The 230,686-nt window shown below is 62.2% G+C and carries 209 protein-coding genes, 1 tRNA gene and 8 pseudogenes (1 of these 218 cut by a window edge); 104 read left to right on the top strand and 114 right to left on the bottom strand.

What is annotated here, in order from left to right; genetic code table 11:
- The 21 genes from fliK to O7A70_RS00990 all read right to left on the bottom strand — a co-directional run.
- Positions 1-1,041, bottom strand: the 5' portion of a protein-coding gene (gene fliK, locus O7A70_RS01090; protein WP_337138672.1) for a flagellar hook-length control protein FliK. Its footprint begins 102 nt before the window's first position; the window shows 1,041 of its 1,143 coding nt (coding positions 1-1,041); it begins with the start codon at positions 1,039-1,041; its stop codon lies beyond the left edge, outside the window.
- A gap of 224 nt (positions 1,042-1,265) precedes the next feature.
- On the bottom strand, positions 1,266-2,636 hold the full coding sequence (locus O7A70_RS01085) for a chemotaxis protein MotC (protein ID WP_337138671.1): 1,371 nt from the start codon (positions 2,634-2,636) through the stop codon (positions 1,266-1,268).
- Complete coding sequence (locus O7A70_RS01080) at positions 2,633-4,009, bottom strand: MotB family protein (RefSeq protein WP_337138670.1); 1,377 nt, start codon at positions 4,007-4,009, stop codon at positions 2,633-2,635. Before O7A70_RS01080 ends, O7A70_RS01085 begins: the two co-directional genes overlap by 4 nt.
- Positions 4,006-4,623, bottom strand: a complete 618-nt coding sequence (locus O7A70_RS01075; protein WP_337138668.1) for a hypothetical protein — start codon at positions 4,621-4,623, stop codon at positions 4,006-4,008. Before O7A70_RS01075 ends, O7A70_RS01080 begins: the two co-directional genes overlap by 4 nt.
- 3 nt (positions 4,624-4,626) lie before the next feature.
- The gene (gene fliF, locus O7A70_RS01070) at positions 4,627-6,276 is read right to left on the bottom strand and encodes a flagellar basal-body MS-ring/collar protein FliF (RefSeq protein ID WP_337138666.1); all 1,650 of its coding nucleotides are present in this window, start codon (positions 6,274-6,276) and stop codon (positions 4,627-4,629) included.
- Positions 6,277-6,467: 191 nt separating this feature from the next.
- Positions 6,468-7,391 carry a flagellin N-terminal helical domain-containing protein gene (locus O7A70_RS01065; protein ID WP_337138664.1) on the bottom strand — a complete coding sequence of 308 codons (924 nt, stop codon included), beginning with the start codon at positions 7,389-7,391 and terminating at the stop codon, positions 6,468-6,470.
- 218 nt (positions 7,392-7,609) lie between these two features.
- Positions 7,610-8,536, bottom strand: a complete 927-nt coding sequence (locus O7A70_RS01060) for a flagellin N-terminal helical domain-containing protein (protein WP_337138662.1) — start codon at positions 8,534-8,536, stop codon at positions 7,610-7,612.
- A gap of 197 nt (positions 8,537-8,733) precedes the next feature.
- Entirely contained in the window at positions 8,734-9,465 is a 732-nt protein-coding gene (fliP, locus tag O7A70_RS01055) for a flagellar type III secretion system pore protein FliP (protein ID WP_027144757.1), read from the bottom strand.
- Positions 9,462-9,953 (bottom strand): flagellar basal body-associated FliL family protein, encoded by a 492-nt coding sequence (locus O7A70_RS01050; RefSeq protein WP_337138660.1) that lies wholly within the window; start codon positions 9,951-9,953, stop codon positions 9,462-9,464. Before O7A70_RS01050 ends, fliP begins: the two co-directional genes overlap by 4 nt.
- A gap of 35 nt (positions 9,954-9,988) precedes the next feature.
- Positions 9,989-10,693, bottom strand: coding sequence for a flagellar basal body L-ring protein FlgH (gene flgH / locus O7A70_RS01045; protein ID WP_337138658.1), 705 nt, complete (start codon positions 10,691-10,693; stop codon positions 9,989-9,991).
- Positions 10,690-11,271, bottom strand: a complete 582-nt coding sequence (locus tag O7A70_RS01040) for a MotE family protein (protein ID WP_337138656.1) — start codon at positions 11,269-11,271, stop codon at positions 10,690-10,692. Before O7A70_RS01040 ends, flgH begins: the two co-directional genes overlap by 4 nt.
- Before the next feature lie 3 nt (positions 11,272-11,274).
- Entirely contained in the window at positions 11,275-12,516 is a 1,242-nt protein-coding gene (locus tag O7A70_RS01035) for a flagellar basal body P-ring protein FlgI (protein ID WP_337138654.1), read from the bottom strand.
- Positions 12,513-13,049, bottom strand: a complete 537-nt coding sequence (gene flgA / locus O7A70_RS01030) for a flagellar basal body P-ring formation chaperone FlgA (RefSeq protein ID WP_337138652.1) — start codon at positions 13,047-13,049, stop codon at positions 12,513-12,515. The genes O7A70_RS01035 and flgA overlap by 4 nt, the downstream gene beginning before the upstream one ends.
- A 6-nt stretch (positions 13,050-13,055) precedes the next feature.
- A complete protein-coding gene (flgG, locus tag O7A70_RS01025; RefSeq protein ID WP_027144751.1) occupies positions 13,056-13,844 on the bottom strand; it encodes a flagellar basal-body rod protein FlgG in 789 nt (262 codons plus the stop codon).
- A gap of 10 nt (positions 13,845-13,854) precedes the next feature.
- Positions 13,855-14,178, bottom strand: coding sequence for a flagellar hook-basal body complex protein FliE (locus O7A70_RS01020; protein ID WP_337138650.1), 324 nt, complete (start codon positions 14,176-14,178; stop codon positions 13,855-13,857).
- Entirely contained in the window at positions 14,175-14,591 is a 417-nt protein-coding gene (gene flgC, locus O7A70_RS01015) for a flagellar basal body rod protein FlgC (protein WP_015315914.1), read from the bottom strand. The genes O7A70_RS01020 and flgC overlap by 4 nt, the downstream gene beginning before the upstream one ends.
- 2 nt (positions 14,592-14,593) lie before the next feature.
- A complete protein-coding gene (gene flgB, locus O7A70_RS01010; RefSeq protein ID WP_027144748.1) occupies positions 14,594-14,974 on the bottom strand; it encodes a flagellar basal body rod protein FlgB in 381 nt (126 codons plus the stop codon).
- A 162-nt stretch (positions 14,975-15,136) separates the two neighbouring features.
- Positions 15,137-15,970, bottom strand: coding sequence for a hypothetical protein (locus O7A70_RS01005; RefSeq protein WP_337138648.1), 834 nt, complete (start codon positions 15,968-15,970; stop codon positions 15,137-15,139).
- The gene (gene fliI / locus O7A70_RS01000) at positions 15,951-17,366 is read right to left on the bottom strand and encodes a flagellar protein export ATPase FliI (protein ID WP_337138646.1); all 1,416 of its coding nucleotides are present in this window, start codon (positions 17,364-17,366) and stop codon (positions 15,951-15,953) included. The genes O7A70_RS01005 and fliI overlap by 20 nt, the downstream gene beginning before the upstream one ends.
- 1 nt (position 17,367) lies before the next feature.
- Positions 17,368-18,093, bottom strand: coding sequence for a flagellar basal-body rod protein FlgF (gene flgF / locus O7A70_RS00995; RefSeq protein WP_027144745.1), 726 nt, complete (start codon positions 18,091-18,093; stop codon positions 17,368-17,370).
- Positions 18,094-18,095: 2 nt separating this feature from the next.
- On the bottom strand, positions 18,096-19,904 hold the full coding sequence (locus tag O7A70_RS00990) for a DUF1217 domain-containing protein (protein WP_337138644.1): 1,809 nt from the start codon (positions 19,902-19,904) through the stop codon (positions 18,096-18,098).
- Between the two features lie 157 nt (positions 19,905-20,061).
- On the opposite strand from O7A70_RS00990, the gene motA reads away from it, so the two are divergent.
- Genes motA through O7A70_RS00960 form a run of 6 tightly spaced genes read left to right on the top strand, consistent with a single transcriptional unit; the run spans position 20,062 to position 24,895 of the window.
- Positions 20,062-20,937 (top strand): flagellar motor stator protein MotA, encoded by an 876-nt coding sequence (gene motA, locus O7A70_RS00985; RefSeq protein ID WP_140504127.1) that lies wholly within the window; start codon positions 20,062-20,064, stop codon positions 20,935-20,937.
- Positions 20,938-20,969: 32 nt separating this feature from the next.
- On the top strand, positions 20,970-21,917 hold the full coding sequence (locus tag O7A70_RS00980; RefSeq protein WP_337138642.1) for a FliM/FliN family flagellar motor switch protein: 948 nt from the start codon (positions 20,970-20,972) through the stop codon (positions 21,915-21,917).
- Positions 21,918-21,934: 17 nt separating this feature from the next.
- The gene (gene fliN, locus O7A70_RS00975; RefSeq protein ID WP_027144741.1) at positions 21,935-22,321 is read left to right on the top strand and encodes a flagellar motor switch protein FliN; all 387 of its coding nucleotides are present in this window, start codon (positions 21,935-21,937) and stop codon (positions 22,319-22,321) included.
- A gap of 43 nt (positions 22,322-22,364) precedes the next feature.
- The gene (locus tag O7A70_RS00970) at positions 22,365-23,378 is read left to right on the top strand and encodes a flagellar motor switch protein FliG (RefSeq protein WP_140712698.1); all 1,014 of its coding nucleotides are present in this window, start codon (positions 22,365-22,367) and stop codon (positions 23,376-23,378) included.
- Between the two features lie 3 nt (positions 23,379-23,381).
- A complete protein-coding gene (gene flhB, locus O7A70_RS00965) occupies positions 23,382-24,464 on the top strand; it encodes a flagellar biosynthesis protein FlhB (protein ID WP_337138639.1) in 1,083 nt (360 codons plus the stop codon).
- Complete coding sequence (locus O7A70_RS00960; RefSeq protein ID WP_027144738.1) at positions 24,461-24,895, top strand: hypothetical protein; 435 nt, start codon at positions 24,461-24,463, stop codon at positions 24,893-24,895. The genes flhB and O7A70_RS00960 overlap by 4 nt, the downstream gene beginning before the upstream one ends.
- A gap of 24 nt (positions 24,896-24,919) precedes the next feature.
- Here O7A70_RS00960 and O7A70_RS00955 read toward each other — a convergent pair whose 3' ends face one another.
- Together O7A70_RS00955 and O7A70_RS00950 are read right to left on the bottom strand one after the other, a co-directional pair.
- Positions 24,920-25,690 carry a helix-turn-helix transcriptional regulator gene (locus O7A70_RS00955; protein ID WP_337138637.1) on the bottom strand — a complete coding sequence of 257 codons (771 nt, stop codon included), beginning with the start codon at positions 25,688-25,690 and terminating at the stop codon, positions 24,920-24,922.
- Positions 25,687-26,397, bottom strand: a complete 711-nt coding sequence (locus O7A70_RS00950; protein ID WP_027144736.1) for a helix-turn-helix transcriptional regulator — start codon at positions 26,395-26,397, stop codon at positions 25,687-25,689. Before O7A70_RS00950 ends, O7A70_RS00955 begins: the two co-directional genes overlap by 4 nt.
- 506 nt (positions 26,398-26,903) lie before the next feature.
- On the opposite strand from O7A70_RS00950, the gene O7A70_RS00945 reads away from it, so the two are divergent.
- Positions 26,904-28,097 carry a TMEM43 family protein gene (locus tag O7A70_RS00945; RefSeq protein ID WP_337138635.1) on the top strand — a complete coding sequence of 398 codons (1,194 nt, stop codon included), beginning with the start codon at positions 26,904-26,906 and terminating at the stop codon, positions 28,095-28,097.
- A 68-nt stretch (positions 28,098-28,165) separates the two neighbouring features.
- Here O7A70_RS00945 and O7A70_RS00940 read toward each other — a convergent pair whose 3' ends face one another.
- Positions 28,166-29,197 carry a histone deacetylase family protein gene (locus O7A70_RS00940; RefSeq protein WP_337138633.1) on the bottom strand — a complete coding sequence of 344 codons (1,032 nt, stop codon included), beginning with the start codon at positions 29,195-29,197 and terminating at the stop codon, positions 28,166-28,168.
- Positions 29,198-29,280: 83 nt separating this feature from the next.
- Positions 29,281-29,934, bottom strand: a complete 654-nt coding sequence (locus O7A70_RS00935; protein ID WP_027144733.1) for a TetR/AcrR family transcriptional regulator — start codon at positions 29,932-29,934, stop codon at positions 29,281-29,283.
- Between the two features lie 259 nt (positions 29,935-30,193).
- Here O7A70_RS00935 and O7A70_RS00930 point away from each other — a divergent pair, with 259 nt between their 5' ends.
- The 8 genes from O7A70_RS00930 to O7A70_RS00895 all read left to right on the top strand — a co-directional run bounded on the left by O7A70_RS00930 (position 30,194) and on the right by O7A70_RS00895 (position 40,805).
- Positions 30,194-31,876 carry an amidohydrolase gene (locus O7A70_RS00930; protein ID WP_337138631.1) on the top strand — a complete coding sequence of 561 codons (1,683 nt, stop codon included), beginning with the start codon at positions 30,194-30,196 and terminating at the stop codon, positions 31,874-31,876.
- 137 nt (positions 31,877-32,013) lie between these two features.
- On the top strand, positions 32,014-33,108 hold the full coding sequence (locus O7A70_RS00925; protein ID WP_337138629.1) for an ABC transporter ATP-binding protein: 1,095 nt from the start codon (positions 32,014-32,016) through the stop codon (positions 33,106-33,108).
- On the top strand, positions 33,108-34,028 hold the full coding sequence (locus tag O7A70_RS00920; protein ID WP_337138627.1) for an ABC transporter permease: 921 nt from the start codon (positions 33,108-33,110) through the stop codon (positions 34,026-34,028). The genes O7A70_RS00925 and O7A70_RS00920 overlap by 1 nt, the downstream gene beginning before the upstream one ends.
- The gene (locus O7A70_RS00915) at positions 34,021-34,821 is read left to right on the top strand and encodes an ABC transporter permease (protein WP_140745472.1); all 801 of its coding nucleotides are present in this window, start codon (positions 34,021-34,023) and stop codon (positions 34,819-34,821) included. The genes O7A70_RS00920 and O7A70_RS00915 overlap by 8 nt, the downstream gene beginning before the upstream one ends.
- Positions 34,822-34,844: 23 nt before the next feature.
- Positions 34,845-35,879, top strand: a complete 1,035-nt coding sequence (locus tag O7A70_RS00910) for an ABC transporter substrate-binding protein (RefSeq protein WP_337138623.1) — start codon at positions 34,845-34,847, stop codon at positions 35,877-35,879.
- Positions 35,880-35,943: 64 nt separating this feature from the next.
- Positions 35,944-37,140, top strand: coding sequence for a serine hydrolase domain-containing protein (locus tag O7A70_RS00905; RefSeq protein ID WP_337138621.1), 1,197 nt, complete (start codon positions 35,944-35,946; stop codon positions 37,138-37,140).
- Between the two features lie 32 nt (positions 37,141-37,172).
- Entirely contained in the window at positions 37,173-38,354 is a 1,182-nt protein-coding gene (locus tag O7A70_RS00900; RefSeq protein ID WP_337138619.1) for a serine hydrolase domain-containing protein, read from the top strand.
- Positions 38,355-38,480: 126 nt separating this feature from the next.
- Positions 38,481-40,805 carry a Tex family protein gene (locus O7A70_RS00895; protein ID WP_337138618.1) on the top strand — a complete coding sequence of 775 codons (2,325 nt, stop codon included), beginning with the start codon at positions 38,481-38,483 and terminating at the stop codon, positions 40,803-40,805.
- On the opposite strand, the gene O7A70_RS00890 is transcribed toward O7A70_RS00895, so the two are convergent.
- Complete coding sequence (locus tag O7A70_RS00890) at positions 40,806-41,717, bottom strand: LysR family transcriptional regulator (RefSeq protein ID WP_140504094.1); 912 nt, start codon at positions 41,715-41,717, stop codon at positions 40,806-40,808.
- Positions 41,718-41,816: 99 nt separating this feature from the next.
- On the opposite strand from O7A70_RS00890, the gene O7A70_RS00885 reads away from it, so the two are divergent.
- From O7A70_RS00885 to amaB, 9 genes are all read left to right on the top strand, one after another.
- The gene (locus tag O7A70_RS00885) at positions 41,817-43,013 is read left to right on the top strand and encodes an acyl-CoA dehydrogenase (RefSeq protein WP_337138616.1); all 1,197 of its coding nucleotides are present in this window, start codon (positions 41,817-41,819) and stop codon (positions 43,011-43,013) included.
- Between the two features lie 93 nt (positions 43,014-43,106).
- The gene (locus tag O7A70_RS00880) at positions 43,107-44,252 is read left to right on the top strand and encodes a hypothetical protein (RefSeq protein WP_337138615.1); all 1,146 of its coding nucleotides are present in this window, start codon (positions 43,107-43,109) and stop codon (positions 44,250-44,252) included.
- Between the two features lie 176 nt (positions 44,253-44,428).
- The gene (locus tag O7A70_RS00875; protein WP_337138614.1) at positions 44,429-47,788 is read left to right on the top strand and encodes a transglutaminase family protein; all 3,360 of its coding nucleotides are present in this window, start codon (positions 44,429-44,431) and stop codon (positions 47,786-47,788) included.
- Positions 47,789-47,794: 6 nt separating this feature from the next.
- Entirely contained in the window at positions 47,795-50,206 is a 2,412-nt protein-coding gene (locus O7A70_RS00870; RefSeq protein ID WP_337138612.1) for a circularly permuted type 2 ATP-grasp protein, read from the top strand.
- A gap of 12 nt (positions 50,207-50,218) precedes the next feature.
- Positions 50,219-51,103, top strand: a complete 885-nt coding sequence (locus O7A70_RS00865; RefSeq protein WP_337138611.1) for a transglutaminase family protein — start codon at positions 50,219-50,221, stop codon at positions 51,101-51,103.
- A gap of 147 nt (positions 51,104-51,250) precedes the next feature.
- Complete coding sequence (locus tag O7A70_RS00860) at positions 51,251-52,366, top strand: DNA topoisomerase IB (protein WP_337138610.1); 1,116 nt, start codon at positions 51,251-51,253, stop codon at positions 52,364-52,366.
- 85 nt (positions 52,367-52,451) lie between these two features.
- Entirely contained in the window at positions 52,452-52,826 is a 375-nt protein-coding gene (locus tag O7A70_RS00855; RefSeq protein ID WP_015315946.1) for a YciI family protein, read from the top strand.
- Positions 52,823-54,097: an RNA polymerase sigma factor gene (locus tag O7A70_RS00850; RefSeq protein ID WP_337138609.1), complete on the top strand. Its 1,275-nt coding sequence runs from the start codon at positions 52,823-52,825 to the stop codon at positions 54,095-54,097. Before O7A70_RS00855 ends, O7A70_RS00850 begins: the two co-directional genes overlap by 4 nt.
- 200 nt (positions 54,098-54,297) lie before the next feature.
- Positions 54,298-55,812, top strand: a complete 1,515-nt coding sequence (gene amaB / locus O7A70_RS00845; protein ID WP_337138607.1) for an L-piperidine-6-carboxylate dehydrogenase — start codon at positions 54,298-54,300, stop codon at positions 55,810-55,812.
- 263 nt (positions 55,813-56,075) lie between these two features.
- Here the strand turns inward: amaB and O7A70_RS00840 are convergent, their stop codons facing one another.
- From O7A70_RS00840 to O7A70_RS00790, 11 genes are all read right to left on the bottom strand, one after another.
- Positions 56,076-56,990, bottom strand: coding sequence for a hypothetical protein (locus O7A70_RS00840; RefSeq protein ID WP_337138605.1), 915 nt, complete (start codon positions 56,988-56,990; stop codon positions 56,076-56,078).
- A gap of 326 nt (positions 56,991-57,316) precedes the next feature.
- Positions 57,317-60,001: a nitrate reductase gene (locus tag O7A70_RS00835; protein ID WP_337138604.1), complete on the bottom strand. Its 2,685-nt coding sequence runs from the start codon at positions 59,999-60,001 to the stop codon at positions 57,317-57,319.
- 3 nt (positions 60,002-60,004) lie between these two features.
- Entirely contained in the window at positions 60,005-60,334 is a 330-nt protein-coding gene (gene nirD, locus O7A70_RS00830) for a nitrite reductase small subunit NirD (protein WP_337138603.1), read from the bottom strand.
- 211 nt (positions 60,335-60,545) lie between these two features.
- Complete coding sequence (gene nirB / locus O7A70_RS00825; protein WP_337138602.1) at positions 60,546-62,996, bottom strand: nitrite reductase large subunit NirB; 2,451 nt, start codon at positions 62,994-62,996, stop codon at positions 60,546-60,548.
- A 20-nt stretch (positions 62,997-63,016) separates the two neighbouring features.
- The gene (locus O7A70_RS00820; RefSeq protein ID WP_337138601.1) at positions 63,017-64,318 is read right to left on the bottom strand and encodes an MFS transporter; all 1,302 of its coding nucleotides are present in this window, start codon (positions 64,316-64,318) and stop codon (positions 63,017-63,019) included.
- 64 nt (positions 64,319-64,382) lie between these two features.
- On the bottom strand, positions 64,383-64,709 hold the full coding sequence (locus tag O7A70_RS00815) for a hypothetical protein (protein ID WP_337138599.1): 327 nt from the start codon (positions 64,707-64,709) through the stop codon (positions 64,383-64,385).
- 210 nt (positions 64,710-64,919) lie between these two features.
- Positions 64,920-66,146, bottom strand: coding sequence for a CmpA/NrtA family ABC transporter substrate-binding protein (locus tag O7A70_RS00810; protein ID WP_337138597.1), 1,227 nt, complete (start codon positions 66,144-66,146; stop codon positions 64,920-64,922).
- Positions 66,147-66,148: 2 nt separating this feature from the next.
- Positions 66,149-66,751: an ANTAR domain-containing response regulator gene (locus O7A70_RS00805; RefSeq protein WP_027144304.1), complete on the bottom strand. Its 603-nt coding sequence runs from the start codon at positions 66,749-66,751 to the stop codon at positions 66,149-66,151.
- A 129-nt stretch (positions 66,752-66,880) separates the two neighbouring features.
- Complete coding sequence (locus O7A70_RS00800; protein WP_337138595.1) at positions 66,881-67,201, bottom strand: hypothetical protein; 321 nt, start codon at positions 67,199-67,201, stop codon at positions 66,881-66,883.
- Positions 67,202-67,323: 122 nt separating this feature from the next.
- Positions 67,324-68,124 (bottom strand): endonuclease/exonuclease/phosphatase family protein, encoded by an 801-nt coding sequence (locus tag O7A70_RS00795; protein ID WP_140504068.1) that lies wholly within the window; start codon positions 68,122-68,124, stop codon positions 67,324-67,326.
- A gap of 143 nt (positions 68,125-68,267) precedes the next feature.
- The gene (locus tag O7A70_RS00790; protein WP_337138593.1) at positions 68,268-69,731 is read right to left on the bottom strand and encodes a phospholipase D-like domain-containing protein; all 1,464 of its coding nucleotides are present in this window, start codon (positions 69,729-69,731) and stop codon (positions 68,268-68,270) included.
- Between the two features lie 322 nt (positions 69,732-70,053).
- Between O7A70_RS00790 and O7A70_RS00785 the strand changes: the two genes are divergently transcribed.
- From O7A70_RS00785 to O7A70_RS00755, 7 genes and pseudogenes are all read left to right on the top strand, one after another.
- A complete protein-coding gene (locus tag O7A70_RS00785; RefSeq protein ID WP_337138591.1) occupies positions 70,054-70,242 on the top strand; it encodes a hypothetical protein in 189 nt (62 codons plus the stop codon).
- Between the two features lie 650 nt (positions 70,243-70,892).
- On the top strand, positions 70,893-71,312 hold the full coding sequence (locus O7A70_RS00780; RefSeq protein ID WP_337138589.1) for an AraC family transcriptional regulator: 420 nt from the start codon (positions 70,893-70,895) through the stop codon (positions 71,310-71,312).
- Positions 71,313-71,509: 197 nt separating this feature from the next.
- Complete coding sequence (locus tag O7A70_RS00775) at positions 71,510-75,700, top strand: YadA-like family protein (protein WP_337138587.1); 4,191 nt, start codon at positions 71,510-71,512, stop codon at positions 75,698-75,700.
- 91 nt (positions 75,701-75,791) lie between these two features.
- A complete protein-coding gene (locus O7A70_RS00770) occupies positions 75,792-76,340 on the top strand; it encodes an invasion associated locus B family protein (RefSeq protein WP_337138586.1) in 549 nt (182 codons plus the stop codon).
- A gap of 13 nt (positions 76,341-76,353) precedes the next feature.
- Positions 76,354-77,045: pseudogene (locus O7A70_RS00765) on the top strand (hypothetical protein).
- Between the two features lie 46 nt (positions 77,046-77,091).
- Positions 77,092-77,553, top strand: coding sequence for a DUF4189 domain-containing protein (locus O7A70_RS00760; protein ID WP_027144313.1), 462 nt, complete (start codon positions 77,092-77,094; stop codon positions 77,551-77,553).
- A gap of 66 nt (positions 77,554-77,619) precedes the next feature.
- Positions 77,620-78,168 (top strand): invasion associated locus B family protein, encoded by a 549-nt coding sequence (locus O7A70_RS00755; protein ID WP_337138585.1) that lies wholly within the window; start codon positions 77,620-77,622, stop codon positions 78,166-78,168.
- A 126-nt stretch (positions 78,169-78,294) separates the two neighbouring features.
- Here O7A70_RS00755 and O7A70_RS00750 read toward each other — a convergent pair whose 3' ends face one another.
- Together O7A70_RS00750 and O7A70_RS00745 are read right to left on the bottom strand one after the other, a co-directional pair.
- Positions 78,295-79,581, bottom strand: a complete 1,287-nt coding sequence (locus tag O7A70_RS00750) for a carbohydrate porin (RefSeq protein ID WP_337138583.1) — start codon at positions 79,579-79,581, stop codon at positions 78,295-78,297.
- Positions 79,582-79,625: 44 nt separating this feature from the next.
- Positions 79,626-81,395, bottom strand: coding sequence for an amidohydrolase (locus O7A70_RS00745; RefSeq protein ID WP_337138582.1), 1,770 nt, complete (start codon positions 81,393-81,395; stop codon positions 79,626-79,628).
- Positions 81,396-81,624: 229 nt separating this feature from the next.
- Here O7A70_RS00745 and O7A70_RS00740 point away from each other — a divergent pair, with 229 nt between their 5' ends.
- Both O7A70_RS00740 and O7A70_RS00735 read left to right on the top strand, forming a co-directional pair.
- Positions 81,625-83,670 carry an amidohydrolase gene (locus O7A70_RS00740; RefSeq protein ID WP_337138580.1) on the top strand — a complete coding sequence of 682 codons (2,046 nt, stop codon included), beginning with the start codon at positions 81,625-81,627 and terminating at the stop codon, positions 83,668-83,670.
- An 11-nt stretch (positions 83,671-83,681) separates the two neighbouring features.
- A complete protein-coding gene (locus O7A70_RS00735) occupies positions 83,682-84,080 on the top strand; it encodes a hypothetical protein (protein WP_337138578.1) in 399 nt (132 codons plus the stop codon).
- 112 nt (positions 84,081-84,192) lie between these two features.
- Here the strand turns inward: O7A70_RS00735 and O7A70_RS00730 are convergent, their stop codons facing one another.
- Positions 84,193-85,503, bottom strand: a complete 1,311-nt coding sequence (locus O7A70_RS00730) for an NRAMP family divalent metal transporter (protein WP_337138576.1) — start codon at positions 85,501-85,503, stop codon at positions 84,193-84,195.
- A gap of 282 nt (positions 85,504-85,785) precedes the next feature.
- Between O7A70_RS00730 and O7A70_RS00725 the strand changes: the two genes are divergently transcribed.
- The 4 genes from O7A70_RS00725 (at position 85,786) to O7A70_RS00710 (ending at position 89,058) form a co-directional block, all read left to right on the top strand.
- Complete coding sequence (locus O7A70_RS00725) at positions 85,786-86,088, top strand: hypothetical protein (protein WP_337138575.1); 303 nt, start codon at positions 85,786-85,788, stop codon at positions 86,086-86,088.
- 216 nt (positions 86,089-86,304) lie between these two features.
- Entirely contained in the window at positions 86,305-87,600 is a 1,296-nt protein-coding gene (locus O7A70_RS00720) for an Nramp family divalent metal transporter (protein WP_337138574.1), read from the top strand.
- A gap of 86 nt (positions 87,601-87,686) precedes the next feature.
- Positions 87,687-88,181, top strand: coding sequence for a hypothetical protein (locus tag O7A70_RS00715; protein ID WP_337138572.1), 495 nt, complete (start codon positions 87,687-87,689; stop codon positions 88,179-88,181).
- Between the two features lie 292 nt (positions 88,182-88,473).
- A complete protein-coding gene (locus O7A70_RS00710; protein ID WP_181165831.1) occupies positions 88,474-89,058 on the top strand; it encodes a sigma-70 family RNA polymerase sigma factor in 585 nt (194 codons plus the stop codon).
- Here O7A70_RS00710 and O7A70_RS00705 read toward each other — a convergent pair whose 3' ends face one another.
- The 11 genes and pseudogenes from O7A70_RS00705 to O7A70_RS00655 all read right to left on the bottom strand — a co-directional run bounded on the left by O7A70_RS00705 (position 89,059) and on the right by O7A70_RS00655 (position 98,076).
- Entirely contained in the window at positions 89,059-89,211 is a 153-nt protein-coding gene (locus O7A70_RS00705) for a hypothetical protein (RefSeq protein WP_337139037.1), read from the bottom strand.
- A 186-nt stretch (positions 89,212-89,397) separates the two neighbouring features.
- Positions 89,398-89,616 carry a hypothetical protein gene (locus O7A70_RS00700; protein WP_027144326.1) on the bottom strand — a complete coding sequence of 73 codons (219 nt, stop codon included), beginning with the start codon at positions 89,614-89,616 and terminating at the stop codon, positions 89,398-89,400.
- 222 nt (positions 89,617-89,838) lie between these two features.
- Positions 89,839-90,489, bottom strand: a pseudogene (locus tag O7A70_RS00695) (class I SAM-dependent methyltransferase); the annotation flags it as partial.
- A 127-nt stretch (positions 90,490-90,616) separates the two neighbouring features.
- A complete protein-coding gene (locus O7A70_RS00690; RefSeq protein WP_337138570.1) occupies positions 90,617-91,609 on the bottom strand; it encodes a GNAT family N-acetyltransferase in 993 nt (330 codons plus the stop codon).
- Entirely contained in the window at positions 91,606-92,670 is a 1,065-nt protein-coding gene (locus O7A70_RS00685) for a glycosyltransferase family 4 protein (protein WP_337138569.1), read from the bottom strand. The genes O7A70_RS00690 and O7A70_RS00685 overlap by 4 nt, the downstream gene beginning before the upstream one ends.
- Before the next feature lie 102 nt (positions 92,671-92,772).
- A complete protein-coding gene (locus tag O7A70_RS00680) occupies positions 92,773-93,705 on the bottom strand; it encodes a beta-xylosidase (protein ID WP_337138567.1) in 933 nt (310 codons plus the stop codon).
- Complete coding sequence (locus tag O7A70_RS00675; protein WP_337138565.1) at positions 93,698-94,459, bottom strand: TIGR04290 family methyltransferase; 762 nt, start codon at positions 94,457-94,459, stop codon at positions 93,698-93,700. The genes O7A70_RS00680 and O7A70_RS00675 overlap by 8 nt, the downstream gene beginning before the upstream one ends.
- Before the next feature lie 2 nt (positions 94,460-94,461).
- Entirely contained in the window at positions 94,462-95,265 is an 804-nt protein-coding gene (locus O7A70_RS00670; protein WP_337138563.1) for a sugar phosphate nucleotidyltransferase, read from the bottom strand.
- The gene (locus O7A70_RS00665) at positions 95,265-96,365 is read right to left on the bottom strand and encodes a CgeB family protein (protein ID WP_337129392.1); all 1,101 of its coding nucleotides are present in this window, start codon (positions 96,363-96,365) and stop codon (positions 95,265-95,267) included. The genes O7A70_RS00670 and O7A70_RS00665 overlap by 1 nt, the downstream gene beginning before the upstream one ends.
- A 14-nt stretch (positions 96,366-96,379) precedes the next feature.
- A complete protein-coding gene (locus O7A70_RS00660) occupies positions 96,380-96,976 on the bottom strand; it encodes a histidine phosphatase family protein (protein ID WP_337138562.1) in 597 nt (198 codons plus the stop codon).
- Entirely contained in the window at positions 96,973-98,076 is a 1,104-nt protein-coding gene (locus tag O7A70_RS00655; RefSeq protein WP_337105942.1) for an inositol-3-phosphate synthase, read from the bottom strand. The genes O7A70_RS00660 and O7A70_RS00655 overlap by 4 nt, the downstream gene beginning before the upstream one ends.
- 156 nt (positions 98,077-98,232) lie before the next feature.
- On the opposite strand from O7A70_RS00655, the gene O7A70_RS00650 reads away from it, so the two are divergent.
- The gene (locus tag O7A70_RS00650; protein ID WP_337138561.1) at positions 98,233-99,975 is read left to right on the top strand and encodes a hypothetical protein; all 1,743 of its coding nucleotides are present in this window, start codon (positions 98,233-98,235) and stop codon (positions 99,973-99,975) included.
- A 9-nt stretch (positions 99,976-99,984) separates the two neighbouring features.
- Here the strand turns inward: O7A70_RS00650 and O7A70_RS00645 are convergent, their stop codons facing one another.
- The 9 genes from O7A70_RS00645 to O7A70_RS00605 form a co-directional block, all read right to left on the bottom strand.
- Entirely contained in the window at positions 99,985-100,185 is a 201-nt protein-coding gene (locus O7A70_RS00645) for a hypothetical protein (protein ID WP_032935364.1), read from the bottom strand.
- Positions 100,186-100,265: 80 nt separating this feature from the next.
- On the bottom strand, positions 100,266-101,312 hold the full coding sequence (locus tag O7A70_RS00640; RefSeq protein WP_337138559.1) for a UDP-glucuronic acid decarboxylase family protein: 1,047 nt from the start codon (positions 101,310-101,312) through the stop codon (positions 100,266-100,268).
- A gap of 23 nt (positions 101,313-101,335) precedes the next feature.
- Entirely contained in the window at positions 101,336-102,439 is a 1,104-nt protein-coding gene (locus O7A70_RS00635; RefSeq protein WP_337138558.1) for a CgeB family protein, read from the bottom strand.
- A complete protein-coding gene (locus tag O7A70_RS00630; RefSeq protein ID WP_337138557.1) occupies positions 102,436-103,530 on the bottom strand; it encodes a CgeB family protein in 1,095 nt (364 codons plus the stop codon). The genes O7A70_RS00635 and O7A70_RS00630 overlap by 4 nt, the downstream gene beginning before the upstream one ends.
- Complete coding sequence (locus O7A70_RS00625) at positions 103,527-104,657, bottom strand: CgeB family protein (RefSeq protein WP_337138556.1); 1,131 nt, start codon at positions 104,655-104,657, stop codon at positions 103,527-103,529. Before O7A70_RS00625 ends, O7A70_RS00630 begins: the two co-directional genes overlap by 4 nt.
- 2 nt (positions 104,658-104,659) lie before the next feature.
- Positions 104,660-105,760, bottom strand: a complete 1,101-nt coding sequence (locus tag O7A70_RS00620) for a glycosyltransferase family 4 protein (protein WP_337138554.1) — start codon at positions 105,758-105,760, stop codon at positions 104,660-104,662.
- The gene (locus O7A70_RS00615) at positions 105,745-107,037 is read right to left on the bottom strand and encodes a TIGR04295 family B12-binding domain-containing radical SAM protein (RefSeq protein ID WP_337138552.1); all 1,293 of its coding nucleotides are present in this window, start codon (positions 107,035-107,037) and stop codon (positions 105,745-105,747) included. Before O7A70_RS00615 ends, O7A70_RS00620 begins: the two co-directional genes overlap by 16 nt.
- Positions 107,034-108,113 carry an NAD-dependent epimerase/dehydratase family protein gene (locus tag O7A70_RS00610; protein WP_337138550.1) on the bottom strand — a complete coding sequence of 360 codons (1,080 nt, stop codon included), beginning with the start codon at positions 108,111-108,113 and terminating at the stop codon, positions 107,034-107,036. The genes O7A70_RS00615 and O7A70_RS00610 overlap by 4 nt, the downstream gene beginning before the upstream one ends.
- Positions 108,110-109,216 carry an NAD-dependent epimerase/dehydratase family protein gene (locus tag O7A70_RS00605; RefSeq protein ID WP_337138549.1) on the bottom strand — a complete coding sequence of 369 codons (1,107 nt, stop codon included), beginning with the start codon at positions 109,214-109,216 and terminating at the stop codon, positions 108,110-108,112. The genes O7A70_RS00610 and O7A70_RS00605 overlap by 4 nt, the downstream gene beginning before the upstream one ends.
- Positions 109,217-109,429: 213 nt before the next feature.
- On the opposite strand from O7A70_RS00605, the gene O7A70_RS00600 reads away from it, so the two are divergent.
- Positions 109,430-109,702: a hypothetical protein gene (locus tag O7A70_RS00600; protein ID WP_027144343.1), complete on the top strand. Its 273-nt coding sequence runs from the start codon at positions 109,430-109,432 to the stop codon at positions 109,700-109,702.
- A gap of 201 nt (positions 109,703-109,903) precedes the next feature.
- On the opposite strand, the gene O7A70_RS00595 is transcribed toward O7A70_RS00600, so the two are convergent.
- Positions 109,904-110,623, bottom strand: coding sequence for a response regulator (locus O7A70_RS00595; RefSeq protein WP_337138547.1), 720 nt, complete (start codon positions 110,621-110,623; stop codon positions 109,904-109,906).
- A 180-nt stretch (positions 110,624-110,803) separates the two neighbouring features.
- On the opposite strand from O7A70_RS00595, the gene O7A70_RS00590 reads away from it, so the two are divergent.
- The 4 genes from O7A70_RS00590 to O7A70_RS00575 all read left to right on the top strand — a co-directional run bounded on the left by O7A70_RS00590 (position 110,804) and on the right by O7A70_RS00575 (position 115,229).
- Positions 110,804-113,944 (top strand): CheR family methyltransferase, encoded by a 3,141-nt coding sequence (locus O7A70_RS00590; protein ID WP_337138545.1) that lies wholly within the window; start codon positions 110,804-110,806, stop codon positions 113,942-113,944.
- Positions 113,941-114,318 (top strand): response regulator, encoded by a 378-nt coding sequence (locus O7A70_RS00585; protein ID WP_337138543.1) that lies wholly within the window; start codon positions 113,941-113,943, stop codon positions 114,316-114,318. Before O7A70_RS00590 ends, O7A70_RS00585 begins: the two co-directional genes overlap by 4 nt.
- A gap of 423 nt (positions 114,319-114,741) precedes the next feature.
- A complete protein-coding gene (locus O7A70_RS00580) occupies positions 114,742-115,008 on the top strand; it encodes a hypothetical protein (protein ID WP_337138542.1) in 267 nt (88 codons plus the stop codon).
- Positions 115,005-115,229: a hypothetical protein gene (locus O7A70_RS00575; protein ID WP_337138540.1), complete on the top strand. Its 225-nt coding sequence runs from the start codon at positions 115,005-115,007 to the stop codon at positions 115,227-115,229. Before O7A70_RS00580 ends, O7A70_RS00575 begins: the two co-directional genes overlap by 4 nt.
- Before the next feature lie 81 nt (positions 115,230-115,310).
- On the opposite strand, the gene O7A70_RS00570 is transcribed toward O7A70_RS00575, so the two are convergent.
- Positions 115,311-117,611: an FdhF/YdeP family oxidoreductase gene (locus O7A70_RS00570; protein ID WP_337138539.1), complete on the bottom strand. Its 2,301-nt coding sequence runs from the start codon at positions 117,609-117,611 to the stop codon at positions 115,311-115,313.
- A 199-nt stretch (positions 117,612-117,810) separates the two neighbouring features.
- On the opposite strand from O7A70_RS00570, the gene O7A70_RS00565 reads away from it, so the two are divergent.
- The 3 genes from O7A70_RS00565 to O7A70_RS00555 all read left to right on the top strand — a co-directional run bounded on the left by O7A70_RS00565 (position 117,811) and on the right by O7A70_RS00555 (position 119,047).
- A complete protein-coding gene (locus O7A70_RS00565) occupies positions 117,811-118,029 on the top strand; it encodes a hypothetical protein (protein WP_140810119.1) in 219 nt (72 codons plus the stop codon).
- 75 nt (positions 118,030-118,104) lie between these two features.
- Complete coding sequence (locus O7A70_RS00560) at positions 118,105-118,707, top strand: diguanylate cyclase (RefSeq protein WP_337138535.1); 603 nt, start codon at positions 118,105-118,107, stop codon at positions 118,705-118,707.
- Positions 118,708-118,819: 112 nt separating this feature from the next.
- Entirely contained in the window at positions 118,820-119,047 is a 228-nt protein-coding gene (locus tag O7A70_RS00555; RefSeq protein ID WP_337138533.1) for a hypothetical protein, read from the top strand.
- 257 nt (positions 119,048-119,304) lie between these two features.
- On the opposite strand, the gene O7A70_RS00550 is transcribed toward O7A70_RS00555, so the two are convergent.
- A complete protein-coding gene (locus tag O7A70_RS00550) occupies positions 119,305-119,760 on the bottom strand; it encodes a DUF982 domain-containing protein (protein WP_337138532.1) in 456 nt (151 codons plus the stop codon).
- A gap of 81 nt (positions 119,761-119,841) precedes the next feature.
- On the opposite strand from O7A70_RS00550, the gene O7A70_RS00545 reads away from it, so the two are divergent.
- Together O7A70_RS00545 and O7A70_RS00540 are read left to right on the top strand one after the other, a co-directional pair.
- A complete protein-coding gene (locus O7A70_RS00545) occupies positions 119,842-120,585 on the top strand; it encodes a DUF4142 domain-containing protein (protein WP_337138530.1) in 744 nt (247 codons plus the stop codon).
- A 21-nt stretch (positions 120,586-120,606) separates the two neighbouring features.
- Positions 120,607-121,209, top strand: a complete 603-nt coding sequence (locus O7A70_RS00540) for a general stress protein (protein ID WP_337138528.1) — start codon at positions 120,607-120,609, stop codon at positions 121,207-121,209.
- Between the two features lie 354 nt (positions 121,210-121,563).
- Here the strand turns inward: O7A70_RS00540 and O7A70_RS00535 are convergent, their stop codons facing one another.
- On the bottom strand, positions 121,564-122,457 hold the full coding sequence (locus O7A70_RS00535; RefSeq protein ID WP_337138527.1) for a LysR family transcriptional regulator: 894 nt from the start codon (positions 122,455-122,457) through the stop codon (positions 121,564-121,566).
- A 154-nt stretch (positions 122,458-122,611) separates the two neighbouring features.
- Between O7A70_RS00535 and O7A70_RS00530 the strand changes: the two genes are divergently transcribed.
- A complete protein-coding gene (locus O7A70_RS00530; protein ID WP_337138526.1) occupies positions 122,612-123,265 on the top strand; it encodes a hydrolase in 654 nt (217 codons plus the stop codon).
- 165 nt (positions 123,266-123,430) lie between these two features.
- On the opposite strand, the gene O7A70_RS00525 is transcribed toward O7A70_RS00530, so the two are convergent.
- Entirely contained in the window at positions 123,431-124,114 is a 684-nt protein-coding gene (locus tag O7A70_RS00525; RefSeq protein WP_337138525.1) for a GntR family transcriptional regulator, read from the bottom strand.
- A gap of 310 nt (positions 124,115-124,424) precedes the next feature.
- On the opposite strand from O7A70_RS00525, the gene O7A70_RS00520 reads away from it, so the two are divergent.
- Genes O7A70_RS00520 through atzF form a run of 8 tightly spaced genes read left to right on the top strand, consistent with a single transcriptional unit; the run spans position 124,425 to position 132,708 of the window.
- Positions 124,425-125,552: a BMP family ABC transporter substrate-binding protein gene (locus O7A70_RS00520; protein WP_337138524.1), complete on the top strand. Its 1,128-nt coding sequence runs from the start codon at positions 124,425-124,427 to the stop codon at positions 125,550-125,552.
- Between the two features lie 45 nt (positions 125,553-125,597).
- Positions 125,598-126,713 carry an ABC transporter permease gene (locus tag O7A70_RS00515; protein ID WP_337139019.1) on the top strand — a complete coding sequence of 372 codons (1,116 nt, stop codon included), beginning with the start codon at positions 125,598-125,600 and terminating at the stop codon, positions 126,711-126,713.
- Entirely contained in the window at positions 126,713-127,639 is a 927-nt protein-coding gene (locus O7A70_RS00510; RefSeq protein WP_337138523.1) for an ABC transporter permease, read from the top strand. Before O7A70_RS00515 ends, O7A70_RS00510 begins: the two co-directional genes overlap by 1 nt.
- Positions 127,640-127,653: 14 nt before the next feature.
- Positions 127,654-128,355, top strand: a complete 702-nt coding sequence (gene biuH, locus O7A70_RS00505) for a biuret amidohydrolase (RefSeq protein WP_337138522.1) — start codon at positions 127,654-127,656, stop codon at positions 128,353-128,355.
- 10 nt (positions 128,356-128,365) lie between these two features.
- On the top strand, positions 128,366-129,895 hold the full coding sequence (locus O7A70_RS00500; RefSeq protein ID WP_337138520.1) for an ABC transporter ATP-binding protein: 1,530 nt from the start codon (positions 128,366-128,368) through the stop codon (positions 129,893-129,895).
- Positions 129,895-130,563, top strand: a complete 669-nt coding sequence (locus O7A70_RS00495) for a cysteine hydrolase family protein (RefSeq protein WP_337138519.1) — start codon at positions 129,895-129,897, stop codon at positions 130,561-130,563. The genes O7A70_RS00500 and O7A70_RS00495 overlap by 1 nt, the downstream gene beginning before the upstream one ends.
- Positions 130,556-130,906, top strand: coding sequence for a cupin domain-containing protein (locus O7A70_RS00490; protein ID WP_337138517.1), 351 nt, complete (start codon positions 130,556-130,558; stop codon positions 130,904-130,906). The genes O7A70_RS00495 and O7A70_RS00490 overlap by 8 nt, the downstream gene beginning before the upstream one ends.
- Entirely contained in the window at positions 130,903-132,708 is a 1,806-nt protein-coding gene (gene atzF, locus O7A70_RS00485; RefSeq protein WP_337138515.1) for an allophanate hydrolase, read from the top strand. The genes O7A70_RS00490 and atzF overlap by 4 nt, the downstream gene beginning before the upstream one ends.
- Before the next feature lie 293 nt (positions 132,709-133,001).
- On the opposite strand, the gene O7A70_RS00480 is transcribed toward atzF, so the two are convergent.
- Positions 133,002-133,424, bottom strand: coding sequence for a CBS domain-containing protein (locus O7A70_RS00480; protein WP_337138513.1), 423 nt, complete (start codon positions 133,422-133,424; stop codon positions 133,002-133,004).
- 602 nt (positions 133,425-134,026) lie between these two features.
- Here O7A70_RS00480 and O7A70_RS00475 point away from each other — a divergent pair.
- Both O7A70_RS00475 and O7A70_RS00470 read left to right on the top strand, forming a co-directional pair.
- A pseudogene (locus tag O7A70_RS00475) lies at positions 134,027-134,131 on the top strand (DDE-type integrase/transposase/recombinase); the annotation flags it as partial.
- Between the two features lie 47 nt (positions 134,132-134,178).
- Positions 134,179-134,660 (top strand): annotated as a pseudogene (locus O7A70_RS00470) (DUF3363 domain-containing protein); the annotation flags it as partial.
- Between the two features lie 27 nt (positions 134,661-134,687).
- Here O7A70_RS00470 and O7A70_RS00465 read toward each other — a convergent pair.
- Positions 134,688-136,337 carry a winged helix-turn-helix domain-containing protein gene (locus O7A70_RS00465; RefSeq protein ID WP_337138511.1) on the bottom strand — a complete coding sequence of 550 codons (1,650 nt, stop codon included), beginning with the start codon at positions 136,335-136,337 and terminating at the stop codon, positions 134,688-134,690.
- A 287-nt stretch (positions 136,338-136,624) separates the two neighbouring features.
- On the opposite strand from O7A70_RS00465, the gene O7A70_RS00460 reads away from it, so the two are divergent.
- The 4 genes from O7A70_RS00460 to O7A70_RS00445 all read left to right on the top strand — a co-directional run bounded on the left by O7A70_RS00460 (position 136,625) and on the right by O7A70_RS00445 (position 143,127).
- Complete coding sequence (locus O7A70_RS00460; RefSeq protein WP_337138510.1) at positions 136,625-138,481, top strand: beta strand repeat-containing protein; 1,857 nt, start codon at positions 136,625-136,627, stop codon at positions 138,479-138,481.
- On the top strand, positions 138,478-141,363 hold the full coding sequence (locus O7A70_RS00455) for an autotransporter domain-containing protein (RefSeq protein WP_337138509.1): 2,886 nt from the start codon (positions 138,478-138,480) through the stop codon (positions 141,361-141,363). The genes O7A70_RS00460 and O7A70_RS00455 overlap by 4 nt, the downstream gene beginning before the upstream one ends.
- 147 nt (positions 141,364-141,510) lie before the next feature.
- The gene (locus O7A70_RS00450) at positions 141,511-142,299 is read left to right on the top strand and encodes a SapC family protein (protein ID WP_337138508.1); all 789 of its coding nucleotides are present in this window, start codon (positions 141,511-141,513) and stop codon (positions 142,297-142,299) included.
- Positions 142,300-142,512: 213 nt separating this feature from the next.
- Positions 142,513-143,127, top strand: coding sequence for an IS3 family transposase (locus O7A70_RS00445; protein WP_337139018.1), 615 nt, complete (start codon positions 142,513-142,515; stop codon positions 143,125-143,127).
- A 995-nt stretch (positions 143,128-144,122) separates the two neighbouring features.
- Here O7A70_RS00445 and O7A70_RS00440 read toward each other — a convergent pair.
- From O7A70_RS00440 to O7A70_RS00420, 5 genes are all read right to left on the bottom strand, one after another.
- Entirely contained in the window at positions 144,123-144,587 is a 465-nt protein-coding gene (locus O7A70_RS00440) for a hypothetical protein (RefSeq protein ID WP_337138507.1), read from the bottom strand.
- 172 nt (positions 144,588-144,759) lie between these two features.
- Positions 144,760-145,248 carry a hypothetical protein gene (locus O7A70_RS00435; protein WP_337138506.1) on the bottom strand — a complete coding sequence of 163 codons (489 nt, stop codon included), beginning with the start codon at positions 145,246-145,248 and terminating at the stop codon, positions 144,760-144,762.
- 63 nt (positions 145,249-145,311) lie between these two features.
- Complete coding sequence (locus O7A70_RS00430; protein ID WP_337138504.1) at positions 145,312-146,166, bottom strand: PRC-barrel domain-containing protein; 855 nt, start codon at positions 146,164-146,166, stop codon at positions 145,312-145,314.
- A gap of 589 nt (positions 146,167-146,755) precedes the next feature.
- Positions 146,756-148,504, bottom strand: a complete 1,749-nt coding sequence (locus O7A70_RS00425; RefSeq protein ID WP_337138503.1) for a PHP domain-containing protein — start codon at positions 148,502-148,504, stop codon at positions 146,756-146,758.
- Between the two features lie 37 nt (positions 148,505-148,541).
- Positions 148,542-148,886, bottom strand: coding sequence for an avidin/streptavidin family protein (locus O7A70_RS00420; protein ID WP_337138501.1), 345 nt, complete (start codon positions 148,884-148,886; stop codon positions 148,542-148,544).
- 98 nt (positions 148,887-148,984) lie between these two features.
- Here O7A70_RS00420 and O7A70_RS00415 point away from each other — a divergent pair, with 98 nt between their 5' ends.
- The 4 genes from O7A70_RS00415 to O7A70_RS00400 all read left to right on the top strand — a co-directional run bounded on the left by O7A70_RS00415 (position 148,985) and on the right by O7A70_RS00400 (position 151,274).
- Positions 148,985-149,125: a hypothetical protein gene (locus O7A70_RS00415; protein WP_337138500.1), complete on the top strand. Its 141-nt coding sequence runs from the start codon at positions 148,985-148,987 to the stop codon at positions 149,123-149,125.
- 231 nt (positions 149,126-149,356) lie between these two features.
- Positions 149,357-150,460 carry a flavodoxin family protein gene (locus O7A70_RS00410; RefSeq protein WP_337138498.1) on the top strand — a complete coding sequence of 368 codons (1,104 nt, stop codon included), beginning with the start codon at positions 149,357-149,359 and terminating at the stop codon, positions 150,458-150,460.
- A 219-nt stretch (positions 150,461-150,679) separates the two neighbouring features.
- Positions 150,680-151,105 (top strand): YhjD/YihY/BrkB family envelope integrity protein, encoded by a 426-nt coding sequence (locus O7A70_RS00405; protein ID WP_337138497.1) that lies wholly within the window; start codon positions 150,680-150,682, stop codon positions 151,103-151,105.
- Positions 151,038-151,274 carry a YhjD/YihY/BrkB family envelope integrity protein gene (locus tag O7A70_RS00400; protein ID WP_337138496.1) on the top strand — a complete coding sequence of 79 codons (237 nt, stop codon included), beginning with the start codon at positions 151,038-151,040 and terminating at the stop codon, positions 151,272-151,274. The genes O7A70_RS00405 and O7A70_RS00400 overlap by 68 nt, the downstream gene beginning before the upstream one ends.
- Before the next feature lie 108 nt (positions 151,275-151,382).
- On the opposite strand, the gene O7A70_RS00395 is transcribed toward O7A70_RS00400, so the two are convergent.
- Entirely contained in the window at positions 151,383-153,593 is a 2,211-nt protein-coding gene (locus O7A70_RS00395; RefSeq protein WP_337138494.1) for an amylo-alpha-1,6-glucosidase, read from the bottom strand.
- A 17-nt stretch (positions 153,594-153,610) separates the two neighbouring features.
- On the bottom strand, positions 153,611-154,690 hold the full coding sequence (locus tag O7A70_RS00390; protein ID WP_337138492.1) for a glycosyltransferase family 4 protein: 1,080 nt from the start codon (positions 154,688-154,690) through the stop codon (positions 153,611-153,613).
- Positions 154,691-155,018: 328 nt separating this feature from the next.
- On the opposite strand from O7A70_RS00390, the gene O7A70_RS00385 reads away from it, so the two are divergent.
- The gene (locus O7A70_RS00385) at positions 155,019-155,162 is read left to right on the top strand and encodes a hypothetical protein (RefSeq protein ID WP_337138491.1); all 144 of its coding nucleotides are present in this window, start codon (positions 155,019-155,021) and stop codon (positions 155,160-155,162) included.
- 1,073 nt (positions 155,163-156,235) lie between these two features.
- On the opposite strand, the gene O7A70_RS00380 is transcribed toward O7A70_RS00385, so the two are convergent.
- Positions 156,236-156,511, bottom strand: coding sequence for a DUF6894 family protein (locus O7A70_RS00380; protein ID WP_337138490.1), 276 nt, complete (start codon positions 156,509-156,511; stop codon positions 156,236-156,238).
- Between the two features lie 273 nt (positions 156,512-156,784).
- Here O7A70_RS00380 and O7A70_RS00375 point away from each other — a divergent pair, with 273 nt between their 5' ends.
- Positions 156,785-157,648, top strand: coding sequence for an ATP-dependent DNA ligase (locus O7A70_RS00375; protein ID WP_337138489.1), 864 nt, complete (start codon positions 156,785-156,787; stop codon positions 157,646-157,648).
- Between the two features lie 160 nt (positions 157,649-157,808).
- Here O7A70_RS00375 and O7A70_RS00370 read toward each other — a convergent pair whose 3' ends face one another.
- Positions 157,809-158,135 carry a hypothetical protein gene (locus O7A70_RS00370; protein ID WP_337138488.1) on the bottom strand — a complete coding sequence of 109 codons (327 nt, stop codon included), beginning with the start codon at positions 158,133-158,135 and terminating at the stop codon, positions 157,809-157,811.
- Positions 158,136-158,271: 136 nt separating this feature from the next.
- Between O7A70_RS00370 and O7A70_RS00365 the strand changes: the two genes are divergently transcribed.
- Complete coding sequence (locus tag O7A70_RS00365; protein ID WP_337138487.1) at positions 158,272-158,577, top strand: hypothetical protein; 306 nt, start codon at positions 158,272-158,274, stop codon at positions 158,575-158,577.
- A gap of 382 nt (positions 158,578-158,959) precedes the next feature.
- Here the strand turns inward: O7A70_RS00365 and O7A70_RS00360 are convergent, their stop codons facing one another.
- Positions 158,960-159,394: a hypothetical protein gene (locus O7A70_RS00360; RefSeq protein WP_337138485.1), complete on the bottom strand. Its 435-nt coding sequence runs from the start codon at positions 159,392-159,394 to the stop codon at positions 158,960-158,962.
- A 303-nt stretch (positions 159,395-159,697) separates the two neighbouring features.
- Complete coding sequence (locus tag O7A70_RS00355) at positions 159,698-160,276, bottom strand: DUF6101 family protein (protein ID WP_337138483.1); 579 nt, start codon at positions 160,274-160,276, stop codon at positions 159,698-159,700.
- Positions 160,277-161,153: 877 nt separating this feature from the next.
- Here O7A70_RS00355 and O7A70_RS00350 point away from each other — a divergent pair.
- Positions 161,154-161,327 (top strand): hypothetical protein, encoded by a 174-nt coding sequence (locus O7A70_RS00350; RefSeq protein WP_337138481.1) that lies wholly within the window; start codon positions 161,154-161,156, stop codon positions 161,325-161,327.
- A 2,187-nt stretch (positions 161,328-163,514) separates the two neighbouring features.
- Here the strand turns inward: O7A70_RS00350 and O7A70_RS00345 are convergent.
- Entirely contained in the window at positions 163,515-164,492 is a 978-nt protein-coding gene (locus O7A70_RS00345) for a hypothetical protein (protein ID WP_337138479.1), read from the bottom strand.
- Positions 164,493-166,638: 2,146 nt separating this feature from the next.
- The gene (locus tag O7A70_RS00340; protein ID WP_337138478.1) at positions 166,639-166,836 is read right to left on the bottom strand and encodes a hypothetical protein; all 198 of its coding nucleotides are present in this window, start codon (positions 166,834-166,836) and stop codon (positions 166,639-166,641) included.
- A 196-nt stretch (positions 166,837-167,032) separates the two neighbouring features.
- Between O7A70_RS00340 and gloA2 the strand changes: the two genes are divergently transcribed.
- Positions 167,033-167,416, top strand: a complete 384-nt coding sequence (gene gloA2 / locus O7A70_RS00335; protein ID WP_337138477.1) for an SMU1112c/YaeR family gloxylase I-like metalloprotein — start codon at positions 167,033-167,035, stop codon at positions 167,414-167,416.
- Between the two features lie 92 nt (positions 167,417-167,508).
- On the opposite strand, the gene O7A70_RS00330 is transcribed toward gloA2, so the two are convergent.
- Positions 167,509-168,183, bottom strand: a complete 675-nt coding sequence (locus O7A70_RS00330; RefSeq protein ID WP_337138475.1) for a protein-L-isoaspartate(D-aspartate) O-methyltransferase — start codon at positions 168,181-168,183, stop codon at positions 167,509-167,511.
- A 66-nt stretch (positions 168,184-168,249) separates the two neighbouring features.
- Between O7A70_RS00330 and O7A70_RS00325 the strand changes: the two are divergent.
- From O7A70_RS00325 to O7A70_RS00315, 3 genes and pseudogenes are all read left to right on the top strand, one after another.
- Positions 168,250-168,970, top strand: a pseudogene (locus tag O7A70_RS00325) (IS110 family transposase); the annotation flags it as partial.
- Positions 168,971-170,064: 1,094 nt separating this feature from the next.
- Positions 170,065-170,322 (top strand): hypothetical protein, encoded by a 258-nt coding sequence (locus O7A70_RS00320; RefSeq protein ID WP_337138473.1) that lies wholly within the window; start codon positions 170,065-170,067, stop codon positions 170,320-170,322.
- 17 nt (positions 170,323-170,339) lie between these two features.
- Entirely contained in the window at positions 170,340-171,188 is an 849-nt protein-coding gene (locus tag O7A70_RS00315) for a hypothetical protein (protein WP_337138471.1), read from the top strand.
- A 249-nt stretch (positions 171,189-171,437) separates the two neighbouring features.
- Here O7A70_RS00315 and O7A70_RS00310 read toward each other — a convergent pair whose 3' ends face one another.
- The gene (locus O7A70_RS00310) at positions 171,438-173,201 is read right to left on the bottom strand and encodes an adenylate/guanylate cyclase domain-containing protein (protein ID WP_337138469.1); all 1,764 of its coding nucleotides are present in this window, start codon (positions 173,199-173,201) and stop codon (positions 171,438-171,440) included.
- 82 nt (positions 173,202-173,283) lie between these two features.
- On the opposite strand from O7A70_RS00310, the pseudogene O7A70_RS00305 reads away from it, so the two are divergent.
- A pseudogene (locus tag O7A70_RS00305) lies at positions 173,284-173,756 on the top strand (IS30 family transposase); the annotation flags it as partial.
- Positions 173,757-174,477: 721 nt separating this feature from the next.
- On the opposite strand, the gene O7A70_RS00300 reads toward O7A70_RS00305, so the two are convergent.
- Entirely contained in the window at positions 174,478-174,780 is a 303-nt protein-coding gene (locus tag O7A70_RS00300) for a hypothetical protein (RefSeq protein ID WP_337138467.1), read from the bottom strand.
- 232 nt (positions 174,781-175,012) lie between these two features.
- Here O7A70_RS00300 and O7A70_RS00295 point away from each other — a divergent pair, with 232 nt between their 5' ends.
- The 8 genes from O7A70_RS00295 (at position 175,013) to O7A70_RS00260 (ending at position 184,350) form a co-directional block, all read left to right on the top strand.
- Entirely contained in the window at positions 175,013-176,155 is a 1,143-nt protein-coding gene (locus O7A70_RS00295; RefSeq protein ID WP_337138465.1) for a helix-turn-helix domain-containing protein, read from the top strand.
- A gap of 372 nt (positions 176,156-176,527) precedes the next feature.
- The gene (locus O7A70_RS00290; RefSeq protein WP_337139016.1) at positions 176,528-178,177 is read left to right on the top strand and encodes a putative bifunctional diguanylate cyclase/phosphodiesterase; all 1,650 of its coding nucleotides are present in this window, start codon (positions 176,528-176,530) and stop codon (positions 178,175-178,177) included.
- A gap of 152 nt (positions 178,178-178,329) precedes the next feature.
- Entirely contained in the window at positions 178,330-178,872 is a 543-nt protein-coding gene (locus O7A70_RS00285; protein ID WP_337139015.1) for a ubiquinone biosynthesis methyltransferase UbiE, read from the top strand.
- Complete coding sequence (locus tag O7A70_RS00280) at positions 178,869-180,047, top strand: methyltransferase domain-containing protein (protein ID WP_337138463.1); 1,179 nt, start codon at positions 178,869-178,871, stop codon at positions 180,045-180,047. The genes O7A70_RS00285 and O7A70_RS00280 overlap by 4 nt, the downstream gene beginning before the upstream one ends.
- Positions 180,044-182,410: a SpoIIE family protein phosphatase gene (locus O7A70_RS00275; RefSeq protein WP_337138461.1), complete on the top strand. Its 2,367-nt coding sequence runs from the start codon at positions 180,044-180,046 to the stop codon at positions 182,408-182,410. The genes O7A70_RS00280 and O7A70_RS00275 overlap by 4 nt, the downstream gene beginning before the upstream one ends.
- 1 nt (position 182,411) lies before the next feature.
- Positions 182,412-182,972 (top strand): slr1658 superfamily regulator, encoded by a 561-nt coding sequence (locus tag O7A70_RS00270; protein ID WP_337138459.1) that lies wholly within the window; start codon positions 182,412-182,414, stop codon positions 182,970-182,972.
- 18 nt (positions 182,973-182,990) lie between these two features.
- Positions 182,991-183,329, top strand: coding sequence for a slr1659 superfamily regulator (locus O7A70_RS00265; protein WP_337138458.1), 339 nt, complete (start codon positions 182,991-182,993; stop codon positions 183,327-183,329).
- A gap of 352 nt (positions 183,330-183,681) precedes the next feature.
- A complete protein-coding gene (locus tag O7A70_RS00260; RefSeq protein WP_337138457.1) occupies positions 183,682-184,350 on the top strand; it encodes an ATP-dependent DNA ligase in 669 nt (222 codons plus the stop codon).
- Between the two features lie 210 nt (positions 184,351-184,560).
- On the opposite strand, the gene O7A70_RS00255 is transcribed toward O7A70_RS00260, so the two are convergent.
- Positions 184,561-185,670, bottom strand: coding sequence for a TauD/TfdA family dioxygenase (locus tag O7A70_RS00255; protein ID WP_337138456.1), 1,110 nt, complete (start codon positions 185,668-185,670; stop codon positions 184,561-184,563).
- Between the two features lie 352 nt (positions 185,671-186,022).
- Here O7A70_RS00255 and O7A70_RS34155 point away from each other — a divergent pair, with 352 nt between their 5' ends.
- The 3 genes from O7A70_RS34155 (at position 186,023) to O7A70_RS00240 (ending at position 188,484) form a co-directional block, all read left to right on the top strand.
- Positions 186,023-186,187 carry a hypothetical protein gene (locus O7A70_RS34155; protein WP_442921145.1) on the top strand — a complete coding sequence of 55 codons (165 nt, stop codon included), beginning with the start codon at positions 186,023-186,025 and terminating at the stop codon, positions 186,185-186,187.
- 457 nt (positions 186,188-186,644) lie between these two features.
- Positions 186,645-187,874 carry a hypothetical protein gene (locus O7A70_RS00245; protein WP_337138455.1) on the top strand — a complete coding sequence of 410 codons (1,230 nt, stop codon included), beginning with the start codon at positions 186,645-186,647 and terminating at the stop codon, positions 187,872-187,874.
- Positions 187,861-188,484 (top strand): hypothetical protein, encoded by a 624-nt coding sequence (locus O7A70_RS00240; RefSeq protein ID WP_337138454.1) that lies wholly within the window; start codon positions 187,861-187,863, stop codon positions 188,482-188,484. The genes O7A70_RS00245 and O7A70_RS00240 overlap by 14 nt, the downstream gene beginning before the upstream one ends.
- Before the next feature lie 103 nt (positions 188,485-188,587).
- Here the strand turns inward: O7A70_RS00240 and O7A70_RS00235 are convergent.
- From O7A70_RS00235 to O7A70_RS00210, 6 genes and pseudogenes are all read right to left on the bottom strand, one after another.
- Positions 188,588-188,988: pseudogene (locus tag O7A70_RS00235) on the bottom strand (AraC family transcriptional regulator); the annotation flags it as partial.
- Positions 188,989-189,095: 107 nt separating this feature from the next.
- The gene (locus O7A70_RS00230; protein ID WP_337138453.1) at positions 189,096-189,545 is read right to left on the bottom strand and encodes a GtrA family protein; all 450 of its coding nucleotides are present in this window, start codon (positions 189,543-189,545) and stop codon (positions 189,096-189,098) included.
- Complete coding sequence (locus O7A70_RS00225; protein WP_337138452.1) at positions 189,523-190,263, bottom strand: class I SAM-dependent methyltransferase; 741 nt, start codon at positions 190,261-190,263, stop codon at positions 189,523-189,525. The genes O7A70_RS00230 and O7A70_RS00225 overlap by 23 nt, the downstream gene beginning before the upstream one ends.
- The gene (locus O7A70_RS00220) at positions 190,190-191,257 is read right to left on the bottom strand and encodes a glycosyltransferase family 2 protein (RefSeq protein WP_337139014.1); all 1,068 of its coding nucleotides are present in this window, start codon (positions 191,255-191,257) and stop codon (positions 190,190-190,192) included. Before O7A70_RS00220 ends, O7A70_RS00225 begins: the two co-directional genes overlap by 74 nt.
- Before the next feature lie 98 nt (positions 191,258-191,355).
- Positions 191,356-191,580 (bottom strand): hypothetical protein, encoded by a 225-nt coding sequence (locus O7A70_RS00215; RefSeq protein WP_337138451.1) that lies wholly within the window; start codon positions 191,578-191,580, stop codon positions 191,356-191,358.
- Positions 191,581-191,846: 266 nt separating this feature from the next.
- A complete protein-coding gene (locus tag O7A70_RS00210) occupies positions 191,847-193,241 on the bottom strand; it encodes a DUF6600 domain-containing protein (RefSeq protein ID WP_337138450.1) in 1,395 nt (464 codons plus the stop codon).
- Between the two features lie 635 nt (positions 193,242-193,876).
- Between O7A70_RS00210 and O7A70_RS00205 the strand changes: the two genes are divergently transcribed.
- Both O7A70_RS00205 and O7A70_RS00200 read left to right on the top strand, forming a co-directional pair.
- A complete protein-coding gene (locus tag O7A70_RS00205) occupies positions 193,877-195,016 on the top strand; it encodes a helix-turn-helix transcriptional regulator (protein WP_337138449.1) in 1,140 nt (379 codons plus the stop codon).
- A gap of 174 nt (positions 195,017-195,190) precedes the next feature.
- Positions 195,191-195,970: a DUF1194 domain-containing protein gene (locus tag O7A70_RS00200; RefSeq protein ID WP_337138448.1), complete on the top strand. Its 780-nt coding sequence runs from the start codon at positions 195,191-195,193 to the stop codon at positions 195,968-195,970.
- 87 nt (positions 195,971-196,057) lie between these two features.
- Here the strand turns inward: O7A70_RS00200 and O7A70_RS00195 are convergent, their stop codons facing one another.
- Positions 196,058-196,264: a hypothetical protein gene (locus O7A70_RS00195; RefSeq protein ID WP_337138447.1), complete on the bottom strand. Its 207-nt coding sequence runs from the start codon at positions 196,262-196,264 to the stop codon at positions 196,058-196,060.
- A gap of 237 nt (positions 196,265-196,501) precedes the next feature.
- On the bottom strand, positions 196,502-196,666 hold the full coding sequence (locus O7A70_RS00190; protein ID WP_337138446.1) for a hypothetical protein: 165 nt from the start codon (positions 196,664-196,666) through the stop codon (positions 196,502-196,504).
- A gap of 145 nt (positions 196,667-196,811) precedes the next feature.
- Here O7A70_RS00190 and O7A70_RS00185 point away from each other — a divergent pair, with 145 nt between their 5' ends.
- Positions 196,812-197,528, top strand: coding sequence for a hypothetical protein (locus O7A70_RS00185; RefSeq protein ID WP_337138445.1), 717 nt, complete (start codon positions 196,812-196,814; stop codon positions 197,526-197,528).
- Positions 197,529-198,000: 472 nt separating this feature from the next.
- Here O7A70_RS00185 and O7A70_RS00180 read toward each other — a convergent pair whose 3' ends face one another.
- Together O7A70_RS00180 and O7A70_RS00175 are read right to left on the bottom strand one after the other, a co-directional pair.
- Positions 198,001-198,252: a toxin-antitoxin system HicB family antitoxin gene (locus O7A70_RS00180; RefSeq protein WP_337138444.1), complete on the bottom strand. Its 252-nt coding sequence runs from the start codon at positions 198,250-198,252 to the stop codon at positions 198,001-198,003.
- Positions 198,249-198,677, bottom strand: coding sequence for a putative toxin-antitoxin system toxin component, PIN family (locus tag O7A70_RS00175; RefSeq protein WP_337138443.1), 429 nt, complete (start codon positions 198,675-198,677; stop codon positions 198,249-198,251). Before O7A70_RS00175 ends, O7A70_RS00180 begins: the two co-directional genes overlap by 4 nt.
- A gap of 192 nt (positions 198,678-198,869) precedes the next feature.
- Here O7A70_RS00175 and O7A70_RS00170 point away from each other — a divergent pair, with 192 nt between their 5' ends.
- A complete protein-coding gene (locus O7A70_RS00170) occupies positions 198,870-199,097 on the top strand; it encodes a hypothetical protein (protein WP_337138442.1) in 228 nt (75 codons plus the stop codon).
- Positions 199,098-199,121: 24 nt separating this feature from the next.
- The gene (locus O7A70_RS00165; RefSeq protein ID WP_337139013.1) at positions 199,122-200,747 is read left to right on the top strand and encodes a recombinase family protein; all 1,626 of its coding nucleotides are present in this window, start codon (positions 199,122-199,124) and stop codon (positions 200,745-200,747) included.
- Here O7A70_RS00165 and O7A70_RS00160 read toward each other — a convergent pair.
- Positions 200,704-200,780: transfer RNA gene (locus tag O7A70_RS00160), tRNA-Met, on the bottom strand. The genes O7A70_RS00165 and O7A70_RS00160 overlap by 44 nt on opposite strands.
- A gap of 239 nt (positions 200,781-201,019) precedes the next feature.
- On the opposite strand from O7A70_RS00160, the gene O7A70_RS00155 reads away from it, so the two are divergent.
- Positions 201,020-201,979, top strand: coding sequence for a Gfo/Idh/MocA family protein (locus O7A70_RS00155; RefSeq protein WP_337138441.1), 960 nt, complete (start codon positions 201,020-201,022; stop codon positions 201,977-201,979).
- A gap of 237 nt (positions 201,980-202,216) precedes the next feature.
- On the opposite strand, the gene mnmA is transcribed toward O7A70_RS00155, so the two are convergent.
- Complete coding sequence (gene mnmA, locus O7A70_RS00150) at positions 202,217-203,410, bottom strand: tRNA 2-thiouridine(34) synthase MnmA (RefSeq protein WP_337138440.1); 1,194 nt, start codon at positions 203,408-203,410, stop codon at positions 202,217-202,219.
- 287 nt (positions 203,411-203,697) lie between these two features.
- Here mnmA and sciP point away from each other — a divergent pair, with 287 nt between their 5' ends.
- Positions 203,698-203,973, top strand: coding sequence for a CtrA inhibitor SciP (gene sciP / locus O7A70_RS00145; protein WP_006203587.1), 276 nt, complete (start codon positions 203,698-203,700; stop codon positions 203,971-203,973).
- 62 nt (positions 203,974-204,035) lie between these two features.
- On the opposite strand, the gene O7A70_RS00140 is transcribed toward sciP, so the two are convergent.
- Positions 204,036-204,962: an NADP-dependent oxidoreductase gene (locus O7A70_RS00140; protein ID WP_337138439.1), complete on the bottom strand. Its 927-nt coding sequence runs from the start codon at positions 204,960-204,962 to the stop codon at positions 204,036-204,038.
- Positions 204,963-205,051: 89 nt separating this feature from the next.
- Between O7A70_RS00140 and O7A70_RS00135 the strand changes: the two genes are divergently transcribed.
- Positions 205,052-205,450: a winged helix-turn-helix transcriptional regulator gene (locus O7A70_RS00135; RefSeq protein WP_140770061.1), complete on the top strand. Its 399-nt coding sequence runs from the start codon at positions 205,052-205,054 to the stop codon at positions 205,448-205,450.
- A gap of 109 nt (positions 205,451-205,559) precedes the next feature.
- On the opposite strand, the gene O7A70_RS00130 is transcribed toward O7A70_RS00135, so the two are convergent.
- Positions 205,560-205,937 carry a flagellar export protein FliJ gene (locus tag O7A70_RS00130; protein WP_027146385.1) on the bottom strand — a complete coding sequence of 126 codons (378 nt, stop codon included), beginning with the start codon at positions 205,935-205,937 and terminating at the stop codon, positions 205,560-205,562.
- 451 nt (positions 205,938-206,388) lie between these two features.
- On the opposite strand from O7A70_RS00130, the gene ctrA reads away from it, so the two are divergent.
- Positions 206,389-207,084 carry a response regulator transcription factor CtrA gene (gene ctrA, locus O7A70_RS00125; RefSeq protein WP_006203583.1) on the top strand — a complete coding sequence of 232 codons (696 nt, stop codon included), beginning with the start codon at positions 206,389-206,391 and terminating at the stop codon, positions 207,082-207,084.
- A 159-nt stretch (positions 207,085-207,243) separates the two neighbouring features.
- On the opposite strand, the gene O7A70_RS00120 is transcribed toward ctrA, so the two are convergent.
- Positions 207,244-207,612, bottom strand: a complete 369-nt coding sequence (locus O7A70_RS00120; RefSeq protein ID WP_027146386.1) for a response regulator — start codon at positions 207,610-207,612, stop codon at positions 207,244-207,246.
- Between the two features lie 244 nt (positions 207,613-207,856).
- Positions 207,857-208,486: a histidine phosphotransferase ChpT gene (gene chpT / locus O7A70_RS00115; RefSeq protein WP_027146387.1), complete on the bottom strand. Its 630-nt coding sequence runs from the start codon at positions 208,484-208,486 to the stop codon at positions 207,857-207,859.
- A 385-nt stretch (positions 208,487-208,871) separates the two neighbouring features.
- On the opposite strand from chpT, the gene O7A70_RS00110 reads away from it, so the two are divergent.
- Together O7A70_RS00110 and O7A70_RS00105 are read left to right on the top strand one after the other, a co-directional pair.
- Positions 208,872-209,408 (top strand): DUF1134 domain-containing protein, encoded by a 537-nt coding sequence (locus O7A70_RS00110; protein ID WP_245262388.1) that lies wholly within the window; start codon positions 208,872-208,874, stop codon positions 209,406-209,408.
- Positions 209,409-209,562: 154 nt separating this feature from the next.
- A complete protein-coding gene (locus tag O7A70_RS00105) occupies positions 209,563-210,717 on the top strand; it encodes a hypothetical protein (protein WP_337138438.1) in 1,155 nt (384 codons plus the stop codon).
- Between the two features lie 41 nt (positions 210,718-210,758).
- Here the strand turns inward: O7A70_RS00105 and O7A70_RS00100 are convergent, their stop codons facing one another.
- From O7A70_RS00100 to O7A70_RS00080, 5 genes and pseudogenes are all read right to left on the bottom strand, one after another.
- Positions 210,759-211,553 carry a TrmH family RNA methyltransferase gene (locus O7A70_RS00100; protein ID WP_337138437.1) on the bottom strand — a complete coding sequence of 265 codons (795 nt, stop codon included), beginning with the start codon at positions 211,551-211,553 and terminating at the stop codon, positions 210,759-210,761.
- A gap of 119 nt (positions 211,554-211,672) precedes the next feature.
- Positions 211,673-212,017 carry an ArsR/SmtB family transcription factor gene (locus O7A70_RS00095; RefSeq protein WP_027146391.1) on the bottom strand — a complete coding sequence of 115 codons (345 nt, stop codon included), beginning with the start codon at positions 212,015-212,017 and terminating at the stop codon, positions 211,673-211,675.
- Between the two features lie 164 nt (positions 212,018-212,181).
- Positions 212,182-212,950, bottom strand: a pseudogene (locus tag O7A70_RS00090) (HugZ family pyridoxamine 5'-phosphate oxidase).
- Between the two features lie 105 nt (positions 212,951-213,055).
- Positions 213,056-213,817, bottom strand: a complete 762-nt coding sequence (locus O7A70_RS00085; RefSeq protein ID WP_337138436.1) for a 3-hydroxyacyl-CoA dehydrogenase — start codon at positions 213,815-213,817, stop codon at positions 213,056-213,058.
- Positions 213,818-213,963: 146 nt separating this feature from the next.
- Positions 213,964-214,488 carry a GNAT family N-acetyltransferase gene (locus tag O7A70_RS00080; protein WP_337138435.1) on the bottom strand — a complete coding sequence of 175 codons (525 nt, stop codon included), beginning with the start codon at positions 214,486-214,488 and terminating at the stop codon, positions 213,964-213,966.
- A gap of 267 nt (positions 214,489-214,755) precedes the next feature.
- On the opposite strand from O7A70_RS00080, the gene O7A70_RS00075 reads away from it, so the two are divergent.
- The gene (locus tag O7A70_RS00075) at positions 214,756-215,748 is read left to right on the top strand and encodes a glutathione S-transferase family protein (RefSeq protein WP_337138434.1); all 993 of its coding nucleotides are present in this window, start codon (positions 214,756-214,758) and stop codon (positions 215,746-215,748) included.
- Between the two features lies 1 nt (position 215,749).
- Here the strand turns inward: O7A70_RS00075 and O7A70_RS00070 are convergent, their stop codons facing one another.
- Positions 215,750-216,247, bottom strand: coding sequence for an NUDIX domain-containing protein (locus tag O7A70_RS00070; RefSeq protein ID WP_337138433.1), 498 nt, complete (start codon positions 216,245-216,247; stop codon positions 215,750-215,752).
- Between the two features lie 53 nt (positions 216,248-216,300).
- On the opposite strand from O7A70_RS00070, the gene O7A70_RS00065 reads away from it, so the two are divergent.
- Positions 216,301-217,230, top strand: a complete 930-nt coding sequence (locus O7A70_RS00065; RefSeq protein WP_337106052.1) for a metallophosphoesterase family protein — start codon at positions 216,301-216,303, stop codon at positions 217,228-217,230.
- Here the strand turns inward: O7A70_RS00065 and O7A70_RS00060 are convergent.
- From O7A70_RS00060 to leuA, 4 genes are all read right to left on the bottom strand, one after another.
- On the bottom strand, positions 217,214-217,828 hold the full coding sequence (locus tag O7A70_RS00060; protein ID WP_337105891.1) for a hypothetical protein: 615 nt from the start codon (positions 217,826-217,828) through the stop codon (positions 217,214-217,216). The two genes, O7A70_RS00065 and O7A70_RS00060, sit on opposite strands and share 17 nt — an antisense overlap.
- Positions 217,829-217,937: 109 nt before the next feature.
- Positions 217,938-218,738, bottom strand: coding sequence for an alpha/beta fold hydrolase (locus O7A70_RS00055; protein ID WP_337138432.1), 801 nt, complete (start codon positions 218,736-218,738; stop codon positions 217,938-217,940).
- 199 nt (positions 218,739-218,937) lie between these two features.
- Positions 218,938-220,701 (bottom strand): tetratricopeptide repeat protein, encoded by a 1,764-nt coding sequence (locus O7A70_RS00050; RefSeq protein WP_337138431.1) that lies wholly within the window; start codon positions 220,699-220,701, stop codon positions 218,938-218,940.
- A 239-nt stretch (positions 220,702-220,940) separates the two neighbouring features.
- Entirely contained in the window at positions 220,941-222,680 is a 1,740-nt protein-coding gene (leuA, locus tag O7A70_RS00045; protein WP_337138430.1) for a 2-isopropylmalate synthase, read from the bottom strand.
- Between the two features lie 403 nt (positions 222,681-223,083).
- Here leuA and O7A70_RS00040 point away from each other — a divergent pair, with 403 nt between their 5' ends.
- Entirely contained in the window at positions 223,084-224,250 is a 1,167-nt protein-coding gene (locus O7A70_RS00040; protein ID WP_337138429.1) for an ATP-grasp domain-containing protein, read from the top strand.
- Positions 224,251-224,256: 6 nt separating this feature from the next.
- On the top strand, positions 224,257-225,033 hold the full coding sequence (locus tag O7A70_RS00035) for an esterase family protein (RefSeq protein WP_337138428.1): 777 nt from the start codon (positions 224,257-224,259) through the stop codon (positions 225,031-225,033).
- 39 nt (positions 225,034-225,072) lie between these two features.
- On the opposite strand, the gene O7A70_RS00030 is transcribed toward O7A70_RS00035, so the two are convergent.
- Positions 225,073-226,608, bottom strand: a complete 1,536-nt coding sequence (locus tag O7A70_RS00030; protein ID WP_337138427.1) for an MFS transporter — start codon at positions 226,606-226,608, stop codon at positions 225,073-225,075.
- 148 nt (positions 226,609-226,756) lie between these two features.
- Here O7A70_RS00030 and O7A70_RS00025 point away from each other — a divergent pair, with 148 nt between their 5' ends.
- The gene (locus O7A70_RS00025) at positions 226,757-227,647 is read left to right on the top strand and encodes a LysR family transcriptional regulator (RefSeq protein WP_337138426.1); all 891 of its coding nucleotides are present in this window, start codon (positions 226,757-226,759) and stop codon (positions 227,645-227,647) included.
- Here O7A70_RS00025 and O7A70_RS00020 read toward each other — a convergent pair.
- From O7A70_RS00020 to O7A70_RS00010, 3 genes are all read right to left on the bottom strand, one after another.
- On the bottom strand, positions 227,644-227,952 hold the full coding sequence (locus O7A70_RS00020; protein ID WP_140504832.1) for a putative quinol monooxygenase: 309 nt from the start codon (positions 227,950-227,952) through the stop codon (positions 227,644-227,646). The genes O7A70_RS00025 and O7A70_RS00020 overlap by 4 nt on opposite strands.
- A gap of 59 nt (positions 227,953-228,011) precedes the next feature.
- On the bottom strand, positions 228,012-228,797 hold the full coding sequence (locus O7A70_RS00015; protein WP_337138425.1) for an SDR family NAD(P)-dependent oxidoreductase: 786 nt from the start codon (positions 228,795-228,797) through the stop codon (positions 228,012-228,014).
- A gap of 70 nt (positions 228,798-228,867) precedes the next feature.
- Positions 228,868-229,305 (bottom strand): DsrE family protein, encoded by a 438-nt coding sequence (locus O7A70_RS00010; protein WP_337138424.1) that lies wholly within the window; start codon positions 229,303-229,305, stop codon positions 228,868-228,870.
- A gap of 97 nt (positions 229,306-229,402) precedes the next feature.
- Between O7A70_RS00010 and O7A70_RS00005 the strand changes: the two genes are divergently transcribed.
- Positions 229,403-230,500, top strand: coding sequence for a hypothetical protein (locus tag O7A70_RS00005; protein WP_337138423.1), 1,098 nt, complete (start codon positions 229,403-229,405; stop codon positions 230,498-230,500).
- Positions 230,501-230,686: the final 186 nt, after the last annotated feature.

The raw sequence follows: 230,686 nt of genomic DNA, 5'->3' as shown, positions 1-230,686 counted from the left end.
CTGGCCGCCGGCTCCATTATTGCCGCCGCCGGAATTTCCGGGCTGGAAGGATGATGGATCGCGGCCGGGGGCAGCGCTCACGGAGGCAGTTGCATCCGTCCGGGTTGTAGAAGGAATTACAATCGAGGGTTGCATGATGGTGACTTTATCAACCTCGAATCCCAGCCCGCGCAGCGACTTGACGATCGCCTCGCTGTCGCTGGAAAGCCGGCGATAGGCATCGTGTGTTTCGGGTTTCAATTCAATCGACAGTTGTTCTCCGGAGAGCCGAAGATGGGCCGTGACCATGCCCAGTTCGGCCGGGTGAAGTTCGATCTTCAACACATGTGTCGGAACGGCAACAGAGCCCGTCAGTCGAGCGGTCGCGGAAGCCGTGGAAAGCGTCTGGTTCGGGCCCCCATCGGCTGAAATGGCGCCGATCACGTTGAGGGCTGCCTGGCTCATCGGTGCCTGCGGCGGCGCGGGAAAGCTGCGTTCGGAAACCACGTCGATGCGCGCCGCTGCCGACTGCTGTTTTCCCGGCTCGGACCGCAATGAGGACTGAAGATCGGCGATGGATTTCAGCTGTGGCGGCGCCTGTTCCACGCCTGGCACCTCCGCGGGCGCCTCGGGCAGGGGGCCGGCCGCGATGGCATTGTCGTGTTTCGGCGCGCCGGCGGCATCGCGGACGAGCTTGCCGTCGAGTTTCGTCAACGGTCCGTCGACGAGCAATACCCGCTCAGGCTCGGACATGGGTTCGAGACCGTCACGCCCCGTAGCAGATTTCTGCCGATAGGCCTTCGACGGAAGCTGCCCATCGATAGCAGAGCCCTGTCCTGTTTCGCTCGCGCTCGAGTCGTCCGACTTGGTCGATGTCGAGAAATGGCGCAGGTCATGAAATGCCATCAGCAGCGGCAGATGCCCGTCGAGCGGCGTTGCACCCGGATCGGCGGCCGGCGCTTCGGCATCGGCATCCTTGTCCGTCCCGGCGTCCTTGCCGTCCTTCATAGATTTCGCGGCAGACGATCCGCTCGGCGTGGCCCTTGCCTTGCCGGCGGGCATCGGCTTGTCCTCGCCTGCCTTTGCCGCAAGCTCCGCGGCAAGCCTGCTCCACCGCGGATCGCGGGAGCCTGCCTCGGCCGGTGGCTGCTTCTCCGAATGGCCAGGGCTCGCGCCGCCGTGCACCATCTCTCCGAAACCGGTGTCGTCCTTTCTTCCGGACGCGGCCGGCTGCTCGGCCGTGCGCGCGGCGGTAAATCCTGGCAGGGCCGGGCCGAGGCTGGGGGTCATTTCGGGGCGGCTCCAAGCATCTGGTCGATCAGGTCTAGCTGTCGACGGGTTTTCGTCATGGCGGCGTCGGTCGGGTCTGTCGTGCCGGCGCTGGCCGCCGGCGCCGATGCCGATGCCGGCAGGACGGTTGCCGCGTCGGTTGCGGGCGTGGATGCGTTCGGCGCAGCCGCTGCTGTGTCCAGGGATGGCGCTACGGTGGTCTGTTCAGGGACGGCGCCCTCGACAGGTGGCAATCCGGCGGCATCGGTGGTCGGCGCGGCCGCAACCTCGGGTTCGGGCGATGGCACAACCGCGGCGGGCGCCGGATTTGCGGCCGGAGGGGAGGCAGGCGGCGCCACCACTTCACCGGCGATGGTCTGGGCCGCGTCGAGCAAGGCGCGGTCGCCGTCCGACAACCTGCTGCGGTCGATCTTGCCCAGTTTGGCGCGCACGTCCTCGATGGTATCGGAGGTCACCGTGGACAGGCTGGAATAGAGCAGGGCACGCGGATCGCCCTGATTGGTGTTGCCGTCGCGACCCTGCTCGGCCCGTGCCGAGGCGAAGGCCGACAAGTCGCTCATGCCGTCAATCGCGGCGCGGCGGGCGATGCGCAGATAGATCACCTTCTCGCGCTCGGGATCCATCATCGAGGTGATGTCGGCAAGCTTGTCCTGGCTGATCGACATGTGCAGTGCGATGACGCCTGAGACGAAGGAGTCGGCGAACTGGCTGGCGTAAGGCGAATAGAGATAGCGCTCGACATACTGGGTGGAGGCAAGCGCGAACCGTGCCGCGTCGCCTTGCGTCACGGCAATGCCGACCGAGCGCCGCAACGCCGCTTCCTCGACCAGAGTGCCGGGGCTGAGCAGCTTGGCCTCGTCGAACAGCGTGAGCGCGAGCGCCGGCTGGTCCGTGGCAAGCAGCGACCCTTTGACCAAGGCGAGGAACGCGCCGAGATCGCCTGGCAGGGCCATCGGATCGATCGGCCTCAGGGCTTCGATCGCCTCGCCGGGCCGGCCGTTCAGGTAGTCGATCACACCTTTGGCCATGGCAAGGTTGCGCGGATCGGAGGCGGCGCGCGATACGGCCGCCTCGACCGTCACCGGATTGCCGCCGCTCATGCCGTAGACCAGGAGCGCGCGAAAATTCCTGGGATCCTTGAAATCCTCGGCATCGGCCGCGCGCAACCGCGCATCGGTCATCTCGAGCAGCTTGGCCTGCATCGGCATCGCGGCGTGATCGCCGGCCGCGATACGGTCCTGGACGAGCTGCAACGAGCGCACCAGCTGATAGGGCTGCAGCGTATCCTGGGCGAGGCCCGCCGACGGATACGCCGTGGCCAGCAGCAACAGGCCCATCAGGCGGCTGGTCAGCGCCGTCCGCTTCATCCGCCGGTCGCCATCAGGATCTCGATGCGGCGGTTGGCCGCCGACATTGGGTCTGCCGGATCCTTGGGCTGGCGATCCGCGAAGCCGGCAACCTCGGTGATGCGGCGTTCATCGACGCCGCCACGCACGAGCATGTAATAGGCGGAGTGCGCCCGCGCCGTCGATAGCCGCCAATTGTCGTAGCTGGCGCTGCGGAAAGGGCGCGCATCGGTGTGGCCGTTGATGCTGATGGTGCCCTTCTGGCTGTTGACGATGTGGCCGATCTTTTCCATCGCCAGCACCAGCTCGCGGCTCGGCACCGCCGACCCGACCTCGAACATGCCGAAGTCGAGCTGGTCGGTGATGGAGATGACGACACCCTTGTCGGTGGCTTCGACCGAGACACCGTCATGCAGCTTGTCACCGGGCTTGAAGGCATCGGCGAGCCGCTGCTTGACGTCGGCAGCCGCCTTCAGCGCGGCGGCGGTCGGAGCCTTGTTCGCCGCCTCGGTTTTTACGGCCTCCTGCTTTGCGACCGCATCAGCGGCCTTGTTGTCTCCAGCGTCGGCGTTGCCCGCCTTGGTATCCCCCGCCTTGGCATCGCCGGCCTTGGCATCGCCCGTCTTGACCATTGCCGCGGCGGTATTCTTGCCATCTCCGGCCAGGGGTTCGAGCGGTGTGTCCTTGACCGGCGGTGCGGGCGGCACGGCCTTGACCTTGGCGACCTGAGTCTCGGCCGCCTTGTCGCCGGACTTGAGCGGGTCGCCCTCGATCTTGGGACGCTGGGCGCTCGCCTCGGCGCCGGGCGCGGCGACCTGCTGCGACCAGAAGTCCGGCTCGAAGGGATCGCGGTAGGACGCGCCGCCCGAGGCACCCGTCGCCGGGCCGGAATTCTGCGCGCCGCCATCGCCCTTCTGGCTGACATTCTGCATGACGCCGGTATCCGTGGCGATCTCCGAGAGCACCGCATAGGGGTCGGCGAAAAGATGCTCGTCGGACTGTGGCGACTGCTGCGGCTCCTGCTTTTCCTGCTTGCGGTTGGATGAGCCCGCGGCGCCGCTGCCGTCCTGCCCGGCCTTGGTTGTCGCTTCCTGCGGGTCGTCGGCCATCAGCCCGACCGAGCGCGGCCCATTGCCGAGATCCTGGAGGCCCTTGCGGCTCGACTCACGGTCGACCAGCTTGACTGGATTGAAGTAGCTGGCGACGGCGGCCTTGGTCTGTTCGTTGGCGGCATTGATCAGCCACATGACCAGGAAGAAGCACATCATCGCGGTCATGAAGTCGGCGAAGGCGATCTTCCAGACGCCGCCATGGTGACCTTCGTCGTGGTCGTCATGCCCGCGCCGCACGATGATGATCTCGTGCCTGCCATGATCGGCATCTGCGACGCTCATGACAGCACCTCGGAAAGTGTTGCCGACCATTCGGCCATGCGCGTCTCGAACACGGCCTCGTCGATGGTGACCGTCAGGTCGAAGCCGGGCGCCTCGATGAAGTCGAGATTTTCGGCACGCGGCCCAAGCGATGCCTTCAGCGTTTCGAACAGCGAGAGCGGCCCGCGGACCGTGATGCGCACGGCTTCGCCATCGCCAACGGCGTCGCGGACCGCGCCGGCGAGCGCTTCAAGCGAGCGCTTCAGCAGATCGTCGCTGACCACGCCGCCGATGATGCGGGCGACCGTGGCGCCGACAAGATCCGTCACGCGCGCCTCCATGGCGTCGAGCCGCGACGAGACCGCCTTGCCGACATCGCCACCGATGCTGTCGAGAAAGGCCTTCGCTTCCTCGGCATTGGCCTGGCGTTCCGCTTCCAGCGCTGCTTCATGCGTCGCGGCAAGCCGTTCGCCGAGCGCTGCCTCCGCCTGGGCAACCGCTTCGGCGATCAGCGTGCCGATATCGGCCGGCGGTGCCGCCTCGGGTTTGTGCTCGGTGGCGGCCTGGGGCTGGCTGGCGCGTTGCGCGCGCGTGCCGAAATCAGGGAGAAGATCGAAGAGGGCTGCGGAGGGCATGGTCTACGCCGCGACTTCCTGGGCCGCCCATTTGCGCAGGATCTGCGCGGTGCGTTCCTCGTTGATGTCGACCATGCGGGCAAGCCGCTCCTGCGGGGCCGGCCTGATCTTCTGGCGCAGATCGTCGAGCGGGGTGGCGCCGGCACGCGTGCCGGGCAGGGCGCCAATGGCGGCACCCGCATCGGCGGAAGCGGCTGCCTCCGGCGTCGGCAGAGAGCGCTGGACTTCATCGAAATTGGGGCCTGCTATGGCGGGCGTCGCCCTGGCCGTCAACGCGGCCGCCATCGGCCGCAGGCCAAAAAAGGCGACCAGGAACACCACGACGATGAAGGCGCCGGCATTGATCAGCGTGCCGGCGTGCTGGCCGATGGAATCGAGCATTCCCGCCTGGGGCACCGCCTCGCCGTCCAGCCCGTCGATGAACTCGACGGCCGAGACGTCGATGACGTCGCCGCGCTTGTCGTCGAAGCCGGTGGCGGAGCTCACCATCTTCTGGATTTCGGCGACGCGCTTGGCGATCTGCTCCGGTGTCGCATCCTTGCCCAGGATCGTCTTCAGCCGATCCTGGTTGACGACGACGGCAATCGACATCTTGGTCACTGAATAGCCGTTGGAGACGGTGGCGATCTTCTTGGAATTGATCTCGTAATTGGTGATCTCCTCCTTGCGGTCGTTGGCCGAGGAGGTCTGCGGACCCTCGGTGCTGGTTGCCTGGGTCTCGGGCAGGTTCTGCTCGACGCTGGCGGGAGTTGAAGCCTGCTTCTGGTTGCTGTTCTCATTGGCGCGCACCGATTGCACCGAGCGCTCGACGCGGGAATTCGGGTCGAAGATCGTCTCTTCCGTCTGACGGGTGTCAGTGTTGACCTCGGCCTTGACGCTGGCGCGGAAATTGTCCGGGCCGAGATAGGGTGTCAGAGCGCGGCGGATGTTGTCACCGATCTGCGCCTCCACGGTCTGCTCGACGCCGAGCGTGCGGGCGGCACTGGTGTTGGAGGGATCATCACCCGCGGCCAGCAGATTGCCGTTGGAATCGAGCACCGTCACCTTGTCGGCCGACAGACCAGGCACGGCAGCGGCGACGAGGTGGCGGATCGACATGGCGCTCTTCTCCGCGTCGATGCCGGCGTAGCGGATGACGACCGAGGCGGAGGGCTGCTGTTCGTCGCGGCGGAAATTGGCGCGCTCGGACATGACGATGTGGACGCGCGCCGCCTTGATGCCGGCGATGGACTGGATGGTGCGGGCGATCTCGCCTTCGAGCGCACGCACGCGGGTGATCTGCTGCATGAAGGAGGTGAGGCCCATCGCGCCGACATTGTCGAACAGCTCATAGCCGGCATTGGCGCTGGTCGGCAGGCCCTTCTCGGCAAGCAGCATGCGCGCCTGCGCCGTGGTGCCGGCCGGCACCAGCACGGAGGTTCCGTCCGCGCCGACGTCGAAGCCGATGCCGGCTTCGCCCAACACCAGGCCGATCTGGTTCACGTCGGAGCGGTCGAGCCCGACATAGAGCGTGTCGTAGGCCGGGCGGTTGAGGTAGACCGAGGCAATGCCGATGACGCCCATCACCAGGACAGCGATGCCCGCCAGCATGGCGAGGCGCCTGACGCCAAAGCCGCGGAGATTCGAGATGATGCTCTGGATCTGTTCCGGCACGATTGAGCGACTCCAGCATGACTGTCCGCCGGAACACTAATCCTCGAAGCTTGTGCGAAAATGGGCCGCCGCGCCATTGCCCAGGCGGGACGACCAAACCTGATCGCGTCTGTTGCGAGCAAGGAACCGAAAAGGCCGCGCTTGAAGCGCGGCCTTTTCAGCGAGACAGGAAGGAGTTCAGCCCGACCAGCTTAGTTCTTGAACAGCGCCAGGATGCTCTGCGAGTTGGAATTGGCAATGGAGAGCGACTGGATGCCGAGCTGCTGCTGGACCTGCAGCGCCTGGAGGCGGGTCGATTCCTTGTTCATGTCGGCGTCTACGAGTTGGCCGACGCCCTTGTCGATCGAGTCAGAAAGGTTCGACAGGAAGCTCTTCTGGGTGTCGATGCGTGATTTGGCAGCGCCCAGTTCCGCGGCGGCATTCGCCATCGAGCCCAACGCCCTTTCGACGTCCGTAAGCAGGTTGTCGAACTGCAGGGATTCGGTCGCACCGGGCACGCCGACAAGATTTGTGACGTCTACTTTCAGGATGGATTTGGTGGACGCCGTGCCGCTCTTGTCCAGTATGCCGGCCGGAGTGGCATTCGTGTCGATCAGCCGTATGTTGGCAAACGCAATGTCGATCGAGCCAGTCGTGACCTTGCCGGTGGAATCGCGATTGTACGACGAGATTATCGTCAATTTGGTCGTCGTCGAGGTGGAGTCCGTCTGCAGGAGATTGGAGCCGGCATAGTTGGTGCCGCCGATACTATCGATAAGCTGGGCCTGGTACGTCGCGATCTCGCTCTGGATCTTGGCCCGGTCCTCCGGGCTTGAGGTCTTGGCGAGCAGCACCTTCTGCTTGATCTGATCGACGACGTCGATCGCCTTGTTCATCGCGGTGTAGGCGGTGTCGACCTTGCCGGCGCCGAGGCCGAGCGCATCCTGCACGACAGAGTTCGCCTTGTTGTCGGAGCGCATTGTCGTGGCGATGGACCAGTAGGCGGCGTTGTCGCTGGCTTCGGCGACCCGGTAGCCGGTGGAGATACGGCCCTGCGTCTCTTGGAGAGCCTTGTTCGTCGCGCTGAGGCTTTGCAATGCCGTCAGCGCAGCTGCATTGGTCATGATACTTGCCACTGGTCTACCCCTTCCTGAAACCACCTGCCTTCCACGCCAACGCCGAGGCTGGACCGGCAGAAACCATCGGTTAACTATAGTTACGACAACATGGTTAACATCGGCTTAAAGTGATTTGCCCGAGAAGGACAGTACTCCAGATGCAAAACGGGCCGTGCTTCCATCGGAAGCACGGCCCGCCATGATCGGTGGGCGGCCGAAGCCGCCGGGAGGTATTATCAGCCGCGGAACAGCGACAGGATCTGCTGCGAGGAGCCGTTGGCGATCGACAGCGCCTGGATGCCGAGCTGCTGCTGGACCTGGAGGGCCTGCAGACGGGTCGACTCCTTGTTCATGTCGGCATCGACGAGCGTACCGACACCCTTGTCGATCGAATCGCTGAGGCTCGAGATGAAGCTGGTCTGCATGTCGATGCGCGACTTGGCAGCACCGAGTCCGGCTGCGCCTGTCGACATCTTGCCGAGAGCGGTTTCAACATTGGTGAGGAGGTCGTTGAAGTCCTTGTCGTCCAAGCCCGCCGTCGTGACATCGAGCGTCAGGACTGAAACGCTAGGCTTGATCGCACCGGTCGTGCCGGCCGTCTTCGTGTCGAGAATGCCGGCAGGCGTGGCGTTCAGGTCGATGAGCCGGACATTGGCCAGTGTGACATCGATCGTGCCGGTGGTGACGGCGCCGGCCGAGCTGCGGTTGTAGGACGAGATCACGGACAACTTGGTCGTGGTTGCAGCCGAGTCGGTCTGGAGCAGGTTGGAGCCGGCATAGTTGGCGCCGCCGACGTTGTCCGTGAGCTGTGCCTGGTATGACGCGATCTCGCTCTGGATCTTGGCCCGATCTGCCGGGCTTGCGGATTTGGCCAGCAGCACCTTCTGCTTGATCTGATCGACGACGTCGATCGCCTTGTTCATCGCGGTGTAGGCGGTGTCGACCTTGCCGGCGCCAAGGCCGAGCGCATCCTGCACGACCGAGTTCGCCTTGTTGTCGGAACGCATGGTGGTCGCGATCGACCAGTAGGCGGCGTTGTCGGAGGCGGTGGCGACCCGGTAGCCGGTCGAAATGCGGGCCTGGGTCTGTTCGAGGGATTTGCTGGTGGTGTTGAGGCTCTGCAGGGCGGTCAACGCAGCAGAATTGGTCATGATACTGGACATGGCTACTCGTACCTTGATTTTACAGGTGTTTTTTTGACATACCGGCTTGTCCGGTATGACGGTGCGGCATCATGCCAATGATCGCTGAGACCCGATCACCCGCCATGCGAGGCAATATGCGGGCAAGTTCCTACCAAAGGGCTAAACTGGACGGTTAATCGAAAATATATCGCCCGGATCCCGACTTGTGCGGGCGCTCAGGTGAAAGAGCGCACCAGGCTGCCGACGAGCAGGTTCCAGCCGTCGATCAGGACGAAGAACAGGATCTTGAACGGCAGCGACACGACCGTGGGCGGCAGCATCATCATGCCCATCGCCATGGTGATGGTGGCGACGATCAGATCGATGACCAGGAATGGCAGCACGATCAGGAAGCCGATCTCGAAGCCGCGCCGGATTTCGGAGATCATGAAGGCGGGCACCAGGATGCGCAGGTCGACGGTCTCCTTGGCAACGACCTGGCCGCGCTCGCGGGCGAGATCGGCGAAAAGATCGAAGTCCTTGTCGCGCACATTGTGCAGCATGAAGGTGCGGAACGGATCGGAAATCTTCTCGAAGGCCTCGGTCTGGCTGATCTGGTTGTCCATCAACGGCTTGACGCCGGTATTCCAGGCCTGATCGAAGGTCGGCGCCATGACATAGAAGGTCATGAACAGCGACAGCGAAATGAGGATGAGGTTCGCCGGCGTCGATTGCAGGCCGATGCCGGCACGCAGGATTGAGAAGGCGATGACGAAGCGGGTGAAGCTCGTCACCATGATCAGCAGCCCCGGCGCCACCGACAAGACGGTAAGCAGGCCGAACATCTGGATGATGTAGCCGACGGTGGTGCCATCGGCCTTGCCGATGCCGCCAAGGTCCAGTTGCTGGGCCGCCGCGACGGAGGTGGCGGCACCGATCAGTACCGCGGCAAGAAGGAATTTTCTCATTCGAGCAGCAATGTCCTGATAAGAACCTGTTTGACGTGCCCCTGGCTGCGGATCGAGGCGCGTTCGTCGAGATCGGCCTTCAGATGCTGGTAGCCGCTGGCGCCTTCGATCTGGTGCGTCTTCAGGGTGCGTACGAAAGCCAGAAGATCCTGTTGAATGTCCTCCGCCATGGCCGGCGGCTGCGGCGCGTCATAGACCACGGATACTTCCATCCTGATCCAGGTATCCGCGGGCGAGGCGATGTTGGTGGTGATCGGTGCCAGTGCGACAAGCGTCGGGCCCGTGCCAGGCTGTTGTGCGGCGGGCTGGGCGACCTTGCCCTCATTTTCAGGCGCAACCGGCACCGATGGTGGTGCATCGACGCCTTTGAGGTAGCCGCCTGACATCCAGCCCATGCCGATGGCGGCGGCCGTCACCACGAGCAGCATGGCGCCCTGGATGGCAAGGGAAGGACCCTTGCGAGGCTGAACCTGTTCGACATTGGCCACGGCGCTTTGCTCTCCAATCCCCAGAATGCCAACAACTAGAACGGAAGAACCTGGTCGAGGACCTGCTGGCCGTAGGCCGGCTGCTGGATCTCGCTGACGCGACCGCGGCCGCCATAGGAGATCCGCGCCTCGGCGATGCGCTCATAGGAGATGGTGTTCTCCGCGCCGATGTCCGACGGACGCACCATGCCGGCGATGGTAAGCACCCTGAGCTCGTAGTTGACGCGCACTTCCTGTGAACCCCTGATCATCAAATTGCCGTTTGGCAGGACCTCGGTGACGACGGCGGCGACGTTGAGCTCGAGGTTCTCCGAGCGCTTGATTTCGCCATCGGCGTTGGTTTCGGTGCTGGAACTCAAGCCGGCGTCGCCCTTGCCGCTCGTGCTGTTGCCCTCCCATCCGAGCGTGACGTCATAGCCCAGCTTGCGCGCGGCGGTGCGGCTCCTGTCGTTCTGGTTCTTGAAATTGGCCTTGTCGTTGAGCTTGATCCTGACGGTCAGGATGTCGCCTTCGCGCAGCGCCCTGGGATCGGTGAACAGCCGGCTCTGGCGATCATCCCACAGAGAGAACTTCTTGACCGGCGTGGCGGGCGGCTGAGGATAGCTGTAGGGCGCTGCCCCGTCGCTGCCGATGCCCGATCCGACCGGCGACAGCGCCGGTTCCCTGCCGATCTCCTTGAAGTTGGTGCCGCAGCCGGACAAGGCTGCCGCCGCGCATAGGATGAGCATTCTGCGGATCATGACGGATCTACCCTTCGGGCTGCGCTGGCCATGATGCCGGTGAGCGTCGCCGCCGCCTTCTGGTCCATTTCGTTGAGGATGACGCCCGCCTTGCGCGAATCGAGCTTCATCAGGATGGCCGCGGCCAGGTCTGCGTTGACGATCGCCAGGCGTTCGGCCGCCGCATCGGGCTTCATGCCGGCATAGATCTTGACGACACCATCCTCGGCCCGGGCCAGGAACACTTCGCGCCGCTTCAGCCAGGTCTCGTATTCGGCTTTCTTCGCGTCCAGAGCTTTCATGCGCTCGTCGATACCGGCCTGGAGTTGCTTCAACTCCTCGGCCTGCAAGGCATAGCGGCGGTCGCGGGCGGCGTCGGCGATGTTGGAGCAGAAGCGCTCGATCTCGCTCTGGTCCGGCGCTTTCTGCCGCGTCAATTGCTGCGGCGCGACTGTAGGCTGCGCACCGGGCAGAACCTGGCGCACGGTATCGTCCGCGTGTGCGCCGCCAAAAACAGGCATGACCGCGAGGGCGGCCGCAAACAGGAAGGTGCGGGAGCGGCGTCTTTCACGGGACGAGAGGGAGGAGATCATCGGCATCGCCTATTGGAGAACCAGATCGGCTTGCAGGGCGCCGGCCGACTTGATGCCTTGCAGGATGGCAATGATGCCGTCCGGCTTGACGCCGAGACGGTTGAGGCCGGAAACAAGGGTTTGCAGGTCGGGCCCGTCGAGCACGGCGACACGGGCATCGGGCCGGCTGGCATCGATGGCGGTGAACGGCTCGATGGCGGTCTCGCCCTTGGAGAAGGGTTCGGGCTGCACGACGCGCGGCGCTTCCGTGATGCGCACCGTCAGCGTGCCATGGCTGATGGCGACACGCGAGATCTTGACGTCGTTGCCGATGACGATGGTACCGGTGCGCTCGTCGATAACGACGCGGGCCGGCGTGTCGGACTCGACCACCAGGTTCTCGATCTCGGCATAGAAGCGGGCCGCCGAAACGCTCTTCGGCCGCCTGATCTGCACGGTTCGGGAATCGCGCTCTGCCGCCACGCGCATGCCGAAGCGCTGGGCGGTGTAGTCGTTGATCGCGTCGGCGATGCGGATAGCGGTCGAAAAATCGGGATTGCGCAATTGCAGCGTCAGCGTCGACTGGTCGTCGAACTCGGCCTTCACCTGCCGCTCGACTATGGCCCCGTTCGGCACGCGGCCGGCGGTCGGCACGCCTTGCGTCAATTGCTGGGCCTGACCCTGGGCGGTGAAACCGGAAACGATGACCGCGCCCTGGCCGACAGCGTAGATCTCGCCGTCCGCCGCCTTCAGCGGCGTCATGATCAGCGTGCCGCCGGCAAGCGAGGTGGCGTCGCCCATCGAGGAGACGTCGATGTCGATGCGGGCGCCCGACTGCACATAGGGGGGCATGTTGGCGGTGACGATGACGGCCGCGACGTTCTTGGCGCGCGCGCTGCCGCCTTCGGTGGCGATGCCGAGATTTTCGAGCATGGCGCGGATTGACTGTTCGGTGAACGGCGAATTGCGCAGGCTGTCGCCAGATCCGGCCAGCCCGATGACGAGGCCGTAGCCAACGAGCTGGTTGTCGCGCGAGCTCTGCAGCTGCGCAATGTCCTTGATGCGCGAAGCGACCTGGCCTGGCGGCAGCGAACTTGGCCCGGGCGAAACGCGGAACATACGCGTGGTGGTGGCCGGATCATATTCCGGATCGTCGTAGACACTGCCATTCCTGGCGGCGAGCTCGCGTTTGGCCTTGGGCGTCAGGCCATCGGCCAGCGCCGGCTGCAGGCCAAGCGCCGCCGCGAGCAGAAGGGCAAATGGGCGCATCATGAAGCGCCGACCTGGATTGTGCCGTCGGCCATCACCGTGCCGGAGAGGATCTTGCCGCTGTCGCTGTTGCGAACCTTGATGAAGTCGCCGGCCGAGCCCGGCTGCAAGGTCACGGCGGTCGCCGTTATCGTCAGCCCGCCGGCGACGAAGAAGACCTGCACGGCGGCACCCTGTTCGACCAGCCAGGCCTCGCGGATGGCGGTGGAAGGAATGTAGCGGCCGGGCAGCAGCGTGCGCTTGGCGATCTTGCCCTGGAGTTCCTCGGAACGGGTCGCCACCGCATCCGGCTTGTGCTTGCCCGGGATGAGGGTCACCTGCTTCAGGGCGCCGAGTTCGATCGTCTCGCCGGGATAGATGACGCGGTTGGGGATCAGCACGACCTCGCCGGCAGGCTGGTTGCTGGCGATCTGGGTGGCTGACTGGCCCGTCGATTGGCTGGCCGATTCCTGGGCGACAGCCGGCATGCCGCCGGCCACCAGCGCAAGGGTCAGCGCGGCGCGGCGGAATGCGGAGCAGGAGATCGGCATGGCCATCATCCGTTACCTGATGTTCTTGGAGACGACGGAGGCCATGTCGTCGGCGGCCTGGATGACCTTGGAGTTCATCTCATAGGCGCGCTGCGCCGAGATCAGCTCGGTGATTTCCTTGACCGGATCGACATTGGAAGCCTCGAGATAGCCTTGCTGGATGGTGGCGAAGCCGGGATCGCCGGGCACGCCGACATTGGCGGGACCGGAGGCTGTCGTTTCCTGGAAGAGATTGTCGCCGAGCGGTGCAAGGCCCGCCTCGTTGGCGAAGTTGACGATCTGGAGCTGACCGAGGTTCTGCAGATTGGTCTGACCGTCGATGCGGGCAAAGACCTGGCCGGTCTTGTTGACGATGACCTCGACCGCATCAGTCGGCACGGTGATGGCCGGAATGACGCTGGCGCCGTCAACCGTCACCAGCTGGCCGGTGGCGTTGGTGTTGAAGGCGCCGGCGCGTGTATAAAGCGTGCCGCCATCGGCACCCTCGATCTGGAACCAGCCCCTGCCGGTGAGCGCCATGTCGAAACTGTTGCCGGTGCTGGTCAGCTCGCCCTGTGTGTGGACGTTGCGCACGGCGGTCGTCTTGACGCCGAGACCGATCGAAACGCCTTCCGGTACCAGCGAGGCGTTGGAACGGTTCGGCACACCTTGCGTGCGGTCGACCTGGTAGAGCAGGTCGGAGAATTCGGCGCGGGCGCGCTTGTAGCCGGTGGTGTTGATGTTGGCGATGTTGTTGGCGATGACTTCCAGGTTGGTCTGCTGGGCATTCATGCCGGTGGCGGCGATGGCGAGTGCTTTCATGGCGTGCTCCTCAGATGCCCATGCGACTGACTTCGAGATAGGCCGAGACGACCTTGTCGCGGATGGCGACGGCGGTCTGCAGCGCCTGCTGGGCGCTCATCACGGCATCGACCACCTGACGGGTGTCGGCGTCGCCCTTGAGCGCCTGGAGCGACACCTGCTCGGCATTCTGCATGGTGCTGACGGTCTTGGAGGCAGCCTGGCTCACCGCTTCGGCGAAGGAGGTGCCAAGGTTGCCAGCTGTCGCGGACGCGACACCGCCCTGAAGCAGGTCGGTGGCTGTGTCGCCCAGTCCAGGCTTCAGGTTAAGCGCGCCGATGCCGTTGACGATCATTGGTTCCTCATCAGGTCGATAGTCATTGAAATGAGGTCGCGCGCCTGCTTCACAACTTGCAGGTTGGCCTCGTAGGAGCGGTTGGCCTCGGTCATGTCGGCCATTTCGATCAGCACGTTCACATTGGGCATCTTGACGTAGCCCTTGTCGTCGGCAGCCTCGTTGCCGGGCTGAAATTCGACGGGAAAGTTGCTCGGGTCGCGGTCGATCGAATTCACTTCAACCGTCGAGCTGCCGGAAGCCCGGTCGAGTTCGGAGACGAAGCTGATGGTCTTGCGGCGATACGGGTCGGCGCCAGGCGTGGTGCCTGTCGACTGGGCATTGGCGAGGTTTTCCGAGACCACGCGCAGGCGCTCGGACTGGGCGCCGAGGCCTGATGCTGCGACTTTGAGGGCTGCGGTCAGTGCGTCCATGATCAGCTCTTCACCGCCATCATCATCATTGAGTGGAATGCCTTGACGATGGCCGTGTTGAGTTCGAAGGAGCGGCGTACCTCGCCGGCCTTGAGAAGCTGGTCTTCAAGCACGACCGTGTTCTTGGACGGCATGATCACGCCGTCGTCTTCCTGCGGCTTGATGGTGAAGCCGGCATTGGTGGCAGCACTGCCGAGATGGCCGGGCTCGGTGATCTGGAGCGACACCGCCGTGCGGTCGAGCACCTTCTCGAACGGCTCGACATCATTTGCCGTGTAGCCCGGCGTGTTGGCATTGGCGATGTTGCCGGCGACCGCCGACTGACGCACGGACAGCCACTGCGCTTGCTTGGCGGCGAGATCGAAAAGGGAAACAGGCTCCATGGGAATCTCCGGGCATGTGCCCAAAGACTAGGCCGCCAGTCTTGCGCGGACCTTGCGGACGGTCGCTAGAAAATGACGGCGAAAAATATGAAGCGGCTTTCGGACGGCATCTTGCTCCGTCTCTTTGAATTGGATCCAGCTCTGGCCAAAGCGGAGACGGCCTTACCGGGAAAGCTCGATCACCTGGTTGGCGCTGGTGAGCATGACCCATTTGCCGTTGCGCTGTTCGATCGCCGATACCTTGCTGGAATCCGGCAGCGTCGAACCCCGCTGGACCATCCACAGGCCGGTGTCGTCCTCGATCATGGCGCGGCCGTTGGCGACATGGACCATGCGGAACTTCGCGATGTCGGCGGGAAAGGGTTGGTCGCCGGGTGGCTCCGCTTTGGAACCGTCCTGCACCGTGCCGGTGGCAAGCAGGTCGACGCTGGTGTTGGGAACGTCCTTGGCGGTCAGCGGCGCGCTGCGTGCGGCGACCACACCGCCGCCCGCGCGTCCCGAATTGGTGCCGGTGCCGCCGAACTTGATCGCCTGCACGCCGAACTGGTCCTGGTTGAAGAAAATGTACCAGGGAAACAGGGCGCAGGTCAGGCCGAGCGTGATGCCGAGCGCGGCGATGACGACGTCGCTGCGACGGTCAGCCTTCTTTCTCAATTTTGGAAATTGCGCCTTTGGCGGTTGCGGCCATTCGGTGGCGGCGAACAGGCCATCGATCAGCGATTCGCGGCTGGCCTGCGTCATCTCGGGAGCATCGACGCCGGGAACCACATGCGTTGAGGAAAGGGCGGTCCGACCCAGAACAGGTTCGGATCTGGGGAGAGCCGGTTTGACGGCCCTGGCCAGAACAGCCGCGGTCCGGGCGGCCATGGCGCCGGCGGTGTTTGCCTTGGCGACCCTGGCCTCCTCCGCTCGAGCCTGCTCCGCGGCGTTCGCCTCGGCGATCATCTCGTTCAGGAGGCGCTCGGTGTACTGGCGTTCAGTCTCCTGGTTCGGCATTCTGTTTTCCCTTGAGATAACGGGCAAGGTCGGAGAACGGATCGGCGGACGGACGGTCCCTGGGCGATTGCGTCAGCGCCTCATAGATCAGGGGCACCTGGCGCACGGCCATGTCGAGTTCGGCGTCGACACCGCCTTGGTAGGCGCCGAGCAGGCGGATGTCGCGCGTGTCCTCGAAGCGGGAGATCATCGACTTCAGCCGCGTCACCAGGGCTCGCTGCTCGATGCTCCAGGCCTTGCCTGCCAGCCGTGATATGGACGACAGCGGATTGACGGGCGGATAGCGGCCCTGTTCGGCGATCGCGCGGTCGAGCACGACATGGCCGTCGAGAATGCCGCGCACCGAATCGGCGACCGGATCATTGTGATCATCGCCGTCGACCAGCACGGAAATGATTGCCGTGATCGATCCTTTGCCTGCCAATCCTGGACCTTCGGCTCCAGGCCCGGCGCGCTCGAGCAGCTTGGGCAATTCGGTGAAGACCGAGGCGGGATAGCCGCGGGCGACCGGCGGCTCGCCGGTTCCCGTCGCCACCTCGCGCAGCGCATGGGCGAAGCGGGTGATCGAATCCAGCACCAAAAGCACGCGGTGGCCCTGGTCGCGGAAATGCTCTGCCACGCGCATGGCGGTGTCGGGCGCGCGCCGGCGCATCATGGCGCTCTCGTCGCTTGTGGCGACGACGGCGACGGTCTTGGCCATGCTGTCGCCGATCGTGTCCTCGAGGAATTCACGGACCTCTCGGCCGCGTTCACCGATCAGCGCCACGACGACCGTGTCGAACGCGTCGGCGCCGGCGAGCATGGCAAGCAGCGTCGACTTGCCGACGCCGGAGCCGGCGAAGACACCCATGCGCTGGCCGAAACAGAGCGGCGTGAAGATGTCGATGACCTTGACGCCGGTCATGAAGGCGGTGCCGACACGCTGCCGCGCCATGGCGCCGGGCGTCGCGGCGGCCGCCGACATGTCGTCGCCCCTGATCAGAGGCGGACCACCATCGATCGCCCGGGTGAGCGCGTCGATGGCGCGGCCGCGCCACGAGGCATGCGGCGCCACCGCGAGCGGACCCCTGCGGAACACGGCATCGCCGATGCCGGCGTCGGCGCTGCGTTCGAAGGGGGCGATCACAACCTCGTCCCGGCTGATCCTGACGATCTCGCCGCGGCGCGCGCCGGCCTGGCCGCGCTGCTCGACGATGTCGCCCAGCCTGGTGAAATCGGAAAGGCCGCGCACCTTGTAGTGCGTGGGTGTGACTTCGGTGACGAGACCGCCGCGCTTGACCAGCCCGTCGCCGTCGCCGAAGCGCCTGATAATCCGCTCCAACCCGGCAAGCCTATCCTCCGGCGCCGGCTGGAGCTGTCTTTCGGGTGCGCGGATGGATGGTTGCTCCGACGACATGCTACGACTTCGAGCCGAGCGTCTTTATCGCCTCGTCGGTGGAAGAATCGGTCTGCCGCATCAGCGCGGCGGTGTTCTCGAAGGCTCGCTGAACCATGATCAGCCGGGTCATTTCCAGCACCGGATTGACGTTGGATTCCTCGACGAAACCTTGCGCTATGCCGACATCGGAACGGTCGGTGACTGGTTCGGGCGTGCGTGCGGGCACAATGCCGGAATTGCCGTAGCGAACGAAATTCTGGCCCGGATCGAAATTGTAGAGGCCGATCGAGCCGACGAGCTGTTCGTTCTGGCGCAGCGAGCCGTCGGCGCCGGCCTTGGGCGGGCCGTTGCGGGGATCGAGCTGGATCGGCGCCCCGCCGGCGTCGAGCACCGGGTGGCCCTCGACCGACATCAGCTCGCCATTCTCGTTCATCGAGAAGCGGCCGTCGCGGGTCATGACGGTGCCGGCCGGCGTGTCGATGGCGAACCAGGCGTCGCCCTGGATGGCGAAATCGAACGGGTTGCCGGTTTCTGTCATGGCACCGTGAGCTCCCGACAGATAGGTCTTGCCGGAGGAAGCGAACGATACCGACTTCTGCCCTGCACCCGACACCACGTCCTCGAACTTCACGCCGGTGGCGCGAAAGCCGACGGTGCTGGCGTTGGCGACATTGTCGGCGATCGTATCGAGCCGGCGCTCGAGGGCCATCTGAGCGGAGAGGGCGACGTAGAGACTGTCTCGCATGATCAGAACTTCAGTTTCTGCATGGCCATCATCAGGTCGGTGGAGATGCCCGATGTGACCGGTTTGGCGAAAAGCACGCTGATCGATGTCACGGCCGTCGAGGTCGGATTGTTGATCTCGTACATGCTGGTGAAGCGGGTCAGGAACTTGTTGAGTTTCACGGGATCCGTGAGATCCGAGATGTCGAGCTTCTGCTCGAACAGTTGCGCCTGCTTGTCGATGTCGGCGGTGGCGAAGGAATCAGGCAGCCCCAGCGCGGTGCGCACCACGCTGGCCAGCGCGGTGTCGGCCAGCACGTCGTACCAGCTGGTGATGGTTGGCGCCTTGCGGTTGAAATAGAGTGCCAGGCGCACACCCTCATTGGCCTTGCCGGCGTCCTCCTCGAGGGTCTGGCGCATGTAGCTGTCGACGGTCGGTTGCTGCGCCGGATTGATGGTGGTGGCTGCTTCGCCGTACTGCTCGAAGCTGAAAGCGGAGGCGAGTCCGGCGTAGGCCTTGTTGGTCATCTTGTTGGCGACGCTGTCGGGGTCGCGGATACCACCGGTCAGCACGCTGCGGATGAGGTCCTTGCTTTCCTTCGCCGGATCGAGCCCAAAGGACGAGAGCGCATAGTTGTACAGCCGACTGTCGGCCATCAGATCGTCGATGGATTTCACCTTCGTGATGTTGGCCAGATAGTATGCGGTCTCCGACTTGATGTAGTCCTCACTCGGCTTGATCAGGCCAAGCGCCGATTCCGTCGTGTAGACCTTCGGCGTGTCTTTCTGCACCGCATCGCGCGATGTCGTCTGATCACCGTACTGGGCAAAATCGAAGGCCGCGACGAAGTTGGCGTAGCGTTTGTCGGTCAGTTTGTTCGCGGGGCTGTTGGGATCGCTGACGCCGCCCGCGAGCATCGTGCTGATCTGCAGCGGCGTTTCGGTCGACGCATCCAATCCGTAGGAAGCCATAGCGAAGGTAAGCAGGCGCTTGTCCGCCATGAGGTCGCCGATCGACTTCACTTTGGAGATGTTTGCCGCATAATAGTCGGCCTCGCCCTTGATGTACTGCGCGCTCGGCTTGACCAAAGTCAGTCCGGCTCCGGCCATGAATCCTTTCGGAACCGCCTGGACGTCGTCGCGCGCGGTCGTCTGATCGCCGTACTGGACGAAATTGAAGGCCGAAACGAAATTGGCGTAGCTCTTGTCGGTCAGTTTGTTGGCGGGACTGTTGGGGTCGCTGACGCCACCTTCGAGCATTGCCCTGACGGTTGCGGCCGGTTCGGTTTCGGAGTCGAGCCCGAATGCGGCCATCGCGTATGCCAGCAGGCGGGAGTCGCCCATCAGGTCGTCGACCGACTTCACCTTGGAGATATTGGTGACGTAGTAGGCGGTTTCGCCCTGGTAATAAGAAAACCCCGATTGCGTAGCGCCGATCTGGACTTGCAGCGGATAGTTCTTCGTCACCAGTTGCTGGGCCTTGTTGTAGATCGTCGCATCGGCGCCGTTGGCAGCGAAATTGAAGGCCCTGACGAACGCGGCGTAGCGCTTGTCGGTCAGCTTGTTCGCGAAACTGTCGGGATTGGTGACGCCTTCCTTGAGCGCCTTGACCATGAACGCCTTGGCGTAGTCCATGTTCTCCAGCCCATAGGCCTTCATGGCATATTTGAACAAGCGGTCGTTCTTGACGAAATCGTCGATCGATTTCACCTTGGTGATGTTGGCGAGGTAATATTGGGTATCGCGATCGACCGTCGGCTGCTGCGCGACGCGGTCGATCGACTTGTTGATGTCTTTGGTGATCAACTGGTAGCTGGTATAGGTACTGAGCAAGGACGCGCCTCCGGCCGAAGCTATGCCAGCACAATAAGCTCACTTCCTTGCGCGAAACTGAATCGCCAACTTTCGATTCCATGGCGGCTCCGATTCAAGCCTCACACAAGGCACGGGGACTATCCCTTCTTCGACGTGAAATGCGGAAGGACCGCTCGTGGGCATTCTGATTGGACTTGTGGTGACGCTTGGCTGCGTCCTTGGCGGCTTCATGGCCATGGGCGGGCATCTGCACGTGCTGGTGCAGCCATGGGAAGCCGTGGTCATCTGCGGTGCCGCGCTCGGCACTTTCCTGGTCGCCAATCCGATGAAGACGGTCAAGGATACCGGCAAAGGCATACTGGAGGCCTTCAAACAGGCTGTGCCGAAGGAGCAGGACTATCTGGAAACCCTTGGCGTGCTGCACAGCCTGATGCGGGAGCTGCGCTCCAAGTCGCGCAGCGAGGTCGAGGCGCATATCGACAACCCGGAGGAATCGGCGATCTTCCAGGCCTTTCCGACCGTGCTCAAGAACCACGATTTGATGAATTTCATCTGCGACTATTGCCGCATCATCATCATCGGCAACGCCCGCTCGCATGAAATCGAGGCGCTGATGGACGAGGAAATCCAGACCATCAAGTCCGACAAGATGAAGGCCTATCACGCGCTGGTCGCGGTTGGCGACGGCCTGCCGGCGCTCGGCATCGTCGCCGCCGTGCTCGGCGTGGTCAAGGCGATGGGCGCCCTCGACCAGTCGCCGGAAATCCTCGGCGGCCTGATCGGCGCGGCGCTGGTCGGCACTTTCCTCGGCATCTTCCTGTCCTACGCGGTGGTCGGACCCGTCGCCACCAAGATCAAGACGGTGCGCGAGAAGAAGAACCGCCTCTACATCATCGTCAAGCAGACGCTGCTCGCCTACATGAACGGCGCGCTGCCGCAGGTGGCGATCGAGTTCGGCCGCAAGACCATCTCCTCCTATGAACGGCCGAGCATCGACGCCGTCGAACAGAGCACGATGAACACCGGCAGCGCCGAGAAGAAGGCCGCCTGAGCGATGCGCGACAGACCGGTGCCAAAACTGTCATGACGAGTCCGGGCAGCCCCTCGCAAGCGCGCTCGTTGATCATCGAGCGTCTGGTCGGCGACAGCGGCGAGGCCGATCAGGTCATCGACGCCGGACGCGCCATGGCCGAACGCGCCGTGCCGCTGCTGCAGAAGGCGCTCTCGGGCGAACTCGGCATTCCCGTAATCGTCGACCTCAAGGCCGTCGAGGTCAGCCGCGTTCCGGAGGCGCGCTCGCGCGCCGGCGACAATTTCGCCATGACCGTCGTCGGCTCGCCGGCGTCCTCGGACGCGATGACCCTCGTCATAGATGCTCGCGCGATCGCGATTGTGGTCTCGACGCTGTTCGGCGGCGATCCGGACATGCCGGTGTCGCCGATCGAGCGCGACCTGTCGTCGATCGAGGCCGATGTCTCGACCATGGTGTTCCAGGAGGTTGCGCAGGCCCTGAACGGATCGGGACGTCGCTCGCTCGAACTGCGGCTGCCGGCGCCGCGGGCCATGTCGGGCATCGAGGCCAGGCGACACGTGTTGCGCGACGGCGCCGCGATCCGCATCGTCCTCGGCATCTCGACGCCGGTCGACAGCGGCTCGATCACGGTGACGATGCCTCAGCGTATCGTGCTGGCCGGCCGCGACGGGACGGCAAGCGTCAGCGACGACGATCACGGCACCAGCTGGCGGGCACGCTTTTCGGAAGAGGTGATGCGCTCGACCGTGGCGCTCGAAGCCACCATGCCGCTGGCACGGCTGACGCTCGGAGACCTCGCCAATCTCGAAGTAGGCCAGGTCATCGACTTCGAAGAAACGGCGCAATCGCGCGCCCGCCTCGGCGCGCGCGGCCAGACGCTGTTCGTATGCGAGTTCGGCAAACTGGGGCAGAATTACACCGTCCGAATCAGGCATCCTTTCGATGCCGGGCAGGACTTTATCGATGGGCTCATGCCGGCTGGTGCCGGGCGCGCCTGAGCTTTTGGAGACGACGCATGGCCAAGACCAAGGTAGAACCAGAGCTCGACCAGCCGGACGAGCAGCTCGATCGCGCCATCGAGGAATTGCGCGGGGTCCTGCACGAAGAAGAGCAACGCCCTGATGCGGCGTTCAGGGCTGCCGCGGCAGCCAATTCGAGCGTCATCATGAACATCCCAGTCGATGTCCAGATCATTCTCGGCAGCACCGAGATGGCGGTTGCCGATCTGATGGCGCTGCAGAAGGGGTCGACGGTCGCGCTCAACCGGCGCATCGGCGAACCGGTCGATGTGGTGGTGAACGGCCGCAAAATAGCGCGCGGCGAGATCACCGTGCTCGAAAGCGACCCTTCGCGCTTCGGCATCAGGCTGACCGAAATCATCGCCGGCACGAAGGGCGCCTAGACATGGCTGGCGGGGCTTGCCGATGGCAGCGGAGGCGAAAGGCATGACAACGCCGCTGACGACCCTGACGCGCGCACAGAAGGCGGCAGCCATACTGGTGGCGATGGGCAAACCGTCCGCCAGCCGCCTGTTGAAATTCTTCAAGCAGGAAGAGCTGAAGGCGCTGATCGAGGGCGCCCGGCTGCTCAGGACCATTCCGCAGAGCGATCTCGAGCGCATCGTCGCCGAATTCGAGGCCGAATTCACCGAGGGCGCGGGCCTGCTCGATTCCGCCGACAGGATGGACACCATCCTCAACGAGTCTCTCTCGCCCGAAGAGATGAACGCCATCATGGGCAACAAGAAGCCCGAGGCGGCACCCGAAGGGCCACCGCCGATCTGGCCCGATCTCGAAAAGCTCGAGCCCTCGCGGCTGGGCGCGTTCCTCGCGGGCGAACATCCGCAGACGGCGGCCATGGTGCTGTCGAAACTGGCGCCACAGGCGGCGGCGAGCGTGCTTTTGACGCTGACGAAGCCGATGCGCGGCGAAATCATCAAGCGCATGGTGACGATGGCCAATGTTCCGGCCGCCGCCACCAGGATCGTCGAGAACCGGCTGCGCGCCAGCGTGTTGTCGGACACCACGACCAAGGATACTTCGGCCGGGCAGGCGCGCGTCGCCAGCGTGCTCAACGAGCTGGAAAAGCCCCTGCTCGATGAGGTCATGCAGGATCTCGAAGCCGCCGGCACGCCCGACCTCGACGGTGTTCGGGCCCGGCTGTTCGCTTTCGACGATTTGCCGCTGCTCACCCAGAAGGCGCGCGTGCTTTTGTTCGACGGGCTGTCGACCGAGCTTGTCACGCTGGCGCTGCGCGGCACGTCGGCGGCACTGGCCGAAGCGGTCCTGTCGGCGATCGGCGCCCGCTCCCGGCGCATGATAGAGGCCGAACTCGGGCAAGGGTCGGAGGGTGTGCCCGCCGCCGACATCATGGCGGCACGCAAGACGATCGTGACGACGACGATCCGGCTGTCGCGCGAAGGCGCCTTCGAACTTCCCTCGACGCAGAACGCCGCCTAAGGCATGTCCGACGCCGTCGACAAGGACTCGAAAACCGAAGAGGCGACGGAAAAGAAGATCCGCGACACCATCGAACAGGGCAAATTGCCCCATTCGAGGGAGACCGCGATCCTGGCCTCCTTTGTCGCCATACTGGTGTTCACGGTCTTTTATGCCAAGGACGCCATCGTCGAGCTCGGCATGTTCCTGTCGATGTTCCTCGAGAAGCCCGAAGCCTGGCCGATGGACACCGAGACAGATGTCATCGCGCTCTACAAGCTCGTCATGCTGGAAGTGGGCCGCGCCGTACTCAGCCTGCTGGTGCTGCTCACCGTTGCCGGCATCGGCGCCTCGGTGCTGCAGAACATGCCGCAATTCGTCGGCGAGCGGATCAGGCCGCAGATGTCACGCATCTCGATCGTCAAGGGCTGGAACCGGATGTTCGGCGCCCAGGGCTGGGTCGAGTTCCTGAAGTCCCTCGCAAAAGTCGGCTTTGCCATCGCCGTGCTCACCTTCATGCTGTCGGAGGATCACCGCAAGCTGCTTGCGGGGATGATCACCAATCCGGTCGCTTTCGGCCTCGTCATCCGCAGCATCGCCGTCGACATACTGGTGGCGATCGTCTTCGTCATGGGACTGATCGCGGCGATCGACATCGTCTGGTCGCGCTTCCACTGGAAGCAGGACCTGCGCATGAGCAAGCAGGAGGTCAAGGACGAGTTCAAGCAGTCCGAGGGCGATCCGATCGTCAAGTCGCGGCTGCGTTCGCTGGCGCGAGACCGGGCGCGCAAGCGGATGATGACGGCGGTGCCGCGCGCGACGCTTGTAATCGCCAACCCGACCCACTTCTCGATCGCGCTGAAATATGTGCGCGACGAGGACTCGGCGCCGCTCGTGGTGGCGAAGGGGCAGGATCTCGTGGCGCTGAAAATCCGCGAGATCGCCAAGGAGCATAACATCCCGATCTTCGAGGACGTGGCGCTCGCCCGCTCCATGTACAAGCAAGTTTCGGTCGATAATGTGATCCCGTCGCAATTCTACCAGGCCGTCGCCGAACTGGTGCGGATCGTCTACTCGAAAAAGGCTGAGCGCAGACAGATTTCATGAACCGCCAACCGCACGCAAAATCCCGCGAGATCATCGTCGCCAGCGCCATCGAGCAGGTGGTGGTGGAACTCAGGCTGATCGACGTCGCCGACTATATCGCCTTCATCCGGCTGGAGCATTTCGCCTGCCTGTCGGATCTGGTCGATTCAGCGGCGGAGCTGTTCTTCATGCCTGGTACGCTGCGGCTCGGCCATGGCGGCGAGGCGCATGTCGACTGGAGCGGCAGCCCGCGCATCGTGCTCGACCTGGAGCTCAGGCCACCCGGCGTGACCGTCTATTTCCAGCTGACGCTGAGCGAGACCGGCAACACGGTCGTGGTCAATTACGTGTCGTTTGAAAAACCGGGCGAAGACCCCCAGCACAATACGGCGCTGCTGGAGGCGGTGATCGAACAGGCTCGTATCCGCAAGGTCGAACCGCTGGCGTTTTAAAACGCTTCGGTCAGCCGATAGCGGCTACTCGATAAGTCCCAGCCGCAGCGCCTTGGCGACCGCCTGGTTGCGGTTGACGGCGTTGAGCTTCTGGGTCGACTGGGTGAGGTACTGGTTGGCGGTGTGCACCGACAGTTTCAGGAGCCGCGCGATCTCCTCGCTGGTGTTGCCGTTGGCGGTCAGCTTCAGGCATTCGAGCTCGCGCTTGGAGATCGAGCGCATTCTGCCGACATCGCCCGGACGCATCCGCGCGACGGCGGCGAACAGCGAAAAGCAGCGAGCGTGGATTTCGTAGAGCGCATCCTGCGGCAGCGCGATCTCCGATCCCAGGAAGACGACAAGGCCGCATTGGCCGCGATCGGCATGGACGGGAAAGGCGATGCCACTCGATCCGGGTGTCAGCGGCGCCATCTGTCCGGTCCAGGCCAGATTGCCGAACATGTCGGCCATCGCCGCCACGCCATCATCCGTCCACCAGCGCGGCTCGGTCGAAATCCGGCTATGGCGAACGATCTCCTCGCCATTGGCGCCTGAAATGAATTTCGACGCCACCGCGACGCCGGGATAATCGGAATCAAAGCACGGGACCAGCCGGGCGCGCTCCGGCGACGGGCTGACGAAGAACAGGCCGAAGGCCGAGGCGTTGATGTCGACTGATATCCAGCGGCAGCGGCGCACCGCATCGGGAATGGTGACGGCGTGATGTGTTTCGGATCCCAGCGAGAAGGCGCCGAAAGGGCTGCGCTGCTCGTTGAAAAGGGCCTCCGCGGCGTCCTTGATTTCGGTGTGTTTCAAATGATGCCACTCCTGATCGCCGTGGCGATGGCCATCGCACGGTTGCTGGCCGCGAATTTCTGGATGGCGTGGGTGATGTAGCTGTTGACGGTGTTTGAGGAGACGCCGAGGATGACGGCCACCTCGTCGGTGGTCTTGCCTTCCGAGACCCAGAACAGGCATTCGCGCTCACGGTCCGACAGCGGATCCTGCATGGCCGCGGCGGCGATCAACTGCGGAATGTGCGAGAGCGCGTAGCAGCATTTCAGTTGCGCCTTCATCAGCGCCGGCTGGTCGATCCGGCCGGCGGCCGCCGCCGAGAACAAGGCGAACAGGCGCTGACGGCCGACATTCAGCCGCAGTGAATAGATCTCGGCATGGCCGAGCACGTCGAGCAGCCGGGCCTCTTCACCCGAGACCAGCCCGTCGGCATCCGGCGCCTGGGCCGCCACCAGCGGTGTCGGACGGATGCCGGGTGCTGCGGTGAGCGGTCCCTGGGCAAGGCCGGCGATCAGCCGCTTGCCGATCAGCTCGATGGCGTCGAAGATCCAGTTCGAGGAGACGATACGCGCGTCGTTGCGGTCCTGGTCATGGACGATGGCGACCAGCATGTAGCTGTCGGCGCCGATCTCGGCGGTCAGCTCCATGAAGAAGCTGGTGAGATCACCGCGCGACGTCAGGCGCGAGCCCAATGTGTCGGATTGAAGAGGCGCGGCGGGACTGCTCATCTGCTGCTTTTGGCCGGAATCGATGCTGATGTCCGGTTGCTGGAGAGCCAGCCGCCGAACCCGAAAACGCATTACTTTTACGAGACACACACGAGGCGCGGGGCCGCGCCCAACCAGACGGAATCCATTCAGGGAACGCGAAGACATCCGCGTCTGGCGCCGGAGAAGCCCGGAACGTGAGACTTTGGGTGGTCGCCGCGCCCCCCGAGGACCGGCTGATTCGGGTCTAATCTACCCGCAGATGAATCCGACATCAAACGCGATTTGACAAAATCGAATCTGGGGGACTCTGCTTGCGACTCAGGGGAGCTTTCGGAGCCATTGAGGCGCGAAAATACCGGGACTGTGCGCGTAGGCCATATCAGCGTCCGGCCCGTTGCGGTAGTTTCGCTCGTGCCGAAGGGGTGGGCACCCCCGGCAGTCGAGCGCAAGGTCGGCAGCGCGGAATGCGGTTGTCCGCTGCGGCGCTACTCGGGTCTTGGCAAGGTTGGTTTCGGGGGGAAACAATGAGCGATTCATTTCGGGAAGTTACTTCAATCTCGTGGTTCGGGCGGATCAAGCGCGCGGTCGGCGGGGTTATCTTCGGCCTGCTGTTGATCGTGCTGATGGTGATAGGGCTGTTCTGGAACGAAGGCCGCGCGGTGCAGACGGCGCGCTCGCTGGCCGAGGGCTCTGGTGCCGTGGTCTCGGTGGAGGCTGATAGTTCCGATGCCGCCAATGAAGGCAAACTGGTGCATGTCAGCGGGCCAGTGACGGCGGACAGCAGCTTGGCGGATCCGGATTTCGGCATCACGGCGCAAGGGCTGCGCCTGTCGCGCGGCGTCGAGATGTATCAGTGGAAAGCAGAGTCCAAATCGGAAACCACCAAGAAGCTTGGCGGCGGCGAGGAGACGGAGACGACCTACAGCTATTCGAAGGTGTGGGACGACAGCCAGATCGACTCGTCGGACTTCAAGAAGCCCGACGGCCATCAGAATCCGCCGATGGCGATCCACAGTCGTGCCTTTCAGATTCCACAGGGCAAGCTTGGCGCTTTCGATCTCGATACGCCGGTGCTGGATCGCATCGATGGCGACAAGGGTCTTTCGTTGTCGGCCAGCCAGTCAGCCGCGATCAAGGCCGCCTACACCGGAACGAGGCCGCTCAGCATCGTCGATGGCAAGATCTATCTCGGCAGCGACAACACGACGCCCGCGCTAGGCGACTACCGTATCGGCTACGAGTTGGCGCCGCTCGGCGTGGTCAGCATCGTGGCGCGCCAGGCCGGCAGCCGATTCGAGCCCTACCAGACGCAGGCGGGCGATGCGCTGCTGATGGTCGACACCGGCTCGGTGCCGGCCGACAAGATGTTCGCCGAGGCGGTCAGCGCCAACACGCTGATTACCTGGCTGCTGCGCGTCGCCGGCCTTTTATTGCTGACCATCGGCTTTGCGCTGTTCCTCAGCCCGATCGGCGTGATCCTCGACGTGATCCCGTTCCTTGGCGGCATGGCGCGGATGGGAACCGGCATCATCGCCTTCTTCCTGGCGATCCTGGTCGGCGCCACGACAATCGCGATTGCCTGGTTCTGGTATCGGCCGGTTCTGGCAGCGGCCATCCTGGCGGTCGGCGTCGTCGCGGCGGCGGCGGTCTATTATCTCGGCCGATCACGCAGGGCAGCCGCGCCAGTGGCCGCGCCGAGCACCGGCATCGCAACGTAGCTTGTAAAAAGGGCGGCCACGCCGCCCTTTTACTGTCTGTCTTTGCTCGCCTGGATTTGCTGGCAGGCTTACCGATCCTCGAAGCCGGTCAGCACGCCGACGGCGTTGATGCCGATCTCCTCGACGGCATAGCCGCCTTCCTGGACGAACAGCGTCGGCAGGCCGAGTTTGGCGATGCGCCGGCCGATCTTCGGATAGTCGGGGCTTTTCAGCTTGAACTGGCTGATCGGGTCCTTCTCGAAGGTGTCGACGCCGAGCGAGACGACGACGATGTCAGGCGCGTATGCGGCGAGCCTGGCGCAGGCATCCTCGAGTGAGGCATTCCAGGCATCCCAACCGGTGCCGAAGGGCATGGGGTAGTTGATGTTGAAACCTTCGCCCGCGCCCGCGCCGCGCTCATCGGAATGGCCGAGGAAGAAGGGGTACTCGACCATCGGATCACCGTGCAGGTTGAGAACCTGCACGTCGGCGCGATCATAGAATATCTCCTGCGTGCCATTGCCGTGGTGATAATCGACGTCGAGGATCGAGACCCGTTTGGCACCCTGGTCACGAAACCATTGCGCGGCGACCGCGGCGTTGTTGATGTAGCAATAGCCGCCCATGAAGCCGGCGCCGGCATGGTGGCCGGGCGGACGGCAGAGCGCGAAGGCCGATCTCTCGCCGTCCTTGACCAGGCCGGCTGCGGTCAGCGCCACGTCAAAGGACGATTTGATCGCGGTCCAGGTGCCCTCGACGAAGGTGGCGCCGCCGTCGAAGGAATAGTAGCCGAGCAGGGCATCGATGCGCTTGGGCGGCACGTCGCCGCGCAGGCCGCGCGTCGGCCAGGTGAAGGGCATGGCCGAGCCCGTGAAGCCGGATTCCACCCATTGCGGCCAGACGGTCGGCAGGAAGTCGATGTAGTCGGCCCTGTGGACGCGCTTGGCGGCGGCAAGGTCGTGCTCGACCGGCGCTATGATCGGACCGAGCTTCTCGCTCTCGACCCGCGCCTTGATGAACTCCGCGCGCGAGGGCTTTTCAAAGCCAGGCACGATGGCTGAGGTAACCAGTTCCATTTGGCCGGCATGACCGGCGTGAAGCGGCGAATAGACAGTCTTCATGAAATTCCTCTCAAAGTGCGCAACTAAGGCAATTCCAGGAACGGTGTGAAGCGGTTTTCCCTCCGGAATTGCGTTGAAACCGGTCAGCCAAGATTGAGATAGGGGCTCAGCAGAGCAAGCCACATGGTTTCGACATCGTCCTCGATGAGGTCGAATGTCCTGCGGTCCTTCTTCAGCCCCACGAGCCGGCAGGCATGCCCGACCTCCATCATCACCACCCCGAGCCGGCTGGCGATCTTGCCTTCTAGTGCCGGGTTCACATGCTGCAGCCATGCGGCATAGAGGGCGATGATCTGGTCGTCATATTCGTTCTGGATCGGCCGCAGGTCCGCATTGCCTGAAATGGCCTCGATCACCGGCATCAGGGTGGCGTTTTCGAGATAGAGCTTCGATGTGTCGATGAAGAGCTTGCGCACTTCCCGCCGGAACTCTTCGCGGTTGGTGGGCGGGGCGACCTTGATGCGCCTCGCGATCACCTCGGGAAAGGATGACAGCCAGCGCCGGGCGAGATCCAGAAGAATGGCTTCCTTGTTGGGAAAGTACTGGTAGATCGAGCCGACCGACAGCCCCGCGCGCTGCGCGATGGCGAGCGTCGTCGGCGTCTTGGTTCCTTGCTCCCGCGTCAGGATCAGCGCCGCGTCGAGAATCCTGTCGACGACCTTGCTGGACCGTTGTTGCCGCGGCTGCTTGCGCGGCTCGAGCGCTATCCTGGTTTTGCGGTCGAGACTGCGCTTCACTGCTTGATGCCCTCGTTCCCGCCTGGTCCCAACACAAGCGAAGCGCTTCTGTCCACAATACATTCTAAATCCGGCATGTTGACAAACGCGAATAATCAGTCGCATTCTTTATCCACGCTGTCTCTTGGGATAACAAGGGGAATTTCGAAGACAGCGCACTGGCATCATTCGTTGTCCGATAGCGCCGCGCCGTGGTGTGCAGGTCGTTGGACGCGAGCTTTGCCGGTCTCGGTCAGTCGTCAAAAAACGCGGAGTCGCGATGTCGGTCACGGGTGCGGGTGATAGTGCGGATCTGATTGTCGTCAACGGCCGCGTGCTGACCATGGACGGTGACAATCCCGCCGCCGAGGCCGTTGCCGTCAAGGACGGCGCCATCATCGCCATTGGCAGCAGCACCGCCATCGAAGAGTTCAAGGGATCGGGTACCAAGGTCATCGACGCCAAGGGCGGTTCGGTGATCCCGGGCTTCATCGAAGCGCATATGCATCTGTTTTCGGGCGCCGCCGAGCTTACCCATCTGCAACTGGCCGGCGTGCATGGGTTCGAGGCGCTGCAGAAGGCGATCCGCGACTATGCAGCGACGCACCCCGACGCGCGGATGCTGGTCGGGCAGAGCGTCGACTACACCGTGCTCGACGACGAGCGGGTGACGCGTCATCATCTCGATGCGATCCTGCCGGACCGGCCTTTTGTCATGGCCGCGCCCGACCACCATACGATGTGGGCCAACACCAAGGCACTTGAAATGGGCGGCATCCTCAATGGACGCACGCTTGGTCCGGGCAATGAGATTGTCATGGGCGACGATGGCCTGGCAGCGGGTGAACTGCGCGAGGGCGAGGCCTTCGGCCCGGTTCTCGACCTTGCCGGCGAAGGCCGCGTGCGGCTGGGCCTGGCGACCGGCGGCGAGCCCGACCCGATGCCTTCGGCCGCCGAACGCGCCGCCGACCGCGATATCATGCGGCGCGGGCTTGCCTGGTGCGCGCGCCACGGCATCACCTCGATCCAGAACATGGACGGCAATCTCTACCAGCTCGAACTGCTGGCCGAGATCGAGGCCGGGGAAGGCCTGCCCTGCCGCGTGCAGATCCCTTTCCACTACAAGAATTTCATGACGCTCGACATGCTCGACAAGGCATCCGTGATGGCCGAACGCTATAACAGCGAGTGGCTGTCATCGGGCATGGTCAAGGTGTTCTACGACGGGGTGCTCGATTCCTGGACGGCTGTCATGGTCGAGCCCTATGCCGATCGGCCCGACTGGATCGGCGAGCCGCTGTTCACGCCGCAGCAGTTCATCGATCTGGCTGTCGCCGTCGACAGGCGCGGACTACAGATCGCGGTGCACTCGATCGGTGACGGCGCGGTACGTGCCGTGCTCGACGGCTACGAGGCAGCGCAAAAAGCCAATGGCAAGCGTGACAGCCGGCATCGCGTCGAGCATATCGAGGTCACCACCACGGCGGATGTGCCGCGTTTTGCGGAACTCGGCGTCATCGCTTCCATGCAGCCGCCGCATCCGCCCGGCGCCATGGATTTTCCGCTGGAGCCGACAGTGTCGCGCATCGGCCCGGCCCGCTGGCCGCTGAGCTACGCCTGGCGGACCTTGAAGAACGCCGGCGCCCATGTCGTGTTCGCCTCGGACTGGCCGGTGTCGCCGATCGATCCGATCCTGGGCATCCAGGCGGCAGTGCTGCGCAAACCGTGGGCAGAAAGCGACCCGGACCAGCGCTTCTCGCTGCATGAATCGATCGCAGCCTACACGGTCGAGGGCGCCTATGCCGAATTCGCCGAGCACCGCAAAGGCATGCTGAAATCAGGCTATATGGCGGATCTGGTGGTGCTGTCGGCCGATATCGAGAAGACGGCGCCGGCCGATCTGCACAAGCTGCGGCCGGTGACGACGATCTGCGGCGGCAAGATCACCTATCAGGCCCGATAATGGCATGAGGCTTGCTGGCTAAAAGACTGACTGAACTGTGATTCAATGCCGGGCTTGCCAACCCACCGGCCGTGTGGTCACATCCAACAGGGGACAAGCTCCGCCAGCAAGAGCGGGGTCAACAGTGAGGCGTAATCGTGCCGGACAAACCGGATCGGAATGCGATTGAGGTAGTAAACGTCAGCAAAATTTTCGGATCGGGTGAGGGGCAGGTTGCTGCCCTCGACAAGGTTTCGGTGTCCATCCGCGAGAACGAGTTCTTCACGCTGCTGGGACCATCCGGCTGCGGCAAGACCACCTTGCTGCGGCTGATCGCCGGCTTCGACTTTCCAACCGCCGGCGAGATCCTGCTCTACGGCCAGGACATCGCGCCATTGCCGCCCTTCAAGCGGCCGGTCAACACGGTCTTCCAGTCCTACGCGCTGTTCCCGCACATGACGGTCGCCGACAATATCGGCTTTGGCCTGGAAATGCTGGGCAAGCCGAAGGCCGAGATCAAGGCGCGCGTCGCCGAGATGCTGAAGCTGGTCAAGATGGAAGCGCTGGCCGGCCGCCGCACCGGCCAGATTTCCGGTGGCCAACAGCAGCGCGTGGCGCTGGCAAGGGCCCTGGCGCCGCAGCCGAAAGTGCTGTTGCTCGACGAACCGCTCTCGGCGCTCGACTACAAGCTGCGCAAGGAGATGCAGATCGAGTTGAAGCGACTGCAGAACGAAACCGGCATCACCTTCATCTTCGTCACTCATGACCAGGAAGAAGCGCTGACGATGTCGGACCGCATCGCGGTGATGTCGTCGGGCAAGATCCTGCAGGTCGGCTCGCCCTGGGACATCTACGACAAGCCGGCGGAACGCTTCGTGGCCGACTTCATCGGCGAAACCAATTTCCTCACCGCCGCCATTTCAGGCGCCGGCAATGGCAAAGCGCGCGCGACACTCAAATCCGGTGCGGTCATTGATGCCACCGTCGCCGAAGGCTTCCAGCCGAAAGAAAACGCCACCGTGGTGGTGAGGCCCGAGCATGCCAAGTTGTCGAAGGACAAGGGCGACCTGTCGGGCACGGTCGAGAACATCGTCTATTTCGGCACCGACACGCATATCCATGTCCATCTCGACAGCGGCGAGGCCTTCACCGTGCGCCAGCAGAACACGCGCAGCGCCGGCTGCGGTTTCGAGCGCGGCGACAAGGTCGGCATCATGATCGGCAACGACGCCGCGCAAGTGCTGAGGGACTGATGGCGACCGCGGAAGAAGTCGCCAAGGCAGCGGAACGGCGCGATGTCCGTGACCGCTGGCTTCTGTCAGCGCCGGCGCTGCTGGTCATTCTGTTTGCCGCGACCGGCCCGCTGCTGATCGTGCTGGTCTATTCGTTCCTCACCCCCGGCGCCTATGGCGACGTGAAATGGCAGTTCTCATCCGACGCCTGGACATCGGTCTTCCTGGAACGCGATATTTTCGACGACACGCTGTCGCTCGCGGCGGCGCATGTCACCATCGTCTGGCGCTCGATCAAGCTTGCGGTGGTGACGACGCTCGCCACCTTGGCGCTCGGTTTCCCGACGGCCTATTTCATGGCGACGCGCAGCGAAAAGACCAGGGATCTCTGGCTGTTCCTGATCACCATCCCGTTCTGGACGAACCTTTTGATCCGCACCTTCGCCGTGCTGCAGATCATCCGCAACGAAGGCATCGTCAACACGATCCTGCTCAAGCTCGGCATCGTCTCGGCGCCGGTCCAGATGCTCTACACCGACACGGCGATCCTGATCGGCATGGCCTATGTCTACCTGCCGCTGATGGTGCTGCCGATCTATGCCAGCATGGAGAAGCTCGACTTCCGGCTGGTCGAGGCTGGCTATGACCTTTACGCGACACGCTTCAAGGTGCTGCGGAAGATCATTTTCCCGCTGGTCAAACCCGGCGTCATCGCCGGCTCGATCCTGGTCTTCATTCCGGCACTGGGCGCTTACGTGACGCCGAGCGTGCTTGGCGGCGGCAAGAACATGATGCTGTCCAACCTGATCGAATTGCAGTTCGGACAGGGCCGCAACTGGCCGCTGGGCTCGGCGCTGTCGATCACGGTGATGATCATCGTCATGGTGGCGCTGCTTGCCTATGTGCGCAATGCCGGCAAGTCGGGGGTGCGGCGTGGCTAAGAACTTTTCCATCAAGCATCAGACCGGCTTCACAGCGATCGCGGCGACCTGCTTTGTCATCCTCTATCTGCCGATCATCGTGCTGGTCATCTACGCCTTCAACGCGGCGAGCTCGACATCCGAATGGGGTGGCTTTTCGCTGAAATGGTTCCAGTCGGCATACCAGAACACGCAGGTCATCGACGCGACGCTGCGTTCCTTCCAGATCGGCTCCATCGCGGCGGTGCTGTCGACCATCTTCGCCACCATGGCCGCGCTCGCCACCACACGCACGGCGTCCTATCCCGGCCTCACCTTCAAATACGCGGCGATCAACCAGCCGCTGATGGTGCCCGAGATCGTCACCGGCGTGGCGCTGCTGATCTTCTTCTCGCGCATCAAGATCTTCACCGGCTATTCCGGTATCGGCTACCTGGTCGCCGCGCATACGGCGTTCTGTATTCCCTTTGCCTATCTGCCGATCCGGGCGCGGCTGGAGAATATGGACCTGACGCTGGAACGCGCCGCGGCCGACCTCTACGCCACGCCGTGGAAAACCTTTCGTCGCATCACGCTGCCGCTTTTGTGGCCCGGTATCCTGGCCGGACTGATGCTGGCCTTCGTCATCTCGCTCGATGACGTCGTCATCACCGAGTTCGTCAAATCGGGCGGCCAGGACACGCTGCCCACCTACATGCTCGGCCAGATCCGCCGCGGCATAACGCCCGAGATCAACGCGATATCGACCGCCTTCCTGCTGCTTTCGGTCGCGATCGTCACGTTGTTTTTCTTCGTCAGCAGGAAACGAGACTGAAACCGACAATGGGAGTTAAAACCATGAACTGGAAGACAACAGCGAGCGCCATGGGGTTGGCGCTGCTCGCTTCGACGGGCATCGCCCGCGCCGACGGCGAACTGAACATCTACAATTGGGGCAACTATACCAGCCCCGACGTGATCAAGAAGTTCGAGGCCAAATACAACATCAAGGTGACCATCACCGATTACGATTCCAACGACACCGCGCTGGCCAAGGTTCGCCAGGGCGGCACCGGCTTCGACATCGCGGTGCCTTCGCAGACCTATGTGCCGATCTGGATCAAGGAAGGCCTCGTCCAGGAAACCGACCCGGGCCAGATGGAGAACGCCAAGAACATCGCGCCCGAATGGGCCAATCCTGACTTCGATCCAGGCCGCAAATACACTGTTCCGTGGGCTTGGGGCACGATCGGCGTCGTCGTCAACACCGACGCCTACAAGGGCCCGACCAATAGCTGGGGCATCATCTTCAATACGCCTGACGAGTTGAAGGGCAAGGTCAATGTCGTTCCCGAGATGAATGACGTCATCTTCGCGGCGATCAAATATCTCGGTGGCCAGCAATGCACCGACGACAAGGCGGTTCTGAAGAAGGTGCGCGATACGCTTGTCGCGGCCAAGCCGAACTGGATCTCGATGGAATACAACACCATCGAGAAGATGGGCGCCGGCGACTTCAAGGCGACCAGCGACTGGAACGGTTCGGCCCTGCGCCAGCGGCTGGCCAACCCTGCCATCCACTTCAACTATCCGAAGGAAGGCTATGGCCTGTGGAGCGACAACGTCGTCGTTCTCAAGGAGGCCAAGAACGTCGAGAACGCCAAGCTGTTCCAGAACTTCATCATGGATCCGGAAAATGCGGCGGGTCTCTCGGCCTTCCACCGCTACGCCAACGCCATCGCCGGTTCGGACAAGTACATGCCGGCCGACATGAAGGACGCGCCGGAAGTCGTCATTCCGGCGGACGCCAAGCCGCTTGGCGAACTGCAGAAGATGTGCGCTCCGGAAATCCAGGACATCTACACCAAGATCTGGACCGAACTGCAGAAATAGTCACAGACACAAGGACCCGGCGGCACATGCCGCCGGGTCTTTTCTTTTCCGGGAATGGCCCTTCATGGACTCCTATCGCAACAGCGAGCCGCGGCCGCCGATCATGCAGGGTTCGCCGCCCGCCATGGCGCCCCCCAAGCTCGACTGGGACCGGCCGCCCTGGAACCGCTGGGCTTTCCAGCACATCAGGGAAATTCTGCCGACCGCCGAAGTCTGGCGCGGCAACGGCCATAGGCATCGTCTCGAACGGGCCGAGGTCGATCTCGACGCGCTGGCGATCGAGGACAGCGAAGGCAGGTCTTCGACACTCGCCGGCTTGCTCGACGAGACCTATACGGACGGCTTCCTGGTGCTCAAGGACGGCCGGATAGCCTATGAGCGCTATTTCAACGGTATGACCGAGCGCACGCTGCATTTGTCGCAGTCGATGGCGAAGTCCGTCACCGGCTCGGTATTCGGCATATTGGCCGGGCGCGGCCTGATCGATCCAACGAAGGCGGTGACGGACTACCTGCCGGAACTCAACGCGACCGGCTGGGCCGGTGCCTGCGTCCAGCATGTGCTTGATATGACCACCGGCGTGCGGTTCTCAGAGGAATACACCGACCGCTATTCCGACATCGGCCAGGTCGATGTCGCCACCGGCTGGAAGCCGGTGCCGCCGGGCAGCAATCCGGATTTCCGCTGGCCCTCGCACATGTTCGATCTGATCCTGGGCTTGAAAGAGACGGTGCGCCCGCATGGGGCTGCGTTCGAATATCGCTCGATCGAGACGGACGTGCTCGCCTTCATCATGGAACGGGTGACGGGCAAGCGGCTGGCGCAGCTGGTTTCCGAGGAACTCTGGCAAAAGCTTGGTGCCGACGAAAGCGCCTGCTTCACCGTCGACGGCGCCGGCTATGCGCTGGCCGATGGCGGCTTCAACGCGACGCTGCGCGACTACGCCCGCTTTGGCCAACTGATCCTCGACAATGGCGGCGGCGTCGTGCCGGCCGATTGGATCGAGGCGACGCGCACTGGCAAGCATGGTCCGGATTTCTCCGCCAGCCTGCCCGAGGGCAGCTACCGCAACCAGTTCTGGATCGAGGATCCCAGCTCGCGCGCACTGATGTGCCGGGGCGTGTTTGGACAGTTGATCCACATCGACTGGAACACAGGAATGGTGGTGGTGAAGCTGTCGACCTACCCGGATTTCAGCAACATGGCCTATTCCGTGGCAACGCTGAAGGCCGTGCACGCCATCGCAGCGGCGCTTAGCTGAGCTTCAAGAACAATGGACTGGTAGGAAACGCGATGGCCGGCAAGACCGCGTTCGAGACACGATACGGATTCGGCCGTAACGAGGTGCTGCTCGCCAACTGGCGCCTGGCCCCGTTCAATCGGTGGTCATTCCAGAACCTCGGCGAACTGGTGCCGACGGCACGCGTGGCAGCGGCGCCGGGCGTCATCGAGGCTCCTGTGCGAGACATGGGTGGCCTGCTCGGGGAAAAGGTCACGGTCGCGAGCGCGCCGGAGACGGTGGCCGAGTTTCTCGTTCGCTCCAGCACCGACGCATTGACGGTGATGAAAGGCGGCAAGATCATAGGCGACTGGTTCGCGCCGCATATGGAGTTCGGCGCGCGCCACATCATCTTCTCGGTCAGCAAGTCGGTGACCGCGATTATCGCCGGCATACTGGAAGGCGAGGGGGTGTTCGACCCTGAAGCGCCGGTGACGCGCTACATCCCCGAAGCCGCCGGCTCGGCCTATGGCGATGCAAGCGTGCGGAATGTGCTCGACATGAGCGTCAGCCTCGATTTCGAGGAGGCCTATCTCGATCCGGAAAGCGCCTTTGCCCGCTATCGCCGCGCGACGCTGTGGAACCCCGGCGGCGGCACCGAAAGCCTGCGCGAATTCATCCTGACCCTGCAGCGGCTTGCCGAGCCGCATGGCCAGACCTTCCGCTACCGTTCGCCCAATTCCGACCTGCTCGGCCTCCTCCTGGAACGCGCTTCAGGGCAGCGCTTCTGCGACTTGATGCGTGAGAAACTGTGGCTGCCGCTTGGCGCCGTCAGCGAGGCCTCTGTCGGCGTCGACATGGAAGGCACGGCACGCACCGCAGGCGGCCTTTCGGTGACGCCGCGTGACCTGGCGCGCATCGGCGAGATGATGCGGCAAGGCGGCACGGCCAATGGCCGCCGCATCGTGCCCGAGGCCTGGGTGCGCGACACCACCAGCACCGGCGGCAGCTCGGAAGCCTGGCAGCGCGGTGCCATGCTGCCGCTGTTCCCGAAAGGCCGTTACCGCAACAAATGGTATCAGACCGGTTTGGAAAATGGCGCCTATTGCGGCATCGGCATCCATGGGCAATGGCTCTACGTCGACCCCAGGACCGAAGTGGTCATCGCCAAGATGTCGTCGCAGCCGGAGCCGGTCGACGATGCACTGGACCTCGAAATCGTTGCCTTTTTCGAAGTGCTGAGCCGCATGGTCTGACCAGCCCGGACAATCCAATCGTCCGCGCTTTCCTGTGGACCTCCGCCGCCGTTGAAAACGCGGTGGTTGGCGGACCTGATCTCTGCGCCTATGGTCGCCGCTCTTTTCGTCGAGAGTGGGAACGACATGGCATCCGACATCAAGCGCATCGCAGCCATCATCGCAGTCGAAATCAAGGCGCGGCCCGAACAGGCGGCCGCGGCGATCGGACTGCTCGATGAAGGGGCGACGGTGCCGTTCGTGGCACGCTACCGCAAGGAGGTGACCGGCGGGCTGGACGACACGCAGCTGCGCGACCTTGCCGAGCGTCTCGTCTATCTGCGCGAACTCGACGCCCGCCGCGACACCATCCTGGGTTCGATCCGCGAGCAGGGCAAGCTTACGCCAGACCTCGAAGCGAAGATCGGGGCGGTGGCCACCAAGGCGGAGCTCGAGGACATCTACCTACCCTACAAGCCGAAGCGTCGCACCAAGGCCGAGATCGCCAGGGAGCGCGGGCTGGGGCCGCTCGCCGAAGCCATTCTCAACGACCGCTCATTGGTGCCCGCGGAAGTCGCGCTCGCCTATGTCACCGTAGAGGTGACCGATGCCAAGGCGGTGCTCGATGGCGCGCGCGACATCCTGTCGGAGCAGTTCGCCGAAAATGCCGATCTGGTCGGCAAGCTGCGCGGCTACATGAAGGAGCGCGCCTTCCTGCGCGCCAGGGTGGTCGACGGCAAGCAGGAGGCCGGCGCGAAATTCTCGGACTATTTCGACCATGTCGAGCGTTGGTCCACGGCGCCAAGCCACCGCGCGCTGGCCATGCTGCGCGGCCGCAATGAAGAGGTGCTGTCGCTCGATATCGAGGTCGATGCCGACGATGCCTCCCCGGTGAAGCCGGTCGAGCGGATGATCGCCAATGCCTACGCCATCGGCGCCAGCCTGCCGGGCGACCGCTGGCTGATGGAGGTCGCCGGCTGGACCTGGCGGATAAAACTGTCGTTGCACCTGACGCTCGATCTGATGCGCGACCTGCGCGAGCGGGCCGAGGAAGAGGCGATCCATGTCTTTGCCCGCAACCTGAAGGATTTGCTGCTGGCGGCTCCCGCCGGCTCGCGGCCGACGATGGGGCTCGATCCCGGCATCCGCACCGGCGTCAAGGTTGCGGTGGTCGACGGCACCGGCAAGCTGCTGGCGACGACGACGGTCTATCCGTTCCCGCCGCGGAACGATGTGCGCGGCACGCAGGCCGAGCTTGCCGCGCTGATCCGCCAGCACAAGGTCGAGCTGATCTCGATCGGCAACGGCACCGGCAGCCGCGAAACGGAGAAGCTGGTTGCGGACATGCTGTCGGACATGCCAGCGGGTTCAGGCCCGAAGCCGCTCAAGGTTATCGTCAGCGAGGCGGGTGCCTCGGTCTATTCGGCCTCGGCGACGGCGGCGGCCGAATTTCCCGGCCTCGACGTGTCGCTGCGAGGCGCGGTGTCGATCGCGCGGCGCCTGCAGGATCCGCTGGCCGAATTGGTCAAGATCGAGCCGAAATCCATCGGTGTCGGTCAGTATCAGCACGATGTCGACCAGTACCGGCTCGGCCGCTCGCTGGAAGCCGTCGTCGAGGACGCCGTCAACGCGGTCGGCGTCGACCTCAACACCGCCTCGGCGCCGTTGCTGGCGCGCGTTTCAGGCCTCGGCGCGTCGCTTGCCGAGGCGATCGTCGCGCATCGCGATGCGACCGGCCCGTTCGCCAGCCGCAAGGACCTGCTGAAGGTGGCACGGCTTGGGCCCCGCGCGTTCGAACAGTCCGCCGGCTTCCTGCGCATTGCCAATGGCAGCGAGCCGCTCGATGCCTCGTCGGTGCATCCGGAAGCCTATGGCGTGGCCAAGAAGATCGTCGCCGCCTGCGGCCGCGATGTGCGTTCGCTGATGGGCGACAGCGCCGCGCTGAAGGCGCTCGACCCGCGCGTCTTCGTCGACGAGCGTTTCGGCCTGCCGACGGTGCGCGATATCCTTGCCGAGCTGGAAAAGCCCGGCCGCGACCCGCGCCCCGGCTTCAAGACCGCTACCTTCGCCGATGGCATCGACGACATCAAGGATTTGAAGCCCGGCATGCTGCTGGAAGGCACTGTCACGAATGTCGCGGCGTTTGGCGCCTTCGTCGATATCGGCGTCCACCAGGACGGGCTGGTGCATGTCTCGCAACTGGCCGACCGTTTCATCAAGGACGCGCATGAGGTGGTCAAGGCCGGCGACGTGGTGAAGGTGCGCGTCGTCGATGTCGACATCAAGCGCAAGCGCATCGCGCTCTCCATGCGTAGGGATGCCGGCGAGGGCGGCGCGCCGAGGAGCGGGCCGCGCGACAATGGCGGCGGCAGGCCAGCGCCACGCTCGCCGGCGCCGCAGCGTCAGCCCGAGCGGCCGGTACAGCAAGGTGCGTTCGGCGCCGCGCTGGCGGACGCGCTGAAGCGGAAATAGCTACCACGCCAGAACAGCCGGCTCCTTCTCGAGCTGGCCCAGCAGCCAATCTCGAAAGCTGGCAACCGGTGGATAGCCGCGCTTGTCGTGGGGAATGACGAGGTAATAGGCGCTGCGGCTTTGCATCGGCTGGCCGGGCGCGGGCACAAGCTGGCCGCGCTGTAATTCGCCAGCGATGAGGAGCAGCGGCAAGAGCGCCACGCCGAGCCCCGCCATGCAAGCCTGGGCGGCGGTGCCGAACTGCTCGAACTGCATGCCCGGCCCGGTCGGCGCGCTCAGCCCCTGATGCTCGAACCATTCCGTCCAGGCGCCGGGGCGCGTCGTCATGTGCAGCAGCGGCAAACGACCGATGTCGGCCGGCGTGGCGATGGCGCGACCGGCGAGGAACTCGGGCGACACCACCGGTGCCACCGTCTCACGCACCAGCAGTGTCGAATCGGCGTCCGGCCAGTCCGGCAGGCCGTAGTGGATGGCTGCATCCAACCTCTCCCTGGCGAAGTCGAACCGGCCGACGCGGGTGACGAAATTGATGGTGATGTCGGGATTGCTTTCGACGAAATTGGGGATCATCGGCATCAGCCAGCGCGTGCCGAAGGTCGGCAATATGGCCAGGTTCAGGATGCCGCTATGCCGATTGCTCATCAATCCAAGCGCTGCGTCGCGCAATTGGCCAAGCGCCGAACGTACCGCCTCGGCGTAGATTTCGCCTGCCGTCGACAAGCGGACGTTGCGGCTGTCGCGTTCGAACAGCCGGCGGCCGAACTGATCTTCCAGCAAGCTGATCTGACGGCTGACGGCGCCCTGGGTCAAATCCAGCTCCTGGGCGGCGGCGGTGAAACTGCCAAGCCGGGCCACCGCCTCGAAGGCGGCAAGGGCGCTGATGTTGGGCAAAAGGCGACGCTGGACACTCATGATCCATTCCTAACGTTCATTGATCGGTGAAGCAATTTCGTTTGATTTTTTCAGACCACGGGCCGATAAGCCGGGCTTCACCCTTCTGAGGATCAAGCCATGGCCGCCGACAAGAATGCATTCGTCTGGGAAGACCCGTTCCTGATCGAGGGGCAGCTTTCGGAAGACGAACGCATGGTGCGCGACGGCGCGGCGGCCTTTGCCGCCGACAAGCTCGCGCCGCGCATCGAGGAGGCGTATCTCAACGAGACTTTCGACACGGCGATCTTCCGCGAGATGGGCGAGGCTGGCCTGCTCGGCATCAATATCCCGGAGGAGTTCGGTGGCCTCGGCGCCAACTATGTGACCTATGGGCTGGTGGCGCGGGAAGTCGAACGCGTCGATTCCGGCTATCGCTCGATGATGTCGGTGCAGTCATCGCTGGTGATGTATCCAATCTACGCCTATGGCTCGGATGAACAACGCAAGAAGTACCTGCCGAAGCTCGCCAGCGGCGAATGGATCGGCTGCTTCGGTCTGACCGAACCGGATGCCGGCTCCGACCCCGGCGGCATGAAGACGCGCGCGGAAAAGACCGCCAGCGGCTACAAGCTGACCGGCTCCAAGATGTGGATTTCCAACGCGCCGGTCGCCGACGTGTTCGTCGTCTGGGCGAAGTTGAAGGGCGAGAACGGCAAGGACGAGATCCGCGGTTTCGTGCTGGAAAAAGGCATGAAGGGGCTGTCGGCGCCGAAGATCGGCGGCAAGCTGTCGCTGCGGGCGTCGATCACCGGTGAAGTGGTGATGGAAGGTGTCGAGGTCGGCGAGGACGCACTGCTGCCCAATGCCAAGGGGCTCGGCGGACCGTTCGGTTGCCTCAACCGGGCCCGCTACGGCATCTCATGGGGCTCGATGGGCGCGGCGGAAGATTGCTGGCATCGCGCTCGCCAGTATGGGCTGGACCGCAAGCAGTTCGGCAAGCCGCTGGCCGGCACGCAGCTTTACCAGAAGAAGCTCGCCGATATGCAGACCGAGATCGCTTTGGGGCTGCAGGCGTCGTTGCGCGTCGGGCGTCTGCTTGATGAAGACAAAATGGCGCCGGAAATGATCTCGATCGTCAAGCGCAACAATTGCGGCAAGGCGCTCGACATCGCCCGCCAGGCCCGCGACATGCATGGCGGCAACGGCATCCAGATCGGCTACCACGTCATGCGCCACGCGCAGAATTTGGAGACCGTCAACACCTATGAGGGCACGCATGACGTGCACGCGCTAATCCTGGGACGGGCGCAGACGGGGATACAGGCGTTCTTCTAAGGCTGAGCGTTTCAATTTGAGGCAACTCGCTAAACAAGTGTAGAGGACTTCTGGATAAACGGCGTTGTTTCTTAAGTTGCTTCGGAGACTGCAATGCCACTGCGAAGTAGTGCCGATCGCGTTCGCGAGGGGCTCAGGCGTTTTCGCGGCAAGCGTCTGGTGCAGATGGATCGCTACCGACGTGAGTTCAGCTTCATTGGAGGCACCTGGGGTTCCCAAGCCGAAGGCTGCCGCTTTTCCCTGTACACCGGGCATAGCTGGACGTTCCGGCTGAACTCCGGGTCCGTTCGGCATATGTATGTATGGGAGGCCGGGCTGTTTTTCGGCGGCTCGGACGGTGTTAAAATCTCCATTACCCGCTGGCTTGAGGAATTGGGGGATCCAAGCCCCAACCGCCCCCTCCACAGCGAGGTCCGTGCGGCGCATCCCTGGCATATCGCGATTGCTCGCTGGCTTAGGGAATTCGCACTGCTTCCAAGCTCCGCGCAGCCCCTCCACAGCGACACCCCCGCAGCCTATTGCTCGCATATCACCGTCCAACGGATCAACCACACCGATCCGTTCCGGGCCGAGGTCGAGGAGCTGTCGAATTCGGACCTCGAAAATATCCAGGCATTGATAGAGAAACCAATGCAGGACCTGCTGAGGCGCAGTGTCGAGGAGGTGGAGGTCGATGGACGATACTACCGGAAGTTCGCCGTGCCGGTTGTTGGCGAACTGCACTGGAACTGGCGACAGCCAATGCCTGAACTGGTGGCAGTCCAGGATACGATCCTGGATTTCGTCAATACCTTCACGCCGGAGCGAGCCGCGAGCCGGCCGCTCTCGCGCTATAAGGTTGATGATGACCATGAACGGTGGCCCGGCGCCTACATCGTCACCGTGGATAACGAACCGGATGTCCGGATTCAGATCCCGAGCGTAAACCGTGAAGATCCGGACATCTACAAAATGAACGTCGGGATTGCCGGGCTATCGCTTCCTGTGAGAATCGAGAGAATGAACCCAGTTCCTCTGGACGGAATGCCGTTGCATGCTGGAGGGAGGCCTCAAGAGCTTGAGTACTACCTTCTTTTCCACCCTTGCAGCGTCCACTTCGCGGCTTTTCCTAAGTCCCCGCCGGGTCTGACGCCGGAAATCGGTGACCGCGCGGCAGAGCATCTCAAGAACGCCTGGCTTGCAGTCAAACTTGAGAGAATGCGCAAATTTGGACAATTCGTCGACGTACTGGTCGTCTAGGTTCGGGTGGCGTCTCATTCGAGGCAGGGCGAAGCGATGTAGCCAAGGCCTGCCAGGCGACATTGTCCGTTCAATAGCCGTTTAATTTAGGTGCACCGCAACATCCGCTTGGAGAATGGCGGCCGGATGTGTCAGGGTTCAGCGAAATCGTTTGAAACGCTGAATTCCGGGGCCCCATGGCAATTCTGGCAGCCGTCTACCATCTGACCCACTACAAATACGACCGGCCGGTGGTTCTGGGTCCCCAGGTGATCAGGCTTCAGCCGGCACCGCATTCCCGCACCAAGGTGTTGAGCCATTCGCTCAAGGTCGAGCCGGCGAACCACTTCGTCAATCTGCAGCAAGATCCCTACGGCAACTTCCTCGCCCGTTTTGTCTTTCCCGATCCGGTGACGGAGCTGAAGATCGAGGTCGACCTCGTCGCCGACATGACCGTCTACAATCCGTTCGACTTCTTCGTCGAACCGTCGGCGGAGGCGTTCCCGTTCGATTATCCCGAGGAAATCAGGGATGATCTGGCCATCTACCGGACACCGGAGCCGGCTGGGCCGCTTCTCTCGGCTTTCCTGGAAACCGTCGACCGCAGCGCGCCGAACACGGTCAATTTCCTCGTCGACCTCAATGCGCGTCTGCAGCGCGAGATCGCCTATATCGTGCGCATGGAGACCGGCGTCTTCTCACCTGAGGAAACGCTGGCGGCGGCCAAGGGCTCCTGCCGGGATTCGAGCTGGCTTCTGGTGCAGATCCTGCGCAATCTCGGTGTCGCCGCGCGTTTCGTTTCGGGCTATCTGATCCAGCTCAAGCCCGACCTTGTCGCGCTGGATGGGCCGGCCGGCACATCAGTCGATTTCACCGACCTGCATGCCTGGTGCGAGGTCTATCTTCCCGGTGCCGGCTGGATCGGTTTCGACCCGACTTCCGGCCTGCTCACCGGCGAGAGCCATGTTCCGCTGGCCGCCACGCCGCATTTCCGCAATGCGGCACCCATTTCGGGCATGGCGAGCTTTGCCAATGTCGAGTTCGGCTTCGAGATGCGGGTCGATCGCATCGCCGAGCATCCGCGCATCACCAAGCCGTTCTCGGATGAAAGCTGGCAAGCGCTCGACGCGCTCGGCAACAAGGTCGATGCCGCGCTCGCGGCCGGGGATGTGCGGCTGACCATGGGCGGCGAACCGACCTTCGTGTCGATCGACGATTTCGAGGCCGCCGAGTGGAACACCGCCGCCGTCGGGCCGAGCAAGCGTGAAAAGGCCGACGCGCTGATCCGCCGCCTGCGCGAGCGCTTCGCGCCCGGCGGCTTTCTGCATTACGGCCAGGGCAAATGGTATCCCGGCGAAAGCCTGCCGCGCTGGACGTTCTCGCTCTTTTGGCGCGCCGACGGCGAGCCGGTGTGGAGCGATCCGTCGCTGATCGCGCCGGAGAAAAGCTCGGCTGATGTCGGGCCGAAACAGGCCGAAAGCCTGCTGACGGCGATCGCCGGCGAGCTCGGCATCGACACGTCCATGGTCAGCGAAGCCTATGAGGATCCGGCCGAATGGCTGCTCAAGGAAGGCAAGCTGCCCGAGAATGTCGACCCGTCCAACTCCAAGCTGGAAGACCCCGAGGAACGCAGCCGCATGGCGCGCGTCTTCGAGCGCGGGCTGACCAAGCCATCCGGCTATGTGCTGCCGGTGCAGCGCTGGAACAGCCAGGCGTCCGATCCGCGCTGGCGCTCGGAAAAATGGAAGACGCGGCGTGGCCGGCTGTTCCTGTTGCCGGGCGATTCCCCGGTCGGCTATCGTCTGCCGCTGGGAACGCTGCCCTATGTGCCGCCGGCGCAGTTCCCCTACATCGTGCCTGTCGATCCGTCGCTGCCGCGTGGCCCGCTGCCCGTGCGGGAAGCGATCTTGCCTGCGGCCGCTCCGGCCGAACTGGAAGGCGCCGACGAAATGGCCCGCCGCCAGCAGGCGGTGTCGTTCACCGCGGCGACCGGCCAGCAGGAGCGGGTCGAGCAGGAGATCACCGAGATCGGCGGCGCGGTGCGCACGGCACTTTCGGTCGAACCGCGCGACGGCAGGCTGTGCGTTTTCATGCCGCCGGTCGAGGCGCTCGAGGATTATCTCGAACTCGTCGCGGCTGCCGAGAACGCGGCAAAGGCGATTGGCCTTCCCGTGCACATCGAGGGCTACGGCCCGCCGCATGACCCGCGCCTCAACGTCATCCGCGTGGCACCCGACCCCGGTGTCATCGAGGTCAACATCCATCCCGCCTCGAATTGGCAGGATTGCGTGGCGACCACGACGGCGATCTATGACGAGGCGCGGCAGACGCGGCTTGGCGCCGACAAGTTCATGATCGATGGCCGCCACACCGGTACCGGCGGCGGCAACCATGTCGTGGTCGGTGGCGCCACGCCCAATGACAGTCCGTTCCTGCGCCGGCCCGACCTGCTGAAGAGCCTGGTGCTGCAATGGCAACGGCGTCCCTCGTTGTCCTATCTGTTCTCCGGCCTGTTCATCGGCCCGACCAGCCAGGCGCCGCGCTTCGACGAGGCGCGACACGATTCACTCTATGAGCTCGAGATCGCGATGGCGCAGGTGCCGCATCCCGACCAGGAGGCCGCACCCTTGCCATGGCTGGTCGACCGCCTGTTCCGCAATCTGTTGACCGACGTCACCGGCAATACGCATCGCTCGGAAATCTGCATCGACAAGCTGTTCTCGCCCGATGGACCGACCGGTCGGCTTGGCCTTGTCGAATTCCGTGGATTCGAGATGCCACCCAATGCGCGCATGTCTCTGGCGCAGCAATTGCTGGTGCGGGCCATCATCGCACGCGCCTGGAAGAACCCGCTCGACGGACGCTTCGTGCGCTGGGGCACTTCGCTGCATGACCGCTTCATGCTGCCGCACTATGTCTGGGCGGACTTTCTCGATGTGCTCGACGACCTCAAGCTCAATGGCTTCGAGTTCCGGCCCGAATGGTTCGACGCCCAGCTCGAATTCCGCTTTCCCTTCTGCGGCGAAGTCCAGCATGCGGGCATCAAGCTGGAGCTCAGGCAAGCGCTGGAGCCATGGCATGTCATGGGCGAGCAGGGGGCGATCGGCGGTACGGTGCGTTTCGTCGATTCCTCGGTCGAACGGCTGCAGGTCAAGACCGAAGGTCTCAATCCGGAGCGCCATGCGATCGTCTGCAACGGCCGCATCGTGCCGATGAGGGCTACCGACAACCGGGAGGTCGCGGTAGCGGGCGTGCGCTTCAAGGCCTGGCAGCCGGCTTCGGGCCTGCATCCGGCACTGCCGGTCAACACGCCGCTGGTGTTCGATATCTACGACCGCTGGTCGGGCAGGGCGGTTGGCGGCTGCGTCTACCATGTCGCCCATCCCGGCGGGCGCAACTACGACACCTTCCCGGTCAATGGGAACGAGGCCGAGGCACGGCGGCTCGCCCGCTTCGAACCGCGCGGCCATACCCCGTCCGGCTATGTGTTGCGTGAAGAACAGCCGGGGGAAGATTTCCCGATGACCCTTGACCTCAGGCGTCCGCCAAGACTGTGATCTGACATGGCAAAGGGGAATCACAAAAGGGTACGCGGCAAGCCGCAGGCCCATAGCCTGCTGGAGCACTACCAGCCGATTGACGGCGTCGTCGACGAGATGGTCGACGCGTCGGGCAATCCCCGCCCGGTCTGGAAGGATTTTGTCGAAGCGCTGGACGAACTCGGGGCCGAAAAGCTCGGCCAGCGCTTCGCCCGCGCCGACCAGTATCTGCGCGATGCGGGTGTTTACTACCGCGTCTATGACAAGGCGGGCGCCAACGAGCGCGAATGGCCGCTGGCGCATATTCCCGTGCTCATCGAGGACAGCGAGTGGCAGGCGATCAGCGCCGGCCTGGTGCAGCGCGCCGACCTGCTCGAGGAAATTGTCGCCGATATCCATGGACAGAACCGACTGGTCGAAAAAGGCATCCTGCCGGCAGGGCTGATCGCGGCGAGCCCTGAATATTTGCGGCCCGTGGTCGGCACCAGGCCGGCCGGAGGGCATTTCCTGCACTTCTGCGCCTTCGAGCTCGGCCGCGGGCCCGATGGCCGCTGGTGGGTGCTTGGCGACCGCACCCAGGCGCCTTCGGGCGCCGGCTTCGCGCTGGAGAATCGTGTCGCCACCACGCGCGCACTGTCCGACATCTATGGCGAGATGCATGTGCACCGGCTCGCCGGCTTCTTCCGTCGCTTCCGCGATGCGCTGATCGGCATGGCAAAGGAGAGCGACGGCCGCGTCGCCATCCTGACGCCGGGGCCGCTCAACGAAACCTACTATGAACACGCCTATATCGCCCGCTACCTCGGCATCATGCTGCTCGAAGGCGAGGACCTGACTGTTTCCGGCGGCAGGCTCATGGTGCGCACCGTGTCGGGCCTGATGCCGATCAGCGTGCTGTGGCGGCGGCTCGATGCCGCCTTTGCCGATCCGCTCGAGTTGCGTCCGGATTCGCAGATCGGCACGCCGGGCCTGGTCGAAGCGATCCGACAAGGTACGGTGTCCACTGTCAATGCTCTGGGATCGGGCCTGATGGAGACGCGTGCGCTGCTTGCCTTCCTGCCCAAGATCGCGCGCGAATTGTGGGGCGAGGAGCTGCTTTTGCCCAGCGTGGCGACATGGTGGTGCGGGCAGGCGACGGAGCGCGCCCATGTCCTCGCCAATATCGACCGCATGGTGGTCGGTCCGGCGCTGTCGACAAGACTTGCCTTCGAGGATGACGGACAGACAAAGCTCGGCTCGGCGCTGTCGGTCGGGGAACGGGCGGAACTGGTGGCGCGCATCGAGCGTGATGGCGAGGCCTTCGTCGGCCAGGAAGCGGTGACGCTTTCGACGACACCCGTCTATGTCGGCGGCTGGCTGGAACCCCGGCCGGCAAGCTTGCGCGTCTATCTGGCGCGCACGCCCGAGGGGTGGACGGTGATGCCGGGCGGTTTCGCCCGCGTCGGCCTGTCGCTCGACCCGACGGCGATCGCCATGCAGCGCGGCGGCCAGGCGGCTGACGTCTGGGTGGTCAGCGACAGACCGGTCGAGCGCGAGACGCTGCTGCCGCAGGAGGGCGACAGCTTCAACCGCACCAGGCCGGGTAGCCTGCCCAGCCGCGCGGCGGAAAACCTGACCTGGCTCGGTCGCTACATCGAACGCTCGGAAGACACCGTGCGCATCCTGCGCGCCTATCATGTGCGGCTCGCCGAAACGTCCGATCCCGACATGCCTCTGCTGGCAGATATCAGGGACTATCTCGAGCCGTTCGGCATCGATGTCGAAACGGCGATCCCATCAGGATTGATCGGCATGCTCGACAGCGCCGTCTACAGCGCCGGCCAGATCCGCGATCGTTTCTCGCCGGATGGCTGGCTGGCGCTCAAGGATTTGTCGAAGACGATCCATCGGTTCGCCACCACCGTGGCGCCCGGCGACGACGCGACGCGGGCCATGACCGTCATTCTGCGCAAGCTTGCCGGATTCTCCGGTCTGCTGCACGAGAACATGTACCGTTTCGCCGGCTGGCGCTTCCTCGAGATCGGCCGGCGGCTGGAGCGTGGCATCCAGATCGCCGGCACGCTGGCCCGACTGACCGGCAGCGAGGCGCCGGATGGAGCGCTGGACATGATGCTGGAGATCGGCGACAGCGTCATGACCCATCGCCGGCAATATCCGGTGCAGGCCGGCCGGCGCACGGTGGTCGATCTCCTGGCGCTCGATCCGCTCAATCCACGCTCCATCCTGTTCCAGCTGGAAAGGCTGAAGGCCGAGATAGGGCTGTTGCCGGCCACCGGCGGCGAGGGGCACATGTCGGCGGCGGCCAAGGAGATCCTGCAGCTCAATACCGCCATCGCCATCAAGGAGCCGGCTGACATGACGACGAAGGCGCTGAACGAACTCGCCAGCGAAATCGGCGGCCTCTACAACAGCCTCGCCAAAGCCTATTTCGGCTAGAAAGCAATAGCCATGCTGTACGACATCCGGCTTCTGCTCCATTACGACTACGCCGCCGCTGCCGGCGGCGGCCGGCATCAGGTGCGGGTGCTGCCGCCGACCATTGGCGGCGTGCAGCGCGTCATCGCCGCTTCGCTGTCCTTTGAGCCGGCACCCAATGAACGATCCGACTTTACCGATTTTTTCGGCAACAACGTCACCTCGATCGCGTTTCGCGACGCGCATGAAGCGCTCGACATAAGAATGAGCGCGCGCATTTCGGTGTCGCGGCCCGAGCCTGGGCTCGACGTGTCGCCCGATATCGGCCGACTCAGGCATGAGCTGGCGGCCGTGCGGTCACTGGCGCCGGCGTCGCCGCATCACTTCCTGGTGGCAAGCGGTCACGCCGGCATGGATGCGGCGATCACCGCCTATGCGCAAGACAGCATCGGTGGCTCGACCGCCGGCACGGCGATGAGCCTCTCCAAGCGCATCCACCATGATTTCACGTATGATGGCGAAGCGACCACGGTGCGGACCCTGGCCAGCGATGCCTTCCGGCTGAAGCGGGGCGTCTGCCAGGACTTCTCGCACATCATGATCGCCGGGCTGCGCGGGCTCGGCATTCCGGCCGGCTATGTCAGCGGCTTCCTGCGCACCATTCCGCCCAAGGGCAAGCCCCGGCTGGAAGGTGCGGATGCCATGCATGCCTGGGTCAAGGTCTGGTGCGGGCGTGATGCCGGCTGGCAGGAGTTCGATCCGACCAACGGCATGCGGGCTTCCAACGACCACATCACCGTCGGTTACGGGCGCGACTATTCGGATGTGGCGCCCATCGTCGGCGTGCTGAAGACGACCGGCGGACAGGTCGGGGAGCAGGCTGTCGACGTCATCCCGGTGGTGCTCGAAAAGGCGTAAAAAAGGCGCGCGCCGCCGGCTGTCCTTTCCGCCGACACAGATGCAGCGCATTGCCTCGCCGACGCCACCGGATCCTGCTTTCCAGACGGGGTGTGGAACCAGCAGTCTGCCCGCAACTTATCTACGGACATTTTGCGTGGAGCCGTCATGCTGCAGAGAACCGGATCGTCGCGTAGCCGATTGGCTGACGGTGATAGCGTACCCAAGAATCGACCACAGATTTCCGCCCGGGATACCGCGCTCACCTATGTCAGCGATGCCGAGCCCGGCATCCGCCGGCTGAAGGCTGGCAAGGGCTTTGCCTACAAGGGACCGGACCGGAGAGCGGTCTCCGATGCCGACAGGGCGCGCATCGCGGCCATCGTCATTCCGCCGGCCTGGACCGATGTCTGGATTTCGCCCGATCCGAATGGGCATATCCAGGCGACCGGGAGGGATCAGCGGGGGCGCAAGCAGTATCGCTATCACCCGCAATGGGCCGAGGAGCGCGACGGTGTCAAATATTCGAGCCTCGTCGCTTTCGCCGAAAGCCTGCCGGACCTTCGGCGCAGAATCGACAGCGACTTGCGCCGTCCCGGCCTGCCGCTCGAACGCGTCGTCGCCGCGGTGGTCTGGCTGCTCGACAATACGATGATCCGCGTCGGCAACGCGGCCTATGCACGCGATAACAAGAGCTTCGGCCTGACGACGTTGCGCGATCGGCATGTCGACATCAAGGGGTCGAGCCTGCGCTTCGCCTTCAAGGGAAAGTCCGGCAAGGAATGGAGATTGAAGCTGGTGGACCGCCGCATCGCCGGGATCGTTCGGGGTGCGCAGGACCTGCCGGGCCAGAAACTGTTCCAGTATCTCGACGAGGGGGACGACAGACGCCCGGTCCGCTCCGACGATGTCAATCGCTACATCCGGGACGCCGCCGGCGACGCGTTCAGTTCGAAGCATTTCCGCACATGGGGCGGCACCATCCATGCCGCGTCGCTGTTTGCACAGACGGAACTGCCTGAAAGCCAGGCACAGCGAAAGCGGGCGATGAACAACATCATCGACAAAGTGGCCGAACGGCTGGGCAATACGCGCGCGGTCTGCCGCAAATGCTATATCCACCCGCAGGTCTTCGAGGCCTGGAGCGAAGGACGGCTGCTTACCGAAATGGCGGAAGCCAATAAGCGCAAGCGATCCATAGACGGTCTCGATGAGGAGGAAGCGCTTGTGCTGAGATGGTTGAAGACGCAGGAGAGTCGATCGGCGGCAATCAGCGGCCGCTGAATCCGCGGCGTCTCGATTTTTTTTTATCGACGCCATGTCGGGATCGGCCCTAGTGTTTCGTCCTTTGCTACAGAAAGGACCCTCCATGCTCTATGCCATCCTCTGCTACGCCTCCGAAGATGTCGTCTGCTCCTGGAGCAAGGAACAGGACGACAAGGTCATGGCCGACCTGCTCGGCGTTCAGGAGAAGTATGCCAACGCCGGCCGGCTCGGACCGGTGGCGCGGCTTTTGCCGACGACCGCGGCAACGACGCTGCGGAAAGTGAAAGGCGAATCGCTGGTCATCGACGGGCCGTTCGCCGAAACCAAGGAACAGTTCCTCGGCTTCTATACGCTCGATTGCGCTGACCTCGATGAGGCCGTCGAATTCGCCCGCGAGCTTTCCGAGGTCAACCCGAGCGGCGGTTCCTATGAGATCCGGCCGGTATCGGTGTTCCATCCAACCAGGGTTCCAGCATGACCGAACTTGCCTGGATAAGCTCCGCGATCAGCGCTGCCCGCCCGCAGGCGATGGGCGCGCTGCTGCGCTATTTCCGCGATCTCGACACGGCGGAGGAAGCTTTCCAGGACGCTTGCCTCAAGGCGCTGAAGAACTGGCCGCAGAACGGGCCGCCACGCGATCCGGCGGCCTGGCTGATCTTCGTCGGCCGCAACAGCGGCATCGACGCGGTGCGCAAGCGCGCCAAGCAAGCGCCGATGCCGGAGGAAGACCAGATATCCGATCTGGAAGACGCCGAGAGCGATATCGCGGAGCGGCTGGACGGCGCGCATTACCGCGACGACATCCTGCGGCTGCTGTTCATCTGCTGTCACCCTGATTTGCCCGCAACGCAGCAGATCGCAGTGGCGCTGCGCGTCGTCTCCGGCCTCACCGTCAAGCAGATCGCGCGCGCCTTCCTGGTCGGCGAGAGCGCGATGGAGCAGCGCATCACCCGCGCCAAGACGCGCATCGCGGACGCCGGCGTGCCGTTCGAGACGCCAGGCGCGGTCGAGCGCTCCGAGCGGCTCGCGGCGGTCACGTCCATGGTCTACCTGATCTTCAACGAGGGCTATTCGACCAACAGCGGCGAGGCGCCGGCCCGCGCGCCGCTGTGCGAGGAGGCGATCCGGCTGGCCCGGCTGCTGCTCAGATTGTTCCAGACCGAGCCGGAGATCATGGGGCTGACGGCGCTGCTTCTGCTGCAGCACGCACGCGCACCGGCACGTTTCGACGACGATGGCGAGATCGTGCTGCTCGAGGACCAGGATCGGAGCCTGTGGAGCCGCAAGATGATCGACGAAGGGCTGGCGCTGGTCGACAAGGCCCTGCGCCACCGCAAGCCCGGCCCTTACCAGGTGCAGGCGGCGATCGCGGCGCTCCACGCGCGGGCCGAGAAGGCCGAGGACACGGATTGGGTGGAGATCGACCTGCTCTACGGCCTGCTCGAACAGATGCAGCCGTCGCCGGTCATCACACTTAACCGTGCGGTCGCGGTGGCCAAGGTGCGCGGACCGGAAGCGGCGCTGGCGATGATCGAGCCGCTCGAGCAGAGACTATCCGGCTATTTCCATTTCTTCGGCCTCAAGGGCGGGCTCTTGATGCAACTCGACCGGGGCGAGGAGGCACGCATTGCCTTCGACCGCGCCATTGCGCTCGCCAACACGGCGGCGGAAGCAGCCCATATCCGCATGCATATCGACCGTCTGATCAAGGACGGCGCCGTGCGCGCGCCGGCGAAAAAGGCAAACTGAGCGCCCTCTGCCAGTTCTGCTCCAAGGGCCGTCTGGCTCAATCGTGCAGCCTGGTCTTGGACCATGCCGGGGTGGCGATTTTCCCCTGAAACAGGTAATGGCACGCCATGATAGCCCCTTCCAGCCGCAACGGCGCGGGAAGGCATGGCGCAAGACGTTGACCCACGCCACACGAGCGGCGGGATCTGAAAGGGACAAAAATGACGATAGCGAAGGAAACGGCCGAGCTTCTGGCGAAACTGGGCGTGGCCAAGGAAGCGCTTGTCGACGGCGACCTGATCGTGCGCAGCCCGGTGACGGGTGAGCAGATCGCGGCGCTGAAGACGATCTCGCCGGCCGACGCGGCAAAGACCATTGATGACGCCCACCAGGCATTCCAGTCCTGGCGGCTGGTGCCGGGTCCCAAGCGTGGCGAACTGGTTCGGCTGCTGGGCGAAGAACTGCGCGCGCACAAGGCGGAGCTGGGCCGGCTGGTGTCGATCGAGGTTGGCAAGATCCCCTCCGAAGGGCTCGGTGAAGTGCAGGAAATGATCGACATCTGCGATTTCGCCGTCGGTCTGTCCCGGCAATTGTACGGTCTGACCATCGCCACCGAGCGTCCCGGCCACCGTATGATGGAAACTTGGCATCCGCTCGGCGTCGTCGGTGTCATCTCGGCTTTCAACTTCCCGGTCGCCGTGTGGTCGTGGAACGCAGCGCTCGCACTGGTCTGCGGCGATGCCGTGGTATGGAAACCTTCCGAGAAGACGCCGCTGACGGCGCTTGCCTGCGAAGCGATCTTCAAGCGTGCGGTCAAGCGTTTCGGCGCGGACGCACCGCAAGGCCTGGCGCCGGTGCTGATCGGCGACCGCGCCGTCGGCGAGATCCTGGTCGATCATCCGAAGGTGCCGCTGGTTTCGGCCACCGGCTCGACACGCATGGGCCGGGATGTCGGTCCGCGCCTGGCCAAGCGTTTTGCACGAGCGGTGCTGGAATTGGGCGGCAACAATGCCGGCATCGTGTGCCCGACGGCCGATCTCGACATGGCGCTGCGCGCCATCGCCTTCGGGGCCATGGGCACGGCCGGCCAGCGCTGCACGACGCTGCGCCGCCTGTTCGTCCATGACAGCGTCTACGACGCCTTGGTGCCGCGGTTGAAGAAGGCCTATCAGAGCGTTTCGGTCGGCAATCCGCTGCAGACCTCGTCGCTGGTCGGGCCGTTGATCGACAAGGCAGCGTTCGATGCCATGCAGAAGGCCCTGAGCGAAGCGACCGCCCATGGCGGCAAGGTGACCGGCGGGACACGGGTCGAGAATGGCCATCCGGATGCCTATTATGTCCATCCGGCGCTGGTCGAAATGCCAAAGCAGGTTTCGCCAGTAACGGAAGAAACCTTCGCGCCGATCCTCTATGTGATGAAGTATTCGGATTTCGACACCGTGCTTGACGAGCACAATGCGGTCGGCGCCGGCCTGTCGTCATCGATCTTCACCCGCGACCTGCAGGAATCCGAGCGCTTCCTCGGTGTCGATGGTTCGGATTGCGGCATCGCCAATGTCAATATCGGCACCTCTGGCGCCGAAATCGGCGGTGCCTTCGGCGGCGAAAAGGAAACCGGCGGCGGCCGCGAGAGCGGCTCCGATGCATGGAAGGCCTATATGCGCCGCGCCACCAATACGGTGAACTATTCCAAGGCGCTGCCGCTGGCCCAAGGCGTCTCGTTCGACATCGATTGAGAACGCCGCCCGCGATCAGTGTCGATCAAGCTCGCCGAGCATCAATCGACACAGGTGGAGGGTGTACACGCGGCAGTAACGCTGGACAGGCTCTGACGTCTGTCCAGCGTCGGTTTTCGTGACTGGGCGCTGACAAAGCCAGCCGACACTCGGCGTCGCGCAGCCACGCAAACGCGGAACCGGTCAATCAACCTGTTCTGGTACAATTCCGGACGGAAAACGCTTCACACTTTTCCTGGAATGACTCTCATGCGCGGCGCTGCTCAGCCGTCGCCCTGCGATGCCGGAAAACAGGCCTTGAAGGCGGTGTCGACGACGGCCAGCTTGGCGGCCTGGATGGTCATGTATTCCTCGTAGAATCCGTGCGACACCCACATCACCGAATGGCCGCGCTGACCAAGCCAGCCAATGCTGCCGAGTTCCTCCGCCGTGCGCAGTTTGCGGCCGAGATGGGTCCGCGACAGCTTGAGCCATTTGGCGAAGTCACCGATCGAAACCACGCCGGTCGGAATCCGCTCCAGGCCGGCGTGGTCGGGGTCGATGCCCGACATCAGCCAGTCCATGACGATGCCGCCATTGTTGAGCCAGATGAACAGGGAGAAGGTCTGGTTGGGTTCGCGCACCGGCTTGGACGCAAGCAGGCCGTCAGCCACCAGCGGCTGCAGCGTGGCAAGCATCTCGGGCCGCTCCAGGAATCTGGCCAGCCGGTCGCCGCCGTCGATGTGGTCGAGCGTGCGCAGATGGGCTGTTACCCAGCCGGTGAATCGCTCGATGGTGGCCGCTGTCGGCTGCAGGGGATGCGTGCGGCCGTCGCCGCCCGCCACATACTCGGCGATGTTGTAGTGCAGCATCTCCTTGATGAAGGCGTCCGCCGTGTTGCGGCTGGCCACCGCGTTCTTGTGCACGACCTCGATGAAACGCGATACGGTCAGCTCCTTGCGGCGGTCATTCGGGTCTCGCCTGAAGTGCATGGCAAGGCCGACATGACCCAAAAGCCAGCGCTGCTGTGTGGCAAAGATGGAAGCCAGGCGCGGGCTTTCCTCATAGATGCGGATCAGGGACTGCGACTGTTCCTGAACGTAGCGGTGCAAGGCCGGATGGCCGGCTATGTCTTCCAGATTCAGCGCTGATCTCCCGATGCTTTGAATCAACCCGGATGGCGAGGTTGCGTTCCCCATTTTTCAGTCTTCAACACGCGTGTCCAGACGTACCAATTGCGGAGGACAGCGCCAGCCGAGCCACAGATCCACGGCGACGATTTCATGGCGCATTTCGCCAACTGCTTGCTATGGCTTGGAAAACACCTCCCAACAATGGTCAGCCGAACGGTGGGATCCAGGCAGGCGAGCGGCGTCACGCGACGATCGCCTGCAGGGGCATTTCCGGTTGCTGGTCCATGGCGGCGTCTTTCACCCCATCACCCGCGAAGTCGAATTACTGCTGGACAGGTTCGATCCCACGTTCCGGCCGGAGTTCAGTCCGGCCTGGCGGGGTCATGTCGCCTTCACTCGGCGGCCTGAATCCGGTTGGCCGCGATGATCGCGCGGATCTCGGACCGGCAGGAGCCGCAATTGGTGCCTGCCTTCAGCGTGGCGCCGATGACGTCCACGGTGGCGCAGCCAGCGGCCACGGCAGCCGTGATCTGGTTGACCCCGACGTTGAAACAGGAACAGACGGTCGCGCCGGCATCGGGCCGTCCGGCGCCGGCGCGGCCGGCAACGATCCTGAAGCGCTGACGCTGGCTGGCGTGGACCTCGCCGAGCTGCTCGGCCGCCCAGCCGCGCGACACCGCGACCGGACCGGGCGCGATAAACAAGGCACCCGTCAGATGCTCGCCATCGAAGGCGGCGATGCGGTGTTGGCCGGCCTCGCGGTCGTGATAGGCGAGAACTTCGGCATCCGCGGTATCGAAGAGCGAACCGGCGAAGGCCGTCCAGTCGACATCGTCATTGGCAAAGGCAAGCTCGACCCGCCAGCCGCCCCGGCATCTGGCTACCGCCCAGTAGTCGGCGGCCATCGTCGCGGGTCTTTTGCGTGTCACGGCAAAGCCGAAGGTCCTGGCGGTGAATTTCTCGATGCTGGCCGCGACATGCTTCAACGCCGGCTGGCCTGACACCGGATCGGTAAGCGATGCGGTGAGCGTGTCGAGCCGGGCCCTGGCGGCGAATTGGTCCGTCCAGTGCATCGGCGCGAACAGGCTGCCCTGGCGCTGGCGCGTGGTCACAAGCGCGCGGACCAGCACCTCGCCGCGCGGAGTCGAGACGCGCGCGATGTCGGCATCGCCAATGCCGTGGTGTTGCGCGTCCACTGGGTGGATTTCGACAAAGGGCTCGGCGATGTGCTGGGACAGGCGCGGGCTTTTGCCCGTACGCGTCATGGTGTGCCAGTGGTCGCGGATGCGGCCGGTGTTGAGGATGAGCGGGAAGTCGGAGGTGATGCGGGTTTCGACGGTTGGGCGGATGGCGATGAAGCGTGCCTTGCGGTCGGGCGTGTAGAAGTTGCCGTTGGCGAAGAAGCGGGTGGATTGGTGCCCCGTAGGAGTGAGGGGGGTGCCTGGGCTCGGCGCTGGCCATTGGAAGGGCGCTAGCGCGTCGTAGTCTTCTCTATCGACACCAGCATAAGCGCCAATGTCGAAATCGCGCGCGCCGTCATTCTCGAACCCCGACAAGGCAGCGTGCTCGGCGAAGATCTCCGCCGGCGTCTCATGCGCAAATGCCTCGTCAAAGCCCATGCGCCGCGCCACCTCGGCAATGATCCACCAGTCGGGTCGCGCCTCGCCGGGGACCGGCAAGAACGCGCGCTGGCGCGAGATGCGGCGCTCGGAATTGGTGACGGTGCCGTCCTTCTCGCCCCAAGCCGTCGCCGGCAGCCGGACATGGGCATGGCGGACCGTGTCGGTCTCGGCCAGCACGTCCGACACCACGACGAAGGGGCAGGCCTTGATCGCCGCTTCGACGGCGGCTGCATCCGGCATCGAATCGACCGGGTTGGTGGCCATGATCCACAGTGCCTTGATGCGTCCGTCGGCAACCGCCTTGAACATATCGACCGCCTTGAGGCCCGGTTTCCCTGCAATCGCCGGCGCATTCCAGAAGCGCTGCACGCGTTCGCGATGCTCGGGGTTTTCGATCTCCATATGGGCGGCGAGCATGTTGGCCATGCCGCCGACCTCGCGGCCCCCCATGGCGTTGGGCTGGCCAGTGACAGAGAACGGCCCGGCGCCCGGTTTGCCGATACGGCCAGTGGCGAGATGGCAGTTGATGATGGCGTTGACCTTGTCGGTGCCCTGGGACGACTGGTTGACGCCCTGGCTGTAGACGGTGACGGTCTTTTCCGTCCTGGCGAACAGGCTGTAGAAACGGCCGAGCTCGTCTTCGCTGAGCCCGGTGGCGGCAGCGACGCCGGCAAGGTTGAGCGCCGAGGCGGCGAACAGTGCTTGTCCAAAGCCGGACGTATGCGCCGTGATATAGGCACGGTCGAGCGCATTGTGCTGGCCGAGCCAGGCGAGCAGGCCGGTGAACAGGGCGACGTCGCCATCCGGCGCGATCGCCAGATGCATGTCGGCGATGTCAGATGTCATGGTGCGGCGCGGGTCGACCAGCACCACCTTCATCTCGGGCCGTTTTTCGCGGGCGGCCGCGATGCGCTGATAAAGCACCGGATGGCACCAGGCGAGGTTGGAGCCGACCAGCACGATGAGATCGGAGAGTTCCAGATCCTCGTAGGTTCCCGGCACGGTGTCCGAACCAAACGCGCGGCGGTGGCCGGCGACCGAGGACGCCATGCAGAGACGCGAATTTGTGTCGATGTTGGCCGAGCCGACAAAACCCTTCATCAGCTTGTTGGCGACATAGTAATCCTCGGTCAGCAACTGGCCGGAGACGTAGAAGGCGACCGCGTCGGGACCATGTTCGGCAATGGTTTGGGAGAAGGTCGAAGCGACGAGGTCGAGCGCCTCGTCCCAAGACGAGCCGTGGTCGTGGATTTGCGGATGGAGCAGCCGGCCGTCGAGGCCGATGGTCTCGGCGAGCGCGGAGCCCTTCGAGCAGAGCCGGCCGAAATTCGCCGGATGATCGGGGTCGCCACGGACGGACACCTGCCCGTCCGCGGCGACCTTTGCCAGTACGCCGCAGCCCACCCCGCAATAGGGGCAGGTGGTCCTCACCTCGCGTGCTTCGTCAATCTCCATGGTTCAGGCCGCGCGACTGGCCAGCGCTTCCAGCGCGATGAACAGGCGCTCGCCTTCCCGCTTCACCGGGATAGTGCGCACGGCGCCCTCGTCGGCGCCAAGCGCCTTGCCCGTCTCCAGCGAGATCACCCAATTGTGCAGAGGGCACGTCACGGCCGCGCCATGGACGATGCCCTGGCTCAGCGGTCCGCCCTTGTGCGGGCAATGGTCCTCGATGGCGAAGACCTCGTCGTCCGCCGTGCGAAAGACGGCGATCTTGCCTTGCGGTGTGGCGACACAGCGCGCGCCGCGCTGGGGAATATCGGAGATGGTGCCGATCGCGATCCAGTTCATAGCATTACCTTTGCTTGATAGGAACGCGCCCAGGCGCCCCCCCTCTGTCCTGCCGGACATCTCCCCCTCAAGGGGGAGATTGGCAGCTTCAGGCTCACCGCCCATTCTGCAACGTTGACAATTGGCGAAGACCGCGATGAGGATCGATCTCCCCCCTTGAGGGGGAGATCGCCGGCAGGCCAGAGGGGGGTGCCTCGCGCTGACATCTCCATCACTCCGCCGCCTGCGCAAACCCGACCGAGGCCATGGGCCGGAACTCGTGCTTGTCCTTGCCGGAGACGCGCTCCGACCACGGATCGACCTGGGCGAATTTCTGCGAAAAGACAAAGCGCTCGTAGTAGGCCTGGCGCTTCTCGCCGTCGTCCATGATCTGGCGCTTGACCTCGGCTATTCCGATGCGCTTGGCCCATTTGTAGATGCGTTCGAGATAGCGGCCCTGCTCGCGATACATCTGCGTCAGCGCCACGATGTGCTGCAGCGCTTCGTCCTCGGTCCTGACCAGGCCGAGCACTTCCGTGCCCTTGATGTCGAGACCGGCGGCACCGGCGAAGTGGATCTCGTAGCCACTGTCGACGCAGATCACGCCGACATCCTTGCAGGTGGCCTCGGCACAGTTGCGCGGACAACCCGACACCGCCATCTTGACCTTGGCGGGGGTCCACGAACCCCACATGAATTTCTCGATGCGGATGCCGAGCCCGGTCGAATCCTGCGTGCCGAAGCGGCACCAGTCGGAGCCGACGCAGGTCTTCACCGTGCGCAGCCCTTTGGCATAGGCATGGCCCGAGACGAAGCCGGCCTGGCCGAGATCGGCCCACACCGCCGGCAGGTCTTCCTTGCGGATGCCCAGCATGTCGATGCGCTGGCCGCCGGTGACCTTGACCATCGGGATCTCGAACTTGTCGACGACGTCGGCGATGGCGCGCAGTTCGGCCGCATTGGTCACGCCGCCCCACATGCGCGGCACCACCGAATAGGTGCCATCCTTCTGGATGTTGGCGTGGACGCGCTCGTTGATGAAGCGCGACTGGTAGTCGTCGGCATATTCGTCCGGCCAGTCGCAGACGAGATAGTAGTTGAGTGCCGGCCGGCATTTGGCGCAGCCGCAGGAGGTCTTCCACTCCAGTTCCTGCATGACCGCCGGAATGGTCTTCAGGTGCTTGGCCTTGATCAGCCGGCGTACTTCGTCATGGCCGAAGGTGGTGCAGGAACACATGGGCTGCACCGCGGCCGGGTTGTAGGTGTCGCCGAGGGTCAGCACCATCAGCTTTTCGACCAGCCCTGTGCAGGAGCCGCAGGAGGCCGACGCCTTGGTGTGGGCGCGCACGTCGTCGAGCGAAGTCAGGCCCTTGCCCGTGATCGCGCCCGTGATCTTGCCCTTGCAGACGCCGTTGCAGCCGCAGATTTCCGCATCATCCGGCAAGGCTGCAACGGCCGCCATAGGGTCCAGCGGGGCACCCCCCTGGTAGGACTGGCCGAAGATCAACGTATCGCGCATTTGCGATATGTCGGTCTGCTTCTTCTTCAGGTCGTTGAACCAGGCGCCGTCAGCCGTCTCGCCATAGAGCACGGTGCCGATGATGCGGTCATCCCTGAGCACCAGGCGTTTGTAGACGCCGGCGGAAGCGTCGCGCAGCACGATCTCCTGGCGGTCGTCGCCATCGGCGAAGTCGCCGAGCGAAAAGAGGTCGATGCCAGTGACCTTGAGCTTGGTCGGTGTGTCCATGTGGACGAAGGCGGCGGTCTCGTCGCCGGCAAGCTGATGAGCGGCAACACGCGCCATCTCGTAGAGCGGCGCCACCAGCCCGTAGACCGTGCCGCCCACCTCGGCGCACTCGCCGAGCGCGAAGATGTCGGGGTCGTTGCTGCGCATCCCGGCATCGACGACGATGCCGCGGTTGACGGCGATGCCTGCATCCTTGGCCAGCGCCGCGTTCGGCCTGATGCCGACCGCCATCACCACCAGCGTCGCCGGGATGATTGTGCCGTCGGCGAGTTCCACCTGCTCGACCTTGCCATTGCCCGTGATCGCCTGGGTGTTGGCCTTGGTGATGACCTTGATGCCGCGTTGTTCGACGGCGCGCTGCAGGAGATAGCCGGCGGCCGGATCGAGCTGGCGCTCCATCAGCGTCGGCATCACATGCAGCACGGTGACATCCATGCCTTGCGAATTCAGCCCGGCCGCGGCCTCGAGCCCGAGCAGGCCGCCGCCGATGACGACGGCCTTGGCGCGCGACTGGGCGGCAAGCATCATCGCGCGGACGTCATCCAGGTCGCGATAGGTCAGCACGCCCGGCAGGTTGTGGCCCGGCACCGGGATGATGAACGGCACAGAGCCGGTGGCGATGACGAGCTTGTCGTAGGGCTCGGTGACGCCGTGGTCGGAGGTGACGGTCTTCGCTTGCCGGTCGATGGCTACGATCTTGTGGCCCTTGTAGAGGGTGATGCCGTGCTTGATGTACCAGCCGTCGCCATGGATGATGATTTCCTCATATGCCTTTTCGCCTGACAGCACGGGCGACAGCATGATGCGGTCGTAGTTCACGCGCGGCTCGGCGTTGAAGATGGTGACGGCGTAACGATCCGGCGCCTGTTCCAGCAGATGCTCCAGCATGCGCCCGGGGGCCATGCCGTTGCCGATGATGACGAGTTTTTCGGTCATGTGCTTACTCCGCTCCCGTGTCACTCTGCGGCGTAGGAAAGGTCTGGAGCTTCGGCGGCTGTCGCGCGCTCCATGCGCCGGATGGAAAAGTGCATCCAGGCAAAGCAGGTGACGACGATCAGGAAGAGCAGCATGAAGCAGCTCGACCAGACGCCGGTGAGGTCGTTGAGCGCGCCAAAGGCGATCGGCAGGATAAAGCCACCGAGACCGCCGATCATGCCCACCACGCCACCGACCGCGCCGACACTCTGTGGATAATAGGCGGGAATGTGTTTGTAGACGGCGGCCTTGCCAAGGCTCATGAAGAAGCCGAGCACGCAGGCAACGGCAATGAAGGCGAGCGGGCCGATTTCGAAATGGAAGGCGATCGGCCCGCTGATGCCGCGTACGACGTAGTCTGCCGAGGGGAGAGACAGAATGAAGGTCGCGACGGCACTGACCGCGAAAGTCCAATAGAGCACGGTGCGGGCGCCGATCCGGTCGGAGAGCACGCCGCCATAAGCGCGGAAGACACTTGCGGGAATTGAATAGGCCGCGCCGATCATGCCGGCGGTCGCGAGCCCAAAGCCGTAGACGCCGATCAGATAGCGCGGCAGCCACAGCGACAGCGCCACGAACGCACCGAAGGCGAAGAAATAGTAGAAGGCGAAGCGCCAGACCTGCAGGTTCTTGAGCGGCGCGAATTCCTGCCAGAAGCTCCTCACGGGTGTCGCCTTGCCGGCACGGCGCTCGCGAATGACCGGGTCATCGCCGGTGGTGAACCAGAAGACGACAGCCATGACGACGAGTGCCGCCGCCCAGATCAGCGCAACCGACTGCCACCCCCAGGAAAGAAGAACGAAAGGCGCCAGGAACTTGGTGACCGCCGCCCCGACATTGCCGGCACCGAAGATGCCGAGGGCCGTGCCCTGCTTGTCGGCGGGGAAGAAGCGCGAGACATAAGACACGCCGACGGCGAAGGAGCCGCCGGCTAGCCCGACGCCGAGCGCGGCGACCAGCATCTGCGCGTAGGTGTGCGCAAAAGCCAGCAGGAAGGTCGCGACCGCCGCCGCAAGCATGGTCGCGGTGTAGACCAGCCGCCCGCCAAAGCGGTCGGTCCAGACGCCGAGCACCATGCGCACGAGGGAGCCGGTGAGGATCGGCGTGCCGACGAGCAGGCCGAATTCCGTCTCGTTCAGGCCGAGATCCTGCTTAATGCGCACGCCGATGATCGAAAAGATCGTCCACACCGCGAAGCAGACGGTGAAGGCGATGGTGGACATTACGAGCGCCTGCCGGGGAGCAGTGTCCTGGCTGGGCGCGGCTGGGAGATTTGCGGTCATGTCAGGCTCCGGTTTGCGGCATAGCCGCGCTCGTTCTTGGATGGTGAATGCGGTGCGGCATAGGTCAGCGCGAAGAGGCCGCGCCTTGCGCGATCACTTGCGGAGCCTTGCCCTCTGGTTTGGTGCCGGTGGGAAACAGCAGGAGCGCCACGGTGAACAGCACCGCGGTCATCGCGCTGCTCACCAGAAAATCGCGGCGGGTGAAATCCTTGAGGGATGTTGTTCCGATCCGTTTCGTCATCGTCGTCTCCGGTTGGGCGCCTTGGGAACGGCGCTCCGTTGATTGCGTGTTCGGGTCCAAAACAAAAAAGCTGCCGACCAGGCCCTCGCGTCCGTACATCCGGGATCGCGTGTAGACCTGAGCGGCAGCTTTGCCTGTGGCGCCCGCCATTGGACGCCTGTTCGATTGCCCGAGAAGGGCTCGTTCATTTCAATGCAGGAACCGTGCCAGTTTCTGTACGGGCCGGAATGTCTAACGAAATCAGTAGGATCGCCAACTCATGGTTTGGTCGCGCCAGCAACGGATAAGGTCAAACATTGACCAATCCGGTCGATGGATCGCATAAATTTTGTGCAATGCACAAGAATGGCGCGCGAATGATCAGCGGCGCGACTGGCCCGCAATATAGGCGTCGATCTCGTCGGGATCGAAGATCTGGCCGTCGAAGAAGCCGTCCGGGCCGAGCACCAGGCTTGCGCCCGCCGAGCCCACCGGGGTCGCCACCTTCAGCGCGCCCTCGACCTTGGCATTGGCGCCCGGCAGCGCGACGCCGAGCGGCTTCAGCGCCGATCGGTAGAGGTCTGGCCGGTAGCAATCGCGGGCGATGGCAAGGTTTTCCGGGGTGTGCGCGACATGCCCCCAGCGGACCATCTGCGTGTAGAACCACAGCGCATGGCTCTTCCAGGGAAAGTTGGCCGCCTTGTCGAACGGCACGAAGAAGTCGTCGATGTTCAGTTCCGCCCCGCCGCCCAGCCGGAGACGGCCAGTCAGGATCGGCATCTGGACGGCCGGCGGCAGGCCAAGGAAGCCACGTTGCGCCATCACCGCGGCCAATTCGTCGCGGTTCGCCGGATCCTGGCACCAGCGCGCCGAGTGATGCAGTGCGCGCAAGAGCGCCGCCAACGCCTCGGGGCTCTGTTCGGCCCAAGCCTTGCGCACGCCGATCACCTTCTCGGGGCTGTTGCGCCAGAGCAGCGCCTTGACGGTGACGATATGGCCGGTGCCGGCCGCCACGGCGGCGCTGTTCCAGGGTTCGCCGACGCAATAACCGTCGATGCGGCCGGCGGCCAGCGCGTCGGCCATGAAGGGCGGCGGCACGATGACGATCTCGATCTCGCGCGAGGGATCGATGCCGCAGGCGGCCAGCCAGTAGCGCAGTTCGTAATTGTGCCCGGAATGGGGATGCACGACGGCAAAGCGCAGTGGGTCGCGGCCGGCGGCCGCCCGCTCGCGGATGAACGCGCCAAGGGCCGCGCCGGCGCGAGCCGGATCGAGATCGGGAACGGCGCCGTGCCCCGCCATGCCGGCCCAGACGGCGTTGGAGATGGTGACGCAGTTGCCGCCGAGCCCCAGCGAAAAGGGCACGATGGTCTCGGAGGCGAGGGGGGTGAGGCCAAGATTGCAGGCGAGCGGCATCGGTCCCAGCATGTGCGCGAGGTCGAAATGGCCGATGGCGATGCGGTCGCGGATGTTGGCCCAGGAGGTCTCGCGGTGAAGGGTGAGATCGATGCCTTCGCGCGCGGCAAAGCCCAGTTCGCCGGCCGCGACCAGGACGGCGCTATCGAAAAGCGGCATGAAGCCGGCGGTGATCTGGTGCTCGGCGCCCATGTCTATTCGTCCTCCGCCGGTCCGAGAAGCCCGGCGGCAGTCACCAGGCTCTGGGCGATATCGCTGATCTTGCGGTTCTGGTTCATCGCCGTCTTGCGCAGCAGCGTGTAGGCGGCCTCTTCGGTCAGGCCGCGCGACTTCATCAGGATGCCCTTGGCGCGGTCGATCACCTTGCGGCTCTCGAGCTCGCTGCGCGCCTCTTCCAGTTCGCGCGCCATGCGCGAGAAAGCGTTGAAGCGGCTCACCGCCATGTCGAGGATCGGCTTGACGCGCTCCTGCCTCAACCCGTCGACGACATAGGCCGAAACGCCGGCATCGACCGCCGCCTCGATCGAGGCCTGGTCGGAACGGTCGACGAACATGGCGATCGGCCGCTTCACCGCACGCGACAGCTGGAACATGTTTTCCAGCATGTCGCGGTTGGGGTTTTCCAGGTCGATGACGATGACGTCGGGCTCGATCTCGGCGATGCGGCGCGCAATGCCGCTGACGTCATGGATGACGGTGACCCGCTCATGGCCCGCCTCGCGCAAGCCGGCCTCGATTATCGAAGCGCGGATGCGGTTTTCGTCGATCACCAGGACGGCGAGTGAAGTTCGGATCATACCCGCATTGTGGGCATGCTCGGGAATTTGTGCAATGCGGCAATAGCCGCGTCCGTGGAAAGGCGACTGACGTCAACGGCTATCCTTGGCGGCAACCCGCCAAGGATTGGATCAGAAGACGGAGCGGGCTCAGCCGCAGACGCGAACGTCCTCGAACACCCTGTGATGGTGGCGCCAATGCACGATCGTTTCCGTGTGGCAGCGGTGGTGCCGGCGGTGCCAGCGGTAGCCGCCATTGTCGGAGTCATCATACTGAGCGTTCTGGTCGCCATCATATTCGTTGTCATAACGGCGCACATGATGACGGCGAACGACAATCCCGGAATCGTCATCCGAGGAATATTGGTTGTCATCGTCGGACTGGATCGTCAAACTTGCGGCTTGCGTTGGCGCAATGACTGAAGCCGTCGCGGCAAACGCCAATAGGGTAGCCAAAATCACCTTCTTCACGTTTCGTCCTCCTGCGGGTTGACTGGCATCAACTCGCAACAGGACGGGCTTGTTCCAGCTACATACCACACGCTTTCCAACGCGGTGGACATCAAGACGTGACCGACCCGCGGCAAAAATCACTACAAGTGGACGAAGGCGGTCAGCGGCAGATGATCGGAGGCCACGCGCGACAGCGGCGTGTCATGGGCTTCGACGGCGGCGATGATGCCGTGCCGGTTGGCCATGATCCTATCGAGCGCCAGCAGCGGCAGGTTGGACGGGAAGGTGGGGACTGCCGGTGGCTGCGGGCCGAAGGTCGCGTGCAGCGTGTTCAGCGCGGAGCGGTTTCCGAGCCGCCATTCGTTCAGATCGCCGAGCAGGAGCGTCGGCTTCTCATCGGGGCTGTTCATGAGATCGAGCACGACCTGGGCCTGCTGCGAGCGGGAGCGGCGTAGCAATCCGAGATGGGCCGCGATGATGCGCAAGGATTGATTTCCGTCGAAATCGATCTCGGCCACCACGGCGCCGCGCGGTTCGAGACCCGGAAGCCTGATCTGATGCACGTCGCGAACGACGCCCCTTTTGAACAGCAGGACATTGCCGTGCCAGCCATGGCCTTTGCCGGTTGCGGAAATGGGCACCGGCACGAGGCCGGTTTCCAGTTCGAGGCGGTGCAGGTCGAGAAGCCCGACACGGTCGCCGAAACGATTGTCGGCCTCCTGCAGGGCGATCACGTCGGGGGCGATCTCGCGGATGACGCGGCTGGTGCGGTCGGGATCGAACTTGCGGTCGACGCCGATGCATTTGTGGACGTTGTAGGAGGCGACCAGCGTCCCGGTGACACCGTCCTTCTTCGGCGACAAGGCGTTGGCCTTGCGCATCCGCCTGTCGCGAATGGACAGGAGCATGCTGGCCGGCAGGCTGCGCCCGCTCATTCGCATAACCCGCCCATCATCCCTACGGTTCTCACCATGCACCTAGAAATAGTGTCTTTCGGCCGATGTTCCATCGTTGGCGGCATGCTACCGGGCAAACACGTCGTTTTGTTAAAGATAGGATTTTTCTCGGAGATAATGGTTTTTTTCTAGAGATAGGGCGAACCCAGCCAGAGGATGCGGTCGAACAGGCGGATGATGAAGGGACGCGCCCGCAAGGAGGCCAGCGTGACTGGAACAGCCGTTTCGATCGCCGTTTCGATCCGGCTCTCGATCTCGGTGGCAAAGCCTGCGTCGAGGATCTCCAGGTCGATCTCGAAGTTGAGCCGCAGCGAGCGGGCGTCGAGGTTGGAGGACCCGACATAGGCCCACACGCCGTCGATGGAAAGCAGCTTGGAATGGTCGAAGGGTCCTTCCGTGCGCCATATGCGGCAATAATTCTTCAGGATCTGGTCGAATTGCGCGGTCATGGCGCGGTCGACAAGGAAGAGATTGTTCACCGCCGGCACCACGACATCGATCTCGACGCCGCGCCTGGCCGCGGTGACCAGGGCACTGATCAGTTCCCGGTCCGGCAGGAAATAGGGCGACATCAGGCGTATCGACTTGCGCGCCACCGAGAAGGCGCCGATCAGCAGTTTGTGGTTGGTTTCGTTGCTGGCATCCGGCCCGGATGCGACCGCACGCACCAGCATCGGCTGGCCGGCGGGCGGTGAAACCGGCACGATCCGCCAGGCATCGCCCTTCAGCGCCTCCTTGGTGGCGAACCGCCAGTCTTCCGCGGCAACCGAGAAGAGATCGGCGACAACGGGTCCGGTGACCTGGAAATGCGTGTCCCTGGCGCTGTTCGATCCGGCGAACTCCGACGAAAAACCCTTGCGGATGTTCATGCCGCCGGTAAAGGCAACCGTGCCGTCGATCACCAGGATCTTGCGGTGGGTCCGCAGGTTGGCATAGGGCAGGCGCAGGCCCATGACGATGTTGCCGTTGAAGACATCGGCCGTGATGTTGGCGCGGCGCAGATGTCCCAGGATGCTGGGGACGGAATAGCGGGCGCCGACGGCATCGATCAGCACACGCACGGTGACGCCGCGCCGGACGGCGGCGGCGAGCGCTTCGACGAAAAGCAGGCCGACCGCGTCATTGTCGAAAATATAGGTCTCCAGCAGGACGCTGCGCTCGGCCCCGTCGATCGCCGCGCACATTGCGGGGTAGGCCTCGTCGCCGCTCTCCAGCACGTCGATTGCATTTCCCGGGTTGAGCGCGCGCCGCGCCACCCTGTCGCCCAGCGTCCTGAGGCCGGTGAACCGCTGTCCGTAGCGCTCGACGATCAACGCCTCTTCGGCGGCGACGTCGCGCTCGTGCTTGGCCGACACCAGGCCCTCGGCAAGCGGGCGCTGCGCGCTGATCGTGGCGCGGCGGATGCGGTTGATGCCGGCCACCGCATAGATCAGCACGCCGAGGATCGGCGATAGCACCATGACGCCGACCCAGCCGGTGGCGGCGCGGACATCCTCCTTGGTCATGACGGCATGGGCAATGCCGATGGTCGCCATCACCACCGAGATGATCGCCAGTATTTGGGTCCAGTGAATCACCAGGGTCTCGAACATTGCCGGGACTATCCAGCGAGCGCCCGCGGAAGGCAATGCGGCCGGCGATGTCCACATCCGCCCATTGGCCGCGCGGCGCTGCCGGGTTGTGTCTACGGATGCAAGAACGGCTGGCGCACGGTTATTTGAACAAGCAAACCAGGACGCTGAAAGCGGCGCCCACCCCTGACCTCAGGGAAGCATAGGGCCGTTGTGATCCGGCGCCTTCCCGTGCTGCTTTGGTCTTCCAGGGCTTCCTGTACTTTGGTGCCGCATCCATTGTATATCAGAGGGAACGAAATTGCCGATGTAACACTTCGGTTGAAGGCGAGGGGGGCGCCGGATGATGATTTTCAACTTCGAAGGGCCGGGCGACGGCGATATGTCGCCCGACTGCCAGGACCAGTTGCTGCCTCTCATCAACGGGATCGTCCAGGCGGCGGTGGCTGTCGGCTGGAACCGGGACGACGTTCTTCTGGCTGTCGTGGAACTCGCCTGGGATCTGTACGAGAACCGGCGCGGTGATCTGTAGCTACGGACCGCCAATCACTGGCTCCTCACGGTGGCTTTCGGCCTCCATCAGTGGTTGACGAGAATACAGAATCGCGTGACCGGTCGTGTCATGACCGATCGGCGAAACGCTGGGATGGCGAAGACCTCGCGCCGAGCGACAATGAAACGCTCGTCATCGCCGTTCATTTTTCTATCTTTTCCCGAATAAAGATTTTTCTTTGCGCGTGGGAGTTCTTCCCAATCCAAAGTGCGTGCGTTACGCTGTCTTCGGGGCGGGAAAGGGGATTTGAGGCGGCGTCGAGACGGCTGAGGCAGCGTGAATGAAAAGTGCGGACGAGGCTCGGGAAAGCGGCGTTTCCCTGGGCATCGATCGGAAGCCGACAACTCGATTGGACAACATTCCTGAAAGTGCCGGTCCGCGAAGGGCCGGGCAAGGGAGCGTGATCCATTCGGTCCGCGGGCCCGGCTCGCGGACATTCCTGGCAAACCCCGTAGCGATCGTGCCTGCGCCCATGCGGCCCGCGCATCGTTCGCCGTCGGGACGGATCGACCATATGAACGGGCCTGACGATGCGGGCCCGCTGCGATCAATCACGAATTATTTTCCGGGGGAACGAGGAAGGAGTCCTCGGGTTGAACTCCATCCGGGACCTGTCAGGAGGCCGAAGAATGCCGGGCGATGATGATTTCCCCGGGTCGGTTTCCCCAATCAATTCGGCCCGGCAGCCGGAGTTCAACGCAAAGGGCGGGCTTTCTCCCCGCGGCGCACGCAAGGTGCAGGATTTTCTGCGCGAGAACTTCACGCGCAAGCTGGCGCTTGCCGAGATGGCAGCGGTGTGCGGGCTTTCGCCCTCTCACTTCGTGCGGGCGTTTGCCAGGACGTTCAGGGTGCCGCCGCATCAATATGTTCTCGACCTGCGGCTGGACCTTGCCGAAAGGCTGCTTGCCGACAGCCGCATGACGATCGCCGACATCGCCCATTCCTGCGGATTTTCAAGCCAGAGCCATTTTACCACCATGATGAAGAAATACCGGCAGGTGACGCCCTTGCAGGCGCGGATGCGCAAGCTTAACGCCAAGGTTAGATAAAGCGCCACTCACGACATTGTTTGATTACTTGGTTTTAAAGCAGTGGCTAAGGTAACGAGCCGTTAACCTCCGCCGGGTTGCTCGGCTCTTTTCTCACAAGACAGCAATATCGTGAAATACCGCAGGCAGGAATCATGTCTTCCTGTCGTGGATTGGAATTGTCTGACGATTCCATGCCGGCCAGCGGAGAGGGCACCATGACCGACACCAAGATTTCGAGCGGCTCGCTTGTTGTGCAGCGCCGCGCGGCGCATTTCGCCGGGCACTGGATCGCGGGGGCCGATTCTCGCTCCCGCTCGGTTCGCCGCCGCCTGATGGCGGTATTGCGTATGGCCCACTGCGTGCTCGGTATGCGGCGCAAGCGCCTGGGTCTGGGAGCGCTGGGCGCCGGCGGGGCGGTATCGGCTACAGCCGCTATCCTGGGCGCGCTCATGGTTGGCATGGCTACGATGCCGGCACATGCGCAATATGCCGCGGGCGGCGGGTCCGCGACAACTCCCAACTCCATAGCGATCGGAAATAGCGCCTCCGCCACCAATGTCTGGTCGATAGCAGTCGGTACCCAGACCGTTTCCTCGGCGCAATACTCGGTTGCTATCGGCCTGAATGCGTCGGCCACGGGCACTGGCGGGGCGGTGGCGCTTGGCAGCGGCACGGTTTCAAACAACGTCAATACGGTAGCAATCGGCGTTAACGCAAATGCCACTAACGCTGGCGCCAGCGCGTTGGGCACCTTCGCCGTTGCTTCGGGAGGCAATTCCACCGCTGTCGGCGTCAGCTCCTTGGCCAGCGGCAGCACGTCGTTCGCCGGAGGCTGGGGGTCTCAAGCCACTGGGCCGCGCGCCATCGCGCTCGGGAGTCAAGCAGTCTCGTCGGGAACCGACACCGTTGCTCAAGGTACCAACACTAACGCAAGCGCCCAGAACGCCGTCGCTGTCGGCTTTCAGTCGACCGCAACCGCGATAAACTCGGTTTATCTCGGCTCCCGCACTGCCGCCGGAACGGGAGCGCTGGCCCAGAGTGCCATCGCTATCGGTACGGATGTGACGGCGTCCCAGGTAGACACGACTGCGATCGGACGCGCAAGTAAGGCAACGGGAACGGGCGCGATGGCGATGGGCACCACAGCCAGCGCCTGGGGCAACCAGTCTATCGCATTGGGCCTTGGCGCAAAGGCCGGCGTTCAGGCCAACACGGCCCTGCCCAACAGCATCGCCATCGGCACCAATTCGCTGTCGTCCGGCGCTTTTGCCGTCGCGATGGGCACTTCGGCCAACGCATCGGCGGACAACGCCATCGCTTTCGGTACAAGCGCCAAGGCCGATTCCGCCAATGCGGTCGCCATGGGCACCAATGCGGTGGCAACCGGCGGCCAGGCGGTCTCCATCGGCGCGAACAACACGGCCTATGGCAACGGCGCGGTCTCGATCGGTGATCCGAGCTATGCCAGCGGCACCGGCGCCGTCACCAGCGGCGCGAACAACATCGCCAACAATGACGGCACGGCAACCGCCACCGCCGCCAACCAGGCGGCTGGCGCCGTCGCCATCGGCAACAACAACAAGGCGATCGGGCAAGGTTCCGTGGCGCTCGGCAACGGCTCCACGGCGGGTGCTGCCGGTCTTGCGGGCAATGTCGCGCTGGGCGATGGCGCGACGGCAGCGGCGAGTTCCGGTGACGTGGCGCTGGGCTCGGGCTCGACGACCGTGGGTGCGGTCGCCACGCCCAGCGCGGTGATCAACGGCACGACCTATGCCTTCCAGGGCACCGCCCCGACCTCGACGGTCAGCATCGGCGCGCCCGGCGCGGAACGCACGCTGACCAATCTCGCGGCGGGGCGGATCAGCGCGCTCTCGACCGATGCGATCAACGGCTCGCAGCTCTTCGCCACCAACCAGGCGGTCGACGCCATCGGCGCCGCCATCACCAACATCAATGTCGGCGGCGGCATCAAGTATTTCCACGCCAACTCGACGCTGGCGGATTCCCAGGCCCTTGGAACGGATTCAGTCGCGGTCGGCCCGAATGCCGTGGCCAACAATGCCGGCGACGTCGCGATCGGCCTCAATTCGGCATCGGGCCCCACCACCGCTGTCGGCGGCACGACGATCGGCGGCGTCAACTACACCTTCGCCGGCGGCACGCCGGCCGGCGCCTTCTCCGTCGGTTCGGCCGGCGCAGCGCGCCAGATCCAGAATGTCGCCGCCGGGCAGTTGAACGGCGGTTCCACCGACGCCGTCAATGGTTCGCAGCTCTTCGCCACCAATCAGCAGGTGACGCAGAACACCACCGACATCGCCGCCATCGGCGGCAACATCTCCAATCTCGGCAACACGATCAACAACATCGCCGGCGACACTTCGGCAATCTATACCACCACCAATGGCGAGGGCATTCGCTACGCCCGCACCAACGAGACCGGGCTGGCGCAGACCGATTCCTTCGCCCAGGGCGTCGGTTCGACGGCCGTCGGCTACCAGGCGACCGCGACCGGCGACAGCGCGCTGGCGCTCGGCCGCGACAGTGCGGCCAGCATAGACGGCAGTGTGGCGCTCGGGTCGGGTTCGGTCTCCGACCGCGCCATCGCTCCCGCTTCCGGGCAGATCGCCGCCGGTCCGTCGAACTTCATCCAGTACAACACCACCGACAAGACGTTGCTCGGCGCCGTTTCGGTCGGCACCGCCACCGCCTACCGGCAGATCACCAACGTCGCCGACGGCACGCAGGACCAGGACGCCGTGACGGTGCGCCAGCTGGCGGGGGCGATCGCCGCGGTCTCCGTCACCTCGACGAAATACTTCCATGCCAATTCGACAGCGGTCGACTCGCTGGCGGTCGGTGCGGAATCGGTCGCGGTCGGCCCGACCACGGTCGTCAACGGCGACAATGGCGTCGGCATCGGCAATGGCGCCGTCGTCGACCAGACGGCCCCCGGCGGCACGGCCATCGGCCAGAACGCCCATGTCATGCTGGCCGACGGCATCGCGCTCGGCACCGACTCGACCGCTTCCGGCGTCCAGTCGGTGGCGCTCGGCGCCGGCGCCCAGAGCACCTTCGCCAACAGCGTCGCATTGGGTGCCTCGTCGATCACCTCGGTCGGCGCGCAGGCCGGCTACACCGCCTTTGGCCTGACCGCCGCGCAGACTTCCGCCGGCGAAGTGTCGTTCGGCGCCGCGGGCGCCGAACGCAAGCTCACCAATGTCGCGGCGGGCTCGGCCGACACCGACGGCGTCAACGTCTCGCAGCTGCGCGGCGTCTCGCAAAACGTGTCCAACCTGTTCGGCGGCGGCACCACGGTCAATCCCGACGGTTCGATCACCGGTCCGACCTACAACATCCAGGGCAACAATTATTCGACCGTCTATGATGGCTTCACCGCCGTCGACAATGCGCTGACCAACATCAACAATGGCGGCGGCATCAAGTATTTCCACGCCAATTCGGGACTGGCAGACTCGATCGCCGGGGGTGCCAACGCGGTGGCGATCGGGCCGGAGAGCGTGGCGAGCGGCACAGACAGCCTGGCCGCGGGCCATGGCTCGACAGCCGCGGGGCAAGGCGCCGTCGCGCTCGGCCAGGGCGCACAGGCCAACAACGCCAGCGATGTGGCGCTCGGTTCGGGTTCGGTGTCGCAGACCGCCGTCGGTACTCCCAACACGGTCATCAACGGCAAGACCTATGCCTTTGCCGGCACGACCCCGACCGGAACCGTCAGCGTCGGCGACGCCGGCTCCGAGCGGACGATCACCAATGTCGCCGCCGGACGCGTTTCTTCCGGCAGCACCGATGCGATCAACGGCTCGCAGCTCTACGCCACCAACACGGCGATCGAGGATCTGACCAAAACGATCGGCGGCATCGGCGGCACCGTCCAGAACACCGTGCAATACGACACCATCAACAATCCGGACGGATCGACGACCAAGACCAACAAGATAACGCTGCAAGGCGGCGACCCGAATGCGCCTGTCGTCATCTCCAATGTCGGCCCGGGCGTTGCCGGCACCGACGCGGTCAACGTCAACCAGCTGAACCTGAACCTGGCCCAGAGCAAGACCTATACCGACCAGGTGGCGGTCACGACGTTGCAGCAGGCCAACAATTATACCGACCAGAAACTGGGCCAGCTCAATTCCGACATCAGCGGCATCAGGGACGAAGCCCGGCAGGCGGCGGCAATCGGACTGGCGGCGGCCTCGCTGCGTTATGACGACCGTCCCGGCAAGCTGAGCGTGGCGGCCGGCGGCGGCTTCTGGCGGGATTCGAGCGCCTTGGCCTTCGGCGCGGGCTACACCAGCGAGGACGGCCGCATCCGTGGCAATGTGTCGGGCACGGCGGCGGGTGGAAATGTCGGTGTCGGCGCCGGCCTGAGCTTCACCTTGAACTGAGGTGGACAACAGGGCGGCAATGAACAGGCGAACCGGCCATGACAGGCTAGACGCGAATCCGGGAAAACCGTCTGCTTTCCCCGGATTTGCCATGGCATGCCTCACCTGCCTGGCGCTTGCCGGCGGGCTGGCGCCGGCTGCCGGGCAGGTGGCTTCGCCCTACAGGATCAAGCCCTCCGACGTGGTCGTGCCTCCCGACGTGAAGCTCGGACAATACCAGCGCACCATCCGTCCGTTCGAGAACTGGACCCTGATCTGCGACGAGAACCTCAAGGCGCGCAAGAAGGTCTGCAACGTCTCGCAGGTGATCGAGGACGGCGCCGGCAAGATGGCGTTCAGCTGGTCGCTCGCGGCCACCCAGGATGGCAAGCCCTACATGATCCTGCGCACCGCGCCGAACGCCAGGAGCGATGGGCTGGTGTCGCTGAAGTTCGATGGGCGCGCCGAGCCGATCGACGTGCATCTGAATGGCTGCAACGAAATGGTCTGCGTCGGCATGCTGCCGGTGGGACCCCTGATGCGCCAGGAGATAGCGCAGAAGGCAACGCCGGCGATTTCCTACCCGACCGTCGATGGCCAGACCATTACCGTCACCGCAACGCTCAAGGGGCTGTCCGAGGCCCTTGCGCCAGTCAAATAACCGAGGCAGCACCGTGAGCCAGCAAGACCCATTCATCTCCACGACGCGCGGCAATCCGACCGTCGAGCCGGACCGCAAAAGGATCGTCGAGCCGGACCGCAAGAGGACCGTCGAGCCGCCGCGGCGTTGGCCGCGCATCGTCGGATTTTCGCTGCTGGGGCTGGCCATGATGGGCATCGGCTTTGCCGCCGCGAACTATGCCGCGATCGCCGGCCTGGTCGGCAGCCCGACGGCCGCGCAGGCCGAGGCCGCCGCCGCTCCCGCGCTGCCGGACACGCCCTTCCTCCAGCACGTCAAGCAGGCCGGCGTACAGGCCTGCTCGACCGTCTTCCCGGTGCTCGGGCAGCTTTTGACGACCGGCACGAAATACAGCGTCAAATCCCTGTGGAACGACCAGGCCGCCGACAAGCATGCCGTCCAGGCCTTTGTCGGCATGGACTATGCCACGGACCGGTACAGCGGGCCGGCGGCCGGCGTGGTCTTCGCATCGCCCACAGCGTCGGGCTGCGAGGGCGCGATGGTACGGGTGGCGCCGTTCGCCAGCCCGTGCGCGGATATTCCATCCATTCTTCCGCAAGGCAGCAAGATCACCGACATCTCGGACAGGTCGAAGTCTACGAGCTTGGCGGCAGCACGGGTGAAGCGCTTCTGCTGCCGACGGGCAACACATGCGTGGTGATTTCCATCGCATCGGCGGCCAAGTGAGGATGTCAGGCGAATGGGCGAGACGCCCTGGAAAGGATTGCGGACCATGAAATCGCGACGTTTGACAGTCTTGTGCATGGCCTTGCTGTGGAGCGGGCAGGTGGTCTCGGCCGATCTGGTGGAGCCGTCCGAACCGCCGCAAGAGGAGAAAGGTATCTGGGCGGCAATCGCCTACTCCCAGACCGATACCAAGTACGGCTTCTTCTGGGGCGCCGACAAGCGGCAGGAAGCCAAGGACATCGCGCAGAAATATTGCGAGAATGCCGGTGGAAAAGCCTGCAATGTCGTTGCCGTGTTCCGCAATCACCGCCATTGGACGGACGACGACGAAACCGGATTTCCCTACAAGCATTGCGGCGCGCTCGCCGTGGCCGACAAGGTGGAGCACCGGTTCACCCCCTGGGGCGTGAACTCGGCCGAGACCCGCCGGGAGGCGGAGGATCTCGCGCTCCAGGCCTGCGAGGCAGGGGGGATCCAGTGCAAGATCCGCGAATGGGTCTGTACGTGAGAATAACGGCGTCTCGAAGCCGACATTTCGGGCATTTGCCCGGCACAAAAGAGAAGGCCGCATTCATTGGTTCGTAGACATTTTTCGCTGAAGGCAGCCGCCATCTGCGCGGCTGCCTTTTCCGCTTCGCTGCCGGCTGCTTTCGCCCAACAGCAGCAGGCGGCGTCGCTGCCGAACGGCGCGTCGTCGCTCCAGGAAACCTATCAGGACTGGCAGCTGGCCTGCGGCATGCAGGACAATGCCCGGGTCTGCACGGTCACGCAGGACCAGACGCAGAAAAACGGCCAGAGGCTTCTGGCCGTGGAACTGCGCGTGGGGCAGAAGGGCGGATTGACCGGAACCTTGCTGCTGCCCTTCGGCATCCTGTTCGAGCCCGGCGTGGCGGCGCAGATCGACGACCAGCAGCCCGTCGGGCCGTTGAAGTTCAGGACCTGCCTGCCGAATGGCTGCGTGGCGCTGTTTCCGATCGACCGGGCGCTGGCGCAGAGGCTCAAGGCAGGCACGGAGCTCAAGCTCAACGTCACCACCGCGGCCGAGACCCCGCTGAGTTTTCCGGTGTCACTGAAAGGCCTCGGCGCCGCCCTCGATCGCATGGTCGCGCTGAGCGCACGTTGACGAGCGAGGCGAGAGGAGCCTGAGCGGACCGGCCCTGGCTGGAAATCGCAGCCGGTGCGGTCGGGCGAAAAGCCGCCTGCTACTTCAAGGCTGGCAGGTGAGCCGTTGGAGCGGATAAGAGGGGCCTTAAAACCGCACCTGCGTTCTCAGCCCGGCAACCACCGCCTGGTCGTTGTTTTTCGGGAATGGATTGAGAATCTGAAGGTCCGCCGTCACGTTGAACCATGGCGTGAAGGCGACGTTGTAGAAACCCTCGACGCCGCCCTCGGAACTGTTCAGCGAGACACCAAGCGGCGCCACGGCGTCGCGCACGTCCTTGCTCATGACCGTGTTGAAATAGGCGATGCCCCAGCGGTCGTTTGAGCGGTTGGGAAGCGGGCTGTTGCCGCCGACGCCGATGATGTAGTGGCCGGCGAAGATGTTGGGGTTGCCGTCCGAGACACCGACCTCGCCGAAAACGCCCCAGCCTTTGCGGGGATCGGCGGGATCCTGGTAGAGATACTGCTGGAAGGCGTAGGACGCGTACCAGTAATGCGCCTTCTTGCGGATCACGGCGTCGAATTCGGGCGGCAGAATGACTTGGGGAATGTCCCTGAGATCGATGCCGTCCTGTGTGCTGTAGACGCCGCGCACGGTGTGGAAGCCCGGCAGACCGCCGATGGTCAGCGGAACGGTCGCCGACAGGCTTGTCGTTACGCCGTCCGCGAAGGGATGGCGTAGCACGTCGGAATCCTGGGCACTGCGGGGATCATAGACGAGCAGCGTGAAGTTCGCCGGAGCGGTCTGGACGCTCAGCGAGCCGCCGATAATATAGGGCGGCGTCACGCCGCTGATGGGTGCCGCCAGCCCCATGTTCATGAAAGTGGTCAGCCCGCCGCCACCGATCAGCGGCGTGCGCGAGGCCGCGTCCAGCATGTTGAACTTGCCGACACTGAGCGAGACCTTGTCGTTGAATTTCTGCGTGAAGACGATCGATGTGTCGGTGTCGTAGCCACCCTGGCGTGGCAGAGCCAGCGCCATGTTGACCGGAATGAAGGTTCCGTCGCCCTGGTTGTTGGCGTCTTGCCCGTAGATCGCCTCCTGGTGGATGTTGACCGAAAAGCCGGACCAGAGACCGAGCTTTTCGCCGTCAAGCGTGACGATGGCGTCGACCTTGCCGCCATAGGGCCAGTCGCGGCTGCCGTTGCCGCTGACGACCCCTTGCGCAAACTGCGTCCACCACAAATCGACATTGATGCCGTTGTCGCGCATGCGCTCCTTGAGGCTGCCTGAACCGTCGAGCAGGGAAGGACGGGTCCAGATCGAATTGTCCGCTGCTGTGGCGGTGGTGGCCTCCTGCGCGGAGGCGGAGCCAACGCCAAGCCCGGCCGCTATGGCAATCAGGGCGCCGAGCAGTTTGCGCGAATGTTCCAAGTGATCCCCCTCGCATCGGAATGTCTCCGCATTCCGAATGTCCTTCAGGCCTTGAAAACCTGCTTTCCGTCCATCCAGGTTTCGAGAACGGCGATAGACTTGATCGTGTCCGGATCGACCTTGCGCGGATCTTTTTCGAGGATCACGAAATCGGCGAGTTTGCCGGCTTCGAGGCTGCCGACTTCATGCTCCGAACCAAGCTGCCAGGCAGCCTCGGAAGTCATGGCGCGGATGGCCCGCTCCACGGAAATGCGTTCGTTGGGGGCCAGCACGAAGTCGGGCTCCTTCCAGGTCTTGCGCGTCACCGCCATCTCGATCATGTGCAGCGGATGGGGGTCGGTGACCATGAAATCGGAATGCAGCGTGAAGCCGACGCCGGCATCCTCCGCACTCTTGCAACGGTCGAGCAGCAGCACCTTGTCCGGCCCGAACACGTCGTCGCGCATGGCGACACCCCAATAATGCACGTGACCGATCAGGAAGCTCGCGGAAAGGCCGAGCTTCTTCATGCGTGAGATCTGTTCGTCATGCAGGATGGAGCAATGTTCGATGCGCGGGCGCACCTTGCTCATGTCGGCGCCGGCCGCCTTCACCGCCTCGCAGGCATCGAGCACATTGTCGATGGCGGCATCGCCATTGCCGTGGATCGCAATCGGCCAGCCCTTCATTGCCTGTTCGACGGCGGCCTGTTTCAGTTCGTCCGCCGACATATAGGCGATGCCGCGCGAGTCGGAATTGACGTAAGGATCACGCTGCAGCCCGGTGAAGCCTTGGTTGGAGCCGTCGGCGACAAGCTTGTAGCCGGCGATGCGGGCCAGCGCATTGCCGTCGCCCGGCTTTACATCAGCCTTCTCCCAGGCTTCGGCGCCGAGCGAATAGAAAGGATAGGTGCGAAGCCTCGCCTTGAGTCGGCCCGACTGAGCCGCGGCATGCATGACATCGGCATCGGCGGTCGACTGCGTCAACGTGCCGAGCGAGAATTCGCTGACCATGGTCAGCCCAAGCTTGCCCCACTGTTCAAGAAGGCTGATCAACATACCTACCGGGTCGGCTTTGGCCGCAGCGGGATTGCGTCCCAATATTTGCAGGAAGGCCGTGTTATTCTTCATCACCCCGGTCAATTTACCGGAAGCGTCCCGCACGAATTCGGCACCAGGCGGATTGGCGATATCGTCGGGAACGCCCTCGAACGCTTTGGTGTTGGCATAGGCCAGATGGCCCGACGCGTTCATGATGAACACAGGATGTTCCGTGGAGACGGCATCAAGTTCGGCAAAGGTCAGGGCATCCGGCCCCTCCTGGACGGCCGGATCGAAATTGCGCGCGACGATCCATTCGCCGGCAGGCGTCTTGCCTGCCTTGTCCTTCAGGAAGCCGAGCACCTCGGCCGTCCTGGCGAAGCGTGCCATGCCGACATAGTCCATCATGGCGGCGATCACCGAGCCGGATATGACATGGCCATGCGCATCGATGAAGCCTGGAAGCATGACCTTGCCGGCAAGGTCCACCACCGTTGCGCCGGCGCCGGCCGCGGTGCGGACGTCCGCCTCCTTGCCGACGGCGAGTATCTGATTGCCGCGAACGGCCATGGCCTCGGCCTCGGAGAAATTCGCGTCGACGGTAAGGATCGTGCCGCCGGCAAAGATGGTCGTGGTGGCACCCTCGGCGTGGGACGCCTTGGGCAAAAATCCTGCGGAAGCAGCAACCGCAGTGGCGCCCGAGACGAAGGCGCGGCGGCTTACGTTTGCGCGCCAGGGGGCACCGGCAAAACCGTGTTTGTCGAGGCTCGCTTTGATGATTTTGGCGGTGTCCACACTTGACGAGAAGAAACCGCCAAGATTTCCGCTGCAGCAAGGGCATCCGAACGTGGACTTGATCATCGTCGCCCCTCGAAAATCTGGCAAGTCGCCAAAGAAACCTACAACATTTCCGAGTTAAAGCAACTGGATGAACAGACGCGGCGGTCAATCCTAAAAGGCTTGGCTATACAATATTGTCTCCGGCTGTTAACGTCGCGTCGCTGGTCCATGAGGGATGGTCGTGATGAAACGCGCTTCGACAGACCTGAGCCGCCGAACCATTCTTCAATTGCTGGCAACATTGCCCATGGCCGCCGTCGGCTTCGGTGGCGCGAACGCTGCCGAATTCAGTCTTCAGGATCTGGAGTCGCAGCTTGTTCAGCTGCCGGAGATCACGATCTATAGGGCCAGGCGCGTCATCACCATGGCGGCGGGCCAGCCTGCGGCCGATGCGGTGGCGGTGGTCGGCTCACGCGTGTTGGCGGCCGGCAAGCTGGACGAACTTCAGCAGCTTGTCGGCAAGCAGCCATTTAAGACGGATGACCGCTTTGCCGAAAAGATCATCATCGCCGGGATGATCGACCAGCACCTGCATCCCATCCTCGCCGCAGGAACCCTGACATGGACCGTCATCGCCATCGAGGATTGGGTGCTACCGGCCGGAACCTCGAAGGCCGCTTCCGATGCGGCATCCTATATTGCCCGGGTGAAGGAAGCCGAGACGGCCATCTCCGATCCGAACGAGCCGCTGATGACTTGGGGCTACCACCATTATTTCCATGGCATGGTTCGCCGGACCCAACTCGATGCGATCAGCAAGACGCGGCCCATCTTCGTCTGGCATCGTTCCGGCCATGAGTTCATCCTGAACACGGCTGCCCTGGATCTCGTTGGCATAACGCCCGAATTTGTCGCCAACTTCCCCGAAACAGCCAAGGCCCAGACCAATTTGGAGGACGGGTATTTCTTCGAACAGGGCATGTTTGCCGCCCTGCCGAAGCTGGTTCCGGTCTTTGCGACGAAAGAGCGTCTGTTCGCCGGCCTGGACCTGATCAAGGATTATGTTCACCGTTCGGGCCTGACCATCATCGGCGACCCTGGCGCGATGGTTTCGAAGCCGCTTCAAGAGGCGCTGAATTCTGTTTTTGGCGGGGACGACGTGCCGTTCAGGACCTATTTTCTGCCCGACGGCAAGACCATGGCGCTGGAGCATATCGAGGGCGATCTGATCGGCGAAACCGAGGCCCTGCTCGGTTGGGGCAAGGGTAAGGCGGAATATTTGCCCAAGCAAGTCAAGCTGTTCGCCGACGGGGCGATCTTTAGCCAGCTCATGCAGATGTCGGAGGGTTACACCGACGGCCATCATGGCGAATGGATCATGGAGCCGGCACTGTTTGACAAGGCATTCGATGCCTACTGGAAGGCCGACTATCATATCCACATCCACCAGAATGGCGATGCGGGACTCGACACAGTGCTCAATGCGCTTGAGCGTAACATGAGCAGCAATCCGAAACACGACCATAGGACGGAGATCGTCCATTTCGGCTACGCCCGGCCCGACCAGGTACCGCGCATCGCGGCACTTGGCGCGGTCATCGGCGCCAATCCCTACTATGTCACGGCGCTTGCCGATATCTACGGCAATATCGGGCTTGGAAAGGAGCGTGCAGACCATATGGTTCCGATCGGCGATGCCGGCCGGCTAAACATATCGACCTCTCTCCATTCGGATTTGCCGATGGCTCCCGGCCAGCCGCTGTTCCTCGTCTGGTCGGCGGTCAACAGAACTACATTTTCCGGGCGCGTGGCCGGTCCAGAACAACGTCTGTCAGTCGAACAGGCCCTACAGGCGGTTACGATCGGGCCCGCGCGCTCATACCGTCTCGAAGACGAGATCGGCAGCATTGAACCGGGCAAGCTTGCCAATTTCACCATCCTCGAAAGCGATCCGTTCGAGGTCGCGCCTGAGACGATCAAGGATATCGCCGTGTGGGGCACTGTCCACGAAGGCACGGTCTATCCGGTCAAGCAGCCAGACGGCACGATGAAGAAGGCGTCGTTGTCGTTTCCAAAAGGGGCCGATCTGCCGGCGGCGACAGGCGCAAGCTTCGCGTCGATCGCAAATCGCGGCGGTAGCTGCAATTGCTGCGAGCCGGTCTCATCCATGGCCTGCACGGACGCCACGGCGGGCGCGAACTCCAGCCCGATGGCTGGAGGCTGTTGTCGCACCAACGTGTTCGGCTTGGCAATGGCCGCGCATTGGGCGGAACAACTGGGGCGGGGCTGACAAGCAGTCTGATGGCAGACAGCACCGGTGCCATGCCGGACGCCCTTCCGGCAAGAACTGCGCTGGCTGCACAGCTCGTGTGGGCCGGACTGTCTGCACTCTGGAACGTGTCGGGTGTGCTGCTGATGGCCGCGGGCAAACAGGCACTGGGGCCAACGGCCTCGATCGCGGCGGCGGCCCTGCTGGTCGGCATAGCAGTCCTGCTGGTGCTGTGCAGGCCGCGCTGGTTTTGGGCCTATGCCGGGCTGTCGGTGCTGGCCGGGTTAATGGCCTTGTTTGCGGTAATCAACGCCTTCACCGCCGACCCGGCGCTGTGGCCATCCGGCTTCTGGCGCTATGCGGGGGCGGCGCTGAACGCGATCGGAGTGCTCGCCGCCGTCAGCGCGGTCGTCGTCAAGGAAACGCGCTGACTTTCTTCGATCGAAATATGGCATGCCGGGTTGCAAGGATGTTCATCGCAAGGTGTCACCGCGCCCGCCGCGTTGCACGATTTTTGGCCGTGTTGCAGCCCGATCGGGCAATTCAAAAGGCCCATTGCAGCGCGAGGCCGACCACGGACAGTCCCATTGTGATTGTCGCGAGCCATCCGAGAAAGCGCAGCCAACCCTCAACGGCGAATTCGCCCATGATGTCGGAACGTCCGGTCATCAGCATCATGACGACCATTACGGGGACCGCGCATATGCCGTTGATGACGGCGCTCCAGTAAAGCGCCTTGATGGGATCGATCGGCGTGAGCATGATCCCCATTCCCAGCGCCACGGCGGCGGCCAGGGTCGCATAAAATGCCATCGCTGCCTTCGGCTTGCGCTCCAGTCCTACTGGCCAGCGGCACGCCTCGCCCACGGCGAATGCGGCCGAGCCCGCGAGAACCGGCACCGCGAGAAGGCCGGTGCCGATAATCCCCATTGCAAAGATCACAAATGCGAATTTGCCCGCGACCGGCTCCAGGGCCCTGGCCGCATCGGTGGAAGAATTGATCTCAGTCACCCCGGCCTTGTGCAAGGTGGCAGCCGTTGTAACGATGATCGCGATGGCAATCAGGTTCGAAAAAGCCATGCCCACCAAGGTGTCGGCGCGAATGCGCTGGAAGGCACGCGATGCCTGCCACGGTGCCCGCTTCAGCGGCTTGGCCTTGGGGTCAATCATTTCCTCTTCGACCTCTTGCGACGCTTGCCAGAAGAACAGGTAGGGAGAAATCGTGGTGCCGAGTATGGCCAGAAATGTCGTGAAGAAGGCCCGGTTCCATTCCATGTGCGGAAGAACGACCCCCTTGAGGGCCTCGCCCCATGGGATATCAGCCAGAAACGCAGCCACCACGTAGGCAAAAAGGCTCAGCGTTGTCCATTTCAGGACCGTGACGTACCGGCTGTAGTCGAGAAAGACGATCGCCAAAACGCTAGCCAGGCCGAACGCAACGACGTAAAGCGAGCTTGGGCCGCCCACCAGCAATCGCAATGCATCAGCCATCGCGCTCAGGTCCGCCCCGATGTTGATCACGTTGGCGGCGAACAAAAGCAAGGCTACAAAATATATCAGGGGAGACGGGTAGTGTCTGGCCAGGTTGCCGGAAATACCTCGACCTGTCGTGCGGCCTATCCGCGCTGCTATCTCCTGGATCGCGACCATGAGCGGAAGAGTGAACACCATGGTCCAACCGACATCGAAGCCCAGCTGAGCGCCCGCTTGGCTGTACGTGCCGATGCCCGAAGGGTCATCGTCCGAAGCGCCTGTGATGAAACCAGGTCCGATTGTGCGCAGGAATCGCTGGAAGGGCCCTTTTGCCCGAATATTGCTCTGTTTTTCAGAGACTTCGGCGCTTATGTCCCTCATGGAGGTGCTCCAAAACGCGGTCCCTTTCGATATCCGCTTGAAGCAGAATTCAGCGATCGCCGTTCGGTTCCTTTAGCGATCGCTGAAACATAATTGGTGCTTGCTTTGCCGGAGACATGATATTTCTCGCGCGGGTCGGTTTCCGCGAGATGTGAGGGCCATCATCAAATCGATCGGCAAAGAACCCATCCCATAAGAATTTCGCTGAAGACCGTTTCAGTCGGAACATATAAGCGAGCGACTGGTTTGGTGGAGGCAGCACACAACCATGGGAGATCCTCCATGATTACCAAACTTCTCTCCGCCACGGTGCTTGCGGTCGCTCTGGCCACGTCAGCCATGGCACAGTCGAACGGCACCGGAACCAACAGCGGTTCAGGCTCGACATCCGGCATGACCAATGGCGCAAATGGGACCGGGACCGGCTCTGGTGCAGGGGTAACGCCCACCGATCCGAACGCAACCAATTCGACAAAACCGTCGAACGGCATGACCGACCGCTGCAAGGATGCCGCGGGCAACGACATCGACAACAACACCGCCTCCGGCGCGACAACGTCGAACATGCAGAACTGCAACAAATGAGCCAAGGCTCGGAGCACCGCCCGAAGTCGCTCTTCTCTCCGGGGTGACCAATCGGGCGGCGTTCTTGTTGCAATGCAGCAGGCGCAGATGAGCCGACAGGCCGTCAAGCAGGCGCCATCCGCCTACCGTGGGCGGCAGGCCCATCGACGGCTATCCTTATTGCGCTGTCAGTCCGCGCGATCGGCTTGATGTGCCCTCGGTGAAGATGCGCTTCCAATGAGTGAGCCACTGGATAGTGCCGGCCAGAGGAAAAGCGAGCGAAAGCAAGGCGGCGTAGTCCGGGCTGTCGGGCTTGGACTGATTACCGGCGCGGCCGACGACGATTGTTCGGCCATCGGTACCTACGCCAGTGCCGGAGCCCGATTTGGGCCCGACCTGCTGTGGACGGCACCGGTTACTCTGCCGATGATGTACCTCGTCGTCTATCTTTCATCCAAACTCGGTCAGGTTTCGGGTCGTGGACTATTCAAGGTCATATCCGATTTCTATCCGCGTTGGCTGCTATGGTCTGTTCTGGCGGGCGTGCTGATTGGCAACACGATCGAGGCAGCCGCCGACCTTGGCGCCATGTCGGCGGCCGCCAGGTTGTTCGTTTCGCTGCCGGGTCCACTGATCGTCATTGTCGTCGCGATCGTCATTTTTGCCCTGCAGGTGTTCGGATCCTACACATTGATCCGCGATGTGTTCCGATGGCTGGCGCTGGCGCTGCTTGCCTATGTGGTCTCCGCGCTGCTTGCCAAACCGGATGCCGCCTCGGTCCTGCGCGGCACGCTGCTGCCAAGGATCGAGTTCAGCCGCGAATACCTGTCCATCCTGGTCGCCATCGTCGGGACGACCCTCTCCACATATCTTTACACCTGGCAGTCGAACCAGGAGGTGGAGGAGGAGATCGCCAAGGGCAGAACGACCCTTGAAGAACGCAAGGGCGCCACCGAGGGCGAACTCCGCCGATCCCGCCGCGATATCCTGATCGGCATGACGTTCTCCAATCTGATCATGTATTTCATCATTCTTTCGACAGGGTCGACGCTCTACAAAGCCGGCCAGACTCAGATCGACACCGCGGCGCAGGCGGCCGAAGCGCTGCGGCCGCTTGCCGGCGATGCGGCGGGAATTCTTTTTGCCGCAGGCGTAATTGGCGTCGGCTTTCTGGCTGTGCCGGTCATGACGGCTGGCGCTGCCTTCGATTTCGCCCAAGCGATGGGATGGAGGAATGGCTTGAATGCCGAGCCCCGGCAGGCTCCTAAATTCTACATGGCGATCGGGATGATCACGCTGGTGGCGGTGGGTCTCAATTTCCTCGGCTTCAATCCAATGAAGGCCATGGTCTGGTCGGGCATCGTGCAAGGGTTTTCCACGCCTCCGCTCCTGCTTCTCATTCTCATCATGACCAACAACCGCAAGATCATGGGTGACAAGGTCAACAGCAAAAGCACGAACATCCTGGGTGCCGCGACGACCCTGGCGATTTTTTCGGCGTCGGTGGGTCTGGCGGCAAGCTGGTTCCTGTAGTTCGCGGGAGGTGAAGTATCTTCAGGCGTGGCGGAACATCGGCGATCAATTGTCGTTGACACGCTTGTGAGAGAGAGGACACCGCCATGTCAAACTTCCAGGCCGCCACTCCGGATCGCCTGCGGCAACTCAGGCTTGAGGCTTCAGCTCATTTCACTCCGATGATGCTGCACGAAGCATTGCTGCGGCTTTCCCACGCCTGTGGAGGTGAAAGCCTTGCGCGGTTCGAAAAGGCCATGGTCGCCCAGATCGAAGCGACGAAGGACGATCGGGCCGATTTCGAAACGATCAAGGAATTCGCGATCGAGCAGCTTTATGCCTTGATCCGGGAAGCGAACGATTCGCCAAAGAAGAAACAATCGCTGGAAAAGACAGAAACCCGCAGGACGCCCGGCCGCTCCGAAGAACCGCAGACGCTCGAGGATCAACTGCAGGCCGGGTTGGAGGATTCTTTTCCCGCGAGCGACCCGCCAGCGGTCGTGTCCACAGCCATTCCAGGCGGAGCAAAGAAGCTGGTGGGGACCGACGAGGTTCTGAAAAAGCAGCGAGAACGGGCGGCCAAAGAGCCCAGCCAATCATAGGGCCGAGCGCCGCGATCAGAGTGGGCGTCTTAATTTCCCGCGATCCGGTGTAATTCCCCCGGTTCCGCGTGCGCTATCCGGTTCCGGTCCACCTGCCGATTGGGCGGAGCGACGGACGGATCTGGCCATGAAAGATCCTCGATCTGCGCCGTGAGCCCATCATCGAAGGAGGCGTCATCGTTGCGGCCTGCCGAATTTCTGAAGAGTTGTCCCCAGCGCGAGGAACGAACCAAACTTCCATGCATTTAGCAGGGGCTGCATTCGTACACTCTTTCTTCTGGGAGCTGGCCCATTGTCATCCGGAGGCTACATTTCGGCCGACCAGGAAACCAATGAAGTTTCCATCGTTGACCTCATACCCGCCCTCCGGGCTTTCGCGCGTACCTTCTGTCGCGTCCCCGACGATGCCGACGATCTGGTGCAGGAGACGCTGACCAAGGGGCTCGCCAACATCGACAAGTTCGAACCCGGCACACGCATGAAATCATGGCTCTTCACCATCATGCGCAACACTTACTATACCCGGATCAAGATTGCTGCCCGGGAAGCGCCAGGCCTGCTCGACTGTGCATCTTCAAGGCCGATTTCGGAAGCGACCCAGGAATGGAGCGTTCAAAGCAAGGAAGTTCACGGCGCCATTCAAAGGCTACCCGAACACCAACGCGAGGTTCTGATGCTGATCGGCGTTCTGGGAGTAAGCTATGAGGAAACGGCCGAGATATGCGGCTGCGCGGTAGGGACGGTCAAAAGTCGGCTGAATCGTGCCCGCGCCAATATTCTCGAGTTGCTCGGGGAGAGCTCACTGCAGACATTGATGGAGAGACGAAATCATCTATCGGATGGTCAACTCGGTATCGAGGGTGACAGCCGCAGATAGTCAGTTCTTCACGGCACGTCGACGCTTCTCGACCAGCGCGTTTTGCAACTCCATCGCCAGCCTGGTCAGCCGGTCTGGAATTTTTTCCTGCTCTATGGCGTCGAGGAGAGAAGTGATCTCCTGGTCCATAGCCAGACCGAATTGTGGGTCCACCGTATCATCCCTCGAACGAGACATCCAAATTCTCTTGATAGTAGCAGTCCCTTGACCTTAGTGTGGTGACAAATGCTCGAGATTACAAGGCGATATCCACCGCCGGCATGATTGCCGGCGGCCCTTGCACAGGTTTATTTCCTTAATCTTACATCGCCGCGGGCCAAGAATGCGGTGTGACGCCGTTCAATCCTTCGGCAACTGGTTCGCGGCATGGTCCTGATATTGATCGGACTTGATGCGATTGCCATCCAGTCCGCGCTCCTCGCTGTGCTGTTTCTTGTCGCGATTGGACAGAACCGCGTTTTCTCCGACCTTGTCCTTGGGCAGGTCGGTCATCGCGCCGGCGCCGGTACCCTTGCCCTGGGTGCCGCGGCCGAAATGTTTTTTGTCGCCGGATGCCATGATTTCCTCCTTCGGATCAGTGACGCTCTTCAGCGCCTCTTGTTCGACGTCCGAACTGGCGGCGCGCGGTAATGTTCCGCCGCCACGAGCAAGCAGGAAGGCGTCGCCATCCCATGACCGAAACGGCTTCTCGCCATTGATGACGACCCGCAATTGGTGAGCTTGCGCCAGACGGCCGATATCGGCGCGATCCAAAAAAAGCGATCCGCGATAGGAATAGTTCAGCAGGGCCAGCCAGCCCTGCCGTTTCAGAACGCGTGCGATCTCATCGAAATGCCGCTCGGCCATGCCGGCCAGAACCAGATAAGGAAAGCTGTCGACCGCCAGCACGCAATCGAAACTGCTGTCGTCGAAGTCGGTCAGATCGAGACCGGAGGTTTGCCGCAACTCGACATTGCCCAACGCGGCGCATCGGTCGGAGGCAATGGAGATCATCCGCGAGGATATATCGATGCCGACCATCCGGTTGAATGATTTGGCAAGCGCACGCTCGAAACGGCCGATGCCACAACCAATGTCCAGAATGTCCCGGCCGGTTCCGGTGAAGTCCTGCTCCTTGAGCCATGCAGCGACTTCCTCGGTCGTGGCCGACAGCCTTTCCTCATCGCCGAGCGATGTGAGCTGGACACTCGCTGTTTGCGAAATCGCTGCCGCCGCATCGAAGCTCAACGCCAGCCGCTTGACGACAGCGGCATCGGTCTCGTCGTCGTCGCGTGCGTGCCGAACGGCCGCTCCCGTCGCTCGCAAGGTGGCAAAGGCGCCGGGGTTGTGGCGAAGCAGCGCGGCTACCTCTTGTAGCTTTTCCGCGTCTTGCGAATCCGACGGAACGACATCCAGCACGATCTCCGCCAATTCCGCCACCCTGATCTCCATCCCCAAGTGAAGCGCCAGCCTGGCGACGACGGCTTCGGCGCAAACACCATCGGCCATGCAGTCTTCTACGATTGATCTAATCACCATCCGGCGCTGGGCGGATTTTGGCCCGGTTGCACCCATGCTATCAGCTCCGCGTCCAGATCCTGCGCATCGTCCACCTGTCGATGGCGCCCCAGCTGTATTTGTAAGCCTCCTGACCACGCAGGAAATCGAACTCGCGGGCACCCTCGCGGATCGACTCCGCGATCGCGTGGCCGATCAGGATCGCACCTGGACTCTCCTCGGCATAGGCAGGGTCGAAGCCGCCGAGATAGGCATAGGCGCGACCGCGATGGTGGAAGCCGTAATAGGCGCCGACGGTCTTGCCATCGATTGCCAACAGCCAGCATCGGACCAGGCCGCGAGCGTCGAGCAAGGGTACTGCGCGCCTGTGGAATTGCTCCACGGCGACATCGGCCAACACGCCACCTCCGTGTCCGGCCCAGCGCGCGTGGTGCAGGCGGATCAACTGGTCGAGGAAACTTTGGGCATCGCCTCGTGCCGACGACAATGCGGTCCGGCCGCGTCTGGACGCCGCCTGGTGCGCCCGTCGCAACTGCCGCCTACGTCGGGAGGGCACGCAGCCCGCAAGCGTTTCGTCGCCGGCGATGGCGAGCACGGGGCAAGCGCCATGTGCGGCTGGCCGCCCCGCCTTCAGATCGGGGTGTGTAACCGCAAGACCGGCACCGCCTTCCGGCAAATCCGACAGAATCCATTGCGACCAGCCGACCGAGAGGATCCTTTCGGCAATAGCGGCAACGACCTCAGCTTCGGTGCCGGGAACACACAGGATATCCAGATAGTCGCTGAGCGAAATGCCGACCGGAAGCAATTTCGACCCAGCGGTTCCGTGCTCGAGATAGAGCGGTGCCAGCCCAATCAGATCGCCTCCGCGCCAGACCGCGACCGTCGCCAGGTCGCCGGGCGCGAATGTGCGCCACCATGGCACCAGCCAGGCGGGAGATTGAAACGGCGTCGCCGAGGAACTCTGCTCCCACAATCTCCACCAATGCGGCGCAAGGGTATCGAATTGCGCCGGATCATCGATGATCTCGCTGCGCAACACAGGCTTGCTCACGGTGTGACGGCGAGGCGCCCGGCATCGGTGCCAAGTCGTGCCAGCGCTTGATAGGCGTCGATGTAAGACGAGATCATTCGTTCCAGCGAAAACCGCCGCCGCGCCTCGGCCCGGCATGCCTCGGGGTCCAGGCTGGACGCCGCAACGATGGCTTGCGCCATCTCGTCGATCGTATTGACGAGAAAGCCTGTCCTGCCGTGCTCGATGACATCGGGAAGCGCACCATTCGGAAAGGCGACAACCGGTGTGCCGCAGGCCAGCGCCTCCATGGCAACAAGTGAGCTGGTCTCGGCAGCAAGGCTCGGGATGACCAGACAGCGCGCTGCGTTGAGAAAGCGGCGCTTGGCGGTGAAACCGAGCGGACCAAGGAAGCGGCGGCGGCCATCGAGGCGAGGTTGGACCTCGTCGCGAAAGTAGCGCGCGTGCGTTTCATAGGGATAGACCTTGCCGCCGACAACCAGCGGCACACCTGCTTGCTTGGCTGCGTCCAACGCCAGGTGGATGCCCTTTTCCGGGCAGATCCGGCTGAGAACCAGTGCGAAGTCGCGCTTCGCTTGCGGCAGGCTGAGCGCCTCTATGTCGACGCCGTTCGGAATTGGCGCCGCCAGTCTGGCGCCTGATGGCGCGGTTTTCTGCTGGGCGGCCGAGACCGCATGAAGCCACAGGTCGTCGCGCGTCGGGCGCAGTGCCTCGACCGGATACCAGTCCAGCGGCAGGTGAAGTGTCACCAAGGTCGGGCCATCGTCTGGCAGATAGGCATCGAAATCGATGCCGTGCAGATGAACCACATCGATCGGCCAACTGGCGCGGGCAGCGGCGATCGCGGCGCGATGGGCCTGCTGCGCGCGGCTCTTGGCCGCCTCGTCGAGCACGCCGCTTTCCGCAGGTATTTCCACAAGCGTGCCGCTCGCGCTGGAGCCCCGGCAGCCGACGACGATCGACCGGTGACCCGTGCGAACCAGTGCCCGATCGAGCATCGACAGGACCTGTTCGGCACCCCCGACCGCATCCGGTCCGACAGGCGCGAGGGGATAGGCGACATTGAGGACGGTGAGCGTCATGGCCGGCCGAGCCACGGTGCCAGAGGCAGTGAATTGGTGGACCCGTGAGCTTCTACTTCGGTCAATGCATCCAATGATCGCGGACCGGGTCGCATGAGAGCCTCACGCAGCCGAGGCCCGCTGCGTCGGGCGCGAGGCGGATGTCATGACGGGCGCGTAGCGGCGGACCATCGTTGCACAGAACTCGGCGAATTCCTCGGGCACCAGTGGGGGGCTGGTGTGGTGAGGCATCATTCCGCGATGCTCCGGCGTGAAGCAGAAGGTGACCGTGACGTCGAAATCGGCAAGTGCCTCCATCTGTCGATCGAACCAGTCCAACGCATTCGGCCTGAAGCTGTCGGCCCAGGAAAGCCCCGTGCGCATGTTGGTGACGCCGAGCCGCTTCATCCAGGCGACGGCGTCGTCAAGTCGCGGGTCCTCGAAATGAAACCACTGCACCAGCCCCATTGCGGGTGTGTAGCGCAGGAATTCCTCCAGCGCCGGCTTCGGCGTGCCGTCCTGGCGCAGCAGCCCCATGTGGAAATGACGATAGTAGGAGGATCCCTCCGCTTCGCGATGCCGCGTCGTTGCTTCCCATTCACGCGGAAGGTCGTAGAGGCTATACCACTGGATACGTGGTGCGTTGCCGAGCAGCAATTCGGCGGTGCGCTTCAGTCCCCAGACCTGTATTTCCTCGGCCCCGAAGGTCGATACGCCGACCTCGCTGACCCAGATGGGAAGATCGGTGACGGTCGCGATCTCGCCGATCTTCTGCGGCCATTCCTGGATTTGCCACAGGTTCCAGTCGAGAGGAAAGCCGTGCACCGCGACGGCATCGACATGGTCCAGCACGCCCAATTCCTTCATGCGCGTGATAAAGCCGGGGTCTATCGGCGAGATGCCGCCAAGCACTTTTGCCAGAGCCGGGTTCTCGGACGCGATCGCGTCCGCCGACAGGACCGCCATCCTGGCAAAGCGGCTCCAATCGGGGTCGAGCTCTGGGTCCCAATGCGATTTGTTGTTGGGCTCGTTCCAGATCATCGCGGCTTCAATCATGGAGCTTTCCTTTCGACGGGTAAATCGCGCCGCCGCCGGCCGGCGCGCCGGCAGCGCGGCAGAAATAGACCTCCTGCTCGGGATGCAGAACGATCTCGAAACCGGCGCTGCGCAGCATCGCTTCGGTGCAGGCCCGGTTCGGTATCCACCAGTTGGTCGGATCGTCGGCATAGCGGTGTTCGATGAAATGCAGCTTGGGAAATTCCGGCCGGTCGAACAAATCATGCGTCCAGAAATGGTAGTTCTCTTCGAGCTCGGGCAGCTCCTTGCTGCCTCGTTGCATCGACTGGAAGATCATCAGATCGCCGGCGACGTGCTCACGGATCAGGTCGAGCGCGAGCAAGGGGTGGCGCAGATGGTAAAGCACCCCCATGAACAGCACGACGTCGAATGTCTCGCGCAGGGCACCGACGTCGTAGACCGACAGTTTCTGGAATTCGATCTCGCAGCCCGCGATCTCGGCGGCAAAGCGGGCCTGCGCCAGATAGGCCTCGTCGAAATCGATGCCGAGGACATGGGCGGCGCCTCGCCGTTTCATCTCGATTGAATAGAAGCCGGCATTGCAGCCAATATCCAGCACGGTCTTGCCGGCCAGATCGGCGGGTATGGCGTCGGCGAATTTGCGCCATTTGATCAGCGGGTAATTGCCGAGAAAATGGTCGGGCGCGGTTTCGACGCCGGCCAGTTCCATGTTGTGGAACCACGGGCCGAGCGCGTCGATGCGCCGGCGGATTTCGGCATGGGAATGCAACATGTTCAGGCTCCTTCGCCCGGAACGACGGGTACATGCGAATGCGTGCCGGGCATGATCGTTGCGGACTGTTGATGAGCTGACGGGACGCCGTTTTCAAGCAACCGCAGGGCTGTGCGATAGCCGTTGAAAGTGCCGACATCGACATAAGCGGAGCCGGCTTTGATCCCGTAGGCTACACCCCCGGCCGCAAGGTAGGCGTTGATCAATGTACCGATATATTCGTCACGACCATCCCGCTCGCGCCAGAGTGCCGCAAGCCGATGCAGGATCTGGCCGGGCATCTTGAACGCGCCCCAAACCCAGTTCGTGGAGGCATCCTGTCGCTTGACCTGGATTTCGATCACGCGCTCGTCGTCCCCGGTACAGACGGCATCGAAGAATTCCGGGCTGTCCACCGGGAAAAGCAGAAATGAAAGCTGATCGTCGGGCAAATGACGGAATCCGTCCTCGGGAAACCAGATCGTATCTGGAAGGCCGACCAGGACGACCTCGTCGGGCGCCACGAGGGGCGCTGCCCGGAAAATCGCATCGCAGAGACCGACGGGGTTGGGCTGCACCACAAAGAGCGCCGCCGCGGCGCCGTAGCCGGCCGCGTAGTATTCGAGAATGTCGGATTTGCCCGATCCGATAATGAAGCAGATCTTGTCGACGCCGGCCTGGACCATGCGCCGCACCAGATACTCGCTTACGGCGCAGGGACGTTCGGTCTGGCCGTCGATCCGGCTGCCAACCGGCAGCAGCTCCTTCGAGAAACCGAGCGGTTGAATGCGGCTGCCGCGTCCGGCAGCGGGCACGATGCCCAACATCAGACTGCTTCCTCGATCGGTTCGCCGACCGGATTTTGCAAGGCGTCGGCCAGCATTCTATCCAGTTCCGCTGCACGCCTGGCGGAAGTGTGCTCGCTCAAGACCCGCTCGCGGGCACGCCTTCGGATGCCGTCGAGTTCGTGCTCGGGCAATTGCAGCGCGGCGACCACGTCATCCGTGTCATGCGCCAACAGGACTTCGCGGCCGGGTTCGAAGAAGTCCGCGAGGCCTGGCCATGCGTCGGTGATGATGGCAGCCCCACACGCGGCCGCTTCGAAGAGCCGTCCCGACGGGCACCAGCCCTTTTGTGCCATGGCTTCCCGGGTGACGTTCAGCGTCAGCCGCGACGATGAGAAGAACGCCGGATGGTCGGCGGGCGGCAGATGCCTGACGAAGAAGATGTTGTCGCTCCACGGGAATTCCTGCGGATACTGCGCGCCGCCAATGATGAAGCGCTGATCGGGCAGGCGCATGGCCGGGCGGACCAGCAGCTCTTCGACGCCGGCCTGGCGATCTGCCGCGTAGGTCCCGAGATAGGACAGATCGCCGGCGAATTCGGCCCGCTTCTCGGCCGGCCGATGCCGGTCCGGATCGACATGCCCGTAGAGCGGCATCACCTGGCGCGCACCCAGCACCGTCTTGAGCGCCTCGAGCGCCGAGCCGCCGGTGTAGCTCAGGACGAGGTGGTAATCGGCAAGGCCCTCTGGTCCGAAATAGGGCGGACGCTCACCGTGCTCGACGCGGGCAAGCGTGACTGGAGTATCGAGATCGTAGAACACACGCAGCCCGCGACTTGCCTGCTGGGCCAGGCGCGAAGCCTCGACGGCGTCGGGGCAGTAGGAGGTGACGACGACGACATCGGCTTGCTTCATCGCCCGCTCCGCAACGCGGCGGATGTCCTCCCAGTCCGGATAGATCACGACATTGCCGCCGTCGAGCTGATCCAGATCGCGGGCCCCGGCATAATAGGGAGTGTCGCGTTCGAAAAAGGTGATGGACCAGCCCAGCCGCGCGAGAGCGCGGATCAGCCCGCGCCACAGAGTGGCGTGGCCGTTTCCCCATGAAGACGTGACGGTGAGACCGAAAATGACCATCCGCATCCGGAATTTCCTCGTCAGGCCGCTTCATTCATTCGCAGGAGCTTCGAGCCCCAGTCGCCCGCCACGATGGTCGTGATCGAGGCGGGATCGATGTCGAAGCGGAAGCAGTCGCCGACCGGCAAGCCAAGCACATTGCAGACGGCGGCCTTGATCACGTCGGCGTGGCTGACCAGGGCGACGCACTGGTTCTGATGCAGTTCGCGGACGCCGTTCATCAGCGAGACCACGCGCTGCTGGACATCCAGCATGGTCTCGCCGCTCGGGGTCCTGGCCTCCTGGCGCTGGTCGTTCCAGGCGCGCCAACCGGCGTCGCCGTTCAATTCGTCGAAAGTCTTTCCCGACCAGTCGCCGAAGTCGATCTCGTCGAGTTCGGCGCAGATCGCGATTTCGCCGACGCCGCAAGCGAAAGCGATTGGCAGCGCCGTCTCCTGCGTGCGCTCGCGCGGGCTGCACAGGATGGCTGCAATCGTCTCTTGGGCCATGCGGCGGCCAAGTTGCTCGGCCTGAGCCTTGCCGGCCTCGCCGAGGCAAACGCCGGCCATGCGCCCGGCAAGATAGGAGCCGACATTGTCGTGCGCCGCGTGGCGGATGAGGAAGAACGTGGTGGTCATTCCGCGGCATCCAGCAAAGGCTCATCCTTGCCGGCGATGAAAGCGAGCGTGCGCTGCCGGGCTTCGGCGTCGGTGAACTGTTCGGGAGGCGACTTCATGAAATAGCTGCAAGGACCCGTCAGCGCCCCGGCGATGCCGCGGTCGAGTGCCAGCTTGGCGCAGCGCACCGCATCGATCACCACGCCGGCTGAATTGGGCGAATCCCACACCTCCAGCTTGAGCTCGGCATTCAGCGGCACGCCGCCGAAGGTGGTGCCTTCGACACGAATGTAGGCCCATTTGCGGTCGGTGAGCCAAGGCACATGGTCGCTCGGTCCGACATGGATGTTGCCCGGCTCCAGGGGAACATCGAGCTGGCTGGTCACCGATTGTGTCTTGGAGATCTTCTTCGATTCCAGCCGCTCACGTTCCAGCATGTTGAGAAAATCGGTGTTGCCGCCGAAATTCAGCTGATAGGTGCGATCGATGCGTACGCCGCGCTCGCGAAAGAGGTTGGCCAGCAGCCGGTGCACGATGGTCGCGCCGACCTGGCTCTTGATGTCGTCGCCGACCAGCGGCAGCCCGCGTTGCTCGAAGCGCCGGCGCCATTCCGGACGCGACGCGATGAAAACCGGAATGCAATTGACGAAGGCGCAGCCGGCCTCGAGCGCGCATTCAGCATAGAAGCGTGTCGCCTCTTCCGAACCCACCGGCAGGTAGGAGACCAGCACGTCGGCTCCGCTGTCGCGCAGGATATCGCTGACGTTGGCAACCGGTTCGGGCGCCTCTTCGATCTCGTCGCGCAGATATTTGCCGATGCCGTCGAGCGTCGGTCCACGCTCGACGCGAACACCGGTCGTCGGCGCGTCGGCAAAGCGGAACGTGTTGTTCGGGGCAGCGTAGATCGCATCCGCGACATCGCGGCCAACCTTGCTTTTGGCGACATCGAACGCACAGACGATTTCGATGTCGTCGACATGATAGCCACCGAGATCGGCATGCATCAGCCCCGGGATCGGTTCGTTGCTTTTTGCATGACGATAATAGGAGAGGCCCTGCACCAGGGAGGATGCGCAATTGCCGACTCCAACGATGCCAACACGAACCTTTTTCGATCCCACGAAACTGCCGCCCTATGCTGTTCAAAGGTAAGTTCCTTGCGCCGAACCACCACCGTGCCGGAATGTTCCTTGGTCGCTCGAAAAATTGCGCGAGACGGCATGGATCGAAGCTGCACCCGCCGCGTTGCCCGCACGGCAAGCATTGGAAATCGATCGATGATCGTCTACGGCGACCACAAGCGGACCGAGAACGCACCACAACTTCAAGAGGCAGCGATCGAACTGGCCCAAAGCCTCGATCGGATGTCTCGCGGCATCCGGCGCCATGCTGCATTGGTCGGGCTATTCATCAGCGTGTCGGAATTGGTTCAGGGGCTCGCCGATGTCGACTTCAAGGTCCTGGGCGTCGACACCAATTCGCCTTCGCAACGGCAAGGCGCCGAGTTGCTGGTCGGGCTTGCGGCAGAGGTGGCGAAGTCGTGGCGAAGCGGTTTCGCCTTAGGCGGTGGCATCGATCCGCGACTGCTCCAATTGCTGGCGGCGCTCGATTGGAAGGCAGAGGTTTTGACCGGTTCGGCCGAGGGTTACGCGCATTATGCGCTTTATCCCGAGAGCTATCTGGGCGCGGCGCAGGAATCAGGTCTCGACGCGAACACATGCGTGATCGGCATTCGCAGTATCGGCTTGGGGCTTGCGGCCATGGTGGCCGCCGCCATCGGTGCGCCGCCTCCGATCAGTCTGCGCCCGATCGGCCATCCTTTCGATCGGCGGGTCAATGCCGATCCGCGGTTGGTCGCTGCCTGGAGGAACGAGCCGTCGGCTCGGTTCGCTGTCGTCGACGAAGGTCCCGGCCTGTCGGGAAGTTCTATCCACGCCGTCGTCACGTGGCTGCGGGACCTGGGTATCGATAGGAGCCGTATTCACCTGTTTCCCAGCCATTCGGGCGATCCGGGCGCCGAAGCGTCGCAGGACGTCCGGGAGACATGGATGCGCTGCCGCAAACATGTGGCGATGACGTTTGAACGCACCTTTCCCGAAAGCTCGCAAATTCCAACGCTGCGCGATTGGGTAGCCGAGGCGGTCGGCAGTCCGGAATTGCGTTTGACCGAAATATCCGGCGGCGCGTGGCGAACCCTTCACTATGCCGACCAAAAGCGCTGGCCACCGAGCACTCGCGGCACCGAACGGCGAAAGTTCCTGGCGTCCGCGGGTCCAGATCGCTGGCTCGTCAAGTTTGTTGGCCTCGGCGAAACCGGGCAGCGCAAGATGCGGACCGCGACGATGTTGCATCAGGCCGGATTCGGGTCGCAAGTCGCCGGACTCTGCCACGGTTTCCTGGTTGAACGGTGGGCCGACGGCACCACGATGGATCAACTGCCGCTGCCCAGACAAGGACTTGTCGCGGAGTTCACGCGCTATCTGGCCTGGCGAGCGACCAATCTGCGAACCCGCGAACCGGGTGCTTCATTGCCCGCCCTCGCGGAGATGGCCGTTCACAACGCTTCCGAGGCTTTGGGCAAAAACCAGGCGGCGAAACTGTGGAACTGGTTCTCGAAACAGGCTGTCCCGCAGGTACTGGAACGCGTCGAAATCGACGGCAGGCTTCACCCCTGGGAGTTTCTGATCTGTGCCGATGGCACATTGGTCAAGACGGATGCCGTCGACCATTGCCGGGGACACGATCTGATCGGCTGCCAGCCGATAGAATGGGACATTGCCGGCGCCTGCGTCGAATATGGTTTGTCCGAAGGCGAGGCGGCGGCGTTGATCGGCGGCATGGGTGACCGCATTGACCTCGGGCTCGTCGAGTATTTCGAACCTTGCTACCTGGCGTTTCAGCTGGGGCTTTGGAGCATGGCCGCTCAATCCGAGGACGGACGGGAACGAGCAAGGCTGGCAGGGACAGCCAACCGATATGAGGCAGGACTGACACGGTTCCTGGACAAGGCCAGGGCGTGACGGTTCCCCTCAATCCAGGCTTCGCAGCATGTCGGCTTCCTGCTCGAGAATACTGGCCACTTCTTCCCGCTGCAGGTGGGTCATCATCAGGCTGACGCAGCACTCCAGATAGGTGATCGAGGCTCGCCGCAAATAGGCGGCCGTCTCCTGTTCCGCCATCTTGTCGATATCCGGTGCGGATCGCTTGGGTCGCATGAGGATGTCCTCCATATCTGGTCCTCTCGCCAAACCACAAGCTTGAGCGGATGTTCCGTCGGAATCGACCGCGAAGGGGTGGCTGCGGTCCAGCATCAGACAGGGAGGTTCTGCAGCCCGCCTGATGTGGACCTCGCCCTCGTGGCGCGACCTGCTATTTGGTCGCCGATCGGAACGCCTTCGAGGCTCGCGAAATAGCCGATCGTCCGGGCGAGCCCCTCGTTGAGAGGCACTCTTGGCATCCAGCCGAGCAGCGCTTTCGCGCGCGAGATGTCGGGCTGCCTGCGTCGAGGATCGTCCTGCGGCAGCGGCAGAAACGTCATCTCCGATTTGGTGCCGGTCATCGCCTTCACCAATGCCGCCAGCCGCATGATGGTGAACTCTCCGGGATTGCCCAGATTGATCGGCTTGCCCGGATTGGGATCGAAATCCATCAGACGCATCAACCCGTCGATCAGATCGGAGACATAGCAGAAAGATCGTGTCTGCAAGCCGTCACCGAAGATCGTCAGCGGGCGCTTCTCGAGCGCCTGCATGATCAGGTTCGAGACGATGCGGCCGTCCGCCGGATCCATTCTCGGACCGTAAGTGTTGAAGATACGTGCGACACGAACGTCGGCCTTGGCGGCTCTCAGATAGTCGAAGCAAAGTGTTTCGGCGGTGCGCTTGCCCTCGTCGTAGCAGGCGCGTGGGCCGGTGCAGTTCACATGGCCGACGTAATCTTCCCTCTGCGGATGTTGCTCCGGATCGCCATACACTTCACTCGTGGAGGCCTGCAGCAATCGGGCATCGTTGCGGGCGGCGAGTTCGAGCAGATTCAATGTTCCGATGACGCAGGTTCGCGTGGTGTGGATCGGATCGGCCTGGTAACGCGGCGGCGAGGCGGCGCATGCCAGGTTGAAGATGCGATCCACCGGCTCACCAAGGTCCAACGGACGGCAGATATCCTGCTCGATCAACCGGAACTCCGGCTTGTCCATGATCGCGCTGATGTTCTCCATGCGACCGGTGAGAAAGTTGTCGGCGCAGATCACGCGCCAGCCATCGCGTAACAATGCTTCGCAAAGATGCGAACCGAGGAAGCCCGCGCCACCGGCGACAAGTACCGTCTTTGCCCTTTGCGCCTTTTTTGTTCGTCGCATCGCGATCTTCTCCTGTCTGCCAGTCATGCTGCACTTCCGATGTCGAGGTCGAGGACCTCCGCCTCCTCTTGCGTAAGCGCCGTGATGAATTCGCGAGCCCTGGCCACACCGGTGTGGGACGCAAGGACGAGTTCGCGTGCCCGGTCGGCCATGGCGAGACGTGTACGAGCCGATTCCCGGGAAAGAATCGCGACGACATCGTCCGGCTTCTTGGCCGTGTGGATCGTCGGTGCGGGAAAGAAACTGTCGAGGCCTGGCCAGCGGTCGCTGATGATCGGCGTGCCGCAAGCGGCTGCTTCGAAAAGGCGCACGCTGGGCGACCATCCCGCTGCAATCATTGAACGGCGGGTGACGTTCAGCGTGTAGCGTTGGCGGCTGTAGAACGCGGCGTGCCCGGCCGGCGGCAGATGTTCGATGCGCTCGACATTGTCGGGCCAATCGATGTCGGAGGGATATTGCGAGCCGGCGACGACAAAACGGCGGTCCGGCATGCGCCGTGCAGGTTCAAGCAGGAGCGCGTTGAGCGTGGCTTGCCGGTCCCCGCTATAGGTGCCGAGATAGCCGAGATCCCAGCGGACCGGGTCGGCGGTGCGATGATGCCGTTCCGGATCGACCGAACAGTAGAGCGGCTCGGCGCGGCGTGCGCCGAAGGTCTGCGCCAGATCTTTAAGCACCGGGCCGCCGGCGAAAGAGAAATAGATGTCGAAGTAGGGGATCTGGCGCCAGCTCAGATAGTCGCAATCATCCGCCGACAGCTTTGCCAGGGTCACCGGCGTGTCGATGTCGTAAAAGCAGAGTTGTCCTTTGCAAAGTGAAGCGACGATGTCGATAACCGCCCGCCCTTCCGGCACGAAGGAGCCGATGACCACGATATCGGCCTGTTCCAGGCACCGTGCATGGTCCCGCTGAAGTTCCGGTACGGTTTCGTAGTAGCGCAAGGCGCAGAAGTCCGGATCGCGCAAATCGCGGTGATTGGCGTACCACGGCACATCGCGCTCCAGAAAAGTCACGCGATGGCCGAGTTCGTGAAGACCTTTCAGCAGACCTCGAAAAGTAGTGGCGTGGCCGTTTCCCCAGGACGAGGACAGCGACAGGCCGAGAAAGACGATGTTCAACTGCTTGGTCATTCGGCCGCCTCCACGGTCCCCTGCGTCAAATGGCGTTTGAAGACTGCATCGGTCACGGCCGCGCGCAGTGCGTAGGTATGGTCGGCGAGAACACGGCGAAGCGCGGCCTGGCCGATTGCCTTTGCCTGACGGGGGGTAAGCGCCTGCATAATTTCGGCGACATCGTCGCCGTCGCGCGCCACAAGGATTTCCTCGCCGGGTTTCAGGAACAGCTCGACGCCCAACCAGGCATCGGTGATCAGGCAGGCGCCGGCGCCGGCCGCCTCGAAGACACGCGTGGCCGGTGAAAAACCGTTCGCGGCCATGCTGTCGCGGCTGATGTTCAAGACGGCCTTTGGCGTGACATTGAAGGCGTTATGGTCGCGGGTGCCGACATGGCCGAGCCAGCCGACATTGGCGGGGAGCGGCTTGTCGCCCCAGCCCGACCCGCCAAGCAGAAAACGTTGTTCCGGCAGCTGGCTCGCAGGATCGAGGAAGAACGATCCGACACGGGCTTCACGATCCGGCAGCCTGTTTCCGAGGAACGCCAGATCGCAGGCAAAACGCGCATTGCCGGCGACCGGGTGGTGCGTTTCGGGATCGAGCGCATTGTAGATGGGCACGCACTCGTTCGCGCCCATGGCACGATAGGCCCAGACGACGGGATCGCCGCCGCCATAGGTCAACACAAGGTCTATTTCCTGCAGCGCACGATGGAGCGGGTGGTCCGGCTCGTCGCGCAACCGGGCGAGAGTGGCCGGCGCGTCGACGTCCCAGAATACGGTGAGCGCGCCGCTGCGGGCGTGGTCGAGCACGGCGCGCAGCAGCGCCTCATCCTCGAAGCCGACACCACTCGCCTTGACGACGATATCGGCCTCGGCGGCCCGCTCCGCCACCTGCATCAGCGCGTGCCGGGTCGCCTCATAGACGACGACGGAGCACCAGTCCGGCGCCTCGATGTCGCGGTTTTTCTGCCGGTCATAGACGTCAGGCTCATAGAAGGTGACTTCATAGCCTAGTTGCGAAAGCGCCTTCAGCAATCCACGGTAATAGGTCGCGGCGCCGTTCCAGTAGGACGACAAAAGGCTCGATCCATAGAATGCGATCTTCATTCGGCGGCTTCCTTTGCGGCGGTCGGGTCGAGAGTGTGCAGGTTCGTGCATTGCCAGAGCACGTCGAACAATTCGTCGACGCGGTGACGACAGGTGTGCCGCGAGCGGATGGTCTCAAGACCCGAGGCCACCAGGGAGGCCGCGAAATCGGCATCGGCCAGCACCGCCTGTAGGTGTTGCCGCATTTGCGAGCCATTCTCGGCAAACAGGAAGTCGACGCCGGGCCTGAAAAGCCGCTCGACATCGGACCACGGTGCTGAAATCAGCGGGATGCCGCAGGCGAGTGCCTCGAACATGCGGATCGTCGGAATTCCAGGCAATCTTTCACGATAGGGGCGCCGTGGGATGTGCACCGTGACACGGTGCGTGGCAAAGGCCTTCGGCACGTCGGCATTGGCGATCCACCCTTCGTGGCGCAGACCGGCGGCGGCCAGATCGGCAAGTGCCGGCTTCGGATAGCGGACACCGTGAACAGTGGCCTCAAGGCCGAGATCGCGCACCGGTTCGATCAGGAACTCCCTGAGTTCGGCGGTCCGCTCGTCGTCGCCCCAGTTTCCGATCCAGACCAGATTGGACGTAGCGTGGATTTCCGGGTGCGGCTTGAACAGGCGATCGTCCGCCGCTTCATGCCAGGTGAAGACACGCTTGCCCCAGCCGGCGCGCAGATAGCTCTCGCGCAACGCTTCGCCAAAGGCGAGAACGCCGTCATAATGCTCCAGATGGAGCGCCGAGATTGCCTCGGTGGCCGACACGGCCCGGTGATGGGTGTCGTGAAACAGAAGGATGAAGTTGCCGCCATCGGCCCGCGCACGGCCGATGCGGGCGACAAGCTCCGGGTCGGTCCATTCGTGGACGATCACCACGTCGGCCTCGGCGATCCAGGCTTCGTGGTCGAACCCGGCATCATAGGTCACCGGCATCAATTCGGGGAAATCCTTGCGGAAGCGTTCGATCGCGAAGGATCCCTTCTCGGCCAGCAGGTTCGATCGGCTCCAGCCGTCCGCCGGCTCCAGAGCGATGGCCTGATGCCGGCGCGCCACCAGATCGCGCATGACGCCGCGAAGGAAATGGGCATTGCCGTGGTTCCAGTCGGAGACGAGCGAGTGGGTGTAGAACAAAAAGCGCATGATCAGCGCTCCGCCACGGTTAGCGCCGTCTTTTCGTAGACATCGCGCATGGCCGCGGCCTGCCTCGCCAGCGTGTATCTGCGGCTTCGGCGAAGGGCGGCCTGGCCGAGCTCTCGCCTATGCCCGGCATCGCTGGAAAGACGATTGACGCAGGCAGCGAGATCACGCGGGTCGCGCGCGTCGAAGAACATCGCGGCACCGTCCCATATCTCGCGATAGGTCGAGATGTCAGAGAGCACCAGGGGTGTTGCCGACATAGCCGCTTCCAGCGCCGCCAGACCGAACGGTTCGTAGAGCGACGGCGATACAAAAATGCCGGCGCGGGCCATCAAGGAGCGCACCTCGTCATACGGCAGCGCCCCGAGAGAAACGGCGTGGTTGATGGTGGCACGCTCGCCGTTTGGGCCGTGAATCGAACCGGCTGCAAAGATGGGCCATTGCGTCAACGAGGCGGCCTGGTCGACCGCCATCACGTTCTTTCCCTGGTCCCACCAACGGGCGGCGGCGAAGACCAGCGGCTGGCGGTTTTCGGCCTTCGGGACCGGCCGCGCCCCATTTCCGACGACGTGCAGGCGTGCGACCGGGCCATAGCAGGTCTCGAGCAACTCGGCATGGCCGCGGCTCGGCGCGATGACGGCGTCGGCCCTGTCGAAGCCGCGCTTGTTGCGCTCTTTCTGCCAGGTCCATACGCCGTCCAACGCCTGTCCCCTGACGGAGTGGAACCATGTCGTCACGCATGAATGCGAGACCGCTATGACAGGGCAGGGCGCATCCAATTCCACCGCCTGCGTCGGCGCGTTGAGATGGACGACGTCGATGGCGTGGTCACGCATCGGCGCACGCAATTCCCCAGGCAAACCGTCGAGATCGCCGGCTTCGTGGGTCATCCAATCCAGCGGCGTGTTCAACCAGATCAGCGTCGCGAAGGACCGCGCCTCTTCGGCCTGTTGCCTGGATGGTTGCGGCCCGAGCCCGGCGAACACGATGCTGTCGCCGCCGTTGACCAGTTCCCGGCCGAGATCAAGCGCATAGCGCCACACGCCGCCCATGGCGTCGACGGTCATCAGGATGCGGCGCTTGCGCGGCCTCAGTGTCCGCAACATGCCGCCTCCAGCTCCGCCAGCGGACGCGGGCGCTTTTCCTGGATGTCGCTGAACTTCTGGAACGAGGCGAGGTAATGATCATGGGCGCGCTCCCAGGCGAGATCGTCGGGTTCGCCCCAAAGCTCGCGATAGCTGGGCGAACTCGGATAAGGATACAGCGGTACGGGTTCATTTGCCCACACGCCCTTGTCGATCAGATGGGCTCGCCAGTAATCGACAAGGGCAGGATCGTCCTCGACGACGCCGATGAGATTGGCCTGCACGAAGGGAACGTGGCGTCTGGCCTTGACGAGCAGCGCGGCCAGTTCCTCGGTGCCCAGCCGGCAGCGCTTCGCCAGCATCGCCCGCCCTTCCACCGTCAGGCTTTCGAGGCCGGCTTCGATGGAGACGCAGCCTGCCGCGCCCAGCAATTCCAGCAGCTCGGGTTTCCACAGATCGATGCGGGTCTGTACGCCGAATTTCACATCGCGCTCGACCAACGCCTCCAGCAACGCTTTTTGCGGCAGGAAAATTTCGTCGATGAAGTAGATATAGCCGACGCCTTGGGCAATCAGCCGATCGATTTCGGTCACCACCGCTTCGTGGTTCCGGCGGCGATAGGCATCGCGGAAATCGATCTTGGCGCAGAAGCTGCAATTGTAGGGACAGCCGCGTGACGCCTCGACCTCGGCGCCGAACCCATGCTGTTGGTCATCGAACCTGTGGTGGTGATGCGAATGGGCGGCGATCCAGTCGGATGGCCATTCAAGCGGCGGATGATCAACAAAGGAACTGACATGAACGCCGCCGTTCGAAACCAGACTGGCGTCCCGCAGATAAGCGGTCGAGGGCACCGCGCTCCAATCGTCGCGCCGGGCAAGTTCCGCGACGATTTCCTCGCATTCGCCGCGCACGACAATGTCGGCGCCAAGCTTGCGCAGCGTCGGCGCCGGCGTCGCCGAGCCATGCGGCCCGACCGCGACGGTGCGTCCGCCACGCCCGGCGAGACGATTGAGGAAATCGGCCGGCACGCGCAACTCCGGCGGTGCGCAGCGCCAGAACAGATAAGTCGGCGCGGTGCTGACGACCGTCATCGCCGGCGCGAACTCAGCCACGCGTTCGCAGAGCCCGGAATTGTCGAGCTTCTGTAACTGCCCGTCCAGCAGCAGCACCTCATGGCCGGCCGCCTCGAGCATGGCTTTCGAATAGCCGAGTTCCAGCGGCAGATGCGGTTGGCGGCAGCCGAAATAGATGCTGTCGTCATACGTCCAGAAGGGATTGACCAGGGCTATTCTCATGCGACGTACCTCACGGCTTCGGGGCGAGGCTCGAGCCGGTGGCGCCGCAGCCAGTCGGCAAGATCGCGAATGCCCTCGCGCCAAGTGACCTGCGCCTTCCAGCCAAGCGCGGCCTCGATCTTGCGGGTATCGGCGACGAAGAAGGGCTGATCGCCGGTCCGTTCCCCATCGTGCCGGATCGAAAGCTCACGGCCGGTCAGGCCGCCGATCTCGCTCAACAGCATACGCAGGCTGAGCGCATTTTCTGGTCCGCCGCCAAGATTGAATGCCTGGCCCCTGGCGGTCTCGATCCGGTCCAGCACGGCCCTGTAGGCGGCGACCGCATCGGAGACGTGCAGGATGTCGCGCACCTGCCTGCCGTCGCCATAGATGGTGATTTGCCGTCCCGTCAGGGCGCTGAGCAGGAAGTGCGCCACCCAGCCCTGGTCCTCGGTTCCAAACTGGCGCGGTCCGTAGATGCAGCTCATCCGCAGCACCGCCGTCGGCATGCCGTAGGATTTGGCATAGTCGAGTACATACTGGTCCGCCGCACCCTTCGAGCACCCATAGGGTGTGCAGAAATCCAGGCCGCGGGCTTCGTCGATGCCGCCGGCCTGGATGGCGCTGTCGCAAGGTATGTAGCGGTCGCCGTCCTCGCGAACCGCGACATCGGGAAGGCTGCCATAGACCTTGTTGGTGCTGGCGAAAATCACCGGGATGCGCTTACCGCTCAGTCGCGCCGCTTCCAGCACGTTGAACGTTCCCCGAAGGTTGATGTCGAAATCCTCGTCCGGCCGGACCAGGCTCGTGGTGACGGCCGTTTGCGCGGCCAGATGGAAGATCGCCTTGGATCTCATCAGAACCGGCGCCAGGGCATTGGCGTCCCGCACATCGATGGTCTCGACGGTAAGGCGGTCGCCATGTTTCTGGGCCAGCCATTCAAGGTTCTGTTCGACGCCGGGCCGGCTGAAATTGTCGACCACCAGCACCGGTTCGCCATCCGACAACAGGCTGTCGGCCAGGTTCGATCCTATGAAGCCGCTGCCGCCGACGACGGCGACCGGCGCTTCGCGACGGTTGCGTGCGCCCGGGCTCATGACACCAACCCACGCTCTTCGAGCTCGCGCTTCATTTCGGCGCCGCGGTCGACGGCCACCGTATTGCGCACCCAGGAGACGAAATCGCCGAGAGAATTCTCCAATAGGCGGCCCGGTTCGAAGCCGAGCAGCTCACGTGCCTTGGAAATATCGGCGAAGCAGTTGCGTATATCGCCGGAGCGCGCCTTGCCGAGCAGCTCGGGCGAGCGGTTCGGGGTTCCCATGGCCTCTGCCAGCAATCGCGCGACTTCGCTGATCGCATAGGCCCGGCCGCTGCCGATGTTGATGACGTGGCCCTTTGCCTGACGTTGCTGCAGCGCAAGGCGAAAGGCCCGGGCGACGTCCTGCACATGAACGAAATCGCGCTTTTGTTCGCCATCCTCGAAGATCATCGGCCGTTGGCCGTTGGCGAGACGTGAAGCGAAGTTGGCCAGCACGCCGGTATAGGGATTTGACAGCGCCTGGCCGGCACCGAAAACATTGAACAGGCGCAGCGCGACCGCATCGATGTCGTACGCTTCGCCGAAGATCAGCACGGCGCGCTCCTGGGCGTATTTCGTCAGCGCGTAGATCGAGGCGAGATCGACCGGCTTTTCTTCGTCTGTCGGCACCGGCGAAAGGGGTTCGCCTTCCGGCGACAGCGGATTCCACTGTCCGCTTTTGATGTCGCTTGGCTTGCGCCGGGCATTGTCGATGCGCCGGCCGTCGGGGGTGGCATAAAGGCCCTCGCCATAGACGCTCATCGAGGAGGCGACGACGATCCGCTCGACCGGGTGTTTGATCAACGCCTCGAGCAGCGTCGCCGTGCCGAGGTCGTTGGTGCCGACATAGCGCGCGATCTCGTACATCGATTGTCCGACGCCCACTTCCGACGCCAGGTGAATGACAGCGTCGACGCCTTCCAGCGCCTGGGCGACGGCCTCGCGGTCGCGGACGTCTCCCTTGATCAGTTCGGCTCCGGCAGGAAGCGCGATCGCTTCGCCCGCATGCACCTGCTCCAGCAGGGCGTCGAGAATGCGAACCGAATAATCCTGGGCGATGAGTTCTTGTGTGACGTGGCGACCAATGAAGCCGCAGCCTCCTGTAACCAATATGCGTTTCACGACGACTCCTCAGACCAGTGACCTCGGCGCCCCGAACTTTTCGGCAAAAGGTTTGTTCCCTCTGGTTCAACAAAGTTCCCTTCCAGACCTTCGTGCGAAGCAAGACACCGCCGTCAGCCCTTGACGCTGGAACATTGCCGCCGGTGTGCTGTTAGGACGCTCGACAGCCGCCGTGACGCCGATAGGGCGAGGCCGATGATCAAGGAGATTTCAATGTCGCAGTCCCAGACGACCACCAATCACGACGAAATTCGCAAATGGGCCGAGGAGCGGCAGGGTCGCCCGGCGGTGGTTCGCACCAAGGGCGAGGGGGGCATCCTGCGGATCGACTTCGGCGAGCCCGAGGAAGCATTCGAGCCCATCGATTGGGACGAGTTCTTCCGGATATTCGACGAGAATGATCTGGCCTTCCTGTATCAGGCCAAGACCAGCGACGGAAAAGCCAGCCGCTTCAACAAATTCGTCGAGCGCGATCGCAAGGGCTGAGAAGGCTGGCCTGGCAGCCGGTCCTGCCGGACCCCAGAAAATCTCGAAATTCGCTGGAACAATCTATGGCCTCATTGCTTCGGGCGCTGAGCCAGAAAGGCGATCCGGCAGGATCAGGCACCTGAAACACGGGAGTTGCGGATGACGGACGATCGCAACCCCCAAGGGAGGCGACTTAGCCTCGGGCTCGGAGGACAAAATTCAATGCATCAGCTTTGCGCCGTGGTCTTTCACCATCTCTCGCATGATGTCGTTGAGCCAGTTTTCGGTCGACTGGCCAAGCCGCCTGTGGTCGACGTTCCGGATCGCTTGCTCGAGTGTCCTCTCGACCAGCCGGTCGGATGCGTTGACATCTCCCAGCAAAAGACGCGCCGCGAGCCGCAGTTTGGGCAACAGCGCGAAGACGTCGTCTGGCGGAGGGGGCACGATGATGCCCGCTCGTTCCGACGCCTGCGCTGGAAAAAGGGCATTGAACACGGCTTTGCTGCCCGAGGATTTTCGCAAATTGCTGGCGTAGCGAAGATGCTCGGGAATGGCGATGTCGTTGTCGCCGCTGAAGAACACGAACGGGATGCCCCGGCGCATCAACTTGTCCGCGATGGGAAACACGCGTCGGCCGTTGAGATTGACGTCCAGGATTGCAGCTTCGGCCTGATCGGTGTGTTCGGAAGCCTGCTCGACGGTTGCCGCGGGGCCAAGGATGATGGCGCCCATATTGCTGAAAAACCGCGCAAGATCTCCGGCCATCGACCATTCGTCTTCGACAATCAGAATGTGCAGGCCCCGCAGATCGCGCACGTCGTCATCCCTTCTTCGAACGGAGTTTAGGATGCAGAGAAGTTGTTCCCCAGTTTCTGTCATCCAGCGCTGCCTGCAATCGTTTCGCAAGCACCAGCATGCGGTCCGGGACGGGCCCTGCATCGAGATATTCGATTGATTGAGGCGCCCCCGGCGCCATTGGTGCCAGGAGCTTCAGGCCAGCAGAGCGTTTCGTCATTGAACCACCACGGATGTCGGGTTCAACGTCATCCGTGCTGTCTTGTTCCATTCTGCCCGCGCGCTATATGGTTATGTCCTGTCCGAACCGGCCTTGAAGGAGTCATGTCGGGTCGGGCGAAAGGGGGACGTGCCGTGACAGCCCGATCAATCAAGTTCCCCATCGTCGGCGTCGGCGCGTCCGCGGGTGGCATTCCCGCGATGGAAGGGCTGTTCAAGGGCATTACCAGTCAGCCCGGCATGGCGTTCGTGATCATCACGCATCTCAGTCCCAAGCGCAACAGCCTGCTGCATGAGGTTATCGACCGCTACACCGAGATGCCTGTCGTGGTGGTCGAGGACGGCGTGGCTGTTGAACCGGACCACGTCTATGTGATGCCCGAAAACGTCACTCTCGTCATCGAGAATGGCATGCTGCACCTGCGGCGGCCCAATGGGCTTACCCAAGAGCGCAAACCCATCGACATCTTCTTCAGCGCACTGGCCGAGGACCAGGGCGAATACGCCGTCGGCGTGATCCTTTCGGGGGGTGATTCCGATGGAACCTTGGGCGCCAAGGCCATCAAGGAGCGGGGCGGGCTGACCGTGGCGCAAGCGGCTGACGGCTACGGTCCACGCAATCCCGACATGCCGCAGAGCGCCATTGCCAGCGGGCTCATCGACGTCGCCGTGCCCGCCGAGGAGATTGGGGCGAAGCTGGAGGCTTACGCCCGCGGCTTCGACGCGCTGGACGGGCTGACGAACGAAGAAGACATTCATACGGCCGACATAGATCAGGTCCGCGAACAGATATACGGGATCTTGCGCAGCCACTCCGGTCATGACTTTTCAGGCTATAAAACCAAGACATTCCTGCGCCGGATCAAGCGGCGCATGCAGATCGCCCAGATTCAGTCCATCGGCGCCTATATCGACTGGCTGAAGAAGGACCCTCGCGAGGTGATGAACCTGTTTCGCGATCTGCTGATCAATGTCACCAACTTCTTCCGCGATCCCGACGCCTTCGAATTGCTCGAACAAAAGATCATCCCGCGGCTGTTCGAGGGCAAGACGGCGAGCGATACCGTCAGGGTCTGGGTTCCCGGCTGCGCCACCGGCGAAGAGGTGTTCTCCATCGGCATCCTGCTGCGTGAACACATGGAAACGCTTTCGGCCGTTCCGCGCGTCCAGATATTCGCCACCGACATCGACGAGCCGGCGCTGGCGGTGGCGCGCGCGGCACGCTATCCCGAAGCGCTGATGCAAGGTCTTTCCCCGGAACGCAAACAGCGGTTTTTCAACGGCGATGGCGAAAGCTACGTCATCAGCAACGAAATCCGCGAACTGTGCATCTTCTCGCCACATAGCGTCATTCGCGATCCACCCTTCTCGCGCATGGATCTGGTTTCGTGCCGCAACCTGCTGATCTATTTCGGTCCAGCCATTCAAAGCCGTGTGCTTCCTGTCTTCCACTATTCGCTGAAGCCCGGTGGTTATCTTTTCCTCGGCACCTCTGAAAGCGTCGGGCAGCACGAAAATCTGTTTGCCACCGTCGACAAGAAACATCGCCTCTTCCAGGCACGGGAGCATGCCTCGCCACACATCAGGCTGCCGGCTCTGATCGGCGATGTCCATTCCGGTGCGTTTCCCGCCGAAACCGCTGGCTTGAAGAAAGGTACGGTCGGATATCCGCTGCGTCAGGCTGTCGAGGCGCAGGTGCTGGAGCGGTTCGCGCCGCCGCATGTCCTCGTCAATGCCGAAGGCGATGTCGTCTACTATTCGGCGAGGACCGGCAGGTACCTCGAAGCGCCGCAAGGCATTCCCAGCCGCCAGTTACTGACGATGGCGCGCCGCGGGCTTCGGCTGGACCTGCGCGCCGCATTGAGGGAGGCGACGACGACACGCCGCACTGTTGTGCGGGACAACCTCGCCGTTGAGGAAGATGACGAACGCGTGCAACCGATCAGGCTGACGATCGAGCCGCTCGCCGAGAGGGGCAATGGTGAGCCGCTTTACCTTGTCCTCTTCGAGCCGTCGGGACCGACGCAGGCCCGATCCGATGAGGACGGCGGCAATCGTGACAGCGACAGCACCGCCGATCTGGAGCGGGAGCTGCGCGACACAAGAGAGCGTCTTCAATCCACTATCGAGGAATACGAGACGGCGCTCGAGGAGGTGAAATCCTCGAACGAGGAACTCGTCTCCGTCAATGAAGAGGCGCAATCCACCAATGAGGAACTTGAAGCCTCCAAGGAAGAGATGCAGTCACTTAATGAAGAGCTCAACACGATCAACGCGGAGTTGACCAGCAAGATAGAAGAGCTCGATCACGCCAATAGCGATCTGCGGAACCTGTTCGAAAGCACCGATATCGCGACCATTTTCCTCGACCGCAGTCTTGTGGTGCGGACCTTCACGCCAGCGGCCTCGTCCTTCTTCAGCCTGCGCCCCTCCGACGTCGGTCGGCCGTTGACGGATCTGTCGAGCCAACTCGATTATCCCGAGTTGAAGCAGCACATCGACAAGGTGTTCGAGACAGGCGAGACCCTGAACCACCATCTTGCGCGCGACGCCAGGGGCCTGTTTCACATGGTCCGCATCAACCCCTACAGGGACAAGGGCAACAGGATACAGGGCGTCGTGGTGACACTGGTCGACGTTACCACCCTGGCGCGAGCGGAAGAGCATCAGCAGGTGCTCATCTCGGAGCTCAACCATCGCGTCAAGAATATGCTGGCGGTGATCGCCAGCATCGCCAACCGCATGCGGGACAGTTCCGATACGAAGGAAGAGTTCGCGGACGCGTTGATCGGTCGGCTGCACGCCATGTCCCGGGCCTACGGAGTGCTGACCCGCGAGAGGTGGAAAGAGGCTTCGGTCAAGGAATTGCTCCATCAGGAACTCGAACCGTTCGGCATCGAACGGATCGAACTCGATGGCGACGACGTTAAACTCGGCCCGCAACAAGGGCTTTCCCTCAGCATGGCCATTCATGAACTGGCCACCAATGCGGCCAAGTATGGCGCCCTGTCCAAGCCCCGAGGCAGGATCGGCGTCAAATGGGCGATGGATGGCGACAATTTCACGCTTGGCTGGCGCGAAAAGGACGGCCCTCCCGTCAGGGAGCCGTTGAACAATGGCTTTGGGCTGAACCTGTTGAAGGGGGAAATCGGCTACAGGCTCGGCGGCGATGTCGAGACCTCCTTCCGCAAGGACGGTCTCGAGGTTCAGATCGCTTTTTCGGCAAACCATAAGGACGCGCCATGAGCGACAGACCGCACGTTCTGGTGGTCGAGGACGAGTGGCTGATCGCGGAGGACGTCGCGTCTGACTTGCTTGCAGCGGGCTATCCCGTGGTCGGCCCTGTTTCGTCCGTTGCCGCCGCGCTTCAACTTGTCGAGGCGGACAAGGTCGACCTGGCGTTGCTGGATATTCAGCTCAACGGCGAAACGAGCCTGCCGGTCGCGGAAGTCTTGCTGGCTCGCGGCACGCCGTTCGCGTTCGTAACGGGATTTGGGGAGCGTGATGTTCCTGTCCCGTTTCGAAACTGCAAATTCGTGGCAAAACCCGCAAGCGAGGCGGCCATCCTCACTGCCGTGGCTGACCTTGCGTCGCTTCGCGCAGCCAAGAAACAGTCGTGATTTAAAGCCAGCCCGTCGCGATCAATCCAGCGGCTTGTCGGTAGGTCGGGGCGTGGTGCTCGCCCGGCGTGGCCGACCGGCATTTCGATTGGCGACCGGGTTATCCAGCGGGACGCTCGAGCGAAAACGGAGTGGGTCTCATGCCCGTGTGGATGGCTCAGCCATGCCAAAAGCGGATCTTCCTTTCAGGCGAACAACTCGAAGATGGCGAAGTGGAACAACTGACGTCGATGCAGGTTCGGTGTCGTGCGGCGTCGTCGCTCCCCTTGTTTGACGCTGCACGATCGGGTTCCCCTCAGCCTGATCAGCCCGCGCGCTCCCTTGCCGGGAGGCGCGGGCTTTTCCGTTAGCCGAGCGATCGTGTTTTGAACTCGGGCGGGAACAACCCACCCGTTCGGCAGTTCGGCGCGCAGGAGAACCGAAATGCACCATGCCGATGAAATCGCGCTCAGGCGCGTGAAGATACTGGTCGAACAATATGTTCTCGCCAGAAGCAGGAGGTATGATTTTGTCTCGACCGAACTGGCGTGCAAGGCTATCCGTCAGGTGGTTCGCAGCCCGATCGACGATACCGAACTCGATCATTTGCTGGCCCGAAGTGCCGTCAAACAGGGACTTTCCGTGCGGTTCGACCGAATGGGTCACTTGTCAGCTGCTTTACCCGAACTCATTGGGGAAAAGTCAGCATGAGAGCCTTGTGGTCACTGTGTGCGGCATCGGCGTTGCTCGCCTTGGCCGCGTGCAACAACAATGCCGACCCCGTCAACTCCAAGACGGATACGACGAACAGCCAGCCTGTCGACAAGAATCCGGCGACGGAAACCGATCCGACACCACAGACCAGTACCGGCGGGGACCAGCAAGGCACACAGCCAACACAGCCGGCATCGCCCAAGCCGCGTGGCGGTTAAGAGCCATCCGGTCCAGGTGGGCCCGCTGCTTGTCCGGGTTTGTGACGCCGCCGGGAAATGCGAAGCGACGCCTGTCTGGTTTCAGCCAATAATTCTGACTGGAACGGACTTAACGGCGGGCACGTGGGCTTTCTTGGCGCGATGCCAGAGGGGCACCAGGGGATTGAGCTCTGGATAATAGCCAGCGCAGTTGCCTTCGGGCACGGAATAGGGTGTCTCGCGCAAGCCCCGCACGCGCCGCTCGACACCATCATCCGCATGGGTTTCGAGATCGATCTGCTGCCCCGCGGTCAGTCCGAGCCGCTGGATGTCGGCCTCGTTCATCAGCAAGACCATGCGCGTGCCATGAATGCCGCGCAGCCTGTCATCATAACCGTAGACGGTTGTGTTGAACTGGTCATTGGAACGCACCGTTATCAGCGTCAGGACCTTGCGCCCCGATATATCGATGTCGGGGTTCGTCTCGAGCGTCGTCGGCAGCTTGAAATTGGCCTTCTTGTTCGGCGTCTCCCAAATTCGCTTCGACGCCTTGATGTCGCGATGAAAGCCTCCCGGCGTGAGGAACCGTTTGTTGAACTGGCGAAAATGCTGAGGGATGCAGCGTTCGATCTCATCGCGAATGCGGGAATAGTCGGCAACCCACTCGTCCCAGGGGATCGAGCTCGTGCCCGGTACGGTGGCCTTGGCCAGCTCGGCGACGATCTTCGGCTCTGAAAGCAGATTTGGCGAAGCGGGCGGGCGCGACCCAAAGGAGCCATGGATGCAGGCGGTGGAATCCTCCACGGAAACCGTCTGATCGCCGCTTTCCTGCCGGTCTCTCTCCAGCCGCGACAGGCAGGGCAACAGATAAGTTACCGCCCCGGGGATGAGATGACTGCGGTTGAGCTTGGTCGCGATCTCGACATGCAGGCCAAGTCCCCGCCAGGCTTTCTCGACCAGGCCGGTTTCAGGCACGGCGCGCACGAAATTACCCCCCAGGCCGATAAAGCCCTTCACCGAGCCGGCAATGACGCCTTCGCAGGTCTCGACGGTATCGAGGCCTTTTTCGCGCGGGGGCTCGAAAGCATAGAATTCCGCGAATTTGTCGAGTGGAACGAGTTCAGGCTTTTCAGATATGCCGACGGTGCGCTGGCCCTGGACATTGGAGTGACCACGCAGCGGCGAAATGCCGGCGCCGGGTTTTCCGATGTTGCCACGCATCAGCAGCAGATTGCACAGCATCTGCACGTTCTCGGTGCCGTGCCTTTGCTGCGTCAGGCCCATCCCGTAATTGCCGATCACCGCATTGGAGCGGCCGTAGACTTCAGCCACATGCTCCAGATCCGCTCGCGCGATGCCCGACCGTGCGACGATGTCTTTCCACTCGGCAGCGCGTAAATAGGCTTCGAACTCAGCAAAACCATGCGTGTGTTCGGCAAGGAACTCGACATCGAGGACACGCGAATTTCCATTCTCCCGAGCCGCGTCGTCGAGTGCCAGCACCGCCTTGCCAATGCCGGTAATCGCGGCAATGTCGCCGCCGCTACGGACCTGGAAGAAGTCGCTGGACATCTTGGTGCCGGGGCCTGGCGACAACATCTCGACGGGATCCTGCGGATTCTTGAAGCGCTTAAGTCCTCGCTCCGGCAAGGGGTTGAAGGTGAACACCGGCACGTCGCGTTGGCGAGCATCCTGCAGCGGGTGCAACAGCCGCGGTGCCGTCACGCCGGTGTTGTGGCCGAAGAAGAGCATCATGTCGCATTTGGAAAAATCTTCGAGCTGCACGGTCCCAACCGGCGAGCCGATCGACTCGGGAAGTCCGACCGAGGTCGATTCGTGACACATGTTGGAAGAATCGGGCAGGTTCGACGAACCATAGATGCGGGCGAAGAGCTGATACATGAATGAAGCTTCCAGCGAGGCGCGGCCGGATGTGTAGAAGACGACCGACTTCGGATCGAGCCGCCGAAGTTCCATGCCGATCTCGGCAAAGGCTTCATCCCAGGAAATCGGCTCATAGCGATCGGTGACAGCGTTGTAGCGCAGCGGATCCGTGAGCCTGCCTTGCTTTTCCAGGTCGCGATCCGGCCAATCGAGCAGTTCGGTGACCGAATGTCGTGCGAAGAAGTCTGGACCGCAACGCAGCTTCGTCTGATCCCACAGGGTGGCCTTGGCGCCATTTTCGCAAAACTCGAAGGGCCGCGGCTCCGCTGGCTTGGCCCATGAGCAGGAAACGCACATGTAGCCGTCTGCCTTGTTCTGCTTGAGCAGCGTGCTCCATATCCCCGACATCAGCAGGCCTTCGCCATATGCCTTGCGGATCAAGGAGGACAGGGATCCCCATCCGCCCGTCGGGTGGTCGTATTTCTTGATTTCGACATGATCGGTAACGGCAGGTTCCATGACGGTCGTCCTTGCGTGCCAATACCAAACCTCGCCCCTGCTTGATTGTTCCCGGGTCCGTGAGGTGAACGTCGCTGGTGCAATTCGGCCGCGATTGCCAGGCTGGTACGGACGATAACCGGTGCCGCGGCATCGGTTCGCGCCTGCGTGTGGAACTATTTTCGTCATTGGCTGTTCGGCACGGGAAGGGAGCAGCACGATGGAGCGACGCAACGCGGTAATCTCGCTGGTGATAGCCGCGGTCATTATCGTTGGTTTCCTGATCGGCTTTCACTACGTTGACATGGGCTGGCGCACCTCGCCCCTGAAACGGGCGCCTGAGCAGAACCAGGGCGGCAACGCTCCGGCGGATACTTCACCGGCCGCGGGCATCCAGAAAAATCCCAAGGAAAATACCGAAATGCCGGGGCAGCAGTGATCGACCGCTACCCGACACCGAAGCTTGGCTCACCAGTATCGCTATCTTTCATATGAACTCGGACGAGAGGGCGTTGTGCTGTCAGATCCCACCGTTCTGATCCTGATGTATTTTCTTCTCCCGGTCTGGTTGGTCGCTGGTTTTGCCGACTGGTTCTGCCATCGCGCTTCGCATATCGAATCGACGACCGGCGCCAAGGAATCGTTGATCCATCTCCTGATGTTCGTCGAGGTCGGTATACCGCTGCTTGCCGCCATGTTCCTCGACGTGAACGCCCTGGTCATAGCCATCATGATCGTCACCTTCTTCATTCATGAGGCCACCGCGATGTGGGACGTTCGCTATGCAACCACGGCGCGCACGGTAACGCCGATCGAGCAGCATGTGCACAGCTTCCTGGAGATGATCCCGCTGATGGGGCTGGTCAGCGTCGTGTCCCTTCATTGGGGACAGTTTCTCGCATTGTTCGGGGCAGGACGGGAAACCGCGCGCTTTGATATTGCCTGGAAATCGCAGCCGCTGCCGGTGACATATATCGTCTGCGTGATGGCCGTGATCCTGCTTTTCGAATTGCTCCCTTATCTGGAAGAATTCGTCAGGGGGTTACGTGCCAATGCCGGCAGGCTCATTCCATCGAAAGCCAGAGGACGCGATCCGGGCCAGACGACCTTGCGGTGAAGCGCTCAGCGGAAACGATGTCCCAGCCGTCTGGGCGCTGGCGTCCTGTGCGGAACATCTCTGCCGGACTGCCCATTATCAGAGGGTGAGAACACGGACATGGAGTGTGGTGATGGGCATCCTTTCCGATCTGGACAAGAAGCTGACGGACAACATGTATGAACATGGCAGTGCGCTTACCGACGCAGTTGCGGATCTGCCGCAGGCGGTCGTTGAAACCGTCGACCGGCTGATGCCTTTCATTCAGCCCGAAGCGCGCGAGACAGTGAGAAATCAGGTTCTCGGCATGGTCCACGAATACAGGATCGAGAACCCCCCGAGCCCGGCCGAGCAGGATTGAACTAACCGTTCTGGTCTATCGCGTGGGGCGCGGGTTGGCTCCCGTTTTGCGCTTTGTGGCCGTTGAACCACAACCAAGCCGCGATAATCACGACCGCCACGATCACTATCCAGGCCATGAGACGAGGCATTGCGGAATCCTCCGTGCCAGCGGTCCATCCACGTGACGGTGAGAGGCAGGTGTAGGATTGACATCCTGGCCATGGCCTCTCTCTTTCGAACAAACTCTGCCAAATCCGCAGCGGCGGTTTGCAATGGCTAAATTTGATCGAGCAGAATCCTGGCGTCCTTGGCCGCAACGATGAACGCCTGTCTTGCGACCCTTGGAGGCTTTTCGCCACGCATCACGGCAAGGCACGCCCTGAGCGCGGCAAGACGCATTTCGGATTTCGGCTTTGGCCAGTCCCGCAGCAGCACTTCAGCGGCATCGGACACAGAGACCACGACCCTGTCGCGGTCTATGCGGCCAGGTTGAATGATGATCGGCTTTCTGAAATGGCCTGTACGCACCTGCCCCTCCAAGGCCTGCTCTAAAAGCCTGTCCAAGGAGAACGAGGCGCGCAGACCGCCCTCTAACTCCGCGACCGTCGATTTGTTCCAGCGTATTTGGCGTTGGAATGGCAGCGCCTGGAAATCACTCGTTTCCACGGCGGGTTTTTTGCAGCCACGCCTGATGGCTTCTTCACGGATTGTGGCGCTGCGGGTCCCCGGCATGTCGCCTCGGTGGGAGGAACAAAGCGCATCCTGGCTTGTTAGTACGCAACACAAATTCGCTCACTGACAAGGACAAAGTCGATGAAAACACGACATCTTCTCGCCTCCTTCGCAGCTGCTTGCGTTGTTCTCGCAATACCTGCCTTCGCTGCCGACAGCGCCCAGGATTTCGTCGACAAGGCTGCCGTCGGCGGCAAGTTCGAAGTCGACTCGAGCCGGATTGCCCTGGACAAGGTTCAGGACCAGGGCATCAAGGATTTTGCCCAGATGATGATCCGGGACCACGGCGCTGCCAACGCCAAGCTGGAAGCGGCCGCAGGCGAACAAAAACTGAAAGTACCGCCGGCGCTCGATGCCCAGCACCAGGACGATGTGGACAAGCTCAAGAATGCGCAGGGGCCGCTCGATCCCGCTTATGTCGACCTGCAGCGCAAGGCGCATGACGACGCCGTCAAGTTGTTTGAAAATTATGCCAGCGGCGGTGACAACGCGGCACTCAAGACTTTCGCCCAGCAAACGGTTGGTACGTTGAAGATGCACCAGCAGATGATCGAAAAGATCGCCGCCAGGCAAGATGCCATCACGGGACCGACAACGCCGGCGGTGAAGACCGACAATATTCCCAACGCCGCCGCTCTCGTCCCCGGCGCGAACAGCTTCACCGAAGCCCAGGCCAGGAGCCGGATTGAGGATGCGGGATATTCAAACGTGTCGAAGCTTACCAAGGACGACCAGGGCATCTGGCGCGGCCAGGCGGCCAAGGGAGGCGAAAACCTCAACGTTGGGGTCGACTACCAGGGCAACGTCGTTGCCGCGGGCAAGTGAGTATGGATCAGGAGAAATCACATGAAGACGGTGACCGGACTGTTCGACAATTATGACGACGCGGCCGATGCGGTCGGCGAGCTCGAGGCGACTGGCATCCCACATTCCAATATCAGCATCGTCGCCAACAACTCGGATGACTGGTATGAGGCAAACCGTTCCGAGGCCGCCGAAGACGCGGGCAGCGGTGCGGGAATCGGAGCGGTGATCGGCGGTGCCGGGGGCCTGCTCACGGGGCTGGGCGTCATGGCCATCCCGGGTGTCGGCCCGGTGGTCGCGGCCGGATGGCTCGCCGCCACCGCCGCAGGGGCGGTTGCCGGTGCCGTGGCCGGCGGAGCGGCAGGCGGCATTATCGGCGGTCTGACGGAGTCGGGTGTGCCCGAGCGCGATGCGCACGTCTATGCGGAAGGTGTACGCCGCGGCGGCACCTTGGTGACGGCCAAGGTGGACGACGAACTCGTGCCGAATGCCGAGGAGATTTTGGGTCAGTCCCGATCGGTCGACCTGGCTGAACGCCGCAGGATGTACGAGGCAGACGGCTGGACCGGCTTCGACGTCAATGCAGGCGAATACGCACCCAAGGACGTCGATCGCGACGGCGGCCGCGCAATCAATCGACCCTGAAAGCGGATCCCGGCCCTGGCTGCGACCAGGGGGCGGACGAGGGCGGTGTCGGCTTCGGGACGTGGCAAACTTGCGCAACGACCGATAAGCGGCGCAAGACTTCACTGCCTTAGCGACAGCAACTTCCAAACAGGCACGAGGTGTTCGTGAACGGCGGATTTGCACAGCAAGACCTCAACGCCTACTCGGTTGAGCGTGATCCGCGTGAACGTTCAAGCCCTGCGGCGTCCGGCCCATGGCGCGCTTACCCGATCGTGATCGGGAGCCATAGCGCTGGTCGAATAGATTGCCCACAAACGCGTCTCCGTCCTGTCCCATGGGACCTTCCAGCGCAATGATCCGCCCCATTCATGTTTAACGGTCGACACCCCAAACGTCCGGATTTCGTGCGAAGTACTCGATCAGCATTTCGATGAGGACCCGGACTTTCCGCGCGGGGTGCCTACCCGGCGGTCGGACGACATAAGCGCCTGCAGAAGGTGGGGGATAGCGTGTCATCACCGGAACTAGCGCGCCGGACGCAACATATTCGTATGTGATGCAATCGGGGAGCCAGGCGATGCCGAGTCCCGCCGCCGCGGCAGCGGCAAGCGCCGTAGCGTTGTCGGCCTTGAACCTGCCCTGCGGCTGAACCGTGACGATCTTGTCGCCATCCATGAACTGCCAGGCTTCCGTTCCTTGCATGAGGGCTTGATGGTTGACGAGCTGTTCCACCGTCTCAGGTGAACCGTGTGCTTTGATGTAATCCGGGCTTGCGACAAGCTTTCCATAGATCGGCCCGACGCGCCTCACGACCAGGTTGGAGTCCTGAAGGTAACCAACCCGGATCGCGCAATCGAAACCTTCGGCGATCAGATCGACGAAGCGATCGCTGTAGGAGGTATGGATGTGGAGCTGCGGGTGGTGTTGTGCCATTTCCGCAAGCACGGGAGCGAAGTGGGTCGGCCCGAAAGAGAGCGGCATGGCAACCCGCAGGCGGCCGCGCAGCTCACCGGTGGGGAGGATCGCTTCCTTGGCCGTATCGATCTCGGCGCTTGCCCGGGCAGCATGGTCTCTGAACGTCATTCCCGCTTCTGTAAGCGCGGCGCCGCGGGTCGTTCGCGCAAGAAGCTGGACGCCAAGCTCAGCTTCAACCCGAAAGAGTCGCCGACTGACGATTGACTTGGAGACGCCGAGCCGGCGCGCGGCGGCCGATACGCCTCCTGCGTCTGCCACAGTGACGAATGTCTGCAGATCCTCGATGTCCAACTTGGCGTTCCTCATTTCGCGACACAGCTTGCCTGACTATGGCACTACCGCATCACCGAGCGGAACAGCAAATTGCGTCCAGGCAACGTCGCCCGCTGGCGCATGTCTCCCGTGAACCCAATGCCGTCGATGGCGGCAGAGAAAGGAAGTCTTGATGACCCCTCGTAACGGCCTCGATTCGCTTCTTCGCCCCGAAGATTCGGTCCTCGTTCTGATCGACCATCAGCCTTATCAGCTCGCAAACCTGAACAGCCACGACCCGCATATGGTGGTCAACAACACGACCGCGCTGGCGAAGCTGGCAAAAGCCTTCAATGTTCCGACCATTCTCACCAGCGTGATCGCGGCGCGCGGTGGACTGCTTTTTAAGCAGATCACCGACGTATTTCCGGACCAGGACGTCATCGATCGCACCTGGGTGAACACCTGGCAGGACGAGAACGTGGTGAACGTCGTCAAGGCGACCGGCCGCAAGCAGCTGATCATCGCCGGCCTGTGGACCGAGGTCTGCGTCGCAATGCCTGTGATCCAGGCCGCCGGCGAAGGCTGGGACGTGACTGTGATCACCGACGCGTCGGGCGGGATTTCGAAGGAGTCTCACGAAGTTGCCATCCAGCGAATGATCGCAGCCGGCGCGAACGTGATGACCGTGATGGCGCTCGCTGGCGAATGGCAACGCGATTGGGCGCGCACCGAGCATGTCGAGGAGCTGACCGAGATTCTCATCCAGCACTTCGGCGGCAGCGGCATCGCGTATCTTTGGGAGCAGCAGCTTCTCAACACGCCTGTGCCGAGCACGGTGCGCTGATTTTGGGCGGGGATGACGAAAGTCTTGAGCGATCCGCTCCGAACAAGCTGATTGCTTATCGACCAGCGTCATCCCCTCCACAAGACGCTGGCCATGTCTGAATGCAAGCCGGCCGGCATCTCGCACGACAGAAGCGGCTGCGCTCATCGCGGTCTCACCGCAATGTCAGCTAGACCAAGGGTGTAGCGGCGCGGCTCGCGCCTGGTCGTCAACGACAAACACCGCGCTCGCTTCACTGACGATAGACACGTGTTCCATGGCGGCCTTGCCCGCAGCAGGGCCATCGCCACGCAGGATCGCGGTGACGATGGCGTCGTGCTCCTGCCAGGATTTCGCCAGGCGTCCGGCCAGCCTGAACTGGGCGCGGCGAAAGGGGGCCAGCCGGCTGCGCGTCATCGCGGTCAACTCGTAGATGTGCGTGCTGTGGGCACCGCGATAGAGTCGGCTGTGGAACTCGGTGTTGAAGTACTCATAGTCTTCCTCGGCACCCAGCCGTACCAGCCGCGCCGAGGCCTGATGCTCGGTCTCGAGCGCGCGGCGCTCGCTGCCGGTCATGCGCTCGGCGCAGAAGCGCGCGCATATGCCTTCCAGCTCGGCCATGCTCTCGAACATCGAGGCGAGGTGCTCCTGCGTGACGACGGCGACGATGGCGCCCCGGTTGGGCCGCCGCTCGACGAGGCCCATGGCGCTGAGTTGGCCAAGCGCCTCGCGCACCGGCGTGCGTGAAACCTCGAAGCGGGCGGCAAGCGAGACCTCGTCGAGTTTTTCGCCGGGACGCAGCACGCCGGTGACGATGCGGTCGCCGATCGCCCTCACCATCTGATCGACGGTCGTGCCCGCCCGGATCAAGCTGCGCTTTCCCGACAAAACTGCTTCGCCTCCCGTGCTTCGGTGTTCCAGGTCCCTGAAATCCTGCGGCCGAACGGCACGACTCCGACTCGGCCGCACCCTCTATGCCTATGTTTTAATCTGCCTGTCAAATTGTCTGTTTTCAAGGCAAAAAGTGCATGCAATTGCCTTTCGCTTGTGCACGCTGCCTCACGAGGCTCATTGATTTTATTTATGAAATTTAGCCGATCGAATTGGCACAGCGATTGCATGCACTTTCTTGAGAAGGCGTTAACCGACCCGGAAAGGGTCCTGCAGGGGAGCATAAGAGATGACCGACAGATTCATGCTTAGCCGTCGCCAGTTGCTCAAGACCTCCGCCGCTGGAGCAGCCTTAGGGCTTGCTTCCGCGGCCTTTCCCATCAGCAAGGCATTCGCCGCCGCCACCACCGTCGGCTTCATCTATGTCGGGCCGAAGGACGACTACGGCTACAACCAGGCGCATGCCGAGGGTGCCGCAGCGCTGAAGGGCATCGAGGGTATCACCGTCGTCGAGGAGGAGAACGTGCCGGAGACGGTCGATGTCCAGAAGACGATGGAATCGATGATCAACCTCGACGGCGCCTCGCTGATCTTCCCGACCTCGTTCGGCTACTTCGACCCCCACATGCTGGCCATGTGCAAGAAGTTCCCCGACGTGCAGTTCCGCCATTGCGGCGGCATGTGGGACAAGGCCAAGCACCCGATGAATGCCGGCTCCTATTTCGGTTATATCGGCATGGGCCAGTATCTCAACGGCGTGGTCGCAGGCCACACCTCGAAGACCAAGAAGCTCGGCTTCGTCGCGGCTAAGCCGATCCCGCAGGTGTTGCTCAACATCAACTCCTTCCTGCTCGGCGCACGCTCGGTCGATCCGTCCATCACTTGCCAGGTCATCTTCACCGGCGAATGGTCGCTGGCGGTCAAGGAAGCGGAAGCCACCAACGCGCTGGTCGACCAGGGCGCCGACGTCATCACCTGCCATGTCGACAGCCCCAAAGTGGTGGTCGAGACCGCCGCCGGGCGCGGCGCCTTTGTCTGCGGTTATCACGCCAACCAGAGCCCGCTGGCGCCCGAGAAATACCTGACCGGGGCCGAGTGGAACTGGGCCAAGGTCTATAAGATGTTCGTCGCCGACCTCGTCGCCGGCACGCCGCTGCCCAACTTCACGCGCGGCGGGTTGGCTGACGGTTTCGTCAAGATGAGCCCGCTCGGCCCCGCCGTCGGCGAGCCCGCGCGCAAGCAGTTCGACGCCACGCTGGCCGAAATGATGAAGGGCGGCTTCGCCGTCATCAAGGGACCGCTGAAGAGCAACAAAGGGGCTGTGGTCGCCACCGCGGGCCAGGCGTTCCCGGAGGCCGCCATCGAACTCGAAAGCATGGACTATCTGGTCGAGGGCGTCGTCGGCTCGACCGCCTGATCTGAGGGGAACGGGGCGATGACGGATACGGTGACAGGGGCCGGCATGCCGGCACTATTCGGCGCCAGGGGCTATCCGGCGGCGCTGGAATGGATGGCGCGGCGGGCAGAGACGTTTGTCATTCCGCTCGCGGCGCTGATCGTCGGCATGGCGCTGTTCAGCCTGTTCATCGCCCTGGTCGGCAAGTCGCCGGTCCTGCTCTACGAGACCATGTGGCGGGGCGGCTTCGGCTCGTGGTTCTCCATCCAGAACTCGCTTTCGCGGGCCGCACCGCTGTTGCTGGCGGCGCTTTGCGTGGCATTGCCGGCGCGGCTCGGGCTCGTTGTCATCGGCGGCGAGGGCGCTATCGTGCTCGGCGGCGTCGCCGCCGCTGCCATCGGCGTAGCGCTCAGCGGCGCGCCTTCCTTCATCGTCATTCTTGCCATGGGCGTGGCGGGCATGGCCGCCGGCGGCATCTGGATCGGTGCCGTCGGCGCGCTGCGCCACTACCGGGCGGTCAACGAAACGATCTCCAGCCTGCTGATGGCCTATATCGCCATCGCGCTGATGAACCAGTTGGTGGAGGGGCCGCTTCGCGATCCGGCCTCGCTCAACAAGCCGTCGACCCAGCCGCTGGCGGACATCTACCGCATCGGCAACATTCCGGGCATGGATGTGCATTGGGGACTGATTGTGGGCGTCGTCGCCTGCCTCCTCTCCTGGGTGCTCATCGAAAAGACGCGCTGGGGCTTTGCCGCGCGCATCGCCGGCGGCAATGTGCGGGCAGCGCAAGTGCAGGGGCTGGCCGTTGGGCCGCTCATCGTCGGTTTCACGGCACTCGCCGGCGGCTTTGCCGGGCTGGCCGGCATGCTGGAGGTCGCCGCCGTGCAGGGCAGCGCCAACGCTTCGCTCGCCGCCGGCTATGGCTATACCGGCATCCTCGTCGCCTTCCTCGCCCGCCACAATCCGCTGGCCATCATCCCGGTCGCCATCCTGCTTGGCGGCATCGATGCCTCGGGCGGGCTGATCCAGCGCCGCATGGACCTGCCCGACGCCACCGTGCTGGTGCTGCAAGGCATGATCTTCATCGTCATCCTGTTCAGCGAAACCTTCTACGGCCGCTTCAAGGCCTTCAATCCCGATCTCTGGACGAGGCCCGATCTCCCGAGGGGGACTGCCTGATGGACGCGACCGAGATCGGCCTCTGGGGCGTGCCGCTCGCCATCCTCGGCGGCGCCATCCGCGTGTCGACGCCCTTCATTTTCGTCTCGCTGGGCGAGGCGATCACCGAGCGTTCCGGCCGCATCAATCTCGGGCTCGAAGGCACGCTCGTCTTCGGCGCCATGACGGCCTATGCGATCGCGGTGATGACCGGCTCGCCCTGGCTCGGCCTCGCCGCCGCCGCCGGCGCCGGCCTCTGCTTCGGTCTGTTCCATGGCTGGATCTGCAAATTCCCGAAGGTCAACGACATCGCCATCGGCATTGCACTGATGCTGTTCGGCTCAGGTCTCGCCTTCTTCTTCGGCAAACCGTTCATCAAGCCGAAGGCGCCCAACCTGCCTGCCATTCCCTTCGGCGGCTGGTCCGACGTCCCGCAGGTGCAGGCCGCGCTCGACGTCAACGTGCTGTTCCTCATCGGGGCCGTGCTGTCGGTCGTCCTGTGGTGGGCGTTCCGCAACACCCGCGCCGGCCTCATCGTGCGCGTCGTCGGCGACAGTTCGGATGCTGCTCGCGCCATGGGCCTCAACCCCAATACGGTGCGGCTGCTGGCCACCGGGGTCGGCGGTGCACTGGCCGGCATCGGTGGGGCCTATCTGTCGCTCTACTATCCCGGCAGTTGGACAGAACGCATCTCGTCGGGCCAGGGCTTGATGGCGGTGGCGCTGGTCATCTTCGCGCGCTGGAACCCGCTCGGCTGTTTTGCCGCCGCCCTTCTGTTCGGCGGGGCAGGCGCGCTCGGCCCGGCGCTGCAATCAGTCGGCGTGACGCAGGGCTACTATCTGTTCTATGCCGCCCCCTACATCCTCACCCTCATCATCATGATCGCCACCTCGTCGCCGACACGCTCGCTCGCCGGCGCGCCAGGCGAATTGTCGATCACCAAATGACTGGAGTTTTGCCTGTGAACGCCAGAGCCGAAATCACCCAGCACACGATCGACGCAGAGCCTTATCCGTGGCCCTACAATGGCGATCTGAGGCCCGACAACACGGCGCTGATCATCATCGACATGCAGACCGATTTCTGCGGGCCGGGCGGCTATGTCGACCACATGGGCTACGACCTGTCGCTGGTGCGGGCTCCGATCGAACCAATCAAGGCCGTGCTCTCGGTGATGCGGGCCAAGGGCTACACCATCATCCACACGCGCGAGGGGCATCGGCCCGATCTCGCCGACCTGCCGGCCAACAAGCGCTGGCGCTCGCGCCGCATCAATGCCGGCATCGGCGACCCAGGTCCGTGCGGGCGCATCCTGGTGCGCGGCGAGCCGGGCTGGGACATCATCCCCGACCTCTACCCGATCGAGGGCGAGCCGATCATCGACAAGCCGGGCAAGGGCTCGTTCTGCGCCACCGATCTTGAGCTGATCCTCAACCAGCGCGGCATCGAGAACATCGTGCTCACCGGCATCACCACGGATGTCTGCGTCCACACCACCATGCGCGAGGCCAACGACCGTGGCTATGAATGCATGATGCTGGAGGATTGCTGCGGGGCCACCGACCACGGCAACCATCTGGCGGCGATCAAGATGATCAAGATGCAGGGCGGCGTCTTCGGCACGGTGTCGAATTCGAAGGCGCTCGTCGCGCAGCTGCCGTGAGGAGGGCGCTATGAGTGACAGCGTCAGAAAGGCCGTCGGCGTCGAAACCATCGGCATGACCATGCGCTTCGGTGCCTTCACGGCGCTGGACGCAGTATCGGTGAAGGTGCCGGCAGGCTCGTTCCACGCGCTGCTCGGCGAGAACGGCGCCGGCAAGTCGACCTTGGTCAAATGCATGATGGGTTTTTATCACCCGACCTCCGGCGACATGCTGGTCGATGGCCGGGAGGTCAAGATTGCCAGCCCCAGGGATGCCTCGGCGCTCGGGCTCGGCATGGTCTACCAGCACTTCACGCTGGTGCCGTCGCTGACCGGAGCGGAGAACCTTGTCATCTCGCGGGAAAAGGTGCCCGGCATCATCGACTGGCGCAAGGAGCGGGGCGATCTTGCCGTGTTCATGGAGCGCATGCCGTTCAAGCTGCCGCTCGACGTCAAGGTGGCGGAGCTTGCCGCCGGCGAGAAGCAGAAGCTCGAAATCATCAAGCAGCTCTATCTCGGCCGCTCCTTCCTGGTGCTGGACGAGCCGACATCGGTGCTGACGCCGGGCGAAGCGCAGGAGGTGCTGGGGCTGGTGCGCGACATGACCAGGGCCGGCGACCTCACAGTGCTGATGATCTCGCACAAATTCCATGAGGTCACGGCATTCGCCGACGATGTCAGCGTGCTGCGCAAGGGCAAGCTGACGGGAACTGGCCGCGTCACCGACCTCGACCACAAGGCGATGGCGGCGATGATGATCGGCGACCAGCCGATCGTCACGCTTGACAGCCGCGCGACGCCGAAACCCGATGCCGAGATCGTGCTCAAGGTCAAATCGCTGAAGGCACCGGATCGAACCGGGCTGAAGTCGATCAGCATCGACGACCTCGGCGTGCGCTCGGGCGAGATCGTCGGCATCGCCGGCATTTCCGGAAACGGCCAGAAGGAGTTTCTGGAAGTGCTTGCCGGCCAGCGTCCGCGTGACGCCGGCGAGGTGTTGGTGCGCGGTGCCGCCTATGTCGCGACGCGTGCCGAGGCGCGGGCGCTCAATGTGCGGCTCATTCCCGAAGAGCCGCTGAAGAATGCCTGTGCGCCGAAAATGACGGTGGCCGAAAACATCTCCTTCCGCACCTTCGACATGGACGGCAATGGCAGGCCGGTGAACTGGATCAGCACCAGTGCCATTCGCGCCTTCAGCGCCCGCCTGGTCGAGCAGTTCAAGGTCAAGACCGCCTCGCTGTCCTCGCCCATCGCCTCGCTGTCGGGCGGAAATGTGCAGCGTGCGGTGCTGGCCCGCGAACTGACCGGCGAGGTCGACCTGCTGATCGTCTCCAACCCCTGCTTCGGCCTCGATTTCTCGGCGGTGGCCGAAATCCGCGCCCGCATCATGAAGGCGCGCAACGCGGGCGCGGCCGTGCTGTTGATGTCGGAAGACCTCGACGAGCTCTTGGAATTGTCCGACCGCATTTTCGTCATGTCGGATGGCGCGCTGGTCTATGAGACGCCGATCGGCCGGGCGAGCGTGCAGACCATCGGCGAGCATATGGCGGGACATCATTGATGGCGGAAATCGACGCGCAGCCGTTCGCCTTTGCGTTCAAGCCCGACACGATGGCGCTGGTCGTCATCGACATGCAGCGCGATTTTGCCGAGCCCGGCGGCTTTGGCGCCAGCCTCGGCAACGATATCAGCCGCATCGCCGCGATCGTGCCGACAGTGAAGAAGCTGATCGAGGGGTTCCGCGCCGCCGGCCTGCCTGTGATCCACACGATGGAGTGCCACCGCGCCGACCTCTCCGACCTGCCGCCGGCCAAGCGCAACCGCGGCAATCCGTCGATCCGTATCGGCGATGTCGGACCGATGGGCCGCGTGCTGATATCAGGCGAACCGGGAACGGCGATCCTCGACGAGTTGGCGCCGCTGCCCGGCGAGATCGTCATCGAGAAGCCGGGCAAGGGCGCCTTCTATGCGACGAGCTTCGGTGACGAGCTGAAGCGGCTTGGCGCGCAGCAACTGGTTTTCGCCGGCGTCACCACCGAGGTCTGCGTGCAGACCACGATGCGCGAGGCCAATGATCGCGGCTATGAGTGCCTGCTCGCCGAAGATGCGACGGAAAGCTATTTTCCGGAGTTCAAGGCAGCGGCGCTTGCCATGATCCGCGCCCAAGGCGCCATCGTCGGCTGGACGGCGACGACCGACCAGGTGCTGCAGGGAGTTGCGAATGGCTAATCTGAGTTTTGCCGGTCTCGTCGGTGGCGGCTGGCGCGAGCTGGCGTTCGAGCCTTTTCGCGACGGCATCACGGTGCATTGGCTGCTCAAGGGCGGACCGGTCGAGCCGTCGGTGGCGATCCTCGACTACCGGGCCGGCGCCGGCGTGCCGCGCCACCGCCATGTCGGGCTGGAAACCATCATCGTGCTCGAGGGCACGCAGAGCGATGAGAACGGCGATTATCCCAGGGGCAGCGTCATCCTGAACCCGGTCGGGACCGAGCACTCGGTGTGGACTAAGGATGGCTGCGTCGTGCTGATCCAGTGGGACCTGCCGGTAATTATTCTGGGGGAGGCCATGTGAGCGAGATCCGCTTCGATATCGTCAGTCTGCACACAGCCTATGCCAGCGGCGTGACTGTCGCGGATATGATCGATGCCGTGCATGCTCGCATCGTGGCGGCTGACGATCCCGGCATCTTTATCCATCTGCCCGGGAAGACGGACATGCTGGCGCAGGCACAAGAGCTCGGACCGTTCGATCCAGCGACCAAACCGCTGTGGGGCGTCCCGTTCGCGGTCAAGGACAATATCGATGTCGCCGGCATGCCGACCACGGCAGCCTGCGCCGAATACGCCTATGTGCCGGAGACGGACGCTACCGTCGTGGCGCGGCTGAAGGCGGCCGGCGCGCTGGTCGTCGGCAAGACCAATCTCGACCAGTTCGCCACCGGACTGGTCGGCGTTCGCACGCCTTACCCGATCCCGAGGAACGCTGTCGATGCCAGCCTTGTGCCTGGCGGCTCGTCCTCAGGGTCAGCGGTGGCGACGGCGCGTGGCATCGTCTCCTTCGCGCTCGGCACCGACACGGCTGGGTCCGGCCGCATCCCCGCCGGCCTCAACAATATCGTCGGGCTGAAGCCGACTGTCGGTGCGCTCTCGGCCGCCGGCGTGGTGCCAGCCTGCCGCACACTTGACTGCGTCTCCGTGTTCGCACTCACCGTCGAAGATGCCTATACGGTGTTCGGCGTCGCGGCGGCCGAGGATCCGGCCGACGCCTATTCGCGCGCGATCAAGGTGCCGGCGCTTGCCGCCCGGCCGCCCGTGCTGAACGTGGGGGTGCCGGCCAAAAGCGACCTGAAGTTCTTCGGCGACGCTTCGATGCAGGCCGGCTTCGAGGCAGCACTTGGCCTTCTGGAAACGCTTGGCTGCCGGCTGGTCGAAATTCCGTTCAGCGATTTCTACGCCACCGCCAATCTTCTCTACGAAGGCGCCTGGGTCGCCGAGCGCTACGCGGCGATCAGCGACTTCATGGACGCCAACGAGGCCGCCATGCATCCGGTGACGCGCAAGATCATCGGCGGCGCCAGAAGTCTTTCGGCGGCCGACGCCTTTCGCGGCCTCTATGCCTTGCAGGCCTATAAGGCGAAGCTCGCCCCGGTCGTCGCCTCGGTCGACCTCTTCTGCGTGCCGACCGCGCCTACGCATTACACCACAGCCGCGGTGCTTGCCGATCCGGTCGCGACCAACAGCCGGCTTGGCACTTACACCAACTTCGTCAACTTGCTCGATATGTGCGGCGTCGCCGTGCCGACAGGCAGACGCGGCGACGGCCTGCCGATGAGCGTCACCTTGCTGGCGCCGGCCGGCCGCGATGCGCTGACGGCGATGCTCGCCCGCGACCTGCATGCGCAGAGCGGCCTGCCGCTCGGCGCAACGGGTTGGCCGCAGCCCGGCCCGCGGCCGGCCGCCGTGCCGCCATGCGACGGCATGATCGACCTGGTGGTGGTCGGCGCGCATCTGTCGGGCATGCCGCTCAACGGCCAGCTCAACCAGCTCGGCGCGCAATTCCTGCGCGCGACCAGGACCGCCGCCGCTTACAAGCTCTATGCGTTGGCCGGCCAGTCCGTGCCCAAGCCCGGCCTGATCCGCGTTGCCGATGGCGGCATGCGGATCGACGTCGAGGTCTGGCGGCTTGGGCCTGAGGCTTTCGGCCGTTTCGTCGCCGCTATTCCGGCTCCGCTCGGCATCGGCACGGTCGAACTTGACGACGGCACCCCCGCCAAGGGTTTTCTGGTCGAAAGCGCGGGCCTGGACGGTGCCTCCGACATCTCCTCATTCGGCGGCTGGCGCCGCTTTGTCGCACGCGGCAATAGTTTTTGGTAGCGGGAGAGCGCTACCGCCAATACAGCGCTGCAACTGAGTTCGTCTGTTGAAGGGACTTCGCAAGCGAGGCCAGCAGGTTCAAATCCTCTCCCCGCAACCAATTTCATCATAAATCACTGGCCGTCCCGATCTGATCGATCGGGGCGGTTCTTTGCGTTCTGTGCCTCTCAAAGCCGGGTAATTTGTAGCGCGCAAATTCGTTTGGCCACCTCCGCGCAACTTCATTTGGCACCAACCGGACGGCTAATGGGCGAAGCCCGACGGATATCAACTATCCGCCGGGCGAGCCGCCTTCAGTGGTGGTGGGCGGAAACGCTCTTGACGTATTCGGACACAAGTTCCCTCGGCGCCGACTGACCGACGTCGCCGACGCTGAGGATGCCGACCATCCGCATACTCTTGTTGATCACCGGCAACCTGCGGATTTTCAGTTCCTCCATGTGCCGCATGGCCTTGGCCAGATCGTCGTCTTCGCGGCAGCAGTGAATGCCGGTCGTCATGACATCGCGCGCCGTCGCGGAGCGGCTGTCGAAACCATCCTTCGCCAGTCCTTTGCAGACAATGTCGCGGTCGGTCACCATTCCGATCAGCCGGTCGTTCTCTCCGATGGGAATGGAACCGATGTCCTCGGCCCGCATCAATTGCGCCAGTTCGGTGACGGTGGTTTCGGGACTGACCCAGTCGACTCCCTTGTGCATTGCGTCTTTGACTTTCATGACTGACCTCCCTTTCTGAGGTTGGTGCATGTCCCTCTGTCTCATATTACCGCGAACTGGATTTTCTGGAAACATGATGAGGCGCGCCGGCGCAGAACGGTGGAGCATGGACGAGTACGTTGAATGCGTGCCGATCGTCTTCTCTTCGAGCGGTCGAGCCGCTGTCCTCTTCGGCACCATGCACCATCTGGCGCTTAGGGTGTTGGCGGATGGCACATAGTTAAGGCATCCTCCGAACGACTCAGAGCGACCGACCCGCATGAGCGATCCCGGACAACAATCGAAGGCGAGGATCATCTTTGAGCCGCTCGGCCTCGACCACATCAAGAAGCAGGACCTGCTGATCGGTCTCGTTGGCGTTCGGCGTAATCCACCAGCGCCGTCCTCGCAGCAAAGCCTGGCCTCCGGATGTCCCCGGAGATATTCGATCGCATATTCGGCATCCACCGTTCTCGTTGCCGCATCCACGGACGTTTGCTCGTTCCTCCGCCGTCGGCGATCGCTTAGGGACTATACCTGATGATGGAGTCTGTTGCAGTAAGAAGCCATCACGTCCGGCGGACGGATTTATCGGGCGCGCTATCAGCTGCTGCCCGGCCGGCGCTGTCACCCGTAAATGGCATGTCGATGAGACCGATGTGAAGGTTCGTGGTCGATGGATGTACCTGTATCGTGCCATCGACCGCGTCGTCGACACGGTGGAATTCGAGAGCCGCGCCGCTGCCTATGACGCCGGACGCACCGGCAGGCCAATATCCGCGTCCTCTCGACCTTCGACCTGGGAAAGCAGATTGGCGCGGATGGTTCGACCTGGCTCGACCGACGGCTTGTGTCGGCCGAGATGTCCGACCTTGCGCCATCCGGTTTTGGCCAGCAGGTCCGCGATGCGGTCGACCGTTGCCGTGAGCATCATATCGACCGTGGCGACGCCACCCGTCAGCCGAACGGCGGTACGCTCTATCGGCGCAATCTTCTCGCCATGCCGCGCGAGCGCGACATCGCTCGGATCGGCGCACAGATGGCCGCGACCAAAGCGCTCCGTTCCGCGCCGCGAAGGATGGCGAAACCGTCAGTGGCAAGTTCACAGGGACGGTCCAGCTATCGAGCGGCAAGTTCGCCGTGGTCGAACAGAACCATGAGTTCACGCTGGTCCCATGGCGGCCGGTGATCGACCGGGAGGTGAGTGGGATTGTTCAGGGCGGATCGGTGTCCTGGCAGTTGGGGCGGCAGAGGGGGGCTCGGTATTTAGCCTTTGGCGTTTGGTCATTCCGGCAACCCGGCGGCAACCATCAGGCTCAAAACCCGTTCGTACGCCTTCAGATAAATCGCGCTGTTGTTTTCGGTGGGGGGCTGTACGTCGCGCGAGGTCGACCCGGGTCTCAATTCCAAGGCCATCACCATGGCCGCCTTGGCGTCCTCGGTTCGGCCCAATTGCTGATAGGCCGCCGCCAGAGCCATATGCGTGCGTCCGCTGGCCGGCGTGATGGCGATCGATCGTTGCAGCCAGGGCAAGGCTTCTTCCGCGCGACCCATCAAAAGGTACGTCCAGCCTGCGCCGACCGCCCATGTCCAGCGCGCGACCTGGGGCGTATCGAACCGGTCTGCCTGCCTGAACGAGGCGAGCGCATCGTCGAAGCGGCCCAGGAAAACCTGGGACAGGCCGATGAGGTATAGCGCGATCCCGTCCCACGGATCGTGGGCGAGCACCTTGCCGCATGCCACCAGACTTTCGACGAATTGGTTTGTCGCCGACAGATACCGGCACTGCGTTGCTAGCACCGGAATGTAATCGGGCCGCGCGCGCAGCACGCGTTCCATGATCGCGCCGACGCTGTTTTCGACCGCCTCGCGCTCCGCGGTGGGGAACCAGTCCATCTGAATCCCACGCAGTTGAAACTCGGCCAGCGCGACCTGCAGGTCGACATTGCCTGGGTCATCGGCGAGAGTTTTCTCTAGGATCGCCTGCGCTGCGCGAAAACGCTCCAGAGTCGTGCGGTTGATCGAGGCGGTCGCCTGTTCAATGGCGACCCTGGCAGTGTCGGTCGGCGAGCCTTCCGTCGCACGCTCGCCTGCTTTCAGCAGCGCGTTGATGCGAAGCGCCAGCGGGTGGCCCATGCCGGCGGTCAGGCGGGTCTGCTGAAGTTGCGCATCGGCGTCTGTCCGATCGATGGATAGCGACGTCGTCCACTTGATCGCGCCGGTTGCCGGTTCGGTCATGCGCGCGCGCAAATTCCACGCAGTTTCGGCCTTTTCCAGTTCACTGCTGACGACGTAATCGGCGCTCTGCGCAGTGCCGGACGGAGCCATCACGCGGATCGTCTCGATTTTCGCCAGCCCATCGGTCAGGTCGCGAGTGACGCCCGCAGCCATCCGGGCAGCCAACGGGTCATCGGCTGCCGCCGCCATAGGTATCACCGAGACGGTCACCGGCGAACCCGTAAAGAGATGGGAAGGCCACATCGTCGTCGCCAGGGTCGTTACGCCGAGCCCCGCCATGGCAACGAGTAAGGCGCGGCGGCGCATACTCAAATCGTGCCGGCCCGGTGCCGGTTCGTTCTTCGTTTCGGTTCCTATTGCCGGGTGCGCATCTCGAGGGACGTCCGTATCCGCACCACCCGACACCGTGGCGGCGAACAGATAGCCCCGGCCGGACATCAGCTTGATGATCTGCCGCTCTTCGTCGCCCAGCGCGGTGCGAAGCTCGCGGATGGACTGGAACAGGCTGTCCTCGCCGACATGGATGTCCGGCCAGACGGCCTCCATCAGTTCCTGCTTGCTGAGAATCCGCCCCGGATTGGTGGCGAAGACCTTCAACATTTCGAGGCTTCTCAGCCGGATTCTGATGACGGCGCCATCCGGCCCACGCAGTTCGGCCCGCTGCCGATCCAGTTCAAATCCCAAAAACCGCAACACGCCTCAACTTCCCCCCAAACCGCAAAAATTGGCTCCGATTATCATAAAACGCGGCAAGGCGCGGTCCATTCAGAAAATAACGGAAACGTTCAGAACATCGCGCCCTCCGATTCAGGACGTTTGCGGCGCGCGGTGGCAGGGATGGCCGACAACAGCGTGGGCGAAGGGTGAATCGGTATCCGGCGGCCGCGCGTTTCTTTGCGGGCTGGGGAATCATGTTTTCAAGAATAACTTTGGCGCGCAGCGCCACGTCACCGCGCAGCGTCATTGGGCACCGCACGGCCTCATTGAGCGACCTTATGCGCGCCGCCTTGCTGGCCTCGACGGCGCTGACGGTCGCCGCCTATCCGGCTCCGGTGCGGGCGCAGGACGCGACCTGGCTCGCCAGTCCGGCAGACGGCGGTTACAACAACGGCGCCAACTGGAGTTCCGGCGGCATGCCGAGCGGCACGGCCACCTTCGGCGCCTCGACCGTCACCAGCCTGTCGATTACCTCAGGTGTCACCCTGGACGGCTGGACGTTCAACGCCGGCGCCTCGAATTACGACTTCAACAGCAGCGCCGTGGTCGACTTCACCGGCGCCGGCATCGTCGTCAATGGCGGCAGCGCCGCCGTCACCAACAACTCCGTCCTGTCTTTCTACAACACCAGCACGGCCGGCAGCGCCGCCATCACCAACAACAACGGCCTGAATTTCGCCAACAGCAGCACGGCCGGCAACGCCACCATCACCAACAACAACGGCCTGAATTTCCTCGACAGCAGCACGGCCGGCAACGCCACCATCACCAACAATGCGGCCGGAACGCTGATCTTCACCGACACCAGCACGGCCGGCAGTGCCGCCATCACCAACAACGGCACTCTGGACTTCTACAACGACAGCGCGGCCGGCAATGCCGCCATCACCAACAATGCATATCTGACGTTCTGGAACAACAGCACGGCCGGCAGCGCCGCCATCACCAACAATGCCGGCGGCATGGTCGATTTTTCCCTCGCGGCCGGTCCGAACGGTGACGGCAGGCTGAGCGCGGGGTCGATCGAGGGCGCCGGCAATTATTACCTTGGCGCCAACGAACTGACGGTCGGCTCCAACAACCTGTCGACCGAGGTCAGCGGTATGATCTTCGATGGCGGCGGCGGCGGCGGCCCCGGCGCCTCGCTGGTCAAGATCGGCTCGGGCATGCTGACCCTGTCCGGCGCCAACACCTATAGCGGCGGCACCACCGTCAACGACGGCACGTTAAAGCTCGGCAATGCCGGCGGGACCGGCGTCATTCTGGGGACCCTCACCGTCGTTGGTGCGGGTACGGTCGATGTCGTCAACGCCGACATGAGCCGCATCACGACGATCTCGAACGCCGGCAGCATCTATTTCCGCGACGGCAGCGCTGGCAGCGCCACCATCGCCAACAACGGCTATCTGGAATTCTACAACACCAGCACGGCCGGTAGCGCCGGCATCACCAACAACGGCACTCTGAATTTCTACGACACCGGCACGGCGGACAGCGCCAGTATCACCAACAACACCGGCGCTCTGAACTTCTATGGCAGCGGCACGGCGGGCAATGCCGACATCACCAGCACCGGCAGCGGCCTCGTGCAATTCCGCGATACCAGCACGGCGGGCAGCGCTACCATCAACAACGACGGCGTCATGTATTTCTTCGAAGCCAGCACGGCGGGCAGCGCCACCATCACCAATAATGGTAATGGTAGCCTGGATTTCTACAACACCGGCACGGCGGGCGACGCCCGTATCACCAACAACAACGCTCTGACTTTCCACGACACCAGCACCGCCGGCAGCGCCTCCATCACCAACGGCAGCGGCGCTTCTCTGTCTTTCTACAGCGTCAGCACGGCGGGCAGCGCCACCATCACCAACAACGGCTTCCTGACGTTCCTGGAGGCCAGCACGGCGGGCAATGCCGCCCTTGTCAACAATGCCGGCGGCGAGGTCAGTTTCGCGTATAGCGGCGGCCCGAACGGCGACGGTAAACTGACTGCAGGCTCGATCGAGGGCGCCGGCAATTATATCCTTGGCGCCATGGAGCTGACGGTCGGATCGAACAATCTGGCCACCGAGGTGAGCGGCGTCATCTCCGGCAGCGGCGGCGCGTCTCCACCGAGGTGAGCGGCGTCATCTCCGGCAGCGGCGGCTCGCTCAACAAGATCGGCACGGGCACGCTGATCCTGAGCGGAGACAACATTTATAGCGGCGGCACGACGATCGCGGGCGGCACGCTCCAGTTCGGCGACGGCACGTCGACCAACAGCAATAATCTGGGCGGCAGCGTCAACGTGACCGGCGGCACGCTGGCAATCCAGTCGCCGACGGCCCTGAATGTCGCTGATACCGTGACCTTCGGCGACAACACCGCGCTTTCCATCGCCGCCGGCGCGAACAGCCCCGCGCTGTCGGCCAACAGTGTCGCGATCGGCAACAATGTGGCCTTCAACATCAGCGGCATCACCGATGCGAGCCAGCTCGACAAGGTGCTGATCGACACCGCATCCGGCATCAGCGGCGATTTCGCCAGACTGAACGTGGGCGGTTTCGCCGGCGCGGTGGACTACCTCACCGTCTCCACCCGCAAATCGGACGACAGCCTGCAATATCTCGCCAGCTACGGCCTGGCCTGGAACGCCGGCAACAATCTCGCCGATGGCACCTTCACGCTGACCAACACCACCGACAGTTTCACGGTCGGGACGGTGCTGGCCGATCAGGCGGCGAACGGGGCCACCGGCTGGAACGGAACCGCACTCACCAAGGCCGGCGCGGGCACGCTCATCCTCACCGCCGACAACACCTATACCGGCGGCACGACCATCTCCGGCGGCACGCTCCAGATCGGCAATGGCGGCACGACCGGCTCGATCACCGGCAATGTCGTCAACGACAGCGTGCTGGCCTTCAACCGCTCCGATGCGATGAGCTTCGCCGGAAATATCTCCGGCAGCGGCGCCGTGCAGCAGATCGGTTCGGGAACGACGATCCTGACCGGGGCCAACACCTACACCGGCGGCACGACGATCTCCGGTGGCACGCTGATTGGCAACACGACCAGCTTGCAGGGCAACATCCTCAACAACGCCGCGCTGACTTTCGACCAGTCATCGGCAGGAAGTTTTGCTGGCGTGATTTCCGGCACGGGCGCCCTCACCAAGGATGGCGCAGGTGCTCTCACGTTGACTGGTGCCAATACATACACTGGCGGCACGATTATTACGGCAGGAACGTTGATTGGCAACACAACCAGTTTGCAGGGCAACATCGCCAACAACGCCGCGCTCATTTTCGATCAGATTGCGACAGGCACCTATGCCGGCGTGATCTCCGGTAGCGGCTCGCTGACGAAGGCCGGCGCGGGGGAATTGATTCTGACCGGAAACAGCTCGGCCTATTCGGGCACGACCGATATTGCCGCGGGTCTACTCGCCATCAACGGCTCGCTCGGCGGCGTGATAAACTTCTCCGGCGGAACGCTCGGCGGTTCGGGTTCGCTGGGCAACGTCACCATCGCCTCTGGCGGAAGTATCGCGCCGGGCAATTCCATCGGCACGCTCAATGTTGCCAATATCACCATGGCTGCCGGCTCGACCTATAGTGTTGAACTCAACAATGGCGGGTTCGTCGCCGGCACCAACAACGATCTCATCAACGCCACAGGCACGGCCACTATCAACGGCGGAACTGTACATGTCACGCCGGTCAACGGCACCGATACCGGCACCACCTATACACCCGGCACCTACACCATCCTCACCGCGGCGGGCGGCGTCACCGGAACCTTCACCGCGCTCACCGACGATTACGCCTTCCTCAATTTCGCGCTCGGTTATGATGCGAACAACGTCACCTTGACCTCCACGCTCGCCGCGACGAGTTTCTGCCTCGCGGGTATGACGACGAACCAGTGCGCCACCGGCGATGCCGCCTTCTCGGTCAACTCGGGCAGCCTGTTCAACGCCTTGCTCAATCTCACCGCCGCCGAAGCACCGGGCGCGCTCGACCAGCTCTCCGGCGAGGCACATGCCTCGTTCAAGACCGCGCTGATCGAGGACAGCCGCTTCATCCGCAATGCCGTCAATGACCGCATCCGCGCGGCCTTTGACGCCGTCGGCGCATCGGGCACGGTCTCGACCTATGACGGCGGAAAGCCGGTGACGGTGAAGGCGAATACCGACCGTTTCGCGGTCTGGGGCCAAGGCTTCGGCTCGTGGGGCCACACGAGCAGTGACGGCAACGCCGCCCATCTCAACCGCAAGACCGGCGGCTTCTTCATCGGCGCCGATGCGCCGGTGTTCGACACCTGGCGCATCGGCGCGGTCGCCGGTTACAGCCAAACGTCCTTCGACGTGAAGGATCGCCGCTCATTCGGTTCGAGCGACAACTACTATGTTGGACTCTACGGCGGCACGGCCTGGGGTGATGTCGCGTTCCGGGCGGGGGCTGCCTACACCTGGCACGACGTCTCGACCAACCGGAGCGTGACGTTCCCCGGCTTTGGCGACAGCCTGAAGGGCGACTACAACGCCGCGACGGCACAGATGTTCGGCGAGCTCGCCTATGGCTTCAGCGCGGGCAGCGCCCGGGTCGAGCCCTTTGCCAACCTTGCCTACGTGAACCTCCACACCGATGGTTTCACCGAGCAGGGCGGCACAGCGGCGCTGACCGGCGCCTCTGATAACACCGACGCGACCTTCACGACACTAGGCCTTCGGGCCTCGACGACCTTCGACGTCGGCGGAACCACGCTCACTGCGAAGGGCATGGTCGGCGGGCGTCATGCCTTCGGTGACACGGCGCCGACCTCGACCATGCGCTTTGCGGGCGGCGGCAATGCCTTCACCATCGGTGGGGTTCCGATCGCTCGGGATGCCGCGGTGATCGAGGCCGGTCTCGATTATGCGATCACGCCCAATGCCACCCTCGGCCTCTCCTATGGCGGCCAGTTCGGCTCGGCAATGTCCGACCAGTCGGCGCGCTTCAACTTCAACGTCAAATTCTGATGGGGAGCGGCGTGAACGAACAGAGACAGAGCTGATCCGGCGCGAAGCATTCGATGCGAAACGCGAACATGATGAAATCGGCAATGCAATAGCCCCATGGGCCGAACAATCACGGCGCTCCTCGCCAGACCGGAACCTGAGTAGACGATGACCAAAAACACACAAGAAAACCTGACAAAACCACTCCTCCCGCTCTTCTACAAGGATCCCGTGCTTCTTCGTTTCGAGGACCATCGCGATGCCCGGCTTGCGCCAGTGGCCGGCTTCGGGTTTGCGCGCGAGGCAGTCGCCATTCCGCTCTGCATCGGCGAATTCGCCATGGCCATGCGACACTACCCGATCGTCTTCGCCATCGACGAAAACGCCTCCCCGATCGCGCTCGTCGCAATCAAGCGGGAGCATAACCTGTTCGTCGAGCGCGATGGCTCGTGGCGCGACGGCAGCTACATCCCCGCCTATGTGCGGCGCTACCCCTTCATCGGCACCGAGACGCCGGACAAGGCGGGGCAACTGCTCAGCATCGATCGCGCATCGGATCGCTTCGTCCCATCGACCGGGGACCTGCACGACGCGGAGCGACTGTTCGACGGGGCGGGTGGCCCGACCGCGACCGCGCAATCGGCGATGGCCTTCTGCCAGGCCTACTACGCCGATTCAACGAACACGGTCGCCTTTGGCCGGGCGCTCGTCGCCGCCAACTTGCTGACACCGTACCATGTGGACATCAGGCTTCCGGATGGCTCGCAACATCAGGTGAACGGTTTCTCGGCCGTGGACGAGAAGGCGTTTCGCGCGCTTCCGGCCGAGACCGTCACGGACTGGCATGCGAACGGCTGGCTCGATCTTGTGATCCTGCACCTTACCTCGCTCCAGAGTTTCCAGGGGTTGTTAGGCCTCAACGCGCAGCGCGCAAACGAACGAAAGGTGGTCGCATGATGACCAAGAAGATTCAGGTTTTTGACGTCTCCGCGGTTGCCGTTGTGGCGGTTGTCGCCGGCCTGTATGGCGCCAAGCGTCGCCATCTAGACACCAGGCTCGGCGGCCACGATCACCAACGGCCACTAGGATCCGGCGCCCCAGCGCCTTCAGGTCGCACAGGCGCAGACCGGCGGGGCCGCCGCATCCGGTCTTCCGGGAGGGGCGTCATCGCTGAACGAGACCTACAAGGACTGGCGGGTCGCTTGCGCCCTGCAGGGAGCAGTGAAGCGCAAGGCGGGTTTCGTGCCAATGATGACGGATTCCAGGCATGGCTGGCGGGTCGTTCCCAATCTGGCACGAGGCCTCCAGCTGACCGACATTGACCAGCTCTGGGTCGCCGACATCACCTATGTCCATCTTGCCGAGGAGTTCGCCTATCTTGCGATCGTGCTTGACGCCTTCAGCCGCAAGATCATCGGCTGGGCAATGGCAACCCACCTCAAGTCCGAGTTGGCGATCGCGGCGCTCGACCAGGCGATTGCGGTGCGTCGGCCTCCGCCGGGCAGCGTCATCCACCACAGCGATCGCGGCGTGCAATATGCCTGCGCTGAATACGCTGCACGACTTGCAGCGCATCGCATCCAGCCGAGCGTGAGCCGGATCGGCAACCCCTATGACAATGCCAAGGCGGAGCGCTTCATGCGAACGCTGAAGGAGGAAGAGGTCGATGGCCGAGCCTATCGCGATATCATCGATGCCAAGACGAGCATCGGCGAATTCATCGAGCGGGTCTACAACAGGCAGCGCCTGCATTCCGCGCTCGACTATCTCTCTCTCGCCGGATGAATACGAAGCCGGCCTAACGCGATTGCGCCAGGATCCCCTGGCCGCAATCCAAAACCTGGAGAACTGTCCCTAATTTGTGTCTCACCCAAGGGGTGCAGTCCACCATGTCTTAGGTCTCCGGGCCGAACAAATGGATTTTGGTAGCGGGAGAGGGATACCGCCAATACAGTGCGGCCACTGAATTCGTTTGCTAACTCGACTCCTCTGTAGGTTATAGGGCGGTTTGCAGCCTTAAATCGTGTCCCCGCAACCACTTTCATCAGGAACGCCGACTGGGGCCTGCAATTCGTCTGGGGTGCCCGGAAGCTTTTCGAACTTTCTGTCTCACACCCCCGGATGAATTGCGTGCGCTTGTCAGAGAAGTTGGGATGTCGGAACCCGTCTTGGGATAGCTTTGATTTGACGACATCGGTGGGTTGTCGGGAAGGACAGGCGGTGCGATTGTTTGTTGTGTTGGATGATATCGGCGTTCTGCCGAGCGCATGAGTTTCATAGAAGTGACCTGGCTGATTTTCTTCAATTGTCTTTGATGGCATAATCCGGGATGTGGGGGTTTGATGTTGGAAAACGATCTGGAGCAGAAATTCTACTATTCTACCTCAAAACTCATCAAATCCTGTGCCATATTCGCCTCGATTTTAGGTCTCGGGATTTTCTGTCTTCAGTATAAACATCCGCCAGGTGTCACGCCACTGAAGTGAGCGGCTAATTCTTCTTCCAGACGCTCGAAATCACTTCCGGGGAAGGGGTGACCCTGGTTGTATGAGCGCGGCAACAGGATTTGAGGATTTGAACGAGATACATAGCAATCACCGCTGTGCGGCGATCTCAGGGATTACTTCCGAAAAGAGTGATCTGCGAATAGCCCGATGGGGCAAAAGGAAACGGGCGACGCTCGCCCGTTATCGCCACAGTTAGCGATGTCGAGGTCCAACATGTACCGTCCTTCATGTCCGTGGACCTTTCGCTGCCTATTTCAGTTTTCTCGTCGTCTCTTACTCCCTCGCATGAGTTAAAAAGCGGAATACCGGCCAGTGGGCAATCGCTTCGCGCAATTTGCTGAAAAGCTTGCCTTCTTTGTTGATGGCAGATCGAACTTGAACGGCAGCCCATCCGGCTTTCATCGTCCCGCCGACATGGCAATGGCAGACGACAGCGTGCAACTGCCAATTCGTAAGCTCGAAGAAGCGCTTCGCTTCGCCATACGTATCGTTCTTCAGCCCTTCAGCCCGCAAAGTTGGATCGGCGAAAGCGATGCTGATCGCGGAGCCGAGGGACTGGGTTTTGTCGCGCACGTCCAAGGTCATGTATTCCGTCCCGGGGAAGGCGGCGAGGTACTGCTCGGGATTTCGCTCGAGCAGCATGGCCCAATGTTCCAAACGCTGGCGCCGCGTCATAGCTGGAAAGGATGCTTCGACCTCCGCGACCCCATGCAGTTCCGCAAGTGTCTGATGTTTCATGGCCATCTCCTGTTGGCGAGGCGCTCCGCCTGCAACAGGCCGAACTAGCCTCAATCGTCCCTATGCAGGCGAACCTGCAGTCCATCGAGAAGTTCCATTGGCGAGAAAATTTGACAGTATGCCTGCTTCAATTTCCCGCTGTCTCCATGCCTTGGACCTCCCACGCAACGAGCTACTGCGATGCTTGGACCAGCCGTCGCAGCAATGGGTAATCCTTTAGGTCCTTGTAAGGGGTGAGATCTAACTCCCCTGGCACGCAGCGAAGCTGTTCCTCATCAATTGCTTTCTCATGCCCTTCGATGACGCTTTGGTAGTGCCGCCAGGGCAGGCCAGCCCCTCTGACCGCGTCTCTCTCGATGCGTAAAGCGATTTGATGGGCGTGCAGATAATGAAGGCGCAACTCGTCCAAAAGAGCTTTTTCAACAATTTCGTGGCACACCAGAAACGGTTCGAGCCGAACGTCCTTGCCTCTCCATCTGATGGTGCGGGGCAGGTGTCGGTCGATGTAGATCGTAGTTGCATCCCGGCTGTACCCAGCGATGTAGGGAATATCGAACTCGTGGCTGACCTTGACTCGTCGATGAAGCGCGGAAACGACATCAGACAGGACGAGGTCGCTGATATCTTCAGAGCTATGACGGACCTCGTCGGGTAATTTCAAGTCCGCTCCTGCCATCTGTCAGCGGAAGCGCCCGCCGCATAGGCGAGCGCTTCCGATGACTTTTTACTTGTTGATGATGATGCGCTGCTTGTCCCGGTTTTGTGCGTAAGTAGCCTTGTCGTACGCTACCTGCGCCTCCAACTGGTCCTTGGTGAAGTTCGTATAGAGGTAACGGTTACCATTCTTGTCGGTCATCAACTTGAGGTTCTCCATACCGACGGCGACCTTCTTTTCGCCGATGCCCAAAAATCCACCTACATCAACGATTATCGAGTCGACCTTCTTGTCACCCGTCAGGATAACGTCGCCGATCTCGCCGACCTTCGCATCGTCTGCGCCATAGACGTTGGTTCCGATCAGATTTGCCGCACTGATTTTGTCTGACGGCATTTCGGTCAAGGTCGTCTTATCGATCGAGGCCGTCGCAGTCCTATCGGTTTTGGTATTAGCCGCTTGGGTAGCCGCCGTGTTGTTAGTCGGCTGGGCCGTCGAGGCTGCCGCGGTATCGTAAACCTTCGTATCGAAAATGGGCTGAGCAATAAGCTCATCCTTGGTCGTCTTTGCAACCAACCAGCGATCGCCCTTCTTGTTCACCCATTCAAGCTTGTTGAAGTCGTAGGCGACATTTTTTTCGCCCACGCCAAGGAAACCGCCGACACCAATGACGACGAGTTTGGCGTTCCCGTCCTTGTCCAGGACGATGTCCTTAACATCGCCGATCTTCGTCGCGTTATCGGCGCTGCTGTCATAGACCGCAGCTCCCATGATCTTGGAGACGAGCTTGCCATCAGTAACCGGAGCAACAACCTCCGTCTGGGCAGCGGGCTTGCTGGTGTTTGCGGCGTGTGCACCGGCGGTGCAGAGCGCCGTCGTAATGAGAGCGCCCGTCGCCACCGTAGCGAGTATCTTGCGGACCATTGTGAAATTCCTCCTGTTGTTGATAGACCGTCGGTTTCCGCCGACGTCATTTCAATCAACGAAAACAAAGGCCCTACGTTCCGGAGTCCATGGTCCTGCCGGCGTCGCCTGAGGGCGCATGCCGAACCTGCGCTACCTTGGCGACAGGGTCGCCGCGGCTGTTTCCGAGGAGGGAGCGATCCCTTGGCCGGTCGGCGGCATGCTTTCTGGACGGCTTTCGAGCGGCGCCGCCGAAACATGGCTCTCAAATTTGGATCCGAGGGCGACCCTGAATTGGCCCTGATGGTTAGTTAGCCAGTACTGTCTCCTGGCAGATGCGCCGTTTTGGCGTCCAGCTCATATCCGGAACGCCAGGACTTCCGGTTCGGCTCGGAGTCGGTGCATAGCTCTACCTGTAGCAATGAAACGCTGAGCCGAACCGAGTCGATCTGATTGATAAGCGCGGCCTTGACGATCCTTCGACTTTGCATGGTCCTTATCTCAACCAAGACGATCCCAAACTTGGTCCACGGTAAAAGTTAGTTCCTCGGATCCAAGACGTAACACGGCGGCTAGACGCTGAGAGCAGAACGCTTTTACAAACTCTCGGCTAACCTTTGTGAGGCCCGAGGACGTTCCTGTTTGCGGCCCCTCGGGCGGCAGCTTTCCGCCCGGGCGAGCGGCGCTTGCCGCCGATCTTTGAACCGCAGTTGCGCTTTGAAAGGTATGCAAGCAGAGCGGCCAATCCCATGGCATTGAGAACCCGCTCTCTGGGGACGCCCCCTTTGCGTGCCATCTCGACCCCCCAATGCATGTGGTCGAGTTCGCGGATTGAATGCGCGTCCGGATTGATGCTGAAGATGCAGCCATAGTCGAGTGCCTTCTGATGCCACCGCCAATCGAGATCGAGGCGCCACGGATGCGCATTGATCTCAACAGCGACGTTATATCTCGCGCACGCTCTGAGGACTTCTTCGACGTCTAGCTCATAGCCGGGACGACGCAACAACTGGCGACCGGTCATGTGCCCGATGATTGTCGTGAGGGGATTCGCGATTGCAGCAATGATACGGTCCGTCTGCTCTTTCTTGGGCAACTGGAAGCGGCTGTGCACGCTCGCGACAACGAAATCAAACTGCTTCAAGACGTCGTCCGGATAATCAAGCGAGCCGTCGGCCAGGATGTCTGCCTCGATGCCCTTCAGGACACGAAATTTACCACCGTACTTCGTGTTCAGCCGATCCGCTTCGCGGTGCTGTTCAGCAATATCTCGCAGCGTGAGCCCGCCCGCGTAGTGGGCAGACTGCGAATGGTCGGCGACACCATAGTATTCAAACCCACGCTTGCGGGTCGCTTCAGCCATTGCCTCAAGCGTTTCGGTGCCATCGGATGCGGTCGTGTGAGAATGCAGGATGCCATGCAGATCTTCATCCCGGACGAGGGTAGGGAGTTGCCGCCTCGCTGCCCGCTCAATCTCGTCCCTGCCTTCGCGCAATTCAGGTTCAATAAATTGCAGGTCCAACGCTTCGTAAATTTCCACCTCTGTCGCTGACGCGATCAGCTTTCTGCCGCGGTAGAGCCCATCGGGTTTGAGGGCGAACCCTCTCTCGGCCGCGTACATCGTCAACTGCTCAAGATGGTCCGCCGAACCGGTTGCTTGGAGGAGGCTGGCGCCAAAGTGCTTATTGTTCGTGACGACAAGCCTGAGGGTGGACTGCTCGATTTCGGTCGGCTTATTCCCCAGCGCTACCAGCGCGAGGTCGGCAACAAGTTCGCAACCGCGCCGAAAATCGCCGGCGATTTCCACGCGCGAAAACTCTGGATGCTCTTGCTTCACCGATAGGATCGCATGCTGAAGGAGAGCGGCGGCCTTGTGCAGGTGAAGCTGTGCTTCGCCGCTTCGCGCGATAGTGAGGTTCTGCAGAATTTTTGTCTGAAGCGAAGCACCGAGGCCTTTGACTGGCCGGATGCGATCTGCCTTTGCGGCGGCTTCGAGCTCAGCCAACGAGTTCACGCCGAGCGCCTGATGAAGCTTCAGTATCTTGTCGGGCCGAAGCCCTGGTACGGTGAAAAGCTCCATCACACCCGCCGGCACCTCCTCGCGCAGCTTCTCAAGGCGTGGATGCGTACCCGTTTCATAGAGTTTGCGCACAATATCTGCGATCGCGTTGCCGATCCCCGGGATCCTGATGAGGGCGCCGGCGGCGATGATGCGGTCGAGCGGCTGCGACAACGCAGCCAGACTGTCAGCCGCGTGCAGATATGCTTTGGTGCGATAGGGGTTGTCCCCGCGCAGCGCCGTGCGATGTCCGTATTCCCTTAGGAGGCTGGCGACTGTCCGCGTATCGGTTTTTGCCATGGTCGAGGCAAACGGGGCCAACCTTCGCAGGTTCCAATCAGGTCAAGGTTCGTGAGGCGAACGTGCGGAAAATCTCAATAGTCCGCAAAGACGGCGCGAGGGGGCAGATAGTCACTCGTCGCCTTTGCGCTCCCTTCGGCGGCAGCGGTGACATCACCAGCTTGCCGGTGTAGCTCACCGCGGCGGGGCTGGCCGTACCCTCGCTGGCGGCGGTTATTCCAATCACGTCGCCATGCGCGATGCCGAATATCGGCACGGTCTGTCCATAGAAGCTGCTGTCTTCGAGCGCCGTACGAAACGTGCCTTGAATCCGGCCGCCGTCCTCGCCGGTGATGTCGAGGACAGACCCATACTGATTGCGCCATATGCCAACCCAAGACATCCGCCCAGCCAAAGGACCCGCAAGCGCAGAACTGCCAGGCCAAGCCCAACGCCAACGACCAGCAGCAAAAGCAGAAGCCAGAGGCCGCCACGGACGAATTGTCGAAGCAGCTCGGCGATTGCGGCGGCGTGCTGAAGCCGCCGCCGACTGGCGACCAGAACGCTATGGCGCCGCCGCCGACCGGCAGCGACATGCCGGTGATCAAGCCGGGCGAGGTGCCACCGCAGACGTCGAAGTAAGCGGCCGGCGGGGACCGCCCCGCCCGGAACTCATCGCGTCCTGCCGGTTGGGTTTTGGGGGGCGGGTCACCACACCTTCTGACCTGCGGTCTTTCGGCTCCCACGGCCCGATGCTTGCCGGCCCCGTCTCTACGCACCGGGCGGGCCTTTTTCTCAACCGGAACCAATCGTCGCGCGCCGAATTGTCATTCGCGGGCCGCCCAGCCCGCTGCGTATGGGCTCGGGTAGAAAATGGCAGAGCAGACGCGATCCGACAAAGCCGACATTGAACCGCGCAAAGGGATGCCCAGCCCGCGCCTCGGCGAGGCGGAATTCAAGCAGCGCTACAGGAAACTGTTCTACGATCCAGCCTTCGAGGGGGAGGCCGAATCCCTTGGTAGGTTGGCTGAGATCGCCTGGCAGGCCTATAGCGAGGAACGCAAGAGCCCCGTTACCCGTAAGGCCGGAGAGGGCTTCCATGATCCCGATTACGATCTGTCGGTCGAATGGATCGCCGCCCATGAGGCGGTCGAGGCGGCACAGCGGCGCCACGAAGACAAAGCCGCGCCCTCGCGCGTCCTGATCATCAACGGCTCGTCGCGCAGCGAGCACACCTGCCCGGGCGAGATGTCGAAAAGCTTTCGGCTGGTCGAGCTGGCGCGCGATGCCATCGCGCAAAAGCCCCGCTTCTCGGTCGAGGTGCTTGACCTCTCGCGGCTGGCCTCCGAATACGGTCGCAAGATCTATCCCTGCAAGGCGTGCTTCTCGACGGCGGCGGCACTCTGCCACTGGCCGTGCTCCTGCTACCCGAACCATTCGCTGGGCCAAGTGCAGGACTGGATGAACGACATCTATCCGCTCTGGGTCGAGGCGCATGGCGTGATGATCGTGACGCCTGTCAACTGGTATCAAACCTCATCGCCGATCAAGCTGATGATGGACCGCCTCGTCTGCGCCGATGGCGGCAATCCCGACCCGACCCTGACGCAGGGCAAAGATGCTGCCCTTGCCAAGAAAGCTGAGCTTGCCGGTTGGGAGTATCCGCGCCATCTCGCCGGCCGGCTTTTCTCGGTCGTCGTGCATGGCGACACGGAAGGCGCGGCAAACGTGCGGTACGCGCTTGCCGACTGGCTGCGTTCTATGAAGCTCGATCCGATCGGAGAGCTTGGCGAGCTCGACCGCTATATCGGTTACTGGAAGCCCTATGCGACCAGCCATGAGGAGCTCGACGCCGACAAGGCTGTCCAGGCCGAAGTGACGAACGCCGCGCTGGCGCTCGCCGAAGCGGTCGGGAAGCGCCGGGCAGGGGAGTTCCCTGCGATCGGTGCCGGTCTCGAGGATCCACGTCCGAAATAAGTGAGGAAAAGATGCCGCGCTGGGCCGACGAAGCTTGGACGATCCTGAAGGAAAGCGTCACCGGCTATATCAACGACAATGCGCTGAGCCATGGCGCGGCGATGGCCTTTTACGTCACCACCTCGCTGGCCCCGATCCTTCTGATCGTCGTGGCGATCGCCGGTATCGTCATCGGCAACTGCCGCCCAGCTGGCGCTGTCGGCCGAGATATCCGGCGTCATGGGCCCGCAGAGCGCCGACCTTCTCAAGGCCACGATCGAAACCGCGTCGCACCGCTGGTCGGGCACTTTGGCCACCCTCATCGGGCTGGTGACGCTCTTCGTCACCGCGTCCGGCGTCTTCGGCGAGATGCAGCAGTCGCTCAATAAGATCTGGAAGGTGAAGCCCGACGGCGTGTCGCTATCGCGGCTGGTGCGGGCGAGGGCGGCGAGTCTCGGTCTTGTGGCCGCGCTCGGCTTCCTGCTCCTGGTGTCGCTCGCGGCGAGCACGGCGATCGCCGCGCTCGGCGAGTTGATCAACCGCAGCCTGCCGTTCGGAGAAATTCATCGTCAGCGCCATCAACACGGTCGTTTCCTTCGTGCTGATAGCGCTGCTCTTCGCCGCGATCTACAAAGTCCTGCCCGACCGCAGGCTCAAATGGCGTGATGTCGCGATCGGAGCGGTGGTCACGGCGCTGCTGTTCACCATCGGCAAGTCGCTGATCGGCTGGTACATCGGCACAAGCGCCATCGCCACCTCCTATGGCGCGGCCGGCGCGCTGATGGTGGTGCTGGTCTGGGTCTATTATTCGGCGCAAATCTTCGGTCTTATGTAGCAAACGCACCAAGGTGCGTTTGCTACATAAGACCGCTTAAATGTTACGATCGAGCCCATCCGGACAGTGCCGGCGGAGACCCAGCCAGCCTGATGAGATGCCGGCTGGTCAGCTCTTCGCCACGACTCTGATCGATCCAGTGCGGCCGAGAACGTCCACGACCACCTGGGACCCGGTACGACGGAGCGCCACGTCCACCGACGCGGCACCCAGAGAAAGCCGCCTCAGGACGATTTGGTCCAGGAATCTCGGCAAGACAGGGGCGTCAAAAACGACAAACTGCGATTTCGGATCGAACTCGAGGCCGAGGCAAGCTTGGACGAAAAGCAAGGGCGCGGCGGCCGCCCACGCCTGGGGATTGCATGCGACCGGATAGAAGGTCGGTGCTTGGGCACTTTGGCGCGGGAAGCCGCAGAATAGTTCTGGCAAGCGGCGCAGATCAAGATATGTCGAGGCGGCGAACAGACCTTCGAATATCCTAGCAGCTTCATGTCGGAAGCCATAGCGAGCGAAGCCGGCGGCGATAAGCGCGTTATCATGCGGCCAGACAGAGCCATTATGATAGCTCATTGGATTGTAGCGGGCCTCTGTCGCAGCGACGGTTCTGATACCCCAGCCCGTAAAGAAGGCGCGCTCCGTGAGACTCTGCACTACACGCTTTGCTCGCTCGGCACGCGCGAGACCGGTGAAAAGTGTATGACCGGCATTTGACGAACGCACCCTGCAGGGGCGCTTGTCTCCGTCGAGCGCAAGCACATACGTTCCGAGTTGCTCGTCGAAAAAGCAGATGTCGAAGCGGTCGCGGAGGTCTGATGCCTTGGCTTCGAGCTTGTTGGCTCGGGCCGAATTGCCGAGCCGACGAGAGATCGCAGCGGCCGCGCACCACGCTCCGTAAACGTACGCCTGCACCTCGGCGAGTGCGATCGCTCCCTTCGCAAGCGTTCCATCCGCGTGAAAAACAGAATCGCTACTGTCCTTCCAACCCTGGTTTGCCAAACCATCGGGCGTCAATCGCTGGTACTCAACGAAGCCGTCTTTGTCGCGGTCACCGTAATCGTCGATCCAGGCGAGAGCAGCTTCGATATTGGGCATCAGACGCTGCAACGTGTCGAGATCGCTTGTCCTCTCCAGATAGGCACCTGCCAACATGATAAAGAGGGGCGTTGAGTCGACGCTGCCATAATATCGGCGGAACGGCACCTCCTGAAGCATCGCCATTTCGCCATGCCGCACTTCATGAAGGATTTTGCCAGGTTCCGCGTCCGACACATGATCGACGGCGGTTGCCTGATTGGCTGCGAGATAAAGGAGCACGCCGCGTGCTATCGACGGGTCGAGCCAAAGCATCTCCATGGCAGTAATGAGAGCGTCGCGCCCGAACACGGTGCTGAACCATGGAATGCCAGCATACGGATAGGGTCCCTCAGGCGTTTGTGTGATCAGCATGTAGAGGTCCGCCACACTTCGGTGCACCGCCTCATCAAAGATTTCGTTGGAGGTTGTTATGGCGGCGGCCTTTGATGTGGAATAGCGCAGCGCCCGCCGCGCATCGCGAAGTGCAATGAAAAAGGTCCGGCGAGGCGACGGGTCGCCGATTTCCTCGTTGTCACAGCCGACATGAAGGAAGAGCGAACGCGTCTCGTGAGGTGCGAGTTCGATCACGAAGGTCGCCTGTTCACCGGTGAGCGTCGCCGGCTCGGGATCGAAGGACAAAATGGTAGTGCGCCGCACGCCATCCAAGCCCACGTAAGCAAGCGCGACCCGGTTACCGGCCACGTCCGGCTGACAATCCTGTCCGCGCTGGGGGCGCGGCGTGCCCCGGACTTCGAACAGATCCGCAAAGTCGGATGCGAAAACCAGTTCAAGCTGGAGACGATGCGGAACTTCATCGAAATTTCGTACAGCCAGCCGCTCGAAACATCGGGCGTCCCACAGTAGTCGCGTCCGCCGGAGATGAATCAAGTCGTGCTTCAGCACACGAACGCCTTCAGCATCGAAAATGTCTGGATTGGTTAAATCGCAAGTCAAGGTCGCATTGTCGTCGCGCAATGTCGAACTGAGCAGCATAGGCCTGGCGCCATTGACCGTCAGACCAAGATGCGAAAGATAGCGTGTGTCGCGATAGTAAATCCCGTCTGGGCTACCAGGTCCGGAGAGGACGTCGCCGTTACGGTCGAAAACGCCGAAAATATCGTCATGCTTGAGTGTTCGGGGCCGGCGCTCCTGCAGTGAGGGGACGAAGAGCTGGGCAAGATGCGTAACGCCAGCCCCCCCGGGAAAAGGTGCATGGGAGATCGCTTCAGCACTCACGGATTGCATCGCTGAGACCTCTAGCTTCAAGCTGACAGTTGAGCGCCCCTGGCGAGAGCCGTCACACCGCCTGACGATAGTGCGACAAGGCGATCATAAATCGACACATAGTCGGTTGCCATACGCTCGGCCGAGAACCGTTCTTCGAAAATAGCCCGGATCCGTTGCCGATCCAAATTGCCGACTGACTTTATCGCCTCAATTCCCTCGTCGACAGTTTTTACGACAAATCCCGAGACGCCATGGTCAATCACCTCGGGCACTGCGCCTCGATCAAACGCGATTACGGGGGTACCGCATGCCATGGCTTCGATCATCACCAACCCAAAGGGTTCGGGCCAGTTTATAGGGAAAAGCAGTGCCCGAGCGTTGCCGAGGAAATGGGCCTTGTGATGTTCATCTATTTCGCCGAGGAATTCCACGTTGGGATGCGTGGCGATCATGGGTGAGATTACGCTCTCCCAAAATAGCCTGTCCTGCTTGTCGATTTTGGCCGCGATCTTCAATGTCATGCCAGCGCGCGTGGCGATCTCGATCGCTGTCTCTGGACCTTTTTCCGGAGAAATACGGCCGAGAAACGCCAGATAATCACCCGAGGGATGCGTCGTCATCGGCAGTAGATCGCGCGGCAGCCCGTTATAGACTGTCCCGACCCAATTGACGGGCGGCATCGGGCGACGTTGTTCATCCGAGATCGATACCAGCGGCACGTCGGAAAAGCTTTGATAGAACGGATGCAGGTCAGGAAGATCAAGTCGTCCATGAAGGGTCGTGAGCGCAGGAGTTTGGAGGGTGTTGAGCAGTGGGAACTGCAGCAGATCAGTGTGAAAATGAACAACGTCAAACTCGTCGGCAACCCGCCGAACGCGATCGAGCATTACAATGTGATGAGGAATGGGATCCAGAACGGTCGGATCAAGCCTCAAGGCCCGGTCGCAGCATTTTATGAGCTCCGCTGCGGTATGCGAATCTCCACTTGCGAAAAGCGTGACCTCATGACCACGACGGACAAGCTCCTCGGCAAGGTACGACACGATCCGCTCGGTACCACCATAGAGTTTTGGGGGAACGCTTTCTGTTAACGGTGCGACTTGGGCAACCCTCATCGATCCGGTCCACTTATATCGTTCACCCAATTCGGTGCACCCGCTTCCGGCATTCCGAGAACCAAACACCGCAGAATCCAGATTGTTCCGCCGCTGAGCGCGCCTGTCTTGCCGGCGGACAAATGCTCGCGGGTAGGCAAAGCGGTTATGTGGAACGTCAGGGCTGCGGCTAAACTAGGACCGGCAACCGCTAACCAAATAACTCTCCCTGCTCTTTTCATCCCTAGCAGGCTGTTGAAGAAGGATCACGTTTGGCCTTGAGGATATGCCAGGTAAGGACAGCCAGCCCGCTTCCATCTTCGATCTCGACGCGCTTCGCGAGGCGTTCATGAAGTCTGTCCGCGAAAACAATGTCTCGCCTGCCGAATGGGGCGAGCATGCCCGATGGTTCATTCAACAGCTGGCGGACCACAAACTTTCGGAAGTGGCGGTTAGCCAGATAACCGGAGAGCCGGACGATAGCCAGGCATAGGGGAGGTCTCGCTGAACCGATCGACGTTGCGGCCATGAAGAGGCGACCCGGCTGCCACGGGGGGTCTTGGGGGACCTTACGGCAGCCGGGTCATGCCGGAAATCCTCCCGGCGAGCTTATCGTGGGCTTATATTAGAAACGACGCAAATAACCCTTCGGTACGCTATCTCGAATACCAAATAAGCATGGCAAGGCGGGCCAACCTAACCGGCGAGCGCACGGCCTACAGAGATTCCCAAGCCAATGGCGAGGCATTGATGAGCAGCTGAAGGGCGAACGCGCCGTAGCGGTCCCGCAGGCTGGTTTGCGGGGCTTTCAGACTGCGAGCGAGATCGTCAAGCGCGTGTTCCAACCTTAAAGCATAGATCGAAACGGATTCGCTGTGAATCCTTCGGCGGGCCGTTTTTGGTCCCTGGAACATGTGCCGAGCATAAAAGTTCGGGAACAGGCCGCCTACTGCCGCGGCCTAGCTCCTGAGCCTGGGTCACCCGCCCCGGGCAAGTCCTTTGATCCATCCTAGGGACCTCGGGACGCCCGCCGCTGCCGTGAATGGGGCGGCGGGTTATAAGGACCCCCGTGACCTATGCTGAGCGGATCAGCTCATAATATCGGTTGTCCAATTGCGGACCAGGAGCCATATCGCCAATGCGATCATGGCCAAAATGGCAAGCAAGGTATTCCAGGATAAGGCGAGCAGAGGGCACGAACGACTCCAGCGCACGACAGTTCAGGACTTAGCTTCGCCGTCTGTATGGTCAATCCCTCCGCAACCAACGCTGTGGCCATTCGTTGACTTGCGTGATTACAGCGATTCCAGAATGGAACCTTGCCCGCTGGTTCCGGCCGGCGGCTTTTTGCGTCGTCCAGACGGTCCGGCGGCGTAGGCCGGGAGGCTCCCAACCGTCCAGAGACGACAGTCCCCCAGCCACGGCCAGATCAGCGAAGCGGCTCCTAAATCTAGCCCTCAATTGGGATACTTTCCATGATGCCGTTCAGCCTGTCGCGCCCGCCAGGCAACCCACAGGTCAGCCGCGCGGTGGCAAGACAGGACGACGGTCACACGAGCTACTGGGTCAGGCGTGACTATCTGGGGAAGATCGCGATGGAGATGAGGCCCGTTCCGCCTCGACGTTGAAAACGATGCTCGCTCGCAAGACCAAATCGCCGCCGTCATCGCGCACGACAATCACCATCTCGTGGTGATCGCCGTTTGGAAGCGCATCCTTCGTCATCTCTGCGAGAGCCATAGTCGCTTCATATCTGACGGCGGCAACGTCCGGACACTCTGTGCCTTCATCGTCGTGGAAGATGGTTCCGTTGTCATCGACGTCGAAATAAAAGAGCGTCATGGGCGTCCAACCAAAAGGTGTGCCGTTTGTTCCTTCGACCTTAAGCTGTATGCGGGTGGTTAGCGCCTAATCCAATCCACCAAGTCAGTGTCAGCGCGCTCGAACCCGGCAAAATCATAACATTACGATTTCAATTCTCCTAGGCCCAAAGGGATTCAACGTCGTTTAGTACGAGGGGGGCGGCGAGCTCTCTGTTGCATCGCGCGTCCAGTTTGCAGTTCCGGAACTATTTTAGCTAAAGCTGATTGAATCGCGTGCCTCGCGAGTCGGTGCATGCGTCTGAAATTCATCAAGCCGATGGAGCCGGAACTGGTCGACACGCCACCGCAGGGCGATGACTGGCTCCATGAGATCAAATTCGACGGCTACCGAACCCAGGTTATCAAGGACGAAGACGGGATTGGGCTGATCACCAAGAACGGCTACGACTGGACGGGCCGCTACATCCAACTCGCCGGGGAAGCCGCGGCGATCGAGGCGGAAAGCTTCATCATCGATGGCGAGGCGATTACGATTAACGAGGCGGGACTGTCCGACTTCCACGTGCTGCAATCAGCCGTCACCAGCCGCAAGCCCTCGCGTGACCTGTATCTGGTCGCGTTCGACCTGCTCCACCTCACGGGACACGATCTGCGCAATATGCCGATAGAAGACCGTCGCGAGATCCTGCAGGAGTTGCTTCCGGCCGGCGGGCGAATCCAGTTCAGCGAAGCGATGCCGGGCACGGGCGCGGCCGTCTATCACCTGGTGGACCAGGCCGGCCTTGAAGGCATGGTGTCGAAGCGCAAGGACAGCGTCTATCGCAGCGGCCCGACGATGACCTGGCGCAAGATCAAGTGCTATGCCGAAAAGGAGATGGACATCACTGGCGTGCAGCGAGAGGCCGGCAAGCCGGCCATGGTGCTCATGGCTGACAAGGGCCGTTACGCCGGCGGCGCCTTCGTCACTTTCAAGGCCGACAAGCGCCAGCGCCTATGGGACCGGGTGCAGGGGAAGGTGGGCGGGCCGGCCCCGAAAGGGCTCAAGAGCGACAAGGCGGAGTGGCTGAAACCCGGTCTCGTTGGCCGCGTGCGGTTCCTGAAGGGCGAGGAGAAGCTCCGCCACGCCAAGCTGCTCGATTTCCGGGATAAGCAATAGCCAGCGCTTGCCCAGGTAGCGCATGCCGGCTTGGCATCCAAGAAGGAGAGGTTGCCAGGACGCCGAGCCTAACCGACGAGATTAGCGGGGGGCCGCGTCGTCTCGCCGGCTAAGGGTTTATGCGCTCTTTAAGGCAACTCGTACAAAGCATCCGAACGAACTAAGGGGTCAGCCGATCGGTGGTGCATCCCATATCGAGAAATTCAATCATCCCTTCATTCCGCCGCGCGATTTGTCTGTCGGCGCCGCCACGTCTGTTGCCGGTCGGGCGACAACTAGTCGGCCCCGTACCCAGCAGCGAGGGTAGACGAGCAATAGCCATAAGCCGCGGTTCCAGCACTGGAACGCGCCTGGGGGCGAGGATATTCAGCATCTGATCGAGGTTCGCTTGCGTGTGATCGATGTCGATATAAGCGCAATCGTTCTCACCCAATTCAATGATGACAACATGGTTTGCAGGGTTCGCCTGCAGGGCTGGAGCGCTCATGCCCGCTTCCCCGATCTATGGATCCACGACCTAACAGCTCTTCATCAATACTTCACCATAGGAACAACAGTTACGGAACCTTGTTAGTTGCTGAGGACTTCTCGGTTCATTGTAAATTCGAACGAAGAGGGCCAGCATGAAAGTCACCGCAGCAGGTATCGACCGCATCAAGATCGGCAATGCGGATGCGAGCGGCCACAGCGCGCATTTTATCGTTTGGCTCTATCTTCAGGTCGACGAAGGCGGCGCACAGACCGGTCAGGAACTGGTGGTATCCGTGCCGTACGACGCGCAGATGACGTTCGACAATCTCGCTACCCAGGCTTTCGAGAAGGCCCACGCCATGCTTCGTGCCTGCTGCGAGATGGATGAGTCCATGTGGTGGAAGCAGTTCAACCGCAGCCTCGCACCGCTGCCCGAATGGGCGCCCGGCGCCCAGTAGTTGGTAGACACCCCAACAAGCATTGCCCGTGCGCCGCGGCAATTTGCATGGAGCGCGCTATTTGTGGCGGAGTGCAGCTGTCGCCACGGTCCTAATCGCCGAACTCGCGAACGAGCACGACTTCCATCTCGGTTGCACGGTACGACGGAATGGAGGCGCAAAGTCGGGACTAGGCTTCTTCTGGCACTGAAAGGGTTAGAACCCGCGTGGAGTGGCGGTCATGCCTCCCCATCAATCAGCATGATGTCTGGCCACCTATTCCGAAGGGCAAGCCACTGGCAATAGGACATCGCTCAACATTTTTGAACGCCAGCCCGACGGAGGATGGCTGATCCGCCTTTGCAGCCTCAACAGCAGCGATCCCGCCGCTTAGAAAATCATGCTAAATGCCCCCCTTGGCGGTGTCCTCAATCAATTTGGCAAGCCAGTTGCGGAACCTTTCGCCAGATCTTTCCCCTATGTTTCCCACCGCCTCCGCCACCATGCCGGGTGCAGAAACTGACACCTCCCCACTAATCGGAACGCTGATCGTGAACGTTCTCCTGGCACCCTTCCCCAATCCTCCCGCCGTGTAGATTTGAAACCGAACAGAGGGCGCTAACGCTTTGACTTGCCGGTGCGGCTTGGTGTCTATCTGAATGGTCACATCTCTCGCCACCTCATCCTTGGCCGCCTCTAACGATGTAAGCACAACATCGTTTAGCCAAACCCTGGCTTCTGCCCCGAAATCCGCCGTTGGCGCGACCACATCCGCACGCTCCTTTTGCCGATGGTGAGCTTCCTTGCCGCGTTCAAGGGCATCTTTGAATTTGGACATGCTAGTCGCCTCCAATCGGGTTCAGCCGATAAGGGTGGTAGTGAGATCGCCCATCGCTCTCCAGTTAGAAGAACGCGCGCAATCGGCGGACGTTGCGTAGAACCCGACCGATTCCCGTGACGCTGACCACTGGGGTGCCCTGCGCGGCGCGATGTCGAACTTGGGGTTGCCCTGCGCGATATGCCCTTTTCGCGAGGGAAGAGCGCCTTGCTAACTCGCTCGAGGCGGTAGGAGGATCGACAACTACGCGTTCCCTAGCTCGATCGACCCTGCAGACCAAATGAGCACGAGACACGTGTCACATCACTTCCGATCCACCAATCGACTGATATGCTCCAGCGACGTCAGTTTGTTCATCAGGCCAGCCTTGGAAAGCCTAGGCGCTTGGTCGAGACGCAGCGCATGTTGCGGTCGCTGGGGTGAGAGCGCGTTGACGTTCGGACCGAGCGTTTCCTCAAGCGTTCGGGCAATGCCGTCGGCGCCAAGCAGAAGCATAGGCAGTCGGTAGGCCTCGGCCCAGGCACGCCAGTCGGCGGCAACAAGTTCGAGGTCGTCGGACACCAGCAGCGGCACCATCAGCATCGGATCATTGTGCAGAAGCTTGAGCTCCGCTGTGAATTTTCCATCCGGATCCTCCATCGCGCAGGCGGCCACGCCGCGGAAAGCCTTGGCCGGAAGGGCAATGGTTGCCGGCACGCTGTTTAAATCCTGCGTGCGGCGGACCACCACACCACGCTGATTGAGCGTGAAGGTCACGTCGCCATAGTTGTCGCGCGTGGTATAGCTCACCGTCTCCGGCAGGCGGGATGGATCGAGGCGCCTGTTGCGGCCGGTCCAGGAACTCGTCTCCGGTTCAGTATGAGCCCGCTCACCATCGTCCATCACTGGCACCTAGAGAAAGAACGGGCCTGAAGCAAAGCACGCAAGCAATGCCCCGAGTGAGCCCCGATCCTCTGCGGCGCCGCCGTCTTCGGCTTAAGTCCGGCAACAGCTGCGCGCCTTCGCAATCTCAACCCCTTATTGAGGTCGAACCGGATGTACCCGGCTCGAACTCTCAGCACATGTCCTATTGCCACATAAAATAGGGTTGTATTCTGTATTAGCGATTACTAATTTATGTCAATTTTTTGATAACTTCGGCAAAAAGGCCGTCAGCTGAGCTATGCAACTCGACAATCACGGCTGAACCCAGTCAGCGCACATGTGGCACGCCGATTCCGAGTAGTGGGCTTTATCGGCTTTCAGCGGAGCCGCAGGCCGTCTGGTGACGGTGTTTGGCGGCGTCCATCCAAGGGCCGCCGGGCGCCGGCTAGACTATACCGCCGCGCGGATGATCACGACTCCCGACAATACGATGAAGCAGTCACGGATTTGCATAGCCTAACCACTATGTCGTCAGAAAGGGTTCATCGGACCGATAGGTAACGGTCGGACGCTGGAGCCCTCGTCAGCGGGAGTGGATTTCCTTCGCGTCGATCCGCTTCACCGCCCAGCCGCACGCCAGTGTCGGGGCGGACCGTCATGGACATGGTCGGCATCGGCAAGGAATTTGGTCCTAGCTCGAAGCGGAAGCGCGCGAGAAGAGTGGCTAGGATCGCCGTATGCGGTACTTAAAATGGTTTGGGGGTTCTCGGCCGCTGAGGGGCTGCTCAAGCGAGCTGCCAAAAGCTTTAAACGGCGTGGCGCAATCCCAGGCGTTTGCTCGAGGATCCGGAACCAGAGGCCGGCCTGACGGCTTTATGGCAGCGGAGGTGGCGAGATGGCTCGAAAAGTACGGGACATGGTGAAGGTACGCGCCGAGTCAGACCGGGTGTCGAAGGAACTCCAGGATGAGGAGCGGGCTCAGCGCGCGGCAAAGACGGCTCGTTTGAAGGCACAACGGGAAGCTCAACAAACGAATAAAAAGGAACAGAAAAACAGCTCTTCATCTTGAAAGGAGGATCGATCACCCGGGACCCAGGAAGATCATCTTTTACTCTTTTTCCCATCGGAAGTTTGACCCTTTCGGCAATGTCGCTGCGAAAGGTCACAACCATTTGCGCCTCTTCCGGGGCACAGATAGAAGCGCGCCGCCAGCTGGCGTTTCATGGCGGCACGGTTCACTCGGCACCGAAATTGCATCCTCCTATCAGCCTGGGTCACCCGCCCCGGGCAACCCTTGGTTCATCCCAAGGGACGCCCGCCGCTGCCGTGAATGGGGCGGCGGGAGCGGGACGTTGCGACGGCCGCTCGAACCCCTCAGGGACGACGGCTCGCCCCCGAGCAACGGCTAGATCAGCGAAGCCGCTCCTAAAGCCCTCAATTGAGATGAGGTGGACAGTCTCTATCAAACGGGTTCTCGATGCGATCTGCATCACGATCCCGGCCTGCCTGAATAGGCTCGTAAGCTAATGAGCACGGCGGCCCCGACAGTGGGTGGGCTGGGTTTGCCGGAGCCGCCCGCCAGCAGTCGGCAACTCTGTTCGTGCCGAAGCGTTCCTCCATTCGGCGGTGGTGCTATCCGGAAGAGTTACTTGCGTTCCCGCCGTGGCAGGGAACATCCTTTCAGCAATTCCATTGGCCGCAGCAGCGCTTGCCTGAGCCCGCGCTGTGGTCAGGAATGGGAATAGGAACCCGCTCCGTGTAGAGTTCTGGAGCGGGTTCCTGCTGCCTCAATGGTGTCTTATCAAACCCGCGCCGAGGGCGGCGGCAATGCCTTGGTCGAGCAACAGTGGTGTCCACTGGCACGCTGATCTGGACAAGCTCCAGCGGGTGTTTGATCGGCTGTGTAGCGAGCGCCGTCTAGCCAAAAAAGACAGGGAACAGCGGGAATCCTTGGCTAGCGAAGTGCTCCAGGTTTTCGATGCCGGGACCACGGACGAAGCGGACCTATTGCGGGCCATTTCCAGGCGGGTGAGACGTCCCGCTTGATGGCGGCTTTCTATGTGGCCTTGTCCATCAGCGACGTCTTCCGCGTCAATGATTTATAAGGCGTCACCAGCCTGACGGTATCGGGAACGCCTAGTTTCACCGCCAAGCTCAAGGGTTCGGCGAGATTTTTCTCGGGCCATTGGCGCGCATCAAGCCGGGGCGTCGGTCTGAGGTCTCAATATCGGCGAACTCTGTCGCCCTAGGTGCAAGCGAAGCACAAGGCAGAACACCTATGTCAGCCTGATCACTTTACCCGTTGCGTCGAGGTGACATCTGATCCGCGCCTGCCGGGTCTCGGTGCCACCTTGCCTTTTATAATGTATGCGAACTGCTATCGGGGCCGAGACCGCGCCTCGGCTCAGACGGTGTACGGAACCTGCGCTCGTCGCATGTATACTCACGACGCCGAACGGGAAGGCGGCCGACGCAATCGCCTTACGGCAGGCGCGAACAATTGCACTCGGCGTGCCCGGTATTGCTTCGATTGCCGTCACGGCCGATGAGCGACCACCCCCGCCATAAGGCTGGAGGATGCGTGGCAGGGGGAGGAATTGTGGCACGCCTGCGGCCGGGGCGGCCGGGGCGGTCGTGGCGGTCCTGGCGGCGGGATGACCAGGGGTATTGCCTGAAGGAGCGCCTGCTGGGGCACTTTCGGACGAGGCGCCTTGCCCACTGAGTTGGCCGCTGGCTCTAACACTTGCGCCTACTGAGCCGTCGCCTGTTCCGACCGAAACTCCGGCGTCGGCCCCGACGCTACCGATGCTCGCGCCAAGACCGGTTGACGCCCCGTTCTGGCCGACGCCCACACTGGTACCAACGCCGACATTGCCGGCCTTGGTACCAACTCCTGCCTCAATAGCCATGGCAGGCTGAGTCGCGATTACAATCGATAAAACGGCCGCGACGTGTCTGCTCATCGCAATCCTCCATCCCCCGCTGTCATTGACTGAACCCCTCAATCGGGGGTCGCGTGGGAAGCAGCGCGTCTGGCAGCGTGATCGTCGTCAGGCGAGCGACCCGCGACTTGGGCACTTCCGCCTTGCCGACTTCCTGCTGCCCCTGGTTAAGCGATCTGCGCCGGGGCGCATGTGCGCCTGCGCGATCGGCGGGGGGTGCCTTTGCCGCGTTTTCGATATGCGAGGTGCAGCGCTCAACCCAGCGCTTGAGGGCGTTGATGTCCTTGCGGGCCGAAGCGAGGTCGCGTGTCAGGTCAATGGTTTTTTTTGCACTCCTGATCCGCCGCCTCGTTGAACGCCCTCAACATCCGGGTCAATTCCTCCTTTGCTGCGTCGCGTTCCCGCCGAGCAGTTTCAAGATCACTCGCCAGCGCGTTTGCTCTTTCGCGTTCCTGTGCGAACGCCTCGCCAGCCTGCCTTGCAGCAACTTCAGCAAGCTGGCTGCCCCGAATGGCGCCGGCCTGCGTTGTTGCTGCCAGCTTCGCGGTCGCCTTCAGCGCTTCGATGGACTGACGGGCCCCGGCGATATCACGCTCCAGGAGCCCGACTTTCCGCCGCTCCCCTTCAAGCGTCTGCCTGGCCTCGGCCAGAGACCTTTCCGCGGTATCGCGTGCCGCAACGGCCTCGGCATTCAGGCGCGCCTGCGCCAGGTCGCGCGCAAGCCCCTCGGCTTTTTGCCGCTGCGCTTCAAGGGCAGGTTGCGGCTGGTTCATCGGGTCGGCGACCGCGGGCGACGGCGCACTTGTGTTTTCTGTAACGCGCCGCGTGGCAGCCAGTTCCTGGCGAGCCGCCGCCGATTCGCGGGGCAGATTTTCCTCATGCGCACTGCCGGTCTTGAGTGGATCGATATCCTTGTGCAGCGCGAGGAAGCGCTGTTCATTGGCTGCGCGTTCGCGTTCAGCCTGGTCATGCTCCCCCTTAGCCCGGACTTGCGAGGCAAGCGCTTCGGCGCGAGTTGCCTCGCTTTCCATTCGAGCGGCGGTCAGACCACGCCTCAACGCGTCGACCCAAGACCGCTCCCACCCCAGGGCTTGTTCCGCCGCAGCAGATGCCGACGGTACGCCCTCCGGCGGCGCGATTTGGGTAGGAGCGACAGGAGGTTTCGTTGCTGGCGGAGCGAGGCCGACTGCTGCACATCCAAGCAACATCATGAGGCAAAACGGAATGAGGCGCAGCGGGGCGGCTCTCGACTGTTTGCGGTCGTCCTGCTGTTGACGGTCGTCATGAAACAAGGCAGCGATCGTGTATACCCGGTCAGGACAGTGGCCGAGGGGCGCGGAAGCCGAGTCGGATCTCCGCCCGTGATCCATTGCGAATCCTCCATGGCGTCGACCGCGCAGGTGAGATGCTGTAGCGTCAGTCGGCGTAAACCCGGGCGCCCCGCGCCAACACGCCAGGCGAACCCTTAGGCAGATCATCAAGCTACCAAAGGCAGGTCGGGGTCGTAAGCTACCGAATTAGGGTAGGGGACTTCCGAATCCTCTCAAAAATGTCGGCACAGGTCCCCTAAAGTACTAGCCCGGCACGGTCACCGATGCGGCCAACATCGCACATGGCTTGTCGGACACGCCGCGCAGCGTGTCGGTTTCCCTGCTCGGGGACCTGGCGCAGCCGACGTTCCGTCGGTGAGCTGGACCAATATTCAGGTCCGCCTCAAGAACCCGGCGACGAACGCCGGTGGCCGCGACTGTCGGTGTGCTTTGGCGGGCGAGTTTGTAGGAACCGGTCGGGCGCCCATGGCCGCGCCCCAGCCATTGCCCAGCCGCTCGATGTAGGGGTAGTTCGCAAGAGCGAGGGGAACCGACACCGTTATCGTCGCCAGCAGTGAGACTAGGAGGGCGCCAGCCCTTCGCTGCGAACGGCCTAGATCGCACGACCGGATCCATTCACCTGACGAGATTGCATAGATGTTCTGGATTGCCGCCCAGGCGGATGACGTTCGATTGGCGGCAATGAAGGCTTCAATCGGCCCAAACAACCTGGGCTGTTCGGCTCTAATTTTCTCGTCGCTCCATTCCTACCAGCGGATGGCCCCGCTTTTCAGACCGCGCGCGCCACCTGGCGGAGCGGAATAGCCGTTAATTCTAGTTTCAACAACTTCAGTAACGGTTGATTCAACCATTGCTGGTATTTGTTCCGGAGTGTGGTGGCGGCTCCGACTGTGCGATGGGTCGCTGGGTTGCCGGAGCCGCCTGCGCAGTCCGGTTGGGATCTGACCGCGCTGTCTCAGAATAGGACAGCGCGGTCAACGATCCGTTAAGATTCGCAGCCGGGCGGGCATCAGCCATTATATGTCAGCTTTTCAACCGTGGCGATTATCGCCCTGGCCAGCGCCTCGGGCCTCGTGGATCGGTTCAGGGTCGTAGAGTTCCGTCACCGCCCTCCGCTGGCGAGAGCCTCGCTCAGCGGACGGAGACTCACTGAGAAGGTCCGTCAAATCGCCTACTTGAATAAAGCTAGTTGAAGGCCCCAGGGTTCAACGCTAACAGGCGGAAACTCTTGACATCGCCAACAGGATCTGCGCGCACAGCCGATGCGCGCATCAAGCAGCTCTTGGGCGTAGATCTGCTTGGACCGAAGCGACCTCCGAATTGGCGTCCAGCCAGGCTTTGAAAAAGTCGGCCTGACGCGCACCTTGTCATATCAATATCGACGCGCCCTTGCGCGCTGCTCTTGTAACGATTCGAAAGCTTCCCCCATTCTTCCCAGGCGAGGGGCATGTCGTCGGCGCCAGGAAGCTGACGGTGAGTGGACAATCTTTTTGCGTGTGTACAGGGACGGCAATGCGGGGGGCTGCCAACGCGCGCTGGCGTCTTCGCCAGCGGTCAGCTTGGTTTTCGCCCTGATCATCTTGGACACTCGCCATGTCCCTTCTCCCCGGCGAGAGGATGCTTCCGTTGCGTGCGGAGTCTAATGGGGTTTAGCGACCGCTAAGGGAGAAGATTAGGGGAACCGAAAGGCTCCCTAGGGCTTCTTTACAAGGGACAGCGTCAGGAGGCTCTTATGAATCGCCCAGAAAATAGCGCTTTGGAGGCTGGTTGGCTTTTGGCGGTCCCGTTTTCTATCGGGTTTGTCGTGTTGGTTGCAGGCTTGGTGCTGAGCTAGACTGATGGGAACCGGCACTCGACCGCTTATTCCTAGGACATCCATGATTGCTGGACGTGAAAGGAGCCAAAATCGGGCAATTGCAGCCTCACAAGAGCAAGGAGGCCGGCACTGCCGCGCCTTTCGCCACTCCGCTGATCGGGCATCGGCTTCGCTGCAAAATCAGCGTTCACCATTGCCTGTCGAGATTACGGTTCGCTCCTAATATTGCTGCCTGGTAGCTGCGCCCGACGTCTGGTCAATTGGGGCAGCGAGCCTTTTTGGCGGGTTATCCTATGGCAAGTGAGGTGCATCACCATCAACTATCAGCCGCTTGTGCTCCGAGAAAGAATGCCAGACCACTTGCCGCGTGTCCCGTTCATCCACCATCTGGCCGCACAGGGGGCAGCGGTAGAAATACTCGCTTTCATGGTCGGCGATCTTGCCGTTGAGGTGAGGTTCAAATGAGCCAAGATCGGAGAGCTTGATCATTGTAATCATTATAACATTCAATTTAGCTAAAATGTTCCGGAACTAAATATGCCAGCCGGGGCATGAGGGTGGTCCGGAACCGTCAGTCCACTTTCCGCCTCATTTGGGGCAGGGCTCGTTATCTGTCATCCTAAAGGGCTGGCTGACTTCCTAGCTGCGGCGTCAGGCTTGTCCATGCTCATGTGGGGTTAGATCGATGCTTCTAGGAATCCATCATATTGCAATCATCTGCAGTGACTACGAGCTGTCGAAGCAGTTCTACAATAAACTCGATTTCGTCATCGTCGACGAAAATTGGCGCGCCGAAAAGCAATCTTGGAAGTGCGACTTGCGGCATGGTCCCGTCCAGATCAAATTGTTCAGTTTTCCCATGCCGCCCAGCCGGCCGACCAGGCCTGAGGCATGCGGGCTACGACATGTAGCATTCTCGGTGGACTCGGTAGAGGCGACAGCCCGGTTGCTTCGGGCACGAGGTGTCGAAGTTGAGCCTATCCGCATAGACCCACACACAGGCCGTCCGTTTACTTTCGTGGCAGACCCCGATGGTCTCCCAATTGAGGTCTACGAGGATCGAGTTTGACAGCCGGAGGATTGCGACGAGAAGAGTGCGCAGCTGCCGGCATCCGGCTGACGGTCGTAAAAAGTGAAGTCGCGGCAATTGTGCGCACCTCGTTAGATGGTTTCAAGCCGGCTGAACCGAACCGGGATGAGTTTCCGAGTCTCGAGTTGCCCAGCAGCATCCTTGTCGATGATACTCAGAAACTGTACTTCTTCAGACGCCAAAGGCAGAACAAGGCGTCCCCCTGGCTTGAGCTGATTCAGTAAAGCGGGCGGCGTCCGCTCAGCCGCCACGCTAACCAGAATCTTGTCGAATGGGGCGTGCTCGGGCCAGCCGCGAGACCCGTCTCCGACACGAATAGCGACATTCGAGAAGCCAAGGCCCTGCAGCAGAGCCTCGGCATGGCTTGCGAATTCCTCGATGATTTCGACGCTCCAAACTTGTCCTGCGAGTTCCGCGAGGATGGCGGATTGATAGCCCAGGCCGGTCCCGATCTCGAGCACCGTTTCGTGCGCTTGGGGAGTAAGGAGATCGGTCATCAGAGCGACCATGAAGGGCTGCGACACGGTCTTATTGAAGCCAATCGGCAGCGGCATGTCCTGGTAGGCATAAGACGCGACCGCAGCGGGCACGAAGAGATGTCGCGGGACCCGCCGCATCGATGCCATCACCCGCTCATCGAGCGTTGCCTTGCCGAGTTCTTCGCTTGCAAGGTCGGCATGGATCGCAATCATCTCGACCATGTGCCTGCGTAGAACCGCAAGATGCTCTTCGTTCATCGGTTTCATGACGGTGAGGCTTTCCTCGACCAGTTGCTCCCAATAACGTTATATCCTGTTCGTCTCGTCACCGTAACCGACAAGGCCGATGCGCTGGGCTTTGCCAGTTTGACACCTACGGGCTGATTTCGCGAGGCCCGCATTAACTCGGAAAGCTGCTACCGGACGCGGCTTCTGCTAACCAACCGGCGCAATCTGAAGGTCAAATTCCTCGACCTAGAGAACGCCATCCGCCACTCGCTGAAGTCGTTCGGCATCCGCCTGGGCAAGATCGGTCGCGCAGTATTCGAGCAGGCGGTGCGCCAGGCTGTGGCGGACGATCCGCTATCGGTCGAGCTGATGGACGCGATGCTGTCGGCGCGCGCGGCGCTATGGCGAGAGTATTGCCGGCTGCATGATATGGTCGTGAAGATCGTCGCCCGCAATGAGGCTTGCCGGCACTTCTTGGCCATCCCCGGCGTCGGCCCGGTGACCGCGCTCTCCTTCATGACCGCGATCGACGATCCGTCGCGCTTCGGCCGTTCGCGTGATGTCGCGGCCTACTTCGGGCTGATGTCGCGGCGCTAGCAATCCGGCTCCACGATCGACATCCAGGGACGGATCTCGAAGGCCGGCGACGCGGATGTGCGGCGCGCACTCCACGAAGCGACGTCCACTTTGATGACGCGCTTCAAGGGCAGGGACAAGGTCAAGAGCTGGGGCTGGGAGATCGCCAAACGCTCCTGCCACCGCAAGGCCTGCGTGGCGATGGCGCAATCTGGCGGTGATCATGCACGCTATGTCGAGCGATGGTACGTCGGCGATGCCGCAGCAAGCCAAGTCGACGTCGCGTAGCGCGCGCAGGGCAAGGCCCGCAAGCTGCTGGGAGCGCATCGATGAGCGGTGCGAGCGCAGTTCAAACGCATGGCGCCCGTGCGGTGACGGGCGCCATCGGACACCAGGGATCCGCCCCGGCGGATGAGGGCCGATGCAGACAGAAACGACGGAACGCACGTTATCCTGCCTGCGGCCGTGCCGATCGCGAGACGGCCGGACCACGCTCGATTGCCTGTGACGATGCTCCGTCAGTCCGATGGAAAAGTGCGCCACGACGGTTCAACGCTCCACGAACGCAGTCGGAACACCACGTCGCAGAGCGCGGAAGACTGCACGGCGCCTCGTGACTCGACGCCAGAATACGGAATCGTGGCATGGAGCATAGAATAGTGTATTATCGTAGCTTAGAAGAGGAACGACGAATGGCAAACAAGTCTCGCAAAATACGTCCGGTTAAGATGGCAAGATAAAAGGGCGCACATTGTGCTGCGGTCGGCTGGTTGTTTTTGTTAGGATTTTATGCACCCTCGGCACATTGTGAAGTTTTGCCGCAATGTGCGCTCCGATGCGAAACAATTGTTTTGGCTCAACAATTTACAATGTGCTTCTCAATCGGCGATTGCGACTGTCCACGGATATTTGGAAGTGGTTCCGCACTGCCGCGAGGTTAGGCCCTGGATGGCTGCCGCGTTGTCATGAGGGCGGCCTGCACCCTTGTCGACATGGCATCTTTGACCGGCAGTCTGCGACCTCGATCGCCCAAGGTGCAAACGTTGGACCGGCTACCATGAATGGATAAGCCGGCGCCACGATGTCTTAAAAGTTATCCAAACCGCTGATAGGCGGATGACGAGCGAAGGGCATCATCAGCCGCTGCTGGTAGTGCCATATCGGCCTCGATCGAATTGAGAACCATTCGCCGTGCAACTGACACGCCTTGAGCTTTACAATCGGGTCTGCGAGAGGCCTCTCAGCAAAGTCGCTCCAGAGCTAGGACTTTCCGGCTCGGCGCTGGCAGCCGCATGTAAGCGATATCAGGTTCCCTATCCTGGGTCGGGATATTGGACCCGTAAATTGCTCGGGCTGCCGGTAGACTTGCCGCCGCTGCCCGCGGCATCGGACGAACTGATCGAGCTAACGTCGTCGACCCCAAAGCCTCGACGAAAGAGAACCGTGAAGGAAGGCTCTGTTCGCAAGGCCAGACCTGCCGCGAAGCCCCATCGTCCGGTGCGCCATCGGCTGCTCTTCGGCGTTGAAGAGCACATGCGAAAAACACGCGACGTTAAACAGGGCGAGTTCCTCAGGCCCTACAAGAGAATCTGCCGGATCTGATTTCCTCAGAGACCCAGTTGCTTCGCGCACTCTCGATCGCCAACGATCTCTATCTCGCGCTGGACGAAAAGGGATACGGCGTTCAAATCGCGCCGGCCGCCGACGACCTTGATCGCATCCGCATCAAGGAACAGGAGGTGGAGAGCAAGGATCGCAAATACGGGCACTATCACTCCGGGAGCATCTGGGCTTCGGATCGACCTACCGTCCTCTATGTTGACACGGTGCCGATCGGGCTCGCCATCACCGAAATGACCGAAAGAGCGACGGTGCGATACTTAGATGGCGAATACCATCGGGAGGACAGCAGGCTCATCCTATCCGCCAAGCCTTGGCAGCTAACGCATTCCTGGACAAGGGAGCAGGACGTGCCCTGCGGACGCTTTCGCGTCATTGCCTACTCGCCGAAAAAGGGCGTCGACTGGTCTGTCAGTTGGCAAGAGACCGAGCAGGAAGCGCTTGGCGCTCTGATCCCAAAAATCGTGGAAACGTTGAAGGCGTCCAGGGGCACTGTTCAGCGCCTTATGGACGCCGAGGATGTGGCGGCGGCGGCGAGGAAGAAAGAAAGAGAGGAGGAATGGGAGCGCTATCTAAAGCAGGAGGACGCCCGCAAGGTGGCTCAGGCACTAGCCGATAGCCAGCAGCAGCTTGCGGATATAATTGCAAGGTGGGGCAGGGCGATGACAATAGAGCGTTTTTTCGTGGACGCCGAAAAGCGGTTGAACACTACGGACGACGAAGATCGCCGAAAGCGCCAGGAGGAGCGTCTGGCCCTCGCGAGAGCAATGATGGAAAGCGTCGATCCGCTGGATTTCATCGAAGGCTGGCTGGCGCCGCAGGAGCGGTACCAGGCAAAATTCGACTAGACGAGATATGTGCTGCCTAGACTTGTTCATGGCGGCAACGGGGCCGAAAGGAGACAGTTCCCTTTCGCGATAACGGGCTAGAAAGCCGACCTTGCGCCGGGCCTACAGCGGGAACCGTAAACGCGCGTGGTTAGATCATTCACGAATGTCTGCTTCCGTGACGAAAGCGGCCATTGTCGGTTGCCGTTACCTTATGGCAAAAGGGCCAGAGGCCGATTCCAGCATGGTGGCTCCGTCCAAAAAAGTTGGTCATTCCGGAAAGCCAGCCTTACGAAGGCCTTCGATGTACCTGTCTCGCAAGGCCAGGTCGCGATAAGGCTGGGATTCGACCCAATGGCTAATCTTGAAATGGGGATTTGTTGCCAGATATAGCGAAGCCTCTTCACGCGCTTCCTCTAACCTGCCGAGCCCCGCCAGGATCGACGCCAATTTAACCCTGGATTCGGTTCGATATGTTGCGTCATTCCTCAGCGTCTTCACTGCTTCCTCATACTTATCGGCGGCGGATTGGGCTTCTCCGAGCAACCAGAAATACCAGCTCGGCGGGCGCGGATTCAGGCGCAATGCCTTCTCGAGGCAGGCAATGGCCTCTACTCCGCGACCTTCATAGGTCTTCAGATCCCCGAAGTTTGCCCAAGCATCGGCGTCGTTCGGATTGAGCCGGAGCGAAATCTCATACTCCTTGGCAGACTCATCCCATTGGCGCTCGAGGAGGAGTATGAACGCGAGCACCCAATGCGTGCCAGAATTTTCGGGATCGAGTTCAACCGCCTTTCTTGCCGAAGCCATAGACTGCTGACGAAGCGGATTCATCGGATGGTTCCTAAAGACCCAGGCCTCGCACTGACTGATCGCCAACCAGCGATAGGCATCCGCGAAGTTAGGATCGAGCGCGATGGCCCGCTCGAACAAGGGAATGGCCGCGACGCCCGCCTCCGTGGAGTGTGACCATTCAGCCCGCCCCCGTAGATAGAGATCATAGGCCCCCAGGCTCGTTGGCCGATAACGCTCCTTCAGGTTTGCGGCGGCCAACTTTCCGGCGAGCCCCTCAACAATCTTGCCGACGACTTCGTCTTGCGCCGCGAAGATATCAGCAAGGTCCCGGTCGAAGCGATCCGCCCAGATGTGCCCTCCGGCGGGTGCATCGATGAGCTGGGCATTGATCCGAACGCGGTCCGCCACCCGTCGGGCGCTACCCTCCAGTACATACTTCACGCCCAGTTCGCGAGCGATCTGGCGGGTGTCTACTGATCTGCCCTTATAGGCAAAGGATGAGTTCCGGGCGATGACGAAAAGCTCGGGCACTTTGGAGAGGTCGGTAATCAGATCCTCCGTCAATCCATCCACGAAATACGCCTGCTCGGCGTCGGCACTCATATTCACAAAGGGAAGGACGACTATTGACGGCTTGATAGGCAGCGCGAGCTGGGGCGAAGGCTTCTCCGGCACGAGGGCCTCCGCCGGTGGCGCGGGTCCGGCCTTCGCGGGAATGCCGACCTGTAGCGAATAAACTCTGACCGGGTCGGCGATGTTCTTCAATTGAACCGCGCCGCGATCGTAAATCGCGGTATCGAGCCTTGACTTTACCTGCCAATAGGCTTGCTCGGAAAGACAGACATTGCCGGGTTCGCAGATGCCTTCGAGGCGTGCGGCGATGTTGACGCCATCACCCATCAGGTCACCATCGCGTTCTTGCACGACGTCGCCCAGGTGAATGCCGATCCTGAACTCAATGCGGCGACCATCCGGCACCCCGGCATTGCGCTCAAGCATGGCGTTCTGCACTTCCGGCGCGCAGCGCACCGCTTCCACCACGCTGCTGAACTCGACTAGGCTCCCATCGCCAGTGCGCTTGACGACGCGACCACGATGAACGGCGATGGTGGGGTCGATGAGATCGCTGCGCAGCGCCCGCAGTCGTGCCAAGATGCGATCCTCATCCGCGCCGGCTAGCCGGCTGTAGCCGACCACATCCGAGACCAGGATCGCTGCTATTTTGCGGGTCTCCCTCATGTCGTGCTCCCTCCATCCAGTCTGGCACTACTGCCGAGCCAAAGGAAGATAGCTCCGAGCCATTGGTCAGGTCGAGGCGGCGGATCGTGCCATACCAGGCCATTGGGAGGGTGATTTGCTCGCCGGTGCGAACGACACCAACATCGCCACCCTCGTCGAGCGACACAGCCGGTTCACGATGCTTGTGAAGTTGACCAGAAGGGACTCGGCGACCGTCGTGGCGGCTCTCGCCCAAAAGATCGGCACATTGCCCGAAGAGTTACGACGCTCGTTGACTTGGGACCAGGGCAAGGAGATGGCTCGTCACAGGAGCTTTACCGTCGCAACCGACCTACAGGTCTACTTCTGCGATCCGCGCAGTCCCTGGCAACGCGGCAGCAACGAAAACACCAACGGCCTGCTCAGGCAGTACTTCCCCAGGGCAACCAACTTCTCCCAAGTCTCGCAGGACCAGCCCGACGCCATCGCTCTGCGTCTCAATCAGCGCCCCCGAAAAACCCTGGACTTCGAAACGCCGGCCGATAGGCTACAGAAGGTGTTGCGATGACCGGTTGAACCCACCGGCGCAAAGCTGTCATTGCAACGGGAAAGTCCGCTTCGGGGCCGGCAGCGGACAGGCAGCTTCTGGCGTCCAAAAAGCACTGGCAGACATTTAAGTGGGTTGAAGTCGCTAATAAGTGGGTTGAAGTCGCTAACTGGCCCAACACGCCTGCCAAGATCACGGCCGATAAGTCTGCTGGCACGAAACAAATCTCAATCAGCGCAGGGAGGGTATTGGAACCACCCATGAACTCATGGCCGCGCTGGCTTTCCGAGTTCTCTGACTTGGCCACAATGCGTCGCGACTGAACGGATTCATGCGGCGAGCCTTGGATTATCGCGTCTATCTATCCCCTAATAAAACGTCTGGGCCACCTTTGGGCAACGTGTACTAATGCCCGATTCCCGCAGCCTTTTGCCGCCGAGACCTGACCGCCTCGAGCAGTGCGCACTCGCTGGTGTGAGCATTTCGAAAAACGGCCACAACCATTACCGCCAAGATTTCGGCGTCCGGGTCCAAAGGGTCGAGATGTTCATCCGCGCAGATCCGTTCGAACACCCGTTCGCAAACAGCCAGATCATGAGGGCTGAGGCAGGTGCGATACAAATCCCGACGCAGCATCTGGGCGAACCTTTCAGAGCCCGCTACCCGTTCTTTCGGCGGGCTTTTTGCTGATGAACCGCTAAAGCGATGGCTGTATAAGTGCAATATCGCCCGCAGTGCACCGAAATCATTTTACTTGCTGCCTGACGATTGCTCTGTTACCAAACCTAGAATGATCGCACACTCGCGGGCTTTATATTGTCCGGCGATCATAAGGCGGTAGTAATCTTGTCGCTTGTGTTCCGGAATTTGGAAACCGCGCCGAAATTCCGCTGCTTCCTTTGGAGTTCGAGTGCAACCGAGCTTACTGGCGGTGACTTTCAAGCTCGCCAGTGAGCATCCGATCTTTGCCGCAATATTTTTCAACGGCTCGTTGTTATCGTATCCGTCAAGAATTATCCTGCGACGAGTTTCGCTATCGAGTTTTATGGTCATTTCGGTGGTCTCCTCAACCAGTATCCGACGATGCTCGTTTCTATACGCATCAGATTGAAGAGTGTCGTTGGCTTCGCATCCAGAAACTTATCTCGGAATGCATTTCTTGCCGTAATCCAGCGTGATCGTCCTTTCGGTCGACTCGAGTTCACCAGCCTTGCCAGATGCCTGAAGTACACCACATGATTGAGAGGGGCATGGAGCATACCCGATTCGGATATGGCGCCACGCGATGGACACTAACAGGCAGGACGAGCCCTCTGCGGGGCAGCCGCGGGACCGTGATCGGCGTCGTTGGCCACGCCAAGGTCAAGCCCACAAAGAGAATGCGCCATCGCTCGCGCCGGCGTTCGAACCTCTGCTCTTTTCAACGCTCGAACTGGCGCTAGCGGATCAATTCGCCGCTTGGCAAGCGCATATGGCGCCGCTTGTCGAGGTCAGATTGCCGGATGACAAATCGTTGAACGATGGCTTTCCCGCCGACCACACGGCTTGGAATTTCGGTGGAATGCTGATTGTTCAACAGCGCGCGCCAGCACACAGCTACGTGCGCTCCACCGCGAAGCTTCGATCCAGTTCCATTGATCACTGGTATATTGTCTTGCCTCGTACTGGCCGGTCGTGGACGGAGGTCGATCGCCGCGTCGCGGAAAACCAGCCGGGCAGATTGGAGATCAGATCGCTTGGCTATCCGTTTCGAGGGAGAATAACGGACTCGGAAAGTCTCTTCCTCTACCTGCCACGTGATTTGTTCTCGGACGCGGCGTCAACCCTCGACGCAAAGAACAATTCAATTCTGTCCGGCAACTTTGCCAACCTCTTGGTGGACTACCTCAGCAGCATCGAAGGAAGAATGCGCAATCTCACGGCTGAAGATCTGCCCCGCATCGTTCACGCGACGCGCAGCATGATTATTGCCTGCCTCGCGCCTCCGGCGGAACATGCCGCGGCCGCCGAACAATTGGCGAGTGTTGCGCTGATGGAGCGAGCGCGTCGATACGTCCAACACAATTTGGACGCTGCTCATCTGACACCGGATTCAATGTGCCGGGCGCTCGGCGTCTCGCGCTCTCGTCTCTATCAATTGTTCGGACCGAGCGGTGGGGTTCTCCATTACATACAAAGCCGTCGCCTTCTGGCATCCCATGTCGCGCTCAGCGATCCGGCGGACGGCCGGCGCATTGTTGAAATTGCGGAAGCCTTCGGGTTCAGTTCAGCGGCTAATTTCAGCCGAGCATTCAGCAAGGAATTCGGTTACAGCCCCCGCGAAGGCCGCAGCGCTGTGGTGTTGCCGCGCCCCACCCACTCCGTTTCGACTGCCGGACACGACGAGGCCCCTTCCTTTGAAGGTTGGCTGAAGGCGCTCGGCAGCTGATTGCCGGATCGGAATGTTGATGCGGGCGGGTCACATAGGGGCGGGAAAGATCACGCCGCCGCATGAATCAGAATATTTCGTGTCCCGTCCACCGCGCTATCAGTCATATAGCCAATCCCGGTTTATTAACCAACTGTTCATCCTTATCGCCGCCAGTCACAGGAAGCTTGCCTTGCCCGCGATTGTTGTTGAGATTGCGAGTTGAAGGTATGCGAAGCTTGACAGTCATGCTATTTCTGGACTGGGGACGCAGATTCTTACCGCCTATGGAGGTGGCTATTGCACCCGGAGGCAACAGGGGTCGGCACGGAGAGGGAGGGGCCTTCCTCAGCCGATGCACCACGTCCCGGCGAAGCGCTGTTCGCTGACCTTTTGGCGTACACGACCGAATTTTTGTCGTTTTATGATCGCGACTTCTGTCTGACGCACTACGCAGCCAAACTCAAAGGCGTGTACGGAAGCGCGGTGGTGCCGGGTGCCGCCGTTTGGGAGATCTACCCGAGTTTCCTCGATGCGAAGTATCGTGACGAATTTCTTCGTGTGTTCCATGGCGGCTCACCGGCAAGCATTGATTTGCCACCATCATCGGATGAATCGCCGCGGTCCGCTTTCGTCTTCGCCACTGCAAATGGCGTGGGAATCATCGAATCAAGGGAGCGCGATGGGCGGAGCGTGGTAGAGGAGCAAGAGCATGTAATTCTGCTCCATCAAGCGACGCACGACGTGCTGACCGGACTACAGAATCGCCGGCGATTCGGCGATCGGCTGCAGCGGGCAATGGCCGCCCTCGGCGGATCAAAGCCGAAAGCCGCCCTTCTGCAAATCGACCTTGACGATTTCAAAGCGGTCAACGACACGCTCGGCCATGGCGCAGGCGACACTCTTCTTCAACTCGCCGCGGGTCGTATCCGCGACGCGTTACAGGACGGCGAATCCGCATACCGGTATGCCGGCGATGAGTTCGCTGTCATCCAATTGGGAAAGGAGCAGCCCGCAGAGGCTCAGCGCCTCGCCGGATCGCTGGTCGACGCTTTCAAGAGCCCGTTCGTCATCAACGGCATTCCCGTCTTCGTCGGCTCGAGCATCGGAATTGCTTTCGGGCCGGAGCACGGGACCGATGGCGAACAGTTGATGAAAGCCGCCGACATTGCTCTTTACGCGGCCAAGACAGACGGACGCGGCTGCGCTCGAACATTCAACCGCTCGATGCTGCTCTTGCTCGAGCAACGCGAGAATCTGAGACGCAGCCTTCGAACCGCGCTGGCGCGGGGCGAGCTTTATTTGGAGTATCAGCCGCTCATTCGGCCTCCCTCCTCAGTGGTCGGTTTCGAAGCGCTGCTGCGGTGGCGACACCCCGAGGTTGGAATCATTCCGCCCAACGTGTTCATACCGATCGCCGAAGCCGACGGTCTGATGGACGACATTGGACGATGGGTGCTCGAGGAGGCCTGTCGCCAGGCAATGACGTGGCCTTCCTCGCTGACAGTCGCAGTGAACCTGTCACCAGTTCAGTTCCTTAGCGGTTCGCTGACGGACACCGTCGCTCAGATCATCGACGCAGTCGGAATCGAAGCCGACAGACTTGAACTTGAGATAACCGAGACGGTCCTGCTTGAGAGGACGATCGACAATATCGACACACTGAATACGCTGAACGTCTTGGGAATACGAATTTCCCTCGACGATTTTGGAACATACTACTCATCGCTAAGCTACCTCAAGAACTTTCCCTTCGATACCTTGAAGATCGATCAATACTTTATCACGGACCTGGACACCGATCTCAAAAGCCAAACGATCGTGCGATCAATCATGAATCTGGCACACGGCCTGGGAATAAATGTCACTGCCGAAGGGGTCGAGACGTCGGCACAGGCAAGGTGGCTGATCAAGGAAAATTGCGATTGTCTGCAAGGTAATTTCCTGGGGCGGCCACTTGGCGTCGAGGCGGTCAGCGATTTCATCAGGCAGTCCCCGCTGAGAGTGGTACGGCCGATGGAGCGATCAAATCGGGCGCTCTAGCGCCTTGCACCCTTTGTTAACGGTGAAGTGGAGATTTGCAGAACGATCAAGGCAGATACCGCGCAATTCTTCGAGTCGGTGCGAGACTGACTGATCAGGTGCGCGGTGACCCTTGTCCTCGCGGAGGCCATCACCCCGAGGATTCAACAATGATGGAGCAAGTGAGGAAGCCAATGGGAACCGTTCATCATCACCTGGCTGGCGAGCCGACCTTTGCACCGATGATCCAGATCGACATGGAAATCAAAGCTTTTGTCTCCGCTTGGAAACTTTGCGACTATGTCTCGACATACATGGCCCGGATGATCAGCCAAAACAGGTCAGACTCGGTCCATCATTCAAATCTCTTTTCTGCTGCCTTAAATGAATTGCTGGAAGTCGCCTTTCGCACGCGCCATGCCGACGGCGAACTGGCATGCAAGGTGTCTCGGCATGGCGGAACGGATAGAATCGAGTTGACATTTCCTTGCGTGCCTGAGGAGCGGCAATTCTACGAAGAAGCCGTGTCGCAACTCGCAGGAAAAGAGGCCACAGAGCGATACCTCAATTCGGTGTCTGGGGATCTCGCGCCCAGCCGTGATGTCGTACTCCTGGAACTGGCTGTGGACTACAACGCGACACTCTGGATCGAGGAAGCCGAGGGCGATGCAATCAAGCTTGTCGTGGATCTTCCGCTGGAGAGCTTGCAAAATTGAGCCCTTACGACCTTCTCCCGCGCTTCAAGGTGCAATACGACGCCAATAACCAGGAGTTTTGCATATCGGGAGTGGTCCGGCCTCAGGCGATTGATGAGCTTGGGCCCAGCATAGCGTTGCTTCGCGATGCGATCGGCCGCGTGCGCGGCGTTCTCTACGTCAATGTCAGGCGCCTGACGCAGATGAACAATGCTGCGTTTCACACCTTTTCGAGAATCATCATCGACGCTTGTCGCGCTCGACCCGATCTCAAATTCGTCGTCATCACGTCAAGCGTCGTCGGATGGACCTCGCGAAAATTCGGTCGCCTGAGCGGCATAGAACCGAACATCACGGTCGAGGAGTATGACACCGAATTCTATCCGGGGCAGGGTTTCCTTGAGGAAGGCGGGTTCGTACCGATCCTGCGCACTCAGACAAAGATGACATGGCGCCACGAGCGCGCAATCTTGCCGCGACACGGCATGAGGCCCGGGATCATTATGGCTGACATCTGTTGCGGAATCGGTGATTTCGCCGTGCTCGCGCAGAAGGAGTTTCAGCCATCGCGGATCGTCGCCCTCGATCACTCCATGTCAAGCCTGAACTATGCTCGACGTGTGATGCGGGAGTTCGACATCCGGGGCATCGAGTATACCTATGGCGATGCGTCGGAGATGCTGCTCGATGAAGGGCAGTTCGACTTGGTCACCTGCCGACATTCCCTGCAAATCTTCAATCGACCTGAACTTATCCTCAAGGAGCTCTACCGTATATGTAAGCCAGGCGGGCGGGTCTATATCACCAACGAGAAGAATTCGCATTGCCTCGGCGAGCCGCGCGCCGAAAGCATTCGCTGGACCTACAACGAGGTGGCGAAGCTCTTCGGGCATTTCGAGATGGACGTCGAGCTTGGGCCCAAGAGCCGGCGATACCTGGTGGAAGCCGGATTCGACGACATCCGCGTGGAGACCTTCATGGTCACTAACCTGGACGGCGATCCGCAGGACTTCGCCGACGTCATTGCGGCCTGGTCGGATGTCTATGCGGGCGAGATGGCGACCAAGCGCGGCGATGGACCGGAGTTCGTCGCACGGTTCCGGCAGGGCTTCGAGGACCACATTTTCGCTGCGCTCCACCCCAAGGGTTATGCGGGCTGGCCCATCTGGGTCGCATCGGGGCGACGGCCGCAATGAAAGCAGACGATGAGCGTACACCGCGCTTCGGCCTGCGCTCATTTCGAGCAAAATTCGTATTGGTCGTTGGCGGCGCCGTACTGTTCGACCTCCTTTTGAGCGGTGGCCTGGCGCTTTGGAACGTTCAAAAGCTTTCGCGCGATGCCACATCGGAAGTCGGCGAGGGCCTTACGACCGCAAATCAGGAATACATTCGTTCCTACGCCGAATCGACAGCGCTGAGCGTCGACCTGCTGCTCGATCGAGTCCATGGCGACGTCAAGGCCCTGGCCGGCGTGCTACAGGCTCAAATCGACGATCCAGGCCGGCAGCAACAGGTCGGAGCCACGCTTTCGGAGGAGACGCCCGGCTCCATGAAGGTGGTCTACGACGCGCGTGGCGATTGGGCGCAGAACCTGCCGGGCGCGCCTTCCGTGGTCAGCGTCTGGGGCTACCTGCTGGGCGCCGACCACACTCCGCTGCCAAGCGTTCAACGGGAAATAGAAGACAGCACCGTGTTGGACCTCGTTGCGCCAGCGCTCATGGCCAGCGGGGCGTCCAAACTGCAGATGTACTATATTGGTCCAAAAGAACGGCCGATCTTCAGGACGGTACCGTATACGGACCAGGCACAGACCTTCGACCGGCTTTACCCAGGGCACAACAAGGCGGAGTTCTGGGAGTTTTTCTTTCCCGGAATCTATGGATCATGGCAGCAATGGGCCAGGGATTCGGCCTCGCGTCCGGTTCCTGACGATATCACCCAGACAGCGCCTTACACGGACGCGATCACGGGAAAGCTGATCGTCAGCTTTTTCCACCCGTTGTGGACGCGCGATCGCACCGGCATCGCCGGTACGGCGGGAGCGGATATCACTCTCGATCAACTCGCGGAAGTCGTCGAACGTGTGAAGATCGCTGAAACCGGGTTCGGCTTCCTCACGATGTCGACCGGCAACGTGGTGGCGATCAATCCGTCGGGGCAAGCGATCATCGGCCTGACGTCATCGAGCGATGCGGGCGCCCAGGGCGTCACCGGCCTGGAAAGATCCCTGCGGGGAAGCACGCAGCCAGCTATCGCGTCGCTGCCTCTCGACCAGAACAATGACGGTGTCATTCAGCATATCATGCTCGATGACAAGGGCGAACGCGTACCCTACATCGTTGTTCTCAAAAGATTGAAGCCGACCAATCTGTGGAGTTCTGGACCAATCAAGTCCGAAATGATGTCGGTCGGGATCGTCGTTCCCGAACGGGAGATCTATGCATCCCTGTTCGCCGCGCAGAAGAGTATTTCCCGCGCGACCAACCGTATACTGCTCTTCCAGATCGCCGCGATCGCCGTTTCGCTTCTGATTGTTTTTGCCGCTGTGCTCGGAATTTCGAAGCGAATCACTGCGGGCCTCAGAGCGCTTGCCAGCGCTGCCCAGCGGCTCCAGTCCAAAGACTATTCAGTCCGCGTGAGCATTCCAACGCGCGACGAGGTTGGAGCGGCAGGGATCGCCTTCAACCGGATGGCCGAGCAGATCAGCTTTCACACGGAAAACCTCGAGCAACTCGTCGACGAACGAACCAAGGAACTCGGGGACGCAAATCAGGAGATTTCCGCGCTCAACGAAAAGCTCCAGGACGAGAACGTCCGCCTTGGTGCCGAACTGGCGGTCGCCAGGCAGATCCAGATGATGGTCCTGCCGAAGCAAATCGAACTCGAGGCGATTCCGGGGCTGGAGATCGCAGCGTACATGCGGCCAGCCGACGAGGTCGGCGGCGACTATTACGACGTCCTGCAGAATGGGCCACGGGTCAAGATCGGCATCGGCGACGTCACCGGTCATGGTCTCGAGAGCGGCGTGCTGATGCTGATGGTCCAATCCGTTGCACGCGCGTTGCAGGAGACCAACGAGGGGGATCCGCACCAGTTTCTCGATCGATTGAACAGGGCTATCTACAAGAACATCGAGCGGACGAACAGCGGCAAGCATCTCTCGCTGGCCTTCCTTGACTTCGAGGACGAGCGGGTAACGCTATCCGGCCAGCATGAGGACGTTCTCGTCGTGCGTGCGGATGGGGCAGTCGAACGTATCGATACGATTGATCTGGGTCTGCCGGTTGGCCTGGAGAGCGACATCTCGAAGTTCATTGCCACTCGTGACATCCTGTTCGGGAGCGGCGACGTGATCGTGCTCCACACCGACGGTGTGACCGAGGCCGAGGATCAGGACAAAACTCTGTTCGGGTTCGAGCGCCTCTGCCGGAGTGCGCAAAAGCGTCACGGCAGCAGCGCCGAGGACATCAAGACCGGCATCATCGACGATCTGATGGCCCATATCGGGATCCAGAAGATCCACGACGACATTACCCTCGTAATCATAAGGCACACATAGCATGACAACGCTGTTCGGGACCCCCGATATCGCGATCGGAATGAAGGAGAGCATCAGTCGAGTGCGGCTGTTCGACGGCCCTCTCGACTTAAGTTGGCGTCATTGTGCCACGACCTCAGACTTCATCGCCGATCTTTTCGCGTTGCGCTTCCGATCCTCCCGCAATGACTACATGGAAGTGCGGCACAGCATTGGATATCTGGTCAACGAACTCATCGAAAATGCCGTCAAGTTTCGTGCACCGGGTGAGATCGTGATCGAGGCGTCGATGGATTTGGAGTGCTTCAAGCTCAAGGTGTCGAATGACGTCGATGGCGAAGATGCGTCTGAGTTCCAAAGCCTCCTGGCGGACATCACGGTTGGCGACCCTATGGACCTGCTAATACAGCGAATTGAAGCCAATGCCGCCAACCCCGGCATAGGAGGCTCCGGACTAGGATTGCTGACGTTGATGAGCGACTACGGCGCGCGCCTAGCTTGGATATTCAGCGCCGCCGACGAAAGCGATCGGATTTGCGTGGAGACATACGCCTCCATTCCGATCTCGCAAATTCACAACTAGATGAGACGATGCCAAGCTATGGAAATCAAGACAGACGACTACCGCGTGTGGACTGAAGAAAGCGAAATTTTCTTTTATGGCACAATGCGGCTTGCAAGTTCTGACGCCGGTGCGCCTATCGCGGCGTTGGCGGCCAGTGTTCTTGCCTCGAAACCCGCCTGTATTACGCTCAATCTGAAGGACCTTCACTTCCTTAACTCTTCCGGCATCAACCTGCTGGCGAAATTTGCCATCGAGGTGCGCAAGCATCCCGATGTTCGGCTTGTCGTGCGTGGAACGCCCGATATACCCTGGCAATCGAAATCATTGCCTAATCTGAAGAAGCTGCATCCTGCGGTGGTGCTTTTGATGGACTGACCAAGGTTGTCCGAAAATCGCAATCCAGGAAAGCATCAACGGTTCCCCGATTGACCTAAAAACAAAGAGAGCGGTGTGCGTTTCCGTGAACTGACGAACGGCAAGAGCTACGTAGGCTGGCGGCAATCCGGACAGCATTAAGCCGGTCGGGAACGGTGTAAGAGCCCCGCACCGAGCGAGATATGTACGCCAGGACAAGTATTAGGATGCGAAGCTAACGACAAATCGGCCTTGTGCGCAGATGTTCGCAGCGGCTTGGCGGGGGCTCGGCACAGGTGGCGGGCATCATGTTGGGGTGCTGTCGTGCTGCCTGTGCCGGTCAGCCGCCGTTGCGCGATCAAAGGTGGCGTCATTGAGTAACCGTGCCAAGGTCAATGGCGGCCGGCTGGAGTTTATTCCGCCGCAGATCCCGATTCGTGTGGATCTGCCGCCTGCAGATGAGGGATGGGTCCACGAGCCCAATCTCGACGGCTACCGAACGCAGGTCATCATTGATAATGGCGGCGTCCGACTTTACAGCAAAAACGGCCGTGACTGGACCACGAAATACTGGCTCATCGCACTGGCCGTCGATCTACCATGCCGGACTGCCATTCTCGACGGTGAGGTCATTGTGCCACGCGAGCAGGAAGACCCCGATTGCCCTGCGCTGGAAAGCGCGATCTGGAACGAGCCGAGCCGGCTGGTGTTCGTTGCGTTTGATATCCTCCATCTCGACGGCCGCGATCTAGCCTCCCTGCCGCTGCTGCGGCGCAAGGAGGCGCTGCGGCAGCTGGTTGAGCCTGGCCTCGGCAAGATCCAATACAGCGAGCATTTCGAGGGCAGTGCGCTTGCGGTCTTCCGCTTCGCCGGCAGGATGGGACTCGGAGGCATCATCTCGAAGCGCGCTGACAGCCGCTACAGGAGCGGACCGTCGAGCACATGGTTGCTGAGCGTCGACCACCGCATCTGGCGCAACCGCGGCCTCAGCATAGGCACCAGCAATGTCCGCTTTGGTCGGCGGCCATCTCGGCCGAAATGACCGACATTGGGCGCATTGCAGAACGGCGGCAATTGGGCGGCGGGTTCAACCGATCGTCGCAACACCTTAATCTGAGAGGATGAGGTGTCGGATGGTGACGTCACGGATCTGGTTTACATCAGCGCAGACGCCGTGCGGTATTGCCCGCGCGAAAGAACCGGCCGACGTCGAACCTTTCGGCAGGTCGATGTCATTTTGCGTTATCCTTCTCTATCGCGAGAGGACGCGAATGCGGCTTAGAAACTCACCACGATCGACATAGCATCCCCGCAAATGTCTGCGCCCCGTATTCGGGTTGAACGCCTCCCGGCCATGCAGCACCCTGCGATTGTCGAAGACCGCCATCTCGCCCGCCTTGAGGCGATAGGAAATTCGGAACCGCGGGCTGCGGATCATCATCATCAGTTTGCGATAGGCTGCATAAAACGACACGCAGATCTCCGAGGGAAGATCGATCACATCGACAAGATGGGCATTGAACCGCAACTCTGTCACTTCGCCCCGCCGGTTAGTAACAATCACCGGAAATCTTCCGCGCAGGTCATACTCTCTGTCGTGGAAACGATATGGGATCTCGATCTCGCATAACAAACGGTAGGCTTCCGGATCTTCGGTCTGCAACGCCGCTACGACTGCAAACCCGTCCGCAAAAATCGAGCCCCCGCCTTCAGCTCCGTTCGCGATGCAGTGCAGGAACTGATAGCCCGGCGGCAGCTCCTGGTTTGCGAGATCAGTATGTAGCGGGAGTGCGACCGGCGTATAAGCCAAGTTGTTCGGATTTGGCATCGACACGACTTCGAACATGGTGCCAAAGTTTGTCTGGCGCCGGAAACCAATTCGTTCCGCCATGCGCCGCCCCGCGTCTGGATCATCAGCAAGCGAATCGACAATCGAGAGCCCGTAGGCAGCCGTCGCCTTCAACCAGACAAGCAGACCGGCGTCGTCCTGAAAGATGTCTCCGGCAGATCGACCCGGTATCGAATCGAGCTCGATTGAGCCGTCCCAAAGTATCGGAGCGATATCGGCCGGATCGTTCCGCTTTTTGCCCGGACGATAGGATTCAAAGAACTGACGGGGAAATTCCTCTTCATCCTTTTGCGACCAGACGATTCTTACTACGCCGTTTTTCTCCTCTACGCGGAGAGGTCTAAGCGATGTATCTACGCTGGTCAGGTCAAATACGCGCTCCTCGGTTACTGGGTGAAACGCCGATGGCGCATTGTCCTTTAGCCAAAGCCACGGATAGCCGACAATTTCGCCGGACGAAAAAGTCACGGCAAGGAAAGTCTTCCGGGCTTGCACGGAATGCATGGTGTTCATGGTGGTGTCTCTCCGAACAGAATTCTGAAATCCGGCTGATCAGGCCCACGGGCCATCAAAGCTGCGGCGGTGGCCACCACAAACTCGGTTTCCCATAGCGATGGGACCCAGGATTTCGGTTCGGTTCCTCGAGCACTTTGCGCTCCACGTTGGCAGCTAGGCCGGCGCTGATGCACTAGCTTGATGAGCATATTGACGATACCGGTCAATTGGCGGCGGTGTCCAGTCAGGACTGGGACCTTCCGAGTGCAAGGAATCGCTCTTGCGCGACCAAGGCTTGCTTCTCACGCCCCTCGGGGCACCCTTACTCTTGTTTGGGGGCCAGGGGCGATCGGCATCCGCGTAGTTAGGATTGAACGCGATTGTGCGCCGGTCTTCCTTGCGTCTCAACCGCGAACTGCAACGCATCGACGGCGCTGGGAAACTCGATCAACAGACTGTCGCCCGCGGTGCCGACCAGCCGACCCTTGAATTGCGCGATCTTTGGATCGATTACTTCGGCGCGCAGTGCTTATAGATGGAAGAGAGTCCCGGCCTCCTCGGCCCGCATCAAACGCGAGTAGCCAGCTACGTCCGCTGCCAAAACCGCCACAAGCTTTCGTTCCGGACGCGCCACGATGCCTCCGTCAGTTGCTATAGCGCAACTAGCCACCAGAGAGCATCCGCTTTAGCGCCAAAAGGCTTGGCGGATGGAGATCGCTTTCAAGGCGGCCGTCATCGGAGGGGGTACCCAGCGGCCGGCCCACTGAGCCATGCATGTCGATGAAGAAGGCCGCCCGTTGTGAGGAAAAGATGCCGTTGAAGCGTGAAATCTCGCTCCCTTGTTCGGCTGGTGTGATCGGTCGACCTGACCCAACGACTTCCTGCTGCAGAAGGAACCGAAGCGGCGCGGCATCGTTGATCCTTAACATCAAGTCGCAGACGGGGGCTTCAAGTCTGGCTGACGAACTTGACGCTTTCGATGGACCGATTTTATGGCTGGCAGCGCCATCGACCCAGGCTCGCCATCGCAGAGTGTGGCGCCATCACCTGTGGAGACACAACTGGCGCTTGGAGACATGGCCCGCGCCAACGCTGGCGGTCGTCTTTGGGTCATCGCCGCTGCGGTTCCGCTCCTGTTCATGATCAGCGGGCTTGTCATTCGGTATGCTGCATTCCAATCAGTCTCGGCCATACCAGGCTTCGAAGCTTATGCGCGTGCGCTCTGCAGGTGGGACTGCGCGTGGTATGTGGACATTTCCGAACACGGCTACGAGCGTTTTCCCATTCCAGGCCAAAGCAACGTCGGACGCTGGGGCTTCTTTCCATTGTATCCCATGCTCGTGACGACTCTTAGGTTTGCTTTCCCTTTTTCCACGATTCTGATCGCGACGATCACCTCGATTGCATGCAGCTACGCCGCCTGCATTGTGGCATGGCCACTTCTGGAGAAGAACATGCGCGCTTATATACTGTATTGCGCATTCCTGCTTAGCGGCCCGTTCTCCTTCCACTTCACCACGTTCCTTACCGAACCTCTATTCGTGCTCCTGACGTCGTGCGTCTTTTTGGCGCTCAAGCGATCCAACTACCTGGCCGCTGGCGTTTCATGCGCTTTGCTGTCGGCAACGAGGCTGGTCGGGGTCCTTGCTGTGTTTGCAATCGTCATCCAAATGTTCGAGCAGCACCGCCAGCAGGGCGGGTCGGCGGTGTCTTTCCCGCGATGGGTGCTTGGTCGTCCGGATATGCTCGTAGCTATCTTCATCTCGCCCGCCGGCTTGTTTGCTTACATGCTCTTTTTGTATCTCACTGTCGGGGACGGGTTTGCGTTCATGCACGTCCAGCGCGCGTTTGGGCGGGTTGCTGGCGATCCGCTCCTTTTTCTATGGGACGGTCTCGCTGCTGTGCCGACAAAAGGATGGCTGCCCACGGCGCCGCAATGGAGCGCGCTCGCAGCGATCATAGGGCTGACCCTATCGGTCGTTCTGGCGGCTCGCAGGCGATATGGCGCTGCGCTCTTCTGTGCGAGCAGCATCATCCTGCCGTTGATCACCAACCTGGCTTCCATGGTTAGATACGTCATTGGGCTTGCGCCGCTGATGATGTTGATTGCCGAGCTGCTGTCGGTATCGAAGCTGACTTATCTCGTGATTTTGGCTCTTTTCCTGAGCGCATGTTATTTCATGACTTTGGCGTGGATTGGAGGCTATCTTGCCCTGGTCTGACAGCCTGTCACCCTGTGGCCGTGCTGCCTCGACTGGCGGCTACGCGCTGGCGTTGGTTCTGGCCGTGTCCGAGATCATCATCCTCGCACTCGCTCTCAATCCAGATGTCAACGCCGATTATCGGGCCTATTACATCGATCGCACGACGACCTGCCTCAATCGCGATGCGGTTGGCAGCTACACTCCTAGCCAGACGGTATCGTTTCGGTCCGACGGCGCCAAACAAGCAGTCGGCATGATGGTCTGCGGTTGGTCGGGCCCGGTAGCCGACGGAACCCATTCGCTGGGCGAGACCTCTCGGTTAAGACTGAAAATACCTTCGCTTCGCGACGGGCTAACGGCAACGCTACAAATGTCCGCCGTCATTCGTCCACCACAGACCACTCAAAGGGTAATGATCTCGGTGAACGGAGTTCGGGTACACGAGGTAACACTGTCGAGCAAAGACCCGACGACGATCTCGTTCGCAATCCCGCACGCAGCGTTTGCCAGCGCAAAGGTACTCGAAGTGACTTTCGATTATCGCGACGGGATTCCGCCAAGCCCGGCCGCCAGCAAGATCTACAAACGCGCCATTAAATTGGTATCGTTTCGGCTGGACGCCGGCTAGAGCACTTCGCCGTTTTGCGGAAGCGATGAAGTGCTCTAACTCTTTGATTTGACGCAATTCCGGACGGAAACGCCCCTTCACAATTTTCTGGAGTTGCCCTATTTCAGCAGCACAACAGTTCCGTGATTATCTCATGTGCCTGTACCTCCCGGATGGAGGACAGCCAGCGTTGGCAATAGTTCGGGAAGTCGCGTGCCTCCTCGCCGCTGGCCGGCAGCCAATCGCGACAAGGTAGAGCGCGGCGGCTCGAGATCATTGCAGCACTGCGCAGCGTCCGCCGGGGTCACGCCAGCTTTCATTTGCGCGTCGTTCGCCTCGATCGGCTGATCGGTCCGGGACGCAGGGCTCCCTTTCGGAACGGAAGATCAATGAAAGTAGGGCTTGTCTGCGGCGACAAACCATTCGCTTTGCGCCAGGCCCTGAACCGCTTGAAGGTGTCTTCGAGCGTCACCGGTCCCCGCGATGCTCGATGATCACCACCGGCGTAGGTGGCACATCACGGATCGTTCCTTGCGTTGGAAGCCGTGATTCAGCAAGCGGCTTTGGAGCAGTTCATCGTTTCCGCGAAACGGTGAACTGCTTTAGTACAAATCTTTCTGGCGGATCACCCATCAGCCATCGCCGGACTGATCGGGAATGTGTTCTGCAAAGACCCATCGGTCGAGCACGACGAAATTGATCGCGGGCACGAGCAAGCAGGTAATCATGATGGGAAAGATGAGCGGCAGGCCCAGCTTCGCCGTCAAAAGCGCCGGCGCGCCATAGGCGACAGCCAAGCCGATCGCCGCCAGCAAGAGAAAACGCGGAGCCTCTGATCTATGCGACCCGCGCGATATGAAGGTTACTGACCTGTGCGCGAGATAGGAAAACAACGCCGCGGCTGCGTAAGCTGCAAGGGACGCTCGGACGGGGCTGAAGCCGAACTGTTCCGATTTGACAAAGGCGGCTGCCAAGGCGGCATACAGGATTGTGGCGACGATGCCGACCAGGCCGAAGCGCGCCAGAAGCTTTAGGGCGGCGGCGCCGGCAGACCGATGCTCAGACAAGCCCGCTACACGCATACTGGGCTCCAAGCGGCAGCAGCGCCAGGGCACGTTCAACCTTTCTGGCGAACCCGCCGGCCGACGGGAGCAGCAGGAAGTGCTCGGATCGAACCTCCCTAAAGCCTGCTTGGCGAAAGAGGGCCGCTGCTGTGACCGCGTTGAGCAGGACCGCGTCTTGGTCGAACGGACACCGGACCACCGCCAGACGCGTCAGCGGATTATAGGGATTGTGCTCGATGATGCAGGCGACGCCGCCTTGCCGCACGACGCGTCGCATCTCGCGAAAAAAATCGAGCCAGGATGCGGGCGAAACATGATGAACAACACAACTGGCAAAAGCCAAGTCGAACACGCAGTCGTCATAAGGCAGGCTTGTCGTGGTGCATGTTCTATAGACGACGCCCGGATTGTCCTCGCTGGCGCGCTGGATCGACCCTTGCGAGACGTCGCAGCCATCCAGGCGCTCGAAAGCGCCCTCTAGATAAGGATGGAGCGAACCGACACCGCAGCCGACATCAAGCGCCCGCACCATGGCTCCCCGGCGACGAAGTCCTCGCTCGGCGACTAGGCGCCGCAGCAGGTCGGCCTTTGCGACCAAAAAGAAATCATGCTTGAGTCCCGAAAAGCGGATCGACCCATCGATCGTCTCTGCATAACTGGATCTATAGCTGTCGAAGAGTTCGGACACTGGGAGCGACTCCGTTCTTGGGCTTGCGAAATGATCTCCGGCGCCCATCAGCGATGGCACGCACCGGCTCGTCGAAGCCGGTAAGCCGATTGATCACGTAAAGAGGGCGGCGTTTCACCTCGGCGTGGATGCTACCGACATAGAGGCCGACCACGCCGGTCATGAAAAGATTGATGCCACACAGGAACGATACGATCACCACGGTGGACGTCCAGCCGGCAATGACGCCGGTTCCAAAAATCCAGGCGAACACGGCATAAGCGCCAAAGGTCAGCGCAAGTGCGGAAATGGCCGATCCGCCCCAAAGCGCAAAGTGGAGCGGCTTTTCCGAGAAGCCGACAACGGCGTGGACGGCAAGGTGCATCATCTTCCAGAAAGGGTATTTGGTCTGGCCGATGGTCCTCGGGGGGCGTTCGAATTGCACCGCCGCTTGCTTGAATCCCATCCAGCCGAACATGCCCCTGACGAAGCGATCATGTTCAGGCATGTGTCTGAAAACATCCAGCGCATGGCGGCCGACCAGGCGGAAGTCCCCGACGTTGCGCGGGATGTTGACCGGCGTCATCTTTTCCAGGAAACGGTAGAAAAGATCGGCGCTAAGCCGCTTGAACCTGGATTCGCCCTCTCGCTTGACACGGCGGGCATAGACGATCTCGAAACCTTCCTTCCACTTTGCTACGAGATCAAGAACGACCTCCGGTGGATCTTGCAGGTCTGCATCCATGACGATGACGGCATCCCCCGCAGCAGCATCCATGCCAGCCGTGATCGCAATCTGGTGTCCGAAATTGCGGGAAAGCTCGATAAGCCGGAAGCGAGGTTCGGCGGTGACCACCCGCCGAAGGTATTTGACGCTGCCGTCATGACTACCGTCATCGACAAAAATCGCCTCGGTCTCTCCGTCCAGCCGACTGATCAGTGACCTGATCCTTTCGATCAGTCGCGGCAGCACTTGTTCTTCATTATATATCGGCAGGACCAGCGAGTAGCGCGGCGACGCGTTCACTCCCGTCCCGACGCTTTGGATCACAGAGGCTCGCATGCGGATGAAAATGAAAGGGCCGCACCAAAGTTCCATAAGACGTAGCTAATTTAGGAAATTTAGATATTGCGGAACCGCCTGAGGCAACCACAAGATCTTTAACCCGCGAGACCGCCGTCGCGATGTTCAACGGCATGAATGATCGCTTCATAAACGCTACCGATCTCTTCATCGATCTCCTGAATTGGGATGCCTTCGACGGCGGCGGCCCGCAGGGCCTGGTCTGCCATATCGGTCACAAGCCGGCCCGGCTCGTCGGTTGGCCCTTCCGGCATATGTTCGGAAATCCATTTGTATAGAAAGTCGGCACCGCGGGTGCTCATGGCAGTTTCTGGATAACGACCTCTGTCTGTTACCCATCCTAGGTTTGTCTCGGCAGATGTCAGGCCTTTCGAAATAGCCTCGGGCGAGGTGACGTTTCACCCTCTTGGGGTTGCATGTCTACCCTGTGTTCGTTGACGGGCGTTCCGCGCTTCCAGCCGGTATAGAGAGAGCAGGCAGCAGCGAAGGAAAGTGGCGAGGGTTCGCAGTTTTTCGCGCATTGCCGTTCAGCGGCACCGCGATGGAATAATCGCGGTGCCGCGCACAGCTAGCAGTTCGCGTCAGTCTGCGGATCGCACGCCTTGTTTTTTTGCTTCTGTGGCTTGGGCTTGGCCGCCTGCTCGGGCTCGGCCTGCTGCGGCTCGGCGGCGGGCTGCTTCTTGGCCTTCGGCTTCTCAGGCTTGGCCGCCTGCTCGGGCTCGGCCTGCTGCGGCTCGGCGGCGGGCTGCTTCTTGGCCTTCGGCTTCTCGGGCTCGGCCTGCTGCGGCTCGGCGGCGGGCTGCTTCTTGGCCTTCGGCTTCTCAGGCTTGGCCGCCTGTTCCGGCTCGGCCTGCTGCGGCTCGGCGGCGGGCTGCTTCTTGCCCTTCGGCTTCTCAGGCTTGGCCGCTTGCTCCGGCTCGGCCTGCTGCTGCTCGGTGGCCGGCTGCTCCTTGGCCTTCGGCTTCTCAGGCTTGGCCGTTTTGCCGGGCTCGGCCTGCTGTTGCTCGGTGGCCGGCTGCTCGCCGACCTTTGGCTTCTCAGGCTTGGTGGTGCCTTCGGGCTTAGCCTGCTCGGTCGTTGCAGCGCCTTCGGTCGGCTTCGATTTCCGGCTAGCCTGAACCTGCTTTACCTCGTCAATGTCTTTGAGCTTGGCTGGTTTGGCCTTAGGGTCGGCTTTCACCTCACCTTCAAAGACAGCGACCGTATTGTTTTCCAGTTTGCCGGACTGCTCGAGCGCGTCGGTCTTGCTAACCTTGACGGTAGTCACCTTCTGGTTCGTCTCTTTTTCGATCACATCGACATTAATGATTTTGTTGATCACCACATTGTTCTGGATCGTCACGTCGCCGGCCGGCTCGGCCGCCTCGACGATGCGCACAAACTCCGGCTCATCACGGATAACGACGGTAGAAATGTCGGCAGCAAGGAATTCGCGGGTGGGGACCACAACCCAGTAATAATCAGGCGTCGTGTCGAAGGTCACCTCGATTGAGATCAAATCCGGATCGCGGCGCGGCGGCAGCGGAGCCCAAATCATGTGCTCCCTGTCACGACGCCAACTCACCCATGCTGGCGCCCAACGAGTGCCCGGAACCCAGTACCAGCCGATATCGTCGGCATAGCCCCACCGGCCGTAATGGTACGTCGCCCAGCCGAATGGCTCGTCGGATACCCACAGCCAGCCATACTGATCGGTATAGGCCCAGTGTCCAACGGTATACGGACGCCAATCGTCAGGTACATCAACCGGCACGAAAACGGACGCGCCGTGGTACGAAACCCAATCACCATGGGAAGACAGGTCTTCGTAGAATGTGCTGATCGAAACCTGGGTGGCAGCCATCGCCTCGGACACAAGCGACAATGGCATAATCGGGTTGGGAATCTCGACGACCGTGAGCAGACAGGCGGTTACGCCGCCCAGCATCAGTCGGACCGCATTTTGGGCAAGGACGCGTTTCATAACTTCCTCCGAAACAGGCGCCCTTCAACTTAGAAACTCGCCGGCTGTCGGATTGTTCCACCTTGCTAACGTTGCCCGCATCCCTCACACAACGGCGTCGCACAATGATACTGGCAATCAATTGAGGCGGTGAACCTGGTCATCACCGCCGTCACAGATGCGTGCCGAAGACGCAATGGAACGGGAAGCGCTTTGCGCACCGGCCATCACGGTCGCCTGGGTTGAGCATGCCATAGAGTCATCCCGCGAGGTTGGGAGGTGTTTCTTGCACTCAACTACGAAACCCAGCGTCGCGCTGTGCCTCTTGTGCCACCGCGCAGGCAATTCCATCTGGCTAGGCATTGTTGCGCTGGGTTGGATGAACGAATGGCTGGTTTCAGGGAGACCGCAGGCGCTCGCGAGTGGCTTAGATGAGCGCAAACCCGCCGATTTTCCGCGCCCAAGATTGACCGGTTCGCGTCAAGAGCCAAGCTTTGCAGGCGACAATCGGTCTTAACATTGTGCTGATTAGACGGCGCGTCCCGAAATAGCTGGCCATTACGACCCTGAAGATCCGACCGGGGTTCATGGTTTGCCGGATCCGTGGTACTTTGAAAGCGTGTCCTAGCCCATGCATCACCTGGGTAGATCCGTATATGGCTGCCAATCGGGCAATCGCGTTCGCGATCGAGAATTGCTACGACGCCGCTTTCGAATTCGGGCGGTGGCCGGACGCGCTTCAAAAGCTTGCCGATGCCCTGGGTGCGACGAGTTGTGTTATCCGCGCCTGTGACGACACCCATCCTTTCCGGAGCGACCAGCGCAAGCGGACCACACAGACGCCGGATTCGACGGAACATGCTGAATTTTCGGCGCTCTGGCTCAACAACATCGAAGGTGCTCCCGATCCCCGTTGCGAGAGGTTGAGCCTGCTGGCGAAACCCGCAACCTGCTTCACCGTCGAGGACGAACTCACCACCCCCGAGGAGAGAAGGTTTCTCCCCTACTATCAGGAAATAGCTCTCCCTGGGCACCGTGAGTGGTGGGCAGCCGTCTACTTTGTGGTGAAGAAACACAGGTGGTTCCTGTCGATGTTCCGCGATGCCCGCAGCGGGGCCTTTGATTTGTCGGAGTCCGACCATTTCTTGCGCGTGGCGCCGGACCTGAGGCGGATCATCAGCCTGGCCGAGAAGATCTGGGAGATTTCGCTAGGCCCGACTCTGGCCGTCCTCGACCAATTCAATTTTGGCGCTGCGCTGCTTGATCACCGTGGCTGCCTGGTGCGTTGCAACGAGCATGCGGATGCTTTGTTCGGTTCCGGCCTTGTGATCCGCCATGGCCGCATCCACGCAGCCGATCGGGAGAGCGATACCCGTCTGCAGCGGATGATCGGGGCTGCCGTCTCAAGCGCACTGGACGGGCCGTTACTGGCTGATCCTGAAGTCATCGCCCGCGACGGATCGTTCTGGCTTCTAGCCGAGCTCGTGCCGATGACTTCATTCGTGCGCGACCTTTTCAATGGCGGCGACTTTCTGCTTTGCTTCACCGACCTTGTGAGGGAACGGGCGCCATCGGAACGGTTGCTCGGTCAAACATTTCAACTCACGGCGGCCGAAGCGCGACTGGCCTCAAGCCTGAGTTCGGGCGATGGTATCGATGCGGCGAGCGCCCGATTGGCGATTGGCCGCGAAACGGCGCGAACTCAACTCCGGGCGATCCTCGCCAAAACGGGAACGCATCGCCAGGCCGAGCTCACGGCGCTACTTTCGCGCTTGCGAACGCCTTCACGACCCTGAATGGCGTTCCTCACCCCATCGGGTGAAGCGCGCAGACGCTAGCCAACGCACACTTCCCCATCGGATCGCGAGATCGCGCCTGTGGCGCCGGGGGTAGTGCGGTTGGCAAAATCGTTTGGCCGGAAAATTCGACCCGTCCCGCCCAAGATGCGGCGGCCAGCAAGATCGTACCTCATGGCACTGGCGCTGATTGCCAGCTATCCCTGCTCACCATCGGCGGGGGCCGAACCCGGAACACTCGGCGTTGACCTTGAGCTGGTCCTTGCCGTGGACGTCTCATCCTCGATGAGCCTGTCGGAGCAACGGGTTCAGCGCGACGGTTACGTCAATGCATTTCGGCACGCGGACCTCGCGAGAGCCATAGGATTGGGCGCTCGTGGTACGATCGCGGTTTCGTATCTCGAATGGGCTGGGCCGAACTATCATCGCGTTCTCCTGCCCTGGACGATTATCGGTAGCTACGCAGACGCAAGACAGTTCGCCGACGCCTTGGCGATCGAGCCTATTAGCGCGCAACCAGGGACCTCCATTTCGGGCGCTATTCTGTCGGCGGGCGACCTGTTTTCACAGATCCGTACCGTAGCCGCGCGCCGGGTGATCGATATTTCGGGTGATGGTCCCAACAATGCCGGCCTGCCGGTCGCACCGATACGGGACAGACTGACCGGCTCCGGCATCACTATCAACGGCCTGCCCGTGTCGCTGCGGCGCGGTGGTTCCAATGCCTTTCAATCCTATGGCGCGCGCTATCTCAATCTTTATTACGAGCATTGCGTCATCGGTGGCCCAGACGCTTTCGTGATCGGGATTGACGACCTCAATCTGTTCGAAGTCGCAATTCGGCAAAAACTGGTTCGGGAGATCGCTGGCCTTGCCTCGCGACCCAGGCTCGCCTCCTATTTGGCAGGCAGCCCGGTGTTCGACTGCTCCATTATCGGAACCATCCCACGGTAGCCCACAGCCGTCCTCGACAGTTTACCGATCGGCATCTGGGAGAGACGATCACGACGTTCTGGGCCGGCCGAAGCTCCCCTGTCTGAGTCACAGCTCGGCGCGTTTGGCTCCAGAATTTGCTCGCTTGTCACTCGTGTTTTTGTACGCCGGAGGGTGGTCCGCTTCGAAAGCAAACAGCGTAGGCAACGCCTGATGTTGGCGCAACCGCAACCTCCAGTATGTCGCCAACATGTCTGCTTTCAGCCAGCGCCAGCGGTTCACCTCAACGGCCGGAACCAGGCGCATTGCTGCCATTCGGTCGTGAACTCTCCGATGACCAAGCGGGTCAAATTTGCCTGTTTGTTGCTAGGTCATTTGCGTTCCAGACGCACGCCATGCCCGCCCCATTCTCTGGGATGAACTCAATACCGACAGGATCTGATGCATTGGGGACCGCTGCGTTGCGTATTATTCTAATCTTGGAGCGGGCGCCTCGCTCAAAATCGACTGCGGTAGGCCACATCCCTTCGCGGCGTCCGTCAATTCGTCTGTCTATTCGCCTTCCGTCGCGCTTACCTTGATTCCGCGCCGCTCGGCGTACTCGATCAATGCGAGTTCTATGACCGAGGTGATCGAGCGCCGTTCTGTTTCAGCAAGCTGTTGAGCCAACGCCAACACCGGCGGATCAAGGCGGGTGGTGAACGGCTTTTTTGTCATTTTCGCTCTACGGCTTGATATTTGATTTCAAAGGGCACATTGATATGCACGTGCAATGAACATGCATTGCACGTGCAGCGGCTGGCTAGAATGCGTCAACACTCCAGCCAGCCTGACTACAACCAAGCTGATTGGAGCTCGGATCATGGCTGATTCCGACAATACCATGACTTTGCCTTTCGTCACCCGCAGGCGACTGCTTGCGGGAGGGATGATCACATCCACCGCATTGGTGCTTGAGAAAAGTGCGCTCGCCGGCAACGCTGTTGCCACGAGTGCGCCGCCCGACCCAGCGCTGACACTTTGGCGGGAATGGCAGACAGCCTGCAAGCTGACGGAGCGGCTTTGCCGCAGGCAGCAGCGCCTGGAGACGAAGCTCGTCGAGATCGTCGGTTTTCCTTGTGCGACCGTCCGCCTGCCCGAGGGTGAGGACGTGATGGTTCACTCCATCAGGGCGCTCAATGAAGTGCTTGGCAAAGGACCGGATATGACGGCTCTGCGCGAGACAGCCGAGGCTGATTTCACGGCGCATCAGACACGCTGGGATGCTGCTGCCGAGGAGACCGGTTACACCGCCGCGCTCAGAGCCGAGCGCGAGGCTGGCGAGCGGGCGGGAGAACTTTTGGAAGCGCTCTCAACTACCCCCGCCACGACCCTCGCCGGCGTGGCGGGCAAGCTCGATGCCGTGTTGCGCGAGGGCGAGGCCTGGGAGGATTGCTCCGAATTCCCCTGGCCGCAAATCCGCTCGGCGCTCAGCGATATGGTGCGCATTGCCGAGCAGAGGATGCCGGAACAGTTCTTTCCCGGCGAGCGGCGTCCCAAGCTCCGCAGGCGGCGGGCTGGCTGCTGTTTCCGCGCCTGAAGGACGAAGATGGAGGCGAGCTATCAAGATGCTTCCAACCCAAATTCCGGCTTCAGCCGAGCCCCTCGACTCGCAGCGAAGCATCTGCCTCCCGTCGCCCTTCGACCGGTAGGGAGTTGCCAGCACCGGACGCCTCCAACTGTGACACCGCCTTGAAAAAGGGACCCTGCTGAAGCCCCAGCGGCAGCGCAAGCCCTGTGGGGAAAGACACCGCGACTACAATCGCGTGGCGCGCTTTCTCGGCGCATTGCGACGGGCAGACAGAGGAGTTTCGATTCTGATTTCGGGTATTCACCGATCTTCAGGCGAGTTCGCCCGATTCCGAATCGCAAGCAGCGTCAGGGAAAGCTCGTCCATGCCCGTCCCAATAAGGGAGACTATGTCCGCCAAGGCAACTGCCTGCGGGCAGTTTCCGGCCCGGCGCACGCTTCGGACGCAGGCAAGGCTCCGGCACGAGCGATCCGGCGGTGTGCTACTCCGGCAATTCGTCGCCCTTGATCGACGCCTTCCCTTTGCCGGCCCGCTTCAGGATGTCCAGCGCCTTGGGTATGTCGGCACGGGCAGCGCGTTCCTGAAAGTAGCTTTCCGTGCGCAGCGCCGAAAGCTTCTCAGCGACTGCCACGTTAATAAACTGGTTAAGCGGCACGCCTTCGCTCTCCGCCACCTTGCGGGCCTCATCGAGAAGCGAGAGCTGAAGCCGCAGCGCGAAATTGCTTCTCCTCATGTCTTTCTCTCCAATCGTCTTAGCGCCTCACCCGGCGACAGGACTATGATACCGAAGCGCTCGGCCACCTTGCCGAAGTCGCGCAGGTTGAACGTCACTATAGCCTCCGCCCGTCCGTTTACCGCAGCTTCCAGCACCATGTCGTCGTCCGGGTCGCGAACGGCGGGTCGCCAAAGGAAGACAAGGCGAACCGGCTCGGCGACGGCCGCCACGGCATCCAGCAACACGTTCACGTCCTCAGCCGACAAGGCGGAAGCCTCAAGGTGCTCGGGCCTTGTCATGACCGCCTCGTATTCGATCATCAACGGCACCGAAGCGATGAGCGTCAGCCGGCGCTCCAAAGCTGCCACCAACAGTTGGCGTGAGGCGCCAGCGTCACTTCGGATCGCCGCCACCATGATCGCCGTATCGAGAAGCAGTCTCATGCAGCCATATTGGATATCGCGCGCGATATTGCAAGACGATCGAGCTTTTGGTAATCTGGCCTGGCTTCGGAATTCCAAATCGCAGTGCTCAAGTATTTGCACGCCACACTACGACAGCGCGGAAAACTTACTTGTCTTGATGATCATCACGCCGCTCAATGCCCGCGATCTTCGCGGAAGAGCGGGCATAACATGGTGGATGAGGCCAGACCTGGGAACGACAGCGCAGGCTATGATTACACGGCCGACATGTCGGCACGAGACATGGCTGAACGAGCCGTCCTGTCGATCGCCCGTTTGTTGGGTCGGCGGATTGCTCGGGAGCATTTCGGGGAATTGCCGCCGGCCAACGACAACAAAGCTCACCCTCTTGAGAAAGCATCGTCAGAAGGGGAGGATGGTGACGGCGGCGGAGATTAGCAAACAGAGGCAGAGGAGCGGTCCATGACCCGTGTCGCGCTGTACGCTCGTTACTCATCCGACAACCAGCGCGAAGCCTCTATCGAGGATCAGCTGCGGCTTTGCCGAGAACTCGCGGCCAGGGAGAAGTGGACTGTCGTTGGGACCTATGCCGACGCCGCCATATCCGGCTCAAGCATCATCCGTCGACCAGACATCCAGCGGCTTCTCGCCAATGCTCAAAGCGGGCAATTCGAGATCGTTCTAACTGAGGCACTCGATCGCCTATCACGCGACCAGGAGGACGTAGCCGGCCTCTTCAAGCGGCTACGCTTTGCTGGTGTCCGAATCGTCACTCTCTCCGAGGGCGCCGTAGACGAGCTGCACGTGGGCCTCAAAGGAACGATGAACGCGTTGTTCCTGCGCGATCTTGCCGCCAAAATCAGGCGGGGCCAAAGCGGCCGCATATTGAACGGCTACAACGCCGGCGGCCTCTCCTACGGCTATCGCGTGGTCAAAAAGCTCGATGAACGCGGCGAACCGATCCGCGGCCTGCGTGAGACCGATGAGATGCAAGCCGACGTCGTGCGTAGGATTTTTCGGGAGTTCGCGGCTGGGCAATCGGCACGCACGATAGCTGCAGGCCTCAACAAGGAAGGTATCCCGTCACCCTTTGGTGGTGCGTGGGGCGCCTCGACCATCAATGGCAATCTCAAACGGAGAAGCGGCTTTCTGTACAACGAAGCCTATATCGGGCTGCTCGTCTTCAATCGTATCCAAATGCGCAAGGATCCCGAGACTGGCAAGCGCATCTCGCGGCCGAATCCGCCGGAAACCTGGCAGGTCGTTGAAGTGCCGCATCTGCGTATAATTGACGATGAGCTGTGGGACGCGGTGCAAGCACGCAAGAAGCTTTATGGAGGCATGAAGCTCCATCACCGTCGACGGCCGAAGCACATGTTCTCTGGGCTTGTCCGGTGCGGCCACTGTGGCGCTTCTTATACGGTGAAGAACGGAGACCAGCTTGCTTGTGCCGCGCACCGTGAGAAAGGCACTTGTACCAACAACAGGACGATCCGTGTTGGCGAGCTTGAGAAGCGTGTGCTCGCTGGCATCCAGCGGCGCTTGCTGGCCCCAGATGCCATTGCGGGTTTCCTTGCTGAATATCGTGCGGAGCATAAGCGACTGAACGCCATGAACCGCGAACGGCACAGGGAAGTCGAAAGGCGGCATGCCGGCATCGACCGGCAGATCACTAACATCGTCGATGCCATCGCTGACGGTGTCGCGACGACCAGCATGAAGTCGAAGCTGCTGGACCTCGAACGCGAAAAGGAGAATCTAGCCCGAGAGCTTCGGGCGATGGCGGCCGGTGAAAGCGTTGTGGAGTTTCATCCGGCAGCGGTGACGGTTTACCGTCGGCAGGTATGCGAGCTCCAGGACGCCTTGCAATCCGATGAGCGCGAGCGCCACGACGCGGCGAGGATCATCCGCTCGCTGGTCACGGGGATCGATATCATTCCGACGGAGGGTAGGGGACAGGTTGAGCTGAAAGTCCGCGGTGCGCTCGCGGAGCTTCTCAACCTGCCAAATCGTAAACCAGGAACAGCGCCTAACGCTGCATTGATGGTAGCGGGAGAGGGACTTGAACCCCCGACCCCAGGATTATGATTCCCGTGCTCTAACCAACTGAGCTACCCCGCCAGGGCGGCGACAGGCCCGAAATCCGCCTTAAATCGAAAGGCATTTCGAGGCGTTCGCCAAGGTCGCGCGGATATAAGGTTGGGAGGGCGAGCCTGTCAAGCTTCGATGCATTCGATATCGGGGCATATTCTCGATGGAGAAAAGCTTTGCCGCGCGAACAGCTGGTTGCAGCCGCCGGGGTTGAGTTCGACGGGGCACGTCGCTATGTCTCGGCCACGAGTTTTTAGAGTTTGAAACAGATGAAGCCGCGCATTGCAGTCCTCGGTTGCGGATACTGGGGCTCCAACCACATCCGCACCCTCAAGGCGCTCGGCGCGTTGCACGCGGTTTCCGACACCAATCGTGCCCGCGCCGAAGGTTTCGCCAGCGAACAGGACTGCCTGGCGATCGCGCCGGACCAGCTGTTCGTCCGCGACGACATCGACGCCATCATCATGGCCTTGCCGCCGCAGTTCCATGCCGATCTTGCCGTGCGCGCCGTCGAGAACGGCAAGGACGTGCTGGTGGAAAAGCCGATCGCGCTGACGGTGCCGGATGCCGAGCGCGCGGTGCGAGCGGCCAAGGACAATGGCCGCGTCTACATGGTTGGCCATGTCCTGCGCTTCCATCCCGCCTTCGAGACGCTGAAAGGCCTGATCGACAAGGGCGAGCTCGGCGAGGTACGCTACATCCATTCGCACCGGCTGGGGCTCGGCAAGTTCCATACCGAGAACGATGCGCTATGGGACCTCGCGCCGCACGATCTGTCGATGATCCTGGCCATCACCGGCACCGAGCCGATCGAGGTGCGCGGCGAGGGGGCGGCACTCCTCGACAATCTCAGCGATTTCGCGCATCTGCACATGCGCTTTCCCAATGGCCTGCGCAGCCATCTTTTCACGTCGCGGCTCAACCCCTATCGCGAGCGGCGGCTGACCGTGGTCGGCACCAAGGCGATGGCGGTGTTCGACGATGTCGAGCCATGGGAGCGCAAGCTCGCCGTCTACCGCCACGCGGTGTGGCAGGACAGCGGCCAGTGGGCGTTCACCACCAATGAGCCGTCCTATGTCGCGGTTGCCCAGGGCATGCCGCTGACCCGCGAACTTGAACATTTCATCCAGTGCATCGGGACGCGCGCCGAACCACGCACCAGCGGCGAGGAGGCGATCAGGGTGCTGCGCATCCTGACGGCCGGCACCGTCACACACACCAAATCCTGAGACTGTTTGGAAATTCTACTCTGGCGGCCATCTGATGGCGTTTTCTGCGCTACTACGGCGCCGCGCGTCCTCTGGACGCGCAAAGGACACCGTAGCACTTGATTTGGCGCATGATCCTTTCCGAAATCGCTTTTCGATTTTCGGGGTCATGCGCTGCTCACGGACGCAAATGTCCGCTGCGCTCCGGTTCTCGAAACCACCACCATATGACTCGCCAGAGCGAATTTCGAAACACTCTCAAAGGTCGGCGGGAACCTGCGCCGGCTTTTCGGCGAGCCGGCTCAGCATCGCTTCGGCTTCGGCGCCGCGCTCTGAGCGCACGATAAAGCCGCCGCCGAAGACGCGGGCCTCGTTGCCGTCGTCGGAATAGAGCACGCAGGCTTGTCCGGGAGCGATGCCCGATTCGCCATCGGCCAGCTCGACCGAGGTCACGCCTGCCTCGTGGCGCAGCATGGCCGGCCGTGGCGGCCTGGTCGAGCGCACCTTGGCGAACAGCTCGATGCCGCCGGCGGGCACATCGGCGAGCGCGCCGTCTCCCAGCCAGTTCATGTTGCGCAGATAGATCTTGTGCGTTTCCAGCGCCTCGCGCGGGCCGACCACGACACGGGCGCGCTCGGCGTCCAGATGGACGACATAGAGCGGCTCGCCGGACGCGATGCCGATGCCTCGGCGCTGGCCGATCGTGTAGCGCAGAATGCCCTCGTGGCGGCCGAGCACGCGGCCGTCGATATGGACGATGTCGCCCGGGTTGGCGGCAGCCGGCTTCAGCTTGGCTATGATGTCGGAATATTTGCCCTGCGGCACGAAGCAGATGTCCTGGCTGTCCTGCTTGGCGGCGACCGTCAGCCCCATCTCCTCGGCGATGGCGCGAACCTGCGGCTTCGACAGGCCGCCGAGCGGAAAGCGCAGATAATCGATCTGCGCCTGCGTGGTGGCGAACAGGAAATAGCTCTGGTCGCGGTCGGCGTCGACCGGCCGGTAGAGGGCGCGGTGGGCGCCATTGGCCCCGGAGCGGATGTAGTGGCCGGTGGCCAGCGCGTCGGCGCCGAGATCCTTGGCAGTGGCCAGAAGATCGGCGAATTTGACCGTCTGGTTGCAGGAAACGCAAGGAATGGGCGTCTCGCCGGCGACATAGCTCTCGGCGAAGGGGTCGATGACCGCCTTGCGGAACCGCTCCTCATAATCGAGCACATAATGCGGAATACCCAGCGTCTCGGAGACGCGGCGGGCATCGTCGATGTCCTGGCCGGCGCAGCATGATCCGGCCCGATGCGTTGCCGCGCCATGATCATAGAGCTGCAAGGTGACGCCGACGACATCATAGCCCTCGCGCTTCAACAGGCCGGCGACCACGGATGAATCGACGCCGCCCGACATGGCGACGACAATGCGGGTCTCTTCGGGACGTCTGGGAAGGTCGAGACTGTTCATGGTGCTTTCATTCTGCGGCAGCTCAAATGCCAATGTCGAGAATATAGGTCAAGCTTTCATGCGGCGCCAGCTTGCAGGACGACCCGCGGCGTATGGCGAACGCTTTGAGTGGGTACATTCCTCCCGGCTAAAACAGGGTTTCCAGCCGGATATTTCAAATGCCCGCTAAAAGACTAACGCGGCGTTCACGATCCTTACCTAGTCATTAGGGTCTGCTTAGGCAATTTTTAAAGCTGTGGCGGTAAGGTGGCGGGGATTGGGTCTTTGAGTTTTTTGTAGAGAGTACGATGACCGATCTGGTTAGACCTAGAGTCAAATACGTTATCGGGCCTGACGGCAGCCCTCTTACGATTGCCGATCTGCCGCCGACGAACACGCGTCGCTGGGTTATCCGGCGTAAGGCGGAAGTGGTTGCAGCGGTGCGCGGCGGACTTTTGAGCCTTGAAGAGGCATGCCAGCGCTACAAGCTGACCACGGAGGAATTCCTGTCCTGGCAAGCGTCGATCGACGAATACGGCCTTGCCGGGCTGCGCACCACGCGCATCCAGCAATACCGGCACTAGGCCGGTCTCACCACGATCGAAGGGCGCGGCATGCCGCGCCCTTTTGCTTTCGGTGTCGCCGCTCAGACCGTCAGCGTTACCTTGCCAATCGGCCTGGTGGCGAGAAAGGCGTGGGCGGCTCCCGCCTGATCGAGCGGAAAAGTCCTGGCCACGTGGACCGCAAGCTTTTGCGCGTCGATCAACCCGGCGAGCTCAACCAGGCCCTCTCGGTCGGGCACCACCGACATGCGCTCGACCCTGATATCGCGCGAACTGGCGTCGGCGCGCGTGGCGTCGTTGACGTTGAGCAATGATACCAGCACGCCGCCGGGCTTCAGCACCTTCAGCGAGCGATCGGCATGGTCGCCGCCCACCGGCTCCAGCACCAGGTCGATGTCGCTGATCTGGCTGGTGAAATCACCTTTGGTGTAGTCGATCACCTCATCGGCGCCGAGCTTGCGTACGAAGTCGAGCTTGCCCGGGCTGGCCGTGGCGACGACGTAAGCACCACGCGCCTTGGCGATCTGCACGGCCAGATGGCCAACGCCGCCAGCTCCGGCGTGCACCAGCACGCGCTGGCCTGATTTCAGTCCGCCATGACGGACAAGGCCTTGCCAGGCGGTGAGACCGGCCAGTGGCAATGCGCCGGCCTGGATGTGGTCCGCCCGCGTCGGCTTCAGCGCGATCTCATCGGCCGGCACGGCCGCCAGTTCGGCATAGCCCGCGGCCTGCTTGGGGAAGCGCGGCATGCCGAACACTTCGTCGCCGACCTTGAAGCTGGTGACGCCGGCGCCCAGTGCCTCGACCGTCCCCGAAATATCCCAGCCAAGGATGAAGGGTGGCTCGCCGAGCAGCGGATAGTTGCCGGCGCGCACCGCGCCATCGACCGGATTGATGCCGGCCGCCTTGACGCGGACCAGCACCTCGCCGGCCTTCGGTGTGGGATCGGGCAATTCGGCGGTGACAAGAACGTCGGGCCCGCCAACGGAATTCTGGGTTACGGCACGCATGAAATCTCTCCTGCTTGATTAGCGCCACTATCATTTGGAGAGTAAGGGCCTATTGTCCAGTATGCACCTTTTTGATATATAGGCACCTCATGGATAGTGATTGCGACTCCCCCCTCGGCTACGATGCGTTCCGGCGGACATGTCCGTCGCATACCGTTTTGGAGATGCTGGCCAGCAAATGGGTCTATCTGGTGGTCTGCGCGCTGCGCAACGGCCGGCAGCGCAATGGCGCGCTTGCCCGCAAGCTCGAAGGCATCACGCCCAAGATGCTGACCCAGACCTTGCGTGTGCTGGAGCGTGATGGCCTGGTGCGGCGAGAGGTCTATCCGGTCATTCCGCCGCGCGTCGAATATGAACTGACCGAGCTCGGCCTGAACCTGGCGGGACTGCTTACCCAGATCAGATCATGGGCGGAGCAGCATGCGCCCGATATCAAGGATGCCCGCGCAAGGGCGATCGCCGGAAACGAGGTGGACTGGGCTGCCTAGGTCTTGCGTGCCACCCGCGCTTTCGTGGCGGCCGCCGGCGCCGGAATTCAAGCTGTCGCCCGACAGGGTGCGCGCTTGCGCGCGCCAAATAGCGCCGATGTCGGCTGGTTCAGCCGATCATGGCGCTGCGGCCACCGGTTTCGGCCTCGCGAATCTTGGTATCGCGCGATTCCAGCATCTCAGCCTTGGAAAGCTCCGCTTCAGCTTCGCCGAGTAATGATTCGGCGGCGCTTCGCTGCTGGGCGAGGTCGCCTTGCGAGTTCCTGAGATTGTCGCGGCGCAGGCGCGCGGCCTTGGCGAAGGTCGGATAGGCGAAATGATTGATATCTGTGATGCCGGCTTTCTTTTCCTCGGCGGTGATCTGAAGCTCCAGTTCGACGGCCATGCGCTCGAACTCGGCGATCATCATGTCGAGCTGCAGCATCTGGCGACGCTTCTCATTCACCTGAAACTGTTTCAGCCGAACGAGGTTTTCACGTGACTTCATGATTCGGTACTCCCGGAAACGCACACCCGCACATATCGTCCAAACCACTTGGAAAGGCCCAAGCGCTGCCCGTATCCACCGGCTTTCCCCGCACTATAGGAAACAAAACCCTAAAGTTTTTTGCCGACGGTAACCATTCGTTTACGGGCATTGTTAATCATACGTGTCAGGGCTTAAGGCCGGGTAAAAATTCCGGCCGCCGAAGCGAAGCCGCGTCGATGAGTCCCTGGAGTCACTTAGTCCAGGTTATTAATGTGTCGCATTAGGAATTTTGGTCTGTGATTCGTTATTAGATTCAAGAGGGTGTAGAAAGGGGTTAAAAAATCTGATACCGTATTCGACGGAAAATTAGGTTTTGTTAACCATTCGATGGCAGCCTCTATACCAGGCAACCACTGCTCCGGGGCAGGACGGGTCGTGAAATGGTCCGGCGGCAGAAAAGGGGAATGAAATGCGTGTTCTGCTGATAGAAGATGACAGTGCAACCGCACAAAGCATCGAGTTGATGCTGAAATCGGAAAGTTTCAACGTCTATACGACAGACCTCGGCGAAGAGGGTGTCGATCTGGGCAAGCTCTACGACTACGACATCATCCTTCTCGATCTCAACCTGCCAGACATGTCCGGCTACGAGGTCTTGAGAACGCTTCGCCTCTCCAAGGTGAAGACGCCCATCCTAATCCTCTCCGGCATGGCCGGCATCGAGGACAAGGTACGCGGCCTCGGCTTCGGCGCTGACGACTACATGACCAAGCCGTTCCACAAGGACGAGCTGGTGGCGCGCATTCATGCCATCGTGCGCCGCTCCAAGGGCCACGCCCAGTCGGTCATCACCACGGGCGATCTGGTCGTCAACCTCGACGCCAAGACCGTCGAGGTCGGTGGCCAGCGCGTGCACCTCACCGGCAAGGAATACCAGATGCTGGAGCTGCTCTCGCTGCGCAAGGGCACCACGCTCACCAAGGAAATGTTCCTCAACCACCTCTATGGCGGCATGGACGAGCCGGAACTGAAGATCATCGACGTCTTCATCTGCAAGCTGCGCAAGAAGCTCGACGCCGCGTCCGGTGGCCAGAACTACATCGAGACCGTCTGGGGCCGCGGCTACGTGCTGCGCGAACCGGAAGACATCCGCGTCAGCGCCTGAGCGCGGCCGGCAGAGCTTTTCTTAAAAAACCTGGCCATATGAACTGACCCCCGAAAGTTGGACGCAACCTTCGGGGGTTTTGCATTGTGGAATGACAATTATTGTTTTTGCACCGCGAGACGGCGGACCGCCACGCGGTTTGCCTGGAATAGCTTCCGTTCAGGCAGCGATCTTCAAGGCGCGAAAGCGTTCGAGCAGTTGCGGGCGATTAAACGGCTTCAACAGATAACCCTGGGCGCCGGCGCGCTTGGCCCGCATGATCGACGCGATATCGAGCTCGACCAGTGAGATCAGGATCTGCGGCCTGATCGGGCTTTCCATCGCGCGCAGGCGCCGGATGAGGTCGATCGCCTGCACGTCCGGCAGGGCGCCATCGATGACGATGATGTCGGGCATGTCGGCGGCGCACATCTCCAGTGCGTCAAGCCCGCTGGCTGCCTCGATGACCATCATGTCGGAACCGCCCAGGATGCGTTTTGCAACCTTCCTGATGACGCTTGAATCGTCGACGAACATGCAGCGTTTCATTTCCGGGTCCTCTTTGCCCTTGGACAATCCGGTCGTGCGGGGCATCTGCGGCGTAGCCTAGACCGATCTGGTAAAGAAGCTGAAAAGCCGTTAGGTAAAATTTTTGCAAAGATGCCGTTAGGCTAATTTTTCCTTGCGGATGCTTCGACGTTGCCGGCGTGTCAAAGGTCATCGCGCCCGATTGCCGTGTCAATAAAATATTTCAGATTGAAATACTTTGTCCGGTCGCGCTGCCGCGCCGATTTCAGACCACCGAAAGGACGATTTCTTCAGCCGTCGCATGGATCGAAATCGTCATGTTGGCCTCGCGGGCCAACAGCAGCGTGTAATAGGGCTGCACCGAATGAGCGTCGATCGGCTCCTCCGGCTTGTGACCGGAATGCAGTTCGAGGAATTTCGGCGGCACACGCAGCATCGGCCCGCTTGCCGAAAGCGAAAAACGCGGCTCGGTTTCGAGATTTTCGAGCGTCACTACCAGCTTGCCGCCGCGCGGAATGGCGGCATTGGCGACGAGGAGCAGGTTGAGCAGCAGCTTGACCTTGTTCTTGGGCAGCAGCGCGCGGATTCCGTTCCAGACCAATTCGGGCTTTTCGTTCTTGAGGAAGGCGATGGCGACGGCCTCGGCATCTCCGGTGTCGATCATCATGCCCGCCGAACCGGCGGCGCCGAAGGCGATCCGGGCGAACTGCAAGCGGGCCGAGGCGTTCTTTGCACTCTGGCGGATGAGCCGCATGGCGTCTTCGTCGGCGCCGCCCTCGTCGAGCAGTTCAAGCCCGTTATTGATCGCGCCGACCGGCGAGATGATGTCGTGGCAGACGCGGCTGCACAAAAGCGCCGCCAGGTCGGGAGCGGAAAGGGTGAACAGTTCGGCCATCGGCGAAATCCCTGCAAAATCTTCCAGTTCGTGGCCGAGCGATCGATCTTCGCGCCTGCCCACACGAATCACGCTTCAACCCAAGGCTTTCTGAATACACAGCGCCCGCGCGTGCAGCAACAAATCCAAATTGTCGTCATGGCATATGGCGCATTCACGCAGGCTGCGTGTCCCCTTGAGCGGCCAAACAGCCTTCGAACCGCCATCTTCATGTGGGAGTTTAATGGTTGAAAAAGGATTACGGCATAGTTTGCCCCTAACAGTCATCCTTAACGGCCGCCTAAAGAGCCGTACGGATGCGAGGCGTCGGCGAAAGTGCTTCATGACGGAGATTGGAAGCATGTTTTCCCGATTGTATGACCGGAGTTTTCTCCGTGCCCTCTCAATGGCGTTCACGCTCATGGGCGTTCTCGTCTTCACGACATCGCCCTTGCGGGCCCAGGAGTACACCGCTCAGGAGATTGTCGATTCCGGCCACAAGTTCTTCGGCGCGACGTCGGGCGGGTTGGCCACGGTCGTGGAGAAGATTTTCGCCTCCTACGGTTTGCCCAACGGCTATCTGCTCGGCGAGGAGGGATCCGGTGCGCTGATCGGCGGCCTGACCTATGGCGAAGGCACGCTCTACACCAAGAATGCCGGCGATCACAAAGTGTTCTGGCAAGGCCCGTCGCTGGGCTGGGATTTCGGCGGCGAGGGGTCACGCGTGATGATGCTGGTCTACAATCTCGACGATGTCGGCAACCTCTACAATCGCTATGGCGGCGTCGCCGGTTCGGCCTATGTGGTGGCGGGTGTCGGCTTCAACGTGCTGAAGAACAATAATGTGCTGCTGGTGCCGATCCGTACCGGCGTCGGCGCCCGGCTCGGCGTCAATCTCGGCTACTTGAAACTGACCGAGCGGGCGACCTGGAACCCGTTCTGATCCGTCCGATATGATGGAATCGGGACCGTTCGATCAGATTCCCGAGCCACGACCCGAATGAGCCGCGGCAAGCCCTTGCCGCGGTGCCGGATTTCCGCCATGCCAAGATGGCACGGTCCAGCCTTCCAAGTTGTCGTCGATAACGGGTAGTCCTTTGGTTCAGTCGGTCCTGTTCTTTGCCCTCGGCTTTCTCTGTGCCGGCTTTCTGGCGCTGATGGTGGCTCCGGCCGTCTGGCGGCGTGCCGTCGCCCTGACCCGCAGGCGCATCGAAGCCTCCATCCCGCTGACGCGAGCTGAAATCCAAGCCGACAAGGACCGGATTCGGGCCGAGTACGCCATGTCGACGCGCCGGCTTGAAATCAACGTCAAGACGTTGCGCGAGAAAGTGGCCGAACAACTCGTCGAGATCAATCGCGGCCACGAGGCCCTGAAGGGGCTGGCGGTCGAGCGCACGGACAAGAACCATGCGCTCGCCGAACTCGGCGCCAAGAACGAAGCGCTGCGGCAACGCGAAGAGGAACTGCATCAGCTTTCGGAGCGGCTCAAGGAAACCGAACGAAAACTGGAAAGGCGGGCGCTCGATCTCGAGAAGCTGGAGCACATGTATGACGATGCCAGTTTTGCCTCCAGCAGCCGCCAGATCGAGCTCGTGGCCCGCGAATCCGAATTGCAGAAGCTCGCCAGCGACATCTCGCTGCTGCGCGGCCAGCGCAAGGAAGCGGACCGGCGCAGCCAGGAGATCGCGGCCGAAAGCAAGGCCGCGCGCGATGCCCTGAAGGCCGAGACGAGAAGGGCCGCCGAACTCGACAAGAAGGTCGAGCGGCTGCTGGCAACGCTCGCCGACCGCGAGGACAAGCTTGATCGGCGCGAAAAGGAGTTGGCGCGGTTGCGGGAAAAAGCGAAAGCCGAGGACGGCGCATCGGCCTTGCGGCTGGTCGGCAAGCCCGATGAAGCGGGGCGGCATGACGAGGCCGGCAAGCGCGGCGACATGGACCGGGCGATTGCCAAGCTCGACGGCGACCGCGAGCGGCTGGAGGCCAGGCTTACGGCGCTGGCGCGTGAGAACAAGCGCCTGAAGGCGGACCTCGGCGCCGCGGCATCGTCGGGTTTGACGAATGGCAATGGCGCCGCGCTGCGTGAGCAGATGAACGAACTGGCTGCGGAGGTCGTCCATCTGACTGCCAAGCTCGAGGGCCCCGGCTCGCCGATCGCCAAGGCGCTGGCGGCACCGCAGGAAAACCGCTCCGCCGGCCACGACCGCAGCCTCGCCGACCGCGTGCGCGCCTTGCAGAAAGCAGAAGCCGACTGACGCGGTGCGGGCTAGCCGCCTTCGTCGCACTCAAATCATCGTCAGTGCGAGAAATGATGCAAGGCAATGGCCGAGGCCGCAGCGACGTTCAAGCTGTCGAAGCCTTTCGACATGGTGATCCGTACCGTTTGCAAGCGGGAAAGCAGGCTTTCGGGCAGGCCTTCGCCCTCGGTGCCGAGGTAGAGCGCCAGCCGCTCGCGGCGCGGGGCGTCGCGTATGTCGATCCGACCGCGCGGCGACAGTGCGAACTGGTCATAGCCCCGCCGATCGAGATCCGCCGTGAACTCAGCCGTGTCGGCGAAGGACGCGAAAGGGATCTTGAGCGCGGCGCCGACCGAAACCCGGATCGCCTTGCGGTACAGCGGGTCGCAGCATGTCGTGTCCATCAGCACCGCGTCGGCGCCGAAAGCGGCGGCATTGCGGAAGATCGAACCCATATTGTCATGGTTGGCGATGCCGACAAGCACGACGACCAGGGCTTGGGAGGGCAAGGCATCCAGCAATGAGGCGGCCGGGTGCGGCGTCTCCTTGCGGCCGATGGCCAGGATGCCGCGATGCATGTGGAATCCGGCAATCGTGTCCATCACCGCACCGGCGACGACGTAGACCGGCAGGTCCGCTTGTGCCTTGCGCAGAATGTCCTCCATGCCGCCAAGCCTGTTTTCCAGGATCAGGATGGATTCGGCGCTGAAGCGGCGCGACGACAAAAGCAGGTCGAGCACCACCTTGCCTTCGGCGACGAAACGGCCTTGCCGGCCCGCCAGATCGCGCTCGCGGATATCGAGATAGGCAGCGACACGCGGGTCGCGTGGATCGTCGATGCGAATTGGGCCCATGTCCCGCTCAACAATCATGTCCCGCTCAACAATAAAGAGCGTGGCTCGTGTGCCGGGAAAGACACACGAGCCACGCTCCGGAAATCGTCAGCGAGGTAAGCGGCCGCGGCAGCGTCCGGTCAAGTCCCGGCGCGGCGCAACCTCTGCGCCATCTGGGACAGATCTTCCTTGCCGCTGCCGAAAATGCCATCCAGCATGGTGAGCAGTTCGCGCACCGCATCGGATTTGCAGGAATAATAGATCATCTGACGATCGCGCCGGGTGTCCACGATGTCGAGCGCCCGCAACTTGGCCAGGTGCTGCGAGAGAGCGGATTGGCTGAGCATCACCTTTTCGGCGATGGCGCCGACCGACATTTCACCGTCGATCAGATAGCTCATGATCAACAGCCGTTTTTCGTTGCCCATCAGCATCAGAAATTCGGCAGCCGATTCGGCGTTGGCGATTAGCTTTGTCGAGACCATTGATGCCCCATGCTGTTTGCTCATCGAGGCGCCATGGGGGCAATGGTGCCTGAATCCATAAATTCACTTGTGAAGGTGCCGACGAGTCAGCACCACATCTAAGCCTAGAACATTTCTTTCAAATCTCAAGCGTTGCTTTTGATCAAATGCAATTTAGTCGCACCTTATATCTCCGATGCGGCCCTGCCGGCCCTGGCCATGGCAACCAGGACGGGACGCAGTTCCGACACCGTTTACCAATGGTTGTGAAAAAAATACCCGGCAAATATTGTCCCCCGACACCAGATCGATGCCTTCGGCGTCCAAACCGGCAATGGTCCAGCCGTCGCCGGGTGCCTTGGCGAAATGACGGGCGTAGACGGCGATAGCGTCGAGATGGTCCGCATTCATGTGCTCGACGGCCGATTGTTCGCTCCCGGCGAGTTCCTCGATGATGGGCCCAATGGTGAGAAGGTCGAGCCGTTCGAGCTGATAGGCCTTGCCGAAGCCGCCGTTGAGGCTGGCGTGTTGCGGCTCAAGGCGAAAGATCGAAAAGTCGCCGAGCCCGGCATAGAGGCTCGCCTTGGGATTGCGGTTGAGATAGCGGCGCTCGGCACGGGCATGCGCCTGCGAGCCGCGCTCCAGCCGCGATGCCTGGCATGCCAGCGTCAGCCGCGGATGCGCCAGCGGATCGCCTTTGCCGGGCTCGCCGAGCAGCAGGGAACAGCGCGGATCGGCAAGCAGGGCTGACGTGTGCGCCGCGAGCATCGACACCAGGACAAGCGGTGCGCCGTCGATGTCGGTGGCGATGCCGACCCGGCTCGCCAGTGGCGATCCGGTCCTTGGTTCCAGCACCGCCAGGGCGCCGAAGCGGGCGCTGCGCAGAAGCGTTTTCGCCAACCGGATCGCCTCGGCGTCGGTCTCGCGGATCACATCCTTCTTCCGGTCGCCCAAGGTTCTCGTCCTGCTAAGTTGATTTACCTATTCCACTTATCAGCCGACGTGCCGAACTTGGCAAGGGAGGCACCCGCCGCATTTCGAACCTTTGGGCGACACGCCCTATTTCGGCGCCATGCGGATGGCGCCGTCGAGGCGGATGGTCTCGCCGTTCAGCATCTGGTTTTCGACAATGTGCAGGGCAAGCGCGGCATATTCGGATGGTTCGCCGAGGCGGGACGGGAAGGGCACGGCGGCGCCAAGCGAATCCTGCACTTCCTGCGGCATGCCGGCCATCATCGGCGTCTTGAAAATGCCGGGCGCGATGGTGCAGACCCGGATGCCGGAATGGGCGAGATCACGCGCCACCGGCAGCGTCATGCCGACCACGCCGCCTTTGGAGGCGGAATAGGCCGCCTGGCCGATCTGCCCGTCATAGGCGGCGACCGAGGCGGTGTTGACGATGACGCCGCGCTCGCCGCCCTGCAGCGGCTCGAGTTTCGCGGCGCGGTCGGCAACCAGGCGGATCATATTGAAGGTGCCGATCAGATTGACCTCGATCACCTTGCGGTACTGGTCGAGCGGATGGGGTCCATCCTTGCCGATCGTCTTCACCCCGATGGCGATGCCGGCGCAATTGACCAGAATGCGCGGCTCGCCCAGCCTGGCGGCGACATCGGCGAGGGCGGCGGCGCCATTGTCGGCACTTGCCACATCGCACTGGACGGCGATGCCGCCGACCTCGGCAGCAATCTTGGCCGCGCGCTCGATGCCGACATCGAGGATGGCGACGCGGGCCCCTTTGGCGGCAAGCGCGCGAGCGGTCGCCTCGCCGAGGCCGGAGCCGCCGCCGGTCACGATCGCGATCTGGCCGTTGGGGGTCATGGCGTCATCCTTCCTGTGAGTATGGGCTTTTCTATGAAAACAGGGACGGATCAGGCCCGGATCGACCGACAAGGTCAAGATGGAGCAGTCGCCGTCTTGCAGAAACGGCGAACTGCGGAACCCATTCATACCTTCCTGGAGCTGCCCTAGGCGTGCTCGGCGACCCTGGCCTGGCTGGCGTGACCGATCTCGCCCATGAGCCTGGCAACCGCGCCCGGCGTGATCTCGTGCGACAAAAGGCGGTCGAGGTCGACAGGCCTTGGCATCGAGATCTGGCCGCGTGGAATGCGCTTGAAGCCGAGCGGCCCGTAATAGGGCTCGTCGCCGACCAGCATCACGGCGGGCGCACCGGCCTTGGCGGCCGCTTCCAGCGCGATTGCCACCAGCCGGCGGCCGATGCCGAGATTCTTGAAGGCGGGCCGCACCGCGAGCGGCCCAAGCATCAGCGCCCGGCCGGCACCGGCAGCAATGCGCGTCATACGCACCGAGGCGACGACGAGGTCGCCGTCGACCGCGACAAAGGACAGCGCGCGCTCGTGGCCACCGGCCTCGCGGATCTTGTAGGCGGCCAGCACGAAACGGCCGGGGCCGAAGGCCTCGTCGTTGATGGCTTCGATTTCAGGATCGTGCGCCGGAGTTTCCGGCAGGTACTTCACGTCGGCAAGGCTCATGGTCGTTGCGTTCCGGTAGAGGAGGAAAGGTTGCTGCAAACGGCAGCGTTCGCCAGTCAGCGCTTCATCAAGCGCGGGCGCCCTTTCGTCGTCGGTCAAACCGGATCAAGGCAAAGTCGAACATGCGGAGTGTCCGCTAGCATCAATTTTCGCCCGCCGCAATCGACGCCTTCGCTGGCCCTACTGATTGACGATCTGTTCAGCCCTGGATGATTTCCGCCTTGCCGCATCGCGCCCTACATGACGGGAAACGCGAAAGGACAATTCATGGGATTGCTCGTCGATGGCAAATGGCAGGACCGCTGGTACGACACGAAAAACAGTGGCGGCAAGTTCGTGCGGGCGCAGTCGCAGTGGCGCGACTGGATCACGCGCGATGGCACGCCGGCCGGAGGCCGCAGCCGCAGCTTCAAGGCGGAGCCCGGCCGCTATCACCTCTATGTCTCGCTCGCCTGTCCTTGGGCGCACCGGACACTGATCTTTCGCGCGCTGAAGAAGCTGAACGCCATTATTTCGGTATCGGTGGTGCATCATTTCATGGGTGCTGATGGCTGGACGTTCCTGGCCGAGGACGGCGCGACAGGGGACACGCTCTACGGCCTCGACTTCCTGCACCAGATCTACACCGAGGCCGATCCGGCCTATTCGGGCCGGGTAACGGTGCCGGTGCTATGGGACAAAAAGGAACAGACTATCGTCTCGAATGAATCCTCCGAGATCATTCGGATGCTCAATTCGGCCTTCGACGAATGGGGTGATGCCAGCCTCGACTTCTACCCGGAAGCCTTGCGTGGCGAGATCGACGCGGTTAACGCGCTGGTTTATCCCGCCGTCAACAATGGCGTCTATCGCGCCGGTTTCGCCACCACGCAAACGGCCTATGAGGAGGCGTTCGGCGAGCTGTTTTCGACGCTCGACGCGCTGGAAGATCGCCTTTCCAGGCAACGCTATCTGGTTGGTGACCGCATTACCGAGGCCGACTGGCGGCTGTTCACCACTCTGGTGCGCTTCGACCCGGTCTATGTCGGCCACTTCAAGTGCAACCTGCGCCGCATCGCCGACTATCCGAACCTGTCGAACTATCTGCGCGACCTCTATCAGGTGCCTGGTGTCGCCGAGACGGTGAACCTGCACCACATCAAGGCGCATTATTACGGCAGCCACGAGACCATCAATCCGACCCGGATCATTCCGGTCGGGCCGGCGCTCGACTATGGTGCGCGGCATGATCGGGGGCGGTTCAGGAAGGCCGCAGCCTGACCTACCAGTAAGCCGATGCCGGCTCGCCCCTAAAAACCTCAGCGATCCGCCGCAGCGTTGCCGGCGTCGTGCTTTCCGGCAAGCGATCGAGCGGGAAAAAGCCGGCCTCGGCGATTTCATGGTCGGGCAGTTTCGGCGCGGTTTGGCTGAAACGCTCGACCAGATAGAAGCCGACATGGTCGCGGGGGCTGGCGCGGCGGTTGAAATGCATCGATCTGAAAACCGGTGGCGCGGCCAGCGCGATGTTGCCTTCCTCGGCGAGTTCGCGGGCCAGCGCCTCGGTCATCGTCTCGCCGATCTCGACGCCGCCGCCGGGAAGCTGCCAGCCCGGCACATAGGTGTGGCGAATGAGGAAGACGGAATTGCTGGCGGCATCGTGGATCAGGCCGCGCACACCGAGCGTCATCGGCCGCCGCAGCACGAAATAGAGATGGAACAGCCGGGCCCTGAAACCCGGCCAGCCGGTCTGGCGGAACGGAGCCTCCTCATCGGTCGCCATCAGTAGCGAAACCGTGGGTGGAAAGCCGCGTGCGCGTCGCCTATGAAGGAGGAATGTTCAGGCTCGCGCATATTTCCGATGTCCATCTGGGGCCGCTCCCCGATGTATCCTATCGCGATCTCGCGTCCAAGCGCGTGCTCGGCTATGTCAACTGGCAGCGCAATCGCCGCCGCCACATGCACGATGCCGTCATCGATGCCATCGTCGCAGACATCAAGGCGCAAAACCCGGACCACCTCGCCGTCACCGGCGACCTCGTCAACCTGGCGCTCGACGGCGAGATCGAGATGGCCAAACACTGGCTCGAGACGCTTGGGGCGCCGCATGACGTTTCGGTCGTGCCGGGAAACCATGATGCCTATGTGCCCGGTGCCTTCGACAAGATCTGCCGGTCATGGGCGGCGTGGATGAGCGGCGACGGTGTCAACACGCCGGTCGATCGCAATGCCTTCCCCTATCTGCGCGTGCGCGGCAATGTCGCGCTGATCGGCGTCTCGACGGCGCGCGCCACGGCGCCCTTCATGGCCAATGGTTTCTTCATGGAGGAGCAGGCGGCTCGGCTCGGCAAGATCCTCGAGAGCACGGCGAAGCAGGGGCTGTTCCGCGCGATCATGATCCATCACCCGCCGGTGCGGGGCGCCGTCTCCCAACACAAGCGGCTGTTCGGCATCGCCCGCTTCCACAAGATCGTCCGCCGCCACGGCGCGGAGCTTGTGCTGCACGGCCATTCGCATCTGCCATCGCTGTTCCAGATCGGGCTCCGCGGCGCGAAGGTCCCGTTCGTCGGCGTCGCCGCCGCCGGCCAGGCGCCGGGCGGCAAACATCCCGCCGCGCAGTACAATCTGTTCGAGATCGACGGCGAAAAGGGAAACTGGCGCATCCACCTGACGCGGCGCGGCTTGACCGGGCCGTCCCTACCGCCTGCCGATCTGCAGACCCTGGAGCTCGGTGTCGAGGCCGACGCGGCTATGGCCGCCAGTTGAGAACCATGGCCGCGAGGCGGTCCCAGAACAGCGCAGCCGACACCGCGAGACCAACCAGTCCGCCGGCGGCGATCAGCCCAAGGCCGGACAGGAAGGCCGACCAGCCCCTGCCTTGCGCCGACGCTCGCAGCGGCGGCTCGGCTTCCGCGACCTTGGCGCGTCTCATGCCGGCGACCGCCGGCTCGACGCCACCCTCCATCATCCTCCGGCGCTCGACGATGCGCTCGGCGACATAACGCGTCACGGAATCGGCGACAGGTTTCATCTCGGTCGATTCGGCAAGCACGACCCGGCCAACGCGTGTGTCCTTGAGGAAGCGGTACGTGCGGCGGTCGCGCCCCATCGCGACATGACTTACGGCGTCGATCCACAGGCGCGGCTGTAGCCCCGAGGAGACGACAAAGTCGAAATTGTCCATGTCGGCTGGAACATCGGCAAAGACGGGTGCGAGGTCCGCGGCCAGGAGGTCGAGGCGCATGCGGTGCGCCTCGCGCATGTCGACGACGACATCGTCGCGGTCAGCGAAGGCGTTCTTCACGTCACGGATGGCGTCGGACAGTTTGCTTGACGGATCGATCTTCTCGCCTGCGTCCTTCATCGGCGTCGGCCTCGCGGGTTTGGTTAACATGCAGTTAACACAGCCGCCGGCAAAATGCACTGGCGAGATCAAGGCGGGGAGGCGTCCGGGCGAGGTCGCGCGGGACGTGTCAACCGGTCGCGGCGAGTTTCGGGCGCAAGGGCCTGGCGCGGCGGTTCATGTTGCGCCGGATGATCGTGGCAACCAGTCCAGGCGCCTCCTCGACCAGCATATGGCCAGCCCCCAGCACGTGGTGGACATGAAATTGCGCGGACAGATTATCCGTGTGGGTAAAGGGCAGCACAGGGTCGTCGCTGCCCCATGCTACCATCACCGGCATGGTCAGAGTGTCCAACCGGTCACGCGGGATGACGCCCTGCCGGTCGTCGCTGGTCATGGCGGCAGCAATCTCGATGAGTTTCTCCACCTGGCCAGGTCGCTCGCGCATGTCCCCAAGGGCGTCCACGGTGTGATCGATGGGCCGCGTCAGTGGTCCCGACATCGCGACGAGGCACGCCCGGATGTCGGATGGGTCCCTCGCGGCGGCAAAGCGGCGCAACAGCGGGCCATTGATCTCCGCGCCGAAGCCGCCAGGCGCCAGAAGCGTCAGCGATGCCACCTTCTCGGGCTCGGCCAACGCCATCAGCGCCGCCACCGCGCCGCCCATCGAGTGGCCCACCAGATGAACGCGCTTCAGAGATCGCGCGGTGAGATCGGCCAGGACGGCCCTTGCCGCCACCTTGGCCGGGCCGGCGTCGGGGAAATCGAGCGACAGCCCGTGCCCTGGCAGATCATAAGCGAGTGTGCGCGCGGCAGGCGACAGCGACGGGACCACTTCGTGCCAAATATCGTGGCAGCCGCCGAAACCATGCAGTAGGACGATGGTCTTCGAACCGGCACCTTGTTCGGCGGCATGAAGCGATGAAATCATGAAGCTGGGGACTTGTTGCAGGGCTATGAGAAACGCGAGACCACGGTCAATTGTGGCTGGATTGCGCCTCGTTCTGCGCGATGGCCAGTAAAATTTTCGCGATTTGTACGGTTGATGACAGAACTAGCCGGCTAACCGACATTCGATGATCGGTGCGTACGAAATCGACAATGCTCAGCACCGTCGATATCGCTTGGCGTCAGCCAGCGCTGCCGAGTCCGGCGGCGCGTAACGCGCCGACCAAGCGCTCGGTCAGATCGGCCGGATATTTTCGGTCAATGAAGGTCGCGCGCGGATTGGCGGCGAATTTCGGAAATTTGGCGTTCAGCTCGTCGAGCAGCTTGCGCGCCAGATTGTCCTGACCGGCGATCTTGGCGCCGATCAGCCGGGCGGCAAGATAGTGCGATTTCGTTGCGGTTGTTCTCAGAGAGGAACTGGCGATCGCCGCCTTGTTCGTGTCGCCAAGCATGAGTTCGCCGGCGAAAAGTCCAAAATCCCACCATGTCGGATGACCGCTGGAGGCGTCTACGGCCTGGGCCAGGATCGGCGTCCCCTCGGCATACCGGCCGGCGAAAATCAGCCCGTAGCCGTAGGCGGCAGCCATGGCTATATCGTAGTGGTTAAGGTCATAGGCCTTGCGCATCCAGCGCAGCGCCTCGTCGGCATTGCCAAGTCGCGAATAGATGTAGCCATAGGCGCGATGCGCGTTGGGGCTGGTCGGTCCCATCTGCACGGCGCGGTGGGCGAATGTAAGCGCCTTGTCGATCGTCGCATCCGGCGGGTAGGCGTAGTGGTCGTTCACGGCCTCGAGCTGCAACGAAGCGAGCTCGGAATAAACCAGCGACGATTTGGCGCCGTTTTCGGCGAGGTTTTCGAGGCAGCGATAGGCGGCCTCGTGGGTCCTGGCGTTCTGGTCGAGATAGTATTTGCCGTTGAACAACAGGCACTGCGTCAGGCCGGCTTGTATGCCGCTCTGTTCGAGATAGCTGTAGATCGTGCCGGAGTCGGGAAGAGCGGACGTCAAGATGCCAGCTATACGGCTCTCGACGGCGGTGGGTGCGCTGTCGGCGGCGGTCAGGTTGCGCGACAAAAGCACCCGTCCGGTCGCCACGCTCTGCAGTTCGATCGTGATGTCACCCGTATCCGGTCCAGGCAGAATGTCGAAGATGAAGCTCGTGGCATTGGTGACCGGATCGGTCGTGTCGACCGTGTCGCGACCGATGAAGTCGATCGTATCGAAGCCGCTCAGGCCGGCGCGCAGCGTTGCGGCGACACGGCTGGCATCCGTGCCGCTGGCCTTGACGGCGATGTAGACGAGCGGCAAGTCCTCGCTGGACGACGCGACGCTGCCAGTCAGGCCCGCGGTCTCGAGCGTGGCCGCAAGGTCGCCGCCTGCCAGCAGCGCACCGCTGCCCTGACGCAGGATCAAAACGCCGAGCATGGCGATGACGACGGCGATCGCCATCCAGAAAAATCTGAGGTGACGTGCCACCGACGGCACCGACGCGACCATCGGTGCCGGCAAGGCAGCGGCCGGAATGGCACTTTCGGCAGTGTCGCGTTGCGCCGATGCCGCCGCTCCGTTCTGGATGGCGGATTGGGACGTCTCCGGCAAGCGAATTGCATTGAGCTCATAGGCCGGGACATAGCCGCCGCGCGGAATGGCTATGCGGACAGGCTCGGCAACACCTTCATTGGCAAAATACTGCTGCAGCAAATCGCGCAGCCGGCCGGCCTGAACCCGCACCACCGCGTCGGTCGAAGGATCGAAATCGCCATCCTTGCCGAAGACATCCATGGCGATGGAAAAGCCCTTGAGCCTGTCGGCTTCGCCGGCCTGTTCGCGTTCGACAAGATAACGCAGCAGCTTGCGTGCCCGTTCGGATCTTCCGAACGTTTCGCTGGCAAGCAGTCGCTCCAATGTTTCGCGCACTGCGGGGGCGGCAGGCGTGGCATGCTGCAAGTGTCGATCCTCTCGAAGTCGGCACAGGTTAAGGCACGGATCATATAATGCCCGCACCGCCATACAAGTATACACGCATTATGTGATCGCGTACCTCACCGGATATTTTTCCGGTGGTTAACGGCCCGGCCGGTGTCGGTCACGGGATGATCGTGGGAGCCAGTCGAGGCCAAAGCCTTGTGCGAGCTTGAAAAAATGGCGGCGCGAGGGAGCTGCTCCCGCGCCGCCGACGACCGATGCTATCGCGCTCTGCGACCGACGATACGGTTGGCCGCCGACGTCACCGCTTCCAGCGAAGCGGCGACGATGTTGGTGTTGATGCCGGCGCCGAACAGCTTACCGCCGGGATATTCCATCTCGACATAGGAGATGGCCGATGCATTCGAGCCGCGCTGCATCGAATGCTCGGAATAATCGAGCACCGACATCTCGACGCCGACATGGCGCGACAGCGCATCGACGAAAGCGTCGATCGGGCCGGTGCCGGTGCCCGATATCGTCGTTTCCTTGCCATTGTCGAGGATGACCGCCTCGACCACGCGCCGGCCCTTCACCTCGGTATCCGGATAGGTGTGGTGGTCGAGGAATTTCAGCCGGGCGCCCGGCTGGTCGACATAGGTTTCGAGGAAGCGGTCATGAATACGCTTTGCCGGCACTTCCTTGCCTTCGGCGTCGGTGATCGCCTGGATCGCCTGGCTGAACTCGATCTGCAGGTTGCGCGGCAAATTGAGGCCGTAATCGGCCTGCAGCACATAGGCGATGCCCCCCTTGCCCGACTGCGAGTTGATGCGGATGATGGCCTCGTAGCTGCGGCCGACATCGGCGGGATCGATCGGCAGGTAAGGTACTTCCCAATGCGGCGTGTTGGCCTTCTTCAAGGCCTTCATGCCCTTGTTGATGGCGTCCTGGTGCGAGCCGGAAAAGGCGGTGTAGACGAGCTCGCCGACATAGGGATGGCGCTCGGGAATCTTCAGCTGGTTCGAATATTCGTAGACGTCCTTCATCCGGTTGATGTCGGAGCAGTCGATGCCGGGATCGACGCCTTGCGTGTACATGTTGAGCGCCAGCGTGACGATGTCGACATTGCCGGTGCGCTCGCCATTGCCGAAGAGCGTGCCTTCGACGCGGTCGGCGCCGGCCATCAGGCCGAGTTCGGTCGTGGCGATGCCGGTGCCGCGGTCATTGTGCGGATGCAGCGAGATGATCAGGTTTTCGCGGTTGTCGAGGTTGCGGCACATCCACTCGATGCGATCGGCATAGATGTTGGGCGTCGACATCTCGACCGTCGATGGCAGGTTGATGATCAGCTTGTTGTCAGGCGTTGGCCTGACGATCTCGGTGACGGCGTTGCAAATCTCCAGCGCGACCTCGAGTTCGGTGCCGGTGAAGCTCTCCGGCGAATATTCGAAGCGATAGCCGCCGCCGGCCTTGGCCGCCATCTCGGTGATCATCTTGGCGGCGTCGGTGGCGATGCGCTTGATGCCGCCGACATCTTTCTCGAAGACGACACGGCGCTGCAACTCGCTGGTCGAGTTGTAGAAATGCACGATCGGGTTGGTGGCGCCCTTCAGCGCCTCGAAGGTGCGGCTGATCAGTTCGGGCCGGCACTGTACCAGCACCTGCAACGACACATCGGCCGGCACATTGCCTTCCTCGATGCACCAGCGGGCGAAATCGAAATCGGTCTGCGAAGCCGACGGGAAGCCGATCTCGATCTCCTTGAAGCCCATGTCGAGCAGCAGGCCGAACATGCGCGCCTTGCGCTCGTGGCCCATCGGATCGATCAGCGCCTGGTTGCCGTCGCGCAGGTCGACCGAGCACCAGATAGGCGCCTTGTCGATGATCTTCGAGGGCCAGGTCCGGTCCGTGAGGCCGACGGTAGGGTAGGGCTGATATTTTCGAGCCGCGTCCGGCATGCCCCGGCCACCTTGCTTGCCGGTCGCGGCCTCGCTGGCGCGGATGTCTTCTCGTGCGTTCATCGTCGTTTCTCCCGGCGGCTGGCGGGTCCACCTGTCAGGCGGATGTGGTGCCAAGCGGCGCCTTTACCAGAATTTCGTTCGCTTGATATGATTTGCCAAGGAGCATGCGCTTGCGCGGCGGTTCGACCGCCGGGCGCTCCTTCAGCGAACCCGGCGATCGCCGATAAGGCCGAGAAGAAGCAGGGTCGAGGCAAGCGCGCGCACGGTCTCGCCGGCAAAGCCGGTCTGACGGGAAGCGGTGGTGGCGCGCCTGTTCATGGTCGCTCTCATACAGGAGCGACCTGTTGGAGGCAAGCGGGGCCGGAACGCGTCCGATATATGCCTGATGCGGATGCTCTTCCCCGCGCGCTGCAAATGCGCCAGACTTGACCGGTGGCGGGGTGCCGCCGGCAGGGGGTCGTCCATGAATTTCGTGTTCTTCTCGCCGCATTTTCCCGCCAATGGCGCCGATTTCTGCGATCGGCTGAAGAAGGCCGGCGCAACGGTGCTTGGCATTGGCGACGCACCCTTTGACGCGCTGGACAGCAAGCTGAAAGCAGCGCTTTCGGAATATTACCGCGTCGCCGACATGGAGGACTATGAGCCGGTGTTCCGGGCGATGGGCCATTTCATCCACAAATGGGGCCGCATCGACCGGTTCGAATCGCTCAACGAGCATTGGCTGGAACTGGAAGCCAACATCCGCACAGACTTCAACATCTACGGCACCAAACTCGATTTCGTGAAGAATCTGAAGCGCAAGAGCCGCATGCGCGCCTTCTTCCGCAAGAGCGGCGTCGAGACCATCGCGCAGCGCAAATGTTCCGACCGGGCCGGCGCCATGACCTTCATCCGCCGCGTCGGCTATCCCGTGGTGGTCAAACCGGATTCAGGCTCCGGCGCTTCGAACACGTTCAAGATCTCCAATGCGAAAGAGCTCGACCAGTTCTTCCGGGACAAGCCGGAGCATGTGACCTTCGTCATGGAGCAGTTCATCGAGGGGCTGGTGGTGACTTATGACGGGCTGGTCAACCGCGACGGCGAGGTGGTGCTGGCGGCCAGCCACCGCTACGACCAGAGCGTCATGGATGTGGTCAACAAGGACCGCCACATGAGTTACACCTGCTTTCCCCGGATCAGGCCTGTCGTCGAGGAAGCCGGCCGCAAGATCCTGAAAGCATTCGACGTGCGCGAACGCTTTTTCCACATCGAGCTTTTCGAGACCAGGGATGACCGCATCATCGCGCTGGAGGTCAACATGCGCCCGCCCGGCGCCTGGATGACCGACGCGATCAACTACACGTTCGACATCGATGTCTACGCGGCTTGGGCGGACATGGTGGTCAAGGACGCCGCCGGCGGCCCTTATGAGGGCAAGTATTTCACCGCCTATGCCAGCCGCAAGCGCCACCTCGACTATTTGCACAGCCATGCGGACGTGCTAGCCGCGCACGGCGACAAGATCGTCCATCATCAGCCAATAGAAGAGGTTTTCAGCCGCGCCATGGGGAATTACGCCTATCAGATGCGCTCGAAGGATCAGGCGGAGCTGCGAGAGGCGGTGGCCTATATCCACGCGGAAAAGGCTTGAGGGCCCATGGACGTCTCCTATCACAAGGCTTTCGCCCGCAATCTCGGCCGCGACATGGAATACAAGCGCTACGGCCATGCCGGCCGGCCGGTTGTGGTGTTCCCGACTTCGCAAGGCCGGTTCTACCAGTTCGAGGATTCCGGTGGGGTGGGCGCGCTCGCCGAGTTCATCGACACCGGCCGCATCCAGCTGTTCACCGTCGACGGCATCGATTCGGAGTCCTTCTTCGCCAGGCATGTCGATGCCGCGCACCGTATCGCCCGCCACGAGGCCTATTTCCGCTATGTGCGAGAGGAAGCACTGCCGGAATTTCTGGAAACCGCGGCGCAAGCCAATGGCGGACGGCGGCTGAAGCCGCTGTTTTCAGGCTGTTCGATGGGTGGCTACCATTCCTCGAACTTCGTCTTCCGTTTTCCCGAACTCGCCAGCGGCGTCATCTCGCTGTCGGGGGTCTATTCGGCGCGCGATTTCTTCGGCAAGGCACTCGACGGGGACATCTTCTACAACTCGCCGCTCGATTATCTGCCGGGGATCGTCGACCCGAAGCTGCTGGCGCGGCTGAAGGCGCTCAGGCTGATCTTCTGCTGCGGGCAGGGCGCCTGGGAGGAGCGCATGCTGGTCGAGACGCGCCAGCTGGAACAGATCCTGCGCGACAAATCCATTCCCGCCTGGGTCGATTATTGGGGTGGCGACGTCAGCCATGACTGGCCGTGGTGGCACAAGCAGCTGGCGTATTTCTTCGGCCGCTGGCTTGATGACGATTTGATGCACAGGCTGGACTAAGGTGCATCGATATCCAGCTGGCCTGCAAATGGCTGATGCCTATCCTTCCTGGCATGCCGGCAGCAGCACGGTCTCGTGTTCGGGCGCCGATCCGCGACGCAGGCCGAGGAAGACGACGAGGGCGGTGACGATGGTGATTGCCGCCAGCACGATCAGCAGCCTGTCGAACGCCGTTTCGTAGGCCTCGACCAGAACGGTAGCGCCGGCCATCGGCAAATGTTGCGCGGTTCCGCCGACATTGCCGGTCACCAGCAATTGCGCGGCGGCGGCGGCATCGCTGGAAGACGCAGCGCCTCGGCCGGCGAGTTGCGACGCGGTGAAGCCTGACAGCGTCGCCATGACGATGGCCAGTGCCACACCCTCGCAAGCGACGCGCGTGGTGTTGAAGATGCCGACCGCCATGCCGGCCCGCTCGGTCGGCACGACGCTGACGGCGAGCCCGTCCATCAATCCCCAGGGCAAGGCGATGCCGACGCCGATCAGGATCAGCGGCGCGACCAGCGCGACGCCGATCGATGGCGTCAGGCTCAGCCAGACCAAACCGGCTGCCGCGACGAGCAGGCCGACGCCGCAGATGGTGGCCGGAGCGATCCAGCGCGCCAGCTGGCCCGCAAGCAAGGGCAGGACCAGCAACGGCCCGGAGAGGCAGATCATCAATTGCCCGGCCTTGATCTCGCTCATCCCCTCGATGCCTATGAAGCGGATCGGCAAAAGCACGAGCAGGACGACGAAGCCGTAGGCGGGCGCCGCAGCCAGGAACTGGACACCGACGAAGCGCGGATAGCGAAACAGGGTGAGATCCAGCATCGGCCGGCGCACGCGCCGCTCGACGACGACGAACAGCCCAAAGCAAAGGGCGGCCACCCCGAGAAGCGTTACCACAAGAGGATCGGCCCAGCCGCTCTGCGGCGCCTGCAACACGCCATAGGTCAGCGCGGCCAGCGCGACGGTGAACGTGCCGGCGCCCGCCCAGTCGAGGCCGGTCGCATCCGGGTCACGCGATTCCCTGATAGTGCGCAGGCCAAGGATTGCCGAGGCAACAGCGAGTGCCACGACCAGAACAAAGATCGACCGCCAGCCAAACACGGCGATGAGCAGGCCGGAGGCGATCGGGCCGAAGGCCAGCCCGATGCCGAAACTGGTGCCGAGGAAGGAGAAGGCGCGCAGCCGCAATGGTCCCTCGAATTCCTGGGCAAGTGCCGAGGCGCCGCCGGCAAAGGCCAGGGCACTGCCGAGCCCTTGCGCGGCCCGGAAGATATCGAACCAGGCGATGTCGGGCGCCAGCATCGCCCCGAGCGAAGCGAGGATGTAGAGGGCGAGACCGACGAGGAAGATCCGCTTGCGGCCATGATTGTCGGCCAGAGCGCCCGCCGCCATCAGGCTGGCGGCGAAGGTCAGCATGAAGGCGTTGGTCACCCAATTGAGCGTGATCGGGCTGCCGCCGAGATCGGCCGCGATACGGGAGAGCGCGACGGCCGGGCCGGTGAAGGTCAGGGGCATCGTCATGGCGGCAAGGCATACGGACAAGAGCACGAGCCATCTCTCGGCCGGGCCGGCGGTGATCTTCAAGGTCATGGATTTTCCTATCTGAGTAGTCTGCGCCGGCATGCCGCTCAATCGCGGCGCCCGGTGATGACGACCAAGATAGGTCAGAGACAGATCAGGAAGAATGGTATCAAATATCTCGACATAACGGAACGAAACGCTCGAATGGAGCAATATGATGGATCGCCTCAGCGGCCTTCTGGCCTTCGCCCGCACCGCCGAGTTCGGCAGCTTCGTCGCCGCCGGGCGGGCGCTCGGCATCTCCGCTTCCGCAGTCGGCAAAAGTGTGGCGCGGCTCGAAGAGGAGCTCGGCGTGCGGCTGCTGCAGCGCTCCACGCGGCGGATCGGCCTGACGGAGGAGGGCAAGCTGTTCAACGAGCGCGTGCGACGCATTCTCGACGACATCGACGATGCCGAGGCGATGCTGTCGCGGACACGAGAGACGCCTCGTGGGCGGCTGCGCGTCTCGACCCCGATTGTCACCTACCATCTTTTGCTGCCGGTGCTATCGGAGTTCATGGCGCGCTATCCCGAGATCGAGCTCGATATCGATTTCAACGACCGGATCGTCGACGTCATCGAAGAAGGCATCGACGTCGCGATCCGCAGCGGCGAGCTGCCCGATTCACGATTGGTGTCGAAACCCATTGCGCCCTTCCGCATGTTGCTGTGCGCGGCACCCTCCTACCTCGATCGCCATGGCATACCCGGCGTGCCGGCGTATCTCATCGGGCATTTCGGCATAAACTTCCGCTATCTCAACAGCGGCAGGCTGCTGGACTGGCCATTCATTACCGGAAGCGCCCAGCCGCTGATCCGTTCGATGCTGACCTGCAACAACATGGAAGCGTTGAAAGGCGCCACGATCGCCGGACTCGGCATCGCCTGCATGCCCGATTTCCTGGTGCGAGAGGCGCTGCGCGAGGACAGGCTGCGCACCGTGCTGGACGATCATGTCGACGGTCGTGGGCAGTTCCGGATGCTATGGCCCTCCAATCGCCACCTGTCGCCAAAGGTACGCGTCTTCGTCGATTTCCTGCCCGAGCGCCTTGCAGCGCGCCCGGCTTAGCCGGTTTTGCTCTCTGGCAGGCCGAAGCCTCCGACGGGATGGGTTTCCACCTGGAATTCGAAGCCGGCGATGAAGGGCCGTGCCTTGGCGATCGCCGCCTGCACCTCGGGAAGCTGCAGGGATGCCTTGTGGCTTGCCTGATCGGTCCACACTTCGGTCACCCAGATCGCGTCGGCGTCGGCAGGGTCGGTGGCGACGATATAGCTCAGGCAGCCGGGCAGGGCGCCGGTGCTTTCACGCAGCACAGTCATGACCGCGTCGCGTTGGCCGCGCGCCGCCCGCATCTTGCCGATCAGTCCGTACATGTCCTCGTCTTCCCCCTGGGTTGGCGCGAAAGGAGTGTGTCCAGTATGCCGGTCGCCGGTCAAGGCATCAACTGGCCGCCATTGACCTCGATCACCTGGCCGGTGATGTAGCCGCTCAACAGGTCCGATGAGAGGAACAGATAGGCGCCGACGCAATCTTGCGCCGTGCCGGCGCGGCCCTGCGGAATGGTAGCGACCATGCCTTTCACCTGCTCATCGGTCGAATAGCGTTCGTGGAACGGGGTGAGGATGGTGCCCGGCGCCACGGCGTTGACGCGAATGCCGAAGCCGATCAGTTCCTTGGCCATACCGCGCGTGACGTTGGAGACGAAGGCCTTGGCCGAGCCGTAAAGACCCGCGCCGCCACCTGCACCGTTTCGCGCCGCGATCGATGAGGTGTTGACGATGAAGCCGCCCTGTTTCTTCAGCCATGGCATCGCCTTGCGCGAGGCGGTCAGCACCGAGCGGGCGTTGAGGTCCATCACCGCGTCGTAATGCGCCTCGGTCTGCTCGGCATAGGGGACGCGGCCAAGCATGCCGCCGGCATTGTTGACCAGCCCGTCGAGGCGGCCGAAATGTCGCGCGCTGTCCTCGACGACGCGTTCGACATCGGCGGGGAGAGAAAAGTCACCCTGGACAAGGAAGACCTCGCCGCCGCCGTCGCGAATGGTCTGGCCGAGTTTCTCGGCGGCGTCGCGGCTGGAATTATAGTGCAGCGCCACCTTGCATTTCTGCTCGGCATAGGCGAGCGCGAGCGCCGCGCCAATGCCGGTCGAGGCACCGGTGACCAGCACCGCCTTGCCGGCGAGATCGGGGATGACAAGACCAAGGGCTGTCTCTGGCATTGCTGTTCCTCCGGGGATTTCCGACATCTTGGTGGGCCTTGCCAACCCTTGCATTCAAGTCAGCGCCGCTTCAAGGCCTGAGATAGACATAGCCCTGGCTTTGCAATTCGGCGAGCTTGACGACGCCGCCCTTGTCGGCGGCACGGAAGCCGTCGAGCAGGTCGGCGAGCGTGATGTCCATGCCGTGCATGGTGTTGCCGCAAGCATGCGGGTCGAGCCCTTGCTGGACAAGACCGGCAAAGCGCCCCGAAATCGCCGCCGATATGCCCTTCGACTTGAAGGCGGCAAGGGCTGGACCATGCACGACCAGGGCGATCTCGACATTGCCGCCGGTGCCCTCATAGTGGTTCTTGATGTTGCCGAGCACGAAATTGACCTTGTCGAGATCGCTGAGGTGATAGGCGACCTTTAGCCTGGCAGGCTCGGTGGTTGCCGCCTGCACCGCCCGCAGGCCGAGAAGCGTTCCGGCTCCGGCGAGAACCGCGTGGAACATGTCACGTCGGCGCATGGTGTCCCCCCAGATTTCACCCGCGATTTGCGTGGCTCAAGCCGCAATACTAGCATAAATTGACGTTACGTCCTGTCGATGCGGAGGTGGGGGTCACATGGCGTTCGGGAAATGGAAGACGCTCGCCGGCGCCGGATTCGGCGCCGCAGTGCTTGGCGGACTTACGGGTTCTGCTTTTGCTGGCGACGCGCTCAAGCTCACCGAACTCAGCCCTAACGGGGCGGACGCCTGTTTCGGCCGGGTCTACGACGCGGCGCACCTCAAGGCGCATCCGAAGCAGAAGGTGGCGCGGATTTTCTTCTACTACGGCCATGATCCAGTCAGCCGTCCCAATGAGGAACCGGGCGCCAATTCCGATAAATCCTACAATGGTTTTCTCACCACCACGGTGCGCGGCGCCAAGGCGCTGGAATGGGCCGGCGGCTGGTGCAATCACGAGTCCGAGGACGGCAAATCGGGCCCGATCCGTTGCGGCATGGAATGCGACCGCACGCTGGCGTCGCTGAAGGTCGACGACAAGGGCAGGCTGATCCTGTCGAACCTGTCGTCCGATATCTATCTCGACGCCGGTTCGGAAGAAGAACTCGGCACGGCTGAATACGACAGGCAGGCGTTGGGCAAGGAAGACGACAATTTCCGCCTCGACCCGATGCCGGCTGCCACCTGCAAGGCGGAGTTCGCGCGGATCGATCCGATCGATCCGGCGCTCGGGCCGCCGCTGCGCGAGCGGTTCAAACCCGACCAGGCCTTCTGCTACGGGCGCGACTATGACGCGACGCATATGAGTTCGCATCCCGACCAACTGACCCAGTCGATCCGGGTGTTCCGCGGGCCGGTGGAACTGGCCTCCTTCGCCTCCGGGGACGATGTCGCGAACTGGCCCGACGGCGCTGACATTGCCGTCTCCGTCACCACACGGCAGAAGGGGGCCAAGGTCACGCAGACCTATTCGTGCCAGGGCGAAGCCGACCAGTGGCGTTGTGCCGCGAGTTCGAAGACGAGCAATTTTTCCTGCGACATCGCGCAAAAGGAAATCTTCCTCAAGCGCGGCGCCAACGGCACCATCATGCTGGCCAATCCCAATAGTAGCTTGGCGGTTGTCGACCTCTGTTCGAAAGCGGCCGTCGGCAAGACCGCGTCCGACGACAAGGTCTATCGGCTCGAGGCGATGCCGCAATCGGCCTGCGCGCCTTGAGATCTGGCGCTTGGCCATCCTAGGGTCTGCGCCGCGTCGCTTCGCTCCTGCTTCGCCTTGGGATGATGGGTGGACGGCCCCTTGCGGCATCGAATGTGCCAAACTGGTCGTGTTGAAACCCAGCGGAGGAGACCGTCCGTCATGCAAGCTATCAGATTTGGTATCGATTTGGCCAAGAATGTGTTT

This window comes from Mesorhizobium sp. Cs1299R1N1 (assembly GCF_037179655.1).
GTDB classification, from domain to species: domain Bacteria; phylum Pseudomonadota; class Alphaproteobacteria; order Rhizobiales; family Rhizobiaceae; genus Mesorhizobium; species Mesorhizobium salmacidum.
The sequence above is the reverse complement of the archived record's forward strand: the minus strand, read 5'-3'. Positions and strand labels throughout refer to the sequence as shown.

Coding starts and splice junctions, on each gene's coding strand:
- O7A70_RS00360 (WP_337138485.1), bottom strand. CDS start 159,394: ATGTCCAAATTCAAAGATGCCCTTGAACGCGGCAAGGAAGCTCACCAT.
- O7A70_RS00355 (WP_337138483.1), bottom strand. CDS start 160,276: ATGGACGATGGTGAGCGGGCTCATACTGAACCGGAGACGAGTTCCTGG.
- O7A70_RS00740 (WP_337138580.1), top strand. CDS start 81,625: ATGAAACGCGCTTCGACAGACCTGAGCCGCCGAACCATTCTTCAATTG.
- O7A70_RS00350 (WP_337138481.1), top strand. CDS start 161,154: ATGGCTCGAAAAGTACGGGACATGGTGAAGGTACGCGCCGAGTCAGAC.
- O7A70_RS00080 (WP_337138435.1), bottom strand. CDS start 214,488: ATGAGCCTTGCCGACGTGAAGTACCTGCCGGAAACTCCGGCGCACGAT.
- O7A70_RS00890 (WP_140504094.1), bottom strand. CDS start 41,717: ATGAGTGTCCAGCGTCGCCTTTTGCCCAACATCAGCGCCCTTGCCGCC.
- O7A70_RS00840 (WP_337138605.1), bottom strand. CDS start 56,990: ATGGGGAACGCAACCTCGCCATCCGGGTTGATTCAAAGCATCGGGAGA.
- O7A70_RS00645 (WP_032935364.1), bottom strand. CDS start 100,185: ATGGAGGACATCCTCATGCGACCCAAGCGATCCGCACCGGATATCGAC.
- O7A70_RS00675 (WP_337138565.1), bottom strand. CDS start 94,459: ATGTTGCATTCCCATGCCGAAATCCGCCGGCGCATCGACGCGCTCGGC.
- O7A70_RS00720 (WP_337138574.1), top strand. CDS start 86,305: ATGAGTGAGCCACTGGATAGTGCCGGCCAGAGGAAAAGCGAGCGAAAG.
- O7A70_RS00155 (WP_337138441.1), top strand. CDS start 201,020: ATGAAGCCGCGCATTGCAGTCCTCGGTTGCGGATACTGGGGCTCCAAC.
- O7A70_RS00405 (WP_337138497.1), top strand. CDS start 150,680: ATGGGCCCGCAGAGCGCCGACCTTCTCAAGGCCACGATCGAAACCGCG.
- O7A70_RS00660 (WP_337138562.1), bottom strand. CDS start 96,976: ATGACCACCACGTTCTTCCTCATCCGCCACGCGGCGCACGACAATGTC.
- O7A70_RS01075 (WP_337138668.1), bottom strand. CDS start 4,623: ATGCCCTCCGCAGCCCTCTTCGATCTTCTCCCTGATTTCGGCACGCGC.
- O7A70_RS00195 (WP_337138447.1), bottom strand. CDS start 196,264: ATGGCAGCAATGCGCCTGGTTCCGGCCGTTGAGGTGAACCGCTGGCGC.
- O7A70_RS00140 (WP_337138439.1), bottom strand. CDS start 204,962: ATGCGTGCCGTAACCCAGAATTCCGTTGGCGGGCCCGACGTTCTTGTC.
- O7A70_RS00770 (WP_337138586.1), top strand. CDS start 75,792: ATGGCATGCCTCACCTGCCTGGCGCTTGCCGGCGGGCTGGCGCCGGCT.
- O7A70_RS00190 (WP_337138446.1), bottom strand. CDS start 196,666: ATGACAAAAAAGCCGTTCACCACCCGCCTTGATCCGCCGGTGTTGGCG.
- O7A70_RS00295 (WP_337138465.1), top strand. CDS start 175,013: ATGGACACTAACAGGCAGGACGAGCCCTCTGCGGGGCAGCCGCGGGAC.
- O7A70_RS00615 (WP_337138552.1), bottom strand. CDS start 107,037: ATGAGAATAGCCCTGGTCAATCCCTTCTGGACGTATGACGACAGCATC.
- flhB (WP_337138639.1), top strand. CDS start 23,382: ATGTCCGACGCCGTCGACAAGGACTCGAAAACCGAAGAGGCGACGGAA.
- flgC (WP_015315914.1), bottom strand. CDS start 14,591: ATGGACGCACTGACCGCAGCCCTCAAAGTCGCAGCATCAGGCCTCGGC.
- O7A70_RS00680 (WP_337138567.1), bottom strand. CDS start 93,705: ATGATTGAAGCCGCGATGATCTGGAACGAGCCCAACAACAAATCGCAT.
- O7A70_RS00330 (WP_337138475.1), bottom strand. CDS start 168,183: ATGAAACCGATGAACGAAGAGCATCTTGCGGTTCTACGCAGGCACATG.
- O7A70_RS00425 (WP_337138503.1), bottom strand. CDS start 148,504: ATGGCAAAAACCGATACGCGGACAGTCGCCAGCCTCCTAAGGGAATAC.
- O7A70_RS00700 (WP_027144326.1), bottom strand. CDS start 89,616: ATGGCATCCGGCGACAAAAAACATTTCGGCCGCGGCACCCAGGGCAAG.
- O7A70_RS00715 (WP_337138572.1), top strand. CDS start 87,687: ATGTCAAACTTCCAGGCCGCCACTCCGGATCGCCTGCGGCAACTCAGG.
- ctrA (WP_006203583.1), top strand. CDS start 206,389: ATGCGTGTTCTGCTGATAGAAGATGACAGTGCAACCGCACAAAGCATC.
- O7A70_RS00395 (WP_337138494.1), bottom strand. CDS start 153,593: ATGCAATCCGTGAGTGCTGAAGCGATCTCCCATGCACCTTTTCCCGGG.
- O7A70_RS00015 (WP_337138425.1), bottom strand. CDS start 228,797: ATGCCAGAGACAGCCCTTGGTCTTGTCATCCCCGATCTCGCCGGCAAG.
- O7A70_RS00385 (WP_337138491.1), top strand. CDS start 155,019: ATGAAGTCTGTCCGCGAAAACAATGTCTCGCCTGCCGAATGGGGCGAG.
- O7A70_RS00065 (WP_337106052.1), top strand. CDS start 216,301: ATGTTCAGGCTCGCGCATATTTCCGATGTCCATCTGGGGCCGCTCCCC.
- mnmA (WP_337138440.1), bottom strand. CDS start 203,410: ATGAACAGTCTCGACCTTCCCAGACGTCCCGAAGAGACCCGCATTGTC.
- O7A70_RS00020 (WP_140504832.1), bottom strand. CDS start 227,952: ATGTACGGACTGATCGGCAAGATGCGGGCGGCGCGCGGCCAACGCGAC.
- chpT (WP_027146387.1), bottom strand. CDS start 208,486: ATGGCCGAACTGTTCACCCTTTCCGCTCCCGACCTGGCGGCGCTTTTG.
- nirD (WP_337138603.1), bottom strand. CDS start 60,334: ATGAACTGGATCGCGATCGGCACCATCTCCGATATTCCCCAGCGCGGC.
- O7A70_RS00545 (WP_337138530.1), top strand. CDS start 119,842: ATGAAAACACGACATCTTCTCGCCTCCTTCGCAGCTGCTTGCGTTGTT.
- fliP (WP_027144757.1), bottom strand. CDS start 9,465: ATGAGAAAATTCCTTCTTGCCGCGGTACTGATCGGTGCCGCCACCTCC.
- O7A70_RS00005 (WP_337138423.1), top strand. CDS start 229,403: ATGGCGTTCGGGAAATGGAAGACGCTCGCCGGCGCCGGATTCGGCGCC.
- O7A70_RS00810 (WP_337138597.1), bottom strand. CDS start 66,146: ATGGGCGCCGAGCACCAGATCACCGCCGGCTTCATGCCGCTTTTCGAT.
- O7A70_RS00780 (WP_337138589.1), top strand. CDS start 70,893: ATGCCGGGCGATGATGATTTCCCCGGGTCGGTTTCCCCAATCAATTCG.
- O7A70_RS00340 (WP_337138478.1), bottom strand. CDS start 166,836: ATGATCAAGCTCTCCGATCTTGGCTCATTTGAACCTCACCTCAACGGC.
- O7A70_RS00855 (WP_015315946.1), top strand. CDS start 52,452: ATGCTCTATGCCATCCTCTGCTACGCCTCCGAAGATGTCGTCTGCTCC.
- O7A70_RS00390 (WP_337138492.1), bottom strand. CDS start 154,690: ATGAGGGTTGCCCAAGTCGCACCGTTAACAGAAAGCGTTCCCCCAAAA.
- O7A70_RS00490 (WP_337138517.1), top strand. CDS start 130,556: ATGGCTAATCTGAGTTTTGCCGGTCTCGTCGGTGGCGGCTGGCGCGAG.
- O7A70_RS00430 (WP_337138504.1), bottom strand. CDS start 146,166: ATGGTCCGCAAGATACTCGCTACGGTGGCGACGGGCGCTCTCATTACG.
- sciP (WP_006203587.1), top strand. CDS start 203,698: ATGACCGATCTGGTTAGACCTAGAGTCAAATACGTTATCGGGCCTGAC.
- O7A70_RS00610 (WP_337138550.1), bottom strand. CDS start 108,113: ATGAGCCCGGGCGCACGCAACCGTCGCGAAGCGCCGGTCGCCGTCGTC.
- O7A70_RS00865 (WP_337138611.1), top strand. CDS start 50,219: ATGCTGTACGACATCCGGCTTCTGCTCCATTACGACTACGCCGCCGCT.
- O7A70_RS00175 (WP_337138443.1), bottom strand. CDS start 198,677: ATGAGACTGCTTCTCGATACGGCGATCATGGTGGCGGCGATCCGAAGT.
- O7A70_RS00365 (WP_337138487.1), top strand. CDS start 158,272: ATGAAAGTCACCGCAGCAGGTATCGACCGCATCAAGATCGGCAATGCG.
- O7A70_RS01040 (WP_337138656.1), bottom strand. CDS start 11,271: ATGCCGATGATCTCCTCCCTCTCGTCCCGTGAAAGACGCCGCTCCCGC.
- O7A70_RS00300 (WP_337138467.1), bottom strand. CDS start 174,780: ATGACCATAAAACTCGATAGCGAAACTCGTCGCAGGATAATTCTTGAC.
- O7A70_RS00440 (WP_337138507.1), bottom strand. CDS start 144,587: ATGAAACATCAGACACTTGCGGAACTGCATGGGGTCGCGGAGGTCGAA.
- flgH (WP_337138658.1), bottom strand. CDS start 10,693: ATGATCCGCAGAATGCTCATCCTATGCGCGGCGGCAGCCTTGTCCGGC.
- O7A70_RS00515 (WP_337139019.1), top strand. CDS start 125,598: ATGCCGGCACTATTCGGCGCCAGGGGCTATCCGGCGGCGCTGGAATGG.
- O7A70_RS00685 (WP_337138569.1), bottom strand. CDS start 92,670: ATGACGCTCACCGTCCTCAATGTCGCCTATCCCCTCGCGCCTGTCGGA.
- O7A70_RS01085 (WP_337138671.1), bottom strand. CDS start 2,636: ATGAAGCGGACGGCGCTGACCAGCCGCCTGATGGGCCTGTTGCTGCTG.
- O7A70_RS00450 (WP_337138508.1), top strand. CDS start 141,511: ATGACCAAAAACACACAAGAAAACCTGACAAAACCACTCCTCCCGCTC.
- O7A70_RS00760 (WP_027144313.1), top strand. CDS start 77,092: ATGAAATCGCGACGTTTGACAGTCTTGTGCATGGCCTTGCTGTGGAGC.
- O7A70_RS00910 (WP_337138623.1), top strand. CDS start 34,845: ATGAACTGGAAGACAACAGCGAGCGCCATGGGGTTGGCGCTGCTCGCT.
- O7A70_RS00265 (WP_337138458.1), top strand. CDS start 182,991: ATGGAAATCAAGACAGACGACTACCGCGTGTGGACTGAAGAAAGCGAA.
- O7A70_RS00785 (WP_337138591.1), top strand. CDS start 70,054: ATGATGATTTTCAACTTCGAAGGGCCGGGCGACGGCGATATGTCGCCC.
- O7A70_RS00170 (WP_337138442.1), top strand. CDS start 198,870: ATGGTGGATGAGGCCAGACCTGGGAACGACAGCGCAGGCTATGATTAC.
- O7A70_RS01080 (WP_337138670.1), bottom strand. CDS start 4,009: ATGAGCGTCGCAGATGCCGATCATGGCAGGCACGAGATCATCATCGTG.
- O7A70_RS00180 (WP_337138444.1), bottom strand. CDS start 198,252: ATGAGGAGAAGCAATTTCGCGCTGCGGCTTCAGCTCTCGCTTCTCGAT.
- O7A70_RS00665 (WP_337129392.1), bottom strand. CDS start 96,365: ATGCGGATGGTCATTTTCGGTCTCACCGTCACGTCTTCATGGGGAAAC.
- O7A70_RS01020 (WP_337138650.1), bottom strand. CDS start 14,178: ATGATCGTCAACGGCATCGGCGCGCTTAACCTGAAGCCTGGACTGGGC.
- flgG (WP_027144751.1), bottom strand. CDS start 13,844: ATGAAAGCACTCGCCATCGCCGCCACCGGCATGAATGCCCAGCAGACC.
- O7A70_RS00880 (WP_337138615.1), top strand. CDS start 43,107: ATGCCACTGCGAAGTAGTGCCGATCGCGTTCGCGAGGGGCTCAGGCGT.
- O7A70_RS00130 (WP_027146385.1), bottom strand. CDS start 205,937: ATGAAGTCACGTGAAAACCTCGTTCGGCTGAAACAGTTTCAGGTGAAT.
- O7A70_RS00025 (WP_337138426.1), top strand. CDS start 226,757: ATGGATCGCCTCAGCGGCCTTCTGGCCTTCGCCCGCACCGCCGAGTTC.
- flgF (WP_027144745.1), bottom strand. CDS start 18,093: ATGCGAGACAGTCTCTACGTCGCCCTCTCCGCTCAGATGGCCCTCGAG.
- O7A70_RS00980 (WP_337138642.1), top strand. CDS start 20,970: ATGACGAGTCCGGGCAGCCCCTCGCAAGCGCGCTCGTTGATCATCGAG.
- O7A70_RS00210 (WP_337138450.1), bottom strand. CDS start 193,241: ATGAAACGCGTCCTTGCCCAAAATGCGGTCCGACTGATGCTGGGCGGC.
- O7A70_RS00790 (WP_337138593.1), bottom strand. CDS start 69,731: ATGTTCGAGACCCTGGTGATTCACTGGACCCAAATACTGGCGATCATC.
- O7A70_RS00380 (WP_337138490.1), bottom strand. CDS start 156,511: ATGACGCTCTTTTATTTCGACGTCGATGACAACGGAACCATCTTCCAC.
- O7A70_RS00565 (WP_140810119.1), top strand. CDS start 117,811: ATGGAGCGACGCAACGCGGTAATCTCGCTGGTGATAGCCGCGGTCATT.
- O7A70_RS00600 (WP_027144343.1), top strand. CDS start 109,430: ATGTCGCAGTCCCAGACGACCACCAATCACGACGAAATTCGCAAATGG.
- O7A70_RS00570 (WP_337138539.1), bottom strand. CDS start 117,611: ATGGAACCTGCCGTTACCGATCATGTCGAAATCAAGAAATACGACCAC.
- O7A70_RS00895 (WP_337138618.1), top strand. CDS start 38,481: ATGGCATCCGACATCAAGCGCATCGCAGCCATCATCGCAGTCGAAATC.
- O7A70_RS00480 (WP_337138513.1), bottom strand. CDS start 133,424: ATGAAAGTCAAAGACGCAATGCACAAGGGAGTCGACTGGGTCAGTCCC.
- O7A70_RS00775 (WP_337138587.1), top strand. CDS start 71,510: ATGACCGACACCAAGATTTCGAGCGGCTCGCTTGTTGTGCAGCGCCGC.
- O7A70_RS00410 (WP_337138498.1), top strand. CDS start 149,357: ATGGCAGAGCAGACGCGATCCGACAAAGCCGACATTGAACCGCGCAAA.
- O7A70_RS00220 (WP_337139014.1), bottom strand. CDS start 191,257: ATGCGAGCCTCTGTGATCCAAAGCGTCGGGACGGGAGTGAACGCGTCG.
- O7A70_RS00500 (WP_337138520.1), top strand. CDS start 128,366: ATGAGTGACAGCGTCAGAAAGGCCGTCGGCGTCGAAACCATCGGCATG.
- amaB (WP_337138607.1), top strand. CDS start 54,298: ATGACGATAGCGAAGGAAACGGCCGAGCTTCTGGCGAAACTGGGCGTG.
- O7A70_RS00920 (WP_337138627.1), top strand. CDS start 33,108: ATGGCGACCGCGGAAGAAGTCGCCAAGGCAGCGGAACGGCGCGATGTC.
- O7A70_RS00930 (WP_337138631.1), top strand. CDS start 30,194: ATGTCGGTCACGGGTGCGGGTGATAGTGCGGATCTGATTGTCGTCAAC.
- O7A70_RS00420 (WP_337138501.1), bottom strand. CDS start 148,886: ATGTCTTGGGTTGGCATATGGCGCAATCAGTATGGGTCTGTCCTCGAC.
- O7A70_RS00905 (WP_337138621.1), top strand. CDS start 35,944: ATGGACTCCTATCGCAACAGCGAGCCGCGGCCGCCGATCATGCAGGGT.
- O7A70_RS00495 (WP_337138519.1), top strand. CDS start 129,895: ATGGCGGAAATCGACGCGCAGCCGTTCGCCTTTGCGTTCAAGCCCGAC.
- O7A70_RS00860 (WP_337138610.1), top strand. CDS start 51,251: ATGCTGCAGAGAACCGGATCGTCGCGTAGCCGATTGGCTGACGGTGAT.
- O7A70_RS00010 (WP_337138424.1), bottom strand. CDS start 229,305: ATGCGCCGACGTGACATGTTCCACGCGGTTCTCGCCGGAGCCGGAACG.
- O7A70_RS00960 (WP_027144738.1), top strand. CDS start 24,461: ATGAACCGCCAACCGCACGCAAAATCCCGCGAGATCATCGTCGCCAGC.
- O7A70_RS00945 (WP_337138635.1), top strand. CDS start 26,904: ATGAGCGATTCATTTCGGGAAGTTACTTCAATCTCGTGGTTCGGGCGG.
- O7A70_RS00205 (WP_337138449.1), top strand. CDS start 193,877: ATGGCTGCCAATCGGGCAATCGCGTTCGCGATCGAGAATTGCTACGAC.
- O7A70_RS00900 (WP_337138619.1), top strand. CDS start 37,173: ATGGCCGGCAAGACCGCGTTCGAGACACGATACGGATTCGGCCGTAAC.
- fliN (WP_027144741.1), top strand. CDS start 21,935: ATGGCCAAGACCAAGGTAGAACCAGAGCTCGACCAGCCGGACGAGCAG.
- O7A70_RS00815 (WP_337138599.1), bottom strand. CDS start 64,709: ATGGCGGGCGCCACAGGCAAAGCTGCCGCTCAGGTCTACACGCGATCC.
- O7A70_RS00585 (WP_337138543.1), top strand. CDS start 113,941: ATGAGCGACAGACCGCACGTTCTGGTGGTCGAGGACGAGTGGCTGATC.
- O7A70_RS00285 (WP_337139015.1), top strand. CDS start 178,330: ATGGAGCAAGTGAGGAAGCCAATGGGAACCGTTCATCATCACCTGGCT.
- O7A70_RS00875 (WP_337138614.1), top strand. CDS start 44,429: ATGGCAATTCTGGCAGCCGTCTACCATCTGACCCACTACAAATACGAC.
- O7A70_RS00595 (WP_337138547.1), bottom strand. CDS start 110,623: ATGCAGGGCCCGTCCCGGACCGCATGCTGGTGCTTGCGAAACGATTGC.
- O7A70_RS00275 (WP_337138461.1), top strand. CDS start 180,044: ATGAAAGCAGACGATGAGCGTACACCGCGCTTCGGCCTGCGCTCATTT.
- O7A70_RS00200 (WP_337138448.1), top strand. CDS start 195,191: ATGGCACTGGCGCTGATTGCCAGCTATCCCTGCTCACCATCGGCGGGG.
- nirB (WP_337138602.1), bottom strand. CDS start 62,996: ATGACCGAAAAACTCGTCATCATCGGCAACGGCATGGCCCCCGGGCGC.
- O7A70_RS00730 (WP_337138576.1), bottom strand. CDS start 85,503: ATGAGGGACATAAGCGCCGAAGTCTCTGAAAAACAGAGCAATATTCGG.
- O7A70_RS00185 (WP_337138445.1), top strand. CDS start 196,812: ATGGCTGATTCCGACAATACCATGACTTTGCCTTTCGTCACCCGCAGG.
- O7A70_RS00575 (WP_337138540.1), top strand. CDS start 115,005: ATGAGAGCCTTGTGGTCACTGTGTGCGGCATCGGCGTTGCTCGCCTTG.
- O7A70_RS01060 (WP_337138662.1), bottom strand. CDS start 8,536: ATGTCCAGTATCATGACCAATTCTGCTGCGTTGACCGCCCTGCAGAGC.
- O7A70_RS00510 (WP_337138523.1), top strand. CDS start 126,713: ATGGACGCGACCGAGATCGGCCTCTGGGGCGTGCCGCTCGCCATCCTC.
- O7A70_RS00940 (WP_337138633.1), bottom strand. CDS start 29,197: ATGAAGACTGTCTATTCGCCGCTTCACGCCGGTCATGCCGGCCAAATG.
- flgB (WP_027144748.1), bottom strand. CDS start 14,974: ATGGAGCCTGTTTCCCTTTTCGATCTCGCCGCCAAGCAAGCGCAGTGG.
- O7A70_RS00120 (WP_027146386.1), bottom strand. CDS start 207,612: ATGAAACGCTGCATGTTCGTCGACGATTCAAGCGTCATCAGGAAGGTT.
- O7A70_RS00245 (WP_337138455.1), top strand. CDS start 186,645: ATGGCTGGCAGCGCCATCGACCCAGGCTCGCCATCGCAGAGTGTGGCG.
- O7A70_RS00095 (WP_027146391.1), bottom strand. CDS start 212,017: ATGGTCTCGACAAAGCTAATCGCCAACGCCGAATCGGCTGCCGAATTT.
- O7A70_RS00075 (WP_337138434.1), top strand. CDS start 214,756: ATGGGATTGCTCGTCGATGGCAAATGGCAGGACCGCTGGTACGACACG.
- O7A70_RS00795 (WP_140504068.1), bottom strand. CDS start 68,124: ATGCGAATGAGCGGGCGCAGCCTGCCGGCCAGCATGCTCCTGTCCATT.
- O7A70_RS00805 (WP_027144304.1), bottom strand. CDS start 66,751: ATGATCCGAACTTCACTCGCCGTCCTGGTGATCGACGAAAACCGCATC.
- O7A70_RS00225 (WP_337138452.1), bottom strand. CDS start 190,263: ATGGGCGCCGGAGATCATTTCGCAAGCCCAAGAACGGAGTCGCTCCCA.
- O7A70_RS01035 (WP_337138654.1), bottom strand. CDS start 12,516: ATGATGCGCCCATTTGCCCTTCTGCTCGCGGCGGCGCTTGGCCTGCAG.
- O7A70_RS00725 (WP_337138575.1), top strand. CDS start 85,786: ATGATTACCAAACTTCTCTCCGCCACGGTGCTTGCGGTCGCTCTGGCC.
- O7A70_RS00530 (WP_337138526.1), top strand. CDS start 122,612: ATGACCCCTCGTAACGGCCTCGATTCGCTTCTTCGCCCCGAAGATTCG.
- O7A70_RS00100 (WP_337138437.1), bottom strand. CDS start 211,553: ATGGGCCCAATTCGCATCGACGATCCACGCGACCCGCGTGTCGCTGCC.
- O7A70_RS00060 (WP_337105891.1), bottom strand. CDS start 217,828: ATGAAGGACGCAGGCGAGAAGATCGATCCGTCAAGCAAACTGTCCGAC.
- O7A70_RS00950 (WP_027144736.1), bottom strand. CDS start 26,397: ATGAGCAGTCCCGCCGCGCCTCTTCAATCCGACACATTGGGCTCGCGC.
- O7A70_RS00135 (WP_140770061.1), top strand. CDS start 205,052: ATGGATAGTGATTGCGACTCCCCCCTCGGCTACGATGCGTTCCGGCGG.
- O7A70_RS00540 (WP_337138528.1), top strand. CDS start 120,607: ATGAAGACGGTGACCGGACTGTTCGACAATTATGACGACGCGGCCGAT.
- O7A70_RS00070 (WP_337138433.1), bottom strand. CDS start 216,247: ATGGCGACCGATGAGGAGGCTCCGTTCCGCCAGACCGGCTGGCCGGGT.
- O7A70_RS00035 (WP_337138428.1), top strand. CDS start 224,257: ATGGACGTCTCCTATCACAAGGCTTTCGCCCGCAATCTCGGCCGCGAC.
- O7A70_RS00670 (WP_337138563.1), bottom strand. CDS start 95,265: ATGTTGGGCATCGTGCCCGCTGCCGGACGCGGCAGCCGCATTCAACCG.
- O7A70_RS00040 (WP_337138429.1), top strand. CDS start 223,084: ATGAATTTCGTGTTCTTCTCGCCGCATTTTCCCGCCAATGGCGCCGAT.
- O7A70_RS00270 (WP_337138459.1), top strand. CDS start 182,412: ATGACAACGCTGTTCGGGACCCCCGATATCGCGATCGGAATGAAGGAG.
- O7A70_RS00735 (WP_337138578.1), top strand. CDS start 83,682: ATGGCAGACAGCACCGGTGCCATGCCGGACGCCCTTCCGGCAAGAACT.
- O7A70_RS00375 (WP_337138489.1), top strand. CDS start 156,785: ATGCGTCTGAAATTCATCAAGCCGATGGAGCCGGAACTGGTCGACACG.
- O7A70_RS00640 (WP_337138559.1), bottom strand. CDS start 101,312: ATGCGACGAACAAAAAAGGCGCAAAGGGCAAAGACGGTACTTGTCGCC.
- O7A70_RS00055 (WP_337138432.1), bottom strand. CDS start 218,738: ATGATTTCATCGCTTCATGCCGCCGAACAAGGTGCCGGTTCGAAGACC.
- O7A70_RS00590 (WP_337138545.1), top strand. CDS start 110,804: ATGTCGGGTCGGGCGAAAGGGGGACGTGCCGTGACAGCCCGATCAATC.
- O7A70_RS00520 (WP_337138524.1), top strand. CDS start 124,425: ATGACCGACAGATTCATGCTTAGCCGTCGCCAGTTGCTCAAGACCTCC.
- O7A70_RS00820 (WP_337138601.1), bottom strand. CDS start 64,318: ATGACCGCAAATCTCCCAGCCGCGCCCAGCCAGGACACTGCTCCCCGG.
- O7A70_RS00885 (WP_337138616.1), top strand. CDS start 41,817: ATGGCCGCCGACAAGAATGCATTCGTCTGGGAAGACCCGTTCCTGATC.
- O7A70_RS00870 (WP_337138612.1), top strand. CDS start 47,795: ATGGCAAAGGGGAATCACAAAAGGGTACGCGGCAAGCCGCAGGCCCAT.
- O7A70_RS00580 (WP_337138542.1), top strand. CDS start 114,742: ATGCACCATGCCGATGAAATCGCGCTCAGGCGCGTGAAGATACTGGTC.
- O7A70_RS00085 (WP_337138436.1), bottom strand. CDS start 213,817: ATGACCCCCAACGGCCAGATCGCGATCGTGACCGGCGGCGGCTCCGGC.
- O7A70_RS00970 (WP_140712698.1), top strand. CDS start 22,365: ATGACAACGCCGCTGACGACCCTGACGCGCGCACAGAAGGCGGCAGCC.
- O7A70_RS00110 (WP_245262388.1), top strand. CDS start 208,872: ATGGCGTTCACGCTCATGGGCGTTCTCGTCTTCACGACATCGCCCTTG.
- O7A70_RS00030 (WP_337138427.1), bottom strand. CDS start 226,608: ATGACCTTGAAGATCACCGCCGGCCCGGCCGAGAGATGGCTCGTGCTC.
- O7A70_RS00370 (WP_337138488.1), bottom strand. CDS start 158,135: ATGAGCGCTCCAGCCCTGCAGGCGAACCCTGCAAACCATGTTGTCATC.
- O7A70_RS00215 (WP_337138451.1), bottom strand. CDS start 191,580: ATGAGCACCCGCGGTGCCGACTTTCTATACAAATGGATTTCCGAACAT.
- O7A70_RS00550 (WP_337138532.1), bottom strand. CDS start 119,760: ATGCCGGGGACCCGCAGCGCCACAATCCGTGAAGAAGCCATCAGGCGT.
- fliI (WP_337138646.1), bottom strand. CDS start 17,366: ATGTCGTCGGAGCAACCATCCATCCGCGCACCCGAAAGACAGCTCCAG.
- O7A70_RS00620 (WP_337138554.1), bottom strand. CDS start 105,760: ATGTTGCGGACACTGAGGCCGCGCAAGCGCCGCATCCTGATGACCGTC.
- gloA2 (WP_337138477.1), top strand. CDS start 167,033: ATGCTTCTAGGAATCCATCATATTGCAATCATCTGCAGTGACTACGAG.
- O7A70_RS01005 (WP_337138648.1), bottom strand. CDS start 15,970: ATGCCGAACCAGGAGACTGAACGCCAGTACACCGAGCGCCTCCTGAAC.
- O7A70_RS00230 (WP_337138453.1), bottom strand. CDS start 189,545: ATGCGTGTAGCGGGCTTGTCTGAGCATCGGTCTGCCGGCGCCGCCGCC.
- O7A70_RS00255 (WP_337138456.1), bottom strand. CDS start 185,670: ATGAACACCATGCATTCCGTGCAAGCCCGGAAGACTTTCCTTGCCGTG.
- O7A70_RS00835 (WP_337138604.1), bottom strand. CDS start 60,001: ATGGAGATTGACGAAGCACGCGAGGTGAGGACCACCTGCCCCTATTGC.
- O7A70_RS00630 (WP_337138557.1), bottom strand. CDS start 103,530: ATGAAGATCGCATTCTATGGATCGAGCCTTTTGTCGTCCTACTGGAAC.
- O7A70_RS00650 (WP_337138561.1), top strand. CDS start 98,233: ATGATCGTCTACGGCGACCACAAGCGGACCGAGAACGCACCACAACTT.
- O7A70_RS00555 (WP_337138533.1), top strand. CDS start 118,820: ATGGGCATCCTTTCCGATCTGGACAAGAAGCTGACGGACAACATGTAT.
- O7A70_RS00165 (WP_337139013.1), top strand. CDS start 199,122: ATGACCCGTGTCGCGCTGTACGCTCGTTACTCATCCGACAACCAGCGC.
- O7A70_RS00625 (WP_337138556.1), bottom strand. CDS start 104,657: ATGCGCTTTTTGTTCTACACCCACTCGCTCGTCTCCGACTGGAACCAC.
- flgA (WP_337138652.1), bottom strand. CDS start 13,049: ATGGCCATGCCGATCTCCTGCTCCGCATTCCGCCGCGCCGCGCTGACC.
- O7A70_RS00635 (WP_337138558.1), bottom strand. CDS start 102,439: ATGACCAAGCAGTTGAACATCGTCTTTCTCGGCCTGTCGCTGTCCTCG.
- leuA (WP_337138430.1), bottom strand. CDS start 222,680: ATGAACGCACGAGAAGACATCCGCGCCAGCGAGGCCGCGACCGGCAAG.
- O7A70_RS00850 (WP_337138609.1), top strand. CDS start 52,823: ATGACCGAACTTGCCTGGATAAGCTCCGCGATCAGCGCTGCCCGCCCG.
- O7A70_RS00310 (WP_337138469.1), bottom strand. CDS start 173,201: ATGAGGGAGACCCGCAAAATAGCAGCGATCCTGGTCTCGGATGTGGTC.